Origin of the sequence: Corynebacterium pollutisoli, from assembly GCF_900177745.1 — a bacterium.
GTDB lineage: Bacteria > Actinomycetota > Actinomycetes > Mycobacteriales > Mycobacteriaceae > Corynebacterium > Corynebacterium pollutisoli.
The window spans coordinates 110996-332916 of record NZ_FXAR01000002.1 but is presented as its reverse complement, the minus strand read 5'-3'; the positions used below and the strand labels follow the sequence as shown (position 1 = coordinate 332916).

The 221921-nt window shown below is 68.6% G+C and carries 220 protein-coding genes, 6 tRNA genes, 4 pseudogenes and 1 riboswitch; of the genes and pseudogenes, 119 read left to right on the top strand and 111 right to left on the bottom strand.

Annotation, left to right across the window (positions count from 1 at the left end; all coding sequences use genetic code 11):
• Positions 1 to 358: 358 nt before the first annotated feature.
• From B9Y70_RS04970 to B9Y70_RS04960, 3 genes are read right to left on the bottom strand one after another with little or no spacing between them, the layout of a single operon-like run.
• Complete coding sequence (locus tag B9Y70_RS04970) at positions 359 to 1402, bottom strand: hypothetical protein (protein WP_085549139.1); 1044 nt, start codon at positions 1400 to 1402, stop codon at positions 359 to 361.
• On the bottom strand, positions 1399 to 2283 hold the full coding sequence (locus tag B9Y70_RS04965; RefSeq protein WP_085549138.1) for an ABC transporter ATP-binding protein: 885 nt from the start codon (positions 2281 to 2283) through the stop codon (positions 1399 to 1401). The genes B9Y70_RS04970 and B9Y70_RS04965 overlap by 4 nt, the downstream gene beginning before the upstream one ends.
• Positions 2280 to 2654, bottom strand: coding sequence for a GntR family transcriptional regulator (locus tag B9Y70_RS04960; RefSeq protein ID WP_205410410.1), 375 nt, complete (start codon positions 2652 to 2654; stop codon positions 2280 to 2282). The genes B9Y70_RS04965 and B9Y70_RS04960 overlap by 4 nt, the downstream gene beginning before the upstream one ends.
• A 190-nt stretch (positions 2655 to 2844) precedes the next feature.
• On the opposite strand from B9Y70_RS04960, the gene B9Y70_RS04955 reads away from it, so the two are divergent.
• On the top strand, positions 2845 to 4155 hold the full coding sequence (locus B9Y70_RS04955) for an NYN domain-containing protein (protein ID WP_085549136.1): 1311 nt from the start codon (positions 2845 to 2847) through the stop codon (positions 4153 to 4155).
• Positions 4156 to 4162: 7 nt separating this feature from the next.
• Here the strand turns inward: B9Y70_RS04955 and B9Y70_RS04950 are convergent, their stop codons facing one another.
• A complete protein-coding gene (locus tag B9Y70_RS04950; RefSeq protein ID WP_085549135.1) occupies positions 4163 to 5155 on the bottom strand; it encodes a PspA/IM30 family protein in 993 nt (330 codons plus the stop codon).
• A gap of 125 nt (positions 5156 to 5280) precedes the next feature.
• The gene (gene trxA, locus B9Y70_RS04945; RefSeq protein ID WP_085549134.1) at positions 5281 to 5664 is read right to left on the bottom strand and encodes a thioredoxin; all 384 of its coding nucleotides are present in this window, start codon (positions 5662 to 5664) and stop codon (positions 5281 to 5283) included.
• A 128-nt stretch (positions 5665 to 5792) separates the two neighbouring features.
• Here trxA (B9Y70_RS04945) and B9Y70_RS04940 point away from each other — a divergent pair, with 128 nt between their 5' ends.
• The 4 genes from B9Y70_RS04940 (at position 5793) to B9Y70_RS04925 (ending at position 10046) form a co-directional block, all read left to right on the top strand.
• Positions 5793 to 5999 (top strand): heavy-metal-associated domain-containing protein, encoded by a 207-nt coding sequence (locus B9Y70_RS04940; protein ID WP_085549133.1) that lies wholly within the window; start codon positions 5793 to 5795, stop codon positions 5997 to 5999.
• Between the two features lie 63 nt (positions 6000 to 6062).
• Complete coding sequence (locus B9Y70_RS04935) at positions 6063 to 6263, top strand: heavy-metal-associated domain-containing protein (protein ID WP_085549132.1); 201 nt, start codon at positions 6063 to 6065, stop codon at positions 6261 to 6263.
• Positions 6264 to 6359: 96 nt separating this feature from the next.
• Entirely contained in the window at positions 6360 to 8672 is a 2313-nt protein-coding gene (locus tag B9Y70_RS04930) for a heavy metal translocating P-type ATPase (RefSeq protein WP_420838432.1), read from the top strand.
• 33 nt (positions 8673 to 8705) lie between these two features.
• Positions 8706 to 10046 carry an MFS transporter gene (locus B9Y70_RS04925; RefSeq protein WP_085549130.1) on the top strand — a complete coding sequence of 447 codons (1341 nt, stop codon included), beginning with the start codon at positions 8706 to 8708 and terminating at the stop codon, positions 10044 to 10046.
• Positions 10047 to 10105: 59 nt separating this feature from the next.
• On the opposite strand, the gene B9Y70_RS12750 is transcribed toward B9Y70_RS04925, so the two are convergent.
• Positions 10106 to 10276: a hypothetical protein gene (locus B9Y70_RS12750; protein ID WP_159449782.1), complete on the bottom strand. Its 171-nt coding sequence runs from the start codon at positions 10274 to 10276 to the stop codon at positions 10106 to 10108.
• Positions 10277 to 10654: 378 nt separating this feature from the next.
• Here B9Y70_RS12750 and B9Y70_RS04920 point away from each other — a divergent pair, with 378 nt between their 5' ends.
• Positions 10655 to 11839 (top strand): MFS transporter, encoded by a 1185-nt coding sequence (locus tag B9Y70_RS04920; protein WP_240309134.1) that lies wholly within the window; start codon positions 10655 to 10657, stop codon positions 11837 to 11839.
• Here B9Y70_RS04920 and B9Y70_RS04915 read toward each other — a convergent pair.
• The 9 genes from B9Y70_RS04915 to B9Y70_RS04875 form a co-directional block, all read right to left on the bottom strand.
• Positions 11802 to 12365, bottom strand: a complete 564-nt coding sequence (locus B9Y70_RS04915; protein ID WP_085549129.1) for a PadR family transcriptional regulator — start codon at positions 12363 to 12365, stop codon at positions 11802 to 11804. The two genes, B9Y70_RS04920 and B9Y70_RS04915, sit on opposite strands and share 38 nt — an antisense overlap.
• A 117-nt stretch (positions 12366 to 12482) precedes the next feature.
• Positions 12483 to 13964 carry a replicative DNA helicase gene (gene dnaB / locus B9Y70_RS04910; protein WP_085549128.1) on the bottom strand — a complete coding sequence of 494 codons (1482 nt, stop codon included), beginning with the start codon at positions 13962 to 13964 and terminating at the stop codon, positions 12483 to 12485.
• Positions 13965 to 14486: 522 nt separating this feature from the next.
• Positions 14487 to 14939 carry a 50S ribosomal protein L9 gene (rplI, locus tag B9Y70_RS04905; protein ID WP_085549127.1) on the bottom strand — a complete coding sequence of 151 codons (453 nt, stop codon included), beginning with the start codon at positions 14937 to 14939 and terminating at the stop codon, positions 14487 to 14489.
• Between the two features lie 66 nt (positions 14940 to 15005).
• Positions 15006 to 15599, bottom strand: a complete 594-nt coding sequence (locus B9Y70_RS04900) for a single-stranded DNA-binding protein (protein ID WP_085549126.1) — start codon at positions 15597 to 15599, stop codon at positions 15006 to 15008.
• 65 nt (positions 15600 to 15664) lie between these two features.
• Positions 15665 to 15952 (bottom strand): 30S ribosomal protein S6, encoded by a 288-nt coding sequence (gene rpsF, locus B9Y70_RS04895; RefSeq protein ID WP_085549125.1) that lies wholly within the window; start codon positions 15950 to 15952, stop codon positions 15665 to 15667.
• Between the two features lie 126 nt (positions 15953 to 16078).
• Positions 16079 to 16279 carry a hypothetical protein gene (locus B9Y70_RS04890; protein ID WP_085549124.1) on the bottom strand — a complete coding sequence of 67 codons (201 nt, stop codon included), beginning with the start codon at positions 16277 to 16279 and terminating at the stop codon, positions 16079 to 16081.
• Positions 16276 to 17646, bottom strand: a complete 1371-nt coding sequence (locus B9Y70_RS04885; RefSeq protein ID WP_085549123.1) for a glycosyltransferase family 87 protein — start codon at positions 17644 to 17646, stop codon at positions 16276 to 16278. Before B9Y70_RS04885 ends, B9Y70_RS04890 begins: the two co-directional genes overlap by 4 nt.
• Complete coding sequence (locus tag B9Y70_RS04880) at positions 17647 to 19842, bottom strand: transglycosylase domain-containing protein (RefSeq protein WP_085549122.1); 2196 nt, start codon at positions 19840 to 19842, stop codon at positions 17647 to 17649.
• A 101-nt stretch (positions 19843 to 19943) separates the two neighbouring features.
• Positions 19944 to 20318, bottom strand: coding sequence for a DUF5318 family protein (locus tag B9Y70_RS04875; RefSeq protein ID WP_085549121.1), 375 nt, complete (start codon positions 20316 to 20318; stop codon positions 19944 to 19946).
• A 128-nt stretch (positions 20319 to 20446) separates the two neighbouring features.
• Between B9Y70_RS04875 and B9Y70_RS04870 the strand changes: the two genes are divergently transcribed.
• The 4 genes from B9Y70_RS04870 (at position 20447) to B9Y70_RS04855 (ending at position 23612) form a co-directional block, all read left to right on the top strand.
• On the top strand, positions 20447 to 21538 hold the full coding sequence (locus B9Y70_RS04870; protein WP_085549120.1) for an inositol-3-phosphate synthase: 1092 nt from the start codon (positions 20447 to 20449) through the stop codon (positions 21536 to 21538).
• Between the two features lie 47 nt (positions 21539 to 21585).
• A complete protein-coding gene (locus B9Y70_RS04865; RefSeq protein WP_085549119.1) occupies positions 21586 to 22047 on the top strand; it encodes a MarR family winged helix-turn-helix transcriptional regulator in 462 nt (153 codons plus the stop codon).
• A 61-nt stretch (positions 22048 to 22108) separates the two neighbouring features.
• Positions 22109 to 23059: a universal stress protein gene (locus B9Y70_RS04860; RefSeq protein WP_085549118.1), complete on the top strand. Its 951-nt coding sequence runs from the start codon at positions 22109 to 22111 to the stop codon at positions 23057 to 23059.
• Positions 23060 to 23081: 22 nt separating this feature from the next.
• Positions 23082 to 23612: a hypothetical protein gene (locus tag B9Y70_RS04855; protein WP_240309133.1), complete on the top strand. Its 531-nt coding sequence runs from the start codon at positions 23082 to 23084 to the stop codon at positions 23610 to 23612.
• Here the strand turns inward: B9Y70_RS04855 and trhO are convergent.
• Together trhO and B9Y70_RS04845 are read right to left on the bottom strand one after the other, a co-directional pair.
• On the bottom strand, positions 23609 to 24514 hold the full coding sequence (gene trhO, locus B9Y70_RS04850) for an oxygen-dependent tRNA uridine(34) hydroxylase TrhO (RefSeq protein WP_085549117.1): 906 nt from the start codon (positions 24512 to 24514) through the stop codon (positions 23609 to 23611). The genes B9Y70_RS04855 and trhO overlap by 4 nt on opposite strands.
• Positions 24515 to 24543: 29 nt before the next feature.
• Complete coding sequence (locus B9Y70_RS04845) at positions 24544 to 26037, bottom strand: DUF1846 domain-containing protein (protein WP_085549116.1); 1494 nt, start codon at positions 26035 to 26037, stop codon at positions 24544 to 24546.
• 133 nt (positions 26038 to 26170) lie between these two features.
• On the opposite strand from B9Y70_RS04845, the gene B9Y70_RS04840 reads away from it, so the two are divergent.
• Both B9Y70_RS04840 and B9Y70_RS04835 read left to right on the top strand, forming a co-directional pair.
• Positions 26171 to 26980 carry an Fpg/Nei family DNA glycosylase gene (locus tag B9Y70_RS04840; protein ID WP_085549115.1) on the top strand — a complete coding sequence of 270 codons (810 nt, stop codon included), beginning with the start codon at positions 26171 to 26173 and terminating at the stop codon, positions 26978 to 26980.
• Positions 26981 to 26994: 14 nt separating this feature from the next.
• The gene (locus tag B9Y70_RS04835) at positions 26995 to 28512 is read left to right on the top strand and encodes a bifunctional ADP-dependent NAD(P)H-hydrate dehydratase/NAD(P)H-hydrate epimerase (RefSeq protein ID WP_085549114.1); all 1518 of its coding nucleotides are present in this window, start codon (positions 26995 to 26997) and stop codon (positions 28510 to 28512) included.
• A gap of 164 nt (positions 28513 to 28676) precedes the next feature.
• Here the strand turns inward: B9Y70_RS04835 and B9Y70_RS04830 are convergent, their stop codons facing one another.
• Positions 28677 to 29282, bottom strand: coding sequence for a TetR/AcrR family transcriptional regulator (locus B9Y70_RS04830; RefSeq protein WP_085549113.1), 606 nt, complete (start codon positions 29280 to 29282; stop codon positions 28677 to 28679).
• A 219-nt stretch (positions 29283 to 29501) separates the two neighbouring features.
• On the opposite strand from B9Y70_RS04830, the pseudogene B9Y70_RS04825 reads away from it, so the two are divergent.
• Positions 29502 to 29762: pseudogene (locus B9Y70_RS04825) on the top strand (hotdog family protein); the annotation flags it as partial.
• 79 nt (positions 29763 to 29841) lie between these two features.
• Here the strand turns inward: B9Y70_RS04825 and B9Y70_RS04820 are convergent.
• Genes B9Y70_RS04820 through B9Y70_RS04800 form a run of 5 tightly spaced genes read right to left on the bottom strand, consistent with a single transcriptional unit; the run spans position 29842 to position 33770 of the window.
• Entirely contained in the window at positions 29842 to 30519 is a 678-nt protein-coding gene (locus B9Y70_RS04820; protein ID WP_159449781.1) for a YwaF family protein, read from the bottom strand.
• Positions 30483 to 31196 carry a YwaF family protein gene (locus B9Y70_RS04815; RefSeq protein ID WP_143337523.1) on the bottom strand — a complete coding sequence of 238 codons (714 nt, stop codon included), beginning with the start codon at positions 31194 to 31196 and terminating at the stop codon, positions 30483 to 30485. Before B9Y70_RS04815 ends, B9Y70_RS04820 begins: the two co-directional genes overlap by 37 nt.
• Positions 31193 to 32143 (bottom strand): winged helix DNA-binding domain-containing protein, encoded by a 951-nt coding sequence (locus tag B9Y70_RS04810; RefSeq protein ID WP_085549162.1) that lies wholly within the window; start codon positions 32141 to 32143, stop codon positions 31193 to 31195. Before B9Y70_RS04810 ends, B9Y70_RS04815 begins: the two co-directional genes overlap by 4 nt.
• An 8-nt stretch (positions 32144 to 32151) precedes the next feature.
• On the bottom strand, positions 32152 to 32778 hold the full coding sequence (locus B9Y70_RS04805; protein WP_085549111.1) for an ABC transporter ATP-binding protein: 627 nt from the start codon (positions 32776 to 32778) through the stop codon (positions 32152 to 32154).
• On the bottom strand, positions 32778 to 33770 hold the full coding sequence (locus B9Y70_RS04800) for an ABC transporter permease (RefSeq protein ID WP_085549110.1): 993 nt from the start codon (positions 33768 to 33770) through the stop codon (positions 32778 to 32780). Before B9Y70_RS04800 ends, B9Y70_RS04805 begins: the two co-directional genes overlap by 1 nt.
• A 110-nt stretch (positions 33771 to 33880) precedes the next feature.
• Here B9Y70_RS04800 and B9Y70_RS04795 point away from each other — a divergent pair, with 110 nt between their 5' ends.
• From B9Y70_RS04795 to B9Y70_RS04780, 4 genes are read left to right on the top strand one after another with little or no spacing between them, the layout of a single operon-like run.
• Positions 33881 to 35059, top strand: a complete 1179-nt coding sequence (locus B9Y70_RS04795) for a sensor histidine kinase (RefSeq protein ID WP_085549109.1) — start codon at positions 33881 to 33883, stop codon at positions 35057 to 35059.
• On the top strand, positions 35056 to 35664 hold the full coding sequence (locus tag B9Y70_RS04790) for a response regulator (protein WP_085549108.1): 609 nt from the start codon (positions 35056 to 35058) through the stop codon (positions 35662 to 35664). Before B9Y70_RS04795 ends, B9Y70_RS04790 begins: the two co-directional genes overlap by 4 nt.
• 26 nt (positions 35665 to 35690) lie before the next feature.
• Positions 35691 to 36125: a hypothetical protein gene (locus B9Y70_RS04785; RefSeq protein ID WP_085549107.1), complete on the top strand. Its 435-nt coding sequence runs from the start codon at positions 35691 to 35693 to the stop codon at positions 36123 to 36125.
• Positions 36126 to 36130: 5 nt separating this feature from the next.
• Positions 36131 to 36586 carry a hypothetical protein gene (locus B9Y70_RS04780; protein WP_143337522.1) on the top strand — a complete coding sequence of 152 codons (456 nt, stop codon included), beginning with the start codon at positions 36131 to 36133 and terminating at the stop codon, positions 36584 to 36586.
• A 30-nt stretch (positions 36587 to 36616) separates the two neighbouring features.
• Here the strand turns inward: B9Y70_RS04780 and B9Y70_RS04775 are convergent, their stop codons facing one another.
• Both B9Y70_RS04775 and B9Y70_RS04770 read right to left on the bottom strand, forming a co-directional pair.
• The gene (locus B9Y70_RS04775; RefSeq protein WP_085549105.1) at positions 36617 to 36964 is read right to left on the bottom strand and encodes a cupin domain-containing protein; all 348 of its coding nucleotides are present in this window, start codon (positions 36962 to 36964) and stop codon (positions 36617 to 36619) included.
• 39 nt (positions 36965 to 37003) lie between these two features.
• Complete coding sequence (locus tag B9Y70_RS04770) at positions 37004 to 37519, bottom strand: VanZ family protein (RefSeq protein ID WP_240309132.1); 516 nt, start codon at positions 37517 to 37519, stop codon at positions 37004 to 37006.
• 27 nt (positions 37520 to 37546) lie between these two features.
• Between B9Y70_RS04770 and B9Y70_RS04765 the strand changes: the two genes are divergently transcribed.
• Together B9Y70_RS04765 and B9Y70_RS04760 are read left to right on the top strand one after the other, a co-directional pair.
• Positions 37547 to 38488: an MDR family oxidoreductase gene (locus B9Y70_RS04765; RefSeq protein ID WP_085549103.1), complete on the top strand. Its 942-nt coding sequence runs from the start codon at positions 37547 to 37549 to the stop codon at positions 38486 to 38488.
• Positions 38489 to 38508: 20 nt separating this feature from the next.
• The gene (locus B9Y70_RS04760; protein WP_085549102.1) at positions 38509 to 38997 is read left to right on the top strand and encodes a TspO/MBR family protein; all 489 of its coding nucleotides are present in this window, start codon (positions 38509 to 38511) and stop codon (positions 38995 to 38997) included.
• Between the two features lie 6 nt (positions 38998 to 39003).
• Here B9Y70_RS04760 and B9Y70_RS04755 read toward each other — a convergent pair whose 3' ends face one another.
• Positions 39004 to 40242 carry a TsoY family (seleno)protein gene (locus B9Y70_RS04755; protein WP_085549101.1) on the bottom strand — a complete coding sequence of 413 codons (1239 nt, stop codon included), beginning with the start codon at positions 40240 to 40242 and terminating at the stop codon, positions 39004 to 39006.
• 277 nt (positions 40243 to 40519) lie between these two features.
• Between B9Y70_RS04755 and B9Y70_RS04750 the strand changes: the two genes are divergently transcribed.
• Positions 40520 to 41773 (top strand): HNH endonuclease, encoded by a 1254-nt coding sequence (locus B9Y70_RS04750; protein ID WP_159449780.1) that lies wholly within the window; start codon positions 40520 to 40522, stop codon positions 41771 to 41773.
• 18 nt (positions 41774 to 41791) lie between these two features.
• Here B9Y70_RS04750 and B9Y70_RS04745 read toward each other — a convergent pair whose 3' ends face one another.
• From B9Y70_RS04745 to B9Y70_RS04735, 3 genes are read right to left on the bottom strand one after another with little or no spacing between them, the layout of a single operon-like run.
• Positions 41792 to 43243: a thiamine pyrophosphate-binding protein gene (locus B9Y70_RS04745; RefSeq protein WP_085549099.1), complete on the bottom strand. Its 1452-nt coding sequence runs from the start codon at positions 43241 to 43243 to the stop codon at positions 41792 to 41794.
• Positions 43244 to 43247: 4 nt separating this feature from the next.
• On the bottom strand, positions 43248 to 46085 hold the full coding sequence (gene leuS, locus B9Y70_RS04740; protein ID WP_085549098.1) for a leucine--tRNA ligase: 2838 nt from the start codon (positions 46083 to 46085) through the stop codon (positions 43248 to 43250).
• A 39-nt stretch (positions 46086 to 46124) separates the two neighbouring features.
• Complete coding sequence (locus B9Y70_RS04735) at positions 46125 to 46319, bottom strand: DUF4177 domain-containing protein (RefSeq protein WP_085549097.1); 195 nt, start codon at positions 46317 to 46319, stop codon at positions 46125 to 46127.
• A 23-nt stretch (positions 46320 to 46342) separates the two neighbouring features.
• Between B9Y70_RS04735 and B9Y70_RS04730 the strand changes: the two genes are divergently transcribed.
• On the top strand, positions 46343 to 47011 hold the full coding sequence (locus tag B9Y70_RS04730; RefSeq protein ID WP_085549096.1) for an MOSC domain-containing protein: 669 nt from the start codon (positions 46343 to 46345) through the stop codon (positions 47009 to 47011).
• On the opposite strand, the gene B9Y70_RS04725 is transcribed toward B9Y70_RS04730, so the two are convergent.
• Complete coding sequence (locus B9Y70_RS04725; RefSeq protein ID WP_085549095.1) at positions 46974 to 48821, bottom strand: sialidase family protein; 1848 nt, start codon at positions 48819 to 48821, stop codon at positions 46974 to 46976. The two genes, B9Y70_RS04730 and B9Y70_RS04725, sit on opposite strands and share 38 nt — an antisense overlap.
• Before the next feature lie 22 nt (positions 48822 to 48843).
• Here B9Y70_RS04725 and B9Y70_RS04720 point away from each other — a divergent pair, with 22 nt between their 5' ends.
• The gene (locus B9Y70_RS04720) at positions 48844 to 49326 is read left to right on the top strand and encodes a YbaN family protein (RefSeq protein WP_085549094.1); all 483 of its coding nucleotides are present in this window, start codon (positions 48844 to 48846) and stop codon (positions 49324 to 49326) included.
• Here the strand turns inward: B9Y70_RS04720 and B9Y70_RS13215 are convergent.
• Positions 49301 to 49492: pseudogene (locus B9Y70_RS13215) on the bottom strand (Rieske (2Fe-2S) protein); the annotation flags it as partial. The gene B9Y70_RS04720 and the pseudogene B9Y70_RS13215 sit on opposite strands and share 26 nt — an antisense overlap.
• Before the next feature lie 25 nt (positions 49493 to 49517).
• Here B9Y70_RS13215 and B9Y70_RS04710 point away from each other — a divergent pair.
• Together B9Y70_RS04710 and B9Y70_RS04705 are read left to right on the top strand one after the other, a co-directional pair.
• Positions 49518 to 50834, top strand: coding sequence for an MFS transporter (locus B9Y70_RS04710; RefSeq protein ID WP_085549161.1), 1317 nt, complete (start codon positions 49518 to 49520; stop codon positions 50832 to 50834).
• Between the two features lie 36 nt (positions 50835 to 50870).
• Positions 50871 to 50988: riboswitch (SAM riboswitch) on the top strand.
• Positions 50989 to 51002: 14 nt separating this feature from the next.
• Positions 51003 to 51362: a hypothetical protein gene (locus B9Y70_RS04705; RefSeq protein WP_085549093.1), complete on the top strand. Its 360-nt coding sequence runs from the start codon at positions 51003 to 51005 to the stop codon at positions 51360 to 51362.
• Between the two features lie 13 nt (positions 51363 to 51375).
• On the opposite strand, the gene B9Y70_RS04700 is transcribed toward B9Y70_RS04705, so the two are convergent.
• A complete protein-coding gene (locus tag B9Y70_RS04700; protein ID WP_085549092.1) occupies positions 51376 to 52605 on the bottom strand; it encodes a dicarboxylate/amino acid:cation symporter in 1230 nt (409 codons plus the stop codon).
• Between the two features lie 45 nt (positions 52606 to 52650).
• On the opposite strand from B9Y70_RS04700, the gene B9Y70_RS04695 reads away from it, so the two are divergent.
• From B9Y70_RS04695 to B9Y70_RS04635, 14 genes are all read left to right on the top strand, one after another.
• A complete protein-coding gene (locus tag B9Y70_RS04695; RefSeq protein WP_085549091.1) occupies positions 52651 to 53100 on the top strand; it encodes an SdpI family protein in 450 nt (149 codons plus the stop codon).
• A 177-nt stretch (positions 53101 to 53277) separates the two neighbouring features.
• Positions 53278 to 54798 carry an anthranilate synthase component 1 gene (locus B9Y70_RS04690; RefSeq protein WP_085549090.1) on the top strand — a complete coding sequence of 507 codons (1521 nt, stop codon included), beginning with the start codon at positions 53278 to 53280 and terminating at the stop codon, positions 54796 to 54798.
• Entirely contained in the window at positions 54795 to 55409 is a 615-nt protein-coding gene (locus B9Y70_RS04685) for an anthranilate synthase component II (RefSeq protein ID WP_085549089.1), read from the top strand. The genes B9Y70_RS04690 and B9Y70_RS04685 overlap by 4 nt, the downstream gene beginning before the upstream one ends.
• A gap of 3 nt (positions 55410 to 55412) precedes the next feature.
• Positions 55413 to 56441, top strand: coding sequence for an anthranilate phosphoribosyltransferase (gene trpD / locus B9Y70_RS04680; RefSeq protein WP_085549088.1), 1029 nt, complete (start codon positions 55413 to 55415; stop codon positions 56439 to 56441).
• The gene (trpCF, locus tag B9Y70_RS04675; protein WP_085549087.1) at positions 56428 to 57852 is read left to right on the top strand and encodes a bifunctional indole-3-glycerol-phosphate synthase TrpC/phosphoribosylanthranilate isomerase TrpF; all 1425 of its coding nucleotides are present in this window, start codon (positions 56428 to 56430) and stop codon (positions 57850 to 57852) included. Before trpD ends, trpCF begins: the two co-directional genes overlap by 14 nt.
• Positions 57849 to 59069, top strand: a complete 1221-nt coding sequence (gene trpB, locus B9Y70_RS04670) for a tryptophan synthase subunit beta (protein ID WP_085549086.1) — start codon at positions 57849 to 57851, stop codon at positions 59067 to 59069. The genes trpCF and trpB overlap by 4 nt, the downstream gene beginning before the upstream one ends.
• Complete coding sequence (gene trpA / locus B9Y70_RS04665) at positions 59069 to 59890, top strand: tryptophan synthase subunit alpha (RefSeq protein ID WP_085549085.1); 822 nt, start codon at positions 59069 to 59071, stop codon at positions 59888 to 59890. The genes trpB and trpA overlap by 1 nt, the downstream gene beginning before the upstream one ends.
• 123 nt (positions 59891 to 60013) lie before the next feature.
• Positions 60014 to 61054 carry a hypothetical protein gene (locus tag B9Y70_RS04660; RefSeq protein ID WP_085549084.1) on the top strand — a complete coding sequence of 347 codons (1041 nt, stop codon included), beginning with the start codon at positions 60014 to 60016 and terminating at the stop codon, positions 61052 to 61054.
• On the top strand, positions 60970 to 61308 hold the full coding sequence (locus B9Y70_RS12620; RefSeq protein WP_143337520.1) for an HNH endonuclease signature motif containing protein: 339 nt from the start codon (positions 60970 to 60972) through the stop codon (positions 61306 to 61308). Before B9Y70_RS04660 ends, B9Y70_RS12620 begins: the two co-directional genes overlap by 85 nt.
• A 40-nt stretch (positions 61309 to 61348) precedes the next feature.
• The gene (locus tag B9Y70_RS04655) at positions 61349 to 62164 is read left to right on the top strand and encodes a MerR family transcriptional regulator (RefSeq protein ID WP_085549083.1); all 816 of its coding nucleotides are present in this window, start codon (positions 61349 to 61351) and stop codon (positions 62162 to 62164) included.
• Entirely contained in the window at positions 62161 to 63039 is an 879-nt protein-coding gene (locus B9Y70_RS04650) for an ABC transporter ATP-binding protein (protein WP_085549082.1), read from the top strand. The genes B9Y70_RS04655 and B9Y70_RS04650 overlap by 4 nt, the downstream gene beginning before the upstream one ends.
• Positions 63036 to 64610 (top strand): hypothetical protein, encoded by a 1575-nt coding sequence (locus B9Y70_RS04645; protein ID WP_085549081.1) that lies wholly within the window; start codon positions 63036 to 63038, stop codon positions 64608 to 64610. Before B9Y70_RS04650 ends, B9Y70_RS04645 begins: the two co-directional genes overlap by 4 nt.
• Positions 64611 to 64620: 10 nt before the next feature.
• Positions 64621 to 65133 (top strand): hypothetical protein, encoded by a 513-nt coding sequence (locus tag B9Y70_RS04640; protein ID WP_085549080.1) that lies wholly within the window; start codon positions 64621 to 64623, stop codon positions 65131 to 65133.
• Positions 65134 to 65278: 145 nt separating this feature from the next.
• Entirely contained in the window at positions 65279 to 65626 is a 348-nt protein-coding gene (locus B9Y70_RS04635; RefSeq protein ID WP_085549079.1) for a Rieske (2Fe-2S) protein, read from the top strand.
• On the opposite strand, the gene B9Y70_RS04630 is transcribed toward B9Y70_RS04635, so the two are convergent.
• Complete coding sequence (locus B9Y70_RS04630) at positions 65610 to 66683, bottom strand: NADH:flavin oxidoreductase/NADH oxidase (protein ID WP_085549078.1); 1074 nt, start codon at positions 66681 to 66683, stop codon at positions 65610 to 65612. The two genes, B9Y70_RS04635 and B9Y70_RS04630, sit on opposite strands and share 17 nt — an antisense overlap.
• A 24-nt stretch (positions 66684 to 66707) precedes the next feature.
• Here B9Y70_RS04630 and B9Y70_RS04625 point away from each other — a divergent pair, with 24 nt between their 5' ends.
• A complete protein-coding gene (locus tag B9Y70_RS04625) occupies positions 66708 to 67691 on the top strand; it encodes a bile acid:sodium symporter family protein (RefSeq protein WP_085549077.1) in 984 nt (327 codons plus the stop codon).
• A 26-nt stretch (positions 67692 to 67717) separates the two neighbouring features.
• Positions 67718 to 68038: a hypothetical protein gene (locus tag B9Y70_RS04620; protein ID WP_085549076.1), complete on the top strand. Its 321-nt coding sequence runs from the start codon at positions 67718 to 67720 to the stop codon at positions 68036 to 68038.
• Here B9Y70_RS04620 and B9Y70_RS04615 read toward each other — a convergent pair.
• From B9Y70_RS04615 to B9Y70_RS04600, 4 genes are read right to left on the bottom strand one after another with little or no spacing between them, the layout of a single operon-like run.
• Positions 68035 to 68376 (bottom strand): branched-chain amino acid transporter permease, encoded by a 342-nt coding sequence (locus tag B9Y70_RS04615; protein ID WP_085549075.1) that lies wholly within the window; start codon positions 68374 to 68376, stop codon positions 68035 to 68037. The two genes, B9Y70_RS04620 and B9Y70_RS04615, sit on opposite strands and share 4 nt — an antisense overlap.
• Positions 68376 to 69062, bottom strand: coding sequence for an AzlC family ABC transporter permease (locus B9Y70_RS04610; RefSeq protein WP_240309130.1), 687 nt, complete (start codon positions 69060 to 69062; stop codon positions 68376 to 68378). Before B9Y70_RS04610 ends, B9Y70_RS04615 begins: the two co-directional genes overlap by 1 nt.
• The gene (locus B9Y70_RS04605) at positions 69059 to 69664 is read right to left on the bottom strand and encodes a YqgE/AlgH family protein (RefSeq protein ID WP_085549074.1); all 606 of its coding nucleotides are present in this window, start codon (positions 69662 to 69664) and stop codon (positions 69059 to 69061) included. Before B9Y70_RS04605 ends, B9Y70_RS04610 begins: the two co-directional genes overlap by 4 nt.
• Before the next feature lie 15 nt (positions 69665 to 69679).
• Positions 69680 to 71170, bottom strand: coding sequence for a CCA tRNA nucleotidyltransferase (locus tag B9Y70_RS04600; protein ID WP_085549073.1), 1491 nt, complete (start codon positions 71168 to 71170; stop codon positions 69680 to 69682).
• Between the two features lie 41 nt (positions 71171 to 71211).
• On the opposite strand from B9Y70_RS04600, the gene B9Y70_RS04595 reads away from it, so the two are divergent.
• From B9Y70_RS04595 to B9Y70_RS04560, 8 genes are all read left to right on the top strand, one after another.
• The gene (locus B9Y70_RS04595; RefSeq protein WP_085549072.1) at positions 71212 to 71910 is read left to right on the top strand and encodes an NUDIX hydrolase; all 699 of its coding nucleotides are present in this window, start codon (positions 71212 to 71214) and stop codon (positions 71908 to 71910) included.
• The gene (locus tag B9Y70_RS13140; protein ID WP_143337519.1) at positions 71907 to 74252 is read left to right on the top strand and encodes a DUF6049 family protein; all 2346 of its coding nucleotides are present in this window, start codon (positions 71907 to 71909) and stop codon (positions 74250 to 74252) included. The genes B9Y70_RS04595 and B9Y70_RS13140 overlap by 4 nt, the downstream gene beginning before the upstream one ends.
• 14 nt (positions 74253 to 74266) lie before the next feature.
• The gene (locus B9Y70_RS04585; protein ID WP_085549070.1) at positions 74267 to 77326 is read left to right on the top strand and encodes a murein biosynthesis integral membrane protein MurJ; all 3060 of its coding nucleotides are present in this window, start codon (positions 74267 to 74269) and stop codon (positions 77324 to 77326) included.
• Positions 77327 to 77410: 84 nt separating this feature from the next.
• On the top strand, positions 77411 to 77971 hold the full coding sequence (locus B9Y70_RS04580; RefSeq protein WP_162841651.1) for an RNA polymerase sigma factor: 561 nt from the start codon (positions 77411 to 77413) through the stop codon (positions 77969 to 77971).
• Positions 77972 to 78027: 56 nt separating this feature from the next.
• Complete coding sequence (gene trxB, locus B9Y70_RS04575) at positions 78028 to 78948, top strand: thioredoxin-disulfide reductase (protein WP_085549068.1); 921 nt, start codon at positions 78028 to 78030, stop codon at positions 78946 to 78948.
• A 21-nt stretch (positions 78949 to 78969) separates the two neighbouring features.
• Positions 78970 to 79293, top strand: coding sequence for a thioredoxin (trxA, locus tag B9Y70_RS04570; protein ID WP_085549067.1), 324 nt, complete (start codon positions 78970 to 78972; stop codon positions 79291 to 79293).
• 88 nt (positions 79294 to 79381) lie between these two features.
• Positions 79382 to 80551, top strand: a complete 1170-nt coding sequence (locus B9Y70_RS04565; protein ID WP_085549066.1) for an N-acetylmuramoyl-L-alanine amidase — start codon at positions 79382 to 79384, stop codon at positions 80549 to 80551.
• A 209-nt stretch (positions 80552 to 80760) separates the two neighbouring features.
• Entirely contained in the window at positions 80761 to 81744 is a 984-nt protein-coding gene (locus tag B9Y70_RS04560; RefSeq protein ID WP_085549065.1) for a hypothetical protein, read from the top strand.
• Positions 81745 to 81850: 106 nt separating this feature from the next.
• Here B9Y70_RS04560 and B9Y70_RS04555 read toward each other — a convergent pair whose 3' ends face one another.
• The 8 genes from B9Y70_RS04555 to rpmH all read right to left on the bottom strand — a co-directional run bounded on the left by B9Y70_RS04555 (position 81851) and on the right by rpmH (position 86925).
• Positions 81851 to 82474 (bottom strand): hypothetical protein, encoded by a 624-nt coding sequence (locus B9Y70_RS04555; protein ID WP_085549159.1) that lies wholly within the window; start codon positions 82472 to 82474, stop codon positions 81851 to 81853.
• A 49-nt stretch (positions 82475 to 82523) separates the two neighbouring features.
• Positions 82524 to 83528, bottom strand: a complete 1005-nt coding sequence (locus B9Y70_RS04550; RefSeq protein ID WP_085549064.1) for a ParB/RepB/Spo0J family partition protein — start codon at positions 83526 to 83528, stop codon at positions 82524 to 82526.
• Positions 83529 to 83534: 6 nt separating this feature from the next.
• Positions 83535 to 84413 carry a ParA family protein gene (locus tag B9Y70_RS04545; protein ID WP_085549063.1) on the bottom strand — a complete coding sequence of 293 codons (879 nt, stop codon included), beginning with the start codon at positions 84411 to 84413 and terminating at the stop codon, positions 83535 to 83537.
• 58 nt (positions 84414 to 84471) lie between these two features.
• Positions 84472 to 85107 carry a 16S rRNA (guanine(527)-N(7))-methyltransferase RsmG gene (gene rsmG, locus B9Y70_RS04540; protein ID WP_085549062.1) on the bottom strand — a complete coding sequence of 212 codons (636 nt, stop codon included), beginning with the start codon at positions 85105 to 85107 and terminating at the stop codon, positions 84472 to 84474.
• 80 nt (positions 85108 to 85187) lie between these two features.
• Positions 85188 to 86153: a membrane protein insertase YidC gene (gene yidC, locus B9Y70_RS04535; protein ID WP_085549061.1), complete on the bottom strand. Its 966-nt coding sequence runs from the start codon at positions 86151 to 86153 to the stop codon at positions 85188 to 85190.
• 6 nt (positions 86154 to 86159) lie between these two features.
• Positions 86160 to 86414, bottom strand: coding sequence for a membrane protein insertion efficiency factor YidD (gene yidD, locus B9Y70_RS04530; RefSeq protein WP_085549060.1), 255 nt, complete (start codon positions 86412 to 86414; stop codon positions 86160 to 86162).
• Positions 86407 to 86769, bottom strand: coding sequence for a ribonuclease P protein component (gene rnpA / locus B9Y70_RS04525; protein ID WP_085549059.1), 363 nt, complete (start codon positions 86767 to 86769; stop codon positions 86407 to 86409). The genes yidD and rnpA overlap by 8 nt, the downstream gene beginning before the upstream one ends.
• Positions 86770 to 86781: 12 nt before the next feature.
• Entirely contained in the window at positions 86782 to 86925 is a 144-nt protein-coding gene (gene rpmH / locus B9Y70_RS04520; protein ID WP_015402223.1) for a 50S ribosomal protein L34, read from the bottom strand.
• A 785-nt stretch (positions 86926 to 87710) separates the two neighbouring features.
• Here rpmH and dnaA point away from each other — a divergent pair.
• The 5 genes from dnaA to gyrB all read left to right on the top strand — a co-directional run bounded on the left by dnaA (position 87711) and on the right by gyrB (position 94983).
• A complete protein-coding gene (gene dnaA, locus B9Y70_RS04515) occupies positions 87711 to 89273 on the top strand; it encodes a chromosomal replication initiator protein DnaA (protein WP_085549058.1) in 1563 nt (520 codons plus the stop codon).
• A gap of 669 nt (positions 89274 to 89942) precedes the next feature.
• The gene (dnaN, locus tag B9Y70_RS04510) at positions 89943 to 91124 is read left to right on the top strand and encodes a DNA polymerase III subunit beta (protein WP_085549057.1); all 1182 of its coding nucleotides are present in this window, start codon (positions 89943 to 89945) and stop codon (positions 91122 to 91124) included.
• Positions 91125 to 91133: 9 nt separating this feature from the next.
• A complete protein-coding gene (gene recF, locus B9Y70_RS04505; protein ID WP_085549056.1) occupies positions 91134 to 92291 on the top strand; it encodes a DNA replication/repair protein RecF in 1158 nt (385 codons plus the stop codon).
• On the top strand, positions 92288 to 92803 hold the full coding sequence (locus B9Y70_RS04500) for a DciA family protein (RefSeq protein ID WP_143337517.1): 516 nt from the start codon (positions 92288 to 92290) through the stop codon (positions 92801 to 92803). The genes recF and B9Y70_RS04500 overlap by 4 nt, the downstream gene beginning before the upstream one ends.
• A gap of 125 nt (positions 92804 to 92928) precedes the next feature.
• The gene (gene gyrB / locus B9Y70_RS04495; RefSeq protein ID WP_085549055.1) at positions 92929 to 94983 is read left to right on the top strand and encodes a DNA topoisomerase (ATP-hydrolyzing) subunit B; all 2055 of its coding nucleotides are present in this window, start codon (positions 92929 to 92931) and stop codon (positions 94981 to 94983) included.
• Between the two features lie 61 nt (positions 94984 to 95044).
• Here the strand turns inward: gyrB and B9Y70_RS04490 are convergent, their stop codons facing one another.
• From B9Y70_RS04490 to B9Y70_RS04470, 4 genes are all read right to left on the bottom strand, one after another.
• On the bottom strand, positions 95045 to 95677 hold the full coding sequence (locus B9Y70_RS04490; protein ID WP_085549054.1) for a metallophosphoesterase: 633 nt from the start codon (positions 95675 to 95677) through the stop codon (positions 95045 to 95047).
• A 3-nt stretch (positions 95678 to 95680) separates the two neighbouring features.
• Complete coding sequence (locus tag B9Y70_RS04485) at positions 95681 to 96124, bottom strand: DUF6918 family protein (RefSeq protein WP_085549053.1); 444 nt, start codon at positions 96122 to 96124, stop codon at positions 95681 to 95683.
• A gap of 316 nt (positions 96125 to 96440) precedes the next feature.
• The gene (locus tag B9Y70_RS12910) at positions 96441 to 97634 is read right to left on the bottom strand and encodes an LPXTG cell wall anchor domain-containing protein (RefSeq protein ID WP_085549052.1); all 1194 of its coding nucleotides are present in this window, start codon (positions 97632 to 97634) and stop codon (positions 96441 to 96443) included.
• Between the two features lie 589 nt (positions 97635 to 98223).
• Entirely contained in the window at positions 98224 to 98436 is a 213-nt protein-coding gene (locus tag B9Y70_RS04470) for a CopG family transcriptional regulator (protein WP_085549050.1), read from the bottom strand.
• A gap of 116 nt (positions 98437 to 98552) precedes the next feature.
• Here B9Y70_RS04470 and gyrA point away from each other — a divergent pair, with 116 nt between their 5' ends.
• The 6 genes from gyrA to B9Y70_RS04440 all read left to right on the top strand — a co-directional run bounded on the left by gyrA (position 98553) and on the right by B9Y70_RS04440 (position 104244).
• Positions 98553 to 101177: a DNA gyrase subunit A gene (gyrA, locus tag B9Y70_RS04465; RefSeq protein ID WP_085549157.1), complete on the top strand. Its 2625-nt coding sequence runs from the start codon at positions 98553 to 98555 to the stop codon at positions 101175 to 101177.
• A gap of 3 nt (positions 101178 to 101180) precedes the next feature.
• A complete protein-coding gene (locus tag B9Y70_RS04460) occupies positions 101181 to 101525 on the top strand; it encodes a DUF3566 domain-containing protein (protein WP_085549049.1) in 345 nt (114 codons plus the stop codon).
• A gap of 97 nt (positions 101526 to 101622) precedes the next feature.
• Positions 101623 to 101699: transfer RNA gene (locus B9Y70_RS04455), tRNA-Ile, on the top strand.
• A gap of 8 nt (positions 101700 to 101707) precedes the next feature.
• A tRNA-Ala gene (locus tag B9Y70_RS04450) sits at positions 101708 to 101780 on the top strand.
• 324 nt (positions 101781 to 102104) lie between these two features.
• Positions 102105 to 103301 (top strand): NAD(P)/FAD-dependent oxidoreductase, encoded by a 1197-nt coding sequence (locus B9Y70_RS04445; RefSeq protein WP_085549048.1) that lies wholly within the window; start codon positions 102105 to 102107, stop codon positions 103299 to 103301.
• 43 nt (positions 103302 to 103344) lie between these two features.
• Entirely contained in the window at positions 103345 to 104244 is a 900-nt protein-coding gene (locus B9Y70_RS04440) for a cation diffusion facilitator family transporter (protein WP_085549047.1), read from the top strand.
• On the opposite strand, the gene B9Y70_RS04435 is transcribed toward B9Y70_RS04440, so the two are convergent.
• The 3 genes from B9Y70_RS04435 to B9Y70_RS04425 all read right to left on the bottom strand — a co-directional run bounded on the left by B9Y70_RS04435 (position 104238) and on the right by B9Y70_RS04425 (position 105668).
• Positions 104238 to 104621 carry a hypothetical protein gene (locus tag B9Y70_RS04435; RefSeq protein ID WP_085549046.1) on the bottom strand — a complete coding sequence of 128 codons (384 nt, stop codon included), beginning with the start codon at positions 104619 to 104621 and terminating at the stop codon, positions 104238 to 104240. The two genes, B9Y70_RS04440 and B9Y70_RS04435, sit on opposite strands and share 7 nt — an antisense overlap.
• A gap of 5 nt (positions 104622 to 104626) precedes the next feature.
• A complete protein-coding gene (locus B9Y70_RS04430) occupies positions 104627 to 104884 on the bottom strand; it encodes a hypothetical protein (protein WP_143337516.1) in 258 nt (85 codons plus the stop codon).
• An 88-nt stretch (positions 104885 to 104972) separates the two neighbouring features.
• Positions 104973 to 105668, bottom strand: a complete 696-nt coding sequence (locus B9Y70_RS04425) for a hypothetical protein (protein WP_143337515.1) — start codon at positions 105666 to 105668, stop codon at positions 104973 to 104975.
• Positions 105669 to 105973: 305 nt separating this feature from the next.
• On the opposite strand from B9Y70_RS04425, the gene B9Y70_RS04420 reads away from it, so the two are divergent.
• Positions 105974 to 106948: a methylenetetrahydrofolate reductase gene (locus tag B9Y70_RS04420; protein WP_085549043.1), complete on the top strand. Its 975-nt coding sequence runs from the start codon at positions 105974 to 105976 to the stop codon at positions 106946 to 106948.
• 67 nt (positions 106949 to 107015) lie between these two features.
• A complete protein-coding gene (gene metE, locus B9Y70_RS04415; RefSeq protein ID WP_085549042.1) occupies positions 107016 to 109331 on the top strand; it encodes a 5-methyltetrahydropteroyltriglutamate--homocysteine S-methyltransferase in 2316 nt (771 codons plus the stop codon).
• Positions 109332 to 109390: 59 nt separating this feature from the next.
• Here the strand turns inward: metE and B9Y70_RS04410 are convergent, their stop codons facing one another.
• Positions 109391 to 110197: a helix-turn-helix transcriptional regulator gene (locus B9Y70_RS04410; RefSeq protein ID WP_085549041.1), complete on the bottom strand. Its 807-nt coding sequence runs from the start codon at positions 110195 to 110197 to the stop codon at positions 109391 to 109393.
• Between the two features lie 133 nt (positions 110198 to 110330).
• On the opposite strand from B9Y70_RS04410, the gene B9Y70_RS04405 reads away from it, so the two are divergent.
• The 4 genes from B9Y70_RS04405 to B9Y70_RS04390 all read left to right on the top strand — a co-directional run bounded on the left by B9Y70_RS04405 (position 110331) and on the right by B9Y70_RS04390 (position 113356).
• Positions 110331 to 111437 (top strand): S-(hydroxymethyl)mycothiol dehydrogenase, encoded by a 1107-nt coding sequence (locus B9Y70_RS04405; RefSeq protein WP_085549040.1) that lies wholly within the window; start codon positions 110331 to 110333, stop codon positions 111435 to 111437.
• Entirely contained in the window at positions 111437 to 112066 is a 630-nt protein-coding gene (locus tag B9Y70_RS04400) for an MBL fold metallo-hydrolase (protein ID WP_085549156.1), read from the top strand. The genes B9Y70_RS04405 and B9Y70_RS04400 overlap by 1 nt, the downstream gene beginning before the upstream one ends.
• A 46-nt stretch (positions 112067 to 112112) precedes the next feature.
• Positions 112113 to 112634, top strand: a complete 522-nt coding sequence (locus B9Y70_RS04395) for a peptidylprolyl isomerase (RefSeq protein ID WP_085549039.1) — start codon at positions 112113 to 112115, stop codon at positions 112632 to 112634.
• Positions 112635 to 112708: 74 nt separating this feature from the next.
• Complete coding sequence (locus B9Y70_RS04390; RefSeq protein ID WP_143337514.1) at positions 112709 to 113356, top strand: rhomboid family intramembrane serine protease; 648 nt, start codon at positions 112709 to 112711, stop codon at positions 113354 to 113356.
• Positions 113357 to 113907: 551 nt separating this feature from the next.
• Here B9Y70_RS04390 and crgA read toward each other — a convergent pair.
• The 8 genes from crgA to B9Y70_RS04350 are packed head-to-tail and all read right to left on the bottom strand — an operon-like array spanning position 113908 to position 123114.
• Entirely contained in the window at positions 113908 to 114174 is a 267-nt protein-coding gene (gene crgA, locus B9Y70_RS04385) for a cell division protein CrgA (protein ID WP_085549038.1), read from the bottom strand.
• Between the two features lie 54 nt (positions 114175 to 114228).
• Positions 114229 to 116184 (bottom strand): Stk1 family PASTA domain-containing Ser/Thr kinase, encoded by a 1956-nt coding sequence (gene pknB / locus B9Y70_RS04380; RefSeq protein ID WP_085549037.1) that lies wholly within the window; start codon positions 116182 to 116184, stop codon positions 114229 to 114231.
• Positions 116184 to 117608 (bottom strand): serine/threonine-protein kinase, encoded by a 1425-nt coding sequence (locus B9Y70_RS04375; protein WP_085549036.1) that lies wholly within the window; start codon positions 117606 to 117608, stop codon positions 116184 to 116186. Before B9Y70_RS04375 ends, pknB begins: the two co-directional genes overlap by 1 nt.
• Positions 117608 to 119041, bottom strand: coding sequence for a penicillin-binding transpeptidase domain-containing protein (locus B9Y70_RS04370; RefSeq protein WP_085549035.1), 1434 nt, complete (start codon positions 119039 to 119041; stop codon positions 117608 to 117610). The genes B9Y70_RS04375 and B9Y70_RS04370 overlap by 1 nt, the downstream gene beginning before the upstream one ends.
• Positions 119038 to 120393, bottom strand: a complete 1356-nt coding sequence (locus B9Y70_RS04365) for an FtsW/RodA/SpoVE family cell cycle protein (RefSeq protein WP_085549034.1) — start codon at positions 120391 to 120393, stop codon at positions 119038 to 119040. Before B9Y70_RS04365 ends, B9Y70_RS04370 begins: the two co-directional genes overlap by 4 nt.
• A gap of 1 nt (position 120394) precedes the next feature.
• A complete protein-coding gene (locus B9Y70_RS04360) occupies positions 120395 to 121819 on the bottom strand; it encodes a PP2C family protein-serine/threonine phosphatase (protein ID WP_240309128.1) in 1425 nt (474 codons plus the stop codon).
• Complete coding sequence (locus B9Y70_RS04355) at positions 121816 to 122283, bottom strand: FHA domain-containing protein FhaB/FipA (protein ID WP_085549033.1); 468 nt, start codon at positions 122281 to 122283, stop codon at positions 121816 to 121818. Before B9Y70_RS04355 ends, B9Y70_RS04360 begins: the two co-directional genes overlap by 4 nt.
• A gap of 3 nt (positions 122284 to 122286) precedes the next feature.
• Positions 122287 to 123114, bottom strand: coding sequence for a DUF3662 and FHA domain-containing protein (locus B9Y70_RS04350; RefSeq protein ID WP_085549032.1), 828 nt, complete (start codon positions 123112 to 123114; stop codon positions 122287 to 122289).
• A gap of 272 nt (positions 123115 to 123386) precedes the next feature.
• Between B9Y70_RS04350 and B9Y70_RS04345 the strand changes: the two genes are divergently transcribed.
• A tRNA-Leu gene (locus B9Y70_RS04345) sits at positions 123387 to 123470 on the top strand.
• On the opposite strand, the gene B9Y70_RS04340 is transcribed toward B9Y70_RS04345, so the two are convergent.
• A complete protein-coding gene (locus B9Y70_RS04340) occupies positions 123452 to 123646 on the bottom strand; it encodes a hypothetical protein (protein WP_143337513.1) in 195 nt (64 codons plus the stop codon). The genes B9Y70_RS04345 and B9Y70_RS04340 overlap by 19 nt on opposite strands.
• A gap of 156 nt (positions 123647 to 123802) precedes the next feature.
• Entirely contained in the window at positions 123803 to 124402 is a 600-nt protein-coding gene (locus B9Y70_RS04335; RefSeq protein WP_420838430.1) for a M23 family metallopeptidase, read from the bottom strand.
• A 107-nt stretch (positions 124403 to 124509) separates the two neighbouring features.
• On the opposite strand from B9Y70_RS04335, the pseudogene B9Y70_RS13270 reads away from it, so the two are divergent.
• Positions 124510 to 124854: pseudogene (locus B9Y70_RS13270) on the top strand (RsbRD N-terminal domain-containing protein); the annotation flags it as partial.
• Positions 124855 to 124981: 127 nt separating this feature from the next.
• Here B9Y70_RS13270 and B9Y70_RS04325 read toward each other — a convergent pair.
• Positions 124982 to 125944 carry a pirin family protein gene (locus B9Y70_RS04325; protein WP_085549152.1) on the bottom strand — a complete coding sequence of 321 codons (963 nt, stop codon included), beginning with the start codon at positions 125942 to 125944 and terminating at the stop codon, positions 124982 to 124984.
• A gap of 64 nt (positions 125945 to 126008) precedes the next feature.
• On the opposite strand from B9Y70_RS04325, the gene B9Y70_RS04320 reads away from it, so the two are divergent.
• Positions 126009 to 126314: a CHY zinc finger protein gene (locus B9Y70_RS04320; RefSeq protein WP_085549029.1), complete on the top strand. Its 306-nt coding sequence runs from the start codon at positions 126009 to 126011 to the stop codon at positions 126312 to 126314.
• Here B9Y70_RS04320 and B9Y70_RS04315 read toward each other — a convergent pair.
• Entirely contained in the window at positions 126305 to 127123 is an 819-nt protein-coding gene (locus B9Y70_RS04315) for an SGNH/GDSL hydrolase family protein (RefSeq protein ID WP_085549028.1), read from the bottom strand. The genes B9Y70_RS04320 and B9Y70_RS04315 overlap by 10 nt on opposite strands.
• A 72-nt stretch (positions 127124 to 127195) precedes the next feature.
• On the opposite strand from B9Y70_RS04315, the gene B9Y70_RS04310 reads away from it, so the two are divergent.
• Together B9Y70_RS04310 and B9Y70_RS04305 are read left to right on the top strand one after the other, a co-directional pair.
• Positions 127196 to 127843 carry a lipocalin family protein gene (locus B9Y70_RS04310; RefSeq protein WP_085549027.1) on the top strand — a complete coding sequence of 216 codons (648 nt, stop codon included), beginning with the start codon at positions 127196 to 127198 and terminating at the stop codon, positions 127841 to 127843.
• A gap of 14 nt (positions 127844 to 127857) precedes the next feature.
• Positions 127858 to 129051, top strand: coding sequence for an MFS transporter (locus B9Y70_RS04305; protein WP_085549026.1), 1194 nt, complete (start codon positions 127858 to 127860; stop codon positions 129049 to 129051).
• Between the two features lie 170 nt (positions 129052 to 129221).
• On the opposite strand, the gene B9Y70_RS12905 is transcribed toward B9Y70_RS04305, so the two are convergent.
• The 6 genes and pseudogenes from B9Y70_RS12905 to B9Y70_RS04275 form a co-directional block, all read right to left on the bottom strand.
• The gene (locus tag B9Y70_RS12905; RefSeq protein ID WP_085549025.1) at positions 129222 to 129791 is read right to left on the bottom strand and encodes an ATP-binding cassette domain-containing protein; all 570 of its coding nucleotides are present in this window, start codon (positions 129789 to 129791) and stop codon (positions 129222 to 129224) included.
• Positions 129770 to 130339: pseudogene (locus tag B9Y70_RS04295) on the bottom strand (extracellular solute-binding protein); the annotation flags it as partial. The gene B9Y70_RS12905 and the pseudogene B9Y70_RS04295, both read right to left, overlap by 22 nt.
• A 259-nt stretch (positions 130340 to 130598) precedes the next feature.
• Positions 130599 to 131927 (bottom strand): M20/M25/M40 family metallo-hydrolase, encoded by a 1329-nt coding sequence (locus B9Y70_RS04290; protein ID WP_085549024.1) that lies wholly within the window; start codon positions 131925 to 131927, stop codon positions 130599 to 130601.
• 10 nt (positions 131928 to 131937) lie between these two features.
• A complete protein-coding gene (locus B9Y70_RS04285; RefSeq protein WP_085549023.1) occupies positions 131938 to 132645 on the bottom strand; it encodes a methionine ABC transporter permease in 708 nt (235 codons plus the stop codon).
• Entirely contained in the window at positions 132600 to 133610 is a 1011-nt protein-coding gene (locus tag B9Y70_RS04280) for a methionine ABC transporter ATP-binding protein (RefSeq protein WP_085549022.1), read from the bottom strand. The genes B9Y70_RS04285 and B9Y70_RS04280 overlap by 46 nt, the downstream gene beginning before the upstream one ends.
• Positions 133610 to 134431, bottom strand: coding sequence for a MetQ/NlpA family ABC transporter substrate-binding protein (locus tag B9Y70_RS04275; protein WP_085549021.1), 822 nt, complete (start codon positions 134429 to 134431; stop codon positions 133610 to 133612). The genes B9Y70_RS04280 and B9Y70_RS04275 overlap by 1 nt, the downstream gene beginning before the upstream one ends.
• 188 nt (positions 134432 to 134619) lie before the next feature.
• Between B9Y70_RS04275 and B9Y70_RS04270 the strand changes: the two genes are divergently transcribed.
• From B9Y70_RS04270 to B9Y70_RS04245, 6 genes are all read left to right on the top strand, one after another.
• Positions 134620 to 135717, top strand: a complete 1098-nt coding sequence (locus tag B9Y70_RS04270; RefSeq protein ID WP_085549020.1) for a baeRF3 domain-containing protein — start codon at positions 134620 to 134622, stop codon at positions 135715 to 135717.
• 178 nt (positions 135718 to 135895) lie between these two features.
• Positions 135896 to 136894 carry a biotin synthase BioB gene (bioB, locus tag B9Y70_RS04265; protein WP_085549019.1) on the top strand — a complete coding sequence of 333 codons (999 nt, stop codon included), beginning with the start codon at positions 135896 to 135898 and terminating at the stop codon, positions 136892 to 136894.
• Positions 136894 to 137130: a biotin synthase auxiliary protein BsaP gene (gene bsaP, locus B9Y70_RS04260; protein ID WP_085549018.1), complete on the top strand. Its 237-nt coding sequence runs from the start codon at positions 136894 to 136896 to the stop codon at positions 137128 to 137130. Before bioB ends, bsaP begins: the two co-directional genes overlap by 1 nt.
• Before the next feature lie 22 nt (positions 137131 to 137152).
• Positions 137153 to 137398, top strand: a complete 246-nt coding sequence (locus B9Y70_RS04255; RefSeq protein ID WP_085549017.1) for a hypothetical protein — start codon at positions 137153 to 137155, stop codon at positions 137396 to 137398.
• Between the two features lie 77 nt (positions 137399 to 137475).
• Entirely contained in the window at positions 137476 to 137742 is a 267-nt protein-coding gene (locus tag B9Y70_RS04250) for an Rv0909 family putative TA system antitoxin (RefSeq protein WP_143337511.1), read from the top strand.
• A gap of 2 nt (positions 137743 to 137744) precedes the next feature.
• Complete coding sequence (locus tag B9Y70_RS04245; RefSeq protein ID WP_085549016.1) at positions 137745 to 137924, top strand: hypothetical protein; 180 nt, start codon at positions 137745 to 137747, stop codon at positions 137922 to 137924.
• On the opposite strand, the gene B9Y70_RS04240 is transcribed toward B9Y70_RS04245, so the two are convergent.
• Positions 137921 to 139297 (bottom strand): succinic semialdehyde dehydrogenase, encoded by a 1377-nt coding sequence (locus tag B9Y70_RS04240; protein ID WP_085549015.1) that lies wholly within the window; start codon positions 139295 to 139297, stop codon positions 137921 to 137923. The genes B9Y70_RS04245 and B9Y70_RS04240 overlap by 4 nt on opposite strands.
• Before the next feature lie 186 nt (positions 139298 to 139483).
• Between B9Y70_RS04240 and B9Y70_RS04235 the strand changes: the two genes are divergently transcribed.
• Positions 139484 to 140428 (top strand): Sir2 family NAD-dependent protein deacetylase, encoded by a 945-nt coding sequence (locus B9Y70_RS04235; protein ID WP_085549014.1) that lies wholly within the window; start codon positions 139484 to 139486, stop codon positions 140426 to 140428.
• Positions 140429 to 140526: 98 nt separating this feature from the next.
• Here the strand turns inward: B9Y70_RS04235 and B9Y70_RS04230 are convergent, their stop codons facing one another.
• Positions 140527 to 141399: an esterase/lipase family protein gene (locus B9Y70_RS04230; RefSeq protein ID WP_085549013.1), complete on the bottom strand. Its 873-nt coding sequence runs from the start codon at positions 141397 to 141399 to the stop codon at positions 140527 to 140529.
• 61 nt (positions 141400 to 141460) lie between these two features.
• On the opposite strand from B9Y70_RS04230, the gene B9Y70_RS04225 reads away from it, so the two are divergent.
• The 4 genes from B9Y70_RS04225 to B9Y70_RS04210 all read left to right on the top strand — a co-directional run bounded on the left by B9Y70_RS04225 (position 141461) and on the right by B9Y70_RS04210 (position 147316).
• The gene (locus B9Y70_RS04225) at positions 141461 to 141976 is read left to right on the top strand and encodes a ferritin (RefSeq protein ID WP_085549012.1); all 516 of its coding nucleotides are present in this window, start codon (positions 141461 to 141463) and stop codon (positions 141974 to 141976) included.
• A gap of 199 nt (positions 141977 to 142175) precedes the next feature.
• Positions 142176 to 143588 (top strand): AMP nucleosidase, encoded by a 1413-nt coding sequence (gene amn, locus B9Y70_RS04220; protein ID WP_205410409.1) that lies wholly within the window; start codon positions 142176 to 142178, stop codon positions 143586 to 143588.
• 60 nt (positions 143589 to 143648) lie between these two features.
• Positions 143649 to 144551, top strand: coding sequence for an RNase H family protein (locus B9Y70_RS04215; RefSeq protein ID WP_085549010.1), 903 nt, complete (start codon positions 143649 to 143651; stop codon positions 144549 to 144551).
• Positions 144552 to 144637: 86 nt separating this feature from the next.
• Positions 144638 to 147316: an FAD-binding and (Fe-S)-binding domain-containing protein gene (locus B9Y70_RS04210; RefSeq protein ID WP_240309127.1), complete on the top strand. Its 2679-nt coding sequence runs from the start codon at positions 144638 to 144640 to the stop codon at positions 147314 to 147316.
• Here the strand turns inward: B9Y70_RS04210 and B9Y70_RS04205 are convergent.
• Positions 147301 to 148008, bottom strand: coding sequence for a FadR/GntR family transcriptional regulator (locus B9Y70_RS04205; RefSeq protein ID WP_085549009.1), 708 nt, complete (start codon positions 148006 to 148008; stop codon positions 147301 to 147303). The genes B9Y70_RS04210 and B9Y70_RS04205 overlap by 16 nt on opposite strands.
• A gap of 10 nt (positions 148009 to 148018) precedes the next feature.
• Complete coding sequence (locus tag B9Y70_RS04200; RefSeq protein WP_085549008.1) at positions 148019 to 149686, bottom strand: L-lactate permease; 1668 nt, start codon at positions 149684 to 149686, stop codon at positions 148019 to 148021.
• 192 nt (positions 149687 to 149878) lie between these two features.
• Between B9Y70_RS04200 and B9Y70_RS04195 the strand changes: the two genes are divergently transcribed.
• The 4 genes from B9Y70_RS04195 to B9Y70_RS04180 all read left to right on the top strand — a co-directional run bounded on the left by B9Y70_RS04195 (position 149879) and on the right by B9Y70_RS04180 (position 153429).
• Entirely contained in the window at positions 149879 to 150634 is a 756-nt protein-coding gene (locus tag B9Y70_RS04195) for a (Fe-S)-binding protein (protein ID WP_085549007.1), read from the top strand.
• Entirely contained in the window at positions 150622 to 152040 is a 1419-nt protein-coding gene (locus tag B9Y70_RS04190) for a LutB/LldF family L-lactate oxidation iron-sulfur protein (protein WP_240309126.1), read from the top strand. Before B9Y70_RS04195 ends, B9Y70_RS04190 begins: the two co-directional genes overlap by 13 nt.
• A complete protein-coding gene (locus B9Y70_RS04185) occupies positions 152037 to 152624 on the top strand; it encodes a LutC/YkgG family protein (RefSeq protein WP_085549006.1) in 588 nt (195 codons plus the stop codon). The genes B9Y70_RS04190 and B9Y70_RS04185 overlap by 4 nt, the downstream gene beginning before the upstream one ends.
• A gap of 244 nt (positions 152625 to 152868) precedes the next feature.
• Positions 152869 to 153429 (top strand): NADPH-dependent FMN reductase, encoded by a 561-nt coding sequence (locus B9Y70_RS04180; protein WP_085549005.1) that lies wholly within the window; start codon positions 152869 to 152871, stop codon positions 153427 to 153429.
• Between the two features lie 69 nt (positions 153430 to 153498).
• On the opposite strand, the gene B9Y70_RS04175 is transcribed toward B9Y70_RS04180, so the two are convergent.
• Positions 153499 to 154509, bottom strand: coding sequence for an App1 family protein (locus B9Y70_RS04175; RefSeq protein WP_085549004.1), 1011 nt, complete (start codon positions 154507 to 154509; stop codon positions 153499 to 153501).
• Positions 154510 to 154549: 40 nt separating this feature from the next.
• Between B9Y70_RS04175 and B9Y70_RS04170 the strand changes: the two genes are divergently transcribed.
• Positions 154550 to 155215, top strand: coding sequence for a DUF1801 domain-containing protein (locus B9Y70_RS04170; protein ID WP_085549003.1), 666 nt, complete (start codon positions 154550 to 154552; stop codon positions 155213 to 155215).
• Here the strand turns inward: B9Y70_RS04170 and B9Y70_RS04165 are convergent, their stop codons facing one another.
• On the bottom strand, positions 155216 to 156574 hold the full coding sequence (locus B9Y70_RS04165) for a dicarboxylate/amino acid:cation symporter (protein ID WP_085549002.1): 1359 nt from the start codon (positions 156572 to 156574) through the stop codon (positions 155216 to 155218).
• A 130-nt stretch (positions 156575 to 156704) separates the two neighbouring features.
• On the opposite strand from B9Y70_RS04165, the gene B9Y70_RS04160 reads away from it, so the two are divergent.
• Complete coding sequence (locus B9Y70_RS04160; RefSeq protein ID WP_085549001.1) at positions 156705 to 157235, top strand: hypothetical protein; 531 nt, start codon at positions 156705 to 156707, stop codon at positions 157233 to 157235.
• Here B9Y70_RS04160 and B9Y70_RS04155 read toward each other — a convergent pair.
• The 3 genes from B9Y70_RS04155 to B9Y70_RS04145 all read right to left on the bottom strand — a co-directional run bounded on the left by B9Y70_RS04155 (position 157232) and on the right by B9Y70_RS04145 (position 159666).
• The gene (locus B9Y70_RS04155) at positions 157232 to 157738 is read right to left on the bottom strand and encodes a GNAT family N-acetyltransferase (RefSeq protein ID WP_085549000.1); all 507 of its coding nucleotides are present in this window, start codon (positions 157736 to 157738) and stop codon (positions 157232 to 157234) included. The two genes, B9Y70_RS04160 and B9Y70_RS04155, sit on opposite strands and share 4 nt — an antisense overlap.
• An 18-nt stretch (positions 157739 to 157756) precedes the next feature.
• A complete protein-coding gene (locus tag B9Y70_RS04150) occupies positions 157757 to 158992 on the bottom strand; it encodes a Fic family protein (RefSeq protein WP_085548999.1) in 1236 nt (411 codons plus the stop codon).
• Between the two features lie 122 nt (positions 158993 to 159114).
• Positions 159115 to 159666: a DNA-3-methyladenine glycosylase gene (locus B9Y70_RS04145; RefSeq protein ID WP_085548998.1), complete on the bottom strand. Its 552-nt coding sequence runs from the start codon at positions 159664 to 159666 to the stop codon at positions 159115 to 159117.
• 32 nt (positions 159667 to 159698) lie between these two features.
• Between B9Y70_RS04145 and B9Y70_RS04140 the strand changes: the two genes are divergently transcribed.
• Positions 159699 to 160280, top strand: coding sequence for an HAD family hydrolase (locus B9Y70_RS04140; protein WP_085548997.1), 582 nt, complete (start codon positions 159699 to 159701; stop codon positions 160278 to 160280).
• Positions 160277 to 160801 carry a gamma carbonic anhydrase family protein gene (locus tag B9Y70_RS04135; RefSeq protein WP_085548996.1) on the top strand — a complete coding sequence of 175 codons (525 nt, stop codon included), beginning with the start codon at positions 160277 to 160279 and terminating at the stop codon, positions 160799 to 160801. Before B9Y70_RS04140 ends, B9Y70_RS04135 begins: the two co-directional genes overlap by 4 nt.
• Here B9Y70_RS04135 and B9Y70_RS04130 read toward each other — a convergent pair.
• Positions 160791 to 161186: an arsenate-mycothiol transferase ArsC gene (locus B9Y70_RS04130; protein WP_085548995.1), complete on the bottom strand. Its 396-nt coding sequence runs from the start codon at positions 161184 to 161186 to the stop codon at positions 160791 to 160793. The genes B9Y70_RS04135 and B9Y70_RS04130 overlap by 11 nt on opposite strands.
• The gene (gene arsB / locus B9Y70_RS04125) at positions 161183 to 162244 is read right to left on the bottom strand and encodes an ACR3 family arsenite efflux transporter (RefSeq protein ID WP_085548994.1); all 1062 of its coding nucleotides are present in this window, start codon (positions 162242 to 162244) and stop codon (positions 161183 to 161185) included. The genes B9Y70_RS04130 and arsB overlap by 4 nt, the downstream gene beginning before the upstream one ends.
• A 51-nt stretch (positions 162245 to 162295) precedes the next feature.
• Here arsB and B9Y70_RS04120 point away from each other — a divergent pair, with 51 nt between their 5' ends.
• Both B9Y70_RS04120 and B9Y70_RS04115 read left to right on the top strand, forming a co-directional pair.
• Positions 162296 to 162610, top strand: a complete 315-nt coding sequence (locus tag B9Y70_RS04120; RefSeq protein WP_085548993.1) for an ArsR/SmtB family transcription factor — start codon at positions 162296 to 162298, stop codon at positions 162608 to 162610.
• 1 nt (position 162611) lies between these two features.
• Positions 162612 to 163568 (top strand): FAD-dependent oxidoreductase, encoded by a 957-nt coding sequence (locus B9Y70_RS04115; protein ID WP_085548992.1) that lies wholly within the window; start codon positions 162612 to 162614, stop codon positions 163566 to 163568.
• Here the strand turns inward: B9Y70_RS04115 and panC are convergent.
• The 6 genes from panC to B9Y70_RS04085 form a co-directional block, all read right to left on the bottom strand.
• Positions 163531 to 164382: a pantoate--beta-alanine ligase gene (gene panC / locus B9Y70_RS04110; protein WP_085548991.1), complete on the bottom strand. Its 852-nt coding sequence runs from the start codon at positions 164380 to 164382 to the stop codon at positions 163531 to 163533. The genes B9Y70_RS04115 and panC overlap by 38 nt on opposite strands.
• Entirely contained in the window at positions 164379 to 165188 is an 810-nt protein-coding gene (gene panB / locus B9Y70_RS04105; protein ID WP_085548990.1) for a 3-methyl-2-oxobutanoate hydroxymethyltransferase, read from the bottom strand. The genes panC and panB overlap by 4 nt, the downstream gene beginning before the upstream one ends.
• Before the next feature lie 133 nt (positions 165189 to 165321).
• Positions 165322 to 166389: an ROK family transcriptional regulator gene (locus B9Y70_RS04100; RefSeq protein WP_085548989.1), complete on the bottom strand. Its 1068-nt coding sequence runs from the start codon at positions 166387 to 166389 to the stop codon at positions 165322 to 165324.
• 50 nt (positions 166390 to 166439) lie between these two features.
• Entirely contained in the window at positions 166440 to 167741 is a 1302-nt protein-coding gene (locus tag B9Y70_RS04095; RefSeq protein WP_085548988.1) for an MFS transporter, read from the bottom strand.
• Positions 167742 to 167764: 23 nt separating this feature from the next.
• Entirely contained in the window at positions 167765 to 168400 is a 636-nt protein-coding gene (locus B9Y70_RS04090; protein ID WP_159449778.1) for an LppP/LprE family lipoprotein, read from the bottom strand.
• 293 nt (positions 168401 to 168693) lie between these two features.
• Positions 168694 to 169458: an NAD-dependent deacylase gene (locus tag B9Y70_RS04085; RefSeq protein WP_143337510.1), complete on the bottom strand. Its 765-nt coding sequence runs from the start codon at positions 169456 to 169458 to the stop codon at positions 168694 to 168696.
• Positions 169459 to 169492: 34 nt separating this feature from the next.
• On the opposite strand from B9Y70_RS04085, the gene B9Y70_RS04080 reads away from it, so the two are divergent.
• The 3 genes from B9Y70_RS04080 (at position 169493) to B9Y70_RS04060 (ending at position 174006) form a co-directional block, all read left to right on the top strand.
• A complete protein-coding gene (locus tag B9Y70_RS04080) occupies positions 169493 to 170497 on the top strand; it encodes a TIGR00730 family Rossman fold protein (RefSeq protein WP_159449777.1) in 1005 nt (334 codons plus the stop codon).
• 29 nt (positions 170498 to 170526) lie between these two features.
• Entirely contained in the window at positions 170527 to 172182 is a 1656-nt protein-coding gene (locus B9Y70_RS04075; protein WP_085548985.1) for a DUF885 domain-containing protein, read from the top strand.
• A gap of 1122 nt (positions 172183 to 173304) precedes the next feature.
• On the top strand, positions 173305 to 174006 hold the full coding sequence (locus tag B9Y70_RS04060) for a pirin family protein (RefSeq protein ID WP_085548982.1): 702 nt from the start codon (positions 173305 to 173307) through the stop codon (positions 174004 to 174006).
• Here the strand turns inward: B9Y70_RS04060 and B9Y70_RS04055 are convergent.
• From B9Y70_RS04055 to B9Y70_RS04045, 3 genes are read right to left on the bottom strand one after another with little or no spacing between them, the layout of a single operon-like run.
• Positions 173996 to 175012 carry an AbrB family transcriptional regulator gene (locus B9Y70_RS04055; RefSeq protein ID WP_085548981.1) on the bottom strand — a complete coding sequence of 339 codons (1017 nt, stop codon included), beginning with the start codon at positions 175010 to 175012 and terminating at the stop codon, positions 173996 to 173998. The genes B9Y70_RS04060 and B9Y70_RS04055 overlap by 11 nt on opposite strands.
• Positions 175012 to 176067: an AbrB family transcriptional regulator gene (locus B9Y70_RS04050; protein WP_085548980.1), complete on the bottom strand. Its 1056-nt coding sequence runs from the start codon at positions 176065 to 176067 to the stop codon at positions 175012 to 175014. Before B9Y70_RS04050 ends, B9Y70_RS04055 begins: the two co-directional genes overlap by 1 nt.
• A 38-nt stretch (positions 176068 to 176105) precedes the next feature.
• Entirely contained in the window at positions 176106 to 177149 is a 1044-nt protein-coding gene (locus B9Y70_RS04045) for a hypothetical protein (RefSeq protein WP_143337509.1), read from the bottom strand.
• Positions 177150 to 177217: 68 nt separating this feature from the next.
• On the opposite strand from B9Y70_RS04045, the gene B9Y70_RS04040 reads away from it, so the two are divergent.
• Positions 177218 to 177997, top strand: coding sequence for a TSUP family transporter (locus B9Y70_RS04040; RefSeq protein ID WP_085548978.1), 780 nt, complete (start codon positions 177218 to 177220; stop codon positions 177995 to 177997).
• Positions 177998 to 178041: 44 nt separating this feature from the next.
• A complete protein-coding gene (locus B9Y70_RS04035) occupies positions 178042 to 178269 on the top strand; it encodes a hypothetical protein (RefSeq protein WP_085548977.1) in 228 nt (75 codons plus the stop codon).
• On the opposite strand, the gene B9Y70_RS04030 is transcribed toward B9Y70_RS04035, so the two are convergent.
• Together B9Y70_RS04030 and B9Y70_RS04025 are read right to left on the bottom strand one after the other, a co-directional pair.
• The gene (locus B9Y70_RS04030) at positions 178270 to 180588 is read right to left on the bottom strand and encodes an ATP-dependent RNA helicase (RefSeq protein WP_085548976.1); all 2319 of its coding nucleotides are present in this window, start codon (positions 180586 to 180588) and stop codon (positions 178270 to 178272) included.
• Positions 180581 to 181216: a sugar O-acetyltransferase gene (locus B9Y70_RS04025; protein ID WP_143337508.1), complete on the bottom strand. Its 636-nt coding sequence runs from the start codon at positions 181214 to 181216 to the stop codon at positions 180581 to 180583. Before B9Y70_RS04025 ends, B9Y70_RS04030 begins: the two co-directional genes overlap by 8 nt.
• A 25-nt stretch (positions 181217 to 181241) precedes the next feature.
• On the opposite strand from B9Y70_RS04025, the gene B9Y70_RS04020 reads away from it, so the two are divergent.
• The 9 genes from B9Y70_RS04020 (at position 181242) to B9Y70_RS03980 (ending at position 187974) form a co-directional block, all read left to right on the top strand.
• Entirely contained in the window at positions 181242 to 181877 is a 636-nt protein-coding gene (locus B9Y70_RS04020) for an alpha-ketoglutarate-dependent dioxygenase AlkB family protein (RefSeq protein ID WP_085548974.1), read from the top strand.
• A 157-nt stretch (positions 181878 to 182034) separates the two neighbouring features.
• Positions 182035 to 183132 (top strand): hypothetical protein, encoded by a 1098-nt coding sequence (locus tag B9Y70_RS04015; RefSeq protein WP_085548973.1) that lies wholly within the window; start codon positions 182035 to 182037, stop codon positions 183130 to 183132.
• A 25-nt stretch (positions 183133 to 183157) separates the two neighbouring features.
• On the top strand, positions 183158 to 183871 hold the full coding sequence (locus tag B9Y70_RS04010) for an SDR family NAD(P)-dependent oxidoreductase (protein WP_085548972.1): 714 nt from the start codon (positions 183158 to 183160) through the stop codon (positions 183869 to 183871).
• 10 nt (positions 183872 to 183881) lie between these two features.
• On the top strand, positions 183882 to 184514 hold the full coding sequence (locus tag B9Y70_RS04005) for a LysE family translocator (protein WP_085548971.1): 633 nt from the start codon (positions 183882 to 183884) through the stop codon (positions 184512 to 184514).
• Between the two features lie 11 nt (positions 184515 to 184525).
• Positions 184526 to 184819 carry an RNA-binding S4 domain-containing protein gene (locus B9Y70_RS04000; protein ID WP_085548970.1) on the top strand — a complete coding sequence of 98 codons (294 nt, stop codon included), beginning with the start codon at positions 184526 to 184528 and terminating at the stop codon, positions 184817 to 184819.
• Positions 184820 to 185629 carry a VOC family protein gene (locus tag B9Y70_RS03995; RefSeq protein WP_085548969.1) on the top strand — a complete coding sequence of 270 codons (810 nt, stop codon included), beginning with the start codon at positions 184820 to 184822 and terminating at the stop codon, positions 185627 to 185629.
• On the top strand, positions 185619 to 185897 hold the full coding sequence (locus tag B9Y70_RS03990; RefSeq protein ID WP_085548968.1) for an MGMT family protein: 279 nt from the start codon (positions 185619 to 185621) through the stop codon (positions 185895 to 185897). Before B9Y70_RS03995 ends, B9Y70_RS03990 begins: the two co-directional genes overlap by 11 nt.
• The gene (locus tag B9Y70_RS03985; RefSeq protein WP_085548967.1) at positions 185894 to 186934 is read left to right on the top strand and encodes an NAD(P)-dependent alcohol dehydrogenase; all 1041 of its coding nucleotides are present in this window, start codon (positions 185894 to 185896) and stop codon (positions 186932 to 186934) included. The genes B9Y70_RS03990 and B9Y70_RS03985 overlap by 4 nt, the downstream gene beginning before the upstream one ends.
• A complete protein-coding gene (locus B9Y70_RS03980) occupies positions 186934 to 187974 on the top strand; it encodes a YihY/virulence factor BrkB family protein (protein ID WP_085548966.1) in 1041 nt (346 codons plus the stop codon). Before B9Y70_RS03985 ends, B9Y70_RS03980 begins: the two co-directional genes overlap by 1 nt.
• Before the next feature lie 91 nt (positions 187975 to 188065).
• Here B9Y70_RS03980 and B9Y70_RS03975 read toward each other — a convergent pair whose 3' ends face one another.
• Entirely contained in the window at positions 188066 to 188971 is a 906-nt protein-coding gene (locus B9Y70_RS03975) for an alpha/beta hydrolase (protein ID WP_085548965.1), read from the bottom strand.
• A gap of 91 nt (positions 188972 to 189062) precedes the next feature.
• On the opposite strand from B9Y70_RS03975, the gene B9Y70_RS03970 reads away from it, so the two are divergent.
• Positions 189063 to 189683 carry a CG0192 family protein gene (locus B9Y70_RS03970; RefSeq protein ID WP_085548964.1) on the top strand — a complete coding sequence of 207 codons (621 nt, stop codon included), beginning with the start codon at positions 189063 to 189065 and terminating at the stop codon, positions 189681 to 189683.
• A 90-nt stretch (positions 189684 to 189773) separates the two neighbouring features.
• Here the strand turns inward: B9Y70_RS03970 and B9Y70_RS03965 are convergent, their stop codons facing one another.
• Positions 189774 to 191714, bottom strand: a complete 1941-nt coding sequence (locus B9Y70_RS03965) for a M13 family metallopeptidase (RefSeq protein ID WP_085548963.1) — start codon at positions 191712 to 191714, stop codon at positions 189774 to 189776.
• Positions 191715 to 191758: 44 nt separating this feature from the next.
• On the opposite strand from B9Y70_RS03965, the gene B9Y70_RS03960 reads away from it, so the two are divergent.
• The 4 genes from B9Y70_RS03960 (at position 191759) to B9Y70_RS03945 (ending at position 199244) form a co-directional block, all read left to right on the top strand.
• Positions 191759 to 192364 carry a hypothetical protein gene (locus tag B9Y70_RS03960; protein ID WP_085548962.1) on the top strand — a complete coding sequence of 202 codons (606 nt, stop codon included), beginning with the start codon at positions 191759 to 191761 and terminating at the stop codon, positions 192362 to 192364.
• Positions 192361 to 193224 carry a PrsW family intramembrane metalloprotease gene (locus B9Y70_RS03955; RefSeq protein WP_085548961.1) on the top strand — a complete coding sequence of 288 codons (864 nt, stop codon included), beginning with the start codon at positions 192361 to 192363 and terminating at the stop codon, positions 193222 to 193224. The genes B9Y70_RS03960 and B9Y70_RS03955 overlap by 4 nt, the downstream gene beginning before the upstream one ends.
• Positions 193225 to 193309: 85 nt before the next feature.
• Complete coding sequence (gene gltB / locus B9Y70_RS03950; protein ID WP_085548960.1) at positions 193310 to 197827, top strand: glutamate synthase large subunit; 4518 nt, start codon at positions 193310 to 193312, stop codon at positions 197825 to 197827.
• Positions 197820 to 199244, top strand: a complete 1425-nt coding sequence (locus B9Y70_RS03945; RefSeq protein ID WP_085548959.1) for a glutamate synthase subunit beta — start codon at positions 197820 to 197822, stop codon at positions 199242 to 199244. The genes gltB and B9Y70_RS03945 overlap by 8 nt, the downstream gene beginning before the upstream one ends.
• A gap of 191 nt (positions 199245 to 199435) precedes the next feature.
• Here B9Y70_RS03945 and B9Y70_RS03940 read toward each other — a convergent pair whose 3' ends face one another.
• The 5 genes from B9Y70_RS03940 to B9Y70_RS03920 all read right to left on the bottom strand — a co-directional run bounded on the left by B9Y70_RS03940 (position 199436) and on the right by B9Y70_RS03920 (position 208189).
• Positions 199436 to 202819, bottom strand: coding sequence for an arabinosyltransferase domain-containing protein (locus tag B9Y70_RS03940; protein WP_143337507.1), 3384 nt, complete (start codon positions 202817 to 202819; stop codon positions 199436 to 199438).
• A gap of 16 nt (positions 202820 to 202835) precedes the next feature.
• Positions 202836 to 204872, bottom strand: coding sequence for a galactan 5-O-arabinofuranosyltransferase (locus tag B9Y70_RS03935; RefSeq protein WP_085548957.1), 2037 nt, complete (start codon positions 204870 to 204872; stop codon positions 202836 to 202838).
• A gap of 2 nt (positions 204873 to 204874) precedes the next feature.
• Positions 204875 to 205636, bottom strand: a complete 762-nt coding sequence (locus B9Y70_RS03930; protein WP_085548956.1) for a decaprenylphospho-beta-D-erythro-pentofuranosid-2-ulose 2-reductase — start codon at positions 205634 to 205636, stop codon at positions 204875 to 204877.
• A gap of 16 nt (positions 205637 to 205652) precedes the next feature.
• Positions 205653 to 207068 (bottom strand): decaprenylphosphoryl-beta-D-ribose oxidase, encoded by a 1416-nt coding sequence (locus tag B9Y70_RS03925; protein WP_085548955.1) that lies wholly within the window; start codon positions 207066 to 207068, stop codon positions 205653 to 205655.
• Positions 207069 to 207916: 848 nt separating this feature from the next.
• Positions 207917 to 208189 carry a hypothetical protein gene (locus tag B9Y70_RS03920; protein WP_085548954.1) on the bottom strand — a complete coding sequence of 91 codons (273 nt, stop codon included), beginning with the start codon at positions 208187 to 208189 and terminating at the stop codon, positions 207917 to 207919.
• A 30-nt stretch (positions 208190 to 208219) separates the two neighbouring features.
• Here B9Y70_RS03920 and B9Y70_RS03915 point away from each other — a divergent pair, with 30 nt between their 5' ends.
• From B9Y70_RS03915 to B9Y70_RS03900, 4 genes are read left to right on the top strand one after another with little or no spacing between them, the layout of a single operon-like run.
• A complete protein-coding gene (locus tag B9Y70_RS03915; protein WP_085548953.1) occupies positions 208220 to 208741 on the top strand; it encodes a hypothetical protein in 522 nt (173 codons plus the stop codon).
• Entirely contained in the window at positions 208738 to 209238 is a 501-nt protein-coding gene (locus tag B9Y70_RS03910) for a hypothetical protein (RefSeq protein ID WP_143337506.1), read from the top strand. Before B9Y70_RS03915 ends, B9Y70_RS03910 begins: the two co-directional genes overlap by 4 nt.
• 19 nt (positions 209239 to 209257) lie before the next feature.
• On the top strand, positions 209258 to 210172 hold the full coding sequence (locus tag B9Y70_RS03905; protein ID WP_085548951.1) for a plasmid pRiA4b ORF-3 family protein: 915 nt from the start codon (positions 209258 to 209260) through the stop codon (positions 210170 to 210172).
• 11 nt (positions 210173 to 210183) lie between these two features.
• Positions 210184 to 210588, top strand: a complete 405-nt coding sequence (locus B9Y70_RS03900) for a GtrA family protein (RefSeq protein WP_205410408.1) — start codon at positions 210184 to 210186, stop codon at positions 210586 to 210588.
• Here B9Y70_RS03900 and glfT1 read toward each other — a convergent pair.
• The 4 genes from glfT1 to wzm form a co-directional block, all read right to left on the bottom strand.
• Positions 210585 to 211499 (bottom strand): galactofuranosyltransferase GlfT1, encoded by a 915-nt coding sequence (glfT1, locus tag B9Y70_RS03895; RefSeq protein WP_085548949.1) that lies wholly within the window; start codon positions 211497 to 211499, stop codon positions 210585 to 210587. The two genes, B9Y70_RS03900 and glfT1, sit on opposite strands and share 4 nt — an antisense overlap.
• Before the next feature lie 10 nt (positions 211500 to 211509).
• Positions 211510 to 212424 (bottom strand): type IV toxin-antitoxin system AbiEi family antitoxin domain-containing protein, encoded by a 915-nt coding sequence (locus tag B9Y70_RS03890; protein ID WP_085548948.1) that lies wholly within the window; start codon positions 212422 to 212424, stop codon positions 211510 to 211512.
• Between the two features lie 102 nt (positions 212425 to 212526).
• A complete protein-coding gene (wzt, locus tag B9Y70_RS03885) occupies positions 212527 to 213336 on the bottom strand; it encodes a galactan export ABC transporter ATP-binding subunit Wzt/RfbE (protein WP_085548947.1) in 810 nt (269 codons plus the stop codon).
• Between the two features lie 10 nt (positions 213337 to 213346).
• Positions 213347 to 214246, bottom strand: coding sequence for a galactan export ABC transporter permease subunit Wzm/RfbD (gene wzm, locus B9Y70_RS03880; protein WP_085548946.1), 900 nt, complete (start codon positions 214244 to 214246; stop codon positions 213347 to 213349).
• A 210-nt stretch (positions 214247 to 214456) separates the two neighbouring features.
• Between wzm and B9Y70_RS03875 the strand changes: the two genes are divergently transcribed.
• Positions 214457 to 215662 (top strand): aminotransferase class V-fold PLP-dependent enzyme, encoded by a 1206-nt coding sequence (locus B9Y70_RS03875; RefSeq protein WP_085548945.1) that lies wholly within the window; start codon positions 214457 to 214459, stop codon positions 215660 to 215662.
• Here the strand turns inward: B9Y70_RS03875 and B9Y70_RS03870 are convergent.
• Positions 215659 to 216615 carry an NAD(P)H-quinone oxidoreductase gene (locus B9Y70_RS03870; RefSeq protein ID WP_085548944.1) on the bottom strand — a complete coding sequence of 319 codons (957 nt, stop codon included), beginning with the start codon at positions 216613 to 216615 and terminating at the stop codon, positions 215659 to 215661. The genes B9Y70_RS03875 and B9Y70_RS03870 overlap by 4 nt on opposite strands.
• 61 nt (positions 216616 to 216676) lie before the next feature.
• Here B9Y70_RS03870 and B9Y70_RS03865 point away from each other — a divergent pair.
• Positions 216677 to 216761: transfer RNA gene (locus B9Y70_RS03865), tRNA-Ser, on the top strand.
• Positions 216762 to 216837: 76 nt separating this feature from the next.
• Here the strand turns inward: B9Y70_RS03865 and B9Y70_RS03860 are convergent.
• From B9Y70_RS03860 to B9Y70_RS03845, 4 genes are read right to left on the bottom strand one after another with little or no spacing between them, the layout of a single operon-like run.
• Positions 216838 to 217839, bottom strand: a complete 1002-nt coding sequence (locus B9Y70_RS03860) for a ThiF family adenylyltransferase (protein ID WP_085548943.1) — start codon at positions 217837 to 217839, stop codon at positions 216838 to 216840.
• The gene (locus B9Y70_RS03855) at positions 217836 to 218297 is read right to left on the bottom strand and encodes a molybdenum cofactor biosynthesis protein MoaE (protein ID WP_085548942.1); all 462 of its coding nucleotides are present in this window, start codon (positions 218295 to 218297) and stop codon (positions 217836 to 217838) included. Before B9Y70_RS03855 ends, B9Y70_RS03860 begins: the two co-directional genes overlap by 4 nt.
• The gene (locus B9Y70_RS03850) at positions 218287 to 218757 is read right to left on the bottom strand and encodes a MogA/MoaB family molybdenum cofactor biosynthesis protein (protein WP_085548941.1); all 471 of its coding nucleotides are present in this window, start codon (positions 218755 to 218757) and stop codon (positions 218287 to 218289) included. Before B9Y70_RS03850 ends, B9Y70_RS03855 begins: the two co-directional genes overlap by 11 nt.
• Positions 218758 to 218767: 10 nt before the next feature.
• Positions 218768 to 219907, bottom strand: a complete 1140-nt coding sequence (locus B9Y70_RS03845) for a molybdopterin molybdotransferase MoeA (protein WP_085549148.1) — start codon at positions 219905 to 219907, stop codon at positions 218768 to 218770.
• Between the two features lie 28 nt (positions 219908 to 219935).
• Here B9Y70_RS03845 and B9Y70_RS03840 point away from each other — a divergent pair, with 28 nt between their 5' ends.
• The gene (locus B9Y70_RS03840) at positions 219936 to 220193 is read left to right on the top strand and encodes a MoaD/ThiS family protein (RefSeq protein WP_143337505.1); all 258 of its coding nucleotides are present in this window, start codon (positions 219936 to 219938) and stop codon (positions 220191 to 220193) included.
• Here B9Y70_RS03840 and B9Y70_RS03835 read toward each other — a convergent pair.
• On the bottom strand, positions 220190 to 220567 hold the full coding sequence (locus B9Y70_RS03835) for a phage holin family protein (RefSeq protein WP_085548939.1): 378 nt from the start codon (positions 220565 to 220567) through the stop codon (positions 220190 to 220192). The two genes, B9Y70_RS03840 and B9Y70_RS03835, sit on opposite strands and share 4 nt — an antisense overlap.
• A gap of 3 nt (positions 220568 to 220570) precedes the next feature.
• Positions 220571 to 221593 (bottom strand): histidinol-phosphate transaminase, encoded by a 1023-nt coding sequence (hisC, locus tag B9Y70_RS03830; RefSeq protein WP_085548938.1) that lies wholly within the window; start codon positions 221591 to 221593, stop codon positions 220571 to 220573.
• An 80-nt stretch (positions 221594 to 221673) separates the two neighbouring features.
• Here hisC and B9Y70_RS03825 point away from each other — a divergent pair.
• Both B9Y70_RS03825 and B9Y70_RS03820 read left to right on the top strand, forming a co-directional pair.
• Positions 221674 to 221762, top strand: a tRNA-Ser gene (locus tag B9Y70_RS03825).
• A 1-nt stretch (position 221763) separates the two neighbouring features.
• A tRNA-Arg gene (locus B9Y70_RS03820) sits at positions 221764 to 221839 on the top strand.
• The last annotated feature ends 82 nt before the right edge of the window (positions 221840 to 221921 follow it).

Here is a 221921-nt window from a genome sequence, read left to right as displayed (position 1 = left end):
AACCACCCATCAAGGCAGCCAGCCAGCACACACAACCAACAACCACAAACAAAAGTACATTGGCACACTATTGAGTTCTCACACAACAACCGCACACCAGAACCACACCACCACAGTGGAGAAGCTCACAGCGACGAGAAACGAACTTAACCAACCGAACCGACCGAAGTCAAATCCCAACTGATCTCATTCCGCCAGGGCCTGTTTTCCTACCGCCTACACACACCCAACCACCCACTCGGAGTGACTGTCTGCGGGGCGTTGTCGGTCGCGCTGACTCACATAAAGTTACACACCACCCCACAACAACACAAACCCCCAGGTCACAGCAGTGAAATCGATGCCACCGGGAACGCTGTTATGCGCTCAATGGACGCTCCCGAGCCCCGGTCACCCCGTGGGTGAAGACGGATACCCGGGCCGCTGCATGGTGCACGCTCCATCCGAGACCCGCATAGGAGGCGAGTGCTCCGACGGTGACGAGCACAGCCGGAGCTCCGAAACCGTGGGCGACGAGCACCGCGACGATGGCCACCAGGGGCAGGGCGTGGAAACCGATGGTGCGGACGTCGACAAGCTCGAGGATGACGGAACCCACCAGAAACAGCACGATCACCGCGAACAGCATGGCCCCGTCGCGGGCGCTGCCACCTCGCGACAGCATGACGGCGGCACCGACCGCTCCCAGGACCACGTTGACTCCTCCGACAGCCCAGGTTTCGCGGGCCCAACGGCCGCGGGTGCCGCCGATCGCGACCCACTGCCGGAGCGAGGACCGCAATGGTCGCTGCGTGAGCAGGACGATGGGCAGGTACACGGCGAGGAAGATGAACCCGGTGACGTGGTCGGTGTCGCCACCCATGTAGGCCTCCAACCCCCAACGAATGAGGAGATAGACCAGGGCAGCCACCCACAGGGTCGTCCACATGGTCAGCTGCGGGGCGCGGATGATCTGGTTGACCGGGTCGACGGGGAGGAAGCGCCCCAGGCCCCGTTCCGCACGTTGCCGCTTGTCGATGCCCCGTACCGGAGAGTCGACGACGATGAGCAGGCTGACGGCCACCAGTACCGGATAGATGAGCGCGGTGTCGTCGCCCGCGGGCGTGAGTGTCCGCAACAGCAGCGCCACGAGCAGCGCGAAGGTGAGCGCGATCGCGCCCAACCACCGCCGGTGTCTCCTCCAGGTCACGCTGCCCAGCGACAGGGCCTGGTAGTCCACCCAGGCGGGCCGGATCACCCACATCATGAGCGCGACCAGCACGATCTGTGCCCAGAACGTAGCTCCGGAGGCCACGATTGTCGCCAGTGTGGTGAACATGAACAGCGGAACGAACCCGGTGAGCAGACGGGGACGCAACGCCAGGGCCCGGAAGAGGCGGGCCTGGGAGACGACCTGGTTCATCGCGGATCTCCCGTCGTGGTCATGGCCAGCACGGCGTTCTCGAGGGTGAGCTCGGTGACCTTCACCGGTCCGACCTGGGCAGCGGCATGCGCCACCGCGTCAATGTCGGCGGCACCGTCACCCAGATCGACGACGCTGCGCCGGCCCAACGACAGGTCCGTACGGCGCAGCTCCCGGAGGCTCCCCAGGCGGTTGAGGACCCGGTCCACATCATCGGACGCCCCGCTCAGTTGAACGAAGCGGGCGGACACCTCGTCGATGGCTCCGTGGAGGATGACGCGACCGTCGTCGATGTAGAGCACGGTGTCCAGCAGTTTCTCCGCCTCGTGGAGGTGGTGGGTGGACAGGACGATGGTGCGCCCGGCCTCCTCACGCAGCGTCCGGTAGAACTGTTCCCGCTTGGCGACGTCGAGCCCGAGATACGGTTCGTCGAGAAGCAGCAGTTCACAGCCGCTGGCCACCGCCAGAACAATGCTGGCCGCGGACTTCTGTCCGCGGGAGAGCTCGGAGTAGCGGGTGTCCGGGGACAGATCGAAACGCGACACCAGCTCGGCGGCGCGGGCCGGATTCCAGGTGGACCAGCGGGCGGCGGCGACGTCGAGAAGCGTGGACACCGACCACCGGTCGGGCAAGGGGGCATCGATGCCCGCCAGAACCAGGCGGTCCATGACGGAGGCCCGGTCGAAGGGCGGCTCCCCGAAGACCTCCACCTCACCGTCGGCGGCGAGCTGCCCGGCCAGGACCCGCAGCAGTGTGGTCTTGCCGGAACCGTTGCGGCCGATGAGGCCGTGGATGAGACCGGGTTCCAGGGTGAAGGACATGCCCTGCAGCACCTCGGAGTTCCGGCGGTAACCGGCGGAGAGATTGTGGGCGGTGATCATCGGTAGAGACCTCGGCTTTCTGCGACGGCGTCGATGAGGTGGCGGATGTCGGCCCGCGTGAAGTCGAGTTTCACGGCTTCGTCAACGAGCGGGGCGAGGTAGTTGGCGGCGAAGTCCTCGCGACGGCGGGCGACGATGAGGTCGCGGGCGCCGACGGTGACGAACATGCCGATTCCGCGCCGCTTCTCCAGCACGCCAGAGTCGACGAGGAGGGAGAGGCCGCGGCGGGCGGTGGCGGGGTTGATGTCGTGGAAGTCGGCCAACTCGTTGGTGGAGGGCGCACGGTCACCTGCCGCGAGGGTGCCGTCAACGACGGAATCTTCGATGAGTTCGGCGATCTGCCGGAACAGGGGCGCTGTCGTGTCCATCACTCACCTACTTAGTTGGTTGGCTACTCCACTAACTAACCTATATCACGGATAAAAACTTGGCCACCCACAGCCCGCCCACCTGCGAATTTGCCTGGAATCCCGGGGCCGCCATCGACGCGGCGCACCAGGTTAGGGCATGCTGGTATGGAAGAAACGCAACTTAATTACGAACAAACAGAAATTAGGAGCCATGCTTGAGCGCACACTTGTCTTCGTCGACACCTCTTATCTCCTGGCGAGTTTCTATAACTCCTGGGAAACAGGTGCCCGTGCACAGTTAGAGATTGATCTTCCCGAGGTGGTCAACGTCCTCGGGAACATGATCCAGACCCAGCTCCACCAGCCCATTCACCGTCAGCTCTGGTACGACGGCATCCCGGAGACGGGCCCGCACCGCTACCAGCGGGCACTGCGCACCTGCGACGGCGTGCAGCTGCGCGCCGGCCAGCTCATCGAATGGGGTGAGCGCCGCACCCAGAAGGCCGTGGACACCCGCCTCGTCGCCGACATGGTCGTCGCCGCCTGCCGCCAGCAGGTGTCCGACATCGTGCTCGTCTCGGGCGACGCCGACATGATCCCGGGCGTCAACGAGGCCACCAACCACGGCCTCCGCGTCCACCTCTACGGATTCGGCTGGGACTCCATGTCCTCCGCCCTGCGCCACGCCTGCGACTCGACGACGATCCTCGACCCGCGCGAGGACTTCGCCGAGGCCATGCAGCTGCAGGTGCTCGAGGGTCCCCTGCCCCCGGTGGTCCGGGACCGTCCGCTGTCCGACGCCGAGCCCATCGAGGAACTCGGCATGACCGAGGTCCCCAGCCCCGGCACCCTCGCCCCCTCCGAGACCACCCCGACCGAGGATGAGTCGGCAGCCTCCTCGGACGGGCAGCCGGCCGATGCGCCGACCGACTCCGACGCGGGGAAGGAGCCCGAGGGCACCTTCGCCCCCGCCAGCCCGGTCTCGCAGGCCCCCTCCCCCGTGGAGGCGGCTGTCCAGGCCGCCGCCAGTGCCGCGGCCCGGGAGGTCAGCGAGGAGGACAAGGCCGCCGCCGCGCAGAGCCAGAGCCCGAATCAGAGCCCGGCCGAGGCCCCGAAGCCGACCGCCCCGACCGTCACCGAGGAGTCGGCCCCCAAGCCGGCACCCAGGCCGAGCGCCCCGAAGCCGTCGATGATGGCCCCGCGGCGCAAACTGCGGTCGCGGTACGTGCCGCTGCCGGAGGAGGTCTGGTCCTCCGCCGGTTTCCAGACGCCTTTCGACGTCGGTCAGCAGTACGCGACCTGGTGGTATGACAATGCCGCCACCTCCGAGCAGCGCGATTCCGCGCATCTGCTCTCGGGTGGCGGACTGCCCCCGGAGATCGACCGCCCGCTGCTGCAGTTCGCCTGCGAGACTCTGCACGAGTACACGCTGAGCGAATCGCAGCGGGTCAACCTCCGGGACGGGTTCCACTCGGGGATCCGCGGCGTCCTGATCAACTTCCGCCGAGAGGTCCGCGAGTAGTTCCTCCCTACTTGTCGTCGCCGCCGGGCTCGTCGGGGATCATCCCCTCCCCGGCGGCGTCGGCCTCTGCGCGGGCGTCGGAGGTCTGCTTCGCAGCCTCCTCCCTGCGGAACTTCGCGTCCTTGACGCCCGGCGCGGCACCCATGCCCTCGTCGGCGGCCTCGTACTCGCGACGACGGTCCTCCTCGGAGCGGGTCTCGTCCTTCTCGACCGGCTCGGCGTCGACCAGCTCGGGCTCCGCGGTCTCACCCGTACCTTCGGTGAGCTCACCCGCGGCACCGCCGGCCATGGAGGCCCGGATCTCGGCGAGACGGGCGGACGCCTTCATGTCCGTGCCGGCGCTGGCGATTTCCGCCATGCGGTCGTTGACGGAGTGCTGGGTGAGTTCCTGCGCGCCGAGGGCGTCGGCGTAACGCCGCTCGATCTTCTCCCGCACGGAGTCCAGGGTGGGCACATTGCCGTCCGGGCGCAGCTCCTGCATGGAGTCCATGGCTCGGGTGGCGGTCTCCTGCATGGCGGCCTGGTCGGCCTGCGCGCGGAGCTGGTCGATCTGGGCGAGCTGCTCCTTGAGGCGGGCCTCGGACTCCAGCTGCTGACGGGTGGCCTGCTCGGCGTTCTGGGTGGCCTGGGCGTGGAGCTGCCTGGTCTCCTCCAGCTGCTGCTCGACGGCGACGAGCTGGGAGGCGAAGATCTCGGCGGTGTTGTTGTACTCCTGCGCCTTGGCGGTGTCCCCCTCGGCGGCGGCCTTGTCGGCGGCCTGCAGCGCGGTGCGGGCCTGCTCCTGGTGGTCCTGCTGGGACTTGAGCAGGCGGTCGAGCTTCATCTCGAGCTGCTTCTGGTTGCCGATCACCGCTGCGGCCTGCTCGGTGATCTGCTGGTGCTGACGCTTCGCGGCCTGCGTGGCCTGCTGGATCTGCACCTTGGGGTCGGCATTCTCGTCGATCTTGGAATCGAAGGAGGCCATGAGGTACTTCCAGCCCTTGGACAGGGGATTCGGCATGTGCGGGTCTCTCTTTCTTAGATCGGGCTCTCAGGTGAAAGTTTAGAGAGAAATCCCCGGGCCCGTCGGAATCAATGAAGCCCGGCTCCCACACGGGGAGCCGGGCCACTGGAGGTTGACGGGGTTTACTGACCCTCGGCGTCGCGGGCGGAGTTGGCCTCGGCGACCTGGCGGCGGACATCGTCCATGTCCAGACCCTTGACCTGGCCGATGAGATCCTCGAGGGCGGCCGGGGGCAGGGCACCGGCGTCGCGGTAGACCATGATGCCGTCGCGGAAGATCATGAGCGTCGGGATCGACTGGATCTGCAGGGCGGCGGCGAGACCCTGGTGGGCCTCGGTGTCCAGCTTCGCGAAGGTGGCGTCCGGGTGGTTCTCGGAGGCGGCCTCGAAGGTCGGGGCGAAGGCGCGGCAGGGGCCGCACCAGGAGGCCCAGGCGTCGACGAGGACGATGCCCTCACCGGTCACGGTCTCCTCGAAAGTTGCTTCGGTGACGTCAATGGTTGCCAAGGGATTCTCCTGAAAGGTCGTTTTGTAAGGTATTACATAGAACCGCTGTTATGCGGTGTCGTTCTAGCTCAACCCTACCTGGACGGACCTTATTCCCCAGGGGCCGAGCAGCCGGAGGAAAGGACCCCATGATCAAGAACTACGTCGTCGAGGGCATGACCAGCGACGCCTGCCGCACCTCGGTCGAGGACGAGATCAACGAGATCCCGGGCACCCAGGGCGTCGAGGTCGATCTCAAGTCCGGCCGGGTCGCCGTGACCGGCGAGGAGATCTCGGACGTGCTGGTCGCCCGCGCCGTCGAGAACGCCGGTTTCCAGCTGCGCGACCAGGCCTGATCCTTGCCGGGTACCCCCTGAGGGTATAAAGTCAGCCGGAGAACCCCGAGAAGAGGAGCACCCATGGCAGTCAAGAACTACCAGGTCGAGGGCATGACCTGCGGCCACTGCGAGATGTCCGTCCGCGAGGAGGTCGGCGAGGTCGCCGGCGTCTCCACCGTCGACGCCTCGCACGAAGCCGGGACGGTCACCGTCTCCGGCGAGGGCTTCACCGACGAGGCCGTCACCGCCGCCATCGAGGAGGCGGGCTACAAGCTGGCGTAACCGCTGCTTATCGACGCCCCCGTCGACCCGGCCCCTTTCCAGGGGCCGGGTTTTCCTGTCATTGCCGGATACCCTATGGGGGTATATCCTCGGGGTATGGACACTCTCGATCTCGGCGTCACCGGCATGACCTGCACGGCCTGCTCCGGGCGCGTCGAACGCAAACTCAACAAGGTCGACGGCGTCGAGGCCACCGTCAACTTCGCCACGGAGACGGCCTCGATCTCCTTCGACCCCTCCAAGGTGGACAGCGCCGCCCTCATCGACGTGGTGCGCGGTGCCGGGTACGACGCCTTCGAGCTCTCCCCCGATGTGCCGGCGGAGACGGCCGACGGGGACGGGGCGTCGATAAGCGCGGACCCGCACGAAGCCGCCCGCGCCCGCGAGGCGGCGGACCTCAGGCACCGACTCATCATGTCCGCCGTGCTCACGGTGCCGATCGTGGCGCTCAGCATGATCCCCGCGCTGCAGTTCACCTACTGGCAGTGGGCGGTGCTGACGATGACCACGCCGGTGTTCTTCACCGGTGGCGCGCCCTTCCACCGCGCGACGTGGGCCAACCTGCGGCAGAGTTCGTTCACGATGGACACGCTCATCACGCTGGGCACCTCGGCGGCGTACCTGTGGAGTCTGTGGGCGCTGTTCCTCGGCAACGCCGGCCACCCCGGCATGACGATGGAGATGCACCTCTTCCCGTCCGACACGACGATGGACGAGATCTACCTGGAGACCACCGCCGTGGTGATCACGTTCCTGCTGCTCGGGCGATGGTTCGAGACCCGCGCCAAGGGACGGTCCTCCGAGGCGCTGCGCGCGCTGCTCGACATGGGGGCGAAGGACGCCGCTGTGCTGCGCGACGGTCGGGAGACCCGCGTCCCCATCCGCGACCTGGCCGTGGGCGATGTCATCGTCGTGCGCCCCGGTGAGAAGATCGCCGCCGACGGCCGCGTCACCGAAGGCGCCTCCGCCGTCGACGAGTCCATGCTCACCGGAGAATCCGTGCCCGTCGAGGTGGGCGTGGGATCCACGGTCACGGGAGCCACGATCAACGCCTCCGGCCGCCTGCTCATCGAGGTCACCCGCGTCGGCGCCGACTCCACCCTGGCGCAGATGGCCCGGCTCGTCTCCGAGGCACAGGCCCGCAAGGCCCCGGTGCAGCGCCTGGTGGACCGGATCTCACAGGTGTTCGTGCCGGTGGTCATCCTCGTCTCCCTGCTCACCCTGGCCACGCACCTGCTGCTCGGCCACGGCCTGGCCCCGGCGTTCACGGCCGCCGTCGCGGTGCTCATCATCGCCTGCCCCTGCGCCCTCGGCCTGGCCACCCCCACCGCCCTGCTCGTGGGCACCGGGCGCGGCGCGCAGCTGGGCCTGCTCATCAAGGGCCCCGAGGTCCTCGAGTCGACCCGGCGCGTGGACACCATCGTCATGGACAAGACCGGCACCGTCACCGAGGGTGCGATGGCCGTCACCGACGTCACCGCCGCCGCGGGCGTGACACCGGAGGAGGTGCTCCGCCTGGGCGCCGCCGTCGAGGCCGGCTCCGAGCACCCCATCGCCCGCGCCGTCGTGCGCCGGGCCGGGGACAACCTGCCGGCAGTCAGTGACTTCAGCAACGCCGCCGGGCAGGGGGTGCGTGGTGTCGTCGACGCCCGCGAGGTCACCGTCGGCCGCCCCGCCGGCGACCTCCCCGCCCCCCTCCGCACCGCCTTCGACGCGGCTCAGGAGCAGGGTGGCACCCCGGTCGTCGTCTCGCTTGACGGGCAGCCGGCCGGCGTCATCACCGTGCGTGACACCGTCAAGGCCACCTCCGCCGAGGCCGTCGCCGCACTACGGGAACTGGGCCTCACCCCGATGCTGCTCACCGGCGACAACGCAGGCGCCGCCCGGGCGGTCGCCCGGGAGGTGGGCGTCCGCGAGTCGGACGTCATCGCGGAGGTGATGCCGGATGAGAAGTTGGCCGTCGTCGAGAAGCTCCAGAACGAGGGCCGCGTCGTCGCGATGGTCGGCGACGGAGTCAATGACGCCGCCGCCCTCGCCCGCGCCGACCTCGGCCTGGCCATGGGTGCCGGCACCGACGTGGCCATCGAGGCCTCCGACATCACCCTCATGAACGACGACCTGCGCTCCGCCGCCCACGCGATCCGGCTCTCCCGCCGCACGCTCGGCACGATCAAGGGAAACCTGTTCTGGGCGTTCGCCTACAACGTCGTCCTCATCCCCGTCGCCGCCGTCGGCCTGCTCAACCCGATGCTCGCCGGCGTGGCCATGGCGTTCTCCTCGGTGTTCGTGGTGACCAACTCGCTGCGGCTGCGCGGGTTCACGGCGACCCCGGCGAATTCACCCCGTCGAAAGGAGTCCTCCGCCAGTCGAAAGGAGTCTCACCTCGACGCCGTGAATTCGACCCGCTGAGCCCGGACCCCGGGCCGGGTTTAAAATCGATACATGAATCACGCACTGACCAGGAACCAGCGGCTCGACCGGCTGCCGGTCACAGGTAAACACCGGAAGCTGCTCTTCGGCTCCGGCATCGGTTGGGCGCTCGACGCGATGGACGTCGGCCTCATCTCCTTCATCATGGCTGCGCTGGCCGTCCACTGGGGCCTCACCCCGACGCAGACCTCCTGGCTGGGTTCCGTCGGTTTCGTCGGCATGGCGCTCGGCGCGACGTTCGGTGGCCTGCTGGCCGACCGCATCGGCCGCCGCCAGGTCTTCGCCCTCACTCTGCTGGTCTACGGCCTGGCCACCGGCGCCTCCGCGCTGGCGGGCAGCCTGGCGGTGCTCATCGCCCTGCGATTCGTCGTCGGCCTCGGCCTCGGTGCCGAGCTGCCCGTCGCCTCCACGCTCGTCTCGGAGTTCTCCCCGCGGAAGTATCGCGGCCGCATGGTGGTCATTCTCGAGGCGTTCTGGGCCGTCGGCTGGATCGCCGCCGCGCTCATCGGCTACTTCGTGGTCACCGCCTCCGACGACGGCTGGCGCTGGGCGCTGGCCCTGGGCATGATCCCCACCTTCTACGCCATCTACGTGCGCAAGGGCCTGCCGGAGTCCGTCCGCTTCCTGGAGGACAAGGGCCGGCACGAGAAGGCCGAGGAGGTCGTCGCCTCCTTCGAGGCCGACGTCGACCCGGCCGAACTGCAGCGTATCGACGCCGCCGAGGCCCAGCGTCTCCGCGAGGCCCCCCGGGAGGACTTCGAGGAGGCCTCCTCCATCTGGGCCCGCGGCCTGCGGGGACGCACCGCCGCCCTGTGGATCGTGTGGTTCTGCGTCAACCTCTCCTACTACGGCGCCTTCATCTGGATCCCGTCCCTGCTCGTGGCCGACGGCTTCACATTGGTGAAGTCCTTCCAGTTCACGCTCATCATCACCCTCGCGCAGCTGCCCGGCTACGCGATGGCGGCCTGGCTCATCGAGACCTGGGGCCGCCGCCCCACCCTGGCGACCTTCCTCCTCGGTTCGGCGGCCTCGGCCCTGTTTTTCGGCACCGCCTCCACGGAGACCACGATCATCCTGGCCGGCTGCCTGCTGTCGTTCTTCAACCTGGGCGCCTGGGGTGCGCTGTACGCCATCGGCCCGGAGCTCTACCCTTCGCACATCCGCGGCGCGGGCACCGGGTCGGCCGCCGGCTTCGGCCGCATCGCCTCCATCATCGCCCCGCTCATCGTGCCGCCGATCCTGCTGTGGGGTGACTCGATCGCCCTGTTCAGCCTCTTCTCCGCGGCCTTCGTGCTGGCGGCGGTGGCCACGCTCACCCTGCCGGAGCAGCGCGGCAAGGTGCTCGACGCCTGACCCCCGGCACGACGAAGCCCCCGGTTCGTGAACCGGGGGCTTATCTGGTGTGTGGATCGTCAGCTGAAGCTGAGGATGCCGGCGAGGCGATCCATGAAGCTGGGCTTGCGCTCGTGCGCGAAGTCCTCGAGGTGACGCGGCACCGCCAGGATGGTGGCCCGCTCGGTGCGCTCGACACGGATGGTGTTGTTGAACGTGGCGGTTCGGGGGTTGAACTCTCGAGTGGTCATGCTGTCCCTCCTTGATTCCTTCTTGCGGTGCTCGGCGTGATGTTGATGTCCCTGAGTTTAGGATGTTTGCGCAGGTCAAGCACCATTGGTAAGCCATGTCTTAGTTATTACGCCCTTAGATAGGTCGCCCTAACACGCATCAAAAGCCCAGGAAAGCAACCCTTTGAGGCGTGAGCTTCCTCACTTATAGGTGGCCGATCCAGTCCCGGGCCACACGACGCGCCACCCCAATTCGGGGGCACCCTGGGGCCAGGGAGATTCCCGGGGTTCACCCGGGGGACCTCCCGTTCCGGCTTGCGGGGATGCTAAGCGCAGTAACCTGCGCCATGATCACGCGTACACTGTGCGGACAGTCTCAGATAACACCAAGGAGGCACAGTGACGGCTGCAGACAACCGCAACTGGCTCCGGGTCGGCCTCGGATTGTTCGTCGTCGCCTTCGGCGCCAACATCTTCGCCCCGCTGCTCCCCTCCTACCGGGACGCCGCGGGGCTCAGTCAGTCCCAGGTGACGTTCCTTCTGGCGATCTACGTTCTCGGCCTCGTCCCGTCACTGCTCATCGGCGGGCCGCTGTCCGACATCAAGGGCCGTCGCGCCATGATCCGCCCGGCACTGCTCATCGGCGGCGTCGGGTCGGCGGTCCTGGCGCTGGGATCCACGGGCTCCTTCATCGCGCTCAGCGCGGGGCGTTTCATCGCGGGCACCGCCATCGGCCTCATCATGGCCGCCGGTGCCGCCTGGCTGCAGGAGCTCTCGTCCGGCCCCTCGCACGTCGGTGCGCGCCGCGCGACGATCGCGCTCTCCCTCGGTTTCGGCGGCGGCCCGCTGCTGGCCGGGCTCATCGGACAGTTCCTGCCCTACCCCAACGTGCTGCCCTACCTGGTGCACCTGGTGGTGCTGGCGCTCATCGCACCGCTCGTGTGGCGCACGCCGGGCGGTGCCGCGCAGCCGGGCGCGGAACGCCGACCGATGTTCTCCCGCAGCGTGTTGTCGCATGACTTCCTCTGGTCCGTCGCCGCCTGGGCCCCGTGGGGTTTCGGGGCGGTGTCCACCGCCTTCGCCATTCTGCCCGCCCTGGTCCACGACGAGCTCACCTGGCCGGTGGCCTTCACGGGTGTCATCGTCGCGGTGACGATGGGCACCGGCGTGCTCATCCAGCCGCTGGCCACCCGCTTCGGTTCCGACCTCGTCCCGCCGGCCATTCTCGGCCTCGGCTTCGTCGTCGCCGGCATGTTCATGTCGATCGCCGTCGCCGTCACCGGCTCACCGTGGCTGGTGTACCCGGCGGCGGTGCTCCTCGGCGCGGCCTACGGCATCATGATGGTCTCCGGCCTGCGCGAGGTCCGCCGCATCGCCCCGGCCCGCGAGCTCGGGGCCGCGACCGCGGTGTTCTACTCGCTGACGTACGTCGGCTTCTTCGCCCCCCTGGCACTGTCCTACCTGGGGCCCGCCGTGGGATACCCGACGATGTTCGTCATCGGCGCGCTCATCGCCGCCGCGTCGATCGCCCCGGTGGTGCGGATCGCTAGAGGCCGCGGATCCTCCGCGCCGCCTCAGCGATGACATCGGCGACAGCGTCCTGCTTATCGACGCCCGCCCCACGCACCGCCTCCTTCAGCTCCCGGAAGGCCACTCCGTAACGGCCCCGGGGATCCTCGTCGGAACGCTCCCGGTAGTCGTCGAGGATGCCGGCCCACTCCGGGTTGGCCTCGACCCGGCCGCGCCCGTCGGCGGTGAGGGTGGCCATCTTGCGGCCGTCCTCCACGGACATGGTGATGAGCCCCTCGTCCTCGAGGAGGCTGAGGTTGGGGTAGATGCCACCCGGCGACGGGGTCCAGGCACCGTCGGTACGCTCGCTGATCTCGTTGATGAGCTGGTAACCGTGCATCGGCTGCTCCGCCAGCAGGACGAGCAGGACGTGGCGCAGATCACCGCGACCGGCGCGTCCCCCGCGTCCGCGGCCCCGCCGGTGCTGACCGTGGTGGCCGTGCTGGCCGTGACGTCGGTGCATCCGACGGCGGTGACGCTTGTGACCGCCGCGACCGCAGCAGTCGTCGTTGATTCCCTGATTGATGGTGATGTCGTACATTCCCGTTCCTTTCGATATATCGGAATGCCTGCCGCCACTCTATATTGCGATCTATCGTTATGTCAATAGTGATCTATCGATAACTTTCCGGAGGCCCGCACCGGGGCGTCCTTTCCCCTAGCCGCTGGCCATGTCGACGAAACGGGAGTAGTGCAGCTGGTGGGCGACAGTGACGGTGTCGATGGGACCACCACGGTGCTTGGCCAGGATGACATCCGCCTCACCCGAACGGGGATCCTCCTTGTCCTGGGAGTCCGGTCGGTAGAGCAGCATGACCATGTCGGCGTCCTGCTCCAGCGAGCCGGACTCACGCAGGTCGGCCAGCTGCGGGCGCTTGTCGGTACGTGACTCCGGACCACGGTTGAGCTGCGAAATCGCCACCAGGGGCACGTCGAGCTCCTTCGCCAGCAGCTTGAGCTGGCGCGAGAACTCCGAGACCTCCTGCTGACGCGACTCGACCTTCTTGCCCGAGCTCATCAGCTGCAGGTAGTCGATGACGATGAGCTGCAGATCGTGCTTCTGCTTGAGGCGGCGGGCCTTGGAGCGGATCTCCATCATCGTGAGGTTGGGGGAATCGTCGATGAACAGCGGGGCCTCGGAGATCTGGCCGACGCGGTTGGCCAGCGTCGTCCACGCCTCATCGGTCATGCGGCCCGAGCGCATGTCGGAGAGTTTGATCGACGTCTCCGCGGACATGAGTCGCATGACGATCTCCGACTTGCTCATCTCCAGCGAGAAGATGACGGACGCCTTGCCGTGCCTGATCGAACACGAGCGCATGAAGTCCAGCGCGATGGTCGACTTACCCACACCCGGTCGGGCGGCGACGATGATCATCTGCCCGCCGTGGAGACCATTGGTGAGGTTGTCCAGGTCGACGAACCCGGTGGGCACGCCCTGCGCCAGGCCCCCGAGGTTGGCGATGCTGTCGAGCTCCTCCATCGTCGGCTCGATGATGTCGGCGAGCACCGCGTAGTCCTCGGTCTCGGTCTTCTGCGCGATGGCGAAGACCTCCTGCTGCGCGAGATCGAGCACGGTCTCGACCTCCGCGCCCTCGCTGCCCTCGTAGCCCAGCTGCACGACGCGCGTGCCGGCGTCCACCAGACGACGGAGGATCGCCTTCTCGGCGACGATCTCCGCGTAGTACCGGGCGTTCGCCGCCGTGGGCACCGAGGAGATGAGCGTGTGCAGGTACGGCGCCCCGCCCACCCGCTCGAGGTCGTTGTGGCGGTCGAGGCGGCCGGCGACGATGACCGGATCGATGTCCTTGCTCTCACCGAACAGGTCGATCATCGCCGTGTAGATCAACTGGTGTGCCGGGTGGTAGAAGTCCTCCGGCGAGAGCTCACCGATGATCTCCACGACGGTGTTCGGACTGAGCAGCATCGCGCCGAGCACGCCCTGCTCCGCCTCACGGTCGTGCGGCGGCTGACGGTACTCGCTGAACGCCGGTCCGGAGTTGCCGCGGTTGCGGTCCCGGCGCCCGACCGAACGCCCCTGGCGTGCCGGGACCAGGTCCCCGCCGTCCTCCGGCTGATCCGGCTCGGACGGCGGCACGTAGTCGTCGTCGAAACTGGCGCCACCGAATCCTGAAGTCATGCCTCGCAGTCTAGTCCCGGCCCCCGCGCGCACGAATCCGCAGCTGGGGCCCTGTGGATAACTGTGGCCGGGACAAGCTTTCCACCGCGTATTCCACAGGCCGCGACGGGCCGGATTCCGGGGGTTATCCACATGTCCTGTGGACAACTCCGGGTTAACGGACGTCGTTGTCCCCCGGACCCCCACCGGGCTGTGGACAACCTGTGGACAGAGTACAGCCAGAGGGCGCCGAAAAGCATCGCAACCCCAGGTCACACCCTGTTCCCGCGCCTGTGGACAACCTCTCCGGAACCGTGAATAACCACTTTCACCAGCACGTTTGACACCCGCCCCGGAGCACGCTGCTCGCAACCAACCGGCGACCAGCGGGCGACGCGTGGGTGGACGGGAGGTGAATGATCCCCGGTTCTCCACAGTTGTCCACAGCAACAAAAAATCGACGCCCCGCGGTTCACGTTCCGCGGGGCGTCGACAAGCTGTTGTCGTTGGGCCGGGTCAACCCCGGCCGTCGTCATGCGTGAGTTACGCGGCGACGACCTCGAAGTTGATCTTGCCGGTCACGTCGTCGTGGAGCTTGACGATGACCTGGTAGTTACCGGTCTTCTTCACGAGACCCTTGGGCACCTCGATGGTGCGCTTGTCCAGGGTCGGGCCGCCGGCCTTCTTCACTGCGTCGGCGATGTCGTCGGCCTTCACGGAGCCGAAGAGCTTGCCGGAGTCGGAGGAACGGACCTGCACGGTCACGCCGGTCAGCTGCTCGAGCTGCTCGCGAACCTCACGGGCGTGGTCGAGGTCGCGGATGGCGCGAGCCTCCTGGGCACGCTGAATGCCCTCGATCTGCTTCTCAGCACCACGGGTGGCCACGATGGCCAGGCCGCGGGGAAGCAGGTAGTTGCGTCCGTAACCGTTCTTGACCTCGACGACGTCTCCTGCGTCACCGAGGTTCTCAACGGCAGCGGTGAGGATCAGCTTCATGATCCCTGCCTTTCGTTGTTCATCCCTGTCGGGAAAGTTCTGTTGAGTGGAAAAGATTCTGCTCGATCAGAACGGGGGCTCGTCATCGGCCGCACCGCCGAATCCACCGGCCGGCGGGGCGGAACCCCACGGGTCGTTGGCCGGCTGCTGCGGCTGCTGCGGGGCCTGCTGCTGGGACTGGCCGAAACCACCCTGGTACTGAGACTGCTGCGGGGCCTGCTGCTGCGGGGCCTGCGGGCCACGCTGCTGCTGACCGCCGTAGTTGCCACCACCGAAGTTGCCGCCACCTTCACGGGGGTTGCGGTTGACCTGGGCGGAGGCGAACTTCAGCGACGGGCCGACCTCGTCGACCTCGATCTCGAAGACCGTGCGGTTCTCGCCTTCCTTCGTCTGGTAGCTGCGCTGCTTGAGGCGGCCGTTGACGATGACGCGCATACCCTTGGTGAGGGACTCGGCGACATTCTCGGCTGCCTGGCGCCAGACGTTGCAGGTGAGGAACAGGGCCTCGCCGTCCTCGTACTGCCCGGAGTCTCGGTTGAAGACGCGGGGAGTGGAGGCGACGCGGAAATTGGCCACCGCGGCACCCGAGGGGGTGAAGCGGAGTTCAGGGTCGGCGACGACATTGCCGACGACGGTGATGGGGGTATCTCCAATAGCCATGTTTCTCTTACCTTCCGTTGACGGGCCCGGGTGCCAGGCATGTACCTGTCACCCAGTATCCGTTCTTAAGCGTCGGTGCGCAGAACCTTGGTGCGCAGGACGGAGTCGTTCAGGTTGAGAACGCGGTCCAGCTCGAGGACGGTCGCAGACTCGCACTCGAGGTTGACGACGGCGTAGACGCCCTCTTCCTTCTTGTTGATCGGGTACGCAAGACGACGCTTGCCCCACACATCAACCTTCTCGACCTTGCCGTTGTCCTTGCGGACATTCTCAAGGTACTTATCCAGGGACGGGGCGACGGTGCGCTCATCCTGGGACGGATCCAGAATGATCATGATTTCGTAGTGACGCATCGACCTCATCACCTCCTATGGTCTAGTAATTTGGATCGGCCACGCCCCGAATGGGCGTGACAGGAGGGTCTGTTGCGTCAAGCAACCCCAGCAGCGTACCGCAGTCGGGCCGGAAAGAGTTAATCGTCAGCGGGTGACGTCGCCCGGCATCGTCGCGAAGAAGACGGCGAGGATGACCGGGATGACGGTGACGAAGAAGAACGCGGCGATACCGAAGCCGACGGACCAGCCCACCGGCTTCTTCGTCATGAACGTGTGGAACGCGGCGGCGATGCACAGGAAGCCGATGACGATGGACGCGATGCCGAGGATGGTGACGGAGTTCATGACCCCCACCTTACGGCCGGCTGCCGACGCAGGATCTGCCGCACCACCAGCACCGTCATGACGGTGAGGAGGACGAGGCGGGTGAGGAGGGCGGCGTCGAGAAGCTCGGAGGGGATGCCGTTGTTCTCCGCACCCAGCATGTGCCACATGAGCAGCGGCCACACGAGCGCGTCGACCGCCATCCACGACAACAGCAGCCGCCAGCGGGGCAACGCCAGCACCGCCGGGATGACCAGCCACAGCGAGTACTGCGGCGACCACACCTTGTTGAACAGCAGGAACGCCACGACGATGAGGAAGATGAGCTCCACCGCGCGCGGACGGGCCGCCGCGCGCAGGCCGAGGACGAGGATCGCCAGGCAGGCCGCCGCGAACAGGCCGAAGGAGACGACGTTGAGCACCGGGACCGGCAGGGCGGGCAGGAGGGTGTTGCGGTCGATGATCGCGTAGACGGTGGTCCACTCGTAGCCGCGCTCACTGTTGAGCCGCAGGAACTCACCCCAGCCCGCCGGGTACGCGAGCATCACCGGCACGTTGAGCGCCAGCCAGGTCACCACCGCCACGCCGAGCATCCGCAGGAAGGGCAGGATCCGCCGGTCGCGCAGCGCCAGCACGAGGTACGCGCCGAGCAGGTACAGCGGCCACAACTTGAACGCCGTGCCCAGTCCGATGAACAGGCCCGCCAGGCCGAACCTGCTTCTCGACGCCGCGTGCATCGCCGCCACCGCCAGCGTGATCGACGGGATGTCCCAGTTGGTGAACGCGTGGACGATGATGAGCGGGGACGCCGCCACCAGGACCACATCCCAGACGCGGTGCCCGGCCATGTCCGCCACCAGGCGGATCGCCAGGACCCACAGGGCCGACATCGCCAGGGCCGTGAGCGCGAAGAACCAGGAGGCTTCGGCGACGGGGAGGCCGGTGGCGTCGACAAGCGGATACGTCAGGCGGGTAACCGCGGCGACCGCCCACTGGAACAGGCCCGCCAGCACGGGGTACTCCAGGTAGCGGGTGAGGTCGCCCTCCACCCACGAAAAGGCGTACGGGAAGCCGCCCTGATCGAGGCCCCGGCCCCCGTAGAGCGGGGTGATGTCGTTGTAGCAGGCGGCGACGTACTGGCGGTCGCCGGACCAGTCGAGGCCGACGCGGCCGTCGTCGGCACGCACGCCCTCCAGGCAGCGGGCCTTCGACAGGAAACCGAAGGACAGGAAGACCAGCGCCACGAGGATGAGCACCCGCAGCGGCGTCCACCACCGCTGCCTGCCCACCGCCGCGAAACGGCCCACCGGCCCACCCAGGAAATCGACGAAGCCCCGGGCGACCGGTTCGGTCAGCGCCGGGGAACGACGGTGCAGGCGGGAGGGCATCTAGGGCAGGTCGATGGTGACGCCCGGGAGGATCTCGATGCTGTCCGGAACCTCCGGCACCGGGGCGGGGGCCGGCTCCGGCGCGGGCTCCGGCTCCGGGGCCGGCTCGGGCTCGGGGGCGGGCTCCGGCTCGGGGGAGGGCTCGGGTGCCGGGGCGGGGGCCTGGACGACGGGGGCCGGCGGGGCCGGGACGTAGCGCAGACCGTTGCCGCCCGCCGGGATGCCGGTGCCGAAGTTGATCGGGCCCGGGGAGGCGAAGTACTCGATCTCCTTGCCCTCGAGCGCACCGTCCATGGAGGCCTTCCAGATGTTGGCCGGGGTGCCGGAGCCGAACATGTTGCCGCCCCACGCGTTGTAGATGGCGGTGGTGTTGTCGGCGGTGCCCACCCACACGGCGGTCGCCAGCTGCGGGGTCGCGCCGATCATCCAGGCGTCCTTGTTGCGGCCGGTGTCACCGAGCTGGGCGGTACCGGTCTTGGAGGCGGAGGGGCGGCCCCCGGCGAGGGAGTTGCCGTTGGAGTAGGCGGCGATGGGCTGCATGGCGCTGAGCAGGTTGTCCGCGACGACCTCGGAGACGCGGCGCTCGCCCTCACCGGACTCGTGCTCGTAGAGGACCTCACCGTCGGAGGTCTCGACGCGCTCGACGAAGTGGGTCTCGTGCCACACGCCGCGGTTGGCCAGGGTGGCCAGGGCGGTCGCCATGTCGAGCGGGCGGGACTGGTACTGGCCCAGGATGATGCCCTCGTAGGGCTGGCCGCCGTTCTCGCGGAGGGTCTCCGGGACGGTCGGCAGGGAACGGGCCATGCCCAGGGCGTGGGCCATGTCGGCGGTGTCCTGGGTGGTGTTGGTCAGATCCTCCTGCAGGCGGATGAAGCTGGTGTTGAAGGAGCGCTTGAGGGCCTCGGAGAGAGTCGTGTAACCGGCGCTGCCGCCGTCCCAGTTGGTCACCTCGATGTTGCCCGGCAGCATGACCGAGGAGGAGTCGTACACGGCGGTGAGCGGGATGCCCTGCTGGAGGGCGGCCGCCAGGCCGAAGATCTTGAAGGTGGAGCCGGTCTGCAGGGCGGCGTTGCCGTAGTCCCAGCCGGAGGCGTCCTCGCCGCCGTAGTAGGCGCGGACGGCGCCGGTGCCCGGCTCGACGGAGACGACACCCGCGCGGGCGTCCTCCTGCAGGGTGGCCAGGTTGGTGCGAACGGCCTCGACGGTGGCGTTCTGCGCCTGCATGTCGATGGTGGTGGTGATGCGCAGGCCACGGGTGGTCACGTCATTCTCGGTGATGCCGATCTCCTGGAGCTCCTCCATGACGTGGTTCTTGATCATGCCGTTCGTGCCGGTGGCCTCGGTGTACGCGGAGTACTCGGCGGGGTTGCGGGTCTCCGGGTACGCCATCCCGGCGCGCTCCGGGGCGGGGAGGACCTCCATCTCGACCATGCCGTCGAGGACGTAGTTCCACCGGGACTGCGCGCCCTCCGGGTTGTTCCACGGGTCGAGCTGGCTGGGCAGCTGGATGGTGGCGGCGAGGACCGCGCCCTCCTCCGTGCTCAGCTCGGTGACCGGCTTGTCGAAGTACGCGTGGGACGCGGCCTCGACGCCGTAGGCGTTGCGGCCCAGGTAGACGGTGTTGAGGTAGGCGGAGAGGATCTCCTCCTTGCTCCACTGGTTGGTCATCTTCACGGAGTAGACGAGCTCGCGGGCCTTACGCACGTAGGAGTGCTCGTCGCCGACCAGGGCGTTCTTCACGTACTGCTGCGTGATCGTGGAGCCGCCGCCGGCGGAGGGGTTGCCGGTGAGCTGGCCGATGACCGCGCGGCCGAAACCGGTGAAGGAGAAGCCCTTGTTCGTCCAGAACTCACGGTCCTCGGCGGCCAGCACCGCGTTCTGCAGGTGGTCCGGGACCTCCTCCAGGGGCACCTGCCGACGGTTGCCCTCCGGCGGGACGACGCGCGCCAGCTCGGTGGAGGCGTCGGACGCGTAGATGGAGGAGACCTGCGCAGAGGTCAGCTCCTCCGGCTCGGGCACGTCGACGGTGGCGTACGCCACGAGGAACACGCCCAGGGGGATGAGGATGAGGGCAGCGAGCCCGCCCAGCACCGCGAGCAACCAGGGGCGGCGCCCGGTGCGTCCGGACTTCTCGGACCGCTCCGCCTTCGAGCTTCCCGACGGCGCGCTGGAGCTGGAGTTCTGCTTGTCTGACACGTGTTGTCCCCGCTGTGATCACTGATGACGGTTGTTACACCCGTGAACACTACTGCCCCGAGCCCCGGTTGGGGAATCTTTCCGCTGGTTCGGGGCGTGGTTCAGGATGTTGTGGCTGTCACAGCGGTGAGCAGATGGTTCCACCGGCACCGCGGGCAGACCTCCACCGTGTGCACCGTGGCGTCCTTCCCCGCGGCCACGATCCGGGCGATCTCCTCGTCGCTGCGGGCGGTGCCGGCCATCCGGCCCAGCTGTTCCCCGTGGATCCACTGGACGATGCGCAGATCCTCCGACCCGCACACCGGGCAGGGGCGGCCTGCCGGGCGGCCGTGGTACTCGGCGGCGGTGAGCAGCAGGAAGTCGGCGTCGCACACCTCGTCGCGGCTGACGTCGCCGGCCCGCCACCGGCGCAGGAGCTCGGCCCTGGCGAAGCGGTGGGAGACCTCATTGCGGTAGACAACTTCATTCCCGGTCACGCCGTCAGTCTACGTACGCGCCCCGGAAGGCCTTCTTGATCGATCCCGCGCGGACCCGATCCCTACTTTGCACACGCGACAACATACGATGGACCGTTGAATAACCTGACACAAGGAGTGAACGGAACATGAGCAAGGTTCGCGTGGCAATCGTCGGTGTGGGCAACTGCGCCGCATCGCTGGTCCAGGGTGTGGAGTTCTACAAGGACACCCCCGCCGAGGAGAAGGTGCCGGGCCTGATGCACGTCCAGTTCGGCGACTACCACGTCTCCGACGTGGAGTTCGTCGCCGCCTTCGACGTTGATGCCGCCAAGGTGGGCACCGACCTCGCCGACGCCATCGAGGCGTCCCAGAACTGCACCATCAAGATCGCCGACGTCCCGGCCACCGGCGTCACCGTCCAGCGCGGCCCGACCCTCGACGGTCTGGGCAAGCACTACATGGAGACCGTCGAGGAGTCCTCCGAGGCCCCGGTCGACGTGGTCCGGGCGCTGCGCGACGCCGAGGTCGACGTCGTCGTCTCCTACCTGCCGGTCGGTTCCGAGCAGGCCGACAAGTTCTACGCCCAGGCCGCCATCGACGCGGGCTGCGCGTTCGTCAACGCCCTGCCGGTGTTCATCGCCTCCGACCCGGAGTGGGCCCAGAAGTTCGTCGACGCCGGCCTGCCCATCGTCGGCGACGACATCAAGTCCCAGGTCGGTGCCACCATCACCCACCGCGTCATGGCGAAGCTCTTCGAGGACCGCGGTGTCCGCCTCGAGCGCACCATGCAGCTCAACGTCGGCGGCAACATGGACTTCAAGAACATGCTGGACCGCGACCGCCTCGAGTCGAAGAAGATCTCCAAGACGCAGGCCGTCACCTCCAACCTGGTCGAGTCCCCGCTGGCCGGCAAGGTCAACGACCGCAACGTCCACATCGGCCCGTCCGACTACGTCGAGTGGCTCGACGACCGCAAGTGGGCCTACGTCCGCCTGGAGGGCACCGCCTTCGGTGAGGTGCCGCTCAACCTGGAGTACAAGCTCGAGGTGTGGGACTCCCCGAACTCGGCCGGCATCATCATCGACGCCGTCCGCGCCGCCAAGATCGCCCTGGACCGCAAGGTCGCCGGCCCGGTTCTCCCGGCCTCCGCGTACCTGATGAAGTCCCCGCCGGTGCAGATGGGCGACGAGGTTGCCCGCGCTCAGCTCGAGGCCTTCATCATCGGGGCTGAGGACTAGTCCACCTGTAGTCGGTTTCCCGGGCAAACGCGTCTAGTATGGGACGCATGACTGAACCGACAGCTGAGGACATCGCCGCCCGGATTCGTCCGGCCATGACCAAGTTGTACGTGATGTACTTCCGCATTGCCGAACAATCCGACCTGACGGGCCCACAGCTGTCGATCATGGCCCGGCTGAAGAGCAACGGCCCCTCGCGGATCAGCCAGATCGCCCGCGAGGAGGGCATCCGGATGCCCACCGCCTCCAACGCGCTGCACCAGCTGGAGCAGCGTGAACTGGTGGAGCGCATCCGCGACGAGCAGGACCGCCGCGGCGTCCGCGTCCAGCTCACCCGCCTCGGCGAGAGCGAACTGGAGCGGGTCGGCGAGGAGCGCACGAAGTACCTCGCGGAGATGCTCGGCGCCCTCTCCGAGGAGGACCTGGCCCAGGTGAGCGAAATGACCGACATCATCAACAAGCTCGCCGACAACTATGGTGCCGACCTCATTGACACCAGCAACGGGTGACCGGGGATAATGGGCTGTGAACACCCCACCCTCACACCCACCCCGATACCACCCCCACTGAATGGCATCCTCCTTCATCGCTGCCGCTGAGGCACCCGCCCGTATCCTCGTCGCCTGGCGACCCGACTCCCCCGGCACCGAAGCCATCGACTTCGCGGCCTGGCTCAGTCGGACCACCGACGTGCAGATCCGCGTCGTGTCCACCCTGACCCGACCCTGGCCCGCCTCCTCCTTCAGCCGCCTCGGCGGCAAATACCGCAAGTGGATCCGCAAACAGGCGGAGGCCTGCGAGATGGCGGTGAAACGGGCGCTGAACAACGCGGGCGTCGAGAAGCATCAGTGGGACGAGCAGTACTCGCTGTTCCTCGACGGGCCCTCCGAATCCGTGCTCATCAGTGAGGCGGCGACGGAGTTCGACGCGCACCTCATCATCCTCGGCTCCGATGCCGCCGCCCCGAAGGGCCGCTACATCGCCGGGTCGACGGCCGATGCGCTGCTGCACTCCTCCCCCATCCCGCTCGGCCTGGCGCCGCGCGCGGTGCGCCTGTCCAAGCGCGGTGTCACCCGCGTGAGCTACGCGTTCCTGGAGACCGAGATCGACGAGAACGATCCCTCCCTCCACTACGCCGCCGACCTCGCCGACACCTGGGAGGTGGACATGCGCATCCTCGCGTTCTCCCCCTCCGGCATCGCGGACCAGGCCTTCCACGACAAGCTCGACTTCTCCCGCGAACTCATCGACGAATGGCGCGAGCACTCCCTCGCCGTCCTCGACCGCAGCCACGACGTCGTCGCCGAACAGCACCCCGACCTCTCCGTCGAGTCGGACATCGGCTCAGGCACCGGGTGGGCCGGCGCGATCGACGCCCTCAAGTGGCGCAAGGGCGACCTGCTCGTCCTGGCGTCCACCCCGCCCGGCCCGCTGGAGCGCGTCTTCGTCGGGTCGACGGCCACCGAGTTCCTCCGTCACGTGCACATGCCGGTGATCATCCACCCGACCGTCCGGAGTTGACGCGGGGTCTAAGGTTGAGGGCATGAATCATCCGGAGAACGACACCCCACGGGAGGATCCCGGTCGCCCGAACTGGCGGAACTTCCTGGACCACCCGGAGAACGATCTCACCCAGGACGCGGACTTCGCCAACCGGCAGCCCCCGTCACCCCGCTCCGCCGAGGAGCTCGCCTCCTCCACCGACCCCGTCATCCAGGCCGAGCGCAACCGCCGCTCCACCCGTCAGGCCCTCGCCTGGCTGTTCGGCACCATCGCCCTGACCGCCGGCGGCGGCTTCCTCCTGGCCCTGGTCACCCGCCTCATGGGCGGACCGCTGTGCGACGCCGGCGAGGCCGCCTGGCTGTGCACCCGCTCCGCGCAGATCTGGTGGCCCATCGTCACCAGCATCTTCGCCATGGGCGGTGTCATCGGCTGCGCCGTCATCATGGTGCGCAAGCTCAACAACTACACCCGCTGGCGCCCGTGGATGGGCATCTTCTGGGTGCTCATCCCCTTCGCCATGATGTGGATGCTGCAGACGTGGCAGATCCTCATCATCGCGCTGAACAACTAGGCGCCGGCCGCCACCTCGGCGCAGTCCGGACGGCCGCAGTGCGCGGTCGCGGGCTGCGCCGCACATGATTCACACACCAGTGCCTGGCGGCGACAGGTGTCCTCGTTGAGGCAGTTGATGAAGTTGTTCGTGTGCTCCCCGCAGTGGATGCAGTGGCCGAGCTCGGCGTAGTCCTCGCCGAACTCCATGTGCATGCGTTTGTCGAAGACGTAGAGCGAGCCCTCCCACAGGCCGTCGTTTCCGTACTTTTCGCCGTAGCGGACGATGCCGCCGTCGATCTGGTACACCTCCCGGAACCCGCGGTTGAGCATGAGGGATGAGAGGATCTCGCAACGCACGCCGCCGGTGCAGTACGTGACCACCGGTTTATCCTTCATCCAGTCATATTTGCCGGACTCCAGCTCCCCGATGAAATCGTGTGTGGTGGTGACGTCCGGGACCACCGCATCACGGAACCTGCCGATCTGCGCCTCCATCGCGTTGCGACCGTCGAAGAAGACGACGTCGTCCCCGCGTTCCTCCACCAGGGAGTTGACCTCCTCGGGCCGGAGATGCACACCGCCGCCGATGATGCCGTCCTCGTCGACCTTGATCTCCCCCGCCGCGTTGAACGCCACGATCTCGTCGCGGACCTTCACGCTCAGCTTCGGGAAGTCCTCCGCCCCACCCTCGGACCACTTGAACTCCATGTCGCGGAAGCCCGGGTAGTCCCGCGTCTTGCGGATGTAGCGCTTGCACGCGTCGATGTCACCGCCGACGGTGCCGTTGATCCCGTGCTCCGAGATGAGGATGCGGCCGCGCAGACCCAGCGACTCACACAGGTCGCGCTGCCACAGCATCACCGCCTTGGGGTCACTGATCGGAGTGAAGCGGTAGTACAGGAGGATTTTGCTGATGGCCACGGGGCTGATTCTATCCCGTGGCCCGGGCCCTACCTCTTCCGGTACAGCGACTTGCGCCAGTACTCCGGCTCGGAGGTGACCAGCACGCCGAGGTTGCGGAAGATGCCCTCGTCCACCGATCCGAGGATGGTCGTGGTGTGGGCCTCGCAGCCGTGGAGGTTCTTCAGTTCGGCCAGTGCCCGGCGCGCCTCGTCGCTGCCGGCGGCGGAGACGGACAGGGCGATGAGGACCTCGTCGGTGTGCAGGCGGGGGTTGCGGGAGCCGAGGTGCTCGGTCTTGAGGGTCTGGATCGGCTCGATGGACTCCGGGGACAGCAGGTGCTTCTCGCGGTCGATGCCGGCCAGGTGCTTGAGGGCGTTGAGCAGCATGCCGGCGGAGCAGCCCAGCAGCGGGGTGGTCTTGCCGGTGATGATGGTGCCGTCGGCGAGTTCCATGGCGGAGCCGGGTTCGCCGGTCTGCGCGGCAACCTCGAGGGCGGGGGCGACGACGCGGCGGTCCTCCACCGTGGTGCGCGCCTTGGACATGACCATGCCGATGCGGGAGGAGACGACGTCGTCGAGGTCGTCGCGGCGTTCGTCGACGAGCGCCTTGTAGTAGCGGCGGACGATCTCCTGGCGGGAGGCCTCGCGGCACACCTCGTCGTCGGAGATGCAGTGGCCGACCATGTTGACGCCCATGTCGGTCGGCGACTGGTACGGACTCTCCCCCGCCAGGGTCTCCAGGAGGGTGCGCAGGAGGGGGAACACCTCGACGTCGCGGTTGTAGCTGGTCACCTGCTTGCCGTAGGCGGAGAGGTGGAAGGGGTCAATGACGTTGATGTCGTCGAGGTCGGCGGTGGCGGCCTCGTAGGCGAGGTTGACGGGGTGCTCGAGCGGCAGGTTCCAGATGGGGAACGTCTCGAACTTGGCGTAACCGGCCTTCACCCCGCGCTGGTACTCGTGGTAGACCTGCGACAGGCAGGTGGCCAGCTTGCCGGAGCCGGGGCCCGGCGCGGTGACGACGATGAGGTCCCGGCTGGTCTCGACGTAGTCGTTGACGCCGAAGCCCTCCTCGGAGACGATGCGGCGGGTGTCCGTGGGGTAGCCGGGGATGACGCGGTGGCGGTGGACCTTGAGCCCGAGGCGCTGGAGGCGGTCCATGAAGGCGTGGGCGATGGGGTTGTCGTCGGTCAGCTGGGTCATGACGACGTTCTCCACGAGGAAGCCCCGCTCGCGGAAGATGTCGATGAGTCGCAGCGCATCCTCCTCGTAGGGGATGCCCAGGTCGGCGCGGACCTTCTGTCGCTCGAGGTCCTTGGCGTTGAGGCAGACGATGATCTCCAGGTCACCCTTGATGCGTTCGAGCATCGCGATCTTGTTGTCGGGGGTGAATCCGGGGAGGACGCGGGAGGCGTGCATGTCGTCGAAGAGTTTGCCGCCCATCTCGAGGTAGAGCTTGCCGCCGATCTCCGAGCGGCGGGCGTTGATGTGCTCCGACTGCATCTCGATGTAACGTTCGCGATCGAATCCGATCTTCTGCGGCATGCGTGTGAGTCCCCTGCGTGGTGATGGATCTGACTGCACTGACTCTACCGCTAAACCGCACCGGCGACGGTCACGCAGTGCGCAGCTGCGCACTCTTCATGCCCTGTCACCTGCACTGACTACACTGTGGCGCATGCCTGAAGGTCACGTCATCCACCGTCTCGCCCGCGAGCTCAACGCCGGCTTCACCGCGGGTCCGCTGGAGGTCAGTTCCCCGCAGGGCCGGTTCTCCGCGGAGGCGGCGCTGCTCGACGGCGCGCGGATCGCCCGCGCGGAGGCCGTCGGCAAGCATCTGTTCGTGGACTTCGACACGCCGCACCCGGAGCACATCGTGTACATCCACCTGGGGCTCATCGGGCAGCTCAAGTTCGAGCCGGCGGCGGAGCAGGCGGGTCAGATCCGGCTGCGCATCAGCGACGGGGTGCACGCCGCCCACCTGCGGGGGCCGCAGTGGTGCCGGCTCATCACCGACGAGGAGTACGCCGCCATCCGTGCGAAGTCCGGCGAGGACCCGATCCGCGAGGACGCCGACCCGGACGCCCTGTGGCCGCGCGTGCACCGCTCCCGCCGGAGCATCGGTTCCCAGCTCATGGACCAGAAACTCTTCGCCGGGGTGGGCAACATCTACCGCGCGGAGACCCTCTTCCGCCTGGGTATCTCGCCGTTCCTGCCGGGCACGCAGCTGCAGCGCAATGAGTTCGACAGTATCTGGGCCGATCTCGTGGGGCTCATGGCGGAGGGGGTGGAGTCGGGGCGCATCGACACGGTCCGCCCCGAGCACACCCCGGAGGCGATGGCGCGCGAACCCCGGAAGGACGACCACGGCGGCGAGGTCTATGTCTACCGCCGCGCGGGTCTGCCCTGCTACGTGTGCGGCGCGCCCGTCAGTCACCGGGTGATGGAAGGTCGCAATCTGTTCTGGTGTCCCGTCTGCCAGGGGTGACTACCCTGGGGGGCATGATCCTGGCCAGTGCCGCCTACCCGGTGTCCACCATCCGCGCCTCCGAACAGGTGCTTCTCGACGCCCAGTCGGAGCCCGATCAGCTCATGCGTCGGGCCGCCCATGCCGTGGCGGTTGCCGCGGAGTCCCTCCTCGCCGGGCAGGAGCACCCGTATGTGCTACTGCTCGTCGGCGCGGGGGGCAACGGCGGTGACGCCCTGTACGCCGGGGCCTCCCTCGCCGCCACCCACGATGTCCGGGCGGTGCTGCTCGGCCGGGAGGGCCGGGTCCACGAGCGTGCGCGCGACGCTTTCGTCGCGGCCGGCGGTGACGTCCTCGAGGAGCTGCCGGAGCCCGACCTCGCCGACCTCATCGTCGACGGTGTCCTGGGGATCGGCGGTTCCGGCGGCCTCACCCCGGAGCTGGGTGACTGGCTGGGCGAGGCGCAGGCACCGGTGCTGGCGGTCGACGTGCCCTCCGGCATCGACGCCGACACGGGCATCGCCGCCGAGCACCACGTCACCGCCGATGTCACCGTCACCTTCGGTGGCCTGCGTCTGGCGCACGCGGTGAGCCCCCTGTGCGGGGAGGTGCTGCTCGCCGACATCGGTCACGAGGGCGGCATGCTCAGCCGCGAGCTGCTCAGGACCTCCCGACCCACCATGGTGTACCGCGTGCTCGAACCGCGGCGCTCCTGGCCGGCGCCGCTCATCCCGCTCATCAGCGTCACCTCCGAGGAGTCGCTCGAGCCCGGTGTGGAGGACGACAAGTACTCCGGCGGGGTCGTCGGGGTGTGCGCGGGTTCGGAGACCTACCCCGGCGCGTCACTGCTCACCACCCTCGGCGCGGTCCGCGCCACCAGTTCGATGGTCCGCTACGTCGGCCCGCTGGGCCGCGACGTCGTCCGCGCGGTGCCGGAGGTGGTCATCTCAGATTCCGTCGCCGGCACCGGCCGGGTCCAGGCGTGGGTCGTCGGCCCCGGCCGCGGCACGGACGACGCCGCCCACGCGGAGCTCGCCGAGCTGCTCGCCCGCCCCGAGACCCTGCTCATCGACGCCGACGCCGTCACCCTCCTCGCCCGCTCCCCCGAGCTGCGGACCGCGCTGCGCACCCGGGAGGGTGACGCACTGCTCACCCCGCACCGCGGGGAGTTCCGTCGCCTCGCCGAGGCGGTCGGCGGGCTGCCCGACGTCAGCTCCGACCCGCTCGGTGCGGTCCGTGCCCTGTCCGGGGAGCTCAACTGCGCGGTGCTGCTCAAGGGGCGCCGCACGGTGATGGGCTTCGCCGACCACCTGTGCACCATCGACGCCGGGTCCTCCTGGGCCGCCACCCCCGGCTCCGGGGACGTGCTCTCCGGCCTGGTCGGGGCCTGGCTCGCCCGCTGCGGGCTCATGGGGATCCGCGAGGCGGTGAGCATCCACGGCCTCGCCGCGTGGCTGTCCGCCCGGACCCCCGACGGCCCCGCCCCCACCTCCGCCTCCCGGATCGCGGAGGCGATCCCGCAGGCGACGGCGCGGTTCACGGGGCGTCGATAAGCAACGACGAAGGCCGCGCCACCGTGGGGACGGTGGCGCGGCCTGCTGCCTTGACCGGGGGTTTAGTGCCCCTGACACACATTCCTGCACGTCCCTACCCCCGGAAAACAAAAAGGTGCAGGTCACAGACCTGCACCCTCACATACCCCCTTACCCGACCCCGGTTATGACCGCGACCGCACAATCCCGGTGAACACCATCTCCGGAGTGATGGCCGCCAGGTCGGCCGGGGCGTACTGTCCCTCCGGCTTGTACCACTCCACGATCGAGTTGATCATGCCGAAAATGAGGCGGGCGACGACGCCGGCCTCGAGGTCGGTGCGCAGGGACCCCTCCGCCTGAGCGCGCTCCACCACGTCGACGAGCGCCCGGGTGATTCCCCGGCGGCGCTCCATGATGGCCAGCTCGACGTCGGTGTTGCCCCGCAGCCGCAGGAGCAGGCGGACGTAGGCGGGGTACTCACACAGGACGCGGGTGGTGCCGGCGATGAGCAGGCGCAACTGCTCCACCGGATCATCCGAGGCCTCCAGCGCCCCGTCGACGACGGCCCTGAGCTCCTCGAGCGCCTTGCCCGTCGCCTCGACGAGGATCTCCTCCTTCGAGGCGATGTGGTGGTAGATCGCGGACTTACTCAACCCGAGGCGCTCGGCGAGGGCGCCCATGGAGGTCGCCTCGTAGCCGCGGGCGTTGAACTCCTCGACCGCGATCCGGATGACGTCCTCACGGGCGTAACCGGGCCGACCCCGGCCGGCGGTGGTGCTCGACGGCATTTCCTGTCTCCTTCACGTACGTGCTGCTGCGGAAGTGTACGTGACACCAACAGGGGAACCCGCACTGAGGTTCCGCCCACAAAGTGACTCCGATCACGTACACTGGCCGCTCAATACCGACCGATCGGGCGGTATTTCTGCACCAGGGGCCTCCGAACAGGCCCCTGAACTGCAACGACACACATACTGCCACCACCCCAGGAGTTCCGCATGACCCAGCTGCTCGTCGAGCCCGCCCCGGGCCCGGTCCTGGCCAACTACGGCCTGGAGAACCTGCGCTTCATCACCCCGGTCACCTACGACGACTCCGTCCGCATCGAGCTGACCGCCAAGCGCATCACCCCGCGCGTCACCGACAAGTACGGCGAGGTGTGCTGGGATGCGCAGCTGTTCAACCAGAACGATGAGCTGGTCGCGTCCTACGACGTGCTCACCCTCGTCGAGAAGGTGAACACCACCTACGCCAACTGGAACAAGTAGGCCCCCACAGTCCGGTGCAGCGCCGGGAGACAAGGTAGTGTCGCGCTCCTCTCCCGGCGCTTCGCCATGTCCGGGGCAGCTACGGGGTTGACCGGCGCCTGCGGAGCCTCTCCCAGGGCCAGGTCATGCCCGCCCAGGTGACGGCGAGGATGCCGCAGCCGACGCCGAGGTAGGTGGGCCAGGGGCCCATGGCGTCGAGAAGCGAGCGCCCCGGGGGGTGCGCGTTGAGGTAGCCGTAGTTGGAGCCGGTGACCACGTTGATGAGCATGGTCACCGCCATCCACGCCAGCGAGAAGACCCACGTCACCTGGTACCACGTCCAGGTCGGGCGCATGCCTCTCCCCCACACCAGGACGTTCGGCGCGATGAAGACCGCCGCGTGGAGGAGCCAGTACATGAGGTACTCGAGGCGGGGGTCCACGAAGTAGCTGAGGTCCGGGGTGAGCAGGGACTGCACGTTGAGGGTCAGGCCCCAGTAGTAGGTCGGGGCGACCCACCACCACTTCCGGGTGATGAGCGCGAGCGACATCGTCAGCCGGGCCATGTCCGACAGGTGCAGCGGCAGGGAGCGCTGGACGTCGAAGACGGCGGGACGCATGTCCCATCCCATCCACCACACGGAGACCGCGAGCATCACCCAGCCGGCGACCGTGATCCAGCGGTCGACGTCGCGGCCGCGGACGGCGCGCACGAGCAGCGGCGTGGCCACCGCGATGACCATCAGCGCGGCCCAGTGCTCCGGGCTGTAAGGGGCCACGTCATCACCCCCGTCCACACGATCGCGATGAGGATGACCTCGAGAATCCAGTAGGTCCGTTTCCATCCCACACGATGGAAGATATCAATGATGGAGGGGGTCGGTGGTTTGTGGGCGAAGAAGCCGTAGTTGCCGCCGGTGATCCTGTTGGCCAGGCCCGCCACCGCCATCCAGCCGGGCGAGACGGCCGCGACGAAGCGGAAGTCCCGCCACGTGGGCCGCCACCCGAACCCGGCGACCATGACGATCGGCACGATAAGCGCCACCATGTGGAAGAACCAGTAGCCGGCGAACTGCACCCACGCCGGGTGGTGCACGTAGGGCAGGTACGGGGTGATGATCGCCTGCGGATTCAGCAGGATCCCCCAATAATAGGTGATCGCCAGGGCCCGCTCATCGCCGGTGATGAGACCGTACGCGAGGATGTACCGCAGCCAGTCGCACAGGTGGAAGGGCAGCGCCTCGGTGACGTGCAGGTTGCCGGGCCACAGCGTGAACACCAGCCACGCCCCCGCCAGCACCATGAGCACCCAGCCCGTCACCTGCCGGGCGACGGTCAGCCACGGGGCCCCACGCACCCGGCGCGCCGCGACCACGAGGATCCCGCACGCCACGATCCCGGTCACCAGCACGGCGATGTGCTCGGGGCTGTACTGCCGCATCCAGGTGTAGCTCACGCCGCCCGCCCCGTGATCACACCGTCGACCATGAGGAAAGGCCAGCTCAGGCCGTTCTTGGTCAGTACCTGCGGGCGCAGCTCATCAGGCAGGATGAGTGATTTCTCACCGTAGCCGAGCAGGATCTCGTCGAAGGCGGGCAGCTCGTAGGTCGTCGCCAGCGCCTCCTCCAGTTCCCGCTTGTCGACGTCCCGCTGCCACTCCCCCATCCAGTACCCGTCGCCGAATCCGTCCCCGAATGCAACGACGTCCCGTGCCAGCGCCACCGCCTTCTTCGCCTGGGCGACCGTGATCCCGGCCCACCACACGAGATCCTTCACCGACGCCGGCCCGTGTGAATGAAGGTAGCGGGTCCCCAGCTCCGCCAGGGCCTCCTCCCCCGCCAGCTCCCGCTGCGCGACGGGCAGGGTGTCCACGTGCACGAACGTCTCGACGGCCCCCTGCCGCGGGCCCTGGACCACATCGCCCTCTCCCCCGAAGGCGCGCGCGAGGTGCGGGCCGCGCTGCTCGGTGGGATCCACGCCCGCCGCCGCGAACACCTCGTACATCTCCGGCCGGGTGAGCGGCCGTTCCCGGAGGGCGGAATGCAGCGCCTCCCGGGCGGCCTCCACCTGCGGTTCCGTGATCCCCAGGCCCACTCGCCGCTGCATCTGCGCACGTGCCACCCGGGGGCCGCACAGCCGCATCATCCAGCGGGCGTCTTCCGCAGGCAGGAAATGCAGGGTGCCGCGCATCGGCCAGGCCCGCACGACCTCGTGCTTGTCGACGGCGGCGAGCACCGCGGCGTCGTCACGCGGCCCCCGCAGGGACAGGGCCCGGATGCCGTCACCGTACTTCTGGCCCTGGACGCCGAGCATCCACCGGGCGGCCTCCGCGGCACTGCGTCCGGGGGTGTGCAGGCCCTGGGCGATGATGCGCCGGGCGCGCAGTTCGGCGAGCTGGTCCATGCCCGCCATTATGACACCGCCCGCACCTCCCGGACGCGGCCGTCCCGCATCTCGACGACGCGGTCGCAGGAGTCGAGGAGCGAGCGGTCGTGCGTGACCAGGAGGGTGACCGCCTGCGTCTCCCGGGTGATGTCGGCGAGCAGGTCCACGACCTCGCGGGCCAGGCGGGTGTCGAGGGCGGAGGTCGGCTCGTCGGCGAGCAGGACGGCGGGGGAGCCCATGAGGGCGCGGGCGATGTTGACGCGCTGGCGCTGCCCACCGGAGAGCTGGTTCATCCGGCGGTGGCCGGACCCGGCGAGTCCGACGCGTTCCAGCAGCTCATCGGCCCGGTCGCGGCGCGGCTTCCGCCCCCGGATGTGGTCGGTGACAAGCAGCTGCTCCCGGGCGGTGAGCGCGCCCAGCAGGTTGGCCTGCTGGAAGATGAGGCCGCGGGGTCCGTCGACACGCACCTGCCCCGAGGTGGGTTCCTGCAGGCCGGCGGCCACGGCCAGCAGCGAGGATTTACCGGAACCGGATTCCCCGACCAGCGCGGTGAACTGCCCGGGGTGCAGGGTGAGGGAGACGTCGTCGACGGCGGTGACCTCAGTGGGTCCGTCGGGGTAGGTGAGGGTGATGTGGTCAAGGTGGAGAGTCATTATCCGTGTCCTCCGAGAGCGATGAGCGGGTCCACCCGGGCGACCCGCCGGGTGGCCAGGTAGGCGCCGACGAGGCCGAGCAGCCAGATGCCGACGGCCGGGCCGAGCACGGTCACGGCGGTGAGCCGGAAGGGGACCGCCTGTCCCGCGAGAATCCCCAGGCCCCAGCCGGCCAGGGCTCCTACCGTCACGCCGAGCGCCAGGATGAGCGCGGCCTGCCCCAGGGCGTCGCGGACGAGATACCCGGGGCTCGCCCCGAGGGCCCGCAGGATGGACAGGTCGCGGGTGCGCTGGACCGTCCACACGGTGAGGAAGGACACGATGACCAGCGCCGATATGGCGTAGAGGAAACCCTGCATCGTCTGCAGCGAGCCCCGCTCCGACTGGTACGCGGCCAACCCGGCGAAGGATCCGCGCAGGGTGGTCACGGTCATGCCGGTCGCATCCCCGGCAACGTCCCCGTCCACCAGCAGGACGGTGCCCAGGGCGTCGGTGCGGGCGATGTCCTGCCAGGTGGCGGTGTCGACCCACACGACGGGGGAGTGGGAGTGGAACTCGTCGGGGGCGGTGCCCGCGACGGGGACGTGGACGCCGCCGAGGTCGACGTGGCGGGGCGGAGCGTCGAGAAGCGATTCGGACAGGACCGCCCCCGGGCCGACACCGGGGAGGCCGAGGACGGCAACCGCCCGGGTCGTGTCCGCCTCGAGGCGGGTCTGCAGCGTGCCGAGCGGGCGGACCTCCTCGACCCCCGCGACAGTCTCCCAGGCGGCCACGTCGGCAGCGGTGACCTGCGAGTCCGTGAACGAGGGCTCCTCCGAGGAGAACACGACCCGGTCGGGGTCGAGCGAGGTGAGGGCCGATGTGTTCTGCGCGCCGAGGCCGCCGGTGAGGCCAGTGAGCATGATGAGCAGGAGGGTGATGAGCCCGACGACCGCCGCGATGAGCGAGAATCTGCCGCGGGCGTGGATGAGATCGCGGATACCGAGGAACATGCCTTCATGCTCGCCGCCCCCGGCCCGCATTCCATCGGCTGCGCAGTGGAAACTGCGCTCAACCGGTCGGTTGATGCCCCCTCCACCACCCGGCGGCTACGGTCGGGGGTGTGACAGCCCTGCTCCGTACCCTCCGCATCGGCCTGCACCTGCTCTTCGCGTTTCTGCTGGTGCTGGGCCTGGTGCTGTTCCTGCTGGCGGAGCCGGCGGCGGCGACGGGCACGCCGGTGCTGCCGCTCACCGTCGGGCTGGCTCTGGTCTACGTGCTGGGCACGGTGTGGGAGCACAGTGTCGGCACCCCGCCGCGGGGCGTCGTGTGGTGGTGGCTGGCGGCGGTGACGCTGCTGTGGCATGCCCTGGTGGCCGTGTCCATCACGTTCGTATGGCTGCTGTTTCCGCTGGTCCTGCTGTTTCTCCATCTCCTCCCGCGCACGCTGGGGGTGGTGGCGGCGGTGGCGGCGTGGGCGATCGCGGCGTTCGTGCCCGCGCAGCTGCACCCGGGGGAGTGGACACCGGCCTCGGCGGTGGGTCCGTTCATCGGGACGGTCCTGGCGGTGGCGATCTACTGGACGTACCTCGCCCTGCACCGGGAGGCCGCGCACCACCGCCGGGTGGCCGATGATCTGCGGGCCACCCAGGAGGAACTCGCCGCGTCCGAGCATCAGGCCGGGCGTCTCGAGGAGCGCGAGCGGCTCTCCCGCGAGATCCACGACACCGTCGCCCAGGGCCTGAGCTCCATCGTGCTGGTGTCCCGGGCGGTGCGCGGCAGCCTGGAGCGCGGCGACGTCGATGCCGCCCTGCACCAGGTGCGCACCATCGAGGACCAGGCCGCGGACAGCCTCGCCGAGGCCCGCCGCTTCGTCCGCGATCTGGCGACACCGGGGGAGCCCGTGCCGGTGGCTCTGCGCCACATCGTCGAACGCACCCGCGCCCGGCAGGAGGCCCTCGGCGAACCCCTCGACCTCACCCTGCAGCTGGCCGGCGACACCGACCGTGAGCTGCCGGAACCCGTGTCACGGGTGGTCATCCGGGCGGCGGGGGAGTTGCTGGCGAACGTCGTCAAGCATGCCGCCGCGGGCCGCGCGGTGGTCACCTACGGCGTGTGGGACAGCGAGGTCACCCTCGACGTGCTCGACGACGGCCGCGGCTTCCCCGGTACCCGCGGTTACGGCCTGCGGGGCCTCGCGGCCCGCGTCGCCTCCGTCGGCGGGGAGCTGGTCATCGAGTCCGACGGTGGCACCGCCGCCACCGTCCGCATCCCCCTGACCTCGGCAAAGGAGCCGTCATGATCCGTGTCATGCTCATCGACGACCACCCCGTCGTCCGCGCCGGACTGCGCACCATCCTCGACGCGTTCCCCGACATCAGCGTCGTCGCGGAAGGGGCCGACGGGGAGGCCGCGCTGTCGGCCACGCGGGGGGAGGTCGACGTCGTGGTGTGCGACATCCAGATGCCCGGCATGGACGGCATCACCGCCACCCGCCGCCTGCGTGCGGCCGACGGCCCGCCGGTGCTCATCCTCACCACCTACGACACGCAGGCGGACATCGTCGCCGCCGTCGAGGCCGGTGCCCTCGGCTACCTCCTCAAGGATGCCCCTGAACAGGCGCTTCACGACGCCGTCGTGGCCACCGCCGCCGGCCGCCGCACCCTCGCCCCCGAGGTCGCCGACGCTCTGGCGGAGCGGATGAGCCGCCCCGCGGAGGCCCTGTCCGCCCGCGAGATCGAGATCCTCCGGGCCCTGGAGACGGGCGCCGGCAACCGGGAACTGGCGAAGATGCTGTTCATCTCCGAGGCCACCGTGAAGACGCACCTGGTGCACATCTTCCAGAAGCTCGGCGTGGGCACCCGCACGGCCGCCATCACCGCGGCCCGCGAAAGACGTGTGATCTGAACCACCACAGACTAGAATCCATGCATATGAACCTGGTCCTTCGCCGAGGCGCCGTCCTGCTCGCCGCGTCCGCCCTGTTGGTCGCCTGCGGCTCCGACTCCGACACTGATTCCGCCGCCACGCCGGAGACCACCGTGGAGACGGTGGTGGAGACGACCGTGGAGACCTCGACCGCCATGGTCGCCCCGGAGCCGGGCACCGCCGACTGCGAGCCGTCGGCGTTCGCGGCGGGGGAGTTCGATGACCCGGCCGTCCTGTTCTGCGACGGGACCTGGGCGTTCGCGGGCCAGAACCAGACGGACTGGCGCATGGTCTTCCAGGCCACGCACGGCAACTGGGTCGCCTACCAGCCGCACGGGGAGACCCAGACCGGCATGGCCCAGCCCTGCTACGACGAGGAGACCCTGCGTACCGACGGCGCCCCCGACGAGCTCATCGGGCAGGTCCCGCTCTGCGGGTGATCACCATGACGAGTCTCACCCGCGCCCTTCCTCTCCTCACGACGGCGGTGCTGCTGGGAGCGTGTGCGGGCGAGTCTGAGCCATCACCCCCGGAGACCACGACCATGCAGGTCACCGCCACGGAGACCGTGACCGAGACGCCGCCGACCACGACGGTGACCACCACGGAGACCGTCACCGACACCCCCGTGGCGGCCCCCGTCCGGGCCGACTGCTCGGCGGATGCCTTCCGCATCGACTTCACCGAGCCCGTGGTCATGTTCTGTGACGGGGCGTGGGCGCGTGCAGGGCAGGCCCAGACGGATCACCTCATCGTCTACCGGGCCGCAGCCGGCCAGTGGCGGACCTACGAGCCGCACGGCACGACGTACACCGGCTACCCGTGCTTCGACGAGGCGACCGTCACCGCGGACGGGGCCCCGGCCGGGCTCCTCCAGCAGCTCACCCTGTGCGGGGGTTAATCGTCGCCGGTCTCGACGCGGGGTTCAGCCTCAGGACTGGCCGCCGTGCGACTCCCGCCCCTCGACGCTGGTGACGGTGGTGAGCAGGAAGACGGAGTCCTCCAGTGCGGACACCGAATGCCGCTGATGGGTGAGGGTGACCAGCTGACCGGCACCGATGGTGGTCTCCTCCTGCCCGGCGACCTTGACCTGGCCGGTGAACAGGAAGATGGAGGCGGCGGGAGGGGAGTTGTGCTCCTGGAGCTCGGTGCCCTGCTTGAGGGCGATGACGGTCTGGCGGAGCGGGCCGTCGTTGACCAGCATCTTGGCGGCGCGGCCGTTGTCGGCGGCGCACGCCTTCTCGAGCAGCTGGCGGGCCTTGTCGTCGACGATGGACATGGTGGTTCTCCTCACAGTGGGCGGTGGTCCCGATCCTACCTAGTAGACGTCGACGACCTTGTCCGGATCACCCAGACGTTCCCCCAGGCCGACGAGCACCGCGAAGACCACGCCGAGCGCCAGCGCCAGGCCGATCCACACCTTGTGCCAGCGCGGCCCGAACGCCCGGGCCACCAGTGCACCGAGGAAGGCCCCGAGGGTGTTCATGAGCAGGTCATCGATGTCCGAGTAGCCGAGCGCGAAGACGTACTGGGCGACCTCGATGGCCAGGGAGGCGAGGAAGCCGACGATTACAGTGCGGCGGACGTCGATAAGCAGCATGTACACGAGCACACCGAAGGGGACGAAGAAGGCGATGTTGCCCAGGTAACCGAAGAGCGGGGCGAACCAGCTGACGGCGCTGACGAGGTCCTCGAAGGGGATGAGCCGCAGCTCACGGTAGCGGTGGACGGCCGGGTCCCACAGGTATCCGATCTGGTAGAACGCCTTGAGCATGGTCAGGGCGATCATCACGGCGGAGTACACGGCGAGGGCCAGCCAGGTGAGTCTGCGCATGGTCCCCAACATAGCTAGCGTGGTGCCATGAACCAGTCACTGCTTGTCACGCGTACCGACGATGGCGTCACCACCGAACTCCGTGAGGAACTGTTCCTCGGCGACGGCGACATGCTCGTCGACGTCTCCCATTCCTCCCTCAACTACAAGGACGCGATGGCGCTGCGCGGTGACCAGGGCGTCATGCGGGTGGACCCACTGGTCCCGGGCATCGACGTGGTGGGCACCGACGCGGAGAGCGGCCGGCTGGTGACCGTCAACGGCGCCGGGCTGGGGGAGTTCCGCCACGGTGGTTACACCACACAGCAGCGCGTCCCCGCCGACGCCGCCATCCCCGTTCCGGAGCGTTTCGACGCCTGGCACGCCGCCGCCATCGGCACCGCGGGCTTCACCGCCGCCATGTCCGTCGTGGCGCTGCGTGAACAGGGTGTGACAGACGGTGAGGTGCTGGTCACGGGTGCCACCGGCGGTGTGGGTTCCATCGCGGTGCACCTGCTCGCCCGCCTCGGCTACGACGTGGTGGCCTCCACGGGCCGCCCCGAGCACGGCGACTGGCTGCGTGACCTCGGGGCCGGCGCGCTGATCGGCCGCGAGGACGAGAAGGGCCGCCCCCTGCAGAAGGCCCGCTGGGCGGGTGTGGTCGACTGCGTGGGCTCGCACACCCTGGTCAACGCGTGCGCGCAGACGGTGTGGGGCGGCACGGTCACCGCGTGCGGGCTGGCGCAGGGCCCGGACCTGCCGGCCACCGTCCTGCCGTTCATCCTCCGCGGCGTGAAGCTGGTGGGCATCAACTCGGTCGACGCCCCGCGCCTCGTCCGCGAGCGTGCCTGGGAGCTTCTCGACGCCACCCTCGACCTCAATGTCCTCACAGGGCTCACGTCGACCATATCGTTGTCCGACGTGGTTTCCGCAGGTGAGGAACTCATGAACGGGCAGCGCCGCGGCCGGACCGTGGTTGAGACCGCCTGAGAACCTATAAGCTCGGGGACATGACTACACAGGATCGTTCCCGGATCATCGGCGCCACCACGGTGGGCGTCATCGGCAACGCGGTGCTCGGTTCCGCCGCCACGGACACGACGTCCCGGTGGTACCGCAGGCTGCGCAAGCCCTCCTTCCAGCCCCCGGGCTGGGTGTTCCCCGTGGCGTGGACCGCGCTCTACGCCGACATGGCCGCCGTCGTGGGCCAGAGTCTCGCCGACCTGCAGGAGCAGGGGAGGAACGCGGAGTACGAGGACCTGAAGAAGGCCCTCGCCGCCAACGTCGCCCTCAACGCCGGGTGGTCGCTGCTGTTCTTCCGTGGCAGGCAGCCCGGCCTAGCGACCATCGAGGCCGCGGCGCTGGCCGCCTCATCGGCGGATCTCACCCGTCGTTCCATGGCCGTGAATCGCGGACGCGGCGCATGGCTCGTGCCGTACGCCGCGTGGACCGCGTTTGCGACGGTGCTCACGGGCACCATCTGGTATCTCAACCGTTAGGCCGACCTAAGCGTTGACCAGGACCTTCTGCTCCTGGGCGAACTTGCTGGCGGTGGACAGCTGGTTGCGGAAGAGGGTGAAGGCCAGCCACAGGGTGACGGCGGCGACGGCAGCCGGGCCCAGCAGCAGGGCGTAGTAGACGCCGGAGAACTTCTCGACGAGGCCGTTCTGGATGAGGCCGGTGTTGATGTAGAACATCGACAGGACGGCCAGGCCGACGCCTGGGCAGACCAGGGTGAAGGCGACCGGGGAGGTCTCCTCGCGGCTGGTGACGAAGCGCCGGAAGAAGCCGTTGGAGCGCATGACGACGAAGCCGAGACCCAGGAAGGCGACCTGCGCCAGGATCATGAAGCTGAGGAACAGCAGGACGGCGACCGAGGACTGGGGGTGGTCCTGGGGACCGGCCGCGCCGGCGTCGATAAGCGTCTGCATGCCGTGGCGGTCACGCAGGACGGTGATGGAGTACAGGGTGAGGATCGGGACGGCCAGCCACAGGGTGGCGGAGTTCGGCAGGGCGAGGCCGTACTGCATGATGCTCATGACGCCGGCGACGAGGAAGACGCCGAACAGCAGGACCGAGATGAAGCCGAAGAGCATCGAACCGAAGATGCCCAGCAGGACGATGAACGGGCTGGTGGCCATGGCGGCGGGGGCACCGAAACCGACGGCGACCATCGCCATGGAGAAGGCGGCGAGCAGCTGGTTGAGACCGCCGTTGGCCTCGAAGGAGAAGCCGCCGCCGATGATGCGGCGCAGGTAGTTGGTCATGATGACCAGGGCCAGGACGCCGACGGCACCGTACGCGAGCAGAGCCAGCGGCATGAGGGACTGGATGATGCCCCACAGGCCCGGGACGAGGGCCAGAGCCGCGACGAACGCGCCGTTGACGGTCATGCCCAGGGTGAGCGGGATGGCCATGAGGGTGACCTCGGCGTTGGTGGACTTCAGGGTCGTGTACGCCTCGGTGTGCTTGAAGGCGTTGAACTCGCGGAAGTTCCAGGCGAGGAGGGTGAAGTGGATGGCCAGCATGGCGATCATGCCGACGTAGCCGACGATGATGATGGTGCGCATGAAGGAGTCGCCGTTGGCGTAGGCGCTGGTGATGGACTCGAAGGTCGGCATCGGGGTGTCGGGGTGCGGCGTGATGTGCATGAACGCCATGAAGAAGAAGACGGCCATGCCGCCGAAGCCGAGGGCGGCGAGGAAGTAGAGGGGCGAGTACTTCTCGCCGAGGTTCCGGATCACAGTGCTGTGCCTTTCTACGGTTTATCCATACCCCAGGGGGTATCTCGGTTCGAGAGGTTAGCAAGGGTGCCGGATCGGCACAAGTCGATACCCCCGGGGGTTTATTTCAGGAGCGCCAGCGAGCAGCCCGTTGAACACCCCGGAACAAACGGAGGAGTGCGCAGCTGCGCACACTTTACCCCCTCCGACCTGCGCCTTTATCTCGCGGCAGAGTTGTGTCCGGGGCGACTGATACGGTGAGCGTGTTCGAACAATGATTCGACCATCTGGGGGAACCATGCTCGCCACCATCGCCAAGCTCACCGACCGCCAACTGACCGCCACCATCAGCTCCGCCCACCGGGCCCTCACCATCCACAAGGCCGCCTTCCTCATCCACCTCGCCGACTTCGACGAACGCGGACTCGGCGGCTCCGCAGGCACCGTCTCCTGGCTCATGCGCACCCAGGACCTGTCCCGCCGCACCGCCTACGAACAGCTCGGCGTCGGCCGGAGGCTCCGTGAGTTTCCGGAGCTCACCGACTATTTCTCCAGCGGCGACATCAACTACTCCAAGGTGCGCTTCCTGCTGCCGTACCTGACGCGCGAGAACGAGGTCGAGCTCGTCCGCCTGGCCCGCACCCACACCCTCCAGGAGCTGGAGACCCTGCTCGCCGGCCGCCCGCGCGCTGACGGTCGCTCCCGGCAGGCGAAGAACCGCCTCTCGGTGGCCGTGGACAAGGAGACCGGCGGGGTGCGCTTCTGGGGGACCCTCGATCCCGCGAACGGGGCCGAGTTCCTCGCCTCCCTCAAGTCCGCGGAACTGGCCATGGGCGGGGAGAAGAAGGCCGATGGCCCGGACTCGTCGACCACCCGCTTCGGTGCGCCCCTGTCCACCAGCCTGCTGGGCTCGTTCATGAGCCTGCTGCGCCTGGCCCGCCACAACCCGGAGGCGAAGACCACCGCCCCGGGTGCCCAGGTCTCCATCATCATCCGCACCGATGACACCGCCCACCTGCCCGGCCAGCCGGCCGCACCCGGCACCACGCTGCTGCGCAGCATCATCAACGGATTCCTCTCCGTGCAGATCCACGGCCCCGGCGGCCGCATCCTCCACCTGGGACGGGCCTCCCGTTTCGTCAACCGCGCCCAGGAGAAGGCGCTGCTCACACGGTGGAACCACCGATGCGCCACTCCGGGCTGCGACCACGGCCGTTGGCTGGAGTTCCACCACATCGTCCCCTGGGCAGCGGGCGGCACCACCGACGCGGACAACCTCATCCCGCTGTGCTCGGTGCACCACGCGATGATCGCCAACGGGGAGCTGGTCATCGTCCCCGACGCGGTGGACCCGACGCTGCTGCGCTTCCGCTTCCCCGGCGGGGAGACCTACACCGCGGTGAACAACCAGCCCCCGATGCGCGACCTCGCGCTGGGCGAGCACGCCGACGGATACACCCACGGGCCGGTCCCGCGCGGCGACGAGGGTCTGCTCGACATCTGGGAGCACGAGGACACCTTCGACGACATCGACGCAGATGAGAAGCCCTGAGCAGTGCGCAGCTGCGCACTATTCACGGGCCAGGAAAGGAGCCACCACGGTGCGCGACACCCGGCAGTCCAGTACCCACGTCCCCGGCTCACCCGAAGCCAACCAGTCCTCGACCACCGCGAGGTCTTCCAGCGTGCGCACCACGCTGCCCTGCGCTCCAAACGCGCCGAGCACGGCCGTGAAGTCGACCTCCGGGATGAGCATCGCCTGCTCCGGCACACCCTGCCAGGCGTACTGGTGGATTTCCGCACCGTATGCGGCGTCGTTGACCACCACGATGACGCACCGCCCGCCGGTGGCCTGGACGCGGCGGAGGACGGACTCGGCGTCGGCAAGCGCCATGAGGCCGCCGCCGTCGCCGGTGACCAGCACGGTCAACCGCCCGCCCGCCGCCTCGACCACGCCGACGGCGGAGCCGAAACCGAGGCCGATGGATTCGAAACCCGTCCCCACCAGCACGAGGTGGTCCGGGCCGGGGACGTCGAGGTACATGCACGGCCACGCGATGAAGTGCCCGCCGTCGGTGACGATGATCCTCTCCGCCGGCAGCACCTCGTCGAGCCGGGTGAACAGGCTGCGCGGGTCCAGTCGCCCGTCCGCGCACAGACCCTCGCCCGGGGTGTGCGTGATGCGCACCGGTGCCCGTGGCCTGCCGACGCCCCCGTCCACCACCGGCAGCTCCGTGATCACGGTGTCCACCCGCGGGGAGGTCGGGGCGTGGGGGTCGAGCTGGATGACGTGGGCGTCCGTGCGGAAGGAGTGCATGAGGGTGAAGCGGTTGAGCGAGGCCCCCACGACGAGAACGACGTCCGCCGAGCGCATCTCCAGACGCGCCGCCGAGGCCGCGAATCCACCGCAGATCCCCAGGTCACGCACGCCCTCGAGGCCGTGGAAGAAACCCTTGGCGGGGGCGGTGGTGGCCACGTCGGCACCGAGTGACTGCGCCAGCGCCACCACCTCGTCCCGCATGCCCACCGCACCGCGGCCGGCGAGGATGAGGGGCTGCTCGGCGTCCTCGAGGCGGCGCGCGGCATCGCCGTGGTCGGCGGCCGGTGCCGGCTTCCGGAAAGGCAGGAAGACGACGACGGGTGCGCTCTCCCGCAGCGCATACTCCACCGCCGCGTCGACGTCCTGCTCGACGTGCACCCCGCATGCTGCAACGAGTGCCCCGTGGTCGACGCCGGCGGTGCTGCCGGCGAGGAGGAGAAGCGGGGAGCGGGAGAGGGCGGCGTCGATGAGCGGGGTCAGGGCGTTGGTGAACCCCGGGCCGTACGTGGTGGTGGCCACCGCGAGGCGACCCGTCGCCCGCTGGAAGGCGTCGGCGGCCGCGACGGCGGCGGCCTCGTGCCGCACCGTGATGAGGTCGATGCCGAGGTCGGCGAGCTCCCGGATCAGGGCGGCATTGCCGTTGCCCATGAGTCCGAAAACCGTGTCGGTGGCGGCTGCCACCGCCCGCGCGACCTGCTGCATGGTCCTACTTCACCACGAGGTTGACCATCCTGCCGGGCACCACGATCTGCTTGATGAGGTTCTTGCCCTCCACAGCCGACGCGATGCGCGGCTCCTCGAGGACGCGGGCGATGACCGCCTCCTGCGGGGCATCGGCCGGGACCATGACGCGGGCGCGGACCTTGCCGTTGATCTGGACGGGCAGCTCGATCTCGTCGTCGACCAGCCACTTCTCGTCGTAGGTCGGGAAGTCCTCGAACGCCACGGTGCCGGTGTGACCGAGGCGCTTCCACAGCTCCTCCGCGATGTGCGGGGCGACGGGGGCGACCATGATGACCAGCGGCTCGACGGCGGCGGTGGGCACGGCGTCGGGGTAGGTCTTGGTGAGGTAGTTGACGTACTCGATGAGCTTGGCGACGACGGTGTTGACGCGCAGGTTGTCGTAGTCGTCGCGCACGCCCTCGATGGTGCGGTGGAGCTGCTTGTTGTCCTCGTCGGTCAGCTCGAGCTGCTCGGTGAGGGCGTCACCGGTCTCCTCGCTGACCACCAGGCGCCACAGGCGCTGCAGGAAACGCTGCGCACCGACGACGTCCTTCGTCGCCCACGGGCGGGAGGTGTCGAGCGGACCCATGGACATCTCGTAGACACGGAGGGTGTCGGCGCCGTAGTTGTCGCAGATGTCGTCCGGGGCGACGGCGTTCTTCAGGGACTTGCCCATCTTGCCGTACTCCTGGGTGACCTCCTCGTCGCCGTAGAAGAACTTCCCGTCCTTCTCCACGACCTCCTCGGCCGGGACGTAGACGCCGCGGGCGTCGGTGTAGGCGTAGGCCTGGATGTAGCCCTGGTTGTACAGGCGGCGGTACGGCTCGACGGAGGTGACGTAGCCCAGGTCGAAGAGGACCTTGTGCCAGAAACGGGAGTACAGCAGGTGCAGCACGGCGTGCTCGACACCGCCGACGTAGAGGTCGACGCCGCCGCAGTCACCGTCGAACTGCGGGCCCGTCCAGTAGCGCTCGTTCTCGATGTCCACCAGGGCTTCCGAGTTGGTGGGGTCGATGTAGCGCAGCTGGTACCAGGAGGAACCGGCCCACTGCGGCATGACGTTGGTGTCACGAATGTAGGTCTGCGGGCCGTCGCCGAGGTCGAGTTCGACCTCGACCCACTCCTTCGCCTTGGCCAACGGGGGCTGCGGCTCGGAGTCGGCGTCGTCCGGGTCGAAGGAGACCGGCTTGTAGTCCTCCACCTCGGGCAGTTCGATGGGCAGCATCTCCTCGGGCAGGGCGTGCGCGGTGCCGTCCTGGGAGTAGACGATGGGGAAGGGCTCGCCCCAGTAGCGCTGGCGGGCGAACAGCCAGTCGCGCAGCTTGTACTGGATCTTCTCGACGCCCTTGTCCTCGGCGACGAGCCAGGCGATGGTGCGCTCGATGGCGTCGGCCTTGTTCAGACCGTTGATGTCCAGGCCCTCCTGGTTGGCGGAGTTCACCAGGGTGCCGTCGCCGGTCCAGGCGGCCTCGGCGATGTTGCCGCCGGCGACGACCTCGAGGATGGGCAGGCCGAAGACGGTGGCGAACTCGTAGTCGCGGTCGTCGTGGGCCGGGACGGCCATGATGGCGCCGGTGCCGTAGCCGGTGAGGACGTAGTCGGCGATGAACACCGGGATCTGCGCGCCGTTGACCGGGTTCGTGGCGTAGGTGCCCAGGAAGACGCCGGTCTTGTCCTTGTTCTCCTGACGCTCGACGTCGGACTTGGCGGCGATGGCGCGGCGGTAGGCCTCCACGGCCTCGGCCGGGGTGGCGGCACCGTAGGTCCAGCGCTCGTCGGTGCCTGCGGGGAAGGAGTCGGCGACGAGGGCGTCGACAAGCTCGTGCTCGGGGGCGAGCACCATGTAGGAGGCACCGAAGAGGGTGTCGGGGCGGGTGGTGAACACGCGGATGGTGTGGCCGGAGGCGTCGAAGTCGACCTCCGCGCCGCGGGAACGGCCGATCCAGTTGCGCTGCATGGACTTGACCTTCTCCGGCCAGTCGAGCAGCTCGAGATCGTCGATGAGGCGGTCGGAGTACGCGGTGATGCGCATCATCCACTGGGAGAGGTTCTTGCGGAAGACGGGGAAGTTACCGCGCTCGGACTTGCCGTCGGCGGTGACCTCCTCGTTCGCCAGCACGGTGCCCAGGCCGGGGCACCAGTTGACCATGGAGTTCGAACGGTAGACGAGGCGGAAGGCGTCGACGGCCTCGCGCTTCTCGACGTCGCTCAGCTCACCGTAGGCGCGACCGTCCTTCGTGGACAGCTCGCCGGACTCGAGCAGCGGGTACAGCTCCTCGATCGGGCGGGCCTTCTGCTGTGCCTCGTCGAACCAGGAGTTGTAGATCTTGAGGAAGATCCACTGGGTCCAGCGGTAGTACTCCGGGTCGGTGGTGGCGATGGAGCGACGGCGGTCGTGGCCCAGGCCGAGGGCGTCGAGCTGGCGACGCATGTTCTCGATGTTCGCCATCGTCGTGGTGCGCGGGTGCGTGCCGGTCTGGATGGCGTACTGCTCGGCGGGCAGGCCGAAGGCGTCGTAACCGAGGGTGTGCAGGACGTTCTTGCCCATCATGCGGTGGAAACGCGCGTAGACGTCCGTCGCGATGTAGCCCAGCGGGTGACCGACGTGCAGGCCGGCACCGGAGGGGTAGGGGAACATGTCCTGGACGAAGAGCTTGTCCTCCGGCAGCGCCTGACCGTCGGCGGGCGCGAGGTCGCCGACCGGGTTCGGGGCGTTGAAGGTTCCGTTGTCCACCCAGTACTGCTGCCAGCTGCGCTCGATCTGGTTGGCCAGCTGCGGGGTGTAGCGGAACGCGGGGGTGGAATCGCTCGGGTTCGTCATGGTTAAGCAGTGTAGTAGGCCCGGCGCGCTTCACATGGTTCAGGCCGGGCGCTCGAAGACGACGATGAGCCCGTCGACACCTCCCGGCCCGACGCGGCCCTTGACGTCGACCGCCGTCATGGACTTGTACAGCCAGCCTTCGCGGGCGTGTTCGTTGAGGATCTTCTCCAGCTTCTTGCCCGAGAGTTTGCCTCCGATGAGGCCCTCCCGGATCTCGACCACCTTGTACTCCATGGGTCCCAGCCTAGACTGGCCGCATGAACGCCATCGTCGTGTCGACCAACCTCGCCGTGCCACGCCCGGACCCGGGTGGGGCGCCCCGGGTGAGCGGTATCGACAAGCAGCCGGAGCCCTTCATCGACGTGTTCACCCCGGGTCCCTCGTACGGCGAGGGCCCGGGTGTCGTCGGTGACACCGTGGGGGACACCCAGCATCACGGTGGGGCGCAGAAGGCGGTCTACGCCTTCGCCCGCGAGGAGCTCGACCACTGGGAGAAGCGCCTGGGCCGCGGCCTGCCGGACGGCAGTTTCGGGGAGAACCTCACCACGCAGGGTGTGGATCTGGCGGGGCTGCTCATCAACCAGCGGGTGCGCATCGGCGATGCCGAGCTGGAGGTGTCGATCCCGCGGCAGCCGTGCCGCACGTTCGCCGGCTGGCTGCAGGAGAAGGGCTGGGTGCGCACGTTCAGCGAACGCGGCCGGTGCGGCGCGTACTTCCGCGTCGTGGTCCCGGGCCGGATCAGCGCCGGCGATGAGATCGTGCTTCTCGACGCCCCCGCCCACGACATCACCATGCTCACCGCCTTCCGCGGCGCGCAGGGCGACAAGGGGGCGGCGGCCCGCATCGTCGAGGCCGGGTGCCTCCCGCCGATGTACCACGAGCGGATGGTCACACTCGTGGGAACCACTCCCGGGGCAGACGGGTGAAGTAGAGGCCCTGGGTCTCGCGTTCCCAGAGGAGGCCGAGGGTGCCGTCGGGAAGCTGGGTCATGCACTGGTAGACGTAGTGCTTCGGGTTGAAGGTGCGGGCGACGGGCCAGGTGGCACCGTCGTCGAGGCTCATGCGCAGCACGCCGCGCCCGCGGTAGGGCAGCAGCTGGGAGGCGTTGGCGAACACGAGCCGATCGTGGAAGCGGATGGCGTTGGGCTGGGAGAAGATCTCGGGCACGTCCGCGAGGAAGTGGATGTCGCCGAAGGTCTCCCCGCGGTCGGTGCTTGTCGACGCCGCCACGCACCCCTCCTCGGCCTGGTTGCGCATGAGCAGCAGGAGGGAGCCGTCGGCACGCTCGACGACGGTGGACTCGTAGGTGGAGACCCCTCCGGTGGGGGAGCCGCCGAGGGTCCAGGTGTCGCCGCCGTCGACGGAGTAGGCGACAGCGCTGGAGAAGTGCTCGCGGTCGGCGACGGTGTTGTAGTAGACGGGGACGAGCAGGCGGCCGTCGCGAAGCTGGATGCCGTTGCCGGGGGAGACACCGAGGAAGACCATCGACCCGGTCTTGAGCTGCGGGTTGAGGTCGCGGGGGCGGGACCAGGTGGCGCCGTCGTCGTCGGAGTGCAGTATCCGGACGTGGGAGGTGTCGCCCGTGAGGCCGGGTTCGGCGTTGGGCTGCCCGATGCCGACGGGGAAGTGGTCGTACAGTGCGAGAACGCGGCCGGTGGTCCGGTCCTGCACCAGCGCGGAATCGGTGGCCGCGGCCCCCGGTGAGGAGACGAGGGTGGTCATCGGTTCCCACGTGGCGCCGCCGTCGAGGGAGCGGCGGAGGACGAGGTTGATGTCGTTGGGGGCGTCGTTGGGGATGGTGACGCGCTGATCGGCCCCCGCGAGAACCACGCCGGAGGTGGTGGTGAGCAGGGAGGGGATGCGGTAGCTGACGGCCCCCTCGTAACCGACGTCGAAGAGGCAGCGCGTGTGGATCGGGGCCACCCCACTGAAGCGTTTGAGCTGCGCGCCGTTGAGGGGGGCGGGGTAGATGGCGGCGTCACGGACCTCGCCCCACAGTCGTCCCACGACGATGCGGTCGAGGCCGGCGGTGTCGGCGAAGAAGGCCCGCCCCGGCAGGTGGGCGTTGAGGTAGCCGGAGTGGAAGAGGTCGACGGCGCCGGTCCCGACGGTGATGCCGAGGTCGATCCACTCGCCGTCGTCGAAACGCCCGGGGAGGCTGAACTCCCGCCACACGCCGCGGCGGGTGAGCACCCGGTAGTGCAGGCCCGCAGCGTCGATGGTGACGGCGAGGCGTTCCTCCCCGTCCCCGAAGGCGGCGAGGACCGTGCCGTGCTGGCCGGGGCCGCGCACCCGGAAGCGGAGGAAGATGGTGCCGGTTGTCAGCTCAGCCACCTCGGCGACGTCGTAGGGGTCGAGTTCGGCGGCGGCGAACTCGATGAGCGGGACCGGGGTGACGGCGCGGGCGAGGATCTCCCTCTCGCCCAGCTCCCCCTCGACGACCTCGAGCCCCCGCACCGCGGGGCCCGCCTCCACCGCACCACCGGGGCTGACGTCGGCGGTGGCGGAGAAGCACTGGTAGCCGTCGACGAAGATGCGGGTGCCGTTGTCCCCGGTGATCACGGCCAGGCTGTGCCACGTGCCGTCGGCGAGGGGAGCGGTGTCCTCCATGTCGAGCTCCACGCCCGGCGCGGTGAGCAGCAGAGCGCCGTGGCGGAGGGCGAGGGTGAGGGAGGGGGCGTCGACAAGCACGGTGTCCGCGCGCGCCCGGAAGTCGAGGAGGATCGTGCAGCTCATGGGTCAAGCCTAGAGTGGAGGCATGCTCAAGCCCCTGCTCGTCGTCGTCGGCTGCGTCAGCCTGGCGCTCGGCGTGCTGGGCATCTTCCTGCCGCTCCTGCCGACGACTCCGTTCCTCCTGCTCAGCGCCTTCTGCTTCGCCCGCAGTTCGACCCGCCTGCACAGCTACCTGGTCAATCACCGGGTGCTGGGGACCTACATCAGCAACTACAACAACCACACGATGACGCGGGCCCACAAGACGCGCACCATCGTGGCGCTGTGGATCTCCATCGCACTGTCCGCGGGCTACCTCGCCTGGTCGGGGTACACGATCCCGGCGGTCATCCTGCCGCTCATCGCGGCGGGTGTGACCGTGCACATCGCTACTCTGCGGCGGGAAGACGGTAGACCCGACCGTCCCGGACCGTCACCGGATGCACCGTCATCGGCACCCGCGCCGGATAACGCTGCGGATCACCCGTCCGCAGACACCACAGGCCGTGGTGCAGCGGACACTCGATGACGGCGTCCTCGTGCAGCGTGCCCGTCGCCAGTGACCAGCCGACGTGGGGGCAGCGGTCCTCGATGAGGTGGAAGTCACCCGCGAGGTCGCGGACGAGGAGGAGGCCGTCGTCGAGAGGTCGGGTGGAACCGGGGGCGATATCGTCCACATAGGCAAGTTCCTGCATGTGACCCACGGTAGTGTTCTTGCTCATGCAGAGACGAGATGACCGCCGGGTCGTGGCCGCCACGACCATCGGAACCGCCATCGAGTGGTATGACTTTTTCCTTTACGCCGCCGTCGCCGGGCTGGTGTTCAACAAGGTCATGTTCGGTGACCTCGATCCGGGTCTGGCGACCATCGTCAGCTTCCTGTCCGTCGGTCTGTCGTTCCTCTTCCGCCCGCTCGGCGCGGTACTGGCGGGGCACTTCTCCGACGTCCTCGGCCGCCGCGTCGTCCTCATGGTGACACTCCTGGCCATGGGCGGGGCGACGACCCTCATCGGCCTGGTGCCCACCTACGAGACGATCGGCATCGCGGCCCCGCTGCTGCTCATCCTCTTCCGCATCATCCAGGGCATCTCCGCCGGAGGCGAGTGGGGCTCGGCGGTGCTGCTGGCGGTGGAACACGCGCCCGTCGAGAAGCGGGGTCTGTTCGGGGCGGGACCGCAGGCCGGTGCACCCGCCGGGCTCCTGCTGTCGTCGGGCATGCTGGCGCTCATGAGCATGATCGCGCCGGGCGACGCCTTCATCGAATGGGGCTGGCGCATCCCGTTCCTGCTCTCCATCGGCCTGATGATCCTCGGCTTCTGGATCCGCTCCGGCGTGGACGAGTCGCCGGTGTTCACGGAGATGGCCCAGATCGCCGAGCAGAAGCGGGCCAACCCGCTGGGGGAGCTGCTGCGCAACTACTTCCCGGTGGTGTTCGTCGGCGCGCTCGTCTTCGCGGGCAACGGGGTCGTCGGCTACATGATCGCCGGTGGCTACGTGCAGAGCTGGGCCGTCAACGACCTCGGCATGGACCGGGGTGCGGTGCTGTGGGCGGTCACCGGCGCGGCCGTCACGTGGCTCATCTCGGGCGTGCTGGCGGGCGGGATCTCCGACCGCATCGGGCGGCGGAACACCTACCTCGTGGGCTTCCTCATCCAGGCCGTCGCGGCGGCGGCCCTGTTCCCGCTGGTGCAGAACGGGCTGCTGTGGCCGGCGATGCTGCTGCTCGGCGTGGGTCTGGGCGTGACGTACGGCCAGCAGGCGGCGTTGTACGCGGAGCTGTTCCCGGCGTCGGTACGCGGCTCGGGGGCCTCGATCACCTACGCGCTGGGCTCCATCCTGGGCGGTGCCTTCGCGCCGACCATCGCGGCTGCCGTGGTGCAGGCGACCGGCTCCACGGTCGGTGTCACCGCCTACCTCCTCGTGGCCACGTTCATCGGGCTGCTGGCGGCGGCCTCCCTGCGCGACCGCACCGGCATCCCGCTGGGCCCGGAGCATGAGGCCGAGCAGGCGGAACGCCACTTCACCCTGAGCAGGTAGACAGCTTGGTCTAGTCGGTGCTATCATCGGCACCACGATCCAGAAGCTCAGCCACCACGGTCCCCTGACCGGCTGACTGGCAACCGTGTCCGCACAACGGTGCCCGCAGGGGAAGATCGGCCCGCCTCGCGACCGCGACGGGAAACTGCGACACAAGGAGATACTCCGATGCCATGCACGTCCTATGCCCCCGGGCACAGCGTCCACTACATTCAGGCCGGGCTGACAGCCCGCCGGCCCGGCGAGATCAAGCAGATCCACGTCCTCGGATACGAGGGGAACTGGCTCATCTACGAGATGGACGGCGCCGTCCACCGGGTGTGGAACCACGATCCGGAGGTGGTCCGGGAGTTCCACGACCGGGCCGTCGCGGGGCAGTCGAGCAACACCGGTGAGATCGCGCTGTACTTCACCTCGGTCAAGCTGCTGCGCATCGGGCGCGGCGGCTGGACCGTCGACCTCTACGGCGACCCGGACGGCCCCAGCGAGTGCCACATCACCGACCACCCCCCGCTCAACTACATCTGAGACGTCTGCGGCGTCACTCGCCGGTGATGGCGGCCTCGAGCCCCTCCTGCTCGTCCCCGGATTCGCGGGCCGGGATCTTCCCCCTGGCGAACTTGTTGACGATCATCGCGATCGCGCCGTCACCGGTGACGTTGGCCGCCGTGCCGAAGGAGTCGACGGCGATGTAGGCGGCGATCATGAGCGCCACCTGGTCGTCGGAGAAGCCCAGCATGGACGACAGCAGGCCGACCGCCGCCATGATCGCGCCACCCGGCACACCCGGCGCGGCGATCATGGTCACGCCCAGCATGAGGATGAAGCCGACGGCCAGGCCGGGGGAGACGTCGAGGCCGGACATGAACACGATGGCGAAGGCGTACAGGCCGATCTTCATCATCGAGCCCGCCAGGTGGATGGTGGCGCACAGCGGGATGACGAAGCCGGCGACGTTGACCTCGACGCGGTTCTTCAGCGTGGAGGCGTAGGTCACCGGGATGGTCGCGGCGGAGGAGGAGGTGCCCAGCGCGGTGGCGTAGGCGGGCAGCATGTTCCTGAACGCCACGAAGGGGTTCTGCCCCGCGACGGCACCGGCGACTCCGTACTGGAAGGCCAGGTAGACGAAGGTCATGCCGACGGACAGGGCGAGCACCTTGCCGAACGCGATCATCGTGTCCATGAGGTTGCCGTTCATGCCCAGGGACAGGAACATGCCGAAGATGAACACCGGCAGCAGCGGGATGATGAACGCGGTGATCACCTTCATCACCACGCGCTCGAGGTCGCGGGAGCCCTTGTACAGGGTGTCGGACTTCACGGTGGTCATCGCCAGGCCGACGGCGAAGGCGAGCAGCAGGGCGGTGAGCACCTCGAAGGGCGGGGTGATCTCGATGGCGAAGTAGGGGGCCAGGCCACCCTCGTCGATGTCGGAGACGGCGACGTCACCCTGGTCGGCGAGCAGCCACGGGTAGACCGCCAGGGACACGGCGTAGGCGAGGAGGCCGGAGAGGATCGTCGACAGGTAGGCGATGCCGGTGGTGATGCCCAGCCACTTGCCGGCCCCGCGCCCCAGGCCGGCGATGGCCGGAGTGATGAGCGCGAAGATGAGCACCGGGACGAAGAAGCCCAGGAACCCGCCGAAGAGGCTGTTGAAGGTCACGAAGACGCGGGCCAGCCAGTCAGGGAAGAAGAGGCTGCAGATGATGCCCAGGATGATCGCGACGATCACCCGGAACAGCAGCGAGGAGGAGAGGCGCTTGAGGTCCATGACCGAAATGTACCGCCAAGTGGTGCGGGGGATAGACTCAGCCTCATGACTTTCCTCGCCATCGCCCTCATGGTTCTCGCCGTCGCGCTCATTCTCTTCGGTGTGCTGTCGTGGACGAGGAAGCTGCCGGGCAACTCCGTCTTCGGCCTGCGCGTGCCCGAGGTGCGGAAGTCGCAGGAGGCGTGGGAGTCCGCGCACGCCGCCGCTGGCCCGATCTGGACGTTCGGCGGGGTGGCGCTGCTCTTCGGCGGGCTGCTGGGCTTCGCCTCCGGCGGCTGGATGTGGGTGTTCACCGCCCTCACCGTCATCATCGCGCTCGTCGCCGTCTCCCTCGGCGCCAACGTCGGTGCCCGCACCGCCTCGCTTATCGACGCCCCCGCGGACGACGAGCAGGGCGGCTGCGGGCAGGACTGCAACTGCGGTGCCCCGGCCGAGACCCCGGCGGTGGATGTCGCCGCGCTGCGCAGGGCCGCCAGCGAGGCCGATAAAAATTGACATGACCTCCTCACGGGGTTAACGTTTCCTCTTGTGAAGAACATGACGAACACCCAGTGGTGGTGGCGCGCGTAACGGCGTGCCACGTCTGTATCTCCCGGCCCGCCTGCTTCCCTCCCGAAGCGCCGCGGGCCTTTTCTCTTGGTCGAGCCAGCGGCGCACAACCGAAAGGCCCGTATGAGCTCTCCGACCATCCACACCCGGGATGTCCGCTATCACGCGGACGCCTCCGGACTGTTCGCCCACCTGGGTGGCTCCCTGCTGCTGGAGTCCGCGGACATCACCACCAAGTCCGGTATCTCCTCCCTCGCCGTGCTGGCCTCCTCCGTGCGCCTGACCTGCACCGGCCACACCGTCACCGCGGAGGCGTTGTCGGAATCCGGTCAGGTGATCGTCGAGAAGCTCAACGGGCAGTTGGCCGGGTACGGCCGCGACACGTTCACGTTCCCGCGGACCGGGGCCGTCGACGAGCGCGAGCGCCTCACCGCAGTCAGCCCGGTGGAGCCGCTGCGCGCGCTCACCCGCAACGCCGGGTACAGCACCGACACCCTGCCGATGCTGGCCGGCGGCATCGCCTTCGACTTCCTGGAGACCTTCGAGGATCTGCCCGCGGTGGGGGAGGGGCCGAACACCTACCCGGACTACCAGTTCGAGCTCGCCGAGATCGTGCTCAACATCAACCACGAGGAGCAGACGGCCCAGCTCACGGGCGTCTCCTTCGCCGGCGACCTCACCCCGCGTATCGACGAGCTTGCCGCCCTCATCGACGCCGCCGTCCCCGCCTTCGAGCCCGAGCACCACCCCGAGGACGTCCTGCAGGTGGAGGCGGACATCGACGACGCGACGTTCCGCGCCCACGTCGAGAAGCTCAAGGGCAACATCCACAACGGCGACATCTACCAGGTCGTCCCGGCGCGCACCTTCACCGCGCCCTGCCCGGACGCATTCGCCGCCTACCGCCAGCTGCGCGAGACGAACCCCAGCCCGTACATGTTCTACCAGCGGGGCATCGGCACCAACGGGCGTCCCTTCGAGCTCTTCGGCGCGTCCCCGGAGTCGAACCTCAAGTTTGACCCCGCCACCCGCGAGGTGCAGCTGTACCCCATCGCCGGCACCCGCCCGCGCGGCATGAACCCGGACGGTTCCGTCAACGACGAGCTCGACATCCGCATGGAGCTGGAGCTGCGTACCGACGCCAAGGAGATCGCCGAGCACACCATGCTCGTCGATCTGGCCCGCAACGACCTCGCCCGCGTCGCCGTGCCCGCCACCCGGCGCGTCGCCGACCTGCTGCAGGTCGACCGCTACTCCCGCGTCATGCACCTCGTCTCCCGGGTGACCGCCACCCTCGACCCCTCGCTCGACGCCCTCGACGCCTACCGGGCGTGCATGAACATGGGCACCCTGTCCGGGGCGCCGAAGATCCGGGCGATGGAGCTGCTGCGGGGCGTCGAGAAGCAGCGCCGCGGGTCCTACGGCGGGGCCGTGGGCTACCTCAAGGGCGACGGCACCATGGACAACTGCATCGTCATCCGCTCCGCCTTCGTACAGGACGGGGTGGCGCTGGTGCAGGCCGGCGCCGGTGTCGTGCGCGACTCCAACCCGCAGTCCGAGGCCGACGAGACCCTGCACAAGGCCTACGCCGTGCTCAACGCCATCGCGCTCGCCGCGGATTCCACCCTGGAGGTCATCCGATGACACACATCGTGCTTGTCGACAACCACGACAGCTTCGTCTACAACCTCGTCGACGCCTTCGCCGAGGCCGGCCACGAGTGCACCGTCTTCCGCAACACCGTCCCCGTCGACGAGATCCTGGCGGCCGACCCCGACCTCATCTGCCTCTCGCCCGGCCCCGGCTACCCGGCCGACGCCGGCCACATGATGGAGCTCATCGAGCGCGTGCTCGGCGACGTGCCTCTGCTGGGCATCTGCCTCGGCTTCCAGGCGCTCATCGAGCACCACGGCGGCACCGTCGAGCCCTGCGGCCCGGTGCACGGCGTGTCCGTGCCGATGACCCTCGTGGGGGACGTGCACCCCGTATTCGCGGGCCTAGCCGTCGACGCCGAGATCCCCGGCGAGGTCGGCCGCCTCGTCCCCGTCGCCCGCTACCACTCGCTCGGCTGCGTCACCGCGCCGCCGGGAGTGACGACGCTGGCGACGACGGAGACGCAGATCGGCGACGTCATCATGGCCGCCGCCATGGACCGGGCGCTGGGCCTGCAGTTCCACCCCGAGAGCGTGCTCAGTCCCTCCGGTCCCATCATCCTCAACCGCTGCGTGGAGCAGCTGCTCACCGAAAGGAATTAGCCGATGACCAATCCCGACACCCTCCAGACTCTGCTGCGCTTCCTGGACAACCCGGCCCCCACCGTGGAGGAGGCCGTGGAGGTCTTCACCCCGATGACCATCGGTGAGTACGACGACGTCCACATCGCCGCGCTGCTGGCCACCATCCGCACCCGCGGCGAGACCTTCGAGGACATCGCCGGTGCCGCCAAGGCCTTCCTCAACGCCGGCCGCCCCTTCCCGGTCACCGGCGAGGGTGTGCTCGACACCGCCGGCACGGGTGGCGACGGTGCCAACACCATCAACATCACCACCGGCGCCTCCCTGCTGGCGGCCGCCGGTGGCCTCAAGGTGGTCAAGCACGGCAACCGTTCCGTGTCCTCCAAGTCCGGCTCCGCGGACGTGCTCGAGGCCCTCAACATCCCGCTCGACCTCGACCCGGACCGCGCGGTGCGCCAGTTCGAGGCGTCCAACTTCACCTTCCTCTTCGCCCCGGCGTACAACCCGGCGATCGCCCACGCGCAGCCGGTGCGTAAGGCCCTGCGGATCCCCACGCTGTTCAATGTGCTCGGCCCGCTGCTCTCCCCGGTTCGTCCGGAGTTCCAGATCATGGGTGTAGCCAATCCTGGGCAAGGTCAGATGTTGGCCGAAGTGTTCCGTGAGCTGGGCCGATCCCGCGCCCTCGTGGTCCACGGCGCCGGCACCGACGAGATCGCCGTCCACGGCACCACCACCGTGTGGGAGCTCAAGGAGGACGGCACCATCGAGCAGTACGAGGTGACGCCGGAGGACCTCGGCGTCGAGAAGTGCTCCCTGGAGGACCTCGTCGGCGGCGACGGCGTCGAGAACGCGCAGCACATGCGCGCCATCTTCGACGGCACCGGCCCGGCCGCACACCGCAACGCCGTGGCCGTCAACGCCGGCGCCATGTTCTACCTCAACTCCCGCGCGGACAGCCTGCGCGAGGGCACCGAGCTGGCCCTGCGCCTCCTGGAGGACGGTACAGTCCAGGACTGGATCACCACTCACGAGGGGACTGATTACAGTGTCTAAGCTGCCCACCGTCCTGGAGAGCATCGTCGAGGGTCGCCGCGGTCACCTGCCGGAGATCCGCGAGCGCATCGCCCACGTCGACCTCTCCACGCTCACGCCGTCCACCCGCTCGCTCTACGAGGGCCTACGGCAGCGCGGCGGCAACCGCTTCATCATGGAGTGCAAGTCGGCGTCGCCGTCGCTCGGCATGATCCGCGAGCACTACGAGCCCGCCGCCATCGCCCGTGTGTACTCCAAGTACGCCTCCGGCATCTCCGTGCTGTGCGAGCCCGACCGCTTCGGCGGTGACTACGACCACCTGGCCACCGTCGCCTCGACGACGCACCTGCCGGTGCTGTGCAAGGACTTCATCATCGACGAGGTCCAGATCCACGCCGCCCGCTACTTCGGTGCCGACGCCATCCTGCTCATGCTCTCCGTCCTCTCCGACGAGGAGTACGCCGCGCTGGCCGCCGTCGCCGAGGGCTACGGCCTGGACATCCTCACCGAGGTCATCGACGAGGAGGAGACCGAGCGCGCCCTGCGTCTGGGGGCGAAGATCATCGGCGTCAACCACCGCAACCTGCACGATCTGTCCATTGACCTGGACCGTTCCGCCCGCCTCGCGGCGCTGGTGCCTGACGACGCCGTCGTGGTCTCCGAGTCCGGCATCCGCGACGCCGCCACCGTGCGTCGCCTCGGCGGGCACTCCAACGGCTTCCTCGTCGGTTCCCAGCTCACCTCGCAGCCGGACATCGACCGCGCCGCGCGCAAACTGGTCTACGGCCCGAACAAGGTGTGCGGTCTGACGTCCGCCACCGCCGCGCAGGCCGCAGCCGCCGCCGGCGCCGTCTACGGAGGCCTCATCTTCGAGGAGGCGTCCCCGCGCAATGTTTCACGTGAAACCGCCGCGGAGATCATCGCCGCCGAACCGGGCCTGCAGTACGTCGCCGTGTCTCGTCGCACCTCCGGTTTCCGCGAGCTGCTTGTCGACGCCCTCGCCGCCGTCCAGATCCACGCCCCCTACCAGGGCTCCGTGGAGGCCGAGCGCGCGCTCATCGCCGCTGCCCGCGCCGAACTGCCCGACACCGTCGAGGTGTGGCGCGCCGTCTCCATGACCGGACTCCAGGACGGGGGAGAGCTGGCCACGGCCCTCCTCGAGGACGTCGACAAGCTCGTTCTCGACGCCGGGGACGGCGGCACCGGAACCAGCTTCGACTGGTCGGGGATCCCCGACGTCGTCAAGCAGAAGTCCCTGCTGGCCGGCGGGCTCAACCCGGCGAACATCGCCGACGCCCTCGCCGTCGACTGCCTCGGACTCGACCTCAACTCCGGCGTGGAGTACCCCGGCCAGCCCGGCCGCAAGGACTCCGGCGCGCTCCGACGCGCCTTCGCCACCATCCGCACCTACCACCATCAGGACCGCTCATGACCAACACACTCCTGCCGGCCTATTTCGGCGAGTTCGGCGGACAGTTCGTCCCCGAGTCCCTCATCCCCGCGCTCGACCAGCTGGAGAAGGCCTTCGTCGACGCGCAGAACGACCCCTCCTTCCGTGAGGAACTGGCCACCTACCTGCGTGACTACCTCGGCCGCCCGACCCCGCTGACCGAATGCTCCAACCTGCCGCTCGAGGGCCCGGCGCGGATTTTCCTCAAGCGCGAGGACCTCGTCCACGGCGGCGCGCACAAGACCAACCAGGTCATCGGCCAGGCTCTGCTGGCGAAGCGGATGGGCAAGACCCGCATCATCGCCGAGACCGGCGCGGGCCAGCACGGCACCGCCACGGCCCTCGCCTGCTCCCTCCTGGGCCTCGAGTGCGTCGTGTACATGGGCGCCAAGGACGTCGAGCGCCAGCAGCCCAACGTGTTCCGCATGAAGCTCATGGGTGCGGAGGTCATCCCCGTCGACACCGGCTCCGGCACCCTCAAGGACGCCGTCAACGAGGCGCTGCGCGACTGGACCGCCACCTTCCACGAGTCCCACTACCTGCTGGGCACCGCCGCCGGACCGCACCCGTTCCCGACGATCGTCCGCGAGTTCCACCGCGTCATCTCCACCGAGGCGAAGGCCCAGATGATCGAGCGCACCGGCGGCCTGCCGGACCTCGTCGTCGCCTGCGTCGGCGGCGGCTCCAACGCGATCGGCATGTTCGCCGACTTCATCGACGAGGAGGGTGTGGAGCTCGTCGGCGCTGAGCCGGGCGGCCTGGGCGTCGACTCCGGCAAGCACGGCGCCACGATCAACAACGGGTCCATCGGCATCCTCCACGGAGCGCGCAGCTACCTCATGCGCAACGCCGACGGCCAGGTGGAGGAGTCCTACTCCATCTCCGCCGGCCTCGACTACCCGGGTGTCGGCCCACAGCACGCGCACCTGCACCAGACCGGCCGCGCGACCTACGTCGGCATCACCGACGCGGAGGCCCTCGAGGCCTTCCAGCTGCTCTCGCTGTACGAGGGCATCATCCCGGCCCTCGAGTCCTCGCACGCCATGGCCTACGCCCTCAAGCGTGCGAAAACGGCCACCGAGCCGATGACCATCCTCGTCTCCCTGTCCGGTCGCGGTGACAAGGACGTCGCGCACGTCCGCCGCACCCTCGAGGAGAACCCCGAGCTCGTCCTCGACAAGAACCAGGAGCTGAACTGATGAGCCGCTACGAAGCACTGTTCGAGGCGCTGGAGTCCCGCGGCGAAGGCGCGTTCGTGCCCTTCCTCATGCTCGGGGACCCCTCGCCGGCCGACGCCCTGGAGATCGTCCGCACCGTTGTCGCCGCGGGTGCCGACGCCCTCGAGATCGGCGTCCCCTTCTCTGATCCGGTCGCCGACGGCCCGACCATCCAGAAGTCCCACATCCGCGCGCTCGAGGGGGGAGTGACCGTCAACGACGCCCTCGAGCAGGTCCGCACCATCCGCGCCGAGTTCCCCGACCTGCCGATCGGCATGCTCATCTACGGCAACGTCCCCTTCACCCGCGGCCTGGACCACTTCTACCGGGAGTTCGGCGAGGCCGGCGCCGACTCCATCCTGCTTCCCGACGTCCCCGTCCGCGAGGGTGCCCCCTTCATCGCCGCCGCCGAGCGCGCGGGTGTCGACCCCATCTTCATCGCCCCTGCTCAGGCCGCTGAATCCACGCTGGAGGGCGTTGCGGCGCATTCCCGCGGGTACATCTACGCCATCTCCCGCGACGGCGTCACGGGCACCGAGCGCGAGTCCTCCGTCACCGGCCTGGCCGAGGTCGTGGAGAACGTCAAGCGTTTCGGCGGGGCCCCGATCCTGCTCGGCTTCGGCATCTCCTCCCCGCAGCATGTTGCCGACGCCATCGCCGCCGGTGCCTCCGGTGCGATCTCCGGTTCCGCGATCACCAAGATCATGGACAAGTACATCGAGGGTAACTCCGTCACCGACATGCCCGGCCTCAAGGCCGAGCTCGGCGAGTTCGTCTCCGCCATGAAGGCGGCGACCCGCTAGACCCCGCTTCTCGACGCCCCCTCCGGACTGAACTGTTCGGAGGGGGTTGTTTTTGTCGAATGGTTGTTCTATGGTGGGATACGAACAGAGTTTCGGGTTGGGGAGCAGGGGAAAGGGGGAGGCATGGACACGATCGAGTTCAATCTGGGCTCCATGGTCGAGCGCGAACTGGCGAGGTTGCTCGGGCCGAAGAAGTACTATGCCGTCAGTTCCCCCTTCGAACGCGAATCCATCGCTGGCCGCCGGATCCGTGAAGCCGATTATGAGCTGTGGCAGTCGATGCTCCCTGACCTCGAGGAGGACTATCAGCTCGTCATCGCGAACCTCAAGCGCCTCATGGGCAGGGGAGAGGGGTATCTGAGCACAGCCCTCTACGCGCATGTGCGGATCAATGAAATGCCGAAGCTCAAGGCGCTCCAGGAGAGCATGTTCCACCTCGACCTGGAGCGCCTCAAGGCCATCGACGCAGTGATGTCGAAGGCCGATGTCTCCGACAAGGAGGACCTCGGGGTGATCGACACGGAACTGAGCGAGTACCTCACACCGACCCGCGCCAATCAGCTGCTTCCCAGTGCCAATGACATCCGCAAGAAGCTCAACTCCATTATCCAGTCGTTGGACGACACTGTCTCGACGGATGACACGGCCCCCAGGGACGAGGAGGGCAGCTTCGAGGTCGCGTACCGGGAGGGGGATGCCTACATCAACGTTCGGCTCGATCCTGTCGAAGCCAAGAAGATCGAGAACCGGGTGCGCAAGTACGCCAAACAGCACAAGATCACCGAGGTCGAGGCTTTCCAGCAGCTCATCGCGGGGGAGGGGACGACGGACATCCTCCTCAACATCTACCGGGCGCACGACGTCGACGGAGCGCCGGGGTGGATCCCGGGTATCGGCTACATCCCCGCTGCTCAGGCTGAGGACCTCGCCTCCCGGGCCTCGACCGTCCGCGACATGGACGAGCTCTACGACAAAGAGGCGGGCACGTACGAGACCCGGATGACATCCGGTCGGTGGTCGTCGGCTGGGACGGTACCTGTTCGGATCCCTACTGCGACTCGCACGAGGACCGCACGCAGATGGACCACCGCATCGACTACGAGGACGGCGGCCCCACCACCGCCTCCAACCTCAGCTCCAAGTGCCCCACACACCACAACGTGAAGACGGATGGGCGCGTGTTCTACCTCACCGATCCCCACACCAGGGACAAGTACTTCCTCTACGAGGACGGAACCTGGGTGCTCGTGGAAGCGAAAGGTCCTCTCATGCCGAAGGAACGCCACTGGGTGCAGTCGGTGGGGCAGCGGGTGAGTAAACTTAGGGCACGAAAACGTGCGGAGTCCCAGATGAAGCGGGAAGAGGAACTGCGGTCGAATCCACCACCGCCGCCCGAGGATGACCCACCCCCATTCTGATCCTTGACAGTGACGCTACGTCACGGTGCATGCTGGGGGCATGAGAATCAAAGAGCTCGCCGACCTGGTCGGAACCACCCCACGGGCGATACGCCACTATCACCACGAGGGGCTACTTGACGTGCCCGACAATTCCGGAGTCAGAAACTACACCCTCGACCATGCAGTGCGCCTGGTACGTATTCGTCACTTGACGGAATCAGGGCTGAGCCTGGCCACCATACGGGAACTGGTCCATGATCCGGATCTGAGCCTCGAGGACGAGATACGCCTGGCCGAGGATGCCATCGACGAGCAGATTGCCGAACTCCACCGGCAGAAGGCCCGCCTGCTCGAACTCCGGGAGCAACGGGTCACTGACGATGTTCCCCTGCCGTACACCGTTCCCGAGAGGCTCGCGTCGTTCTACGGGCAAGTCAGTCCCCGCCTCAACGCGGAGGCACTGCCGTACTTCGAGAAGGAGAGGCAGGCGATGGAGGTGGCCCTCCGGATCCCGTTCGCCAGCCGACTGGTGGATGACTGGCTCAGGGACATCACGCCTGAACGTATCGATGCGACCGTGGACATCTACCACCTCTTCGCTCGTCTCCCGCACATGGATCCGGAAGAGGCACGTGTCGAGTTCGACCACCACATGACACGGCTCCATTCGGTCTTCGGCCCGGACTGGGGGATCCACCAGCGGGACTGGCGGGGAGTCGTCCGCCCCGTGCTCATGGCGCCCGGCGTCGTGACGCTGCTGACGAGCGCTTACCAACATCCCAACCAGAAAGAGTTCATCCGCCTCTTCCTCGAGCAGGCGGTCGAGCTTTTCGAGAACAATGTTTCACGTGAAACCAGGGGAGTGGCATCATGACCACCGTCATCGACGTGCGGGACCTGACGAAAACGTTCGGCGACTTCCGCGCACTCGACAACTTCAACCTCAGGGTTGAGCAGGGCACCATCCACGGCTTCCTCGGCCCGAACGGGTCCGGGAAGTCCACGACCATCCGCATCCTGCTGGGCGTCCTTCACGCGACATCGGGCACCGCCACCGTGCTCGGGGAGGATCCCCGCCGCAACCCCGCCGTGTTGAAACGCATCGGCTACATTCCGGGAGACGTATCCCTGTGGCCTTCCCTGACAGGCCGGGAAGTCTTCCGTGCGCTGGAATCTCTCCGCGGATTTCCCGTGGACCGGGAACGCGAGGCGGAGCTCATCGAGGCCTTCAAGCTGGATCCCGACAAGAAGACCCGAGAGTACTCGACCGGCAACCGTCGGAAAGTCAGCCTGGTGGCTGCCCTCTCAGTCGGGGCGGAGGCAATCATTCTCGACGAACCGACCGCCGGCCTCGACCCCCTCATGGAGCAGGTGTTCGTCGAACAGATCCGCAAGGAGCAAGCGAGGGGCGCCACGGTTCTGCTGTCCAGCCACATCATGAGTGAGGTGGAGAAGCTCTGCGAGTACGTCACCATCATTCGTGACGGGCAGACGGCGGAGACAGGGAGCGTCGAAAAGCTACGCCATCTCTCCGCCCACGAGATCACCGCGCGTGTTTCACGTGAAACATCCGGGTTGCGGGAGATCGAGGGATCGACGCTTGACGACGGCAGGTTCCACGTGACAGTGAGCCGGGAGCAGGTTCCGGATGTCCTCCGCCGCCTTCTCGAGGCCGGGGGAGAGGACATCACGTCTGCGCCCGCCAGCATCGAGGAGATGTTCCTCCAGCACTACGGAGACGCTCGATGATCGCTCTCAACCTTCGGCTACGCCGTTCCTTCATCATCATCTGGTGCCTGGCCCTGTGGGCGTTCCTGGCCGTCTTTCCCCCCGCCTACGAAAACTACTACCCAACGGCCGACGACCGCGAGGCCTTCGTCCTCGGGATGCAGCGCAACGCAGGCATGACGGCCATGTGGGGTCCGGTCGAGTCGCCGGCGACGCTCGGGCAGATCGTCATGTGGGAGGCGGGCAGCATGATGATCATCCTCGGCTCTGTCATGGCGGTGCTGCTCATCGTCGGGCTGCACCGAAGATCCGAGACGCTCGGGCTCACAGAGCTGCAGTTGTCGACCGGCATCAACCGCATGGCACCGGCAGCCGCCGCAGTGGTCACCACCGCGATCGTGGCAGCCATCATGGGTGCGGGTAGTACCGCGGTCCTCGCTCTGTCCGGGCTGTACGTGGACGAGATGCCCGTCGGGGGTGCCCTCGCCTCGGGGTCTGTCATCGCCCTGACCATGCTCGGATCCGCACTATTGGCCCAACTGGTCCTCCTACTGGTCCGTGACCCCGCGGCCCTCACCCGGACCGGGCTCATGACCATCGCGGGAGCATTCGTGGTGAGATCTGTGGCCGACTCCGAGGACTTCGGGTGGCTCAACTGGGTCTCACCCCTGGGATGGAAGACCGTGGTCCACCCCTACGTGCAGAACGACTGGATGGCGATCGGCATGATAGCCGGAATCTGCGTCCTCGCGGCAGGAGTCGTTCTCTTCGCGGAGAGGCAGCGAGAGTACGGGTCGGCCCTGGTCGCCGTTCCGTCCTTGATCCCCACCCGAACCCGCCGTATCCGTGGCCCGCTGCATCTCTCCACGGTGCTCAACCGCTCCACCATCCTCACCTGGGCCATCGTGATCGCCGGTCTCACCGCCTTCTTCATCGCGCTCACCGGGTCCCTCAGTGAGTGGATGGAGGCGGAGGCGAACATCGGACAGATCTTCAAGGACATCTTCGGCGACGGGGACATGAAGACGGAGTTCATCGGATACATCCTCAAACTCACGGGTATCCTCATCGCGACGATGGGTGTGCAGGTCGTGGTGACCTACCGCAGTGGGGAAGTGGACCGGACGGTGGATCTGCAGCGCTCCACGGGCCTTCAGCGTTGGGTTCCCCTAGGGGCAGCCAGCATTCTCAGCGTTGCCGGCCTGGTTCTGGCCACCGTCGGCGCCCTGGGAGGAGGTGCCCTCGGCCTGTGGTCCCAGGAGACGACCGAGGCGGCGGACTACGACACCCTGGTGCCGAGCACCTGGTCCCAGCTCGCGCCGGCCCTGTTGCTCACCGGCGTCGCCGTCGCGATAGTCGGAATAGTGCCCCGTTTCACCCACGTCGCCTGGGCACCGGTCGTCGGAGCGGCCATTCTCACGCTCTTCGGGCCGGTACGCAGCGCGCCGCAGTGGCTGATCGACCTCTCGCCTTTCGAGTACGTCGTCACCCCCAACGGCGGTTCCTGGACGCCGCACCTGCTCATGGCAGCCGCAGCGATCGCCCTCATCGGCCTCGGTTGGTGGGGGTCGCAACGCCGGGAGATCCACTAGTCTCAGAGGCATGAGCGACAAGTTCGAGAAGGCGACCGGCCGAGACATCACCGGCTGGATGGAGTTCATGCGGGAGCACGGGAACCCGCATGAGCTCAGCCATCAGGAGCTGGTGAAGCTCGCCTCCCGCGGGGGAGCATCCGACTGGTGGTCGCAGGGTATCGCCGTCGAGATCGAGCGCATGATCGGACGCCGCCAGGTCGGCCAGACGGTGACGGGGTCGATCAACGCGAGCGTCACCAAGACCGTCCCGGGGGAGTGGACGGACGTTTTCGAGGAGTTCGTCGCCTTCATGGAGAGCAGGCAGCTTGCCGACGCCCCGCGTATCACCGCCACCGAGAAGTGGCGCTACTGGCGAGCGGACCTGGCGGACGGTTCCCAGGTGTCCGTCGACGTGTCGGATGCGAAGGGCAAGACCCGTTTGAGCGCGAAGATCGACAAGCTCCCGACGATGGAGGATCGCGATCGCGTGAAGGAGGAGTGGCGCGCACTGCTCACCGAATTTAGCGTCACAGTGACGTAACCACGCCCGCCAGCGATATACCCCCATTACGTCACCGCAAAGTCACACCCACTGTGATGTTTGCCGACATTCCGTCGAATCAATGATGGATGCCCCCAATTTTTGCCATACTGAATGTATGTCTGAGTTCTCGTGTAACCGTCGTATGTTCCTGCTCGGCACCGCCACCACGTTCGCCGGCGCATTCCTGGCCGCGTGTGGCAGCGAGCCCGCGGTGGAGGTCGCGGCCGCTGACGTCCCCGTCGGCAGCGCCACCATCTTTGATGGCTTCATCATTGCACAGCCCACGGAGGGTACCTACGTCGCATACTCGCAGACGTGCCCGCACCAGCGCAACCCCATCACGGAGGTGAAGGGCGACACCGTCCGCTGCACCTACCACGACTCCGTGTTCAACATCGCGGACGGCTCCGTCGTCTCCGGTGTCGCCCGCGACCCGCTCACTCCGGCAACGGTGGAGCAGGAGGGCGACACCCTCAGCGTCTCCAGCTAGCCCGCCAGTAGGAGTCGGGGTATGGAATCTCGGAACGATCGAGCCCCGTCTCATGGGCGGCGCGCAGAGCCCACGAGGGGTCCCGGAGCCCGGCACGACCGATGAGCACCGCGTCGGCGTCACCGGACTCGACGATGGCCAATGCCTGCTCCGGTTCGGTGATCATCCCGACCGCTGCCGTCGGCATCCCGGAACGGCGCCGGATCTCGGAGGCGAACTCCACCTGGAAACCCGGGCCGACGGGGATGCGCGCATTCGCCGCGCCTCCCGTGGAGACGTCGATGAGGTCGACCCCGTCGTCGATAAGCAGGGAGGCGAGGGCGACGGACTGTTCGAGATCCCACGCACCGTCGATCCAGTCAGTGGCGGACAGGCGGACGAGCAGCGGCATGCCCGCGGGCAGGACGCCCCGGACGGCGCGCGCCACCGCCCGGAAGAGGCGGGTGCGGTTCTCGAAGGAGCCGCCCCACTCGTCGGTGCGGTGGTTGGCCAGGGGAGTGAGGAACTGGTGCAGCAGGTAGCCGTGGGCGCCGTGGAGTTCCACGGTGTCGAAGTCGGCGCGCACAGCGCGGGAGGCAGCCGCCGCGAACTGACCCGGGAGCGCCTGGATCTCCTCGAGAGTCATCTCGCGCGGCGGATCGATACCCTCCTGCGCCACGGCGGAGGGTCCGACCGCCTCCCAGCCGCCCTCACGCACGGAGCCGTCACCACGCCCGGGCAGCCACGGGATCGTCGACGCCTTCCTTCCCGCGTGATTGAGCTGGATGCCCATCTTCGCGCCCTGGGAGTGGACAAAGGACACGATGCGGGACCAGGCGGCCTCCTGCTCGTCGTTCCACAGGCCGGTGCACGCGGGGGAGATACGGCCCTCGGGGACGATGCCGGTCGCCTCCGCGATGATGAGCCCGTAGCCACCGGCCGCGCGGGCCCCGTAGTGGACGAAGTGCCAGTCCTCGGGCAGGCCGTCGGTGGCGTGGTACTGGCACATGGGCGGCATCCAGACCCGGTTGCGGATCTCCAGGTCGCGCAGCCGGATGGGCGTGAAGAGTGAGTTCATGGGCCCTATCGTAGACTTCAGGGCATGTTGTCCCTTCTCAAGCGGACTGACCCGCTCATACTCCTGATCATTGCCGCGGTGGTGGTGGCGATCGTGCTGCCGGCGCGCGGTGACTTCGCGGAGTGGTTCGCCACGGCGACCAACATCGCGATCGCATTCCTCTTCTTCCTCTACGGTGCCCGACTCTCCACGCAGGAGGCGGTGAAGGGTCTCCTGCACTGGCGGCTGCACCTGCTCATCCTGGTGTTCACGTTCCTGGTGTTCCCGATCATCGGCGTGGCGCTCCGCCCGCTCAGCGGCCTCATCGGGGAGGGGATGTACATGGGAATCCTCTTCATGACGCTCGTGCCGTCGACCGTGCAGTCCTCGGTGGCGTTCACGTCGATCGCGAAGGGCAACTACGCCGGTGCGATCGTCGCGGCGAGCGCCTCGAACCTGGCGGGTGTGTTCCTCACCCCACTGCTAGTCATGCTGCTCATGTCCGCCGGCGGCACGATCCACGTCGATTCGCAGGTGTTCATCGATATCGCCATCCTCCTGCTCCTGCCCTTCGTCCTGGGCCAGATCCTGCGCAAGTGGGTGAAGGATTTCGCGGCGAACAAGGCGACGAAGATCGTCGACCGCGGCTCGATCACCATGGTCGTGTACTCGGCGTTCTCGGCGGGCATGGTCGCCGGCGTGTGGTCGGAGGTGTCGGTGGGCCAGATCATCTTCCTCATCGTCTTCTCGATCGTGCTGGTGGCGGTCATGCTGTGGCTCACCCGCTTCACGTCCGAGCGCCTCGGCTTCAACGACAAGGACATGAAGGCCATCCAGTTCTGCGGCACGAAGAAGTCGCTGGCGACGGGCCTGCCGATGGCGTCGGTCATCTTCGGCGGCGCGAGCATCGGTCTGCTCATCCTCCCACTAATGATCTTCCACCAGGTGCAGCTCATGATGTGCTCCTGGCTCGCCGCCCGGTACGCTCGCCAGGCACCGCCCCGCAAGCCGGTGGTTCTGCAGTCCTGACTGCTTTTCGACGCCCGCCCCCTACGATGTTTCACGTGAAACAAATACACGTACGCATCGAGATGACAGTCCCGGGGGCGGGTTCCGTGATTCATGTGGCGGAGCTCGCGCCGCTCGACGAGCAGACCTGCGCGATGGTCCGCATCATCGAACTCGACCCCTCCGAGACGATCCGCGGTGCCGCCACGCAGGACACGGCGGCCGGCATGGCCCAGGCCCCCAACCCGGTGGTCCCGCACCCCGACACCTACGCCGACTTCCCCGACATCGAGCACTCCCACCTCACTCCGGAGGAGTTCGAGGGGCTGTGGGCCGAGGCCGTCGCGACCTTCCCGGAGATCGGCTAGAACACGAGGTTGACCAGGCCCATGTAGGCCAGGGTCCCGCCGAGGATCGACAACCCGGAGTCCCGCTTCCACGCGTGCAGGCCGAGCGTCACCGCCACCCCGGCCAGGGCCGCCGGGATCCCGCCGGGTGCCGACTGCTGCCCGAAGAGCGTGTAGACGACCAGCACGACCATGACGCCCACCGGCATCATCCGCCCGAGCAGCCCGAAGAACTGGTTGCCCTTGAGCGCGGTGACGAACGCGAAGGGCAGCCAGCGCAGCAGCACGGTGATCACACCAATCGGGATGAGCACCGCGAAGACCTGGGTGAGGGTGACGCCCTCGGGGAGTCCGTACATCAGATCCGCCACTCCAACGCGCGGTCGAGGGCGGGGGAGAGGTGGCGCCCGAGCAGGAGCAGGAAATACGCGCTCAGGGCGATCATGAGCAGCGACGCCGGCGCCACCAGCCCGACCAGCACGGCCAGGCCGCCCGCGATGAGCACGAGCGAGAGGTCGCGGCTGTTCCGGAACGTCTCCCACGCCAGCACCACGAACAGGGCGACGAGCGCGAACTCCATGCCCTGGATCCCCGCCGGGATCACCTCGCCGACGAGCGCCCCGACGACGCCGGGCAGCACCCACATCGACTGGCAGAACGCCTGGATCGTCAGCACCTGCACCCCACTGCGCGGGCGACGCGCGGAGGCGATGGCGTAGGACTCGTCGGTGAGAGCATAGGTGGAGTACGCCCGCCCCGCGCCGCCCCGCACCAGATCACGCGGGAAGGTCAGCCCGTAGAAGATGTGGCGGAAGTTCACCATGAAGCCGGTGACGGCCGCCGACACGGGTCCGACGCCCGCAGTCACCAGATTGAGCGCGAGGAACTCCATCGACCCGGCATAAATGAGGAGGGAAAAGATGGGGGCCCACCACCACGCGAACCCCATCTGCGTGAGGAGCAGGCCGAACGCCAGCCCCAGCGGGATGAGCCCCAGCGCGACCGCCCAGGAGTCCCGGATGCCCGCGCGGATCTCGGCGATCAATTGTCCACCAGGTCCGCCGGGAACGTCGAGAAGAGGGGCAGCGGGGCCTGCTGACGACGCATGACATCGCCCCACAGGTCGGTGCGGCCGGGGACGATGACGTCGGTGGGCAGCGCCGGGGTGACGTACCAGTCGCCGCGCTCGATCTCGTCGTCGAGCTGCCCCGGGGCCCACTCGGCGTAGCCGGCGAACAGACGCATGCCCTCGACGAGGTCGGCGATGTCCCCGGGCTCCGCGCGCAGATCGACGTGCGCGAGGCGGTTGGCCAGGCGGTTGAGCTGCGGCGCCTGCTCCATGTCGACGCCCGCCTTCGTCATGGCCAGGCCGACGACGGACTGCTGGTTGAGCGGCCCACCGATGTACAGCGCCTGCGGCTTCGCGACGGCGGGCAGCCAGTCCGGCATGACGTTGAACACCGCCAGGTCACTGCGGGAGGCGAGGTTCACGCCGAAGGTGAGGTGCTCGTTGTGCTCGATGATGAGCACGACGGACCGGTTGAACTCGTCGGAGAGCATCCCGGGGGCGGCGACGAGCAGCATGCCCGGCTCCGGCTCATTGCGCTCGAGGGCGTTGAAGAGACGGTCGGCGTAAAAGTCTGACATTGCGACTACCTCCTGCTAACTCTTTCCCTGTGACTGTTCAGCTTCCCACCACGCACGCAGTTCTGCAATTGCAGCGTCGCGCTCGAGTGGGCCGCGCTCCAGGCGCAGCTCCTTGAGGAACGCCCACGCGCGGCCGACGACCGGGCCGGCGGGCACCCCGAGGATCTCCATGATCTCGTTGCCGTCGAGGTCGGGTCGCACCCGCGCCAGGTCCTCCCGGGCGGCGATGTCGGCGATGCGCTCCTCGAGGTGATCGTAGGTGCGCTGCAGGCGGGCGGCCTTGCGCTGGTTGCGGGTGGTGGAGTCGGCGCGCACCAGCTTGTGGAGGCGGGGGAGGAGCTCCCCGGCGTCGGTGACGTAGCGACGCACGGCGGAGTCGGTCCACTGGCCCTCACCGAAGCCGTAGAAGCGCATGTGCAGGTAGATGAGCTGGGAGACGTCCCCGACCATCTGCTTGGAGTACTTCAGGGCGCGCATACGGCGGCGGATCTTCTTCGCGCCGACGACCTCGTGGTGGTGGAAGGTGACGCGGCCGTCCTCGTTCCAGGCCCGGGTGTCGGGCTTACCGGAGTCGTGAAGCAGGGCCGCCCACCGGAGCACCAGGTCGGGGCCGTCCTCCTCCTGGTCGATGGCCTGGCGCAGCACCTGCATGGAGTGCGCGTAGACGTCCTTGTGCTGGTTGTGCTCGTCCGCCATGTCGCGCATGGCGGGGATCTCGGGGAACACGTGGCCGGCGATACCGGTGGTGACCAGCAGGTTGATGCCGGTCCACGGAGCGTCGCCGAGCATGAGCTTGTCCAGCTCCACCTGGATGCGCTCGGCGGTGATGCGCTCGATCTCACCGGCCATGTCGGTCATGGCGGCCTTGACGCGCTCGGCCACGCCGAAGCCCAGCTGGGAGACGAAGCGGGCGGCGCGCAGCATGCGGAGGGGATCGTCGTGGAAGGAGATCTCCGGGGCGTCGGGGGTGTCCAGGCGGCGGGCGGCCAGATCCTCCAGCCCGCCGACGGGGTCGTGGAAGCGGGCGACGAGGTCGCCGGCGTCGTCGACAAGCAATTCGACGGCCATGGCGTTGACCCGGAAATCCCGCCGGATGAGATCGCCCTCGAGGGTGTCCCCGAACATGACCTCGGGGTTACGGGAGACACCGTCGTAGGTGTCGGAGCGGAAGGTGGTGATCTCCACCTGCTGGCCGCGGTGCGCGGCGGAGACGGTGCCGAAGTCGATGCCCGTGTCCCACACGGTGCCGGCCCAGCCCCGGAGGATGTCGGAGATGACGTCGGGGCGGGCGGGAGTGGTGAAGTCGAGGTCGTTGCCCAGGCGGCCGAGGATGGCGTCGCGGACCGAACCGCCGACGAGGAAGAGGGGGAGTCCGCGGGCCTGGAACTCGGCGACGAGGTCACCGATGGGCAGACCGGCGATGGTGCGCTCGGCCTGCGCGAGCAGGGCCAGGGGGGTCAGGGGGTCGTCCGCGTTCACAACCAGCGAGTCTACCGACCACGGCATGGGAATTTCGAAAGGCTGTCGCAGCGGATACGATCAGGGGGATGACTGAGAATGATTCCCAGGGCCCCAAGCGTCGGCGTCGTCGCCGGTCGCGTCGTCGTGGTTCCGGAAATCAGGGCCAGCAGGCCCAGCAGCAGCAGTCGCAGGGCGAGAAGCAGGAACCCCGCAAGCGCCGCCGCCGTAATCCACAGCGGTCGCAGAACTCCCGGAAGCAGCAGCGCCCGCAGCCCAACCGCATGGCCACCCGCGACGAGACGTCCGCGGGTGGACTCGTCGTGTCCGGTCTCGCGGAGGCGGTGAACGACGCGGGCGAGGTCGATCTCTCCCGTATCTATGTCGCGCTCATCGGTCGCCTGGACCGCCGGGGCCGCCTGCTGTGGTCGATGCCGAAGGGGCACGTCGAGCCGGGGGAGGACCGCCGCGCCACCGCCGAGCGTGAGGTGTGGGAGGAGACCGGTGTCTACGGGGAGGCCTTCGCGGACCTCGGCGTCATCGACTACTGGTTCGTGTCCGAGGGGGTGCGCATCCACAAAACGGTCCACCACCACCTGCTGCGCTTCGTCGACGGCGACCTCAACGACGACGACCCGGAGGTCACCGAGGTCTCGTGGATCCCGGTGTCCGAGCTCATCGAGCACCTCGCCTACGCGGACGAGCGCAAGCTGGCACGCACGGCGCATGATCTGCTGCCGGGCCTGGCGCGGGAGGAGAAGGCCGCGGGAAGGGCGACCCCGCGGTGAGGCGCGCCGTTGCGGCAGGGCTGGCCGTCGCCTGCTTGTCGACGCCCGCCCTCGCCGCCCCCACCCCCTACGATCCGGAGACCGCGGATCAGTGGGTCAACCCCATGGCCCGCGGTGACGAGGCCGGGGACATCACGGTCGACATCACGCAGGCCCCGGACTCCGTGTCGGAGGGCGATTCACTGCGCCTGCAGCTCACGGTGGCGAACTCGTCGGAGGAGGCGGCCTCCCTCACCCTGAGTACCCGGCGCGGCGACCCGACGTGGGACGTGGCCGGGGCCCGGCGCGCCCTGGCGCTCGACGCCTCCGCGTACCCCTGGTTCGGCCCGACCGTAGACGTCGAGGTGGGCCCGGGGGAGCGGCGGGAGGTCCCGCTCGAGCTGCCGGCGGAGTTCCTGCCCGTGGGCACGTGGCCGCTCATGGTGACGGCGGGGGAGAACACGGAACGGATGCTCGTCACGGTCACGGCGGACGCGGAGGAGGAGCAGCAGACCCCCGGCCTGACGGTGCTGCTGCCGCTCACCTCCCGCCTGGACATCGTCCCGGGGGAGACCGGTGAGGCTCCGGAGGAGGCCCCGCTCATCCTCGGGTCGGAGCACCTGGCGGGCCAGATCGCCCCGGGCGGCCGGCTGAGCGAACTGCTCGACATCTACGCCGCGGAGGAACGCGGCACGTGCCTGGCCGTCGACCCTGCCCTGGTGGACACGGTGTCGCGGATGTCGCGCGGGTACACGGTGGCGCAGTCCCGCCCCTCGCTCATCACCACGAAGCAGCGCCTACGCGACAGCTGGTTCACCGACGACGACCCCGAGCCCGGCGCGCCCGGTCGGGGAGCCGCGGACGCCGCCGCCTGGCTCGAGCGCCTGCAGGGGGCCGGGTGCGTCGTCGCCCTGCCGTGGGCCGACGCAGACATCGACGCCGTCGCCCGCACCGAGGACGAATGGCTCTTCCGCGAGGCCACCCAGCGGGGCACCGAGGTGCTGCGGGAGGAGCTGGGCGTCGAGCCCGTCCCCAACGTGGTCATCCCGTCGTCGGGGTACATCACCGAGCAGGCCGCGCCCTCCCTCGGCTGGGCGGATCAGTCGGTGCCGGTGGATCAGGCGTGGGAGGCGTCCGTCGCCACCCGTGAGCCGCAGATCACCGACAATGCGCTGGAGTCCCCGGTCATCCCGGACCACGCCGGCGCCCCGACCCCGGCGCAGCCGGTCCGCGCGATCGTCGCCGACAACTCCGTGTGGGGTGTCCCGCAGTCGGGGGCGCACGCCCACCTGGCGCCCGGGGTCACCGCCACGACCTTCCCCGCGGCCCTGGGTTCGCTGCTCGCCGCCACCGGCCCCGCCCCGCAGACGACGGGGTACTCCAACCCGGACTGGCGTTTCGACTACCGGCTCGACTCCGTCACCGCCCGCGCCATCACCGCCGGTTCCGCCCTCCGTCTGGCGGTCGCGGAGGAGACGCTGCCCGCCGAGTGGGCCCAGAGCCCCGAACCGGTCCTCGCCGTACCGGCCCCGCGTCTCGACGCCGCCACCGCCCGCACCCTCGTCTCCACCGTCACCGAGCTCTACGACGCCCGCGCCGCCCGCCCCGTCCCCCTCGCCGAGGCGGTCACCGCCCCGCTGCTCGACCCGGTGGGGCCCCCGGCCGTGGGGGTCACGCGCTTCGGCAGCCCGTGGTCCGACCCGTCGGCCGTGAGTGACACGGAGGTGCTCCGCGCGGCGCAGCAGACCCGCTACACCGACGACCTGACGCGCATGATGGTCAACGACCCCGTCATCAACCTCACGCGCTACGACTTCACGCTGCCGCTGCGCCGCGATGTGCTCATGGCGTTGAGCGGGACGTCGAGAAGCTCTCTGGCGACGAACCGCGACGCGGTGGAGGCCACCAACGGGCGACTCGACGCCAACCGGCGGACCCTGCAGGAACTGCGCGGGTCCGTGGCGCTGTTCCCGCCGGGGAACGTGTACACGCGGGCGTCGGAGAGCTCGCCGCTGCTCATCGTGGCCGGCAACGGACTGCCGCTGCCCGTCGACGCCGAGCTGGCGTACACCGGCCCCGAGGGGACGGTGCTCACCGCGCACGGCCCGGTGCACATCCCCGCGTACGGGTCGATCACGGTGCAGCTCACCGCCGACCTGCCCGAGGATGAGGACCAGTCGCAGCTGTCGCTGTGGCTGGCCACCCGCGACGGTTCGCCGATTTCCACGCCGGTGGAGATTACAGTGCAGACCAGAGCCGGTATCGTCGGCACCTACGGAATTGCCCTGCTCGTCGTGGTGGGGCTGTCTCTCGCGCTGCTGTTCCGCGTCGGTCGACACCGGCGACGGCGCCAGCGCCCCTAGCCTGGAAATGGTCCATGTCCGATAATCTGCGTTCCCGTTTCGTCGCCGCCGCCCCGCCGGCCCCCGTGCCCGAACAGCGGGCGGCCCCACCGGCACCGGCCGAGGACCGTTCGCGCCTGCGGGCGCCGGAGCCGATCGTGGCCGCCGAGGGGTCCGAGGTCGCCTCCGACGCCGACGTCGTGCGGGCGGGTGGCTCGATGGCCATCGCCACGCTCATCTCGCGCATCACCGGCTTCCTGCGCAACCTGCTCATCGCCGTCACCCTCGGTGGCGCGGTGGGCTCGGCGTTCAACACGGCGAACACGCTGCCGAACCTCATCACCGAGATCGTCCTCGGCGCGGTGCTCACCTCGCTGGTGGTGCCGGTGCTGGTGCGCGCGGAGAAGGAGGACGCGGACCGGGGCACGGCGTTCTTCCGCAGACTCTTCACGCTCTCGGCGTCGCTGCTGCTCGTGGTGACGGCGCTGTCGCTGGTGGCCGCGCCCCTGCTCACCCGGCTCATGCTCGACGTGGACGGCGAGGTCAACGTCATCCAGTCGACGTCCTTCGCCTACCTGCTGCTGCCGCAGATCTTCTTCTACGGCATCTTCGCGCTGTTCATGGCGGTGCTCAACACGCGGGGCATCTTCAAACCCGGTGCGTGGGCGCCGGTGGCGAACAACGTCGTCTCCATCACGGTGCTGCTGCTGTACATGCTGCTGCCCGGCGAGCTGGAGGAGACCGCGCCCTCCGGGGTGGTCGATCCGCACGTCCTGCTGCTGGGCCTGGGCACCACGCTGGGTGTCATCGTGCAGGCGGCGATCATGGTGCCTTACCTGCGGAAGGCGGGCGTCGATCTGCGGCCCCTGTGGGGCATCGACGACCGCCTCAAGCAGTTCGGCGGGATGGCCGTGGCGATCGTCGCGTACGTGGCGGTCTCGCAGCTGGGTTACGTCGTCACCACCCGCCTCGCCTCGCTCGCCGACGCCGCCGCCCCCCTCATCTACCAGCAGCACTGGCTGCTGCTGCAGGTGCCCTACGGCATCATCGGCGTCACCCTCCTCACCGCGATCATGCCGCGCCTGTCGCGCAACGCCGCCGACGGCGATGACCGCGCCGTCGTCGCCGACCTCAACCTGGCGACGAAGCTGACGTTCATCGCGCTCATCCCGATCGTGGTGTTCTTCACCGCCTTCGGCCCGGACATCGGCGTGGCCCTGTTCGCGTACCGCAACTTCGACACCGAGTCCGGCATCCTGCTCGGGCTCACACTGTCCTTCTCCGCGTTCACGCTGCTGCCCTACGCCCTCGTACTGCTCCACCTGCGCGTGTTCTACGCCCGCGAGGAGGCGTGGACCCCGACGTACATCATCATCGGCATCACCGCGACGAAGATCGTCCTGTCGCTGCTGGCCCCGATGGTGGCCACCTCGCCGTCGCGCGTGGTCATCCTCCTCGGTGCGGCCAACGGTTTCGGTTTCGTCGCCGGCGCCGTCATCGGTGCGCTGCTGCTGCGCCGCAAGCTCGGCCACCTGGGCACCCGCTCGCAGATCCACACGACGGTGTGGGCGTTCGCTGCGTCGCTCATCGGTGTCGCGGCCGCCCTGCTCGTCGACTGGCTCCTGCCCTCGCTCGGCGGGCTGGGTTCCTTCGGTGTGCTCATCAAGGTCGGTGTCTCGGGTGTGGTCTTCCTCATCGCCACGGGCATCGCGCTGAGCTTCTCCGGCCTGCCCGAGGTGCAGAACCTGGGCCGCGCCTTCGCCCGCATCCCGGGCCTGTCGCGCTTCGTGCGCCCCGACTCCTCCAAGGCGATCGAGGTGGGGGAGAGCAACCCGCAGGAGGTCTCCGCGCAGATCACCGCCCTCGACCCCTTCTCCGCCTCCCTGCCGCCGGCCCCCATGTCCGCCGGCGTGGTCCGCGGCCCCCGTCTCGTGCCGGGTGCCCCGGTCTCCGACGGCCGCTTCCGTCTCCTCGCCGACCACGGTTCCGTGCCCGGCGCCCGTTTCTGGCACGCCAAGGAGGTGGCCACGGGCCGGGAGGTGGCGCTCACCTTCGTCGACACCTCCGGTAACGCGCCGCTGGCCCCGGCCTCGCCCGCCGCGGCCGCCGGTGCCGCCGCGGAGGTCGCCCGCCGCACCCGCCGCCTGGCGGGCTTGCCCGGCGTGGCCGAGAACATCGAGGTGCTCGGTTACCGCAACGGTTGCCTCGTCGTCGCCGACTGGGTGCCGGGTTCGCCGCTGCGCACCGTCGCGGAGGAGGGTGCCGGGGACCTCGATCCGCAGGCCGTCGCCGCCGCGCTCGTCCCGCTCGTCGACGCATCGACGCGCGACCTGCCGCTGGGCCTGGACAACCACGCGCGCATCCGCATCTCCACCGCGGGTGTGGCCACCCTCGCCTTCCCGGCCGTGCTTCCCGACGCCACCGCCGACCGCGACCACACCTCCGTGAACTCCATGCTCTCCCTCCTCGGGGTGGAGCGCGAGGATCTGCCCACCACCGCCGTCGAGGTGGAGGAGCCGCTCGTCGTCGCCGACGTGGAGGTCGGCCCGCTTCCCGACGCCCGCCCCGGCTTCGGCGACAAGTCCTACTCCGGCGGTTCCGTCGCCCTCATCGGCGCGTTCTCCATCGGTGCGGTCGTGCTCGTCGCGGCACTGACCACCTACCTGGTGAGCGTCGTCGGCGGCGACCGCAGCGAGGCCCCGGTCAACCAGGAGTCCATCCAGGGCTCCGCCTCGGAGACCACCCCGCGCCCGCTGCCGCGCGTGCTAAACGTCACCCCCTCCGTCCCGGAGATCGCCGACGGCGACGACTCCACCGTGTGGTTCGGCGAGGGCGGGGTCACCCTGCTTCTCGACGACACCGTGGAACTCCAGAACGTCCTCATCCGCTCCGGCGGCGGCGAGGTCGAGGTCTACGGCCTCACCTCCGGCGAGACCGCCGAGTCCCCGGAGGGTCTGCCGCTGCTGGGCTCCGCGCAGATGCAGGACGGCCGCACGACGATGACCCTCGACCGGCAGATGACCGCGGGCGGTGTACTCCTGTGGTTCCCGGGGGCCGTCGAGGTGGCGGAGGTGCAGCTCGTCGGCGTGAGCTGACGCCCACTGTGATGGGCAGCCTCGGCGGGCGTCGGCACGCTCCCTGGGGTCCAATGGTTGTGTCAGCAACTTCCGGGGGGAACAGTGGCACACACCGACGGCGGCCTGGTGGCCGCCTACATCGAGGGCGACCTCAAGGCGTTCAGCACGATCGTCGAACGCCACCGCGCGCGGCTGCTGTGGGTCGCGCGCCGCTACGGCCACAACGAGGATGACGCGCAGGACATCCTCCAGGAGGCCCTCTTCCGCGCCAGTTACAGCCTGCACACCTGGCGTCACGAGTCCTCGCTGAGCACCTGGCTGCACCGGCTGGTGATGAACTCGGGCTGGGACTTCCGCAACCACCGCGTGCAGGTCGAGGCCCCCACTCTCGACGACGGCGCCCTCCCGCACGACATCAACCCTCTCCTCGCCGCCGACCCCATCGGCCGGTCCGAGGACATGCTGCACCTCCACGAGTCGCTCGGGCGCCTGCACCCCGACCAGCGACGGGCGTTGTGGCTCATCGACATCGAGGGGTACACGATAGGGCACGTCGCGAAGCAGGAGGGCGTGCAGCCGGGCACGATCAAGTCGCGCCGCAACCGGGCGCGGGAGGCGCTCCGGGCCGACCTCGGGGAATGTTCCGTGGCTCCCGGCCGTTGAGATTCGGTGACAGCGCCTAGACTTGGCGGAAGTACCGCCCCCGATCAGGAGAATTCATGATTCACGACGTCGCCATCATCGGCTCCGGCCCCGCCGGCTACACCGCCGCCATCTACGCCGCCCGCGCCGAGCTCAAGCCCATCATGTTTGAGGGTTACGAGTACGGCGGATCCCTGATGAACACCACCGACGTGGAGAACTTCCCGGGCTTCAAGGACGGCATCATGGGCCCGGACCTGATGATGGAGATGCGTGGCCAGGCCGAGCGCTTCGGCACCGACATGCGCATGGAGCTCGTCGACTCGGTCGAGCTGGAGGGCCCGGTGAAGCGGATCCACGTGGGCGATGAGGTCCATGAGGCCCGCACCGTCATCCTGGCCACCGGTGCCGCCCCGCGTCTGCTGGGTGTGCCGGGTGAGGATGAGCTCATGGGCCGCGGAGTGTCCTCCTGCGCCACCTGCGACGGCTTCTTCTTCAAGGGCCAGGAGATCGCGGTCATCGGTGGCGGTGACTCCGCGATGGAGGAGGCGACCTTCCTCACCAAGTTCGCCGACAAGGTCACCGTCGTGCACCGCCGCGAGGAGTTCCGCGCGTCGGCCATCATGCTGGAGCGCGCGAAGGCCAACGAGAAGATCGAGTGGGCCACCAACAAGGTCGTCGACCACGTCGTCGAGAAGGACGGCAAGGTCGGCGGCATCATGCTGCGCGACACCATCACCGGTGAGCTGTCGGAGCTGCCGGTCGCCGCGATGTTCGTCGCCATCGGCCACGACCCGCGTTCCGGCTTCCTCGACGGCCAGGTGGAGCTCAAGGAGGGCGGTTACGTGAAGGTCTCCGAGCCGTCGACCGCGACCTCCGTCCCGGGTGTCTTCGCATGCGGCGACCTGGTGGACGACCACTACCAGCAGGCCGTCACCGCCGCCGGTTCCGGCTGCCGCGCCGCCATCGACGCTGAGCACCACCTCGCCGCCCTTTAAGCCCCCTGTAAGGAGAATCACATGAGCAACGTCATCGAGGTCACCCAGTCCAACTTCCGCGAGGTCGTCGTCGAGGCCGACAAGCCCGTCATCGTAGACTTCTGGGCCGAATGGTGCGGCCCCTGCAAGAAGCTCAGCCCCGTCCTCGACGAGCTCTCCGAGGAGCTCGGTGACGCTGTGACCATTGCCAAGGTCAACGTCGACGAGGAGCGCACCCTCGGCGCGATGTTCCAGATCATGTCCATCCCGGCGGTGCTGTTCTTCAAGGACGGCGAGAAGGTCGACGAGTTCATCGGCGTCCGCCCGCGCTCCCACATCATGGCGAAACTGGAACCGCTGCTGTAGCTGGTAACCTTAACAACCTACGAGCAGCACCGGCCGACTCCTGACGGCTGGGATAAGATCTGTGGCATCTGACCCTGGAAGGAGTGCCGTGACCAACACATTCCGCGTGGGGGATCGCAGCCCGCGCGTGGCGGAGGCCCGCTCCACCCTCGCCCGGCTGGGGCTCCTCTCCGGCTACGAGGCGGACCTGTCCGACAAGTACGCCGAGGAAGACAAGCTTTTCGACGCCGACCTCGCCCACGTACTCAAGGCCTTCCAGCAGTCCCGCGGAATCGTCCCGTCCGGCAACATCGACGACATGACGCTGCGCGAGCTGCGCCACGCGTCCTACAAGCTGGGTTCCCGCGTCCTGTCGTACCAGCCGAACAACGAGATGGTCGGCGACGACGTCGCCAGCCTGCAGGAGCAGCTCCAGGAGCTCGGCTTCTACTCACACCGCGTCGACGGTCACTTCGGCCCCGGCACCTACGAGGCACTGTCCAACTACCAGCTCAACTCCGGGCTGCAGGACGACGGAGTGTGCGGCCCCGACACCCTCGCCGCCCTCAAGCTGCTGGGACGCCGCATCACCGGCGGCAGCCCCCACGCCATCCGCGAGCGCGAGCAGGTCCGCAACGCCGGCCCCATGCTCGCCGGCAAGCGCGTCGTCATCGACCCCGCCCTCGGCGGAGCGAACAAGGGCCGGTCGGTCGCGGGGATGCACGGTCAGATCTCCGAGGAGGAGATCCTCTGGGACCTCGCCTCCCGCATCAAGGGCCGCATGATCTCCGCGGGCATGGAGACGATATTGTCCCGCCCCCGCATGGACGACCCCGATCACACCTCCCGCGCCGAGATCGCCAACGCCTTCGGTGCCGACCTCGTCATCTCCCTCCAGTGCGACAACTACCCGAACGAGAAGGCCCACGGCGTGGCCACCTTCTACTTCGGCTCCGACACCGGCAACAGCTCCCTCACCGGCGAGACCCTCTCCGGGTTCATCCAGCGTGAGATCTGCGCGCGCACCGAGTTCCAGAATTGCGGCACCCACGCCCGCACCTGGGAGATGCTCCGGTTCACCCAGGCGCCGACCGTCGAGCTCGTCGCCGGCTACCTCACCAACCCGGGGGACGTCGCCCGCCTCACCGACCCCGCCGTGCGGGACTCCATCGCCGAGGCCGTGGTCGTCGCCGTGAAGCGCCTCTACCTCCTCGACCGCGACGACACACCGACGGGCACCTTCAAGTTCGCGGAGCTGCTGCGCGCCGAGCAGGGCTAGGACCCCGGTTTCCCCACCCCGGTATCACTGCGATACCGGGGTTACGCTTCTCCCCATCCCCGGGCCCCGTGCTCCCTCTACCGGGGTGGCGCCGGTCGCGCAACCCGGGCACCCCGGAGGCTGTGGACAACCGGATGTTATCCACAGAAAAGAGGCCCTACGGCGCCCCGCCCCCGCGTCTCCGACGGGTTTCCGTCAGGCTACGGGGTATGGATAACCAGTGGATCAACGATCACAGACTCATCGACCTCCGGCGCACCTCGGTTCTCGACGGCGACGTCCGCGCACGGATCCGGGACGGCACAGTGCGCAGGCTCACGGCGGAGATGGCGGTGCCGGCCGAGTGGTACGACAACCAGACTCCCTGGCGGCAGGCCCACATCAGAGCCGTGGCCGTGGGTCTCACCGTCGACGCCGGGGTGGTCTCCGGCCCGGCGGCAGCCCGCCTGTGGGGGATTGAACTCCTCAGCATCGAGGAGCAGGTCGACGTCCAGATGCCCGGGGGAACCCACCCGGGGGCGAAGTCGACGTGGACGGCTGGGGCACGCTACCGATCCACGTTGTTGCCGTCCGGTCAGTACGCGGACCACGACGGCATCCGGATCACCTCGAAAATCCGGACCCTGGCCGACGTCACCCGATTCAACGGCCTCGTCGAGGGCGTGGTCGCCTTCGACTCGGCCCGCCGTCAGTGGCCCGGCAAATCAACCGAGACCCTCCTCGCGGACGTGGGGGAACTGGGGAGGATGCGGGGAATCGCGCGCGTCCGGGAGGCCGTCCGGTTGTCCGTCCCCAACTCCGGGAGCGTGTGGGAGTCGAAGGCCCGGATGATCCTGCACCAGTACGGGGGAGAAGCGGTCACCTCCCTCGAGGTGCAGGTCGAGTTCATAGACGAGGAGTCCGGACAGAGCTACTTCGTCGACATCCTCGTCAACGGCTGGGTCATCCTGGAGATCGACGGGAGGGGCAAGTACCGGGGAGAGCACGGGATTCCGACGGAGACGGTGGTCATCGACGAGCGCGAGCGGGAGAAGGCCCTGCAGAATCTCGGGCCTGTGGTGGTCCGGGCCGCACCGGGGGATCTCGAGGTCACAGAGGGCATTTGCGTGATGCTCCGAAGCGTTCTGGATGTGATCGACAACCACACGCCCCCTCGGCATGTCCCCCGGGTGCACGTGCCGGAGGCGGCGTAACCCCGGGTTCCCTACCCCGGGGCCCGGGGACCCGTAGCCCCACAACCCCGGTATCTCCGGAATCCCGACGTACAGATACCGGGGTCACCGGTGGGAGGAGAGGACCCTACACCCACGCCCGGTCCAGCAGCTCCTCCACTGCGGCCACCGACAGCAGCCCGTGCTGCGGCGGCAGCTCGAGACGCAGGCGGGGGAGCACCGGGTGGTCGGCCACCACCTGGAAGCCGGCGGACTCGAGCACGGCCACGGACATGAGCCCGATCTCCGAGGCGGAGCGCAGGATGGAACCGACAGGCCCCTCGAGGAGTTCGTCGACGTCGGCCCGCGAGAAGAAGTCCTGGCGCCAGCCGAAAGCCTCGACGGCGGGAACGTCGGCGTCGACGAGTTGCATGATGGCGGCGTCGAGAAGCACGGCCTCGAGGCCCACCCCGGCAAAACCGGGGTCGATGAACAGGGACGTGAGCACCTCCGCGTCCTCGGAGACGGGGGCGGTGGGCAGTTGGGCGCAGCCGGGGGCGGCGTCGCGGGAGCACCACAGGACGGTGGCGACGGCGCGGGCCGCCGTACTGCGCTCCAGGGAGAGGCCGCAGCAGCCGTAGTCGAGGAGGGTGGTGGTCAGCCAGGCCTCCTTCTCGAAGGCCGGGTCACCGGAATCCTGGACGAGGGACGCCGCCTCCGCGTCGAGTTCCCAGAAGATGGAGCGGCCGGCCTGCGGGTGGATGCGGCCCATCGTCTCCGGGCTCAGTGGGATGAGTGTCGCGAACACGGCCCGGCTCCGGCTAGCGGCCCTCGATGAGCCCGAGGATGCGTTCGAAATCCTCCTGGTCGCCGAACTCGACGACCATGCGGCCCTTGCCGCGGCCCATGGTGACGGTGACCTTCGTGTCCCAGGTGTCGCCGAGGCGGGTGGCGGCGTGGGAGAACAGCTCGGGCTGCGCAACGGGCTCAGCCTTGCGGCGCTCGGGCTCGTCACCCCGGTTGAGCAGGGTGACGGCCTCCTCGGTGGCGCGGACGGACAGGCCCTCGGCGACGACGCGGTCGGCGAGCTCCTCCATGCCGTCGACCTTGAGGCCCAGCAGGGCGCGGGCGTGCCCGGCGGAGAGTACCCCGGCGGCGACGCGGCGCTGCACGGGGACCGGCAGGGCGAGGAGGCGGATGGTGTTGGTGATCACCGGGCGGGAGCGGCCGAGGCGGTCGGCGAGCTCGGCCTGGGTGACGTCGAACTCCTCGAGGAGCTGCTGGTAGGCGGCGGCCTCCTCCAGCGGGTTGAGCTGGACGCGGTGGATGTTCTCCAGGAGGGCGTCGCGGAGCATGTCGCCGTCATCGGTGCTGCGGATGATGGCGGGGATGTGGGTGAGGCCGGCGCGTCCGGCGGCCCGCCAGCGGCGCTCGCCCATGACGAGCTCGTAGCCGTCGTCGACGGTGCGGACGACGATGGGCTGCATGAGCCCGAACTCGCGGATGGAATGGACGAGTTCGCCGAGGGCCTCCTCGTCGAAGACGGTGCGCGGCTGGTGCGGGTTGGGGGAGATCTCGCCGATGGGGATCTCCCGGTAGGTGGCACCCACCTCGGCGGGCACGTCCGCGGGGGTCGGCCCGCTGCCCGGCAGCCCCGGCTTGGGGGCGCCCTTGACCTGGCGTTCCTGGGCGCGTGCGCCCTTGGTGCCGCCGAGGATGACGTCGGCTGCGCCGTCGCCCAGGCGCGGGGAGGACGGGGTGGGGCCGGAGGGGATCAGGGCGGCGAGGCCGCGACCGAGTCCGCCCTTACGAGTTTCCTGGTTCAATGTCGCCTACCTTTCTGATTCGAGCTGCTGAGCGGTTTCGGGGCTGACCCCGATGGGGCCGGTGGATTCGGCGGGCTGGTAGTCACCGCGGGTGGCGAACTCGCGGGCCGCGTGGAGGTAGGCCACCGCACCGCGGGAGGTGGGGTCGTAGTTGAGCACCGTCTGGCCGTAGCCGGGTGCCTCGGAGACCTTCACCGACCGCGGGATGACGTGCCCGAGGACGACGTCGCCGAAGTGCGCACGGACCTCGGTGGCGACCTGCTCGGCGAGCTTCGTGCGGGCGTCGTACATGGTCAGCAGGATGGCGGAGATGTGGAGACTGGTGTTGAGGTGCTGCCGGATCATGGAGATGTTGTTGAGCAGCTGGCCCACGCCCTCGAGCGCGTAGTACTCGCACTGGATGGGGATGAGGACCTCGTCGACGGCGGTCATCGCGTTGATGGTGAGCAGGCCCAGCGAGGGCGGGCAGTCGATGATGACGTAGTCGAAGCCCTGCTCGGCGAGGAATCCGGAGCCGCGCAGCGCGTCGTGGAGGCGGTACTCGCGGCGCACGAGGGAGACGAGTTCGATCTCCGCGCCGGCCAGGTCGATGGTGGCGGGGATGCAGAACAGGTTCTCGTGGGCGGTGGAGGGCTGGAGTGCCTGCTCCGCGGTGGTCTCGCCGATGAGGAGTTCGTAGCTGGAGAGCGTGCCGGAGGTGTGCTCGGCGCCGAGGGCGGTGGAGGCGTTGCCCTGCGGGTCGAGGTCGACGACGAGGACCTTCGCTCCGAGCATCGCGAGACCAGCGGCAAGGTTGACGGAGCTGGTGGTCTTGCCGACGCCGCCCTTCTGGTTGGCGACCGTGATCAGACGCGGCGCTTCCGGCTTCGGCAACTGGTCAACCATGGATTCCGACCTGACCTCTTCCTCAACTCAACAATGTAACTGTCTAGCCTTCCCCACCTTAGTGCACGCGGGGGACACGGATGATCGTCGTGGGCTCCGCGAGGTGGGCGTCGCCGACCGTGCTTATCGACGCCCGCCCGCCCCCGGCCTTCCTGATGAGCGCGGCATCGCGCTCCAGCTCCTCCGCCACGGAGGAGCCCTTCATGGCGATCATCTCGCCGCCCCGACGCACGAGGGGGAGCGACCAGCCGGCGAGCTTGCCCAGCGGGGCGACGGCGCGGGAGGTGACGATGTCCACGCCACCGTCGAGAGCCTCCCGGACCTGCTTCTCCTCGGCGCGGCCGCGGATGACCGTGACGTTCGGCAGGCCGAGGGCGTCGACGACCTCCTGCAGGTACACCGAGCGCTTGAGCAGCGGCTCGATGAGGGTGATGTCGAGGTCGGGGCGGGCGATGGCCAGCGGGATGCCCGGCAGACCGGCGCCGGAGCCGACGTCGGCGACGCGGGCCCCGTGCTCCATGACCTCGCCGATGACGGCGCAGTTGAGGATGTGGCGGTCCCACAGGCGGTCGACCTCACGGGGTCCGATGAAGCCGCGGGTGGAGCCGTAAGTGGCCAGGGACTCGTGGTACGCCTCGGCGAGGGGCAGTCGCGCGCCGAAGACGGCCTCGGCCTGTGCGGGGGTCTCACTCATGTCTCATAACGATACAGCCACCGTGAACCGGGGGTTCACGGTGGCTGCGGGGGCTGCGGGGGGACGTCGGGAAGCGGGGGTTACTTCTTCTTCCGCTTCTTCTTGGCGCCGGCCCGGGCGCCGGGGGCCGGGGCGGTGGTGCGCTTGAGGGCCTTGCGGGCCTCCTCCTCGGCCTCCTCCTCGCGGTCCATCTGGGCGAAGAGGACACGCTGCTGGAAGAAGGTCCACACGTTGTTGGACATCATGTAGAACAGCAGGCCGATGTGCCACAGGAAGCCGGTGAACAGGATGGTGGCGGGCATGACCCACAGCATCATCTTGTTCATCATGCCCATCTGCATGGCCATCATGTCGGCGTTGTCACCGGACGGGGCGGCCTGCTTGCCGGAGGCGATGCGGGCCTTCTGACGGTCGATGGACATACGCGCGTTGAAGTGGGTCGCCACGGCGATGATGATCGCCAGCGGCGCCGCCACCATGATGATGTCGGTGCGCGTGAAGTCGACCGGCTGGAACGCCTGGTACATGTCCTGCGGCATGGAGATGTAGGAGGACAGCGGGACGCCGAAGAAACGGGCGTCGATGAAGGACTGGACCTCGTCCACACCGAAGATGTAGTTCGGGGTGTTGTAGTTCTCCTCGATGGACAGGCCCAGCTGGCCGACACCCTCACCGGTGCGGTTGAAGGAGCGCAGCACGTGGAACAGGCCGATGAACACCGGGATCTGCACCAGCATCGGCAGACAGCCGAGCAGCGGGTTGACGCCCATCTCCTTCTGGAGCTTGCGCGTCTCCTCCATCATCTTCTGCTGGTCGTTCTTGTACTTGTTGCGGATCTCAGCCATCTTCGGCTGCATTTCCTGCATCTTGCGGCCCGAGCGCAGCTGGTTCTGGGTCGGCTTGAACATGATCGCCTTGATGGTGAACGTGAGGAACACGATCGCCAGCACCCAGGTGATGCCGAGGTCCGGGTCGAGCACGAAGCTGAAGACCTTGTGCCAGAACCACAGGATGGCCGAGATCGGCCAGTAGATGAAGTTGAGCACTGTGTGTCAGGACTCCTTGATATCGGTTTTTTCGGGGACGGGGTCATACCCGCCCGGATGCCATGGACCGCACTTGCTCAGTCGGGCCAGTGCCATCACCGACCCCTTCCACGCCCCGTGTCCACGGACGGCGCCGAGCGCATAGGAGCTGCAGGTCGGTTCAAAACGGCAGGACGACCCCATCTTAAGGGGCGAGATGTTTTTTTGGTAGAACAGCACCGCCGCCTCCAGGGCCCGCGCGGCGGGGGAGAGCCTACTCATGCAGGGCCCCCAGGCGACGCAAGGCCTTGCGCAGGTCACGCTCCAGATCCGCGGACGACGCCCCACCGGAGGCGGGCAGCGCCCGGACGACGATGTCGACGGTGGGCGGGAGGGCGTCGAAAAGCGAGGCCAAGACGTGGCGAAGCCGCCGGGAGGTACGGTGCCGGAGCACCGCGTTCCCGACGGCCTTGGAGACGATGAGCCCGACGCGGGGGCCGCCCTGGTGGGCTGGTGTGGCTCCGGCGTCGGGCTCATTGAGATGAACCACTACGGTGCGGCTACCGGCGCGGCGTCCACGCTTGATCGTCCGGCTGAAGTCAGTCGGCGACGTGAACTTGTGCTGCTTCGGAAGCACCGGTGGTGCGAATTAAGCGGTCAGCTTGGCGCGGCCCTTACGGCGACGCGCCGAGACGATGGCGCGACCTGCACGGGTGCGCATACGGGTACGGAAGCCGTGCACGCGTGCGCGACGACGGTTGTTCGGCTGGAACGTCCGCTTGCCCTTTGCCACGGTTGTTCTCCTTGCGTTGTGACGCGGTCGCCCCGTACGGGACCGGCGAGACCGCTGAAGTTTCTATTACAAACTGAGATGTGCTGCGTCCGCACTGACGCGCGGCGGGTGCCGCGGCCCGGTGATCCGGTGCCGACGCTGCTCTCACACACATCCGCCGGCGCAGTCCCGTGTCGGGCGCATCCGGCGGTGTGACAGACCATCACAGACTACGCGAGGGGACACCTCTCGAACAAATTGACTCACCCGGCGTGTCGCGGCCCCCGCCGCGGGTGCCCCTGAAATGACAACCCTGTGATTTTTGGCTGCTCACCGGGGTGTTTGCCCGTTTCCCCAGCAGTCTGCGATGCCGTCGCGAGGCGCCGCAGGCCGGGCGGCGGCGTTCGATGATCCGATTATGGACACCACGTCGCGGAGTTGGGTAACAATGGAGGAACTCACACAACATCACAGAGCGTTCATCACCACCCCTGTGGATAACTGTCAATCTCAGGTTGAGGGTTGGGCAGGGAGGTGACATTTCCGCAGGTGAGGGAGGCGCTGTAGGCGAATCGTTTTATCCACAGGTTATAGACTAGGCTGTGGAAAGATTCTCTCGGCAGATTCTCCACACCTGTGGATAACTCTGTGGATGGCGAGGTCGCGGCCATAATCCCCCTGGGGGAGGCCCTGTGAACAGCTGCGGTGCACGATCTCACGCCAGGCCCCACCCACCCCACCGCAGAAGCATTCGGCGTGCCCGGATGTGCCCGTTATTGTCCGGAATGAAAAAGGAGCAGCCTCACGTGGCGGATCAGCAACAGTCACTTGCCGAAACCTGGCAGGAGATCAAGGCGGAGCTCCTCAACCAGTCCGAGCGCCCCGACTCGAGCATCCCCACCTTCACGCACCAGCAGCGGGCCTTCCTCGGACTCGTCCAGCCCATCGTGCTCGTCGACGGGTACGCCGTCCTGGCCACCCCGCACGCCATGGCCAAACAGGTCATCGAGGACGATTTCGGCCCCCACATCGTGAAGGTGCTCACCGAACGCACCGGCCGCCCCTGCAGCCTCGCCGTCTCCGTCGAACCGGCCGCCATGCCCGCACCACAGACACCACAGCCGCCGATCCAGACCAGCGTGCCCGGGGTCCAGGAGCAGCTCGGCTGGGACACCACGCACACCCCGCCGCCGGCGCCCGCTCCGGCTGCCCCCACCCAGACCTATGTGCAGCCGCTCCAGCAGGTGCAGGCGCCGCAGCCGCAGCCCTCGGCCCCCGTCTATCACCAGTCCCAGCGCCTGCCGCGCGAGACCCCGGCGCACGACCCGAACCGCGAGAAGTCCCTCAACCCGAAGTACACCTTCGAGAACTTCGTCATCGGTTCCTCCAACCGTTTCGCCAACGGCGCCGCGGTGGCCGTCGCGGAGAACCCGGCCCGCGCCTACAACCCCCTGTTCATCTGGGGTGGTTCCGGACTCGGTAAGACGCACCTGCTCCACGCGGCCGGCAACTACGCCCAGGTGTTGCAGCCGGGGCTGCGCGTGAAGTACGTCTCCAGTGAGGAATTCACCAACGACTACATCAACTCCGTGCGCGATGACCGCCAGGAGTCCTTCAAGCGCCGCTACCGCAACCTCGACATCCTGATGGTCGACGACATCCAGTTCCTCGAGGGCAAGGAGGGTACGCAGGAGGAGTTCTTCCACACGTTCAACGCCCTCCACCAGGCGGACAAGCAGATCATCCTGTCCTCCGACCGCCCGCCGAAGCAGCTGACCACGCTGGAGGACCGCCTGCGCACCCGTTTCGAGGGCGGCCTCATCACCGACATCCAGCCGCCGGACCTCGAGACCCGCATCGCCATCCTGGAGAAGAAGGCCCAGGCCGACGGCACCCACGTCGACCGTGGTGTGCTCGAACTCATCGCCTCGCGTTTCGAGTCCTCCATCCGCGAATTGGAGGGCGCGCTCATCCGCGTGTCGGCCTACTCCTCGCTCATCGACGAGCCCATCAACCAGGAGATGGCCGAGATCGCCCTGCGCGACATCCTCCCGGACTCCGCCGACATCGAGATCACCGCGTCGACGATCATGGAGGTCACCGCCGACTACTTCGGCATCACCCTGGACACCCTGACCGGTGCCGGCAAGACCCGCGCCGTGGCGCACGCCCGCCAGCTGGCCATGTACCTGTGCCGCGAGCTCACCGACCTCTCCCTGCCGAAGATCGGCAACGAGTTCGGCGGCAAGGACCACACCACCGTGATGTACGCCGACCGGAAGATCCGCAAGGAGATGACCGAGAAGCGCGACACCTACGATGAGATCCAGGCGCTCACGCAGCTGGTGAAGAACCGCGGCCGCGGCTGACACCCCCGCTTATCGACGACCCGTCACCCACCGTTTCCGGTGGGCGACGGGTTGTTCTTCTTTCCGGCTCCGCAACCCCGGGGGCGCTACCCCGAGATCACGTCGATACCGGGTTGGCTGGGCTCCCCGACCACGGGACCCGGGGTGGTAATCCCGGGGTTCCCTCAGCTCAGGAGTTGTCCACAGCGTTATCCACACCTGTGTAATTACAGCAATGTAACTCAGAGAGATTAGTCACAGAGTGACCGGGGTCACACCGTCCGAACGCCCTGTGGATAACCGCGTTTTCCCTGTTGAGAAGCGGTGGATGAATGCCCACACCGCTGTGGATGGATTCGCACCCCGCAGAGTTATCCACAATTGCCCAGAGTTATCCACACGTTGTCCACACCCCGAATCACATGAACGATTCGCTCGGCTACCTTGAGATTCAGCCCCTCATCCACAGGTTGCACAGGACCTACTGTTACTCCTGTCTTTAATACTTGTAATTCCTAGAGAAGAAAGAGGATGTGGGGAGAACGGTCGTCGCCTCCGGGCCGGGGAGCCCGGGACGGGCGGCGGAGCGAATGACAAGAGTTCGATCACCCGGGGCAGTCAGGTACGTTGGAGTTTGTTATTCAGGGGTCCGCGACGGCGGATCACAATTTTTTCAAGGAGCCCGCAAGCATGGAGTCACAAGCAGTGTCGTTCCGGGTGGTCAGGGATGATCTGGCCCACGCCGTCGCATGGGTCGCCAGGAGCCTGCCCACCAAGGTGACGCAGCCGGTCCTGCGCGCCATGCTCATCACTGCGGATGACAACGGTCTCGAGTTCGCCGGCTTCGACTACGAGGTCTCCACCAAGGTCCGCGTCGCCGCGGAGATCGGGGACCAGGGCCGCATCGCGGTGGCGGGCAAGCTCATCGCGGAGATCGTCAGCAACCTGCCGAACAAGCCGGTGGAGCTGCGGGTCGACGGGTCCAAGGCTCTGCTGTCGTGTGGTTCCTCCCGCTTCGAGCTCCCGCTCATCCCGCTGGACGACTACCCGCAGATCCCGACGCTGCCGGAGGTCACCGGCACCATCAACCCGGAGCTGTTCAACGAGGCCGTGACCCAGGTGGCCACCGCCGCCGGCAAGGACGACACCCTGCCGATGCTCACCGGCGTGCACATGGAGGTCGCCGGTAACCAGGTGAAGCTGGCCGCCACGGACCGTTTCCGTCTGGCGCTGCGCACCTTCGAGTGGGATCCGGCGTCCCCGGATGTGCAGGCGAAGCTGCTGGTTCCGGCCAAGACCCTGCTGGACAACGCCCGCAGCCTCGACACCACCAACCCGGTGGAGATCGCCGTGGGCACCGGCGAACAGATCGGCGCGGCCGGCCTGTTCGGCATCCACACCGACTCCCGGGAGACCACCGCCCGCATGCTCGACGCGGACTTCCCGAACATCCAGCCGCTGCTGCCGAAGACGCACACCTCCATCGCCAGCGTCGAGATCGCCCCGCTGCAGGAGGCCATCCGTCGCGTCAGCCTGGTCACCGAGCGCAACGCGCAGATCCGCATGCAGTTCACCGACGGGGAGCTCATCCTCTCCGCCGGCGGCATGGACTCCGGCCACGCCGAGGAGCGCCTGCCCTGCGCGTTCACCGGCAAGGATGAGCTGGTCATCGCCTTCAACCCCGGCTACCTGCGGGACGGTCTGGGCGTCATCAACACCTCCCGCGTGGTGTTCGGCTTCACTGAGCCGTCCCGCCCGGCGATCCTCGTCCCGGAGCCGGCGGAGCTGCCGGAGGCCGACGCGGACGGCACGTTCCCGACCCCGGAGACCGAGTTCACCTACCTGCTCATGCCGGTGCGCCTGCCCGGATAGGGGTGCGCCATCTACATCAGAACGCTGGACCTGCGGGATTTCCGCAGTTGGCCGGAGCTGACGCTCGAGCTCGAGCCGGGGATCACCCTGTTCGTGGGGCGCAACGGCTTCGGTAAGACGAACATCATCGAGGCGGTGGGGTACACCGCCCACCTGTCCAGTCACCGCGTGTCGCAGGATGCGCCGCTGGTGCGGCAGGGGGCGGCGAACGCCCGCATCTCGACGACCGCCGTCAACCAGGGTCGCGAGCTCACGACACATCTGCTCATCAAGCCGCACGCCGCGAACCAGGCGCAGATCAACCGCACCCGCCTCAACTCCCCGCGGGAGCTGCTCGGCGTCGTGCGCACCGTGTTGTTCGCACCGGAGGATCTGGCGCTCATCAAGGGGGAACCGGCGGAGCGCCGCCGTTACCTGGACGACATCATCGCCACCCGCAGCCCGCGGCTGGCCGGGGTGAAGGCGGACTACGACAAGGTGCTCCGCCAGCGCAACGCCCTGCTCAAGTCGGCGAACTCGGCGCTGCGCCGCGGCTACCGTGACGATGACGGCGCCAGCGCCCTGGCCACGCTCGACGTGTGGGACGGGCAGCTCGCGGCGCACGGTTCCCAGGTCATCGCCGCCCGCCTGGCGCTCATCGCCGAGCTCAAAGACCTCATCGCGGACGCCTACGCGGGGATCGCCCCGGAGTCGCGCCCGGTCGGGGTGGAGTACAAGGGGACGGTGGCGTCGATAAGCGCGGAACCGGAGGTTCTCGAGGCCGAGATGCTGGCCGAGCTCGGCCGGGGACGCACCCGCGAGATCGAACGCGGGATGTCGCTGGTCGGGCCGCACCGCGACGATCTGCTGCTCAACCTGGGGCAGGCGCCGGCGAAGGGGTTCGCCTCCCACGGGGAGACGTGGAGTTACGCGATCGCGCTGCGGCTCGCGGAGTTCACGCTGCTGCGGCGCGACGGGACGGATCCGGTGCTCATTCTCGACGATGTCTTCGCCGAACTCGACGCCAAGCGGCGGGAGAAGCTGGTTACCCTGGCCGCGGATGCGGAGCAGGTGCTCATCACCGCGGCCGTCGACGGGGATCTGCCCGTCAACATCACCGAGCACGCCACGAAGTACGTCGTCACGGTGCGGGACACCGACGAGGGCAGGATCAGTGAGATCCGGTGACTGAGCAGGATCCGGTCCAGGCCGCCTTCGAGGCGATGCAGAAGGCCGCAAAGCAGCGCGGTTCCACGCCGCTGCCGCCGCGGAAACCGCAGAAGAAGACCACTCCGCCGCGGATCGGCCGGCCCACCGGCAAGGACGGGCGGCGGAGGCGGCGACCCCTGGACGTCGACACGTTCGGTGCGCTGCTGGGCACGGAGATCTCGCGGCGCGGCTGGGAGAAGGACATCGCCGGCGGCTGGGTGTTCGGCAACTGGGATGAACTGGTGGGGCCGAAGATCGCCCAGCACACCACGGTGGAGATGGTGAAGGACAGGAAACTGTTCATCACGTGCGACTCCACCGCCTGGGCGACGAACCTGCGGATGATGCAGCGGCAGATTCTGCAGGTGATCGCGGAGAAGGTGGGGCCCAACATCATCACGGAGCTGAAGATCTTCGGACCGAAGGCACCGAGCTGGCGGAAGGGGCCGCTCCATGTCAAGGGTCGCGGCCCGCGCGACACGTACGGATAAAAGGTACAGCGTCAAAAACGCACGAGAATGCCTCTGAGACGCGCGTGACCCCTTCCCTGGTAGTGACCCCCGCAGTGTAGACTGGTGAGGTCTGATAACAATCTAGCGAGGAGAACTCGTTTCACGTGGCTAACGCTGAACACAATTACGACGCGTCATCGATCACGATTCTCGAGGGTCTCGAAGCTGTCCGCAAGCGCCCCGGCATGTACATCGGTTCGACGGGCCCGCGCGGTCTGCATCACCTGGTGTGGGAGGTCGTCGACAACTCTGTCGATGAGGCCATGGCCGGCTACGCCTCCAAGGTCGAGGTGACCCTGCTGGCCGACGGTGGCGTGCAGGTCGTCGACGACGGCCGCGGCATCCCCGTCGAGATGCACCCCTCCGGTGCGCCGACCGTCCAGGTCGTCATGACCCAGCTGCACGCCGGCGGCAAGTTCGACTCGGACTCCTACGCGGTGTCCGGTGGTCTGCACGGCGTCGGCATCTCCGTGGTCAACGCCCTGTCGACGCACGTCGAGGCGGACATCAAGCGCGACGGCAAGCACTGGATCCAGAACTTCAACAACTCCGTCCCGGAGGAGCTCGTCGAGGGCGGCAATGCCCGCGGCACCGGCACCACCATCCGGTTCTGGCCGGACGCCGAGATCTTCGAGACCACCGAGTTCGACTACGACACCATCTCGCGTCGTCTGCAGGAGATGGCCTTCCTCAACAAGGGCCTGACCATCACCCTCAAGGACGAGCGCGTCACCGAGGAGCAGCTCGAGCTCGAGGCCATCGCGGAGGAGGGTGACACCGCCCAGCTCGTCGACGGCCCGTCCTTCGACGACACCGAGGTCGAGGAGGCCGCCGCCGGCGAGGCCCCGAAGACGCCGAAGAAGCGCGAGAAGAAGATCACGTACCACTACCCGGAGGGCCTGGTCGACTACGTCAACCACCTCAACAAGGGCAAGAACGTCATCCACCCCTCGATCGTCGGCTTCGACGCCAAGGGCGAGGGCCACGAGGTGGAGATCGCCATGCAGTGGAACTCCGGTTACAAGGAGTCCGTCCACACCTTCGCCAACACCATCAACACGCACGAGGGTGGTACGCACGAGGAGGGCTTCCGCTCCGCGCTGACCTCCCTGATGAACAAGTACGCCCGCGAGCACAAGCTCATCAAGGACAAGGACCCGAACCTCACCGGCGAGGACTGCCGTGAGGGGCTGGCCGCCGTCGTCTCCGTCCGCGTGGCCGACCCGCAGTTCGAGGGCCAGACGAAGACGAAGCTGGGCAACACGGAGATCCGTTCCTTCGTGCAGCGCATGGCCAACGAGCACGTGGCCATGTGGCTCGACGCCAACCCGGCGGAGGCCAAGGCCATCGTCAACAAGGCTGTCGCGTCCTCCCAGGCCCGTATCGCTGCCCGTAAGGCCCGTGAGCTGGTGCGCCGCAAGTCCGCCACCGACCTCGGCGGCCTGCCCGGCAAGCTGGCCGACTGCCGCTCCAAGGACCCGTCCGTCTCCGAGCTCTACATCGTGGAGGGTGACTCGGCAGGTGGTTCCGCCAAGGCCGGCCGTGACTCGCTGTACCAGGCGATCCTGCCCCTGCGCGGCAAGATCCTCAACGTGGAGAAGGCCCGCCTCGACCGCGTGCTGAAGAACGCCGAGGTCCAGGCCATCATCACCGCCCTGGGTACCGGTATCAACGAGGAGTTCGACATCTCGAAGCTCCGCTACCACAAGATCGTGCTCATGGCCGACGCCGACGTCGACGGCCAGCACATCGCCACCCTGCTGCTCACCCTGCTGTTCCGCTTCATGCCGGACCTCGTCGCCGAGGGCCACGTCTACCTCGCGAACCCGCCGCTGTACAAGCTCAAGTGGGGCAAGGGTGACCCCGGTTTCGCCTACTCCGACGAGGAGCGTGATCAGCTGCTCGAGGAGGGCCTGGCCGCCGGCCGCAAGATCAACAAGGACGACGGTATCCAGCGCTACAAGGGTCTCGGCGAGATGAACCCGAACGAGCTGTGGGAGACCACCCTCGATCCGACGGTGCGCATCCTGCGCCGCGTCGACCTCGAGGACGCCCAGCGCGCCGACGAGCTCTTCTCCATCCTCATGGGCGATGACGTCGCGGCCCGCCGCTCCTTCATCACCCGCAAGGCGAAGGACGTCCGCTTCCTGGACGTCTAGACTCCCGCTTATCGACGCCCCCACGGCCCGCTCCGGCGGGCCGTTCGGCGTTTCAGGGGTGTCAGGGCAGTGCGGGGACGTCGATCTCGAGCACCTGGCCCATGCCGATCCATCCGACCCACGGATCCTCGTGGAGGACGACGGGGGAGTGGACGTGCCCCATGAGGCATGCGCTGTAGCCCCGGGAGAGCAGGTGTTCGGTGGTGGTGGGCAGGCAGGGGTTGTTGGTGTACTGGCCCTCCACCTCGGTGTGGAGGACGCCGACGTGGCCGGGCTCGAAGACCTCCGGCAGGTCCGCGAGGGTCTCCCGGGGATCCGGGTCCTGCGTGACGTTGACGGCGTGGAACACCAGTGGGACGCCCGGGACAGTGAGCTTCTCGACGCCCCCGCCCACCGGCCGGTACACGTTGTCCAGGGTGGGGAACCGCGAGATCATCCCGGAACCGACGTCGTGGTTCCCCCATACGTGGACAAGCGGGGTCCCGAGCTCCCCGGTGATGAACTCGAACAGTGCGATCCCGTCGTCCAGGTCCGCCTTCGTGGCCTTCTTCTTGTCCAGCAGATCGCCGGTGAAGATGACGACGTCGGCGTCCGCGGCGACGTCGGCAAGCGCCTCCCGGGCCCACTGCACCCCGGGAGCCTTCCTGCGGCCGAGGTGGAGATCAGCGAAGACCGCGAGACGAACCGTCCGCATCGATCAGGGCATGTGCTTCTGCAGGATGCGGCCGAGCTCGGGGATCTCCGGCTCGATGAGCTTGGCGGCCTTGCCGCGCAGCCCGTTGTAGGCCTTCGCCAGCGGGGCGACGGAGATGGATTCGGCGTTGCGGTCCGCGATGGCCATGAGCGAATCGACGACCTGGGGTCCGCGGCCGGCGAGGAAGGTGCCGAAGTCGGTGGCCGCCTCGTCCGCGCGGAAGGCCTGCCAGTGCGGCTGGAGGTCGCCGAGAACGTCCGGGAGCATGCGGTTGATGCCCTTGGGTACGATGTCGCCGTCGACCTTCCTGGCGGCCGCCACAGCGGCCTTGATGGCGGTGCCCGTGAGGCCGGACTGCTTGGCGACGGTCGCGTCAGCGAAGCCCGCCAGATCGGCGACCACGGCGTCGCGCTTGTCGGCGGTGAGGAGCTGGGAGAGATCAGTCATGCGCTCAAGCCTAAAGGAAAAGAGCGATCACCATGGTTGAACTCATCCGGAGTGAACCGGGTGGGAACAACGACGGGGATCGCTACCGTGTTGCAGTTCTTCCGCCACAGTCTTCCGTTCGTCACATCCGTAACTTGAGATAACTGCAACCACAACGGTTACAAACATTACACACTTGAAGCGGTGCCCGCCAACGAAAACGGCGGGCAATAATACTCGCCGTGTCATTCACCCATTTCCACCTGCTGACATGCGAAAACCGCCCCTGCACCGGGTGGTGCGGGAGCGGTTTCAGCGGTTACTCAGTCAGCGGCGACTATGCGCGGCGACGCAGAACCAGCAGAGCGCCGGCGGCGATGGCAGCCAGGCCAGCAGCCAGAGCGATCAGGGTGCCCTGAACGCCGGTGTTGGCGAGCTGCTGCTGTGCGGCCGGAGCCGGAGCGGCCTGCTGTGCGGCGGGAGCAGCCTTGGCCGGGGCAGCTGCCGGGGCGTTGGCGGCCTGAGCCTGGGCGACAGCCTTCGAATCCTGACCGCCGACCGGACCGGTGGCCGGCTGCTGGTCGGTGGCCTTCGAATCCGGGGAGTCGACCGGGCCCTGTGCCGGGCCCTCGGAGTCATCGCCTCCGTTACCGGTACCAGCGCCGTTGTCGCCACCGTTTCCGTTGTCCTGGTCAGAGGAGCCGGAGGACAGGTCGGCGGAACCCGGGCCGGAGCCGTCGCCATCCGGGATGGCGGAGGAGCCGCCGGAGCTCAGCAGAGCGGAGCCGGCCAGTGCGGACAGGCCGAGCAGTGCGGAGCCTGCAGCGTCGGAGGAGCCGTCGCCGTTGCCGTTGTCGTCGCCGCCGTTGTTGTTGTCGTCGCCGCCGTTGTTGTTGTCGTCGCCGCCGTTGTTGTTGTCGTCGCCGCCGTTGTTGTCGTCGCCGCCGTTGTTGTCGTCGCCGCCGTTGTTGTCGTCGCCGCCGTTGTTGTCGTCGCCGCCGTTGTTGTTGTCGTCGTCGCCGTTGTTGTTGTCGTCGTCGCCGTTGTTGTTGTCGTCGTCGCCGTTGTTGTTGTCGTCGTCGCCGTTGTTGTTGTCGTCGTCGCCGTTGCCCGGATCAGTCTCCTTGCCCTTCACGATGATGATGCACTCAACTGCCTGAGCCCAGTTGGCACTTTTGTCACTTTCCGGGTCCCAGTTGTCGGGATCCTGACCGAAGTTCTTGTGGAAGAAGTAGATCGAGTAAGACTTATCCTCTTCATCAGCCTTGGGAGCGGTGAAGGTCGATGGGGGATCCGTCGGGTTCAGGCCGAAGTTACGGAAGGGAGTGGTTTCGTGGTAGTTGTTGCCTCCCCAAAATACGAAAGTGAGCGTTTCATCGGGGTCAGCAATAATCACGGACTTGTCAGTGCCGTAGCCAGTGTTGCACTGACTCGGGTTGATGGTCTGATCTGCAGCTGCCTGCGGAACGATGACAGCAGAAGCTGCCAGAGCGGTGCCCGCGACGATGCCGGCGATGCGCTTGTTGAACATGTTCTTTCCTTCTTGTGTGGAGTGAAATGAACTTGGGGACAGATCGCCGGGAAAAGGTCCATAGGCAGCGACCACAACCTGTTGCCACAAGTGATGCGGCAACTGTTTGCGCTAGGAACGATAATCGACGGTCAGCGGTTTATCGACCTGTTCACCGGGAAAAGACAGAATCGACAATTAGGTACGATCAAGGTGGCCACTTTCGGGGGTACAATCTCTCAGATTGGCATCGAAATACTTAGAAATACCTAATGAGGTGATGCCTCAAGAGGCTGAAGTTGCAGCTGTTAACTACTGAGGTTTGAATGACATAAAGGTGTCCACCGTTACGAATGGAGTATTTGGTATAGCCTTCCACAGGCTTCCCCAAACTCCCGGTTGTGGTCACTCATGGGCTCGAGCCGGGTGACAGCCTCCGCAAGAGCGCGTCCCGATGCGGCGACTCCCTCGTGTACAGGAATGCCCGCGATGCGCGCCCCGGGGACTGCAGCCGCGGCGACAAGGGCGCCGAAGTCACGGATCTGCACGCGGTGGGTCGCGCAGAACTCGTCGGCGATGAGCAACAACTGCTCCGGGGTGAGGGCGGGCGTCATCCGCGGGTTCTCCGGATCCGGGACTCCAGTTCGGCGTGACCGGGGATGACATCGCGGGCGAGGTCGGCGACGGCGGCGTCGTTAAGCAGTCTCGCGGCGGCGGTGACGATCGCGCGTACCGCGGCTTCGTGCTTGCTGGATCCCTGCGCCTCCGCGAGGAGGGTGAGTGCGCGGTCCTGGTCGGGCGACAGTCGTAGGGTCATGGCCATGCCCCAATTGATAGCAGAGTGATAGCACCGAGACGTCGATATGTGGCGCACACGGCTTCAGAAAGCCAAAAGGGTAGGATCAAGGGGTATTTAAGCTCCTAGACAGATAGGTGATCATGAGCGACGACACCACGCAGGGTGGCGGCGACCTCTTCGACCGCATCCTCCCCATCGACATCAATGAGGAGATGCAGACCAGCTACATCGACTACGCGATGTCCGTCATCGTCGGTCGTGCGCTGCCGGAGGTCCGGGACGGGATGAAGCCCGTCCACCGCCGCATCATGTACGCGATGTTCGACTCCGGCTACCGCCCGGAGCGCGGCTACGTGAAGTCCGCCCGCCCCGTCTCCGACACGATGGGTCAGTTCCACCCCCACGGCGACACCGCCATCTACGACACCCTGGTGCGCCTCGCCCAGCCGTGGAACATGCGCTACCCGCTGGTCGACGGCCAGGGTAACTTCGGCTCCCGCGGCAACGACGGCCCGGCCGCCATGCGTTACACCGAGTGCAAGATGACGCCACTGGCCATGGAGATGGTCCGCGACATCCGCGAGAACACCGTCGACTTCTCCCCGAACTACGACGGCAAGACCCGCGAGCCGGACGTCCTGCCGGCGCGCGTGCCGAACCTGCTCATGAACGGCTCCGGCGGTATCGCGGTCGGTATGGCGACGAACATTCCGCCGCACAACCTGGGCGAACTCGCCGACGCGATCTACTGGCTGCTCAGCAACCCGGAGGCCGACGAGAAGGAGGCCCTCGAGGCGTGCATGAACTACGTCAAGGGCCCCGATTTCCCGACCGCGGGTCTCATCGTCGGTGACCAGGGCATCAAGGACGCCTACACCACCGGCCGCGGCTCCGTCCGCATGCGCGGCGTCACCTCGATCGAGGAGGCGGGCAACCGTCAGACCATCGTGATCACCGAGCTGCCGTACCAGGTCAACCCGGACAACATGGTCGCCAACATCGCCGAGCAGGTCGCCGCCGGCAAGCTCGCCGGCATCTCGCGTATCGACGACGAGTCCTCCGACCGCGTCGGCCTCCGCATCGTCATCACCCTCAAGCGTGACGCCGTGCCGCGCGTGGTGCTCAACAACCTGTACAAGCACTCCCAGCTGCAGTCGAACTTCAGCGCCAACATGCTGTGCATCGTCGACGGCGTGCCGCGCACCCTGCGCCTCGACCAGATGCTGCGCTACTACGTCGCCCACCAGATCGACGTCATCGTGCGCCGCACCCAGTTCCGCCTGGACGAGAAGGAGGAGCGCGCCCACATCCTCCGCGGCCTGGTCAAGGCCCTCGACATGCTCGACGAGGTCATCGCCCTCATCCGCCGCTCGCCCACCGTTGAGGAGGCCCGCAGCGGCCTCATGTCGCTTCTCGACGTCGACGAGATCCAGGCCGACGCCATCCTCGCGATGCAGCTGCGCCGCCTGGCCGCCCTCGAGCGCCAGAAGATCGTCGACGAGCTCGCCGAGATCGAGCTCGAGATCGCGGACCTCAAGGACATCCTGGCCAAGCCCGAGCGCCAGCGCGCGATCGTCCGCGAGGAGCTCGAGGAGATCGTCCGCAAGTACGGCGACGACCGCCGCACCCAGATCATCGCCGCCACCGGCGACGTCTCCGAGGAAGACCTCATCGCCCGCGAGAACGTCGTGGTCACCATCACCTCCACCGGCTACGCCAAGCGCACCAAGGTCGACGCCTACAAGTCGCAGAAGCGCGGCGGCAAGGGGGTCCGCGGCGCGGAGCTCAAGCAGGACGACGTGGTCCGCCACTTCTTCGTCTCCTCCACGCACGACTGGATCCTCTTCTTCACCAACTTCGGCCGCGTCTACCGCCTCAAGGCCTACGAGCTGCCGGAGGCCTCGCGTACCGCCCGCGGCCAGCACGTGGCCAACCTGCTGGAGTTCCAGCCGGAGGAGCGCATCGCCCAGGTCATCCAGATCCACACCTACGAGGACGCCCCCTACCTGGTCCTGGCCACCGCCCAGGGCCGCGTGAAGAAGTCCCGCCTCACCGACTACGAGTCGGCGCGCTCCGCCGGCCTCATCGCCATCAACCTCAACGAGGGTGACCGCCTCATCGGCGCGGCCCTGTGCTCGGACGACGACGACCTGCTCCTCGTCTCCCAGTACGGCCAGTCCATCCGCTTCACCGCCGATGACGACCAGCTCCGCCCCATGGGGCGCGCCACCGCCGGCGTCAAGGGTATGCGCTTCCGTGGCAACGACCAGCTGCTCGCGATGTGCGTCGTCCGCGACGGCGACTACCTGCTCGTGGCCACCTCCGGCGGCTACGGCAAGCGCACCCCGATGGAGGACTACAACTCCCAGGGCCGCGGTGGCCTCGGCGTGGTGACCTTCAAGTACACCCCGAAGCGCGGCCACCTCATCGGTGCCCTCGCCGTCGACGAGGACGACGAGATCTTCGCCATCACCTCCGCCGGTGGCGTCATCCGCACCGAGGTCAACCAGATCCGCCCCTCCTCCCGCGCCACCATGGGCGTCCGCCTGGTCAACCTGCCCGGCGACGTCGAACTGCTGGCCATCGACAAGAACGTCGAGGAGGAGGGCGAGGAAGAGGCCGAGGCAGTCGCCAAGGGCAACGTCGCCGGCCCGACCGAGCGCGCCCAGCAGAAGATCGTCGACGAGGGCATCCAGTCCGTCGACGAGCCGGCTGACTACGAGTCTGAGGACTCTGAGGACTCTGACTCTGAGGACGAGGAGTAGATCATGGCCAGCCGCAACCTCGCGATCACCCGCATCTCACCGCTGTCGGCCTTCCGCGTGGGCCTGGCCATGTCCCTCGTGGGCCTGGTCGCCTGGCTCATCGCCGTGGCCCTGCTCTACGTGGGTGTCGACGCCGCCGGCATCTGGGACCAGCTCAACTCCCTGCTCGGTGACATCGGTGGCGAACAGACGGTGACCTTCGGTCTCGTCATGTCCGTCGCGGCCCTGCTCGGCGCCATCAGCGCCATCCTCACGTCCATCCTCGCCCCGCTCGCCGCCGTGGTCTACAACTCCGTTGTCGAACTCTTCGGCGGCCTGCAGGTGGGCACCCAGGAGGAAGCCTCCTAGGACGCTTACCGACGCTCGCCTGGTCCCCCATTTATCCCGGGTGACCAGGCGATTTGTCTTTATGCGTGCGTACTGGTTAAAGTTATCAACGTTCCAAGGGCCTATAGCTCAGTCGGTTAGAGCGCATCGCTGATAACGATGAGGTCGCAAGTTCGATTCTTGCTAGGCCCACCAGGAACAATGGGGCATTAGCTCAATTGGTAGAGCATCTGCTTTGCAAGCAGAAGGTCAGGAGTTCGATTCTCCTATGCTCCACAGCTCAGAACCCGCCACCGGATCTCATCCGGGAGGCGGGTTCTTCTGTTGTCGGGGTACGTGTGCAGCAACCCCGGTATCCCTACCACGGGGCCCGGGGAACCTGGAGGCCTCAACCCCGGTATCGCGGAGATCCCGGGGTAGTGATCCCGGGGTCGCCCTGTGGCCGGGGGTGAACCTTGCGATCTTTGCGGGGGTGGTGGGGGACCTCGGGCGTCGATAAGCAGCCCTCCTGTAACAGAAATCACAAATTGCCAACCTTGCGACGGCAATCACTGCTACGGTGAATTTAAATCACCCGCGCGAATGTAATTGGAGGCAGTCATGACCATCCACCACCGGATCGTCATCATCGGCGGCGGAAACGCCGGCATCAGCGTCGCAGCACGTCTGCGCAACAAGGGCGAGTCGGACATCGCCGTCATCGAGCCCAAGGACAAGCACTACTACCAGCCGCTGTGGACCATGATCGGCGGTGGCCAGGGCAGGATCGAGTCGACCGAGCGCGACCAGGCGTCCGTCATGCCGCAGGGCGTCGCCTGGATCAAGGGCGCGGCGGAGGGCGTCGACCCGGAGAGCAACGTCGTGCAGCTCGTCGACGGCACCTCCGTCTCCTACGACTTCCTCGTGGTGTGCCCGGGCATCCAGCTCGACTGGGACAAGACGCCGGGCCTGCCGGAAGCACTGGAGACCCCGGGGGTGTCCAGCAACTACCGTTTCGATCTCGCCCCGAAGACGTGGGAGATGATCCAGCGCACCCGCAGCGGCACCGCCGTGTTCACCATGCCGAGCGACCCGATCAAGTGCGGCGGCGCTCCGCAGAAGATCTGCTACCTGGCGGCCGACTACTGGCGCCAGGAGGGCGTGCTGGACGACATCCACGTCATCCTCGTGCTGCCCAGCCCCGGCATGTTCGGCGTCAAGGTGTTCTCCGACGAACTGGAGAAGGTCGCCGAGGATTACGGCATCGACGTGCGCTTCAGCTCCGAGATGACGGCCATCGACGGGGCGTCGAAGACGGTGACCATCCGCAACAACGCCTCCGGCGAGGAGGAGCAGATCCACTACGACATGCTCCACGCCGTGCCGAAGCAGTCCGCCCCGGACTGGGTGAAGAACTCCCCGCTGGCCGACCCGGACAACCCGCTGGGCTACGTTCAGGTCGATCCGGGCACGCTGCAGCATGTCCGGTACCCGAACGTCTTCTCGCTGGGTGACGCGTCGAGCTGCCCGAACTCGAAGACGGGTGCGGCCATCCGTAAGCAGGCACCGGTGCTGGTGAAGAACCTGCTGGCGGCGATGAAGGGGCAGTCCCTGGCGCCGGACTACGAGGGCTACGCCTCGTGCCCGCTGGTCACCTCGCGGAAGTCGGTGCTGCTGGCGGAGTTCAACTACCAGATGGAGCCGACGCCGTCGATCCCCGTCATCGACACGAAGAAGCCGCGTTTCGACATGTGGCTGCTCAAGCGCTACGGCCTGCCGTTCATGTACTGGAACCTCATCCTCAAGGGCCGCGCCTGACCGGGACGTTTTCAATAACGTTTCATTAAGCTAGCCTGGGGTCATGGCACACGATCATGACCACGGGCACGCGCCCCTGCGCGCACTCGGCATCGCCGTCGGCATCACCGGCACGGTGTTCCTCGCCGAGCTCATCGGCGGACTCGTGTCCGGCTCGCTGGCGTTGCTTTCCGACGCCATGCACATGCTCTCCGACGCCGCCGGCCTCATCATCGCCCTGCTCGCGGCGGTGGTGGGGAAGCGGGCGGCGTCGGCAAGCGCGACCTTCGGGTACCGCCGCGTCGAGGTCCTCGCGGCCCTGCTCAACGCCCTCGTCGTGACCGGCGTGGTGGTGTGGATCCTCGTGCAGGCCCTCGGGCGCCTCGGCGGGCACCACGACATCGACACCACGCTCATGCTCGGGGTCGCCGTCGTCGGCCTGGTGGCCAACGCGGCGTCGGCGTGGGTGCTCTCCCGGCACCGCGAGGACAACCTCAACGTCCGCGGCGCGTTCCTCCACGTCATCGCCGACATGCTCGGCTCGGTGGCGGTCATCATCGCCGCCCTGGTCATCCGGTTCACCGGCTGGGCGCACGCCGACACCGTGGCCTCCCTGGCCATCGTCGCGTTCGTCCTGCCTCGGGCGCTCAGCCTGCTGTGGCAGACGCTGGGGGTGCTCATGGAGAAGGCGCCGCGGGGCGTCGATACGCGGGAAGTGGAACGCGCACTCACCCGGCTCCCGGGTGTGATCGCCGTCCACGACCTGCACGTCTGGTCCACCGACGGGCAGACCCCGCTCGCCACGGCCCACCTCGTCGTCGATGAGGCGTGCGTGCCGGCGGGGGAGTGTGGGGTGCTCGGGTCGGCGCAGGAGGCGCTGCGCGGGTTGCACATCGAGCATTCGACGATCCAGCTCGAACACCCCGGGCACGTCGAGCACGAGGCGGTGTGCCGGGGTCAGTAGAAGGCCACCTCGGCGCCCCCGTACTCCACGACGGTGTAACCCCCGGTCTCGGTGGCGGCGAACTGCAGGCCCCGACCGTGCTCGCGATCCTCCGCCACCCAGAAGGACACCCCGAAGCGCCAGGGTTCCGGGGGTTCGGACAGCACGCACACGCTGGTCAGCTCGGGTGCCTCACCGTCCGGAAACTCCTCCCGGATCCGCTCCCGCGCCACCGCCAACCACCCCGGGGCCTTATCGAGAGCGTCAGCGATGCGCGCCGTCATCTCCGGTGACAGGGGAGCGTAAGCCGCGTCGAGGTCATCGGAGAGGACGAGGCGGACCTGCCCCTCGCCCGGAATCTCGACGAGCGTCTCGAAATCCTGGAACTCGAAGCTCATGGACTCTAGTGACCGCGGATGGCGGTGTCCTCCATCATCTCGACGTCGTACTGCGAGATCTCTGCGGCGGGGACGGTGCGCAGGTCGCCGTGGAGGTCCTCGCACTCGAAGGCGGCGTCCGGGTCCTCGGACTCCATCACGGCGCGCAGACGCTCGACGTTGTCCACCTCGGGCAGGCCGTTCTCGTCCTTCTCCCTGGACTGGGCGCGGAAGTAGAGGGTCAGGTCCTCGATGGTCTTGACGGTCAGCACGTTCATACGCATGCCGCCGAGCGTACATGTGCGGTGCATCACATGCAGGGCACGGGAAAGCGCCCTCTCCCGGGTGGGGAAAGGGCGCCTGTCGTCTGGACTACTTCTGCTCGCCGGACTCCGCGTCCGGGTCGGTGACGTCGTCGACGGTCTCGTCGTTGATCGGATCGTCGGTGTCGACGGCCTCCTCACCGGTCACGTCATCGGCGATCTCGAACTCGCCGGCCTCGTCCTCGGCGGCCAGGCGGTGCTTCTCTAGCTGCTCGTCGAGGGAGCCCAGCAGCTCCTCGTCGCGCTCGGACACGCCCTCCTCCGGGGAACCCGGGGTGGTGGTGGAGTAGACGAGCTTCGACTCGGTGGCCGGTGCCTCACCGCCGGAGAAGTCCTCGACGCGCGGCGGGGTGTCGCCCGGTGCCTGCTGCTGGCGGGTGAACCAGTAGACGGCCCCGCCGATGGCGGCGATGAGCAGGGTCGCCAGGCCGGCGAGGCTCCAGTTGCGGCGGCACTGCGCCTTCTTCGCGCGCTTCCGCGCCGGGGTGTTGTCGGCGACCTTGGCCAGGCGCTTCTTGGCGGCGTCGAGGCGCAGGTGGGCTGCCTGGGTGACGTTGCCGGCCTCCCGGCGGCTCTCGTCGAGAAGCTCCTCGCCGCGGGAGCGCAGACCGTCGATGTCGACGCGGTCGGCGGCGTCGGACAGCAGATCGTAGGCCTCGCGGGCCTTCTTCTCGTTGTAGTCCTTCACTCGCTCGCGGACGGTGGAGAAAGCATCCAGCAGCATCTTGATGGTGGCGGGGTTCACGGTGTGCTCCTTCGGGTTGATCTGTCTGCCCTCCAGCGTAGCGACGAACATCCCCTGTGCGCCCGGATTAGCCGGTGCGGATCCTGCGAACCATGCTGGGAAAACAAAAGTGGACAGCTTGGTTCATTTTGGGCCGAAAAATCGGCCTTCGGACGGAATTATATTCATGCCCTGGTAGGGTGGTTGGAGCAGGTCACAGCCGTAAGCCAACATCATACCTTTGGAAAAATTACCCGCCGCAAACCATTGGCTTGCTACATTCACAGCCACTTGCCCAACGGGACGCCGCAGAGGAGGACACCACGATGAACGCAGCCGCGCCGCACCACAGCGCCAAGCGTCGATTCTCCGCCTCCGCCCCGTTGGACACCTTCGATCCCGAGGAGAGCCGCCAGGTCCGCGTCCCCGAACGCACCTCCCTGTCGTTCGAGGTCATGCCCCCGCGTCACGACGCCGACGAGGCCACCATCGACGCCCTCCTCGCCACCCTGCAGTCCTACAACCCGGACTACATCTCCGTCACCAGCTCCCGGAACTCCGGCTGGCTGGAGGGCACCGCCCGGTTCATCGAGAAGATCACCGCCTCCACCCGCATCCCGACGCTGGCCCACCTGGCCTGCACCGCCGGGACCCGCGAGGAGCTCATCGGCTGGATCAACCGCCTCATGGACTCCGGCGTGCGCGGCCTCCTCGCCCTCCGCGGTGACCTCGCCGAGGGGCAGACCGAGATGCCCGCCGGCTACCTGCCGCACGCCACCGACCTCATCAACCTCATCCAGTCCATCGAGGACGACCAGGTCGCCCGCTTCGGAGCCGGCCGCCTCGCCATCGGCGTCGCCGCCTACCCCAGCGGCCACGAGGAGTCCGCCAACATGGACGAGGACATCGACGTGCTGCTCACCAAGCAGCGCCTCGGCGCCGACTTCGCCATCACGCAGCTCTTCTTCGACGCCGAGGACTACCTCCGCTTCGCCGAGCGCGCCCGCCTCGCGGGAGTACGCATTCCGCTCATCCCCGGCATCATGCCGATGACATCCGTCGCGAGACTGCACCGAATGGGACAGCTCTCCGGGCTCACCGTCCCCGACCGGCTCATCCGCCGGCTGGAGGCGGCAGGCCCGGAGAGCGAGTACCAGACGGGCCTCGACCTCACGGCCGAGCTCGCGCAGACCATCCTGGCCGCCGGTGCCGGGGGGATGCACGTGTACACGTTCAACCGGCCGGACACCACCACCGAGCTGCTGGACCGCATCGGAATCGTCCCCCCGACCACCGGGTGAGGGCCTCCCTCCCAGCCGCACATTTCACCGATTAACTTCCTGAGTTCCCTGAAAGGCTCACCTCTCCATGTCTTCCTCCGCTTTCCCCACCTTCACCATCGAGGGCTACCCGCGCGTCGGCGCCAACCGCGAGCTCAAGAAGGCCCTCGAGTCCTTCTGGGCCGGTCGCATCGACGAGGAGACCTTCACCTCCTCCGCGCACTCCATCCGCGTCGAGAACTACGCCCGTCTGCGTGACCTGGGCCTCGACCAGGACTACGCCATCCCGGCCGACGTCGCCCTCTACGACCAGGTGCTCGAGACCGCCGTCACCGTCGGCCTCATCGGTGGCGACGCCGCAGAGATCGACCTCACCGAGTACTTCGCCCTGGCCCGCGGCACCGCCGAGCGCTCCCCGCTCGAGATGACCAAGTGGTTCGACACCAACTACCACTACCTCGTTCCGGAGGTCTCCGAGAACACCGTCATCACCCCGCGCCCGCAGCGCATCCTCGACATCGTCGCCGAGGCCAAGGCCGCCGGTCACGTCGTCCGCCCGTTCCTCGTCGGCCCGGTCACCCTGCTGGCCAAGTCCAAGGCCACCGAGGACGCCGGTGAGGGCTTCAACCCGCTCACCCGCCTCGCCGACCTGACCGCCGCGTACAAGCAGGTCCTCGCCGCCCTCAAGGAGGCCGGCGTCGAGTGGATCCAGCTGGCCGAGCCGGCCCTGGTCGCCGACCTCACCATCGCCACCGACCAGGAGCTGGCAGACCACGCCGCCGAGGTCTACAAGGAGATCCTCGGCGAGGAGAACCGCCCGCAGGTCCTCATCACCACCCCGTACGGTGCCCTGCGCGCCGGCCTCGACGCCCTCGTCGGTGCGCAGCCGGAGGCCCTCGCCGTCGACCTCGCCCCGGTCACCCTGGGCAACGAGAAGGGCTACGTCGAGCGCGTCGCGAAGGCCGTCGCCGGCACCGACATCACCCTCGCCGCCGGCGTCATCGACGGCCGCAACATCTGGGCCGCCGACCTGCGTGAGCGCCTGTCCGTGCTCGAGGAGCTGAAGAAGGGCGGCGTCGAGAAGCTCGCCGTCACCTCCTCCGTCTCCCTGCAGCACGTGCCGCACACCGTCGCCGTCGAGAAGAACCTCCCGGTCGACGTCGCCGGCTGGCTCTCCTTCGCCGACGAGAAGATCGGCGAGGCGAAGGCCCTGGCCGCCGCCATCGAGGGTGGCACCGTCGCCGCCGCCGACGCCTTCGCCCGCTCCGACCGCGCCGTGCGCACCCGCCGCGAGTCCGCACGCACCCACAACCAGGCGGTCCAGGACCGCGTCGCCGCGCTTCCCGACGGCCAGGTCGCCCGCCAGCCCGAGTTCGCCGGCCGCGTCGAGGCCCAGAAGGTCCTCAACCTGCCGCAGCTGCCGACCACCACCATCGGCTCCTTCCCGCAGACCACCGAGATCCGCAAGGCCCGCGCCGACCACCGCTCCGGCACCCTCACCGACGACCAGTACGTCGACGCCCTCAAGGACGAGGTCAAGTCCGTCATCGAGCTGCAGGAGCGCCTCGGCATCGACGTCCTCGTCCACGGCGAGCCCGAGCGCAACGACATGGTCCAGTACTTCGCCGAGCTCCTCGACGGCTTCGTCACCACCGAGCACGGCTGGGTCCAGTCCTACGGCTCCCGCTGCACCCGCCCCTCCATCGTCGTCGGCGATGTCTCCCGCCCGAAGGCCATGACCGTCGAGTGGGCCAAGTACGCCCAGTCCCTGTCCGAGAAGCACGTCAAGGGCATGCTCACCGGCCCGGTGACCATCCTCGCCTGGTCCTTCACCCGCGACGATGTGCCGAAGTCCGTCTCCGCCGACCAGATCGGCGTCGCCCTGGCCGACGAGGTCGCCGACCTCGAGGCCGCCGGCATCGACATCATCCAGATCGACGAGCCGGCCCTCCGCGAGCTGCTGCCGCTGCGCGAGGAGGACCGCCCCGCGTACCTCGACTGGGCCGTCCGCTCCTTCCGCCTCGTCTCCCTCGACGCGAAGCCGACCACCCAGATCCACACCCACCTCTGCTACTCGGAGTTCGGCCAGATCATCGACGCCGTCGCCGCCCTCGACGCCGACGTCACCTCCATCGAGGCCGCCCGCTCCCGCATGGAGCTGCTCGCCGACCTCGACGAGTCCTTCCACTCCGAGATCGGACCGGGCATCTGGGACATCCACTCCCCGCGTGTCCCGGATGTCGCCGAGCTCACCGAGCTCATCAAGGCCGCCCTGGTCAACGTGCCGACCGAGCGCCTGTGGGTCAACCCGGACTGCGGCCTGAAGACCCGCGGTTACGAGGAGACCGAGCAGTCCCTGCGCAACATGGTCCTCGCCCGCGACCTCGTGGTCGAGTCCCTGTAGTACCTGCGTGAACGCTGCGGGCCCGGTTCCACCTCAGGTGGGGCCGGGCCCGTGGTGATTCACAGCGGCATCTGCTGATTCCTGGCGATGGAATGCACCGCCAGTTCCGTTCTGCGCGTGACCCCGAACTTCCTCATCAGATTGCCCACGTGATACTTGATGGTGTTGGCGGACAGGTGCAGCTGAACGGCGATTTCAGCGTTGGTCATCCCCCGCGTGACCAGAGTCAGCACGTCCCGCTGGACATTGGTCAGCCCGTCCAGCCGGGCAAAGCTGGTGCGGGGCTCATCCAGGGGGAAGACGATGCTGAGCACCGATCCCCATCCGGCGGTGGACTCCATGTCCCAGTGTCCACCGGTGCGCTGGATACGTTCCGACACCTGCCGGTAGATGTCGTCCGAGCGCTCCCGTCCGCCGGCACCGTCGTCGCGGAACTCCACCAGCAGATTTGTCCCGTCACAGTCCCACTTGATCCGCACGCGGGACACGTCATGGTCCTCCAGGCTGATGAGGACCAGTAGGCGGACCACCTCCCGGGCGGCCTCGGCGACGGAGACCGGAAGAGCGCGCCCGTCCTCGGGAGGGGGCACCAGGTCGAACGTGAGCACCTCATGCCGGACGAGCGTCGCCAGTTCATCCTCGAGCTCCCGGAACGCCGAATCCACCGGTTCGATCCCACCCCTGGGCTTCGGCCGCTCGTTTCCCAGCACCAGGATCCCGTCGGAGGCGATCCGTTCAGCCTCCACGCGGGCCGCCTGGTCAGACAGGGTGCGCGACCGCAGGACCGCGAGCACCGACTGCAGCAGGATCATCGGCGTCTCGGAGTTGGGGACGGCACCATCCTGCGCCGAGCTGACTGATGTCATGACCGCTACCCTACCAATCCGGGTAGTCGGACTGCCCTACCTGGCGATCATGCCCACGCGGTGAAAGGCCTAACCTTGGGGTGCATGCAGAAGATTCTTCACCCGAGGGCCATCACCCATTAAGGAGGACGCCTTGAGCACAACCGTCACCGGAATAATCTCCCGGGAGAAGGGGGCACCGGTCGAGCAGACCGACATCGTCATCCCCGACCCGGGACCCAACGACGTCATCGTCAATATCCAGGCGTGCGGCGTGTGCCACACCGACCTGGCGTACCGCGACGGTGACATCGCCGACGACTACCCCTTCCTCCTCGGTCACGAAGCCGCCGGCATCGTCGAGACCGTCGGCGACGCCGTCACCCACGTCGAGGTCGGGGATTTCGTCGTCCTGAACTGGAGGGCCGTGTGCGGTGAGTGCCGCGCCTGCCGCAAGGGCGACCCGAAGTACTGCTTCAACACCCACAACGCCTCCCGCAGGATGACCCTGACGGACGGCACCGAGCTGACCCCGGCCCTGGGCATCGGTGCCTTCGCCGAGAAGACCCTCGTCCACGAGGGCCAGTGCACCAGGGTCAACCCCGACGAGGATCCGGCCGCCGCCGGCCTGCTGGGCTGCGGCATCATGGCCGGCCTGGGCGCCGCCGTCAACACCGGTGAGATCAAGCCCGGGGAGTCCGTCGCGGTCTTCGGCCTCGGCGGCGTCGGCATGGCCGCGGTCGCGGGCGCGAAGATCGCCGGGGCGACCACCATCATCGCCGTGGACATCGACCCGAAGAAGCTGGACTGGGCCAGGGAGTTCGGCGCCACCCACGTCATCGACTCCTCGCAGCTCACCGGCGAGGGCGAGGATTCGGAGGTCGTCGCCAGGATCCGTGAGATCACCGGCGGCTTCGGCACCGACGTCGCGATCGACGCGGTGGGGATCATGCCCACCTGGCAGCAGGCTTTCTACTCCCGCGACCACGCGGGCCGCATGGTCATGGTCGGCGTTCCGAACCTCACCTCGCGTATCGACGTCCCGGCCATCGACTTCTACGGCCGCGGCGGATCCCTGCGCCCGGCCTGGTACGGCGACTGCCTGCCCGAGCGGGACTTCCCGCTCTACGTGGACCTGCACCTGCAGGACCGCTTTCCACTGGACAAGTTCGTCTCCGAGCGCATCGGCCTCGGCGACGTGGAGGAGGCCTTCGACACCATGAAATCCGGCGACGTGCTGCGTTCGGTGGTGATCCTGTGATGACCGGCCTTCGTATCGACCATGTCGAGACCTCCGGAAAGTTCATCCTCGACGGCGGTGAGTGGGACGTCGACAACAACATCTGGATCGTCGGCGACGATTCCGAGGTGTTCATCATCGATGCCGCCCATGACGCTGCCCCCATCATCGAGAAGGTGGCCGGCCGCAGGGTCAGGGGCATCATCTGCACCCACGCCCACAACGACCACATCACCGTCGCCCCGGAGCTGTCCACGAAGCTCGACGCACCCATCTACGTCCATCCCGGCGACCAGATGCTGTGGGACGAGACCCACCCGGGTCTCGCCCATGAAGATCTCGCCGAGGGTCAGGTCTTCCAGATCGCCGGCACCGACATGCAGGTGCTCAACACCCCCGGACACTCTCCCGGATCCTGCTGCCTCTACCTGCCGGAGGCAGACGAGCTGTTCTCCGGTGACACTCTCTTCCAGGGTGGCCCGGGTGCAACGGGACGTAAGTACTCCTCCTTCGACACGATCATCGCCTCGCTGCAGAAGTCGGTCCTCGACCTGCCCGCGGAGACCGTCGTGCGCACCGGCCACGGCGACCACACCACTGTCGGTGCCGAGGCACCGCACCTCGAGGAGTGGATCAGGCGCGGCTACTGAGTCCGCTGTCACCTCACCCGGCGGCACTTTCGCTAGACTGGCCGCCATGACCAACAAGACCGCAACTGCGACTCTGCACACCAACCGTGGCGACATCGTCATCGAGCTCTTCGGCAACCACGCCCCGGCCACCGTCGACAACTTCGTCGGCCTGGCGGACGGCTCCAAGGAGTACTCCACCGAGAACGCCTCCGGTGAGAAGTCCGGCCCGTTCTACGACGGCGCCGTGTTCCACCGCGTCATCGACGGCTTCATGATCCAGGGCGGCGACCCGACCGGCACCGGCCGTGGCGGCCCGGGCTACATGTTCGCCGACGAGTTCCACCCGGAGCTCCAGTTCGACCGTCCGTACCTGCTGGCCATGGCCAACGCCGGCCCGGGCACCAACGGTTCCCAGTTCTTCATCACCGTTGTCCCGACCCCGCACCTGAACAACCGCCACACCATCTTCGGTGAGGTCGTGGACGAGGAGTCCCGCAAGGTCGTCGACGCTATCGCCACCACCCCGACCGACCGCATGGACCGCCCGAACGACCCGGTCATGATCGAGTCCGTCACCATCGCCTAGAGTTCCACCCCCGCTTTGGCCCGCGCGTCGCTTGTCGACGTCGCGGGCCTCGCCGATTCCGGGAAGATGTCACTGTGACCATCCTGCGCCGCTGGTGGGCCGACGCCCCCGCCACCACGTTCTTCACCGCCGCCGCCGTCATCGTCTATGTCATCACGGCGGTGGAGTCCCGCTCGCTGATGGACAATCTCCACGCCTCCGAGCTGGGCCGGGCCTGGTTGCTCTACGGCCCCGAGGTGTCCACGGGCGGGCTCGACCGCCTGCGTGCACTGGGGGCGGTGTTCCTCCACATCGATTTAGGGCATGTGGCCATCAACAGTTTCCTGCTCATGCTGGTGGGGCGGGAGATCGAGAAGTTCGCGGGGACGGCGCTGTACGGGGCGGCGTTCCTGGCCGGGGGCATCGGGGCGAGCGCGACGGTGCTGTGGATGGACTGGGCCCAGCCGACGGCGGGCGCGTCGGGGGCGCTGTTCGCACTCATGGTGCTGCTCGTCGGGGTGGCGCGGGTCCGGGGCGGGGATCTCCGGGCACCTCTCACACTCGTGGCGGTGAACGTGGTGTACACGTTCCTGGCACCGTCGGTGTCGCTGTGGGGGCACATGGGCGGCCTGTTCGCGGGGGCGGCGATGGTGTTCTTCTTCGTCCACCGGGACCACCGCGTGCGGTGGGTGGGCGTCCTCGCAGTGTTGGCGGCATCGTGTGCCGCGGTGCTCGCTGTATGATCTGTGATTCGAAAGTTATCCACAGGCTGGGGATGGATCTGTGGAGAGTGTGAAGAATCTCTCCTTCCCCGGGTTCTCCCCAGACTGTGGATAACTGTGTGGACAGTTTTCCCCACCTGCGCAGATGTTCGAATCTCCTGGGGAAATGCCACGTCGACGGGGTGGGGGACGATTCTTCGGGTGTGTCATTCGAATAGTGACATCCATGTAACTATCCACAGTGTGGATAACTCCTGTGGATGAATCCGCGGGGTGTGGACCGGTGGATAAAACGGTGGAATCCGGGGCGCTGCTGGGGATAACTGGGGATAACTGGGGATAACTGGTCCGGTTGTTCACAACCGCCACACGCGTCCCGATGTCCACGGCAGTCGCCCTTCACAACCTTGGCACGACGCCGGCAGGTCGATCATCGTGCAGTAGTGGGATTCTGCAGGCCCGCCAACGGCACTACTGCACGATGATCTACCCCCGCCGCACAAAAAAGACCACCCCGACCGCAACGTCTGCGGCCGGGGTGGTGGCACCCGCGGATGGAGGAGTCTGAGGAGCTAACGCCATCCCATGGTCATGAGCAGACCCAGGACGAAGAGGCCGAAACCGATGGCGTAGTTCCACACGCCGAGCTCGACCATGAAGGGGATCTGGTGCCCGGCGAGGTAATTGACCACCAGCCACAGCAGGCCCAGGAGCATGAGCCCGAACATGAGGGCCTTGTACCAGACGGGCGTGCCACCGGTGTTGATCTTCACCGGGGTGCGGTTGGCACTCGAGGTGGAGGCGGGGATGGCATTCCGGGTGATCTTTGCCTTGGGCATCGTCAGGGCCTTTCAACGGGGTGTCAGGGTGGGTCTAAGAGTAGCAGCGCGGGCTCATCGGCGACCGAGGAGGCCGTCGAGGGGACCCGGGGCGGGTTCGGCGGCGGGCGCCCCCGCGGGGTCGGGGAGGAAGACACTGACGTCGAACTCCCACAGGCGGAGGGTGACCACGGAGTCCCTGCGGATCTCGGTGCCGGCGGCGGGGTCGGTGGCGGCGGTGAGGTCTTCGTCGACAAGCGCACCGGTCTTGACCGGTTCGCCGATCCGCAGTTCCCCGGCCCAGCCGGCGTCGACGAGGACGGCCCGGGCGTCGGCCTCGGTGCGGCGGCTGAGGTCGGGCATGGTGATGATCATCCCGTTGGACACCTCCATGCGGACGACGGTGCCGCGGACGACCTGGGCACCCTCGTTTTCCACGCTGAGCACGTGGCCCTCCGGTTCGGAGGAGTCGACCATGGTCACCTCCGGGGTGAAGCCCAGGCTGGTGAGCGTCGCCTCCGCCTGCTGCACCTGCATGCCGGACAGCGCGGGGATGCGCACGAGCGCCGGGCCGGTGGACACGGTGATGGTGACGCGCGATCCCTTGGAGATCTGCGACCCGGCCGGCGGGCTCTGTTCCATGATGCGGCCGGCGGTGATGGTCTCGGAGCTGGCCTCGATGACCTGCTGTTCCAGGTGGAGGTCGACCTCGGCGAGTGCCTCGGCGGCCTCGGCGGGGGTGAGCCCGGTGACGTCGGGGACGTCGGTGATCTCCCGCCCGCTGGAGACGGTGAGGGTGACGGAGGTGCCCTTCTGCAGCTGCGATCCGGCGGTGGGGTTGGTGCGGATGACGGTGCCGCGGGGGATGTCGGGGGAGGGCTCCTCGTTGACGTCGACGCGCAGCTCGAGGGCCTCGAGCCGGGCGGTGGCGTCCTGGCGGGCCAGGCCGGTGACGTCCGGCACGGACACCATCTGGGCGACGGCCTGCTCGTCGTCTCGTGTAATGTCCCACACGAACGCGCCGCCGATGCCGAGCGCGAGCACGGCGAGCAGCGCGGCGAGCCACGCCATCCACCGGTTGCTTCGCGACGCCCCCTCCTCGTCCCGCACCACCGGGGTCACCGTGGTGGGGGAGTCGTCGGCGGGCGGCTGTTCCTCGGCGATGTAGTGGCGGGCGGCCTCGGTCACCGCGTTGCGGGACAGCCGCTCGAGGTCCTCGCGCATGGCGGCGGCGGACTGGTAGCGGTCCGCCGGATGCTTCGCCATGGCGGTGAGCACGACACCGTCGACGTTGATGGCGGCGGTGGGGGACAGGGCGTCGATAAGCGAGGACGGGGCCTCCGGATCTTCCTGAACATGCTGGTAGGCGACGGCGAACGGCGACTCGCCGGAGAACGGCGGGCGGCCGGTGACCGACTCGTAGAGGACGCAGCCGAGGGCGTAGACGTCGGAGCGGGCGTCGGCGGCGCGGCCGCGCGCCTGCTCGGGGGAGAGGTACTGGGCGGTGCCGATGACCGCCGAGGTCTGCGTCATCGCCGAGGTCGAGTCGTCGAGGGCGCGGGCGATGCCGAAGTCCATCACCTTCACCTCACCGGTGTTGGTGATCATGATGTTCGCCGGCTTGACGTCGCGGTGGATGATGCCGGCCTCGTGGCTGTGCTGCAGGGCCTCGGCGACGGGGATGAGCACCTCGGCGGCGCGCGCCGGGCTCATCGGGCCGTCCTCGCGGACGATGTCGCGCAGGGTGCGGCCGTGGATGCGCTCCATGACGATGTAGGGGACGTCGATGCCGTCGACGACGGTCTCGCCGGTGTCGAAGACCGCGACGATCGCCGGATGGTTGAGGCGACCGGAGTTCTGCGCCTCCCGGCGGAAACGCTCCCGGAAACTGACGTCCCGGGCCAGCTCCAGGCGGAGCATCTTCACGGCGACGCCCCGGCCGAGGAGGGTGTCCTCCGCGGCGAAGACCTCGGACATGCCGCCCGTGCCGATGATCTCGGCGGTCTCGTAGCGGTCACCGATCAGCGTCATCAGTTACCTCCGTTGGTCAGGTTCCCCAGGTCCTCGAGAAGCTGATCCAGTTCACCCGGGGTTCCCCCACCATTATCCGGGGGCGCGGGCTGTTCCGGCTGCACCGGGTCCGGCGTGGTCTCCGGTGTCGGCTCCGGTTCCGGCTCGGGCTCGGGTTCCGGCTCCGGGGTGGGCGTGATCCACTCGGTGACGGTCTCCGGGGGCTGCTCCGTGGTCGGCTCCGCTTCCGGGGTGGGGGTGACCCACTCGGTGATGATCTCCTGCGTGGTCGGCTGCTCGCTCGTCACCGGTGCGGGGTCGGTGCCCTCGAAGAGGCCGGCCTGCCACGCCAGGTACATGCCGCCGCCGAGCAGCGCCGCGATGAGCACCGCGAGCAGCAGGCCGGTGGCGAAACCGCCGTCCCGCTGCGGCTGCACGGCCGGGCGCTGCGCCGGGGGACGCGGCGGGGGCGCGATGGTCTGAGCCGGGCGGATCGTCGTCGGGTGCGTGACCTGGCCGAGCATGCGCGTCGACTCGGTCGGCGCGGGCTCCTGCGCAACCCGTGTCATCGCCGCCGAGGCCGGCTGCGGGGGACGCTTGCCCAGGCGCACGGCGGAGACGGCGAGGGCCAGTTCGTTGCCGTCCGCGAAACGCTGCGTCGGATCCTTGCGCAGGGCGATGCCGATGAGCTCGCGGGCCTCGGCGGACACGGATGTCGACAGCGGCGGCGGGGACTGGCTGATGTGCGCCAGCGCCACCGACACGGAGGAGTCGCCGACGAAGGGGCGCTGCCCGGCGAGCATCTCGTACCCGACGACGGCGAGGGAGTACACGTCGGACGCCGACGTGACCTCCTTGCCCTGCGCCTGCTCCGGGGAGACGTACTGCGCGGTGCCGACGACCATGCCGGTGCGCGTCAGCGGCACCGCGGCGGCGGCCTTGGCGATACCGAAGTCGGTGATCTTCACCTGGCCGTTCTGCGTGATCATGAGGTTGCCCGGCTTGATGTCGCGGTGCACCAGGTCCATGCGGTGGATGATCGACAGGCCGTGGGCGGCCTGCTCGAGCACGTCGAGGACGAGCGCCTCGTCGAGCGACTTCTCCCGCGCCAGCAGATCGGCGAGGGATTCGCCACGCACGTACTCCATCGCGATGAAGCAGAACGTGTGGCCCGCGGGATCGGGGATCTCGCGGTAGTCGTAGGTGCGCACCACGTTGTCGGAGTCGATGAGCTCCGCCGTCTCCGCCTCATTGCGGAAGCGGGTGAGGAACTCCCGGTTGTCCGAGAACTCCGGGCGCAGGATCTTCAGCGCGACCTCGCGGTCGTGGACGGTGTCGTCGGCGAGCCACACGGTGGACATGCCGCCGTGGCCGATGATCCACTGCAGGCGGTAGTCGTCGCCGATGAGGTTCTGGAGCCGTTCGCGGCCCTCGATGTCGGCCATCACGCACCCCCTGCCGCATCCAGCACCGCGCGGCCGACCGGAGAGGCCACCCGGCCGCCGGTCGCGCCGGTGCCCATGCCGCCGCCGTTCTTCACGACGACCGCCACCGCCACATCACTGTCCGGCAGGTACGCGACGTACCACGTGTGCGGCGGGGTGCCCTCGTCGCCGTGCTCGGCGGTACCCGTCTTCGAGGCGATGCCCGCCCGCCCGCCGGCGGTGTTGCGCTCCGAGGCGAGCATGAGCTCCTCGAGCTGCGCGGCCACCTCCGGGGAGACGGCCTGGGTGACCTCCTTCGGGTCGGCCGTGCGCAGCTCGCGCAGGTCCGCACCGGTGATCTTGTCGACGACGTACGGTTCCATCCGGCGTCCGTCGTTGGCGACGGTCGCCGCCATGATCGCCGCCTGCAGCGCCGACATGGTGACGTCGCGCTGGCCGATGGCGCTCTGGCCGAGGGCGGCGTCATCCGCGACGTCGCCCAGCCCGCCCGGGGAGGTGGGTAGGCCGAGGTCGTGGTTCTCGCCGACGCCGAAGGCCTCCGCGGTGGAGCGGAAGGCGTCGGTGCCGACGTCGACGGCCATCTGGACGAAGGCGGTGTTGCAGGACAGGGCGAACGCGGTCTCGAGGGAGACCTCACCGCCGCCGGCGCACGCCTGGCCGCCGTAGTTCGTCAGCGTCGTCGTGGTGCCGGGGAGGGTGATCTCCGGGGCGCCGGTGAGCTGCGAGTCGGCGGAGTAGCCGTTGGTCAGGCCCGCCGCGGTGGTGATGATCTTGAAGATCGACCCCGCCGGCAGGGTGTCCTGCGTGGCGTGGTTGATGAGCGGGTTGCCCGGGGCCTGTGTCACCTGCTCCCACGCCTGCGACGCGGTGGCGGGGTCGACGAGGGCGTTGGGGTCGTAGCCCGGGGAGGAGGCCAGCGCCAGGACGGCACCGGTCGACGGACGCAGGGCGACGACCGCGCCCTCGTAACCGTTGCCCGTGAGCTGCTGGTGCGCGACCTGCTGCATCTGCGGGTCGAGGGTCAGCTCCAGGTTGGCGCCGGCGGTCTCCTTCCCGGTGAGCGTGTCCATCCACCGGGAGGTGAACAGGCCCGGGTCGGTGCCGTTGAGCACCTGGTTGTAGGAGGCCTCGAGGCCGGAGGCACCGTACTGGTCGGAGAGGTAGCCCGTGACGGGCACGAAGGCCGCCGGATCATCCGAGGGGTAGGAACGCTGGTAGAAGCCGTCGCCGTCCTGGGAGGAGGAGGCGAGCACCATGCCGCCGGTGGCGATCTGCCCGCGCGGGATGGACTTCATCTCGTAGAAACCGCGCTGGTTGAGCGGGTTGTTGGCGTACTGGTCCTCCCGGAAGGCCTGCACCCAGGTGAGGTTCACCAGGAGCACGAGGATGAGCAGGATGGCGAACGCCGAGGCGAAACGCAGGGAACGATTCATCGGACGGCACCACCCTGCGCCTGGAAGAGATGGGTGCCGGGGGCGGCGTCGGCAAGCGCGGGATCGTCGGCGGGGCGACGGGCCGAGTGCGAGATGCGCAGCAACAGGCCGAGGAGGATGTAGTTCGCCATGAGCGAGGAGCCGCCGGCGGACATGAACGGCGTGGTCAGGCCGGTCATCGGCATGAGCGCGGAGATGCCCGCGGTGACCACGAACACCTGGATCGCGATCGTCAGCGACAGGCCGCCCGCGACGAGCTTGCCGTAGGTGTCACGCACCTGCAGGGCAGCGCGGAAACCACGGGTGACCAGCAGTGCGAAGAGGATGAGCACGGCGGCGATCCCCACCAGGCCGAGCTCCTCCGCGACGGCCGCGAGGATGAAGTCCGAGTGCGCGACCGGGACGATCTCCGGGTGACCCTGGCCCAGTCCGGTACCGGTCACCCCACCCCAGGACATGCCGAACAGGGCCTGGGACAGCTGGTAGCCGGTGGAATCGTAGTTGGCCACCGGGTCGAGGAAGTTGGTCACGCGGTCCTGGATCTTCGCCGACACCTGGTACACGGCGGTGCCGCCCGCGGCGACGAGCATGACGCCGATGAGCAGCCACGACGCGCGGCCGGTGGCCAGGTACACCATGCCCAGCACGGTGGAGAACAGCAGCAGCGCGGGGCCGAAGTCGTTGGACGCGGCCATGATGAGGATGGCGATCGCCCACACCATGAGGATCGGCGCCAGGTCACGCAGACGTGGGAAATCCAGGCCCAGGAAGCGGTAGCCCGCGATGTTGAACAGGGCGCGCTTGGACGCCAGCAGCTGCGCGAAGAAGAGCAGCAGGAGGATCTTGGAGAACTCGCCCGGCTGGACGGAGAACGGTCCGAGGGTGATCCAGATGCGGGCGTCGGCGTTGATCGACGTCGGCCACACCAGCGGCAGGGCCAGCAGGATGAGGCCCAGCAGGCCGAGGAGGTAGGAGTACTTCGACAGGTGTCTGTGCTCGCGGACGATGAACAGCACGCCGATGAGCAGGACGATGCCGACCAGGGTCCACATCACCTGGCGGGAGGCCAGCGACGAGCCGCTGGCGATGTCCAGGCGGTGGATGGTCACCAGGCCGATGCCGTTGAGCAGGGCCGCCACCGGCAGCATGAGCTGATCGGCGTGTGGGGCGGCGAAGCACAGGGCGATGTGCGCCAGGGAGAACACCACGACGAAACCGCCGATGAGCTGCAGCATGTCCGTGGACAGCGCGTTGCCCTGGGAGAGTTCCAGGCTGGCGAGCATGACGGTGAGCACGATCGCGGCGAGGATGAGCAGACCGAGTTCGGTGCGACGGGCCATGAGACGCGACATGTCACTTCACCTCCCGGCAGTTGATCCCGGGGCGGGTGAGGTCGCCGTTGTCGGACTCGTCGGCCGGGGTCTCCCGGTCGATGCACACCGGCAGGGCCTGCGACGCCAGGCGGCGCAGCTGCTGGGTGACCTCGTCGTAGGAACCGCCCTCGAGGCCCTCCACCTGGGAGCGCACCGACTGCGGCAGGTCCTGCAGCTCGAAGGGGGAGCAGTCCTCGGTGGACCCCATGTCGACGAGGGTGAGATCCCCGTCCTCGTTGAGGCAGGCCTCCTGGTAGGGGGTGTGGAGGTCGCGGCCGAAGATGGAGTAGTCGACGCCGTGCTCGATGACGAGGTGGTCGTCGGCACCCGTGGTGATGAAGTAGTTGTCGTTCACCGCGGTGCGCGCCCACCAGCCGCCCAGGGCGAGCCCGATGAGCAGCACCAGGGAGAGGATCAGTGCGGCGAGGCGAAACCTTCCTCGGCGACCCGAGGCATCACCTGCCGGAACGGCAGCCACCTCCTGCGCGCCCGACGGGGCCTGGCGGGCACCGGTGAGCGGCTGTTGCGTGATCTCCCCGTCGGGGGAGATCGTCTTCGGCTGACGGGAGAGCAGGGCGGCGCGGCCGGCGGAGGTGTCCGGGTGGGTGTTCTCCTCGACCTCGCCGAGCAGGGCGCCGGCGGTGACCGGGGTGGAGGGCAGGGCGGCGCGGGCGGCGTCGTCCAGCTCGTCGGTCTCCACGACATCGGCGACGACGACGGTGATGTTGTCCGGGCCGCCGGAGCGCAGGGCCAGCTCGATGAGGCGGCGGGCAGCGTCGGCCGGGGTGCCCTCGGAGAGGGTCTGCTCGATCGTCGAGGCCGTGACCGGGTCGGACAGGCCGTCGGAGCACAGCAGGATCCGGTCGCCGGGCCGGGCGTCGAGATCGCGCAGCGTCGGCTCCACCGGGCGGCCCGTGTAGGCCTTGAGGATGAGCGACTTCTGCGGGTGCGAGGACACGTCGGCCGGATCCAGCTTGCCTTCGTCGACCAGCGACTGGACGAACGTGTCGTCCACGGTGATCTGCTCCAGGGCACCCTCGCGCAGGCGGTAGCCGCGGGAGTCACCGACGTGGATGAGGCCGAAGGAGCGGCCGTTGAACATCAGCGCCGTGAGCGTGGTGCCCATGCCGTCGGTCTCCGGATGATCCCGGATGGCCTGGGCGATCTGCCGGTTCGCGTCGTCGGCGACGCCGCCGAGGAGGGCGAGCATGTCGTTGTCGTCCGGGTCGGCGTCGAGACGCGCGAGATGGTTGACCATGAGCTGGCTGGCGACCTCGCCGGCCGCATGCCCGCCCATGCCGTCGGCGATGATGAGCATGTTCGGCCCCGCGTAGGCGGAGTCCTCGTTGTTGCCGCGGACGAGACCGCGGTCGGAGAGTACGGAGTAATTCAGTTTGAGACTCACGGGACCAACCTCACTGTCGTCCGTCCGACCCTGATGTCGGTACCCGTACCGACGCGTTCAGGCTGGTCAATGCGGTATCCGCCGACGTAGGTGCCGTTGCGGGAATCCAGGTCCTCCACGAACCAGTCCGAACCACGGCGGAAGAGGCGGGCGTGGCGCGCCGACGCGAAATCATCGCCCAGCTGGAACGTGCAGTCCGGGCTGCGGCCCATGACCACCTCCTCCAGCGTCGACACCGCCATGTGGGAGCCCTTGAGCGGGCCGTCGATGACGGCCAGCTGCTTCGCCGCTTCTCGACGCCCCGGGGTCAACGTCCCCTTCCGGGGTGCGGCCGGAACCGGCGCGCCCGGCACGGCGTCGGCCGTGACCAGGTCACGCCGCATCGCGCGCACCGCCATGAACACGAAGAACCACAGCAGAACCAGCAGCACGATCTTGAAGACGAGCAGAACCAGCGAATCCATGCGTCACCTCCGCGCCGTCGTCGAGGAGCGGGTCGGATCGACGATACGGACCTCGATGTGGGAATGACCGACGGTGATGACATCGCCGTCGGCAAGCAACCAGTTCTCCACGGGAGTGTCATTGACGGTCGTGCCGTTCGTCGACTGCAGATCGACGAGCACCGCATCCTGCCCGTCCCACGTGATCTCCGCATGCTGGCGGGACACACCCGTGTCCGGCAGACGGAAATCCGCGTCGTTCGACCGGCCGATGATGTTGGAACCCTCGTTGACCAGGAACGTACGGCTCGAACCGTCCTGCAGCAGAAGAGTCACCACCGGGTCCTGCGGCATCTCCGTCAGCTCGGTGGGCACGTCCTGCTGGTTCATGGAATCCTCCTGGTTGTGGTCGCTGTCCCGGTCGGTGTCCGTGCTGTCCGTGGTGATCGCCTCGAAACCGCTGCTGTCCGCCGGATCATCATCCCGGTACGACGACACCCGCAACTGCCCCGTGTGCAGCCCCGATTCCTCGGCGATACGGACCACCATCGGCCCGCTCGTGCTCCACGTGCGGTTACGGCACCACCGGGTCAGCTGATCGGCGAACCCCGCCGGCAGATCAGTACTGCCCTGCGAGAGGTTCTCCAGATCTTTCGCCGACACACCCACCACGTACACATTCGGGGCGTACACCACGCCGTCATCGACGACGAGATTGTCCTCCGCCTCCTGCTTCAACAGCTCCTCGATCTCCGCGGCGACGACCTTCCCGCCGAAGACGAGAGCGAAGCCGTTGTCGAGGCCGCGCTGCAAAGCGCTGTCCAACCGGGCGAAACGGGCCATGATCGACATGAGATGCGGCCTCCTTTCCGAGGTGATCCAGGCTGACGGGGTGACCGGGTAATCTGTAAATCGCGCGGGGCGGTGACCCTCGCGCGCATGACAGGCACCAGTATAGGGTGCGCACGCGCGGAAAACGTACCCGCGAAGCCGGGGAGCAGCGTGGCACTCCTGCCCCTCCAGGCCTCGGAAACAGGGATCTACCTGCTGATTTGGTTAAACCGGCCGGGTGCGTGTTATCTTGTACTAGTCCACACGGCGGGTAACCCGCTGGACCACCACCCGCCCGGGTGGCGGAATTGGCAGACGCGCTGGCTTCAGGTGCCAGTGTTCGCAAGAACGTGGGGGTTCAAGTCCCCCCCCGGGCACAATTCTTTTCAGGGTCTTCCACCGTTATCGGTGGGAGGCCCTGATTTTTTCGTTGATAGACCTTTGTCGGGTTGATGAGGAATTCGGCGAGGATGATGCCGGTGGTTTTGTCCACGACGGTGATCCCGGGGTGGTCGAGTTCCTGCCTGGCCCGGCCCCAGGTGACGGCGCCCATGGGCCTTTGCCTGGTGCTGTCTGTCGTCGTGTCCCGGGTCAGCGACACGGCGCCGGTCAAAGATCAGCGGGGAAAGGCGGAAAAGAATACACCGAGGCCTGTGTTTCCTGACGGAAAACAGCCTTCGCGGGATGTTTTGCCGCGTGGCCGGCAGTCCTAGAAGTAGATGCCGTGATTGGCGAACCACGGAATCGGATCGACCGGACCGGAACCGGCCGGGTGGATCTCGAAGTGCAGGTGGGAACCGGTGGAGAAGCCGAGGTTGCCCATGCCGGCGATGTGCTGGCCGGCGGAGACGCGCTCGCCGACGCCCACGTTGAGGGTGGACATGTGGCCGTAGACGCTCATGGAACCATCGTCATGCTTGATGCGGATCCACTGGCCGTAGCCGGAGGCCGGGCCGGAGTTGATGACGGTGCCGGCCATGACGGCGTAGATCGGGGTGCCGATGGCGTTGGCGATGTCGATGCCGTTGTGCATCGTGCCCCAGCGCGGGCCGAAGCCGGAGGTGAAGGTGCCCTCCGCGGGGCGGACGACGGAGGGGGCGGGGGCGAGGTGGCCGATTCCGGCGGCAGCGGCGACCTCGTTGACGATGTTGCCGCCGGAGGACATGGCGGCGAAGTCCTGGGCGTTGGCGGTGGTGGCGCCGGCCAGGCCGGTGGTGGTGACGGTGCCGGCGACGACGGCACCCAGTGCGAGGCGGCGCTGGAGGCGGGAGGCGGTGCTGGGCTTGCGGTGGCGTCCGATGTAGCTCACGGGTTGATGCTTCCTAATCAGAGTAAACAATCTGGGGAGACGGCTTTGTAACCATCCCGTTATCAAGTTGTGACCAGATTAGGGGCCAAGACAACTTATGTCCAGTTATGCATCTGACCTGCGACTCCTCCCGGGGTACAGCATTACTGTGGCGTGTCATGGACAACCACTCCTCCGCCCGCTGGCAACAACTCCTCGACCGTCTGCAGAAGGACGACGGACCCCTGGTGGAGACCACCGTGTCGCAGCTGCTCGACACCATCCCCGGGTACGAGAAGGTCGGCGCGGAGGCGCTGGCCTTCTCCGTGCGCCGCTACATCGCGCTGAGTATCCGCATCATCCGCCTCGGCGCCGACCCCTCCCCGAACGAGGTGCCCGAGGCGGACGCTCTCGCCAACGAACGCCTGTCGCAGGGCGTGCCGCTGGGCAGCGTGCTCAGCGGCTTCCGCGTCTCGATGATCATGATCCTGCGCCGGCTCCGCTCTGCCCTCCGATCTGTCGGTGGCCCAGATGGTCAGCCTCTTCGAGAGCAGCGGGGCCGCCCCGCCCCGACGTCGCAGGTAGAAGAAGGTCAGGACATCAGGGCCGTAGCTCGGTGCCGTCGGGCAGCCGGGCGAATCGGCCCTGCTCACGGGGGAAGACCTCCTCGGTGGTCGGCCACGGCCAGCCACCGAAGCGGGTCTCCTGGTAGTCGGTGAACGCCTGCTGCAGCTCGGCGTGCGAGTTGGCGACGAATGGCCCGTGCTGGTACACCGGCGCGCCGATCGGCACGCCCTGCAGCAGCAGGGCCCGCACGGGCTGCGCGCCGGCAGAGAGGGATGTCTGCTCCCGGCCGACCTGCTGGTAGCCCCAGCCCTCCGCGACGGCCTGGCCGTCCACGACCGCGTCACCGTCGAAGACGTAGACGGTGCGTCGGGTGCCGTCGGTGCGCGTCGGGGGCAGGGTGAGTGACTGCCCGGCGGCGACGTCGATAAGCCAGACGGCGACGTCGTTGCCCGGGTCCGCAGCCCACGAGTTCACCGGCGGGTCAAGCGGCGTGACGTCACCGAGTGCACCGGCGATGACGCGCACCGAGCCGCCGTCGGTGGTGTGGACGGGGATATCCTCGGCCCACTGCATGGTGAACTCCGGGGCGGCCGTCTTGGACTCCGGTGGTAGGTTGAGCCAGATCTGGAAGAGCTCGAGCGGGTTGGGGGAGTCCTCGTTGAGCAGCGGGAACATCTCGGAATGGGCGACACCCCGGCCGGTGGTCAGCCACTGGGTGTCGCCCTGGCCGTAGCGGGCGGCGGCGCCGAGGGAATCGGTGTGGTCGACGTGGCCGGAGGTGACCAGGGTGATCGTCTCGAAGCCACGGTGCGGGTGCGCGGGAAAGCCCGGGATCCGCTGGCCGTGGTACATGCGCCAGCCGTCGGGCCGGGTATCACCGGGGCCCATGTCGGCGTCGCCGGCGGGGAAGGCGTCGTCGTGGAAGGCGGTGAAGAGGAAGGGATCGGTGCCCTGCCAGGGGGTGGTGAGACGGAAGGGAACGTGGGGAGCGGTCATGTACATGTCAACAACAGGGGGTCGGCGGTATTCCTGGGGGTCGCCGACGCCCTACCCTGGGGACATGCATATCCGCGGCACGGACGTCGACGAGCAGGGTCGCTGTGCCCACTACTGGGGCGCCCGCGACGTGGTGGCCAACCGTTGCGCCACCTGCGGTGACTTCTGGGCGTGTCACGCCTGCCACGCGGAACTGGCGGACCACCCCTTCGGGCGGATGCCGGTGGACGCGCAGGCGTCGGTGCTGTGCGGGGCCTGCTCGCACGCGATGGACTATGCGGCGTACTCGGCCGCCGCAGCGTGCCCGCAGTGCGGACACCCCTTCAATCCCGGGTGTGAGCTGCACGCCCCGCTCTACTTTCAGATCTGATCGACCACCGCGTCCGCCATCGCGCGCTGGCCCACGGGCGTGGGGTGCATGGGGTAGGCGTCGGTCTCGTTACCGATGATGTCGGTCCACCGCTCGGCCGGGGCGGCACACGCGGAATGTGCGGCGGCGTCGGCGGGCAGGACGAATTCCGCACCGTGGCGCTCGGCCGCCTCACGGACCACGTCGTTGATCCGGTCGGTGAGCGACACCGCCCAGGCGCGGTGCTCCTCCGGGATCGTCGCCAGCTGTGGGCATTCACCGGCGGCGACCAGCGGGAGGTAGCCCGTGACGATCACGCGGGCGCCGGGGCTGGTCTCCGCGATGAGGGTGTGGATCTCGTCGAGTTTCCCGGGGACGGTGCTGAGCTGCTCGCTCACGGGGGCGTCGAGAAGGGTGGGGCAGTCGAGGGGTTCGGTGAGGGCGCGGCGGAAGCACGCGGCGATCTCGCCGAAGCGGATGTCGTTGCCGCCGATCGACAGGGTGACCAGGTCCGTGTCCGGGGTGAGTGCGGCGGCCTGGCCGGGGATGTCGGCGGTGACGGCGCTGGAACAGGTGACGTCCTCGCCGGCGGTGACGCGGTCGTCGGCAAGCACGAGCGAGGGGTAGTTGTCCACGGAGCGGAAGCACTCGAAGGGCCCGGTGGTGGTGGCGCTGCGGCTGCCCATCGCGGCGAAGGAGTCACCGAGGGCGACGTAGTGGTCGTACGTGACGGGTTCGGGCCCGGGTTCCGCCTCAGGGGCCGGACCCGGTGCGGTGCAGGCGGCGAGGAGTCCGGCGAGGGGAAGGGCGAGCAGGACGCGGAATGTCATGCCTCCAACCTACGAACAGATGAATCATCGTACATGTAGTGTCGGAGGTAACTCCTCAAGAAAGGTAGACACATGCGCCGCATGCTCACCGCCCTGTCCACCCTCGCCCTCGGCGCCGCGCTGCTCACGCCCGTCGCCAACGCGCAGGAACTTCTCGACGGCGGCCGCCTCGGCGGCGCCTCCTCCCAGCTCATCCCCGCCGGCTCCTCCCTGCCCGGCGGCGAACTCCCCGAGACCGACCAGGCTGTCGACCTCGAGCGCTACGCCGGCCAGTGGTACCAGGTCGCCGCCCTGCCGCAGCCCTACACGCTGCAGTGCGCGCACAACACCACCGCCGAATACGGCGTCATCGACGAGGAGGCCATCTCCGTCCGCAACTCCTGCGGCACGCTCTTCGGGCCGCCCTCGGTCATCGAGGGCACCGCGTCGGTCCGCTCCGACGCCTCCCTGCGCGTCAACTTCCCCGGCGTGCCCTTCCAGGATGAGGACGGCCCGGTCAACTACCGCGTCACCCACCTGGAGGAGGACTACTCCCTGGCCGTGGTCGGTGACCCGAACCGCCTCTCCGGCTTCGTGCTCTCCCGCACCCCGGGCCTCTCACCTGAGCAGTGGTCGCACGTGCGGGGCGTCGTCGAGTCCCGCGGCTGGAACTCGTGCCTGTTCCTCACCGTCCCGATGGACGGCGGCCGTGGGGATGTCGCGCCTTTGTGCACCCAGTAACTTAGGGTGGCGGCATGCCACCAGCCGCTTCTCGACGCCGCGTCCTCACCGCCCTCATGATCGCCCAGGTCATGGCGGGCCTGGCGCACGGAGTGACCTACTCCATGGGTGCCCTGCTGTCCGCGGACATGGCGGGTGATGCGTGGGGCGGCGCCGCGTCGACGGTGACCACCGTGGGTGCGGCGTTGTGGGCGATGCCGCTGGCGGCGATCGTCAACCGGCGGGGGCGGCGGGCGTCGCTGAGCATCGGCCTGGCGCTGGGTTCCGTGGGCGCGTTGTCGGCCCTGTTCGCGGCGCAGAGCGGGCTGTACCCCTTCCTGCTCATCGGTTTCTTCTTCCTCGGCGCGGCCGTGGCGATGAACCTGCAGGCCCGGTTCGCGGCCGCGGACGCCGCCGACGAGAGACACAAGGGGCGCGACATCTCCCTGGTGGTGTGGTCGACGACGATCGGCGCCATCCTGGGGCCCAACCTCTTCGACCCGACGGAACGCCTCGGCGACGCGCTCGGCCTGGCCAGCTTCTCCGGCGCCTACCTGGTGTGCATCGCGGCGCAGTGGGTGGCGATCCTCGTCCTCCAGATCATGCTGCGCCCGGAGCCCGCGCCCGTGGCGGCGAAGGGCAAGCAGCCGAAGGCGAACCTGCGGGAGTACCCGGTGGTGGCGTCGGCGATCATCACCAACGCGTTCAGCCACTTCGCGATGATCGCCATCATGTCCATGACCGCCGTCCACATGCACGGCCACGGCGCGTCGATGACGCTCATCGGCCTGACGGTGTCCTTCCACGTCGGCGGCATGTACGGCCTGGCGCCGGTGTTCGGCTGGCTGGCCGACAAGTGGGGCGCGCGCCCGACGATGCTGCTCGGCCTGGGCGGCACGTTCATCGCCGCGGCGCTGCTCATCCCGTGGTCGGGCAACGAGACGATCGTCGTCGTCTCCCTCCTGCTGCTCGGCCTGGGCTGGTCCTCGACGCTGGTCGGCTCCTCCGCGGTCGTCGCCAAGGCCGCCCCGCCCGAGCAGAAGGCCGGCCTGCAGGGCCGCTCCGACCTCACGATGAACCTCACCGGCGCCCTCGGCGGCGTCATCGCCGGCCCGGTGGTCTCGATGTTCGGAATGCCGGTCATGGCGGTGCTCGTCATCGTGCTCATGGTCGCGGTCCTCGCGGGGACTTCTGCTTTGCGACGTCGCGCCGGCCACGCTGCCAGGTAGGACTGGCACCGCCCGGCGGGCGGGTGGGGTCACGCCAGGCATATCACCTCAGGTACAGCACCTCATGTGTGGATCGACTGGGACTGCCGGGGAGCAGCCGGGTTACTCGACCTATCACTGCCCGGATATCCCTGACGTGAAATGCCTCAGGGCCCGGGGCCGCCGCCGCGTCAGCTCCGGTACCCCAGCGGCCCGGTGACATGCATCGTCACCGGTTCCCCGACCTCCGGGCGCGTCCCGCGCACCGTCGCCCGGAACACCGTGTCCAGGGCGTCGAGCGTGAGGGACCAGTCGCCGGCGTCGTAGAGCACGGAACGCACCTGCGCGGGGATCCCGTCCTCCCCCGGGGGCAGGACCTCCACCATGTGCGGCAGCACCGCCAGCGTCAGGGTCTCACCGCTGCCGATGATCTCGGAGGGCTCGACGGGGAGGGAGGCGGCGTCCAGAAGCGTGGCGTCCGCGATGAACGCGGCGACCTCGGCGGTGGCCGGGCGCGAGACCAGCTCGGCCGGGGCGGCGATCTGCTGGATGCGTCCCTCGCCGAGGACGACGATCCGGTCGGCGATGGACAGCGCCTCGGCGCGGTCGTGCGTGACATGCACCGTGGTCAGGCCCTCGCGGCGGGTGAGCGAGACGAGTTCGCGGCGGAGGCTGTCGCGCAGCGGCTCGTCGAGGGCGGAGAGGGCTTCGTCGAGAAGCAGGACGGTGGGGTCGGCGACGATGGCGCGGGCGAGCGCCACGCGCTGCCGCTGCCCGGGTCGACGAGGTCGGCCCAGGACTGCGGGGCGTCGGCCTCGTCGATGATGTCGGTGTTGTAGGCGATGATGGTGGGGATGATGCGGGTGCCCACGTAATGGTTGTCGGCGTCGACGGCCTCCTCGATGAGGTCGGCGGTGTCGACGTCCTGCAGCTCGGCGAGGTCGCCGGCGGCCTTGTAGGTCTCGAAGGTGGCGGAGTCGGCGGCCCACAGGACGTCGGCCTCGATGGAGCCGGACTCCTTCTCGGCTGCGATGCGCGCGTTGAGGTCACCGGTGCTGGCGCGGTAGACCTCGACCTTGATGTCGGGGTTGGCGGCCTCGAAGGCGGCGTTGATCTCGTCTACCTTCTCCTCCGGCTCGGAGGTGTAGACGGTGATGGTGGTCGTCTCACCGGTGGCGGCCGCGGTGCTGGCGGGGGCGTCGGTGGTGGCGGTGTCCTCGGCCGGCTCAGAGCAGGCGACGAGGAGGGCGGCTGAGGCACCGACGGCGGTCACCGCGAGGGTGTTGCGGCGGGAGAAGAAGTGGCGCAGGACAAGGTCCTTGGGAGCGTGGGGTGTGTCAGAGCCTTGATCTTCCCACGGGTTCGCCGATCCCGCAGCACTCATACCCAGGTGTGACGGTTCCCAGATGCTTTCCGACGCCCGCCCCCGGCCCCCGGAACCCACCGCTTATTGAGGCGCCGCTCGGGCAGCTGGATCGGAGCCGGGCGAATTCAACCCGTCGAGTTCACTGTCCCCGGGTGCGAAAGGGCACTCTTTTCGACGGGGTGAATTCGGTACGCCCCGTCGCCTACACCCCGCAGAAGCGGCGCACCAGGGAGCGGTACGCCTTGACTGTGAGGTCGACGTCCTCCAGCTCGATGTACTCGTCGTGGTGGTGGAGCAGGTGGAACACGTCACCCAGGGTGCGCTCGCGGGCATGCAGGGCGAAGCCGTAGCCGTTGCCGCCCAGGCGGCGGCCGAAGCGCAGGTCGGAACCGCCGGCGGCGATCGTCGGGACGACGGGCACGCCGGGGAAGAATTCGTTGAAGGTGGCCACGAGGGCGTCGTACAGCGGACCGGAGGTGGGGGAGACCGTGGCCGGTTCGCAGATGAGGCGCTCGATGCGGACGTCGTGGTACATGTCGCCCAGGGCGTCGGCGAGGATGGCGTCGACCTCGTCCTGCGTGGTGCCCGGCAACGGGCGGATGTCCAGGTCGAGGGTCGCGGACGAGGGCAGGACGTTGATGGCGGTGCCCGCACGGAGGATGGTCTGCGAGATTGTCAGGCGGGACAGGGCGTGGGCGTAACGCTTGAGGTCGCCGAAGTGCTCGAAGGCGGTGTCGTCGGTGCCGTCGAGAAGCGCTCGTTCGATCGCGGGGTCGAAGCGGAAGGCGCGGACGAAGCCCTGCCAGAGGGGGTCCTGGGAGACGGGGACGTCGATGAGCGAGATGCGACGGGCGACCTCGCCGATCTTCGCGATCGCCGACTCGCGGCCGTAAGGGTTGGAGCCGTGGCCGGCGTCGCCGGTGACGTGGAGGCGACGCTGGGCGGCGCCCTTCTCTCCGACGACGATGACGAGGGCGTCGGAACCGTCGGCGATCGGCAGGTGCGAACCACCGGTCTCGGAGAGTGTGTTGCGCCAGGAGAACGCCTCGGGGTGCTCCTCGGAGAGCCACTTTGCGCCGAGGGTGCCGCGCGACTCCTCGTCGGCGACGCCCACGAAGGTGAGCGTGCCGGTGGGGCGGCCGGAGCGGGCGGCGTCGCGCAGTACGGCGGCCTGGGTGGCGGTGATGAACAGCATGTCCATGGCGCCGCGGCCGTAGAGGCGGCCGTCGATGATCTCGGCGCCGAAGGGGTCGACGGTCCAGCGGTCGGCGTCGACGGGGACGACGTCGGTGTGGCCGAGGAAGGTGAGTGGCTCGGCGGACGGGTCCGTGCCCTCCAGGGTGACGACGATGCTCACGCGTCCCGGCGCCGACTCGTAGCGCTCGATGGTGATGCCGGGGGTGTCGGCGAAGAAGCGCTCGAGGGTGTCCGCGTTCCGCACCTCCTGGCCGGAGCCGGGGGTGTAGTCGTTGACGCAGGCGTTGCGGATCAGCTCGCGGAGGAGGGCGAGGGTGTCGTCGTAAAGCGGCATGCGTCCAACCCTAATCCCGGGCGCGGCGGGCCAACCAGTTGCCCAGGGACTGGATTCCCTGCACCACGATGATGAGGATGATGACGGTCGCGAGCATCGCGAACGTGTCGAACTGCTGGTATCCGTAGGAGATCGCCAGATCGCCCACGCCGCCACCTCCGATTGTGCCGGCCATGGCCGTGGCGCCGATGAGTCCCACCGTGGAGGTGGTCAGCGCGAGGATGATCGAGGCGCGTGCCTCCGGGAGCATGAACCAGCGGATCGTCTGCCACATCGTCGCGCCCATCGACTCGGCGGCCTCGAGGATGCCGGGTCCGACCTCCAGCAGGGATGCCTCGATGAGTCGGGCGATGAACGGCGCGATGTAGATGGTCAGCGGGACCAGCGCCGCGGTTGTGCCGATGGAGGTCCCCGTGATGGCTCTGGTCAGCGGCACGATGGCCACCATGAGGATGATGAAGGGCACCGAACGGATGATGTTCACCAGGATATTGGTCACCTGGTAGGTGACCGGCTGGGGCCGTAACCCGCCCGGACGGGTGATCACCAGCAGCAGCGCCAGCGGAATGCCCGCGAGCGAGCCGATGAACAGGGAGACACCCACCATGTAGAGGGTCTCCCATCCGGCGTCGATGTACTGCTGGACGGTGACGCGGGTGTCGAAAAGTTCGGTCACGGGAGCACCTCCACGGTGAGTCCTTCCTGATCGGAGAGCCATTGCAGAGCCTGGGACACGCGGGCGCCCGGTGCGTGCAGACCCAGCACGAGGGTGCCCACCGTCGTGTGGCGGAGGGGCGCGTCGGTGGCGTGGAGCAGGTCGGCCTCGACGTCGAAGAGCTTCTCGACGTCACGCAGCACCGACCTGCCCGCACCGGCCTCGTGGACCACCCGGACAACGGTGCCGGCCCGGCCGGACCGGACCTCATCCGCCAGCGTCTCCGGTAGCTTCTGCGGCACGACGGTCTCCACGAATCGCCTGGTGAGGCGTGCCTGTGGGCGGGCGAAGATCTCCTCGACCGGGGCGTTTTCGACCAGTTGGCCGCCCTCGAGGACCGCCACATGATCGGCGATGCGGGCGATGACGTCCATCTGGTGGGTGATGATGAGGATGGTGATCCCCAGATCCTCGTTGATTCGCACCAGCAGGTCGAGGATCTGCGCGGTGGTGATGGGGTCCAGCGCGCTCGTCGGTTCGTCGCACAACAGGACCCGGGGGTTGGTCACCAGGGCGCGGGCGATGCCGACGCGTTGGCGTTGCCCGCCGGAGAGCTGACGCGGGCGGTGGTGGGCGCGGTCAGCCAGGCCGACGCGGTCCAGGGCCTCCGACACCCGCTTGTCGACGTCCTCCTTCGCGGTCCCCGCCAGCCGTAGGGGCATGGCGACATTCTCCGCGACGGTCCGGGAGCCGAGCAGGTTGTAGTGCTGGAAGATCATCGCGACCTCCCGACGCAGGGATCGCAGACCGGACTGCTGGAGCCTGGCCGGGTCACGATCGAGCACGGTGACGGTGCCCTCGCTCGGGGTCTCCAGACCGTTGACCGTACGCAGCAGGGTGGACTTACCCGCGCCGGAGGTGCCCACGACCCCGTAGATGGAGCCTGAGGGAACGGTGAAGGTCACGTCGTCGAGGGCGGTGATGTCCCCGTAGCGGCGGGTGACGTGCTCGAAGGTGACGGCGGACATTACTTGATGGAGTCCGGGACGAACCAGTAGTCGTTGACGTTCTCGGCGTCGAGGAACTCGTGGAAGGACTCGTCGCGGTAGGCGGCGGCGACGGCGTCGGTCCATTCCTCACCGATCTCATCGGCGCGGGTGACGGCGACGAGGATGAGCTCCGGGCGCAGCTTCTCCTGGAAGAGCTGCAGGTTGGGGTCGACCTTCGAGGCGTAGCTCATCGAGCCGGGAATGACGCCCCAGTCGAGGTCTGGCAGCGCGCGCGGGATGGTGGCGGAGTCCATGACCTGGATGTCGAGGTTGTAGCGGTTGTCCTCGATGTCGTTCTCGGTGAGCAGCGCCGGGTCGGCTCCGTCCTTCAGGGTGATCCAGCCTGCGTCGGCGAGGATGTTGTAGGCGCGGGCGGCGTTGGAGGCGTCCTGCGGAATGCCGACGCTCTGGCCCTCGGCCACTGCGTCGAGAGAGTCGTGGCGCTCGGAGTAGAGGCCGGCGGGGACGGTCGGGATCTCGGTGAAGTGGTCGAGGTCCGCGCCCTTCTCGCGGTTGAACACCTCCATGTAGGCGGAGTGCTGGTCGACATTGAGGTCGACGGCGCCTTCCTGCACGGCGGTGGTGGCCTGCTGCAGGTCGGAGAAGTTCGTGTACTCGATGGTCCAGCCGTCCTGACTGAGGATCGGGTCGATGCCGTCCTGAAAGAGGACGGAGTAGGGGCCGGGGGAGACGCCGACGCGGATCGTCTTGTCGTCACCTGCGGTGTCGGAGCCGCAGGCGGCGAGAGTCAGGGCGAGGGTGACGGTGCCGAGCAGGGCGGCTGGGCGGGTGAGCTGCATGATGTTGTCCTGGGGTTGTCTGATATGACTATTTCCGCCATCACTGTAGACGGCACGGTTCAAAAAGAAAAGACCGATCGGTACGAAACACGTGTTCTCCCAGCAGGCCTGATGAATGAAAATCATCCAAGTGCCCGAGCGGGGACATTGTTAACTTCCTGTGACCTGGATTTCAGTAGCGTGGAACCATGAACAACGCACTGATTGATCCCAACATTGACGCCGTCCGCCACGATGACCTGCGTGCCCTCGCCGAGCTCGAGGGCCCGGTCGTCTCCCTCCTCGTCCCGACCCACCGCGGTGGCCCGGAGACCGTCAACGATTCCCGTCAGCTCAAGCCGCTGCTCGGTGATGCCCGCGCCCGGCTCGCCGAGTCCTTCCCGGACGTCGACGCCGATGCCCTGCTTGCAGAGGTCGCTGCGCTGGCCGATGATGAGCCTTTCTGGCAGCGTCAGGCCGACGCGCTCGCGATCTTCGCCTCCCCGTCCGGCACCCGCACCTTCCGCACCACGCTCGACGGCCAGGCCCAGGTCAGCGTCGGTGAGCACGCGAACCTGCGCCCGCTGCTGCCGCTCGTCGCCGATGACATGCCGTTCCTCGTGCTGGCCGTGAGCCAGGACAAGGTCCGCCTGTTCGAGGGCGACCGCAACTCCCTGTCCGAGCTGGACATCGGCGACGCGCCGGCCTCCACCGACGACTCCGACTACTACACCCGTGAGCCGCAGTTCCAGCACCAGGCCGGTGATTCCGCACCCGCCCACGGCCACGACACCGGCGAGGGTGTGGTCCGCGACAGCTTCCTGCGCGACGTGGCCAAGGCCCTCAACACGCGCTTCACCAACGACGACCGCCCGCTCATCCTCGCGGCCGTCGACGAGCACCGCGGCGGCGTCAAGGACTACCTCCCCAACGTGCAGCTTCTCGACGACACCGTCTCCGGCAACCCCGACCACCTCAGCGCAGCGGAGCTCCACGAGAAGGCGTGGCCGCTGGCCTCCGCCGAGGCGGACAAGCGTCACGACGATCTGCTCGAGCGCTTCGGCGAGAATCTCGGTACCGGCAAGGCCACGCACGACGCCACGAAGATCGGGCAGGAGGCGGAGCACGGCCGCGTCGACACCCTCGTGCTCACCACGCTGGCGCTGCGCGAGAACACCCTGGGTGACGCCTCGAAGGCCGCGGATCTCGACGCCGCCGTCGTCCACACCCTGCGCAACAGCGGCACCGTCGACGTCGTCCCAACCTTCAACGAGGAGCGTGCGGCGGGAGCGATCTTCCGCTTTTAGCGTCCAGCCGTGTGCAGAACCTGACCTGAACACCGGTCAGGTTTCTGCATTTTTGCTGGTGGGGCTGAGATATGATCTTTCGCCCCGCCAGCTTTTGCATTCCGCGCCGGGCACCCACTGAACACCGTTCAACCCTTCGGCTACACTGCATTGAACACCGTTCAACGCAAGGAGCCGCATGACCCCCGACATCCTCACCCGCGCCCGCGAGACCGCCCTCGACAAGGGCGAGGGCCTCACCGAGCCCGAGCTGCTCGAGATCCTCGAACTCGACGACACCCACCTCCCCGAGCTGCTCGACCTCGCCCACCAGGTGCGCCTGCGCTGGTGCGGCGAGGAGGTGGAGATCGAGGGCATCATCTCGCTGAAGACCGGCGGCTGCCCCGAGGACTGCCACTTCTGCTCCCAGTCCGGCCTCTTCGAATCCCCGGTGCGTGCGGTGCAGCTCGACATCGCCGAGCTCGTCGAGGCCGCGAAGCAGACGCAAAAGTCCGGTGCCACCGAGTTCTGCATCGTCGCCGCGGTCAAGGGCCCGGACGAGCGCCTCATGGTCCAGCTCGAGGAGGCCGTCGCCGCCGTGTACGCCGAGGTGGACATCCACGTCTCGGTCTCCGTGGGCATCCTCACCCGGGAGCAGGTCGAGCGCCTCAAGGCCGCCGGCGTCAAGCGCTACAACCACAACCTCGAGTCCGCGCGCTCCTTCTTCCCGCGCGTCGCCACCACGCACACGTGGGACGAGCGCCACCGCACCCTCGAGATGATCCGCGACGCCGGCATCGAGGTCTGCACCGGCGGCATCCTCGGCATGGGCGAAACACTCGCCCAGCGCGCCGAATTCGCTGTCCAGCTCGCCGCCTTCGCCCCGGAGGAGGTTCCCATCAACTTCCTCGATCCCCGCCCCGGCACCCCCTTCGCCAACCGCCCGCTCATCGACGCCGCCGAGGCCCTCAAGGCCACCGCCATGCTGCGGCTGGCCATGCCGAAGGCCACCCTCCGCTTCGGCGGTGGCCGCGAGCTCACCCTCGGCGACCTCGGCGTCGAGAAGGGTCTGCAGGGCGGGGCGAACGCCCTCATCGTGGGCAACTACCTCACCACCCTGGGCCGCCCCATGGAGAAGGACGTCGACATGCTCGAGGGCCTGCGCATCCCGATCAAGGCCGTCGGCCAGGTCATCTGATGGGCGACCTCGCCGCCGCCTGCGCCGCCGGGGAGGCCCCTCTCTTCCACCCGAACACCGGTGCCGAGATGGGTGTGGAGGACCGCCCCCTGTCCGTCGGGGCGGCCGCCGGCCTGGAACCGCCGCGCTACTGCCAGCTCTGTGGCCGACGCATGAAGGTGCAGGTCAGGCCCATGGGATGGTTGGCGGAATGCTCCCGCCACGGGGAGCTGGACTCGGTGCTGTTCGACATCTAGCGAATCTCGGTAGCCCCGGGTCATGGACAAGTTCGAGAAAGCACAGGACCAGGCAGCCGACTATCTCGTGACCGAGGACGGGAAGCAGCGTGTCGCCGACACCGCCGACCATCTCACCCAGCCCGACCCCGAGCAGCCGGAGGACGTCAACCGCGCGTTCAAGGGCGAGGACAAGCGCCTCGCCGACGACTCCGACTCGGGGACCGACCTCGATCTCCCCACCTCCGACGCGGTGGAGGAGGGCAACCCCATCCCGCCGATGCGCTGAGCGGGAGCTATAAACATCGCGTAACAACCCCGCCGGAAGGTGGCAGGCGCCACATCCCCGTGGCTACGGTCGGGGCCATGAGCATCTTCGAGAACGCCAAGAACAAGGCCAACGACTACCTGAAGTCCGAGGAGGGTGAGCGCCGCACCGACGAGTTCCTCGACGACGCGCAGCGCCGCGCCACCGACCGTTTCGGTGAGGACAAGGCGGATCACATCCAGAAGGCGCGCGACGCCGTCGATGACCGCATCGGTTCCAACCGTCCGAACGCCGAGCAGCAGGCTGACCCGGGTGACCTGGCGGACCCGAACCAGCCGAGCCCCGACACCCCGCCGGCCCGATGATCATGACCACTCCAGACCACGACGGGGAGAACGTCAACGCCTTCCGGATGACCACGGGTGACCCGGAGGAGAAGGCCTCGGAGAGCATGCAGGACGTCGCCGAGCAGGCGGTCGAGCGTGCTGACGAGGAGCAGGAGCCGGAGGGCGAGACGCCCGCCGCTCCCGTCCAGGACGAACCCTAACGAAGCAGGCGCCGGCCCAGCCGCAGCGCCGTCGTCAACGCTGCCGCGTACTTCTCGCGCGGCACACCCGAGGGCCCGCTGAGGGGCACCAGCCGCTGCACCGCCACGGTGCGTGACTCGGTGAACTTCAGCAGGCCCTCGTCCGCGTGTCGACGCCCCACGCCCGACTGCTTCCAGCCGCCCATCGGGGCGTCGACGGAGGCCCACGCCGCGGCGAATCCCTCGTTGATGTTGACGGTGCCGGCCTCCAGGCGGGAGGCCACCTCGCGGGCCTCGCGCACGGCCCCCCACACGGAGGCGTTGAGCCCGTAGTCGCTGTCGTTGGCCCTGGTCACGGCCTCGTCGACGGAGCTGACGGTCTCGATGTAGACGACCGGGCCGAACACCTCCCGGTCATGGAGATCGGCGTGGTGGGGGACGTCGACAAGCACGGTCGGGGAGTAGTACAGGCCCTCGTGCGTGCCGCCAGTGAGCACGCGGGCGCCGTGTGCGACGGCGGCGCTGACCAGCGCGGCGACGCGGTCGAGGTGCTCCTCGCTGATGAGGCGGCCGATGTCGTCGGTCCAGCCCGGACCGAGGCGCAGCGCCTCGGTGGCGGCGACGAACTCGGTGTTGAATGCGTCCGCGACCGACTCGTGGACGAAGATCCGCTCCACCGAGATGCACAGCTGGCCGGTGTTGGAGAAACACGCACCCACCGCGCCGCGGGCCGCCGTCACAGGATCCGCCGACGGCAACACGATGAGCGGGTTCTTGCCGCCGAGTTCCGCCGAGAAGCCGATGAGCCGTTCGCCGGCCTGCGCCGCCAGGGTCCGACCGACCGCCGTCGACCCGGTGAACATGAGGTAGTCGCATGCGGCGGCGACGCGTTGCCCGGCCTCGGCGCCGCCCTCGACGATCTGCATGAGACCGGTCGGCAGGCCCGCCTCCTCGAGGAGTGCGAGTGCCCGGCGGGCGGTGCCGGTGGTCTTCTCGTCCGGCTTGAGCACCACGGCGTTGCCGGCCAGCAGCGCCGGGATCGCGTCGGAGATCGCCAGGGACAGCGGGTAGTTCCACGGGGCGATGAGACCCACGACACCCTTCGGCGCGCGCTCCACGTGGGTGCTCGTGAGCAGCGGCAACGCCCCCTTGGCGCGCTGCGGGCTGAGGAGCCGCGGGGCGCGGTAGGCGTAGTGCCGGGCGGTCATCGCGACGTCGATGACCTCGTTGAAGGCGTCGGCGCGGGACTTGCCCGTCTCCTCCTGGACGATGTCGAGCAGCTCCACCTGCCTCTCGAGCACCAGGTCGTGGAAGGCGAGCATGATGGCCTTGCGGTCGGCGACGGGGGTGGCGGACCACTGCGATTGTGCGTGCCGGGCTGCGGGGAACGTCATACGCTTCAACCTATGCCATCGATCTTCATCACGGGGGCGGCCACCGGCATCGGCCGCGCCGTCGCCGAATATTTCCGCTCCGCGGACTGAATCGTCGGCGTCATCTTTGGTGCAAGGGGGTACGAAGCCCCAAGGAATCAGCCAGAAGGACTCCGGATTCCGCGCGACGGCCGTTAGGGTGGGGGCGTGACCGCCGACCACGCCTTCTTCGACCCCGCGATCAATGATTCGCACCGCTCGGCGCTGCGGTCGATCCGACGGGTCGTGGCGGAAACTGCCGAGCCGACTCCGCCGGAGCTGGCGTTGCCGCAGGTGGCGAGGCAGTTGGCGGAGGGTTCGGCGCTGGTGCTCACCGGGGCGGGCGTGTCCACCGACTCCGGCATCCCCGACTACCGCGGGCCACGTGGCTCCCTCAGCCGCCACCGGCCGATGACGTACCAGGAGTTCAGCCACGACCCGGCGGCCTCGCACCGCTACTGGGCGCGCTCTTTCGTCGGGTGGCGACAGATGGACGACACCTCCCCCAACCGCACCCACTTCGCCCTCGTGGAACTCGAGCGCGCCGGGTACCTCAGCGGCGTGGTCACCCAGAACGTCGACGGCCTGCACCGCGCCGCCGGCTCCGGCAACCTGCTCCACCTCCACGGCGACCTCGACACCGTCATGTGCCTCGACTGCGGCCACCGTGAGGACCGGCGCATCTTCGGCGAACGTCTCGAGGCGGCCAACCCCGGGTACCTGGCGTCCATTGCCTTCGACCCGTCGATGGTCAACCCGGACGGCGACGTCACGCTGCCGCAGTCGGCGGTGGACCGTTTCGTCATGGTGGGCTGCGTGCGTTGCGGGTCGGTGCGGCTCAAGCCGGACGTGGTGTACTTCGGTGAGCCGGTGCCCGCCGCGCGCAAGGAGCGGGCCGCCGCGATGCTCGATCACGCGGCATCGCTGCTGGTCGTGGGTTCCTCGCTGGCTGTGATGAGCGGGTACCGCTTCGTCCTTGAGGCCCGTCGGCAGGGTAAGCGGGTGGCGGTGGTCAACGGTGGCCCCGGGCGGGCCGACACCCGTGTCGATGTCCTGTGGCGCACCCCGGTGGCCCCGGCCTTCGATGCGCTCCTGGACGAGCTGGGCCTGTAACCCGCGTTGTCGCGTACTCCTCTGTGACGGAGGGCGAGAATCGACCTGGGGAAACGTCGAGCCTCCGAGACATCGGAGTACGGCACAACGCGCCCCGGTCAGACCTCGATCCCGTCGAGGGCGTCACGCACGATCCTGCGCACCCGCGCGTCCCCCGGCAGGTCCACGTGGAGCACCATCGACTTCGGTTCGAGGTCCTGGACGACAATGTTCGTGATGTCCGCGTCCGGGTCATCCGATTCCAGGAAGCAGGTCTCCAACGGCTGGATGATGGTGTCGAACTTCGTCGCGATGTTGGTGTAGCCGACGCCCTCCTCGGTGTCGCCGTCGCAGTTGATCTCGTCGAGCAGCGGGTGCCCGGTGATGAGCTGGAAACCCGAGGGGCCGAACCACGAGGAGATCGCGGACGCCATCATGGATTCACCGAACTTCGTGTTGGCGATGGACGACAGCATCCCGCCCATCGTCGTCCCGTGGTTGGGGGCGCCGAGGGTGACCAGGTGCTTGACCTTCGTGGCGCCGTCGAGGATGCGCATCCAGTAGCGGGCCAGGATCCCGCCCTGGGAGTGTCCGACGAGGATCACCTGCCGAGCGCCCGTGACCCGCATGACCACGTCGATGTAGGCGCCGACCTGCTCGGCGGATTCCTCGACGCGGTCGGTGCAGCGGTGCCCGAACTCCGGCGCGAACACGGCCCACCCGTCCTCGCGCAGGTCGACCGCGAGGTTCTGCCAGATGCCGTTGGTGTCACCGGTGCCGTGGATGAGGATGACCGGCCAGGGTCGTTCGGGTGTGGGGCGGGCGCGCCAGTCGTCCTCGTAGTGGCCGCGGGCGGGCAGGCGGGCGGCGAGGGGGAGGTCGGGTTTGGTGGGGACGCGGGCCGGGGCGTCGTTCTCGCTTCTCGTGGGGCGGAACCGGTGGAGCTTGTCGTTGAGGTCGCGGGTGAGATCAGCAAGGTAGTCGGCGGCCATGTGCCCAGCCTAACGAAGAGTTTTCAGTGACACCCGCCACAAATCTCCCTAGCATGGAGCCATGAACATCAACGAGAAACTCCTGGACACCCTGAACAAGCAGGTCACCGCCGAGCATGAGGCGGCGCTCATCTACCAGCAGCTCTCCTATGAGCTCTCGGCCCTGTCCTTCGACGGCATGAGTACGTGGATGTCGGCGCAGGCCGACGAGGAGCGTGTGCACGCCGAGAAGATCGCGGACCACATCCTGGCGCGCGGTGAGCACGTGAAGCTGGCGAGCATCGAGATCCCGGACCTGCAGGTCGGTTCCGCCCTCGACGCGTTCACCATCGCCTTGGAGCACGAGCAGAAGGTGTCGGACATGATCCGGAATCTGGCGCGGGTGGCGGAGGAGGTGCAGGATTTCGACTCCCGCACCCTGATCAACTGGTTCCTCAACGAGCAGATCGAGGAGGAGGACACGGTCGGCGGCATCATCGACCAGCTGAAGATGGTGGGAGAGGACGGCGCCGGTCTGCTGCGTATCGACGCCCGCCTCGGCGCGGAGCGCGAGCCTGCCGCGGGTCCCGCGCAGTAATTTCGCCCGAACCCTAGACAGCGAAGGGTAACCTAAAGTCACTGTTGGTCACTTCAACAGCTCACGAACCCCCGGGAGGCACATCGACAGTTAGGCAGCTCCATACTCTTCTGCGCTCGAGGCGGGAACCGGTGGACGTGGTGGTTCACCCCGGTTCCCGCCTCAGTGGATTCCGGGGAATCCCGCTAGGCTGGCCCCCATGGAACAGGTTCACGATGTCGACGAGGCCGTCGATGGTCTCGTCGAGCTCTATGACCACGCGACCGCCCTGGCCCACACCATCCTCGAGGAGGGCACCTACGACGACTACCGCGATGTCACCTACCCCAAGATCATCGTGGACGTGAAGTCCTGGCGCCCCATCGACCGCAACGAACCCTTCGGCTACGTCGACGAGGCCGGCCGCTACTCGGCCACCCTCTCCAAGCCGCACATCATCCGCGACTACCTGCGCGAACAGCTTACCCGCCTGACGGACAACTACCCGTGCGAGATCTTCATCGGCCCCTCGTCGGAGAGAATCCCGCCGGAGTACATCCGCGGCATCGAGGGCATCTCCGAGGCGCGCCGCGCCGGGGACAGTGCCGCGGAGATCCCGCGCCCCACGCTCGACGACGTCCACGACGGCATCGTCGACGGGGAATGGGAGGCGTTCCACGGCGTCGAGAAGCCGCTGTTCCACTTCGGCCCGCAACGCTTCGACATCGCGTGCGCCCGCATCGAGCACTACACGGGCATCGAGGTGGAGACGCTGCAGCGTTTCATCCTGTTCACCAACTATGACATGCACACCACCGAGTTCGTCGACTTCGGTCTCGGCGAACTCAACCGCGACGGCTCCCGCTACACCGACCTGCTGCTGCCGAGTGGCCGCCAGCTCTCCCGCGACAACGCCTCACGTATCGACGCCCCCTCCCTCGACCTTGGTTCCCGCTATCAGATGCCCCGCTATGACCTGTGCACCCGCCACGGTGACGGCATCACCATGATCAACATCGGCGTCGGCCCCTCCAACGCCAAGACCATCACCGACTGCCTCGCGGTACTCCGCCCGGAGGCGTGGATCATGATCGGCCACTGCGCCGGCATGGACGGCCGCATGCGCATCGGTGACCTCATCCTCGGCAACGCCTACCAGCGGCAGGACAACATCCTCGACGGCCACATCGCCCGCGAGATCCCCATCCCCGCCATCCCCGAGATCCAGATCGCACTGGAGGCCGCCGTCGAGGAGATCTACGGCGACGACAACTCCCTCATGCGCACCGGCACCGTCCTGTCCACCGCCGACCGCAACTGGGAGTGGCACACCCCGCGTGACCTGTGGGAGAACCTCCGCGGCTCCACCGCCGCGGCCGTCGACATGGAATCCTGCGTGCTGGCCGCCAACGGCTACCGCTACCGCGTCCCCTACGGCACACTGCTGTCCGTCTCCGACCTTCCGCTGCACGCAGTGCCGAAGCTGCCAGCCCAGGCGCAGGCCTTCTACTCCAACTCCAAGCAGGCGCACGTCATGTGCGCGGTCCGCGCCGTGGAGTCGCTCGCCGAGGACCCGGAGCGCCTGCGTACCCGCAAGCTGCGGCGCGCGATCGGTGAGGTGCCGTTCCGGTAGCTCGCGCACCCGTTCTATTCGCACAGGTCACATGTCGGGGACGCAGGCGACACTGTCGGCATGAACATCACCACTGAGACCTCCGTCGCCGTCATCAACCACCGTCGTTTCCGGTCGGGTACCTCCCGGGAGGAGGTGCTGGTGGCCAGCTGTGTCCACGGGATGGACCCCACGACGCGCTGGCATTCGGGGGGCAATGCCCGCGAGCTGGTCATCGACGAGTTCCTCCGCCTGTGGGCGGCGCACGGTGCGGCCGGCCTCATCGTCTACGTCTCCGACCTGGTGGTCCGCGACCTGCTGCGCGAGCAGGCGGCCGCTTTCCCCGGGCTCATCGTGCGGGATGTCGTCAGCGGTGGGAAGCTCACGGACACGTGGAACGCGTGCCGCGACGCCTTCGAGGAGGAGCGGATGGCCCGTCTGCCGGAGGTGCCGGGGAAGCAGATGCCGCTGGTCATCGCGACGGACGCCTCCCGTGGCAGGGGCAGGCTCACCGGTCTCGGGATGGCCACGTCGACCGGCATGGTGCATGCCGCCATCACCCGGACGGACACCGTTCTGGCCGGCGAGTTCGCCGCGGTTTCGGCGGCGCTGGACAAGTACGGTTCGCGGAAGCCGGTCATCGACATCCTCACCGACTCGCAGAAGGTGTGGGCGCGGCTCAATTCCCGGGACGTGCTCGGTGGGTACATGCGCAGTCCGGAGGAGGCGCGGTGTGCGCAGCGGCTGCATGACCTGCGGGCCACGGGGGTGACCGTTCGGATCCACTGGGTGCGCGGTCACAACGGTAATCTGCTCAACGAGTTCGCCGACCGGGCGGCCGTGACCGCGCGTCGCACCGCGCAGTGGAGTCTCGATCACGAGGACATCGTCACCCGTCTGCGGGGGGAACTGCGGGCGGAGTTGGCGTCGGCACCCGCGCTGGTGCCGGGGGCCGAGTCCCGGGACTACCGGGCAGCGGCGTAGCGCGCCGCCACAACGCCGCCACAACGCCGCCACATCACCGCGAAATCGCCGCGACATCACCGCGGAGAGCAGGCACAATAGACATCATGCGCCTCCGCACCGACATGATGACCCGCGCCGCGTACAGTTCCGACGCCTCCATCTTCCGGCGCATCCCGGCGGCGGTCGCAGAGCCGGCCGACACGGAGGACATCCGCGCGGCTCTCGGGCACGCGCGCATGATGGGCTGGCCCGTCGTCGCCCGCGGCGGGGGCACGTCGGTGGCGGGCAACGCCATCGGTGAGGGGCTCATCATCGACACCTCCCGCCATTTCAACCGCATCCTGTCGATCGACCCGGAGCAGCGCACCGCGACGGTGGAACCGGGGGTGATCTGCGATGACCTGCGGGCGGCCGTCGCGAAGCACGGGCTGACCTTCGGCCCGGATCCGTCGACGCACTCCCGCGCGACGATCGGCGGGATGATCGCGAACAACGCGTGCGGCTCGCATTCCGTCGCGTACGGGACCACCGCCGACAACCTCGTCGCCGTGACGATGATGCTTGCCGACGGCCGCCTCGTCACCCTCGACGAACACGGGTGCGACGACCCGGTGATCGACGCCGCGCTCCGGCGGCTGGCGGAGGAGCACTGCACGCTTATCGACAATGAGCTGGGCCACTTCTCCCGGCAGTCCTCCGGGTACGGGCTGCACCACCTGGCGACCAACCCGGTGCGGGCGGTCGCGGGGTCGGAGGGCACGCTGGGGATCATCACGCAGGCGACGGTCCGCCTGGTCGAGCTCCCCCCGGCGAAGGCCCTGGCTGTGCTGGCCTTCGACACGGTCGTCGATGCCGCCACGGCGGGTGCGCAACTGCGCACTCACCCGGGGATCGCGACGGTGGAGGGCATGGGCGGCGACCTCGTCGACGCGCTGGGCACCGACCCCGATCTGCCCGGCACCGACGCCGGCGGGTGGCTGTTCTGCGAGGTCACGGGGGCGACGACCGAGGAGGCGGCGGCGAGCGCGGCGGGGATCGGGCACGGCGTCGATAAGCGGGTGGTGACGGACCCGGACGAGATGCGCGCGCTGTGGCGGATCCGGGAGGCGGCGGCGGGCATCGTCACCCGGCTGCCCGACGGCGGCGAGGCCTGGCCGAACTGGGAGGATTCCGCCGTCCCGCCCGAGAATCTCGCCGACTACCTGCGCGAACTCTACGACCTCCTGGCGTTCCACGAGCTGCGCGGCATCCCCTTCGGGCACTTCGGCGAGGGGTGCGTCCACGTGCGCATCAGCTTCGACTTCGAGACCGAGGAGGGGCTGCGCACCTTCCGGCGGTTCATGCGTGACGCCGCTCGCCTCGTCACCGAGCACGGCGGCAGCCTCTCCGGCGAGCACGGGGACGGCCGCGCCCGCTCCTCTCTCCTGCGGCAGATGTACTCGCCCTCCCTGCGGGATGTGTTCGAGCAGTTCAAGCTCATCTTCGACCCCGAGCGGGTGTTCAATCCGGGCGTGCTGGTGTGGGCGGAGGACTTCGGGGAGGGCCTGCGGATGGGGCCGAAGCAGCGGCGTCTCGAGGTCACGCCCGTGCACGCCCTGCCGACGGACCGCGGTTCGCTGGTCAACGCGGTGAACCGGTGCGTCGGGGTCGGGTCGTGTCGATCGATGACGGAGGCGATGTGCCCGTCATTCCAGATCACGGGCGATGAGGTGCACTCCACCCGCGGCCGCGCCCGCCTGCTGTCGGAGGCGATGCGCGGCGAGACCCTCGAGGGTTTCCGCTCCGCGGAAGTCCGCGACGCGCTCGACCTGTGTCTGTCCTGCAAGGCGTGCGCGAGTGAATGCCCCGTCGGCGTCGACATGTCCACCTACAAGGCCGAGTTCCTCCACGAACACCACCAGGGCCGCCCGCGCCCGCGTGTCCACTACGTGCTCGGCTGGCTGCCGCTGCTCCTGCGCCTCATCCCGCGCCGGGTCGCGGCACTCCTGCTGCGCGCGCCGGGCATGGCGCGGATCCTCGGCGTCGATCCGGGCCGCCCGCTGCCGCGGCTGCGCGACGGCCGCCTCACCCCCTCCGCCACCGACGGCACACCGGTCGTCCTGTGGCCCGACACCTTCTCGCGCATGGACGCGGCCGCCGCGCAGGCCGCCGTCGAGGTCCTCGAACGGCTCGGTCACCGCGTGGAGATCCCCGACGGCTTCGTCTGCTGTGGGATCACCTGGCACTCCACCGGCCAGCTCGGCATGGTGCGCCGCGTTCTGGAGAGGACGGCGCAGGTCATGCGCCCCTACCTCGACCGGGGGCTGCCCGTCATCGCCGTCGAGCCCTCCTGCACCGCCATGCTTATCGACGCCCCCTCCCTCACCGACGACCCCGACGTCGCCCGCCTCGCGGAGGCCACCGTCTCCTGGGCGGAGTTCGTGGCGCCCCAGCTCGCCGACCTCGGGGTGTCCGCGGCCGGGAGGCAGGCGTTGACGCAGGTCCACTGCCACGAGCGCAGTGTGGGCCAGCCGGAGCACTCGGCGGCGATCCTCCGGGCGCTCGGCGTGGAGGAGGAGCAGATCGCCACCGGCTGCTGCGGCCTGGCCGGCAACTGGGGTTTCGAACCCGGGCACGCCGAGATGTCCCTGGCGCTGGGGGAGCGCGAGCTCTTCCCGCGCGTGCGCGCCGCGGAGGGCGAGGTCATCGCCGACGGATTCTCCTGCCGCACCCAGATCGAGCAGGGCACGGGTCGTCGGGCGCGGCACCTCGCGGAGGTGGTGCGGGATCAGCTCCCCAGCTGAGAGAACCAGGTGATGTGGTCGCGCAGCAGGTCGGCGGCGCGCTCGCCCTCCCGCTTCTCGACGGCCCCGAGGATCTCCCGGTGCTGCTCCTGCAGGGTCCGGCTGATGGCGGGCCAGTCGGGCAGGGTGGCCACCATCTCTTGGATGTAGCCGATGGTGGCCTCACGCAGGGAGGACATCATCGTCTCGACGACGACGTTGCCCGCCAGCGAGGTGAGCAGGATGTGGAACTGGGCGTCGAGGGAGTGGAACTCGGCGGCCGGCAGTCCGGGGTGATCCATGTGGTCGAGGATCTCCCCCGCGCGGGTGAGGGTGTCGGTGCGCTCCGCGGAGTCGGGCGCGGCGGCGGCGTCGCGGGCGGCCTGGGTCTCCAGGAGGAGGCGGGTCTGGACGAGGTCGCGGACGGGTAGCGCCCGGGTGGCCACATGCATCCGCAGGGCCCATGCCAAGGCGGCGGAGGGCTCGGAGATGACGATGGCGCCGGCGTTGGGGCCGGAACCGACGGCGGAGCGGACGAGGCCCATGGCGTCGAGAATGCGAGTGGCCTCCCGGACCGACGCCCGGGAGATGCCGAACTGCTCGGCGAGGGCGCGTTCACCTGGGAGTTTGTCACCGATGACGATCTCGCCGGAGCGTAGCTGCTCCTCCAGCCAGTCAAGGACGACGGAGTAGACGCGCGGAGTAGTGGTCATGCCCGCGATTCTAGACGGGCAGCATGCCCGCCAGGACATTCGACTGCAGGTACACGAGGGTGCAGAGCAGGAGCAGCAGTCCGACGGACCACCAGACGACGGAGCGGAAGATGGCGGACTCGCGGCCCTCGAGGTTGACGGCGGTGGCGGCGATGGCCAGCGACTGCGGGGAGATCATCTTGCCCACCACGCCGCCGGAGGTGTTGGCGGCGGTCATGAGGTGCGGATCGAGGCCGGTCTCCAGGGCGGCGGTCTTCTGCAGGTTGGCGAACAGGGCGTTGGCGGAGGTGTCGGAACCCGTGACCGCGGTGCCCAGCCAGCCGAGGACGGGGGAGAGGAACGCGAAGACCGCGCCGAGCCCGGCGACCCAGGTGCCGATGGAGATGGTCTGCCCGGAGAAGTTCATGACGTACGCGAGCGACAGCACACTGACGATCGTCAGGGCGGACCAGCGCATCTTGTGGAAGCAGTGGCCGATCTCGAGGACGGCGTCGAGAAGCGACAGCCGGAAGCGGCCGTCCCCGTCGAAGACGGAGTACACGCCGGCGACGAGGAGGCCGGAGATGAGCAGCAGGGTGCCCGGTGAGGACAGCCACTGGAACTTGTAGACGGTGGCGGAGATCGGGGTGCCGTCGGCACCGAGGAGGCGGCCGTCGAGGCCCGGCCACGGCACGAGGACGTCGGTGGAGGCGAGCAGGGCGGGCATGTTGACGCCGAGGGTCCACAGCTTGGCCACGCCGAACACGGCCACGACCAGCACGTACGGCAGGACGGCCATCCACACGCGGCCGGGGGTCAGTGCCTCCGGGGCGGCGGGCTTTTCGACGCCGAGGCGCTCGCGGACGGCGTCGGCCCCCGTGGGCCGCCAGAAGCGGAGGAGGATGACCGCCGCGCCGAGGCCGGCCAGGGCGGCGACGATGTCGGTGAGCTCGTAGGAGAAGAACGTGGCGCACCACCACTGGGCGACGGCGAAGGACAGGCCGATGGTCAGTGCGGCCGGCCACGCCTCGCGGAGTCCGCGGACGCCGTCGATGATGAGCAGCAGGATGAACGGCACGAGCACCGCGAAGAACGGGGCCTGGTGGCCGACGACCGCGCCGATTGTGGCGGAGTCGAGACCTGTGAGGGTGCCGGCGGTGGTGATCGGGATGGCCACGGCACCGAACGCGACCGGCGCGGTGTTGGCCAGGAGCACGACGGTGGCGGTCTTGAGCGGGGTGAGCCCGAGGGCGAGGATCATCGTCGCGGTGATGGCGACCGGCGCGCCGAAGCCGGCGAGCGCCTCGAGGAGGCCGCCGAAGCAGAACGCGATGAGGATGGCCTGGATGCGCAGGTCACCGCCACCGATGGTGTCGAAGATGGTGCGCATGTCCTCGAAGCGGCCGGAGAGCACCGTGACCTGGTAGAACCACAGGGCAAGGACGACGATCCACACGATGGGGAAGAGGCCGAAAATCGCTCCCTGGGTGGCGGAGAGCAGCGCCAGGTTCCAGGGCATGCCGAAAGCGAGGACGGCGACGGCGAGGGCGACTGCTAGGGCGGTAAGGCCGGAGACGTGGGCGCGGGCCTTGACGGCGAGCAGCATGACGAAGAAGGTGATGAGAGGGAGAGTGCCGACGAGTGCCGACAGGGCGAGACTGCCGCCGACGGCGTCGGTGAGCGCGGTGTAGGTGGTCACGCGGACTCCTAACTTGAGGAATGCGGTCGGACCACTGTGGTCAGTCCGCAAGAGCGTATATGGCGTGTCTCACATTCGTCAATGGGCGTGAGTAGGAGCATGTGTGTCTTGCGTCACGAGCCCGCTCGGCCTACTATGGTCAGACCACAGTTGGTCAGTTGCCTCAGTCGCCCACCTCCACCTGGAGAAACCATGAAAATTGCCCTTTTCGCCACGTGCATCGTCGACGCGATGTTTCCCCGCGTGGCCATAGCCACCACCCGGATCCTCGAACGCCTCGGCCACGAGGTCGTCTTCCCCGAGGACCAGGGTTGCTGCGGCCAGATGCACGTCAACAGCGGCTACCTCACCGATGCGCTGCCGGTCGTGCGCAACCACGTCCACGCCTTCGAGAACGCCGACATCATCGTCGCGCCCTCCGGCTCCTGCGTCGCCTCCGTCCGCCACCAGCAGCCCATGGTCGCCCGCGCCGGCGGCGACACCGGCCTGGAGACCGCCGCCACCGCGCTGGCCACCCGCACCTACGAACTCTCCGAACTGCTCATCGACGTCCTCGGCATCACCGACTCCGCCGAGCTCGGCTCGTACTTTCCCCGCACCGTCACCTACCACCCCTCCTGCCACGGCAAACGCCTCCTCCGCCTGGGGGACCGCCAGATCGACCTCATCCGCACGGTCGACGGCATCGATGTCCGCCCGCTGCCCGACGCCGCCGAGTGCTGCGGCTTCGGCGGTACCTTCTCCTTCAAGAATCCGGACGTCTCCGGCGCCATGGTGGAGGCCAAGATCGCCAACATCGGCCTCTCCGGGGCCGACATCTGCACCGGCGGCGACACCGCCTGCCTGCTGCACATCGGCGGGGCGATGGACAAGCGGGGCGTCGACACGCGGACCCTGCACTTCGCCGAAATTCTCGCCTCGACAAAGGAGGAACCGTGGTCAATCTAGGAATCCCCACCTACGGGCAGGGCAACCTGCACATCGACCAACCCTTCCCGGCTGCCGCGAAAAAACAGCTGCGCAACACCCAGATGCGCGCCAACATCCGCCACGCCACCCACACCATCCGCGGCAAGCGCGCCGACGTCGTCGACGAACTCCCCGACTGGGAGGACCTGCGCTCCGCCGGCTCCGCCGTCAAGGAGGGCGTCATGGCCCGCCTGCCGGAACTCCTCGAGCAGTTCGAGCGCGAGTTCACCGCCCGCGGGGGCGTCGTGCACTGGGCGCGGGACGCGGCGGAGGCGAACGCGATCGTCGAGAAGCTCGTCCGCGAGACCGGCGAAACCGAGATCCTCAAGGTCAAGTCCATGGCCACCCAGGAGATCGGACTCAACGAACACCTCTCGGCCGCCGGCATCTCCGCCATCGAGACCGACCTCGCCGAGCTCATCGTGCAGCTCGGCGACGACAAACCCTCCCACATCCTCGTCCCCGCGATCCACCGCAACCGCCGCGAGATCCGCGACATCTTCACCCCGCACATGCCCGGCCCGCTCACCGACGAACCCCGCGTGCTCGCCGAGGCCGCCCGCCGGCACCTGCGCGAGAAGTTCCTCCGCGCGAAGGTCGCGGTGTCGGGCGCCAACTTCGGCGTCGCCTCGACGGGCACCCTCGCCGTCGTCGAATCCGAGGGCAACGGACGCATGTGCCTCACCCTCCCCGAGACCCTCATCACGGTGATGGGCATCGAGAAGATCGTCCCCACCTTCGAGGACCTCGAGGTGTTCCTGCAGCTCCTCCCGCGATCCTCCACCGGCGAGCGCATGAACCCCTACACCTCTCTGTGGACCGGAGTCCACGCGGACGACGGCCCCCGCAACGTCCACCTCGTGCTCCTCGACAACGGCCGCTCCGCCGTGCTGGCGGACGAGGCCGGACGCTCCGCGCTGCACTGCATCCGCTGCTCCGCCTGCCTCAACGTCTGCCCCGTCTACGAACACGCCGGTGGTCACGCCTACGGCTCCACCTACCCCGGACCCATCGGCGCGATCCTCTCGCCGCAGCTCACGGGCCTGGAGGCGGAGTCGAACGCAACGCTGCCCTTCGCGTCCACCCTGTGCGGCGCGTGCTACGACGTCTGCCCCGTGAAGATCAACATCCCCGACATCCTCGTCCACCTGCGGGCGCGGTCCGTCGCCGAGGTCGAGAAGCCCGGCCAGATGTCCCTGCTCATGAAGGGGGCGTCGCTGGTGATGCGCTCCGGACGCGTCATGTCGCTGCTGGAGCGGGCCCTGCCGCTCGCGCGCTTCCGCATCAGGTGGCTGCCCGGTCTCGTCGGCGGCTGGACACAGCAGCGCATTGTGCCCACACCCCCGAAGCAGTCCTTCCGCCACTGGTTCAAGGAGAATCGATGAGTGCCAAGAGTCAGATCCTCGCCCGCCTGCGCGAATCCCTGGCGGATGCGCCGGTGGCACCCGAGGTGCCGCGCACCTACCGGCGGCAGTCCGCAGCGGGTGCCGACGAGATCCGCGAGATGCTCGTCGACCGCCTGGTCGACTATCGCGCGTCGGTGCACTCGGCCTCCGTCTCGGAACTCCCGGCCCTGCTCGACAGCCTCATCTCCGGGCCCGTCGTCCTGCCCGACGGCCTCGACCCGCAGTGGCTGCCGCTCGCCGAGGAGGTGGCCGAACCGCTGGACGCGGCGTGTGTCGTGACGAGTTCGACCGTGTCCTGCGCCGAGACCGGCACCATCATCCTCACCGGTCAGCCGGCGGAGGGTCGCCGGGAGATCTCGCTCATCCCGGACCACCACATCTGCATCGTGCCCGCGGAGACGATCGTGGAACTGTTCCCGGAGGCCTGGGAGCGGGTGGCGGCGGCCGGGCTGGACGGGCCGATCACGATGATCTCCGGGCCGTCCGCCACCTCCGACATCGAGCTCGAGCGCGTCGAAGGTGTCCACGGGCCGCGTCAGCTGGACGTGGTGATCCTCAGGTAGGGCCCCGGGACGTCGGGGCCGCGTACTGGCGTACTCCTCTGTGTTCGGGCCTCCGGCATTTCCCCAGGTCGCGGGGAGGGGTCGGGAGGGATCGGAGTACGCCAGCACGCGGGTGCCCGCCCCGGCGGTGGCGGCGCCCGCGGACCGATGCGCCGAAATGTATGTACCGTGGGTCACAGCAGCGCCTGTAGTGACAAGGCTGCGGGCGCTGGTCCACCAACTACAGCAACGTAAAGGAACAGCCATGACCCGTATCGCCGTCATCGTCGGCAGCACCCGCCCGAACCGAAACGCCCCGGCCGTCGCCGAGTGGGTGTACGAGAATGCGCGCAACCGCGCCGACGCCGAGTACGAGCTCGTCGACATCGCCGACTTCAATCTCCCTCTTCTCGATGAGCCCAACCCTCCCGCCATGGGCCAGTACGAGAACGAGCACACCAAGAAGTGGGCCGAGAAGATCGCCTCCTTCGACGGCTACATCTTCGTCACCCCCGAGTACAACCACTCCGTGCCGGGTGCACTCAAGAACGCCGTCGACTACCTCTACGCCGAGTGGAACAACAAGGCCATCGGCTTCGTCTCCTACGGCTCCGCCGGCGGCACCCGCGCCGTCGAGGCCTGGCGTCTCATCGCCGCTGAGCTGCAGATGGCCGATGTCCGCGCCCAGGTGTTCCTCACCTTCGGCAACGACTTCGCCTCCATGACCGAGTTCGCCCCGGCCGACGGTTCCACCGAGGCCCTCGGATCCGTGTACGAGCAGGTCGAGACCTGGGCGAAGGCGCTCAAGAGCGTCCGCGGCCAGTAGCCGTTGACACACCTGACCCCTCATCCGGAAACCGAGCGGATGAGGGGTCACACGTGCGTCGATGATCTTCTAGTCCAGGAACGGATCCTTGCGGTACTCCGCGAGCAGCGCATGACCGTTCTCGCCGGCGATGGAGTGGACGCCGAAGAGTTCCTCGCGGCGGGCCTGCGCGAGGGGCGCGGCGGTGCCGTGGGAGAGCACGTGCTCCTGGGGGCTGAGCTGGCGGATCGCGACGCCGGCGATGCGGTCCGGGTGCTCGAAGACGAAGTCTCCGTAGGTGAGGGGGTCGTGCTGGCCGTCGTCACCCACGAGCAGCCACTTGATGTCCGGGTACTCGATGATGAGGTTGCGCAGCTGCACCTTCTTGTGTTCGACGCCGGAGCGGAACAGGCCGGTCGGGGTGGGTCCCCAGTCGGTGAGCAGCAGCGGACCCTTGGGCAGGCCGTGGCGGTCGAGGAAGTTCACCAGGGTCTCGAACGTGTTCCACGCGCCGGTGGACAGGTAGAACACCGGGGTCTCGGGATGCTCGCGGAGCAGTTCGGCGTAGAACTCGGCCATGCCGTCGACGGGCTGGCGGGTGTTGGTCTTCTTCACCCAGGAGTTCCAGGCGGCGAGCATGGCGCGCGGCAGCCAGGTGACCAGGACGGTGTCGTCGATGTCGGAGATGAGGCCGTACGTCGCGGCGGGGTCGACGATGTGGACCTGCGCGGTGGTGGGCTCGGCGCCCTCGGCCTCGACGGTGACCTCGTGCCAGCCGGGCTCGAGCCCGTGGTCGTGGACGAGAACGTCGATGTAGCCGCCGTCGTTGGAGCGGGACTCGATGAACTGATCACCGACGCGCACGGTCACCGGCAGTTCGCCGACCTGGTAGGTGAAGAACTGGCGCCAACCGCGCTGCACCTCGGTGGTCGCGGGCTCGGGGTCCTCCATGACGATGCGGCCCAGCACGTGCAGGCGACGGTCGCTTCCGTAGCCGTAGAAGCCGGTGACGGCGGGTCGCCATCCCTGCTTTGCTTTACGACGTACCCCTGCGTCATTGATCCGGTCTTCGATGCTGCGCGCGATGTCGGCGATTCCCATGCACTGAATCGTACGTGAGAATCCCCCTAGAATCGCGGCCATGAGCACCTCTTTCGAGCAGATCCCCGGTCTCGCCCGCCCCGCCCGGGATGCGCTGACGGCCGCGGGCTATCGGGACCTCGAGTCCCTCGACGGCGTGGACTGGGAGGCGGCGTCGGGGCTGCACGGCGTCGGTAAGCGGGGTCTGGAGCGGCTGCAGGCCGCGCTGCTGGAACGTGGCCTGAGCATGCGCAATGCGCCTGCTCCGGAGGAGCGCTCGGCGGAATGGACGCGGGGGAACACCGGTACCGGCGCCCCGGACCTGGTGACCGCCCGGACGGAGGAGTCGCCGGCGGGCTACGTCGAGAAGCTCGAGGGGCGACGCCGGGAGCACGGGCGCCTGCTGCTGGAGATCTTCGGCCGCGCCACCGGGGAGCGGCCGGCGATGTGGGGGCCGAGCATGATCGGTTACGGGCAGGCTCATTACCGCTATGCGACGGGGCGGGAGGGGGACACCTTCCACGTCGGATTCAGCCCGGGGAAGGCGAGGATCTCCCTCTACGGGCTGCAGGGGCTGCCGCGGTCGGAGGAACTCCTCGCCCGGCTGGGAAAACACCGGACGGCGGTGTCGTGCGTGTACGTCAACAAGCCGGAGGACATCGATCTCGGCGTTCTCGAGGAACTCGTCCGGCACGCCTGGGAGACGGATCCGGGAGGGTGCGCCTGATCAGGCGGTGACGGTGGCCTGCTCGGGGCGCGGGGTGTCCGGCTGCAGGTCGCGCTGCTCGCCGGCCTCCCAGATCTCTTCGTCGAGAATGCCCTCCCGATTGGCGACGACCGCCGTGACCAGCGCCTGACCGGTCACGTTGACCGCGGTGCGGCCCATGTCGATGATCGGCTCGGTGGCCAGCAGCAGGCCGACGCCGGCGAGCGGCAGGCCCAGGGTGGACAGGACGAGGGTGAGCATGACCGTCGCTCCGGTGGTGCCGGCGGTCGCGGCGGAACCCAGGACGGAGACGATGACGATGAGCAGGTACTCGGTGATCCCCAGGTCGATGCCGTAGAACTGGGCCACGAAGATGGCGGCGATGGCCGGGTAGACGGCGGCGCAGCCGTCCATCTTCGACGTGGCACCCAGCGGGATGGCGAAGGAGGCGTACTCGCGGGGCACGCCCATCCGCTCCTCGACGATGCGCTGGTTGACCGGCATGACACCCATCGACGAGCGGGTGACGAAACCGAGGGAGGTCACCGGCCACACCCGGCGGAAGAATCCGAGGACGGGGAGGCGGTTGAACAGCAGGGTCAGCGGGTAGATCACCCCGATGACCAGCGCCAGGCCCACGTAGATGGCGAGGACGAACTTGCCCAGCGAGCCGAGGGCCTCCCAGCCGTAGGTGGCGACCGCCTTGCCGATGAGCGCGGCGGTGCCGATCGGGGCCAGGCGGATGATCCACCACAGGATGACCTGGACGACCTTGAGGAGGGACTCGGTGAACGCGAGGAAGGGCTCGGCGGCCTTGCCCGTCTTCACGGCGGCGATGCCGATCGCGAGGGAGATGACCAGCAGCTGCAGCACATTGAAGTTGAGGCTGACGCCGCTGTCACCGGCGGAGGCCCCGAGGCCGAGGATGTTCGACGGGACGACCGAGTTGAGGAACCCGAGCCAGGAGCCCTGCGTCGAGGGCTCGGCGGCGTCGGCCGGGTCGACACCGGTGCCGACACCCGGCTGCAGGACGAGGCCGACGGCGATGCCCGCGAGGACGGAGAAGAACGCCGTGACGGCGAACCACACGAGGGTGGACACGGCCAGCTTGGCGGCGTTGGCCACCTTGCGCAGGTTGGCCACCGAGGTGACCACCGCAGCGAAGATGAGCGGCGGGATCATGAGCTTGAGCAGCTGCACGTAGGTGTTGCCGCCCCAGGTGAGGGCGTTGCTGAGCCAGCCGTGCTCGCCGTCGGGCAGGCCCGCGTCCATGGAACGGGCGACGAGCCCGAGGGCGAGGCCGACGATGAGGCCCGCGATGACCTGGGCTCCGAAGCCGGTGGACCAGACGGGGAGCCTGCGGGGGGTGGGGGTGGACATGTGGTGCTCCGTTTCCGAGTTATTCGTGCAGGGAATGGTGCAACACTGGTGACATCTTTGTCAATACCGAACTGTCTAAGCATGATGAACTGATCGGTCTACCAGCGGTCGGTGGGGTAGAAAGTCACTCATGACCGACACTTTTCTCACCGACGACAGCCTCGACGTCCTGCGCGGAATCATCGGCGCGCAGCTGCGCTCCTACGGCACCGACCTTGAACTCGACGACGGGGTCGGGGCCTTCGGCGCTTGGCTCGACACCGACCGCGGGACGGTGGAGCTGGAGTTCGTCGAGCAGGTCGTGGACTTCGCGGAGGGGGAGCGCGTCGAGTCCGTCCTCGAGGCCCGCGACGGGGTTGCCGACGGAGACCCGCATGAACTGGCCGGCACCATCACCGGGATCGCACGGATCCAGGACAAGGTGGCGCTGATCGACAAGCTCAGCGGCCGGCAGGAGTGGGAGTGGTGGCGTGACTCCGGCCTCCGCATCACCCTGGACACCGGCCGGGAACTCGTGCTGCACTGCGCATCCCCCGTGACCATCCAGGTGGCCATGCTCACCGGCCCGAACGTCGTACTGCCGCGGCCGCCGCGTGATTTCCAGGAGGGGGAGAAGCGGCGCTACGACTACGAGCGCCGCGAGGTCACCATCGAGCCCTAACCCAGGAACGCCGGGTGGTAGTTCACGGTGCCCGTCGGCACGGTGTCGCCGGCCAGCGGGCGGGCGCGGAAGTACTGCGGGTCGATGAGGGGAACAGCCAGGTCGGGGGCCTCGACGAACTCGAAACGCTCGAGGAAGGCCGGGTCACCGACGGACACGGCCCCGGCCGCACCCATCTCACGCAGCTCATCGAGGGCGCGCTGCATGAGGAGGGAACCGATGCCCTCCCCCTGACGCTCCGGGGCGACGCTGATCGGCCCGATGTGGAACCAGTTCCGCGTGCCGTCGGAAATGTCCACCGCGGCCGCCGCGATGTGACCGACGAGGGACACGCCCTTGACCGCCATGAAGGAGAAGGTCAGGGCGTCGGTGTCACGGAGCCGCTCCACGATCTCCGCCTCGCGCTGCCGGGAGTAGGGCTTGTCCTCGAAAGCGCGCGAGGTGAGTTTCCGGATCGCCGGAATGTCGGCCTCGGCCTCGCGGCGGATGGTGAAGCTGTTCATGCCTCAAGCATACGACCTTCAATGCACGGTATCCGGGTGAGGAAGCCCCAGAAGGTCCCTCCCTGCGGTCGACAGGACGAGCCGGAGGGGGCGACGGGAGGTCGGGACAATGAATCCCAACTCCTCGAGTTCCTTCAGATAGAGGCGTGCCTGCTGGGGGGAGAGGTCCAGGTATTCGGCGACTTCGGCCACCTTGGTTCCTGAGGGTGAACCGAACAGATCCACCTGCCCGAAGAGGTAGAGAATCTTGACCGCGTGTTCCGGCTTCACGGCGGCTTCGCGGCGAATGCGTTCGATCTCCCGGTCCAACTGAGTCAGCAGATAGTCACGCGCCGCCAGATCGGCAACCAGCTCCTGCTGGGAATCGGAGATCGCTTCGAGCATCATCTGGGCGAAGGACGTACCATCACCTCTATTCATCGGGTCCTCCACGTCCGTGAAGGCCCGATAGTATTTCCGTCGGTCTTCGTGCAGAGTCCGTGACAGGGTCAGTGCAGTCGCCGTGGACAACAGCTCGCTGAGCCGGAGGCCCAGCAGATACCGGCCGGTGCGTCCGTTACCGTCGTAGAACGGATGAACGCATTCGAACATGAAATGGGACATGACGGCAGACACGAGAGGTGCCGTCTCGGAATTGGTCAGGGCTGTGAGTGTGACCTGCAGCCCCGCAGTGATTTTGGCTTCCGGTTGGAAACCCCGGTGTACTGTGCGCCCTCCTCCGTCAGGGATGTCGACGATGTCACCCCGGAACAGTTCACCGTCCGGACGATCGGTCTCGTCGAGTTCCCCATCCATGATCCGGTCATAAAGAGCGCGAAGGTCGTGGACTGACGTCGGGATCGTTCCGTCACCGCGGCCGAGCGCCAGATACAGGTGGGACAGCTCGCGGAATCGGCGGTGTTCCGGTGAACGACGATTCGACTCTTCCAGGGCGTCTTCAATCTGGCGCCGGGTCGATTGCACACCTTCAATGGCGTTGGTGAACATGACTTCATTGAGCAGCAACGATCGGATGTAGTGTCCTCGCGCTCCGGGCGGAAGGTTGAGCCAGGATTGCCGGATGTCCAGCTCTTGCTGATAGATCTTCTCCACCTGAGTGACCATGGGAAGCGTCAGCAGACAGAACAGCGAGCTTTCTCCGAGAGGAAAATCCCAATGGAGGGCCGCCTCGCTGCGGCGCCGCGACGTTTCCAGGGCTTCTGCGGCGGCGGCGCCCTCGGCGTGAAAAACCTTCTTGATCTGCGGGTGATTCATGGGCTTCCCTCAAATGATGGATTCGTGTCTTGAGTCAAAGAACACCTGCCTGCAACGGTGTCTTATTTATGGGAAACACCGGATTTCATAAATAAGGACGGGATCGCTGGCTCCTGTTTTCCTCACGCTCCACGCGGTCGCCCCCGCCGCGCGGAGACGGTGGGATGGCCGGGGATCCAGAACCGCAGCGGCGCGTCGACGTTTTTCGAGATACCGATCCGGGGTCCCGCCACCCACTCCGGGGCCCTGTCGGGCAGCTCCACCGTCACCGGCGTGCCGTTGTCCTCGAGCGTCAGGCCGAGTGTCTTGCCTAGGTTGCCGGGTCCGCTGGCCAGACGCTGGAAGGGGACGTCCCCGCGGCGTCGATAAGCGAGATCGTGCCCGGTAACCACCTCGCCCGCGCGCATGAGACACCCCTGACCTGTGCCTTCGGGCGCGCACACGAGGTTGCCCGCCAGGTGGATACCGTAGGAGAGGTAGACGTAGAGCCGCCCGGGCGGGCCGAACATGGCGGCGTTGCGCGGGGTCATGCCGCGGTAGGTGTGGGCGGCGGCGTCCTCGGCACCGAGGTAGGCCTCGACCTCCGTTAGCCGCACGGACACACCCCGGTGGCTGATGACGCAGCCGAGCAGCTCGGGGGCGACGAGGTCGGCGGGACGGGTGAAGTCGATCATGGCGCCCCAGTGTATTTACGTAGAGTGGGGGCATGAAAGCTGTGTTGTTCGACCTCTTCGGGGTGCTGCTGAAGGAGCGGGACGACGCCGGACGCCGCCGCGTCGAACTCGCCGTCGGCGGCGACGCGGCCATCTGGCCCATCTACGAGGATCTGCGCCCCGCCTACGATTCCGGCGACGTCGGCGACGAGCGCTTCTGGCGTCAGCTGCAGGTCCGCGCCGGGCTGGAGCCCTTCGACATCACCGAGGCCGTCGCCGCGGACTGGGAGTCCACCATTCAGGAGGACGAGGAGATGGTTTCCTTCGCGCTCTCGCTTATCGACGACCGCGTCTGCACCGGCATCCTCTCCAACCTCCCCGCCGGCCTGGCGAAACGCGCCCGCGCGGAGCACGAATGGCTCGAGCGCGTCGACGCCGTCACCATGTCGTGCGACATCGGGCTCATTAAGCCGGATCCGCGGGCGTACGCTGTGGCCCTCGACGCGATGGGTGTGTCCGCCAAGGACACCGTCTACGTCGACGCCGACCCGGTCAACGTCGCCGCCGCCGCGGAGCTGGGGATGCAGGCCGTGCACTTCACGGGCATCGAATCGGTACGGGAGGCCCTGCGATGAACAACATCATCGAGTTCGAGGGGAAGAAGCCCCGCATCCACCCCTCGGCGTGGATCGCGCCGACCGCCGTCATCATCGGTGACGTCGAGATCGGCCCCGACAGTTCCGTGTTCTACGGCTGCGTCCTGCGGGGCGACGTCAACGCCATCCGCATCGGCGCGCGCACCAACATCCAGGACAACTCCGTCCTGCACGTCGACGGCGACGCCCCCTGCACCCTCGGCGACGATGTCACCGTCGGACACATGGCGCTCGTCCACGGCACGACCGTCGGGGACGGCACCCTCGTCGGCATGAAGTCGGCGCTGCTCTCGCGCTCCGTCATCGGCTCGGGAGCGCTCATCGCCGCCGGGGCCGTGGTGCTCGAGGGCTTCGAGGTCCCCGACCATGCGCTGGCGGCGGGTGTGCCCGCGAAGATCCGGCGTGAGCTGGAGCCGGAGCAGTACGAGGGCTTCATCCCGCACGCCGGCCGCTACGTCGACCTGTCGAAGCGGCACGCGGCGCTGGACGCTACTCGGTGACGAGCGCCTGCACGCGGGCGTCGATGTCGTCGCGCACGAGGCGCATGCGCTCCATGCCGGTGATGCCCCGTTCGGAGGGCTCGTCGGTGACCCAGCGCTCGAGCTCGCCGGCGGCGTCCGCCGGGAGTTCCAGCTGAGCGTCGGCACCGAGGATGATGACGTGGTCGACGCGGCGCAGCAGTTCCTCGTCGACGCCCTTCGGGGTGCCGCCGGACATGTCGGCGCCGACCTCGGCGATGGCCGCGACAGACTCGGTGTTGAGCCTCGACCCCGGCTTCGTGCCGGCGGAGTGGACCTCCCAGCCGGGGGCATGCTTGGCGGCCAGGGCGGCAGCCATCTGGGACTTGCCGCCGTTGCCGACGCAGATGAACAGGACAGAACTCATGAGTGCACCAGTTCCTTCTCGGAGGGGAGTGTGGAGTCGCCGGGGTAGAGGCGCGGCCCCAACCACAGCATGACGTAGACGAGGCCGACGAGCACGGGGACCTCGATGAGCGGGCCGATCGTGCCCGCCAGGGCCTGCGGGGAGGTGGCGCCGAAGGTGCCGACACTCACCGCGATCGCCAGCTCGAAGTTGTTGCCCGCCGCGGTGAAGGCGACGGCCGCCGACTTCTCGTAGTTGAGGCCGACGATCTTCGTGGCCACCACGGAGATGAGGAACATGCCCACGAAGTAGCCGAGCAGGGGAATCGCCAGGCGGGCGACGGTCCACGGCTGGCTGGTGATCTTCTCGCCCTGCAGGGAGAACAGCAGGACGATGGTGTACAGCAGGCCGACGAGCGCCAGCGGGGAGATCCTCGGGATGAACACGGTGTTGTACCACTCGCGGCCCTTGAGGCGCTCGCCGAGGACCCGGGAGAGCACGCCCGCCAGCAGCGGGATGCCGAGGAACACGAGCACCGACACCACGATCGACCAGAACGAGAAGTCCGCGGCGGTGGTGGGCAGGCCCAGCCAGGAGGGCAGGATCTGCAGGTAGAACCAGCCGAGCACGCCGAACATGAGGATCTGGAAGACCGAGTTCACGGCGACGAGGACGGCGGTGGCCTCGCGGTCGCCGCACGCCAGGTCATTCCAGATGAGAACCATGGCGATGCAGCGGGCCAGGCCGACGATGATGAGGCCGGTGCGCAGTTCCGGCTGGTCGGGCAGGAAGATCCAGGCCAGCGCGAACATGAACGCCGGCCCGAGGACCCAGTTGAGGAAGAGGGAGACCGCCATGAGGCGGCGGTCCGCGGTGATGTCGGCGGTCTTGTCGTAGCGCACCTTCGCCAGGGGCGGGTACATCATGACGAGGAGTCCGAGGGCGATGGGCAGGGAGATCTGGCCGATCTCCAGGGAGCCGAGGAGGTCGGCGATGCCGGGGACGGTGCGGCCGATGAGCAGGCCGGCGGCCATGGCCAGCAGAATCCAGGCGGGGAGCCAGCGATCGAGGAAAGACATGGGAACCTCACATATTGAAGGCGGTCAATGTGATCGTACTATGCTGGGGCCATGAACGACTGCTGCGCGCTCAACTCCGGTCCTCTCTCCGACGACGAGGCCGCCCACTACGCGAAGCTGTTCTCCTGCGTCGCCGAACCGGCCCGCCTGCGGATTCTCACCGAGATCGCCGGCTGCGGCTGCGACCCCGTCACCGTCAACGAACTCGCCGAACGCATCGGCCTCAGCCAGCCGACCGTCTCGCACCACCTCAAGAAGCTCACCGAGTGCGGACTCATCGACCGCGAGCAGCAGGGTCGCACCGTCACCCACACCGTCGTCCCGGAGGCCTTCGCGGAGCTACGCGGCGTCCTCCAGATGGACTGACATGCACGAGGTGATCATCGTCGGCGCCGGGCAGGCGGGCCTCGCCACGGCGTACTACCTCCGCCGGCAGGGCATCGCCCCGCTGCTTCTCGACGCCCACCCCACCCCCGGTGCCGCCTGGCACCACGTGTGGCCGTCGATGACCCTGTTCAGCACCGCGGAGTTCTCCAACCTCCCCGGCATGCCGATGCCCGCCTACGACGGCTTCCCACCGGCCAGCCACGTCATCGACTACCTCGCCGCCTACGAGAAACGCTACGACCTGCAGGTGGAACGGCCCGTCACGGTGGAGAATGTCACCCACGACGGTGCCGCCTTCACCCTCCACGCGGGGGAACGGCAGTGGCGGGCCCGTCAGGTGGTGGCGGCCACCGGCACGTGGTCCGCGCCCTTCGTGCCCGCCTACCCGGGCACGTTCGACGGGGAGCAGTGGCACTCGGCGAACTACCCGGGGCCGGAACGGTTCGTCGATAAGCAGGTCGCGGTGGTGGGCGCGGCGAACTCCGCGGCGCAGATCGCCGCGGAACTCAGCGAGGTCGCCGACGTCACCTGGTACACGCGCGCGGAGCCGCGGTGGATGCCCGACGACGTCGACGGGCGCGTGCTCTTCCGCCGCAACCGCCTGCGCGCCCTGGCGATCCTGCGCGGCGAGGACGACCCCGGGGCGGACTCGGACCTCGGCGACATCGTCGTCCTGCCCGCCGTGAAAGCGGCGCGGGACTCCGGGCGTCTCGTGGCGACGCCGCAGTTCACCAGCCTCGACGAGGTCACCGCCGACCACCTCATCTGGTGCACCGGCTTCCGCCCCGCCCTGCGCCCCTTCCGCGGCGTCATGGACCGCGGCCTGCCGTTGCACCTCGTCGGTTACGGCGACTGGACCGGACCCGGCTCGGCGACCATCACCGGGGTCGGGCCCTACGCTAAGCGGACGGCGGAAGCAGTCGCACGTTGTCGATGAGGCGCGTGCCACCGACGTGGATCGCCGCGACGGCCAACGCCCCCGCGCCGACCTCGTCCACGGGCAGCAGAGTGGCGGCGTCGACGACCTCGAGGTGATCGAGCTCCACGCCCGCGGCGGCGCTCAGCGTGGCGCGGGCCCCCTCGACATCGAGGGGCTGGCCGGCCGCGGCGCGTTCCCGCAGGGCAGACAGGGTGCGCGGCAGCACGAGCGCCTGCTCGCGGGCCTGCCGCGTGAGGTGCTGGTTACGGGAGGACTCTGCCAGGCCGTCCGCACCCCGGATGATGGGGACCGGGCGGATCTGCAGATCAAAGTCGAGGTCGGCGACCATGCGCTGGATGATCGCCAGCTGCTGGGCGTCCTTCTCCCCGAAGTACGCCCGGTCCGGGCGCACCAGGTGGAAGAGCTTGGCCACCACCGTGGTCACCCCGTCGAAATGCCCCGGGCGGGAGGCGCCCTCGAGTCGCTCACCCATCTCACCCGCACGCACCCACACCTGCGGCAGACCGTCCGGGTACATCTCCTCCACCGCGGGGGCGAAGACGACGTCCACGTCAAGGGACTCCAGGAAGGCGACATCCTTGTCGAGGTCACGCGGGTAGTGGCGGTAGTCGTCGCAGTCGCCGAGATCCGTGAACTGCAGCGGGTTGACGAAGATGCTCACCACCACTGAGGTGTTCTCCCCGGCGGCCAGCGACACCAGCTGACCGTGCCCGTCGTGGAGGGCACCCATCGTGGGCACCAGGCCGACCGCGCCCGGCAGCTCGGCGACGGCCGCCCGCAGCTGCGCGATCGTGCGCGCGACGACGGTCACTTCTCGTCCCCGAAGGACTCGGACTCGTTGGGGAAGTCACCGGACTCGACGTCGGCGAGGTAGGCGCGGGCGGCGTCGAGCAAAACGGCCCCCACGTCGGCGTACTTCCGCGCGAAACGCGGGGTGTGGCCGCGGGTGAGGCCGAAGGCGTCGGTCCACACGAGGACCTGGCCGTCGGTGTCCGGGCCGGCGCCGATGCCGATCGTCGGGATGCGCAGCTCGCGGGAGATCTCCCCGGCGATCCCCGCCGGCACCATCTCCAGGACGACCGCGAAGGCACCGGCCTCCTGGACCGCGAGGGCGTCCGCGCGCAGCTGCGCGGCTGCCTCGCCACGACCCTGGACGACGTAACCGCCGAGCGCGTGCTCGGACTGCGGGGTGTAACCGATGTGCGCCATGACCGGGATGCCGGCGTCGACCAGCGTGCGGATCGTCGGGGCGATCTCCACCCCACCCTCGATCTTCACCGCGGCGACACCGGTGGACTTCATGAAGCGGGCGGCCGTCTCCAGCGCCTGGGCGGGGGAGACCTCGTAGGAGCCGAAGGGCAGGTCGGTGACCACGAAGGCCCGCTGCGTCGCGCGGGCGACGGCGGTGGCCATGGTCATCATCTCCTCGACCGTGATGGACAGGGTCGAGTCCTGGCCGAGGACCACGTTCGCGGCGGAATCGCCGACGAGCAGCAGGTCGATGCCCGCCTCGTCGAAGATGGCGGCCGTCGGGGCGTCATAGGCGGTGAGGCAGGAGATCTTGCGCCCCTCGGCCTTGGCCTGGGCGAAGTGGCGGGTACGCATCCGGGAAACCATGGCTTCAGAGTATAGGCGGGCGGGTGCGGCGGAAAGGCATCCGTACTCGCGTACTCCGATTCCAGAGAGCGACGACGTTTCCCCAGGTGAAATCCGGCGCTCCGGGGAATCGGAGTACGCGAGTACGCGGGGCCTACACGCCCTGGCTCGCGGCCAGGACCTTGAGCGGCTCCCGCAGCAGCGGATCGAGCGCGACGGCGCGGGCGATGGCGCGGACCACCTCGCGGTGGGTGGGGATGAGGCGCAGCTGGATCTCCGGGGCCCGGTGGCGCACCGTCGCGGCGAACAGCTTCGGGGCGGCCGGGTCGTCGATGAAGGCGGAACCGGCCAGGACGACCGTGGCGGGGGAGTGGCGCTCCACGAGCTCGACGGTGAGGTGGCCGAGGTCGCGGGCGCGGGCGTCGAGAAGCTCGCGGGCCTCGGGGGCGGCGGCGGCCTCGCTGAGGGTGGACCAGCGGTCGCCGAGGACGGCCGCCGTGGTGAGGTCGCGGGCCCCGGCGGGCAGATCGACCTGGGCGACGCCCAGCTCATCGGCGACGGCGGCACCGATGGAGTCGTCGGCGAAGAGCGCCATGGTGTCACTGGTGTCGGTGCCGGTGGGCAGGTCGGAGGACTGGATCTCGGAACCGAGGATCGCGGGGACCGCCGCGGAGACCACGACCGGCACGGAGAACTGGTAGCGCAGACGCCCGGCGAAGTCTACGCCGTGCCAGCCGAGGTTGGGGGCGTCGACGATGCCGTCGTCGGTGACCCGACCCGAGGTGGTCACGCCGACCGAGGCCAGCGGGCGGTCGAGCCCGGCGGTGAGACGGTTGAGGCCGGCCATGACGTGCTCGATGAAGTCGGATTCGCTGAGCTCGGCGACGGGGGTGGGCACGTCGGCGTCGCGGATGGTGCGGCCGCGGGAGTCGAAGAGCCCGATGTAGGTGGTCGACGTACCGACGGCGATGCCGGCGTGCAGGGCGGCGTTGTTGGTCAGCTCCAGCGGGATCGTCGGGCGGCCGCGCCCCTGGGAGCGGGTGAGGTCGGTGCGCTCGTGGACGAGACCTGCACCGATCAGTGCGTTGACGGCCCGGGTGATCGTCGGCTGGGACAGTCCGGTGGCCTCGACGAGTTCGCCCCGGGTGACTATCTGGTGCAGTCGCGCGAGGTGGAGGCACTTTGCCGCCGGGGTGCGCGGGCGGGAGAAAACGGTGGCCATAGCGGCATAGTACATACTTTCAGACTGTCCTGTCTAATTTAGTGGACAGATCAGTCTGTGACGGGGTCGGCATCCACGGTCCGCGGGCCCGGCCGGAGGTAGTTGGTGAACGACGGCACGAACACCGCACACAGCAGCGTCCCCACCACGACAAGCACGCCACCCAGCAGCGTCGCCAGGCCCACCCCGAAGGGCCCGGCCGCCCACCCGTGCAGCACGTCCGCCAGGCGAGGACCACCCACCACGACGACGATGTACACGCCCTGGATACGGCCCTGGACGTGCTCCGCCGCGGACTGCTGGAGGATCGCCGTGCGCAACGCCGCCGAGAACATGTCCGCCGCGCCACCGAGCACGAGCATGAGGATGACCATCCACGCCCACATCGTCACCGCGCCGGGGCTGAGCATGACGGCCCCACCCGCGATGATGACCGCCACGCCCCAGGCTACGATGCACACGATGACCGCCAGACCCTGGCGCACCACCCGCGACACCCACCCGGAGAGCAGCCCGCCGAGCACCGCGCCCGCCGCCATCGACGAGTACAGCAGCGCCAGCATCATGCCGCCGCCCCCGTCGCCGCTCTCGCCGAAGCTCTCCGCGGCGATCTCGGGGTAGAGGGCGCGCGGCATGCCGAAGGTCATGGCGATGAGGTCGAGGAGCATCGCCACCAGGAGGATCGGCTGGGTCCACAGGTAGGACAGGCCGTCGACGACCGAGCGGAAGCCGGCCTTCTGTGCCTGCCCGCTCGGCGGCAGGGAGGGCAGCGCGAGCACCGCGCCGAGCGTCGGGATGAGCAGCGCCGCGTCGAGCGCATACAGCCACGAGAACCCGATGAGCGGGATGAGCGCACCCGCGATGAGCGGGCCGACGATCGCGCCGAACTGCATGAGCATCATGTTGAGGCTCGACCCCGCCGGCAGCTGCTCCAGCGGCAGGATCGACCGGAACACCGCCGTGCGGGTCGGCTGATTGACCGCGAAGAACGCCTGCTGCAGCGCGAACACCGACAGCAGCCACCACACGTTGGTGTTCCCGGCGACGCTGAGTCCCCAGAACGCCAGGGCCGTGAGAATCATGCCCAGCGTGGACACCACGAGCACCTTGCGCTTGTCGAAGCCGTCCGCGATCGACCCGCCGTAGAGTCCGAAGATCACCAGCGGCACGAGCCCGAAGAGGCCGGTCAGTCCGACGTAGGCGGAGGAGCCGGTGATGGCGTAGATCTGCACCGGGACGGCGACGACGGTGAGCTGCGCACCGATGGTGGTGGCGATGTTGGCGGTCCACAGGCGTCGATAAGCAGGGACCTGGAGGGGCCGGGTGTCGGCAAAGATGTCACGAAAGCTCACAAGGAGAATCGTAGCCCTGCCGCTCAGGGGGTGAGATTCACGGTTTCGGCGGCGACGGCCTCGTAGCGCGCGGCATCCGGCCCCTCGGTGACCAACCGCCCGTCGCGCCACGCATGGTCGACGACGTAGATCTCCGTGACACCCTCCGCGGTGGAACGGCCCGCATGTCCGTGGATGACCTGGACGGTGGTGTCGCCGAGACGCGTCACGTCCTCGATGCTCCGGATCTCGGAGGGCGCCGGGTCCGTGATCAGTTCGTCGTAATGGAAGAACACCACGACATCCGCGATCGACGACCCGGTGCCCGCCGGCCCGCGCTCGGCGTCACCGTTCGACCCGTGGAGCACCGCCCAGCTCAGCGGCAGGCAGGGGTCGAAGTTGTTCCGCATGTTGTCTGGGGAGAAGAGGAAGAGGAAACCCGAGAAGTCGGTGGGCACACCGATGAGGTCGGTGCCGTGGAAGGGGACGGTCTGCGAGGATGTGAACAGCGCGGTGTCCTCGATGCGGGCGTCCGGGTTCGCGCATTCCTCCGGCTCCGACTGCGGCGCGGCCGCCGCCGTCTCTGTCACCGTCGTCAGCACCGTCACCTCGTCCGGCCCGGGGCTGGTGCAGGCGCCCAGGGAGAGGGCGGCGAGGAGGGGGAGTGCGATCTTCGTCATGCCTGCAGAGTCTAGGTGCGGGGATGAGGGCGGGCGAGAGGTCGGCGACCCATCCCTTTTCCTTGTCAACCGACTGCGGGAGGAGCACACTGGGAGGTTGGCCAACCGGTAAGGAGGACACCATGTCCACCCCATCCCCCGACGCCCCCGACGCCCCCGACCACGAGAATCATCCCCACGAGCATGGCCCCGGCTGCGGCCACGAGGCCGTCGAGCACGGTGACCATGTCGACTACATCCATGACGGCCACCGCCACGCCAAGCACGATGACCACTGGGACGAGCACCAGGCGCTAATCCAGCGTCAACCCCATGACGAGCTGCGGCAGCCCCTGCGCGGCCGTCGTCCGCCAGGACACGTCCGCGATGCGGGACAGCTCCGTGGGCTCGGGAGAGATCTCCAGGATCTTCGCCCCGAAGTGCTTCGCCACCAGCGGCAACCCGGCCGCGGGTTGCACCACCCCGGATGTGCCGACCACGACCACCAGGTCGGCGGCCGCCATCCGGGCTTCGGCGCGTCCCCACTCGTCCTGGGGCAGCATCTCGCCGAACCACACCACGCCGGGCCGCACGAGGTTGCCGCACAGCGGGCACTCGGGAGGGGCGAGCCGCGCGACGGGCTCCGCGGGGTAGTCGATCCGCCCCTTCCAGGGCCGTGAACAGATGGTGCACCGGTAGGCGAAGAGGGAGCCGTGCAGGTGCACCACGTCCTCCGCGCCGCCGCGTTCGTGCAGGTCGTCGATGTTCTGGGTGGTGACGCCGACGTGCACCCCGTCGAGAGAGGCCCAGTCGGCGATCGCCCGGTGCCCGGCGTTGGGGTCCGCGTCGCGGCAGACGGTGCCGCGCCACAGGTACCAGGCCCACATCGGTTCGGGGTCCTTCGCCCACGAGTCCACGGACGCGAACGCCACCGGATCGACCTTCGTCCACAGGCCGGTCTGGGCGTCGCGGAACGTGTCGAGGCCGGATTCGGCGGACATCCCGGCCCCGGTGAAGATCTCCACTCGGGCGGCGTCGCGGGCGAGGGCGAGAGCATCGGCAAACTGGTCGGTACCCATGCACCCCACGGTACCGGCGATAGAATCGGACATCATGGGACTGACTTTCCGCCCGATGACCGTCGACGACCACGGGCTGCGGCGCGCGGCCGCCTCCGACAACACCCACGGTGCCGATGTCGACGTCCCCCCGCTCAGCCTCTACCTCGACTTCCGTCCCGAGCGTGGCGACGCCGGGTTCGTCGCCCTCGACGGCGGGCGCCCCGTCGGCCTCATCCAGGCGACCTTCATCCGCGGGTGGGGTCATGTCGCCGGGGACATCCCCGAGATCATGCTCAACGTCGCCGCGGGCCACCGGAACATCGGCCTGGGTTCGCAGCTCATCGACCGCCTCGCAGAGCACGCCCGCCTCGCCGGCTGGCCGGGGCTGAGCCTGTCGGTGGAGGAGGGCAACGTCGCCCGCCGTCTCTACGAGCGCAAGGGTTTCGTCGACCGGGCGGCCGCCGGCACGATGCTGCTCAACCTCTCCGACCGCATCACGTCCGTCGCCGTCTACTGCGGCTCCTCCCACGGTGCGCGTCCGGAGTACACGACGGCCGCCCGGGAGCTCGGCCACGAACTGGCCCGCCGCCACCTCACCCTCGTGTACGGCGGCGGTGCCGTCGGATTGATGGGGGTGGTGGCGGACGCGGTCGTCGATAAGCAGGGGGCGGTGACCGGTGTCATCCCGCGCCAGCTCGTCGACCGGGAACTCGCCCACCCCGGGCTCACCCGGCTCGAGGTCGTCGAGACGATGGCCCAGCGCAAATCCCGCATGGAACAGCTCGCCGACGCGTTCATCGCCCTGCCCGGCGGCGCCGGCACCCTCGAGGAACTCTTCGAGGTGCTCACCATGCAGCAGCTCGGCCACATCCGCGGGCCCGTGGCGCTGTGTAATACGGAGGGCTTCTGGGATCCGCAGATCGCCATGCTGCACCGCGCCGTCGACGAAGGCTTCCTCCGCGCCAAGTACGTCGACTGCCTCGTCGTCGCCGACACGCCCGCCGCCGTCCTCGACGCCTTCACCGACTGGACATCCCCGGGCCGAAAATGGGACTGAAACGTCCCACGGCGGTACACTGCCCTGTCATGAGTTCCGATACCAGTCGCTCGCCTTCGCTTCTCGACGCGTCGTGCGAGGGATTCGTCTACGACCTGGCAGCTCTCTCCCCCACCGACGCCACCGCCTGGGGCATCCCCGGATTCGACGGTGAGCTGCAGGACTTCTCCCCCGACTACTGGGAGGCCGTCGCCGACCGCACCCGCGAGATGATCGCGGACGTCGACGCCTTCGACGACGGCACCGACGACTCCGACGACGAGGACGACTTCGACGAGGTCGACCACGTCACCGCAGCCGTCCTCCGCGACCGCCTGTGCCTGGACCTCGACCTCCACCACCACGGCGAGAACCTGGCGCTGCTCAACAACATCGCCTCCCCGGTGCAGACGATCCGCGACACCCTCCTCATCATGCCGACCGACACGCCCGAGCAGATCGACGCCGTCCGCTCCCGCCTGTCCAAGGTCCCCGCCGCCCTCGCCGGCTACCGCGAGTCCCTCGCCGAGGCCGCCGGCCACGGCCACGTCGCCCCCATCCGCCAGATCGACGAGCTGTACTCCCAGTGCCAGGACCTCGTCGAATCACCCTCCCTCCTCGACGACATCGGCCTGGAGAGGGACTCCGCCGAGGTCGAGACCGCCAAGAAGGCCTTCGAGGAGATGGGCGACTGGCTCTCCGAAAAGCTGGCCACCCACGCCCCCAAGGAGGACGCCGTCGGCCGGGAGCGCTATCAGCGCTTCTCCCACCTCTTCGTCGGCGACACCGTCGACCTCGACGAGGCCTACACCTGGGGCCTCGAGCGCCTCCACGAGATCGACGCCGAGCAGCAGGCCATCGCCCGCCAGCTCTACGACACCGACGACGTCCGCCAGGCCTTCCGCCGCCTCAACAACGAACCGGACTACACCCTGCACGGCACCGACGCCCTGCTGGAGTGGATGCAGAAGACCGCCGACCGGGCCGTCGACGCCCTCCACGGCACCGCCTTCGACATCCCCGAGCCCGTGCAGACCATCGAGTGCTGCATCGACCCGGCCGGCACCGGCGGCATCTTTTACACCCCGCCGTCCGACGACTTCTCCCGCCCCGGCCGCATGTGGTGGTCCGTCCCCGCAGGTCAGGAGAAGTTCCACACCTGGCAGGAACTGACCACCGTCTTCCATGAGGGTGTCCCCGGCCACCACCTGCAGATCGGCCAGACCCTCGTCGAGCGTCAGAACCTCAACCTGTGGCGCCGCGTCGCCTGCTGGAACTCCGGTCACGGCGAGGGCTGGGCCCTCTACGCCGAGCAGCTCATGGAGGAGCTCGGCCACCACGAGGATCCCGCCACCCGCATGGGGCTTCTCGACGCCCAGCGTCTCCGCGCCGCCCGCGTCGTCCTCGACATCGGCGTCCACCTGGGCAAGAAGGTCCCCGAGGGCACCATGACCTGGGACGCCACCTACGCCAAGGCCTTCCTCCGCGAGAACACCGCCATGGACGAGGCCAACCTGCGCTTCGAGCTCAACCGCTACCTCGGCTGGCCCGGCCAGGCCCCGTCCTACGCGCTGGGCCAGCGTCTCTGGCAGCAGACGCGGGACGACGCCGTCGCCCAGGGTATGACCGTGCCCGAGTTCCACTCGAAGGCGCTCTCCCTCGGTTCCATCCCGATGTCGATTCTGCGGGAGCAGCTGCTCGACTAGGTGCGGTGTCGGCGGGCGTTTGGACCTGACGTTAAACCCCGGTTTCGACCCTGTCCTGGGGTTTTCCGGATCCTGCGTCAGGTGCACTTGTCCGGCCGGCCTGTCACCACCCTGCGGTGCCACCCGCTCGGAGGGTGAAGTGCCATCTGAACACGGACGTGTCCTCGAAGCTGAGACGCTGGGGGAGGATGTCGCTGGACGGGCCCCGCCGTTGAGCCTCCACACGACGGTGTCCACGATCTGCTCGATGACCTTGTCCGCGTGCCGGTATACGCATTCCCCGGTGTAATGCAGGACCAGCCAGCCGCGGCGGGCCCCGTCGTTGGCTTTCCAGCGGTCGATGATGAAAGTGGATTCGTTGTCGCCGCTGGCCAGCGCCGCGTGGTAGCGGAAGCTGTCGAGGTCGATGAGGATTCTGGCCTCGGGGATGGCGTAGTCCCAATGGTAGAACCCGATTTTGTGGTTCTGGATGACGGTGACGCCGCGGTCCTTGAGTGCTCTCTTCAGGGCCCTGGCGAGGGTTCGTTCTGATGCGCTGTCGGAGGCTATGGAGGACATCGCGATGACGTCGCGCAGCGCAGCGGGCACGCGCGGAAACTGTCGGAGATCCGCGGCCAGGGTGGCGTTGCCCTCCCGTCCGGCGTAGTGCTTCTCCAGGAAAGTCCGTGCGGCCGAGGTATCGGTATCCAGCAGGTCCCGGATGGCGGCGAGGGGTGTGACAACCCGGTGTCCGTCGACGGTCCGGTGGGGGAGGGCTCGCACCTGGGTGACCGTCAACAGCGGGGTGTCCTGGTAGGTGTTCGGCCTCGCCACCTGCCCTTTCAGCGGGGTCGTCATGGTCTTCCCGTCGTAGATCTGGCGTGCCGTCGCGCCAGCGAAGACCAGGTGAGGTCGCGTCACCGCCACAGCCTTGAGCAGCAGCTCGCCTTCGGCGCGTTCGATGCAGTAGACGCCGTGTTCAACGCGGTGCAGTCGGCCCTCCCGTACCAGTGCGTCGCGTTGGCGACGCCCGATGCCCAGGTCCGCGAGTTGCGCGGCGCGGTAGACAGTCCCCATGTCCCAACCCCCTGGTCGTCACTGTAGGGGGTGGCATGGGGGTCCGCACCCGCTAAGCTAGGTGACATGACAGCATTTACCGTCGTCCGCTCCGGGGAGCGCGACCGCTGGCGCGATGCCGCCGTCGATTCGCGGCAGTCCTTCCCGGCCACCGGCAATTTCGACCTCGAGGGCAACGCCTTCGGTCTGCTGCTCGTCCACAACGACGACACCGTCTCACCCGGCGAGGGTTTCGACATGCACTTCCACAAGGACGTCGAGATCGTCACCTGGGTCATCGACGGCGCCGTCCACCATCGCGACTCCGGCTCCGACGACATCACCGAGGTCCGCGCCGGCATGGCGCAGCACATCTCTGCCGGGTCCGGCGTGCGCCACTCGGAGGTCAACGCCGGGGGCTACACCTCCGGCCGCACCGTGCGGGTCGTGCAGTCGTGGTTGCCGGCGGACGAGCTCGGGACCACGCCCGCGCACACCAGCCACGACTTCTCCGACCGGCAGGGTCTGACGCAGGTCGCCGGCGAGGGCTCCCCGCTGCCGCTCGGCACCGCGGGTGCCTCCCTCTACACGGCGCTTATCGACGCCGCCCCCGTCACCGTCCCCGGTTCCGCCTACGTCCACCTGTACGTCATGGCGGGGCGTGTCGACGCCGCCGGCCACACCCTCGAGGAGGGTGATGTGCTGCGGGGTCGGGACGTCGAGAAGCTCGAGGTGAGCGGTGACGGTGAGATCCTCGTGTGGGTGATGGACCGGGCGATCAGCGCCTGAGCAGGCGGGGCAGGTACCCGGCGATGACCAGCAGCGTGAGCAGGCGGATGAGCTGGATCGCCACGACGGCCGGGCCGGCCCCGCCCTCGGACGACAGGGCGAGGACGGTCTCCAGTGCGCCCGGGCTGGTCGCCAGGTAGGCCTCGAAGTAGGTGATGTCCAGCCACCAGGCCAGGGGGAAGGCGGTGGCGGCGCACGCGGCGATGACGACGACGATGAACGTCACCGTCGCGGGCAGCTGCCGGGCGAAGACGCGCAACGCCGGGACGGAGAGAGCACCGCCGCACAGCCAGCCGATCGCCAGGAAGGCGGCGATGCGGAAGGGCTCCGGCGGCAGGAAGGACCACTGCGGCAGCGCCAGACCGAGCGCGACGGTGATGAGCAGCGGGCCGAGCACGCTCGGCACCGGCAGGCGCACGAGGCGGCCCAGGTCCTCACCGAAGAACGCGATCGCCGCGATGACCACCACCAGGAGCCACGGCTGCGCGCCCTGCGCCTCGACGAACTGGCCGCCCGGGTGATGGAAGAACGCCGTCACCAGGGGCAGGGAGATGGAGACGGCGAGGAGGCGGAGGTACTGGGCGAGGGCGACGAAGCGGTAGTCGGCACCCAGTTCCTTCGCCACCACCGGCAGGATCGACGCCCCGCCGGCGAGCATGGAGAGGATGCCGGTCTCGGGGGCGATCTCCGCTTCCCGACGCGCCAGCAGCAGTCCACCCGCGATACCGATGCCGAGCGTCACCACCGCCACGAGCAGCCCCGGGACGAGCAGCCCGCCGAGCGTCGCCAGCGGAATCCCCACCAGCGGCAGGCCGGCGAGCATGCCGATGACGCCGCGGCCGAAACGGTAGACGCCGACATGGACGTCGAGCTCCCGGCCGGTTCCCAGAGCCATCGCGCCCGACGCGATGATCGCCGCCAGGATCCACGCCGCCGGCACCTGCCAGAAGGAGAACAGCCACCCCAGGGCGACCGACGCCGGGGCGACGACCGCCCAGCGCCACATCAGGCGCGGCCCCGCAGCAGGAAGCGCAGGATCTGCGGCAGCCAGCCCGCGATGAGCAGCACGCCCAGCAGGCGGATGAGCTGGATCGCCACGACGGCCGGGCCGGCCCCACCCTCCGACGACAGGGCCAGGGCGGTCTCGATCGCGCCGGGGCTCGTCGCCAGGTACGCCTCGAAGTACGTGATGCCCACCCAGTGCATGATCGGGACGGCCAGCAGCGCACAGACCACGGACAGGCCGACGATGAAGACGATCGTCGCGGGCAGCTGGCGGGCGAACAGGCGCAGCGCGGGCATCGACAGCGCGCCGCCGCACATCCAGCCGACCACCAGGAAGGCGAACACCCGGAAGAACTCCGGCGGCTGCAGCGACCACCCGGCGGGCAGGGTCAGCGCCAGCACCACCGTGATGGCCAGCGGCCCGAAGATGCCCGGCGAGGGCAGGCGCAGGAACTTGCCCAGGTCCATGCCGAAGAACGCGATGAGCAGCACGACGGGGAACATCCACCAGTTCACGCTCGGCGGAGTCACCCCACCCGCGGCGGCCGGGGTGGTGAAGAAGGCGGTGACCAGCGGCAACGTCATCGACACCGCGAGCAGGCGCAGGTACTGCGAGAGGGCCACGTAGCGGAAGTCCGCCCCCAGCTCCTTCGCCAGCACCGGCATCACCGAGGACCCGCCGGCGAGCATCGACAGCACGCCCGTCTCCCGGGAGATCTCCGGTTCGGTCCGTGCCAGCAGCAGGCCGCCGACGATGCCGGCCACCACCACGACGAGCGCCACCACCAGGCCCGGGGCCAGGTACCCGGCCAGTTCTCCGAGCGCGACCCCGGCGAGGGGGATGCCCGCGAGCATGCCGATCGTGCCCCGTCCCACCCGGTTGACGAACCTGTTGAGCGGCAGCTCCACCCCGCTGAGCAGCGCGGAGGCCCCGGACGCGAGAATGCCCGCCAGGATCCACCCGGCGGGCACGTTCCACCACGCGAAGAGCAGCCCGAGTAGCACGGAGGCGGGGGCGACGACGAGCCAGCGCAGTGCCACGTTGTCGGACTTCATGCCTTAAGACACTACGACGCGGGTCAAATCATGTCCGATCAGTCGTTGAAGGGCCCCACGTATCCGGGGGAGATGTGGACCCCTTGGCCGGGTTCGAGACCGATCTTCGCGACGTTCGGTTCGCGCAGGTCCACCACCGCGTTCCCCACCTTGTACATGTTGTCCCGCGCCAGGGAGGGCAGGCCGGTCGGGTCGGGGGCGGTGGTGGTGTCCGTCTCCACCCGCGCCGGGGAGATCGTGTACGTCACGTGGTTGGCGCCGTCGTCGTCCCAGTGGGCCTCGAACAGGGCGTGGCAGTCGGCGATGCGGCCGTCGTCGTGCCCGAGGTCGCACTGGAGGGTGCGCTCGTTGTTGAGCGGCAGGAGGTAGCGGCCGGCGGACATCTCGGCGGCGTAGGGGCTGCCGTGGGCGTTGCCGGCCGGGGGCAGTCCCGCCTGCGAGTCGAGGGGCGGGTTACGGAAGTCGATGACCGGGACGCTCCCGCGCAGGCCATCCGGGGTGGTGTAGCCGACGAGCTCGAGGTGGTCGTTCTCCAGGGAGTAGGACTCCTCGGACGTGCGCGGGTCCTGGTTGTGCCGCCACGTGACGAGCGCGGCGTTCTCGTCGAGACGCTCCACATTCTCGACGCCCGCGTACAGGGGCGGCTGGTAGTTGAACACCAGGCCGTCACCGGTGAACAGCACGACCGTCCCGGCCGGGCGGGCGTTGTCTCCGTTGATGTCGCCGATGGAGCCGTCGAGAAGCACCCAGCTGAGGTCGCGGCAGGAGTCGTAGGCGTTCTCCTGGATCCGGAAGTGGAAATACTCCGAGGTGCTGGTGAGGATGCGGTTCGTGCGCAGGTGCCCGCCGAATTCGCTGTCCGCGAGATCGCCGGAGGTGCAGTCGTCCTCCGGGGCGGTCGGGGTGGTGCCCGGCGGGGTGGGGTCCGGGCTGCGGGTCCCGGCGGTGCTGGTCACGGTGCTGGCGGTGGCCGGGGGTTCGCTGGTGCCGGGCGCGGCGCTATTGTCGGCGGGAGTACACGCGACCAGCGCCGTGGCCGCCAGCAGGCCGAGCACGGTGGTGGGCATTCGGTGGTGACGCATGACGTACCTCCATATCGGGTGTATCTGTTCAATCGTATTGGCCACGAAAGCTGTTACCGGGAGGGTCCGTGGAACTGGAGCTCGGCGCATGGGCCGTCCTCGTGGGCGGTGCCCTGGTCGCGGGCTGGATCGACGCGGTCATCGGCGGCGGGGGACTGGTGATGATACCGCTGCTCATGGCGGCGGTGCCGGGGTTGGCCCCGGCGACGGCGCTGGGCACGAACAAGCTGGTGAGCATCTCGGGCACGACGTCGGCGGCGTGGACGCTCGTGCGTCGCATCCGGCCCCGCGTCCGCCCGGCGTACGTCGGCCTGGCGCTGGTCTGTTCGGCGGCGGGGGCCCTGTCGGCCGCGCTCATCGACGCCACGGTCCTGCGCCCCCTCATCATCGTTCTGCTGCTTGTCGCCGGCACGTTCGTGGCGGTGCGGCCGCAGTTCGGGACCCAGGCTGGCAGCGGGGTGGTCGGCAGCGGGGTGGTCGGGCGGTGGCGACGCTGGCTGGTGCTGCTGCTCGTCGGCGTCATCGCGTTCTACGACGGCATTTTCGGGCCGGGCACAGGCATGTTCCTCATCATGGCGTTCACGGCGGTGCTCTCCCAGGATTTCCTGCGTTCGGCGGCGCTGGCGAAGGTGGTCAACGCGACGACCAACCTCGGGGCGCTGCTGGTGTTCATCCTCGGCGGGCACGTGTGGTGGCAGCTCGGCCTGGTGCTGGCGGTGGCGAACATCTCCGGTGCACAACTGGGGGCGCGGACGGTGCTGGGTGGCGGGGCGCGCTTCGTGCGGGCGGCGCTGCTGGTGCTGGTCGTCGTGATGAGCGCGTACCTCGGGTGGCAGCAGTTCTCCTGATTACTGGCACCAATTTCCAAGTTTGCAACCTTAACCTCGGGGCCATGAGCACGACAGACATCATCACCCGGGTCCACGCCCCGTCCGACCTCACCGGCGACGAGGCCGCCCTCGACTTCCTCGCCGGGGAGTTCTTCCTGGCGAAGGTCTACGGCAACCATTCCCTCGAGGTGGTGGCTCCCGCCGATCTGCTGCCCGCCCTGGCCACGGCCGCCGGCGCCTTCGACGCCGCGGACATGCCCGGGAACTTCCGCCTGGTGGAGGCGGCGTAGCTACATCCTCTTCTTCGTCCGGGCCGTCGCGGGCGCGGTCCACGGGTCCTCCGGCCACGGATGTTTGGGGTAGCGTCCGCGCATCTCCGCCCGGACCTGGGCGTACGGTCCCGACCAGAAGCTGGCCAGGTCGTCCGTCACGGCCAGCGGGCGCCCGGCGGGGGAGAGCAGGTGGAACTGCACCGGCACCCCGGCGAGAACCGGGGATTCGGACAGGCCGAAACACTCCTGCAGCTTGACGCTCACCACGGGCCGACCGCTGGAGTAGTCCACGCGGTGCCGGCTCCCGCTGGGCACGAGCAGCCGCTCGGGCGCCAGCTCCTCGAGCCGCGTCGCCTCCGGCCACGGCAGCAGTCGCTGCAGGGCCGGGTACATGTCCACCCTGCTTATCGACGCCCCCCGCGCCACCCCCTCCAACTCCGGACCGAGCCAGGTCTGCGGGTCGGCGGACTCCACGTCGGGCCACGGATCGCCGAGTTGTTCATGCAGGTAGGCGACCCGCTCCCGCAGGCCCCGGGCGGCCTCGGAGAAATGGAACATGCCCAGGCCCTCCCGCTCCACGGTGGCGGCCAGGGCAGCGGCGGCCTCCTCCGGCGGGACCTGCACAGGGGTGGAACTCAGCTCGACGGCGCCGAGGCGGAGGACCTTCCGTCCGCGGACCTTCCCGTCGACGACGCGGGCCACGATCTCCTCCGACACCCCGACGACCTCCCGGGCCTGCGCCTCCGTGAGGCGGGCCGCCGCGCGGATCGTCGCCCCGGCGCGCCCCTCCCGGGAGGTGCCGCCGCTGCGGGTGACCTCGGCGACGGCCAGCCACTCCGCACCCGTCAGCCCCAGGTCGCCGGGCAGGACGGCGCGCGTGCCGCTGACCAGCAGGTACTCCTCGCCGACGCGCCGGGCCACCCGCCCGGGGAACGCCAGGGCGGTGATGACACCGGGGTCGGATTCCCCGGAACCGCCGCGCACCAGGCGTTCCAGGCGTTTGATCTCCCGGGCCGGGGCCTGGCCGCGGGCCACGTCACCGCGCGGGGAATCGGCCAGGACCGCCACCGTCCGGGCGGCCGCCGGGCCGCACTCGACGAGGGCGCGCCCCAGCCGCGGGTCGACCGGCAGGGCCGCCAGCTGCCGGCCGAGATCCGTCGCCGCACCCTCGTCGTCGATGGCGCCGATGCCCCGCAGCACCGTCTCGGCGGAGTCGAGGGCGGGGGAGGGAGGGGCGTCGGCAAGCGGGAGGCCGACGCCGCGGGGCGTGCCCCACACGGCCATCGTCAGGGCCGCCTGGGTGAGGTCGCTGGTGGCGATCTCCGGGGTGATGTGGGGGCGAAACTGCTGGTAGTCGGCCTGCGTGTAGGCGCGCAGCACCCGGCCGGGCCCCTCGCGGCCGGCGCGGCCGGCGCGCTGATCCACCGTCGACTGCGCGGCGGAGACGGTGACGAGACCGGTCATGTCGCGGGTGGCGTCGCGACGCGGCACACGCGACAGCCCCGAATCCACCACGACACGGACGCCGGGGACGGTCAAGGACGACTCGGCGATCGACGTTGCGACAATCACCCTCGCCTCACCGGACAGCGCCGCATCCTGCTCGCGGGCGTCGAGGGAACCGTGCAGCGGGACGGCCCCCGGGATGCGGCCCACCACGTACTCGACCTCGCGCACGCCGGGGACGAAGACGAGCACGGCGTCGTCGTGTCCCTGCGCCAGCCCCGCCAGGTGGTCGAGGAACTCGCGGGTGTTGCCCGCGCGCCCCGGATGCGGGGTGTAGTCAATGGTCAACGGATGCGTCACCGCCGGCGTGTCGAGGACAGGCGCGTCCATGAGCCCCGCGAACTTCTCGACGTCGAGCGTCGCCGACATCGCCACCACCGCGAGATCGTCCCGCAGTTCCGCGAGCTCGATCAGCATGCCCAGCACCAGATCGGTGTCCAGCTGTCGCTCGTGCACCTCGTCGACCGCGACCGCGCTGATACCCGTCAGCTCCGGGTCCGCCATGAGACGCCGCAGCAGCACGCCCGGCGTCATGAACTCCACCAGCTCACCCGGATGATGCTCACCACGGACCGAGAACCCCACCCGCTCGCCGATCCGGGAACCGTCGAGATGCGCCAGCCTCCGGGCCGCCGCCCGCACCGCGACCCGCCGTGGGGCCGTGACCAGTACCTTTCCGCCCGTGTGGTTGGCCAGCGCGGGCGGCACGAGCGTCGTCTTACCCGTACCGGGCGGGGCCTGCACCACCAGCGTGCGCTCCAGCAGCCCGGGCAGCTGATCGATCGTGTCGGCGACGGGCAGGCCCACGCCGATGCGCGCGAGATCAAACATGCTGACCGGCGACCGGGACGCCGTCGGAAAGCTGGGAGCGCTCCAGCTCACCGTCGGTGAGCGTGCGCACGACGCGGGCGGGGGACCCCAGCGCCAGGGAATCATCGGGGATGTCCTTCGTCACCAGCGCCCCGGCACCGATGACGCAGCGGTCACCGATGCGCACACCCGGCATGACGATGACCCCGGCACCGAACCAGCAGTCCTCCCCGACGGTGATCGGCCGCGCCTGCTCCCACCCGCCGCGCCGCATCTCCACATCGTGCAGCGGGTGGCCGACGGTGATGAACTGGCAGCCCGGGCCGACGAGGGTGCGGGCGCCGAAGGAGATGTCGGCGACGTCGAGAAGCACCGTATTGACGTTGAGGAAACACCCCTCACCGAAGGACAGGTGCCCGTACTCCAGGAACAACGGGGCGAACGTCTCGGGCACGTGCGGGCTGTCCGGCATGATCTTCCGGAGCAGTCCCTCCGCCCGCGCCGGCTCCGTGTTGCCGAGCGCGTTGAACTCCTTGAGCAGACGCGCGACCTCGCCATGCCGCGCCGCCACCTCCTCGGAAGCGGGCAGGTACCACCGGCCGGCGCGCAGGCCGGCGAGGGTGCTGTAGGTTCTGGGGTCAAAGCTCATGCGTGCCATTGTCCCAGGAGGTCCGGTGCTTTTCGACGTCCCCCGCCCCGCCGCCCGCATCCGCGCCGGCGTGGCCCACGTGCCCGGGTTCCTGGACGTGTCGGCGCAGGCGGAGCTGGTGTCGCAGGCCCGGGAGCTGGCCCGACGGGGGCGGATGGATCGCCCGGTCGTCGGATCGGGGCAGATGAGCGTGTTCATCCTCTCCGTCGGCCGCGAGTGGCGCACGCGGCCGTACCGGTATGTGCCCTCTGAACTGGCGCTTCCCGAACAATGGATCGCTCTGGGCCGTTCCGCTCTGGCCACGGCGGCCCGGGTGGCTCCCGAGCTTGCCGACGATCTCTTCCGCCCCGAGGCCGCCCTGGTCAACTACTACCCGCCCGGATCGTCCATGGGCCTGCACGTCGACGCCAACGAGGAATCCTCCGCGCCGGTGGTGTCCCTGTCCATCGGGGACGAGGCCCTCTTCCGCATCGGTCACACCGAGGGCCGCACCCGCCCCTGGGACGACGTCACGCTCATGTCCGGGGACCTCATCGTCTTCGGCGGTCCGGCGCGCCGGGCGTACCACGGGGTCCCCGCGGTGCGTCCGGGGACCGCGCCTGTGGGATGCGGGATCAAAGAGGGGCGGCTGAACATCACCCTCCGGCAGGTGGACCGCTGAGGCGGGGCTGCAAACGCTGACGTACATACAAGACGCGAACAGGGAAAATGCACGGAATTGAACATGGTTCAGTCCAGTTCTTGCAGACCGGGAACCTCCGGCCCCTTGCAGCAGTCCAATAGCGGTGACATCATCCACGATCACCGAAGGGGATAACGTGCAGTACCGGGGGACAGACATCGATCAGCTCATCGCCGAGGGGAACGGCAGACTGGTCATCAAGGACGGGGGATCGATCGACAACCGGGGGCTCACAGTCCCCACGCGGCTCACGGAGGTCAGGCTGAAGGCGGCGGCGCACCTCAACCTGCCGCCCGAACACCCGGCCGTCATGGCGGAGGTGCGCAGGCACTATCACCAGCTCTCGCCGGAGCATGTTGTCGCGGGGAACACGATCCGCCCCGCCGCCCTGGTCGCCTACACCGCGCGGGATCATCCCCGGCGGTTGCACTACGCGGCCGGTGCCGCCTCCCGGGCGATCGCCCACCTCATCGAGCGGCCCCAGGCGACAGCCTCCCGGTTCAGTGCGGCGGCGCTGCTCGGGATCGGTGATTTCGCGGACGCGGCCGATACTGCGCTCCTCGGTCCCTACAGCCGGCACCTCGCGGGCAGTGTGCTGGAGCCGTCGGTGCGTCGGAAAGCGCGCGACCTCCCGTCCTGGACGCTCCACCTCGGCGAGCACGAGCTACAGGTCACCCCGCCCATGCTCACGCTGGCGCACTGCCTGCGGGCGGTCCTCAACGGCGAGCACGCCTGGCGTACCCCGCGGGGCCTGCCCCACGCCGACGCGACGATCCGGGCGGTCCAGCTCCTCGACCGTTATCGCCGGGAGTTCCGGCTCAGTGAGAAACACCTGGCCACGGGTCTGCGCGGGCTCATCAACCACCGCACTCTCCACCGGCTGCTCCGCCTGTCCGACGGAGGGTCCGATTCCCCACCCGAGAGCCTCATGCGGCTCATCGTCCGGCACGCGGCCCCGGAGCTCGAGTGGCGGTCCCAGGTGCCCGTCCACGCGGCCGACGGCACGCTGCTCACGGTGCTCGATCTCGCCGCGATCACACGGCGCCACTACCTCTACTACGACGGCGATCATCATCTGGACCGGGAGCAACGTGACGAGGACTCGCTCATCACGGCGCAGCTGCATGCGTCCGGGTGGACGGGGATCCGTGTCACCGCGGGGATGCTCGAGGGTGTTCACATGTTGAACGCGCATCTCAGGGTCCTAGTCACCCCCGAATCCCGCGCCGCGTGACCCCGCCCGCTCCTACACTGGCCCCATGACCAAGAAGATTGCTGTTATCACCGGTGGTGGCTCCGGAATCGGTGCCGCCGCTGCCGTTGCCCTGGCCGAGGACGGTTACCACGTGGTGGTGGCCGGGCGGCGCGTCGAGAAGCTGGAGGAGGTCGCCGCGCGCACGGGCGGCACCGCGATCCGGCTGGACGTGACCGACGACGCGTCCGTCGAGAAGTTCGCCGCACAGGTCCGGGAGCTCGGCAACGTCGACGTGCTGGTGAACAACGCCGGCGGCGCGCACGGCCTGGACACTCTCCGCGAGGCGAACCTCGAGGACTGGCAGGTCATGTACGACACGAATGTGCTCGGCGTCGTCCGTGTCACGAAGGCCCTGCTCCCGCTCATCGACGCCGCCGAGGGGCTCATCATCAACATCGGGTCCATGGCCTCCTTCACCGCCTACCCGGGCGGTTCCGGCTACAACGCCGCCAAGTTCGGCCTCCGCGCGCTGACCCGCGCGTTCCGCATGGAGGAGGTCTCCAACCCGATCCGCATCACCGAGATCGACCCGGGGCGTGTGGCCACCGACTTCTCCCTCGTGCGCTTCAAGGGTGATGCCGCCAAGGCCGACGCCGTCTACGCCGACAAGCTCAACCTCACCGCCGAGGACATCGCGGAGGCGATCCGCTGGGTGGCGTCGCTGCCGAAGCACATGAACATCGACACCATGAACATCATGCCGCGGGACCAGGCGTAGTCTCCCCCGGGTGACCTTCACCACCCTGGCCTCCCTGCTCGTGGTGTGGGCTGCGGCGCTCGCCTCGCCGGGCCCGGACCTCGTGCAGATCATCCGTGTCGGATCCCGCTCCCGCGCAGCGGGGATCTGGTGTGCGCTGGGCATCATGCTGGGCAACACACTGTGGGTCACCGCCTCGTTGCTGGGGATGTCCGCCCTGGTCACCACGTATCCGCAGATCCTCGCCGCGCTGCAGCTGGCCGGCGGGGCCTACCTCCTGTGGATGGGGTTCGGGGCGGTGCGTTCGGGTCTCGCCGCCCGCCGTCCGGGTACCCGCGCACCGTCCGCGGTACCGCCCGCGCCGGACCTGAGCCCGGCCCGCGCCCTGCGCCTCGGGGTGACGACGAATCTCGCCAACCCGAAGGCCCTGCTCTTCTTCGGTGCCGTGTTCGCCCAGTTCGTGCGCCCCGACATGGGGGTCGGTTGGGCGGTGGCCGTCGGGGTGCTCCTCGTGGCCACCGGTGTCGCCTGGTTCACCGGCTTCGCCCTGGCGGTGCGTGCGATGGCAGCGCGGATCGCCCGGAACTCGGTCCTCATCGACATCGTCACCGGCCTGGTGTTCATCGCGCTGGGCGTGTTCATGGTGATCTCGGCGGCGGGCTAGACTAGGCCACCATGCACGCCCATGAGGTCGCGATCCGCGACGAGACGATCAAGCTCGGCCAGTTCATCAAGCTCGCCAGCCTGGTGGCCACCGGCGGTGAGGCCAAGGAGGTCATCGCCGCCGGTGAGGTCACGGTCAACGGCGAGCCCGACACCCGTCGCGGGCGCACGCTGCGCCACGGTGATGTCGTGTGTGTCGCGGGCACCTGCGCGCGTGTGACGGCGGCAGCCGAGGACGAGGACGACTACTTCGACGAGGCCACCGCCGACGATGATTTCGATCCCGAGAAGTGGAGAAACCTCTAGATGCCCGCATTCGAGGCCGTCGGCGGCATGCCGTACTGGATTGACCTGACCACCTCCGACGTGCGGAAGTCCGCGCACTTCTACTCCCAGCTCCTCGGCTGGGAGATCGAGGGCGAGACCTACCGCATGGCCCGCGTCCAGGGTCTGCCGGTCGCCGGGTTCATCCCGCAGCCGGAGGAGGGCGGCGCCTTCCCGGACACGTGGATCACCTACTTCCTCGCCGACGACATCGACGGCCAGGTCCAGCAGGTGGAGCGCCTCGGCGGCCGCGTGCTGGTGCAGCCGACCGAGGTGGGCATCGGCCGGATGGCCGTGCTTGTCGACGCCGCCGGCGCCCTCTTCGGCATCGTCGAACCGGGCGGCGAGGACGCGTTCATCGCCGCCGGTGAGCCGGGCACCCCGGTGTGGCACGAGCTCACCGCCACCGCCGGTTTCGACGAGGCCGTCGACTTCTACCACGGCCTGCTCGACTGGGAGCTCGTCTCCATGGAGGCCAGCGAGGAGCTGACCTACACCACCGCCGTCGTCGACGGTGCGCCGTTCGCGGGCATCTGGAAGGCGGAGGGTGTGTTCCCGCCGCAGGTCCCCAGCTTCTGGCAGTCCTACCTCGGTGTCGTCTCCATCGACGAGGCCGTCAAGAAGGTGCCGGAGCTCGGCGGCGAGGTCATCACCGAGCCGTGGGACTCCGAGTTCGGCCGCCTGTGCCGTATCGCGGACTCCACCGGCGCCGTCGTGGTGCTGTGCGAGGTCGAGGAGTACGTGGAGCAGGACATCCGCGAGTCCGACCCGCTCGAGGGCGTTGATCTCTGAGAGGGTGGCGGCGGTCCTCGCGATCGTCGATAAGCTCGGTCACGGTGAGGTGACCACCTACGGTGACGTCGCCGCAGAGGCGGGCACCGGCCCGCGTCAGGTGGGCCGCATCATGGCGGAGTACGGGCACCTGACCGCCTGGTGGCGGGTCGTGCGGGCGGACGGGTCCTCGCACGATCCGGCCCGGTCGGTCCCGTACTGGGACGCGGAGGGGATCGAGCACAACGGGCGGGCCGTGCGCTGGTCCGACTACTCTCGGAAGGCATGAGTACCGTTCGCGCCTGGGGCACCCCGGGCTTCGCCCAGCCCCTGGAGCCGGTGACCATCGAACGCCGGGAGCTGCGGGCCGATGATGTCCGCATCCGTATCGAGTTCGCCGGCATCTGCCACTCGGACATCCACACCATGCGCGGCGACTGGGGCGAGCGCGCGTATCCGCTGGTCCCGGGGCATGAGATCGTCGGCATCGTCGACGCCGTCGGCGCGGAGGTCACCACCTTCCGGGTCGGCGAGCGCGTCGGCGTGGGCTGCTTCGTCGACTCGTGCGGCACCTGCCACCCGTGCGAACTGGGGGAGATCTCCTACTGCGAGGAAGGCCCGACGGTCACCTACGGCGGCCTCGACCGGGCGACGGGCGAGGTGACGCAGGGCGGGTACTCGCAGGAGATCGTCGTGCGGGAGGCCTTCGTCGTGCGCATCCCGGAGGGGCTCGACCCGGCGGCCGCCGCCCCGCTGCTGTGCGCGGGCATCACCACGTACTCGCCGCTGCGGCACTGGGGCGTGGGCCCCGGCACGCGGGTCGGCATCATCGGCATGGGCGGCCTCGGGCACGTCGGCGTGAAGATCGCCGCCGCGATGGGTGCGGAGGTCACCGTCTTCTCCCACTCGACGGCCAAGCGCGACGACGCCCTGCGCTTCGGCGCCGTCCGCCACATCTCCACCGCCGACGGCCTGCCCGAGGAACTGCACCGGCACTTCGACCTGCTGCTCAACACCGTCTCCGTCGACCTCGACACCGCCGCCTGCCTGGAACTGCTGCGTTTCGACGGCGCCCTCGTCCAGCTCGGACTTCCCGGCGCCCCGCTCGCCGCGCCGGTCCGCATGTTCACGCAGGCGCGCCGCTCGCTGAGCGGCTCCCTCGTCGGCGGCATCCGCGAAACCCAGGAGATGCTGGACTTCTGCGCCGCCCACGGCATCACCGCCGACATCGAGCTTATCGACGCCCCCTTCATCAACGAGGCCTACGACCGCACCATCGCCTCCGACGTCCGCTACCGCTTCGTCATCGACGCCGCCACCTTCTGATGAGCACCCCGCTGAGCTCCCGACCCCGCCTGTCCTCCCGCGGCTGGCGCTACGTCATCGGCCGGGTCCTGCGGGAGTTCTGGCTCGGCGGCGGCACCGACCTGGCGGCCAAACTCACCTTCTTCACCGTCCTCTCCTTCGCCCCGACCATCCTGGCCGTGTACTCTCTGGCCACCGTCGTGCTGGCCAACAACGCCGAACTCGTCGAGGACCTCACCGGGGACTTCATCGCCGGTTACATCCCCGGTGAGTACCAGGACACGGTGCGCGACATCATCGACATGGTCATCGGCTCGCAGACCGGTGGTGTCGTCGGCGTCATCGTCGGTGTGGCCATCGCCCTGTGGTCGGCGTCCGCCTACGTGCGCGCCTTCTCCCGCACGGCGAACACCGTCTACGACCAGATCGAGGGACGCTCCCTCATCCGCCTGTGGGGAACCATGTTCCTGCTGACGTTCGCGCTGCTCATCGGCATCGTCACCATCCTCGTCTCCGTGATGCTCAACGAGACGGTCGTCAACGCCACCCTCGGGCCCATCGCCGAGCCCCTCGGCCAGGGCGGCGCCCTCGAGTTCCTCCTCGGGGCGTTCCTGCCCGTGTGGCGGTGGGTGAAGTGGCCGGTCATCTTCGGCATGGCCGCCATGCTCATCGCCGTGCTCTACTACTTCACCCCCAACGTGAAGCAGGCGCGCTTCCGCTGGCTGAGCATCGGCGCCTTCGTCGCCCTCGTCGGCCTGGCCCTGGTGAGCGGCGGATTCTGGCTCTACCTCTCCTACTTCTCCTCGCTGAGCTCCTACGGCGCGATCGGTACGATCCTGGCCCTCATGTTCGCCCTGTGGGGTGCCAACATGATGCTCGTCCTGGGCATGAAGGTCGACGCCGAGGTCGAACGCGCCCGCCAGCTCAAGGAGGGTCTGGAGTCCGAACGGGAGATCCAGCTCCCGCCGCGCGCCACCCGCCAGGTGGAGAAGCACGAGGCGATGCGGGAGAAGATGGAGTCCCGCGGCCGGGACCTGCGGGCACGGTACCTGGCGGACTAGCGCGGGGCGGGCAGCTGCCCTATCACCCCGACTGAGGGCATATCACCATCACCGTTTCGCGGGTGACGGTGAGGGTATGAGTGCAGCCGACCTAGGACCGGGCGCGCAGGAAGTCGGCCACGTCGGCGATCTTCTGCCGCGCCACCTCCGGGGTGGACACGCGGTGGCGCGAGACGTACTCGCGGACCTCGTGGTCCCCGGTCTCCGGGCGGGTGGCGATCTCATCCTGCAGGGCGACCTGCACGAGGGTGGGCGGCCAGTTCTCCGGGGCGGGCACGGACTGGTCGGCGCGGATCTCGTCGGGGAGGCCGGCGACGCTGCCGAGGTCCGGGAAGGTGAGCACGAGGGCGTCGAAAAGCGAGGCGTTCATCGCCGCCAGCGCCGCACCGGAGGAGTACCCCCAGCCCGTGATCGAGCAGGCGTTGTGGTGCTTGGCGTAGCCGACGGCCTGGCGCACCAGGGCGTTCATCTCGGCGACGGTGCTCTGTGGGGCGAGCGGGTAGTCGAGGTCGAGGATGACCGTGCCGGAACGCTGCGCCGCAGCCGCCACCTCCGGACGCCACGACATCTCCAGCGCGTTGCCCGAGCCCCGCCACCAGCCGCCGGAGTGGAAACTGATGGCCCACGCGCCGGTCGGCTCGGAGGGGGTGAAGAGGCGGCCGCCGACCTCCGGGACCTCGGAGACCTCGATGCCCTCGGCCCACACGACACCCGGCATGGAGTGGTCGAGGCCGGAACCGAGCATGAGCATCGCGGCATGCGTGGTGCGGTCGGGCAGGCGGGCGATGTAGTTGTCCGCCGGATCCGGGTCCCCGTCCCCGCCCTTCCACGGCGGGGTGAAGTCGGGCAGCTCGTAATGCGCGTCGATGTAGGAGTACAGCTGCTCCAGCTGCTCCTCCGCGGGCATCTCCCGGTCGACGCCGCCGACCTGGAACTCGGCGCGGAACTTCTCTTCCTGCAACTCTTCGGGTGTCTTCTCTGTGTTGTCAGCGGTCATGGGGGCCAGCCTAGTGCGCGGAGCCTCCCGCGTGGCGGCGTTCGGTACTACGCTGGTGACAAGAGCTTATCGAGACAAGAGGAGCCCCACCGTGAGCGGCGAAGCACTGATCTACGACGCAGAACTCAACCCGACGAAGGATGACATCGCGGCTCGTTACGCGGGCATCGTCACCCTCCTGGGCAGCTACCGCCTGGTGGACCCGGAGGAGGAGGTCGGCATCGAGATCCTCATCGGCACGGACCTCGACGGCCGCGGGGTGCAGCTCCCGCTGACCTACCGCTCCGGCGAGCTCGACCCCGAACACACGCTCGTCGAGATGGACCACAGCGTGCTCGGTCGCCGCTGGGTGTCCAACGCCCTGGGTGATCCGGTGGCCGTGAAGCAGCTCATCCGGACCATCCTCGAGGGCGACGACGGCGCGACCCGGTCCGACGGTGTCCCCGCCGCCCTCGACATCCGCGGTTCGGGCAAGGAGGAGAAGGTCGAGATCACCGACCTGGTGCTCACCGAGGTGACCCGTCAGCGGGCGGTCGGTTACGCGATGTTCGACGGCCGGCAGCGCAATTTCCAGCTCATCGTCCCGCACCTGCTGCGCCGCCTCAACCTCACCGGCGTCGACGCCAACACCGCCCGCCTGCACCTGGTGGGGTGGCTGCCGTCCATGCCGGAGAAGCAGCGCGTGTGCGCGGAGCTCAGCGTCCGCGACTAGGGGTGCTGCAACTTCTTTCCTGAACGGCGTTCAATTTCTGCATTTGCGCTGTTCAGGAGATGTATCTATGTCAGCTTCTGCAGGGCGGGCCTACCAGATGGTCACCCGCTCCTCGGGGCGGATCCACATGCCGGAATCCTCGGTGACCTCGGGGAACGCCTCGTAGAACTCGTCGATGTTGGCGGCGATGACGTTGCAGCGGAACTCGGCGGGGGAGTGGGGGTCGATCGCCAGGTACTGCTGCGCCTGCTCGGGGCGGATGGCGGTGCGCCACACCCGCGCCCAGGACAGGAAGAGGCGCTGGAGCCCGGTGAACTCGCGGCCCGCGAGATCCGGGTCGGCGTCCTCGGCCTCGAAGACGGCGACGGGGGAGGAGTCGAAGTCGAGGCCGCGATCGGCGAGGTAGCGTCGGTAAGCGATGACCGCGATGCCGAGTCCGCCCAGGTCACCGATGTTCTCGCCGAGGGTGAACTCGCCGTTGACGCCCTCGGACTCGATGCCGGCGTCGCGCAGCACGGAGGGGATGAGGCCGGTGAACTGGCCGACGAGCTTGTCGGTGAGCTCGGTGAATGCCTGGCGGTCGGCGTCGGTCCACCAGGAGCGCAGGTTGCCCTGGCCGTCGTACTGAGAGCCCTGGTCATCGAAGCCGTGGCCGATCTCGTGGCCGATGACGGCACCGATGGCGCCGAAGTTCTCGGCGGCGTCCATGTCGGGGGAGTAGAAGGGGGCGCGGAGGATGGCGGCGGGGAAGGTGATGTCGTTGACCACCGGGTTGTAGAACGCGTTGACGGTCTGCGGGGTGGAGAACCACTCGTCACGATCCGCCGGCTTCCCGATCTTGTTCAGCTCGTAGTCCTGCAGGAACGCCGAGGCCTGGCGCACATTGTCCAGCAGGGAGGCTCCGTCGGCGGAGAAATCGAGGCCCTCGTAGGAACGCCATACGTCCGGGTAGCCGATCTTCGCCTTGAACTGGTCGAGCTTCTCCAGCGCGCGCTCGCGGGTCTCGGCGGTCATCCACGGCAGCTGCGAGATGCGCTCGCGGTAGGCCTCGACGAGGTAGTCGACGAGCTCGAGCATCTCGGCCTTGGAGGACTCCGGGAAGTGCTTCTCGACGAAGATGCGGCCCACCTCCTGCCCGACGAGGGACTCCACCAGGCCGACGCCGCGCTTCCAACGGTCACGCTGCTGCGTCGCACCGGAGAGCAGGGTGCCGTAGAACTCGAAGTTCTTCGCCCCGACCTCCTCCGGCAGGACCCCCGCGCGGGAGCGGAGGATGTGCCACGTGGCCCACAGCTGCCAGTCGGCGAGGCGGTCGTCGGTGAGCAGGCCGGCGAGGTGGGTGACGTAGGAGGGCATCATCGACACGAGGCGCTGCGCGGGCAGGCCGGTGCCGGTAAGCAGGCTGCGGATCACGGCGGGCAGGGAGTCGAACTCGGTCGGGTTGTAGGTCTTCACCGCGTCGCGGGTGGCCACCACGTCCCAGTGGCCGGCGGCGATCTCGGTCTCCAGGGCGACGATGCGCTCGGTGGCGATCTCCGGGGTGAGCCCGAAGAGGCGGGCCGGGTCGAGGAAGCGCAGCATGTCGGCGACGTGACGTCGATAAGCTGCGACGACGGTGGCGTGCTGCGGCTCGCGGTAGTACGCCTCGTCGGGCAGGCCGAGGCCGGACTGGATGAGGTAGGCGACGGCGTCCTCGGAGTCGGAGTCCTTCTCCACCCAGAAGGTGAGGGGCGCGGCGACGCCGAGACGCTCCAGCTCACCGAGGCGGGCGGCGAAGCTCGCGGCGTCGCGGACGCTGAGCAGGTCGAGGTCGGCGTCGAGCGGGGCCATGCCCGCGGCGTTGACCCCCGCGACGTCCATGAAGGAGCGGAACAGGGTGCCGGCGCGGCCGGTGTCGGCCTCGACGATGTCGCGGACGTCGGCCTCCGCGTCATCACGCAGCTTGTGGAAGGTCCCGTCGACCCCGCGGTCCTCCGGAATCACGTGGGTGGCGAGCCAGGGGCCGTTGACGTAGGCGTAGAGGTCATTCATGTTCCCAACTCTAGGTGAGACGCGGGGCATTAGTCTTGGGTCTCATGACCCAGTATCGCCTGCAACCCACCGCCGACCGGAGGTGGTGGCTCACGCTGTTCGGTGTGACCGCCGTCGTGCTCGCCCTCCCGGCCCTCCTGCTTCCCGTCGTGCCGGTGCGGACGGTCTCCGACCGGGTCGTCCTCGGTTCGCAGGAGGGGTGGAACATCCCGCTCGACATGTCGTGCCGCCCGTCCACCGACGCGCTCATGGAGGGCTGGCGCTGCGGCGACGTCCTCGCGCAGACGATGAACGTCGAGGGCGGGACAGACCCGGAGCGCACCCTGCGCCGCATGATGCGGGCCATGGCATTCGTGCCCCCGCCGGCGGACGCGGAGATCCTCCGGGAGGGCCCGGCCCGCATGATCATCGACGACTCCACCCGCTCCGTCGGCATGTCGCTCGAGGGCAGCGGGGAGAACGAGGGGCTGACCATGGTCGTCGTCCTCACCGGCCCGGGCGGGCAGGTCGCGCCCATGGCGGACACGGTGTGGCAGGAGTACACCGGTCGGGAGCTGCCGGAGATCGTGCGGGAGGCCATCCAGGCCCCGTCGTACGGTGGCGGCGGGGGCCTGCGCATTCCCTTCGAACCCCAGGTGGTGCCGGCATGAGCAGGCTGTTCCGCGCGTCCCTCATCGCGCTGACCGTCATCGGTGTCCCGGTGCTGCTGTACTTCATGGGCACCAACTTCCTCATCTCCTGGGTCGGGGCGCTGCTGGGTGTCGGCCTCGGCGCCCTCTACCTGGTGCTGGTGCTGTGGCTGTTCAGCCGCTCCCCGATGTGGCCGGGGCGCGACGGCGCCGGTTGGAAGTGGGTGGCCGGCTCGCTGCTGTGGGGCGGGGGAGTGAGCTTCGCGCTGGTCATGATCGGCGGCCTGCCCATCATGGCCCTCACCGAGAGGCTCGGCTGGAAGATCGTGTCCGCGTCCTTCGGTGGGGCCTACCCGGAGGAGATCTCCAAGGTGCTCGGCGTGGGCGTCATCCTCTTCGCGTTCCGCGGGCTCAACCGCCCGTGGCACGGGCTCATGACGGGCGCGCTCATCGGCCTCGGCTTCGAGGTGACGGAGAACATCATGTACGGCGCGTTCGGGGCACTGCTCGACCCGAACACGGACCTGTCCGGCAGCCTCGACGTGTGGGGTGTGCGCGTGTTCGCGGGCCCGGGTCTGCACATCGTCTTCTCCGCGCTGGCGGGGTGGGGGTTGGGCCTGGCGGTGTTCGTGGCCGGGCGCTCGCGGGCGTGGCGGTTCGGGGTGGCCGGGTGGTGGTTGTTCGTCGCGTTCGCGCTCCACTTCGCGTGGAACCTCCTGTGGCCGCGGGAGGCGTGGCTCATCGCCAACTATCTGGTTGTCTCCGCCGTGATGTATCCGCTGGTCATCGTCGTGTGGGTGCGGGCGCACCAGATGGCGAAGGCGGACACCTCCTACGCCTATTCGCCGGCCCCGGTGACCACCGTGCAGACTGTGGCATAGTTCACACTCGCGCTGTTACCTATTGCGCGACAGGCTTTCTCGGTGTTTTCTGTAGATCGACAGACAGAAAGAGCGAGGAGGCACCATGGCACCCACCACACCCACGCGCACGCCCACCCGCCGGGGGCTCTACGACCCCGCCCACGAGCATGACGCCTGCGGCGTCGGCTTCGTCGCGGACCTGCACGGGCGGGCGTCGCGAAGCATCGTGGACCGGGGCCTGAAGATCCTGGCCAACATCGACCACCGCGGCGCCGCCGGAGCCGACCCGGACACCGGTGACGGCACCGGCATGCTCCTCCAGATCCCCGACGCCTTTTACCGCGAGGTCGTCGGCTTCGAGCTGCCCGCCGCCGGCCACTACGCCACCGGCATCGCCTTCCTGCCCACCCGCCGCATGGACCTTCTCGACGCCCGCCGCGAGATCGAGGACATCGCCCGCGAGGAGGGCGCCGAGGTCCTCGGCTGGCGCGAGGTGCCCGTCGACCCCCGCGGCCTGGGCACCGCCGCCCGCGAGGCCATGCCGCGTTTCCACCAGCCCTTCCTCGTCGCGGAGGGGAAGTCGGGCCTCGAGCTCGACCGCGTCATGTTCTTCGTGCGCAAGCGCTGCGAGCGCGAACTGGGCACCAAGCACGGCGAGAACACCGTCTACTTCCCGTCCCTGTCGGCACGCACCATCGTGTACAAGGGTATGCTCACCACCCCGCAGCTCGGGCGCTTCTACCTCGACCTCGCCGACCGCCGCCTCACCTCGGCCATCGCCCTGGTGCACTCGCGCTTCTCCACCAACACATTCCCGTCGTGGCCGCTGGCGCACCCCTACCGGCTGGTCGCCCACAACGGTGAGATCAACACCGTCACCGGTAACGAGAACTGGATGCGCGCCCGCGAGGCCCTCATCAACTCGGAGGCCCTCGGCCCCCTCGAGCGCATCCTGCCGGTGTGCACCCCCGGCGCCTCCGACACCGCGCGTTTCGACGAGGCCCTCGAGCTCCTCCACCTCGGCGGCTACTCCCTGCCGCACGCCGTCGCCATGATGATCCCGCAGGCCTGGGAGCACAACCCCACCATCGACCCCGAGCTGCGCGACTTCTACGAGTACCACTCCTGCCTCATGGAGCCCTGGGACGGCCCGGCCGCTGTCGCCTTCACCGACGGCCAGCTCGTCGGCGCCGTCCTCGACCGCAACGGCCTGCGGCCGGGACGCATCTGGGTCACCTCCGACGACACCGTCATCATGGCCTCCGAGGCCGGCGTCGTCCCCGTCGAGCCGAAGGACGTGGTCAAGCGCACCCGCGTCGAGCCGGGCCGCATGTTCCTCGTCGACACCGCCGCCGGGCGCATCATCCCCGACGAGGAGATCAAGGCCCGCCTCGCCGCCACCGCCGACTACCGCACGTGGATCGCCGAGAACTTCGTGCCGCTGGCCGACCTGCCGCAGACCCGCTACGAATACATGCCGCACGAGCGCGCGGTCCTGCGCCAGCGCGTCTTCGGCATCACCGAGGAGGACGTCGAGCTCATCATCGCCCCGATGGCCCTCCACTCCGCCGAGGCCCTCGGCTCGATGGGTTCCGACACCCCCATCGCCGCCCTCTCCCAGCGCCCGCGGATGCTCTACGACTTCTTCTCGCAGCGCTTCGCCCAGGTGACCAATCCGCCGCTCGACGCCATCCGCGAGAAGCCCGTCACCTCCATGGACACCCTCCTCGGCGCCCAGTCGGATGTGCTCCACCCCGGCCCGGAGGCCGCCCGCCGCATCCGCATCGACGGCCCCGTCCTGGACAACCACGACCTGGCCACTCTCATCCACGCCGACGACCACGGCGAGTGGTCCTCCTTCCACGCCGCCGTCATCTCCGGCCTCTACCCCGTCGCCCACCACGGCTTCGGCATGCGCGAGGCCATCGACCGCGTCCTCCGCGAGGTGGACAACGCCATCGCCGGCGGGGCCTCCCTCATCGTCCTCTCCGACCGCGAGTCCGACGAGCGCTTCGCCCCCATCCCGTCCCTGCTGCTCACCTCGGCCGTCCACCAGCACCTGGTCACCGAGCGCACCCGCACCCGCTGCTCGCTCATCATCGAGTCCGGCGACGCCCGCGAGGTCCACCACCTGGCCATGCTCGTCGCCTTCGGTGCCGACGCCGTCAACCCGTACATGGCCTTCGAGACCATCGACGAGCTGCGCATGGTCGGCCAGCTCGGCGACCTCACCCTCGACGAGGCCTGCACCAACTACGTCACCGCCGCCACCTCCGGCGTGCTCAAGGTCATGTCCAAGATGGGCATCGCCACCGTCGCCTCCTACCGCGGCGCCCAGCTCGCCGACGTCACCGGCCTGTCCCAGGAGCTTCTCGACGCCCACTTCGGCGGCCTCCCCTCACCCATCGCGGGTGTCGGCCTCGACGAGCTCGCCGCCGACGTCGCCGCCCGCCACCGCTCCGCCTTCCTCCCGCGCCCCGAGGAGCTCGCCCACCGCGACCTCGACCTCGGCGGCGAGTACAAGTGGCGCCGCGAGGGCGAGTACCACCTGTTCAACCCGGAGACCATCTTCAAGCTCCAGCACGCCACCCGCACCGGCCAGTACGCGATCTTCCGCGACTACACCCGCGCCGTCGACGACCAGTCCACCCGCCTGGCCACCCTGCGCGGCATGCTCGAGTTCGCCTCCGACCGCCCGCCGGTCCCGCTCGACGAGGTCGAGCCCGTCTCCTCCATCGTCGCCCGCTTCTCGACGGGCGCCATGTCCTACGGCTCCATCTCCGCCGAGGCCCACGAGACGCTGGCCATCGCCATGAACCGCCTCGGCGCCATGTCCAACTCCGGTGAGGGTGGCGAGGACCCGGCCCGCTTCGACCGCGACCGGAGCGGCGACTGGAGGCGCTCCGCCATCAAGCAGGTCGCATCGGGTCGCTTCGGCGTGACCAGCCACTACCTCAACAACTGCACCGACATCCAGATCAAGATGGCCCAGGGCGCCAAGCCCGGCGAGGGCGGCCAGCTGCCCCCGGAGAAGGTGTACCCGTGGATCGCCGAGGTGCGCATCACCACCCCGCACGTCGGGCTCATCTCCCCGCCGCCGCACCACGACATCTACTCCATCGAGGACCTCGCCCAGCTCATCTTCGACCTGCGCAACGCCAACCCGGACGCCCGCATCCACGTCAAGCTCGTCGCCGAGCAGGGCGTGGGCACCGTCGCGGCCGGCGTGGCCAAGGCCCACTCCGACGTCATCCTCATCTCCGGGCACGACGGCGGCACCGGCGCCTCCCCGCTCACCAGCCTCAAGCACGCCGGTGGCCCGTGGGAGCTCGGCCTCGCCGAGACCCAGCAGACCCTGCTGCTCAACGGCCTGCGCGACCGCGTCCGCGTGCAATGCGACGGCCAGCTCAAGACCGGCCGCGACGTCATCGTCGCCGCCCTGCTCGGCGCGGAGGAGTTCGGCTTCGCCACCGCCCCGCTCGTCGTCGAGGGCTGCATCATGATGCGCGTCTGCCATCTCGACACCTGCCCCGTCGGCATCGCCACCCAGAACCCGGACCTGCGCGCGAAGTACACCGGCCGTGCCGAGCACGTGGTCAACTTCTTCACCTTCCTCGCCGAGGAGGTCCGCGAATACCTCGCCGAGCTGGGCTTCCGCACCCTCGACGAGGCCATCGGCCAGGCCCACCTCCTGCGCCAGCGCACCGACGAGGAGTTCGTCACCGCCCACCCGCGCGCCGCCCAGCTCGACCTCAGCCCCGTCCTCGACATGCCCGCCGGCACCCCGCGCCAGACCACCACCCAGGACACCGGACTGCGCGGCGTCCTCGACGAGCGCATCCTCTTCGACGCCGAGGAGACCATCGAGGCCGCCGCCCGGGGCGTCGCGAAGCACATCGACCTGAGCTACCCGATCACCAACATCGACCGCACCGTCGGCACCCTCACCGGCTCCCGCATCACCCGCGCCGCCGGGCGGGCGGGCCTGCCCGCCGACACCGTCCGCGTCACCCTCACCGGCTCCGCCGGCAACTCCGCCGGTGCCTTCATCCCGGCGGGCCTCACCCTCAACCTCGTCGGCGACGCCAACGACTTCCTGGGCAAGGGCCTGTCCGGCGGCCGCATCATCCTCAGCCCCCACCCGGAGGCCCCGCCGCAGCTCACCGGCGACCAGCCCGACATCATCGCCGGCAACGTCATCGGCTTCGGCGCCACCTCCGGGGAGATCCACATCCGGGGTGCCGTCGGCGAGCGCTTCTGCGTCCGCAACTCCGGTGCGGTGGCCGTTGTCGAGGGCATCGGCAACCACGGCTGCGAATACATGACCGGCGGCCGGGTCGTCGTCCTCGGCGAGGTCGGCGACAACTTCGGCGCCGGCATGTCCGGCGGCATCGCCTACCTCGCCCCCGTGGGCGACCTCGACCGGAAGGTGAACCCGGGCCTCGTCGACGTCGAGAAGCTCTCCGCGGAGGACCTCGCCTTCCTCGAGGAGACCATCGACCGGCACCGCCGCCTCACCGGGTCCACCACCCCCTGGCAGGCCCGTGACCTGGTCAAGATCATGCCCCGCGACTACAAGCGCGCACTCACCCAGCAGAAGGAGGTTGCCCACCATGGCTGACCCGCACGGCTTCCAGAAGTACCCCCGCACCGAACTCCCGCACCGCCCCGTCCCGCTGCGCCTGCTGGACTGGAACGAGGTCACCGAACTCGGCGACGTCACGCAGCAGGCCGCCCGCTGCATGGACTGCGGCGTGCCGTTCTGCCACTCCGGCTGCCCGCTGGGCAACATCATCCCCGAGTGGAACGACCTCGTCCGCCAGGGCCGCTGGCGCGAGGCGTGGGACCGCCTCCACGCCACCAACAACTTCCCCGAATTCACCGGTCGCGTCTGCCCCGCCCCCTGCGAGGGTGCCTGCGTGCTCGCCATCAACGACGACGCCGTGGCCATCAAGGACGTCGAGGTCGCCATCGCCGAGCACGGTTTCGCGCAGGGCTGGGCCGAGCCCGTCAGGCCGTCGTTCAGCACGGGCATGCGCGTCGCCGTCGTCGGCTCCGGGCCCGCCGGCCTGGCCGCCGCGCAGCAGCTCACCCGCGCCGGGCACGAGGTCACCGTCTTCGAGCGCGACGACGCCCCCGGCGGCCTCATGCGCTACGGCGTCCCCGAGTACAAACTCGAGGACCGCTTCCTCGACCGCCGCCTCGAGCAGATGCGCGCCGAGGGCACCCGCTTCGAGTGCGGCGTGTCCCCCTCCGCCGCGGACCTGGCGCTTTTCGACGCCACCGTCCTGGCCACCGGCACCCCCGTCGCCCGTGAGCTGCCCGTCCCCGGACGTGAGCTGTCGGGCATCCACCAGGCCATGGAGTACCTGCACGGCGCGGAGTCCGATGCGCGCGCGATCGACGCGCGGGGCAAGAAGGTCGTCATCATCGGCGGCGGCGACACCGGCACCGACTGCTTCGGCACCGCCATGCGTCAGGGAGCGGCGAGTGTCACGCAGTTCGACATCCGCCCCCGCGCCCCGAAGATGCGCGCCGCCTCCACGCCGTGGCCCATGTACCCGCTGGTCTGGCGCCTGGCCACCGCCCACGAGGAGGGCGAGTACGTGGAGACCTCCGAGCGTCGCTTCTCCGTCAACACCGTCTCCTTCTCCGGGGAGGACGGGGCCGTGAGCACCATCCACGGCAACGAGGTCAAGGTCGTCGACGGGCGCCGCGTGCCCATGCGCGGCACCGACTTCGAGATCGACGCCGACCTCGTCCTCATCGCCCTCGGGTTCTCCGGGGTGGAGCGCGACGGCCTCCACGCCGAGCTGGGCGTCGACGTCGACGAGCGCGGCCGCATCGTCCGTGACGACGCCTACCGCTCCACCGTCCCGGGTGTCTACGTCGCCGGGGACAACGGGCGTGGCCAGTCGCTCATCGTGTGGGCCATCGCCGAGGGGCGCGCCGCGGCGGCCGCTGTCGACGCCGACCTCATGGGTGAGACGGCCCTGCCCGTCGCCGTCGCCCCGCAGGACCGCCCGCTGAGCGTGTAGGGAGCGTGGGGGCCGGGGCCTTCGGGCGGGTGGTGGCCATATCGTCGTACACCCGTACGGTCTTAGGTCCGTGTCTTCGGTCACAGGCCCTCGCCCGGGCCCGGGGCCGTACGGCGATATCGCCAAACCGGCCCCCGGTACACGCCACGGCCCCGGAAACCAGTGGTTCCGGGGCCTTAAGCGATGCTGCGCTAGTTCGTCGAGATATTCATTTCCGAGGGCTTCCACCAGCCGGAGCGCTGGATGACCTCATGGTCGATCTCCGCGACCGCCGGGGCCTCACCGACGGAGTTCTCCCGCAGCTCGTAGATCTCGATGGATCCCCAGTCGCGGTGCCAGTCGTTGCGGGTGTAGCTGGGCAGCTCGTAGGAGGAGTTGACCGCCTCGGCGGTGCCCATGACGCCGCCGCCGTCGTAGTCCTGGAACGGGGTCAGCGTGGCCTTGCCCGGGTGGTCCGGCGAGATGCGGAACTCGGGGATCTCGGCGACGCCGGCGTAGTGGTCGAAGGTGCGTTGGCAGGGGAACTGCAGGGCGACGGACCAGTCGAGCAGGCCCGGGCGCTCGGAGCCGACGACGTTGTCGAGGGAGTCGAGGGTGGGCACACGCGGCGGGGTGAACGCGATCCACTGGTCGGGATCGAGGCTGAGGTCGGTGGCGACGATGCGCACCACGTTGGCCTCCTCCGGCAGGGCGTCGAGCGGCAGGCGCAGGTTGCGCCAGGACGGCAGCGGGCCGATGTCGAGCATCTCGATCTCCTCGACGTTGCTCACGCGGCCGTCGGCGCCGCGGGTGCCGTACTCGAGGAGCAGTTCCTGGCCATTGTGGAGCACGCCGTTGATGTCGTGGTGCTCGATGCGGCCGGCGGCGGAGACGACGAGGAGTGGGGCGTCTTCGGTGGCGTCGGGAAGCTCGTACCAGGAGGTGGTGATGCTGGCCGGGTACTGGGTGCCCGCGGTCCAGGAGCCAACGACCGGGACGGAGGTGTAGTCGAGGTTGAAGGGCAGGCGGGCGCGAGAGCCGTTGACGCCGACCTCGGCGCGGGTGCCGCCGGTGTTGCCGGTCTCCTGGCCGGTGGCCTCGTCGGAACCGCCGGAGTTGTCGCTGTCGGCGATGGCGCCGACCGACGCGGTGGACACGCTGTCCTGGTTGATGGTCGGCGGGACGTTGTTGGCGGCGAAACCGCGGTTGTCCTCGGACTCGAGGGACTCGCCCAGGGGGACGCCGCCGACGGGGGTGAGGAAGGAGTCGTTGGAGTTGGTCTCCACCATGGCGTCGTTGGCCAGGCTGCACGTGTTACCGGCCAGCGAGCGCAGGTTGCCCATGCCGACAGTGTAGGCGGGGGCCTGGCTGACGAAGGCCTTGGCGAAGGACGCGATGGAGAACAGGATGATGAGGGCACAGGCCACCGCGATGGGGGCGGCCGCGACCCCGGCCCAGCGACCGCGCTTCGCGGCCTCGGCGGCCTCGAGTTCGGCGTGTCCACCGTGGGTCTCGGCGCGGGCGGTGCGGATCTCCCCGAGGAAGGACTGCAGCACGCCGATGAACAGCACGGCCAGGGCGATGAACAGCATGATCGTGGAGGACTCGACGGCGTTGTACTGGACCGTCTTGTCGAACCACGGGATGCCGTAGCTGGAGATGTACCACCAGCCGTTGATGCCGGCCAGCGAGATCGCGGTGATGAACAGCACGGCACCGATCATGAGGGTGCGGGCGCGGGCGGAGCGCATCGCCAGCGCGGACAGCGCGACGGCGGCCAGCGCGGCCAGGGCACCGGCGATACCGGCGTACACGCCGAAGTGGTGGGTCCACTTCGTCGGCGTGAACATCATGAAGAACATGGTGCCGAAGATGATGAGGATGAGGCGCAGCGACGGATCCTTCGCGGCCCCCGGCACGCGCCCGTTGCGCAGGATCGCCGCGATGACGATCGCCAGGCAGAAGAACATCATGAGCACCGCGAAGCGGCGGGTGAGCGAACCGTCGACGGTCTGCTCCATGAGCGTCTGGTAGCGGACCCACTCGTCGTACCAGTTGAGGGCCGGGCCCTTGGCGGAGCGCACGCGGATCGCCTCGAGCACCGACGCCAGCGTCTGGTCGCCGAAGACACCGATGAGGATGGCGGTGCCCGCCGCCAGGAAGGGGGCCAGCATCGCGGTCACCGCGGTGATGATGCTGCTTCTCGACGCCCGCTCCCCGTTCGGTCCCCGCCCGGCACCGAGCAGCGGCAGGCGGCGGTAGAGGATGCGGATGAGGCTCGACAGGGAGGCGAGCAGCGCGGAGACGGCCATGAGGCCGGTCGGTCCGGCGCCGAGGGAGATGGTGGCCAGGATGACGCCGACGGCCGCGGGCAGCAGGCGGGAGGTGGCGATGGCGCGCTCGAAGGAGGCCCAGGTGAGCACCGCGCCCATGGCGATGATCGGCTCCGGGCGGATGCCGTTGTTGTAGGGCAGCCAGAAGGCGAGGAACACCATGGCGGCGGTCCAGTGCGCGACCTGGCGGCCGGCGATCTTCGCGCCGAGGCGGGGCAGGATCTCCCGGGAGAGCACCAGCCAGATGATGATGCCCGACAGCAGGGCGGGCAGGCGCATCCACACCGAGGCGGTGGACACCTGCGTCATGAGGGCCAGCAGGTCGTAGTACGGGGATCCGAAGGGGGACTCCGGGACGCCGAACCAGCGGTAGTAGTTGGCCGTGTAGTCCGCCCCGTCGGAGACGCGCGCCATGGTGAGGATGAAGCCGTCGTCCGAGGTGTTGGCGCCGAAGATGTGCCAGAACAGCAGGATCGTGCCGACCACGCCGTCGAGCGGGCGGGGCCGCCACCAGCCGGCGGGCAGGAAACGGCGGGTGGAGCGGCCGTCGAGACGGTCCATGCGGTGCAGCGCCCACAGGGCCACCAGCAGGGAGGCGAGGCCGCCGAACATGGCGACGTACTTGATGAACGAGGGGGCCGAGGTGAAGCGGGAGTTGATCTCGACGTCCGCCGCGAGTCCGGCGTCGACAAGCGCTGCCACGTCGCCGTCGAGCTCCGTGTAGATGCCGGTGACCTGCGGGCGCACGTCCTCGTCGTCGATGGTCCCCTCGTGTCCGGTGCCGGGGATCTCGGCGACGGTCTCCTCCTCGGTGGAGGTGATGGTGAGCACCGCGTCGTCGGGCAGCCTCTGTACCTCCGCCTCCGTCAGCTCGAGCGGCACCTCGTTGCGGACGACGACGTCGATGCCACCGTCCCACGAACGGATGAACAGGCCACGCGAGGTGGCGTCTGTGGAATCCGACGGCAGCGTCGAGAGGATGAGCGACTGCCCCTCACGCAGCGCGGCGAGGGACTCCTCCACCGGGAGCTCGATGTCGAGCCGCTCCGGGGCGTAGGACACCAGCGGCGCGTTCACCGAGGTGAGGCTGTCGCCCTGCGGCCACGAGAACGAGGACTGGGTCTGATTGACCGGGAGGAACGGGGTGAGCACGAACAGCACGAAGCCCAACAGGCCCGAGATGATCGCGACGTTCTTCAGCCACCCGGGCGCTACTGAGGTAGCGGGAGCAGGCTCTCGGTGGGACACGGCAGTAGCAGACACAGAAGTGGAGTCTACGTCAGACGCCGTCCTTTACCCGGCTTGCCACCACAAAGGGCCCGATCTGGGTGATATGCCACAGATCCTCCGCGAAGACCTCCGGATTGAAGAAGATGCCGCGGTAGCGCACGTTCGGATTGTTCGGGTAGATGTCCTCCGCGAGGTGGGACTTCCAGCCGGCGTCGGTGGCATCTCCCACCGGGCCGTCGACGGTGCCGCGCAGGATGAACACGTCCGGGCCGCGCCACGGGGTGCCGTCGAGATCCGCGAGGAACTCCTCCGGGGTGGACTCCCAGGAATCCACCGCCCAGCCCTCGATGGCCTCGTTGCGGGCGGTGAACTCACCCAGCGGGTTGGCGTAGTGGCTGGTGAAGGCCTGGAACCCGAAGTACGGGTGATAGGACATGAAGTTGATCTCGTCGGTGAGGACGATGGTGTCCAGCGGATCGTGGCCGTGGGAGCGGATCTCCTCGTCGATCCGCGGGTAGTAGCGGCCGGCGTCGGCGGCGAAACGGTCGGCGCGCTCGCCGTAACCGTCGGTGTCGGAGTAGGCGCGGTCGATGGCGCGCTGGTTCTGCACCGGGATCTGCTGCGCGTACACGAGGCCGGCACCGCAGAGGATGAGGACCATGAGGATGGTCACCGAGCGGCGGGCCCGGGCGCTGAGCTGCTCCGGGTAGAGGGCGTCGAGGCCGAGGAGGCGCAGCTCCGCGATGGCCAGGACACCGGCGGTGGCCATCTGCAGCACGATGAGGGTGTCCACGCGGAAGCCGAGGAGCGTGGTGCCGGCGAGGGTGGCCACCATCGAGGCGATGGACCACAGGTAGAAGCCGATGAGGCCGATGCCCATGCTGCGGGCGTCGTAGTCGGAGGCGCGCACGACCAGCCAGATGAGGCCGAGGAGGCAGAGGATGCCCACCACGGAGAGGGAGAGGAAGGGGACGGGCAGCTGCGCACCGTCGACCGGCAGGTAGTTGGGGGCGGCGGAGCCGTCGGACGGGTGCCCGGTGAGGGTGAGCCACACGTACGGCCCCCACACGACCGCCGCGATGGCGAGAGAGCCGAAGCCCACGACCGCCAGGCGCACGACGGGGCGGATGGTGCGGTAGTAGAGGATGGCGAAGACCGTGCCGATCGCCACCACCGACAGCGCCACCACACCGGTGTACAGGGTGTACAGGGAGGCGGAGACACCGAGGAAGACGGTGGCCCCGATGATGGCGAACCACCTGCCCCGCAGCGCCCGCCCGGCGATGACTGTGGCGGCCGGGGCACCCATGGCGGCGATCGCACCGTAGGGCTCCTCGGGGGCCATGACCAGCATGATGCACGTGGTCACCAGCGCGACACCCACCGCGACCGGCAGGGACCCGGTCAGCCGCTGCCACACGGGCACGAGGAGGCAGGCGACGCCGGCCAGGGAGACGAGCGCCCACGGCTGGTACACCTCCCACCCGGGGATGCCGAGGAGCTCGGCGAGACGCCCACCCATCCAGAACCAGCCCAGCGGGTAGTAGGTGGGCAGGTCGATGTAGTTCATGTCCTGGTTGGCCCAGGTGGTGGCCATCCGGGTGAGGAACTGGGTGCGGAACCCCTGGTCGATGTGCACGCCGTCGAGGTAGAGGCGCGTCGCGGACAGGGGGATCGCGGTCGTCGAGATGACCAGCGCCGCCGGCGACAGGTACGCCACGAGGTAGGTGAGGATCACCCGCCACCGCGGGCGCCGGATCGTCGGGTCGCCCCCTGCTTCTCGACGTCGCGCCGCCCCCTGCTCGTCGAGAAGCCAGGCGAGGCACAGCCCGCCGACCGCCACCAGCGTCACGATGGTGACCGCCGTGGACAGCGCGTACGTCATGTTCGACGTGTTGAAAGCGGGCCAGCTGGTCAGCCGGAGGACGAACCAGGCGGCCAGGGTGAGCACCGCGCCGCCGACCAGGGCGGCGGCCATCCCCAGCAGGGTGTTCCGCCTGGTGGGGAGGTCAGAGGTGTAGTCCTCGGTGACGGTGTCCGAGGTGGTCCCCGGGGCGGGAGGGGTCGCGGTGCTCGCTGTCGACATGCCTAAAAGGGTAGCCTGCGGAAGATCTGACGCGGGATCACGTTGAACACGGCCGACACGGCCTCGAACGCCGGGTGGACGAAGATGATGTCGCGGCCCTTGATGACACCGTCGACGGTGGCCTCCGCGACCTGCTTGATGTCGACGGTGAGCGGGGCCTCCTTCACTCCGGCGGACATCTTCGTGCGCACCTGGCCCGGGCGGACGACGAGCACCTTCGCGCCGCTGTCGCGCAGGGCCTCACCGAGCTGGGTGTAGAAACCGTCGAGGCCGGCCTTGGAGGCGCCGTAGACGAAGTTGGAGCGGCGCACGCGCATACCCGCCACCGACGACAGGGCGACGATGGTGCCGTGGCCCTGCTCCTTGAAGCGCTGGCCGAGCAGCACACCCACGGACACGGGGCCGGTGTAGTTGATCTGGGCGGACTCGACGGCCGCGGCCTGGTCCTGCCACAGGGCCTCCTGGTCGCCGAGGGTGCCGAAGGCGACGATCGCCACGTCCACGTCACCGTCGGCGAAGGCCAGGTCGATGACGTCCGGGTGCGAGGCGAAGTCGGTGGCGTCGAAGTCGATGACCTCGACAGACGAGGCGCCGGCGGCGCGGACCTGCTCCACGGCAGCGTCGATACGCGGGGAATCCTCGCGGGCGGCGAGGATGACGCGGGCGGGACCGCGGTCCAGGAACTCGGCGACGATGCCGAGTCCGATCTCCGAGGTGCCGCCGAGCAGCAGAATGTTCTGGGCCTGGCCCACTGCGTTGAGCATCTGGTGTTTTCTCCTGTTAGTTCAGTTCGAGGCGGCGGGACATGTCGGATGCGAAGACGCCGGTGGGGTCGATCTCGTTGCGGGTCTTCAGCCACCCCTCCATGCCGGGGTACATCCGGTGGAAGTTCTCCGCGGAGGTGCGGGACTCCTTCGCCAGGTAGAGACGGCCGCCGAACTCCATGACGCGCCGGTCGAGGTCGTCGAGGAATTCGTTGAGGCCCTTCTTGATGGGGAAGTCGACGCACACGTTCCAGCCCGGCATCGGGTACGACAGCGGGGCGCGGTTGCCCGGGCCGAAGAGCTTGAACACGTTGAGCGCGGAGTAGTGGCCCGAGCGCTGGATGTCGCGGATGATCTCCTTGAACGGCTCCACGGCCTCCGTCGGCACGACGAACTGGTACTGCAGGAAACCGTTCTTGCCGTAACCGCGGTTCCACTCGCCGATGAGATCGAGCGGCTGATAGAACTGCGTGAGGTTCTGCACCTGGTTCTTGTAGGTGCCCGACTTCAGCCACCACAGCTCACCGATGGCGATCATGGAGAACTTGTTCATGGTGAAGGACGGGAAGATGTCCGGCACCGTCACCAGCTGCGGGGCATTGAACTTCAGCGGATCCTTCGCCAGCTTCGGGGCCAGCTCCTTGAGCTGGTCGAGGGTGGCCAGGGAGCCACGGGAGATGGCGGCGCGGCCCAGCTTCGGCTCCGGGCTGATCGCGTCGAACCAGGCGGAGGAGTAGGTGAAGTTGTGTTCCGAGCCGTCGGAGTGGAACTCCACGGTCTCGTCGAGGTTCTGGGTGAGGTCGCCGTCCGCGATGAAGTAGGCGGTCTCCGTCCGGGTCATGCGGATGCGCGCGCGGAGGATGATGCCGGTCAGGCCCATGCCGCCGACGGTCGCCCAGAACAGGGTGCCGTCCGGATCGTCGGCGGAGCCCTCCGGCTCGAGGTGGAGGACACGGCCGTCGGCGACGAGCAGTTCCATGGAGGCGACGTGGTCACCGAAGGAGCCGGCGGAGTGGTGGTTCTTGCCGTGGATGTCCGGGCCGATGGCACCGCCGATGGTGACCTGGCGGGTGCCCGGCAGGACCGGGACCCACAGGCCGTAGGGGAGGGCGGCCTTCATCAGCTGGTCGAGGGTGACACCGCCGTCGACGTCGACGATGGCCGAGTCGGGGTCGATGGAGTGGATCTTGTTGAGCGGCTGCATGTCGACGACCAGCCCGCCGCCGTTCTGCGCCGGATCGCCGTAGGAGCGGCCCATGCCGCGGGCGATGACGCCGCGTCGCAGGTGGGCGGGCTTGTCGGCGTTGTCGTCGGCGACCCGGGCCACCGCCTCAATGATCTTCTCGACGTCCGGCGTCGCCAGGACGTGCGCCGTCGAGGGGGCGGTACGGCCCCAGCCGGTCAGGGACGTCGGTGTGGTCTGGAGTTCCATCTTCGCGAATTCTTCTTTCGACAGATCTGGGTATCTGCGTCCAGCGTAGCCCTGCCCCCGGACATGAGCCGACAGCCGAGCGCGGGGTGTTCCCCGGTCCCAGGGAACTGACAGACAATTTCGTTACGGGGGTAGAGTTTCGCAGGGGGATGTAACGGTGTAATATCCCAGCTGAGCAGCGCCACGCGGGGGTGGTGGGGGTAACCGGGGGTAGCGGATCTGCTAGAGGATGAAACGTCTTATTGTCTGACGACGATAGGGGGTGCTACTTTGAGGTCAACTTCCCATACGAAGTGGATCTGCCGTATAGGGCTCGGATCTCATGGCGAGCGCTCAACGCGAAAGCCGCTTCTCGACGGGAAATCACCCCTGGATTGGGGTGTTTTGCGAGGCGGGAAAAATTTTTTCCGCGCGCCCGTCAGGCGTGAAAACGTGCCGTCTGACCTCGGTTTTCATGTAGTTTCCGCCTCATGGGCGCCCACTTTCGCATGCCGTTTTCGGGTGGACGGCTTGAGGGGCGGCGGGATCCATGCGATTGTTGGTGTCACAGGCACGGACCAACCGGATCGTGTCTCCCCAATACGAATCAAGGAGATCACAATGATCAACAACCTCTTCGGAGTTTCCTCTGACGTCGTCGCCGGTGTTGGCGGCCTCGGTAAGCTCGTCATCGACTGGATCAACATCCTGCTGACTAACGTCATCAACGTCTTCTAAGTCTCTCTGACTTAGACTTCTCCCCTCGACGCCTGCTCTGTCCATGAGCAGAGCAGCAAAGTAAGGGGATGAAAGCAGAAAACTCCCGCGTGGTTCGCCACGACGGGAGTTTTTGCGATTCCCGGGGGCCGCTACAGGTCGAAGATCTCGCGGATCCCGGCCGGCAGGTCCTCCTGCGTGGTGATCTCCGGGCCGCCGCCGGCAGCGTATTCGCGGAGGAGGCGGTAGACCTCGGTGCGTTCGCGGGAGTCGAGGATGGGGAGTTCCTGCGCGATGAGGCGGGTCATGAAGTCGTTGAGGGGCAGGTTGGTCTGCTCCGCGGCGAGGAAGCGGCCTTCGCGCAGGTCGCGCTCCTCGTCGTAGTTGTCTGAGCCGCCGGTGGTCTTCTTTTTTCCGAACAACATGCCACCAGCGTAGACACTAGGGTTTAAGGCATGAGCGACAAGACCGACCACACCGATTTCTACGCCCTCGATGACACGCTGGCTGGCCGGATCACGCAGGCCGGACTGGTGGGGAATGCCATCGCGCTGCCGGATTACATCCGTTCCGGCCCGCTGCGGGTGCTGGCCACGGGAGGCATCCTCCTCGGCGGGGGTGCGTTGGTGGCGGTGCTCAACTCCTTCGACGAGGATCCGGGGAATGATCCGAGGGTGGTGATGGACCAGTTCCGTCGCTCGATCGGTGACATCGGGTCGGTGCCGGGGCCGGGGTCGGACACCCCGCCGGGGGATTTCTCGACGGCCTCCGCCGCGCAGACGTGGACGGTCATCCTCCTGGCGCTGCTGGTCATCGCGGTGCTCGTGCGTCTCGACGCCGCCGTGCAGCGCCGCGTCGCCGCCTGGCTGCGCAGGCAGGGCGTCCGGCGCCCCAACACGTGGATCGGTGCGGTCGCCGCGGCGGTCGTCTTCGCGGTGTCCGAGGTCTCCCACCGTCGACTGGTGGCGCGGGCATGACGCACCGGGTGATCGCGGTCGTCGATGAGCAGGACGAGGTCACGGCCGTGTGGCACGTGCAGACCTCCCCGGACGCGCCGTCGGCGTCGGGCATCCTGTCCGGCGCGTGGCTGCTCGGCGCGGGGGAGGTCGACCCGGGGCGGTTGGTGGATCTCACCGCCGACGCGCACGTCGTGCACACCGGGACGGACGGTCTGGAGCAGATCCGACGGGGCGTCGTGACGCAGCTGGCGGAGTACAGGGCGGCGGCGAAAGCCGCGAAGGAGGCCAGCCCGCAGCTCACCCTGCCGCGGTTCGAGGAGCCGGGGGAGGTGGACGTCGAGAAGCTCGCGGAGGCGTACCACGGTGCGCCGGAAGGACGTCTGGCCTGGGCGTATGCGACGGCTGCGGCGGAACTCGTCGAGGCGTGGCACACCATCGAGTCGCAGCGACGCTCCCGGAAATACCTGCAGGAACAGTACGGCGCGCAGGTGCTGCCGCTGCCGGTGGCGGACTGAAAATCGCTACCCTGGTGGCATGTCCAACAACGGTGCGGGCCACGCAGGCCAGGTCGTCGACCTGGCGGCCGTGCGTGCCCAGCGGCAACGCCAGGCGCGCACCGTCATCCTCCAGGCCTCCAACGTGCGGGCCGACGCCGAGGTACACCGCCACATCGGCCTCAACGACTCGCTTCACCTGGCGGACCTGCACGAGATCCTCGGCACCAGTTTCGGGTTCTGCGAGAGCCCCGGCGCCACCCCGTGGCACTTCTCCACCGCGGACGACCGGGAGGAGCGGCTCGACGCCGCCGACCCCATCCACGAGCACCTCGCCGGTGAGGGCGACCGCATCAGCTACCACTTCGGTCTGTGGGACGTGACCATCACGGCCGTCGAGTCCTACCCGCGCGACGCCGGCACGCCCCGTGCCCTGTGCGTCGGCGGGTCCGGGGCCTTCGGCGACCGGGAGTTCGACCTCGCCGACATCAACGCCGCGCTCACCGGCACCGCCACCATCCGCACCGTGCTCGAGGCGACGAACCCCGAGGTCCGCGACATCATCACCCGCTCCGGCATCTTCGACTTCGTGCCCCTCCTCCAGGCCCTCGACCTCACCCGCGAGCCCGACCTGGCGCGCGGGACGGCGGAGCTGTTGCGGGGGCTGCCCGTCGAGAAGCAACCGCCCGCGCGCGACGCCTTCTGGTCCGTCGCCCTCGCCCTGGCCTGCATGGGCGACGAGGCCCTGGGCAACCACATCCTCGAGACCACCATGGCCGCCCTGGGCTGGGAGGATGACGACGGCACCCCCCTCACCGGCGTGCGCGTCCGCGAACTGTGCGTCGAATCGCTCACCCTGCTCGCCGACGTCGGCGGTTACGGCGAACACGCCCGGTCCCCCGTCGACCGGCTCGACATCTACCGTTGCCTCCTCGGGCGGGGTGCCGCGGAGTAGGGTGGTACCTCGTGTCCACTCGCTCAAGCCTCCAGACGCAGGCCGGTAAGTTCATCATCTCCGGCGCGATCTCCGCCGTCGTCGACCTCGGCCTCACCTGGGTCCTGCAGATCTTCTTCGGTGCCGGGCCCGTCCTGGCCCGCTCCGTCGGCTTCATCTTCGGCACGATCACCGCGTACCTGATCAACCGCCGCTGGACCTTCCAGGCGGCCCCCTCCACGCGCCGCTTCCTCATGGTCGCGGCCCTGTACACGATCACCTACTTCGTCAACGTCGGACTCCACGCCGCCCTGTACCGCCTGTTCAGCGGCTGGGAGTGGAACGATTCGCTGGCCATCGTCGTGGCCTTCGTCATCGCGCAGGGCACCGCCACCGTCATCAACTTCATCGTGCAGCGGGTGTTCATCTTCCGCTAGGGGCGGGTGAAACGCTCGTTGCGCCCCTGGCGGTGCAGCCGCAGCCACTCAAGGAAGCCCTTCGGGTCCTTCTCCTGCACGAGGAAGAACCAGCCGAACCGCGCGTACTCCTGCGGCAGCAGCTTCCGCATGCCCGGCTGGCTCATGATGTAGCCGCGGTTGCGGTAGGTGAAGTACCGCTTGGACGCGTTGTCCGGGTACTGCGTGTGCATCTTCCCGCCGAGGATCGGCTTGAACTCGTCCGAGCCGTCCGGGTGCAGGTACGCCGTGGTCAGCGCCGTGCCGAAACGCAGACCGGACCGCACCAGGCGACGGTGGTACTCCACCTCGTCGCCGCGGATGAACAGGCGGTAGTCCGGCACGCCGATGATCTCCATCGCGCGGGCCTTGATGAGCGCCCCGTTGAACAGGCTCGCGATCCCCTCCACGACCTCCCCCTCCAGTTCGTCGCGCCGTCGCCGCCACACCAGCCCCTGCCGCAGCGGGAACGCCAGCTTCTCCGGATCGTCGATGTTGCACACGACGGGGGACACCTCGTGGAGACGGTGCCGCTCCGCGACATCGACAAGCGTGGCCAGAACGTCGGCATCAGCCGGCCGACCGTCATCGTCCGCACACCAGATCGCCTCCGCCCCCAGCGCCAACGCCGTGAGGAAGCCGTACGCGAAACCGCCGGCCCCGCCCAGGTTCGTGCGACTCGGCAGATACACCGCGCGGTCACCCGCCAGCTCCGACACCAGCTTCTCGACGCTCGCCTCACACCCGTTATCCACCACAATCACCCACTCCACCGGGTGCGACTGCGCCACCACCTGCTCCAGCGACGCGCGCAGCAACTCCACGCGCTTATGGGTGACGATCACCGCCGCCACAGAATCGGCGCGGTCAAGATGGGGAATCGTGGTCGGCATGACGGTCAGTCTAGTCCCCACCCCACCATGCGGGCCCCCTGGTGAACACGTGGTGCCACTTCCACACCGGAAGACGCTCCGTGACCAGCTGCACGGACGACCCCTGCGCCGTTGCGACGATCTGCTCGACCACCGGCTCCAGATGATGCCGCACACAACTGCCCGAGTAGCGCAGCACCCGGTAACCGCGCCGGGTCGCCAGATTCGCCTTCCACCGGTCCTGCACGAAGGACTCCCGACTCTCCGCGCTGTGGAACTGGTACCCGTCGATCTCCACGATGATCCCGGCCTCCGGCAGAACGATGTCGAAGTAGTAGTGCTCGATGAACACGTTCTGCTCGATGGCCACACCCCGCGCGATGAGCGCCCGCGCCACCTCCCGCTCCGCCTCACTGTCCGCCCCGATCGCCGCCCCGGACACCAACCTGTGGAACCGCGCCGGAACCCGCAGCATCGTCGCCACCTCCGCCGCCAGGGCCTCCTTGCCCTGGTGGCCCGTGAACTCCCCCTCCAGGTAGGCGATGAGCTCCGCGTCCGTCACCTCGTCCGCGTCCCCCACCGACACCGCCCGCAGAGTCACCCGGAAGCCCGCGACCTCCTCGTGCCGGGTCTCCCTGCGGCGGACCAGGGAGAGTTTCGCCGACGAGTGGCCCGAGCGGCCGACGGAGGTCACCGCCTGGACCGGCAGCGTGATCGCCCCGCCCTGGCGCAGCTGCAGGGCGGTGCGGCCCGTGAACACCAGGTCAGGGCGTCGGTGCACGAGAGCCCGCAGCAGGAGCTTCCCCTCCGGTGGTGAGGTGGTGAACACCCCCGGTTCCACGCGGTGCAGACGGCCCGCGCGGACCAACCTCTCGATCTGCCTCTGGCTCAGCCCGCGCGCCCGCAGCGCGGCCGAATCCACGATCTGATCATTCCCGAACTCCATGAGCCCCCCTCGGGGCACAGCATAGAGGGAGAAAAGGTAGATCGCCGTGCAGTAGTCAGATTTTGCAGGCGCGAAAACCGCACTACTGCACGATGATCTACCTCAGGACTGCCCGGAGCCGGACTCCTCCGCCTCGAAGCGCTTGAGCAGGGTGCGCACGTAGTCGCCGGCGCCCTTGCCCTCGTAGTCCTCGACGACCTCGTCGACAAGCCCCGCGGAGCGGATCTGACCGTGGTCGATCCACAGGGCGGTGTTGCACAGCTGCGCCAGGAAGTCGTTGGAGTGCGAGGCGAAGACGAGGATGCCGGAGCGTTTGACCAGCTCCTGCAGCCGGACGCGGGCCTTGGCCATGAAGGCGGCGTCGACGGCGCCGATGCCTTCGTCGAGAAGCAGGATCTCGGGCTCGATCGACGTGACGACACCGAGGGCCAGGCGGACGCGCATACCGGTGGAGTAGGTGCGCAGCGGCATGTCGAGGTACTCGCCGAGCTCGGAGAACTCGGCGATCTCGTCGATCTTGGCTTTCATCTGCTTGCGGGTCTGCCCGAGGAAGAGGCCGCGGATGATGATGTTCTCGTAGCCGGAGATCTCCGGGTCCATGCCCACGCCGAGGTCGAAGACCGGCGCGACGCGGCCCCGGATGTCGGCTGAGCCGCGGGTGGGTTCGTAGATGCCGGACAAAAGGCGCAGGAGGGTGGACTTGCCGGCACCGTTGTGGCCGACGAGGCCGACGCGGTCGCCCTCGCGCAGGTGGAGGTTGATGTCCTTGAGCGCCTCGACGACGACGGTGTTGTCGGAGTTGCGGCCGATCGCGCCGCCCGCGGTGGACAGGAAGGCCTTCTTCATGGAACGCGACTTGGCGTCGAAGATGGGGAAGTCGACGCAGGCGTTGTAGGTGTCGATGGATACCAAGGGAGTCCTCCTAGACCCAGTAGCTCACGCGGAAACGCCACTGCTTCATGGCGAGCAGGGCCAGCAGCAGACCGACGACGGTGCAGCCCAGCACGATCCACCAGTGGTAGGCGGCGATGGGCTGGCCGATCATGGGGGCGCGGATGATCTCCATGTAGTGGAACAGGGGGTTGACCTCGGCGAGGAGGGCGCGCTGGGCGATCTCGCCACCCTGCTCCTTGAGGGTCTGGGTGGTCCACACGATGGGGGTGACGTAGAACAGCAGCTGGACCATGGCCTCGAGCAGCGGCGCGACGTCGCGGTAGCGGGTGGCGACGATGCCGAAGAACATGGTCACCCACACGCCGTTGAGGATGAGCAGCGCCATCGCGGGGATGGCCAGCAGCAGGTCCCAGCCGAGCGGCCGGGGGAAGATCATCATGAGCACCGCCCAGATGACCAGGTTGTGGGCGAGGAACAGGGCCTGCCTCCACACGAGGCGGTAGACGTGCACCGACAGTGCGGAGGGGAGCTGTTTGATCAGGCCCTCGTTGTCGATGAAGATCTCGGCGCCGTCCTTGATGCAGCCGGAGATGAAACCCCACATGATGAGGCCGACGGTGACGTGCGGCAGGAAGTCGGCGAGCGGGATCTGGAAGAGCATCGAGTACAGCAGACCGAGCGCGAGGGCCATGACGCCGGTGGCGATGGTGATCCACAGCGGGCCGAGCGTGGAGCGGCGGTAGCGCTGTTTGATGTCCTGCCAGCCCAGCTGGAGCCACAGCTCGTGCTGGTGGAATCCGCGGACGAGGTCGCGCCAGGCGGCGCTGAAGGTCTTGGACTGCGAGGCCGGCGGGTCTGTGACGGCGCTGGTCGTCATGCGGGCGACGTCGGCACGCAGTTGTTCTCGGGTGGGGGATTGTTCCTGCACACGACCACCCTAACCCCGCGTGCGCCGATGGTGGGCATCCGCCCCGGCCCGCGTCGCCCCCTGTGAATTCGGTGTGAAAAAGGGTAGGCTGCGGGGCGGGGACAGGGGTGTTCACCAGGTGTTTCCGGGCTGATACGGGGTGGCGGGGGCGAAGGTGCTTTCGGCACCGCGAAGGGGCATACTGGACGGACGCGTGTGAGAGGAGAAGTAATGGTCTATGACGTCGCCGGGGTGCGGGGACGGTATCTGTCCCTGGGCGATGGGTGGACCTATCTCAATGCGCACCAGTGCCCGCAGATTCCGGAGCGGGTGTCGGCGGCGGTGTCGCGGTCCTTCCGTCTGGCCGCGGCGGCCGCGGAGATGGAGGCCCCGTCGGGGTCGCATTCCCGGGCCTACGCCCCGGGTCGTCTCCAGGGGGAGTCGCTTGTCGACGACGCCCGCCTCGCCGTCGCCGACCTGTGCGGCGTCACCCCGGACCGGGTGATCCTGGGGCCCGACCTGCCGGTTCTGTATTCGCGGCTGGCGCGGGCGCTGCGCCCGCTGGTGCGCCGGAACTCCTCGGTGGTGCTCTCCGGGCTCACTGACGCGCAGGTGCACGAGCCTTTCACGGAGCTGGCGGGGGAGGTGCGCACGGCCCAGCCGGATCTGGGGACCGGGGCGCTGCCGGCCTCGCAGTACCGCCATCTTGTCGACGGTTCGACCCGTCTCGTCGCCCTGTCGGCGGCGCATCCGCACCTGGGCACGGTCGCCCCGGTGGCAGAGATCATCGACCACACCCGTTCCCGCTCCCGGGCGTGGGTGCTTGTCGACGCCGCCGCCTACCTGCCCTACCGCCCCCTCGACGTCGCCGAGTGGGACGCGGACATCGTCGCCGTGGACGTCGCCCAGCTGGGTGGCCCGCAGGTCGCGGCCCTGGTGTTCCGCGACACCGCCATGTTCCGCCGCATCGACCCGCTGCCGGAGACCTCTGTGGCTCCGGGCCTGGCGGGTGGCGTGCCCGCGCTGGTGGATCACCTCGCGGATCTCGGCGGGGAGGGCGGCGGTACCCGGCGCACCCGTCTCCACCGCTCCATGGAGGAGCTGGCGGAGTACCTCGACGGGCTCACCCGGGACCTCGTGCAACTGCTGGGCCCCCTGTCGTCGGCGCACATCCTCGGTGTCTCCGGGGAGGCCGGGGACGGGGGACGCGGGGAGCGGATCCCGCGCCTGTCCTTCGCGGTGCGCGGTGTGCCCGCCGCGACGGTTCACCAGCGTCTGCTGGACAACGGGCTGGTCACGACGATTCTGCCCGACTCCCCGCTGGCCACCGACATGGGTGTCGAGGAGGTCGGCGGGGCGGTGACGGTCTCGCTGAGCCCGTTCACCACGCGTCACGACCTCGAGCACCTCACCCGGGTCGTCGCCTCCCTCGCCTAGGCCTCGAGCACCAGCTTGCCGGTGACCTCACCGGAGTCGAGCAGCTCGTGGGCGGCCGCTGCCTCGGAGAGCGGGAAGGTGGCGTGGATGTGGTGCCTGACGCGGCCGTCGGCAAGCAGGGGCCACACGTTCTCGACCGTGGAACGCACGACCTCCGCCTTGCCCTCCAGGGAACGCGCGCGCAGCGTCGTACCGCGGACGGTGAGGCGGCGGGGCAGGAGCGCGCCGAGGTTGATCTCGGTCTTCACGCCGCCCTGCAGGCCGATGATGATGAGCTGGCCGTCCTCCGCCAGGGAGCGGAGGTTCTGCTTGAGGTACTTCGCGCCCATGATGTCGAGGATGATGTCGCAGCGGCCCGTGAGCTCCTCGGAGAAATCCTGCTCCTTGTAGTTGATGAGGATGTCCGCCCCCAGCTCGCGGCACGTCTCCAGCTTCTCGGCGCTGCCGGCGGTCACCGCGACGGTGGCACCGAGCTGCTTGCACAGCTGGATGGCGAACGTGCCGATGCCGCCCGCACCGCCGTGGATGAGCACCGTCTGGCCCTCGCGCAGGCCGGCGAGCATGCCCAGGTTCGACCACACGGTGCAGGCGACCTCGACGACGGCGGCGGCCTCGGTGAGCGAGTAGCCCTCCGGGATCGGCATGAGCTGCCCCTCCGGGACGGCGACGTACTCGCCGTAACCGCCGCCGGCCAGCAGGCAGGCGACCTCCTCGCCCTTCTCCCGGCCGGTGGTGCCCGGATCCTCGATGATGCCCGCGCACTCGAGGCCGATGATCTCGGAAGCACCCGGCGGCGGCGGGTAGTGGCCGCGGGCCTGCAGCAGATCGCCGCGGTTGACGCCGGCGGCGTGCACCTTGACCAGCACCTCACCGTCCTGGAGCTGCGGGGTGTCGGTCTCGACGAGCGCGAGGGAGCGGGGATCGTCCTGGTCGGTCAGTTCAATAGCCTTCATGGCATCCCAGGGTAGGGAAATTCCAGGTGCGGGGGTGGCTCGGGTAAAGTGTGCCGGGCAAGGAGACGTGGCAGAGCGGCCGAATGCACTGGTCTTGAAAACCAGCGAGGGTCACACCTCCGCGGGTTCAAATCCCGCCGTCTCCGCTCCCGGAACCCGGTTCAACGTCGTTGGACCGGGTTTCTCACGACTACAGGTCTTGAGCGTGTTCATGGCGTCAGCCTAGCGCAGTGACCAGCCCTGATAGCCGCCCCGCAGGCTCACCGCCGGGACGCCGCGGGCGAGCAGTGCCTGCACCGCCTGCGCGGACCGCACCCCGGCGGCGCAGTAGACCACCAGCTCGCCGGGCGGCACCGGGGCGCCGGCGAGGACCTCGCCCAGGGGGATGCACACCGCGCCGGGGATGGTGCCGTGGACGGTTTCGTGGGGTTCGCGGACGTCGAGAAGCACGGCGTCGGCGGGGATCCCGGTGACCTCGGGGACGACGTTGACGGGTGGGCCTTCGACGCGCAGCCGCGCGACGGTCTCCGGTCGGCCGGTGACGGGGATGTACTCCCAGCGGCCGGTGAGGGAGGAGTAGTAGCCGAGGGTGCCGATGAGCGGCTCGCCCAGGCCCGTGAGCAGCTTCAACGCCTCGGCGGCCATGGCGGAGCCGACGACCCCGACGACCGGACCCAGCACCCCGGCCTGCGCGCAGTTGGGCACGGAACCCGGTGGGGGCGGGGTGGGGAAGAGGTCGTCGTAGACGGGGCCGTGGTCGGCGTGGAAGACGGAGAGCTGGGCGTCGAACCCCAGGATGGAGGCCCACACGTGGGGGATCCCCAGGTGGGCGCACGCCGCGGAGACGACGTGGCGGGTGGGGAAGTTGTCGGCGCCGTCGAGGACGACGTCGGCACCGTCCAGCACCGACAGAGCACGCGGCCAGGTGAGGCGCTGCGTGATGATGTCGACGCGCACCTCCGGGTTGAGCGCCAGCATCGACTCGCGTGCCGACGCCGCCTTAGAATGCCCCACACGCTCGTCCGTGTGGATGACCTGGCGGTGGAGGTTGGAGGTCTCGATGATGTCGTCGTCGATGACGGTGATCCGCCCGACCCCGGCCCCCGCGAGGTAGAGCAACGCGGGCGAGCCGAGGCCGCCGGCGCCGACGACGGCGACGTGGGCGTCGGCAAGCAGCTGTTGACGGTCCCCGATGAGGGTCTCCTGGCGCAGGTAGCGGCTCATTCCAGGCCCACCCACTGGGAGGAGCCGTCGGTGAGCTCCTGTTCCTTCCAGATCGGCACCTCCGCCTTGACGCGGTCGGCCAGCTCGGAGGCGGCGGCGAAGGCGGCCCCCCGGTGCGCGGCGGCGGCGAGCACGACGAAGGCCGTGTCGCCGATGCGCAGGGGGCCGGTGCGGTGGGCGGTCCACAGGCGCACGTCGGGATGCTTGTCGACGACCGCGTGCGTCACCGCCCCGATCACCTCGTCGGCGCTCGGGTGGGCGGTGTAGGTCAGCGTGCGCACCCGCTGCCCGCCGTCGTGATCGCGGACCACGCCCTCGAAGAAGACGAGCGCGCCCATGGCGTCGGTGAGGGTGGCGGCGCGGGCCTCGGCGATGCGGGGCTCGAGGGGGTCGGTGGTCATGAATGCGGCGATGACCTGGCCGGTCTGCTCGGCGACGTAGGCGGGGTCAGTGGTCATGGTGGCCTTCCAGCTGGTCGAGGAGGTGCGGGAGGAGGGGCTCGAGAACCGCGCAGCCGTCGCGGACGCCGCCGGTGGATCCCGGCAGGGTCATGACGAACGTGCGGCCCGCGAGGCCGGCCACCGCCCGGGAGATAACGGCCGTCGGGGTGGATTCCAGGCCGCGGGTGAAGAAGGCGTGGACGATGCCGGGCAGTTCCCGGTCGAGGTGCGGGACGATCGCGTCGACGGTGCGGTCGTCCGGGGTGACGCCGGTGCCACCCGAGGTGAGCAGCACGGACGGCCCCTCCGCGAGGGCCTGCGCGACAGCCGCGGGGATGTCGGCGTCGGCGACGACCCGGGCGTCGGGGGTGTCCAGGCCGAGTCCGCGGAGGAACTCGACGGCGAGGGGTCCGGAGCGGTCGGGGTAGGTGCCCGCCGCCGCGCGGGTGGAGGCGACGATGACCAGGCCGGTACGCATGACAGGGCTCCTAGAGCGGGTAGACGGTGACGTTGTCGCCCGCGGACGCGCCGCCGGCGGGGATGCGGATGAGGCAGGTGGCGTCGGCGGCCTGCCCGAGGAAGTGCGATCCGGCGCCGCCGAGGGGAACGGCCCGGGCACCGTGGGTGCCGCGGAGGAACTGGTCGCGGCCGGGCAGCCCGGGGGCGTCGGCGGCCACCGGGAGTTCGACCGGCGGCGGCGCGTGCCCGAGCAGCGGGGCGACGAAGAGCCGGAAGCTGACCAGCGTGGAGATCGGGTTGCCCGGCAGGGAGATGACCGGCGCGCCGCGGAACGTCGAGATGCCCTGCGGGCCGCCCGGCTGTTGCGCGACCTTGCCGAACCAGCCGCCCTCGAGCACCTGGCGGACCACCTCGAACTTGCCCGCGGAGATGCCGCCGGAGGTGATGATCGCGGTAGGACGATGCTTATCGACGCCCGCCTCCAGCTCCCGGGCCAGCGCCTCCGGATCATCGTCGGTCCGGACGACGCCGCGCACGTCGATCCCCGCCCGCTCACAGAGAGCGCGCAGCAGCGGGGTGTTGACGTCCGGGATGCCCGCCGCCCCGCCGACCCCGACCTCGGCGCCGCCGGTACACAGGAGCACGCCCGCCCGCGCGAGCACCTCCACCTCGGAGACCCCCTGCCCGGCGAGGACACCGAGGTGGAGCGGGGTGAGGGGGACGGGGGCGTCGATAAGCAGCTGACCTGCGGTGACATCGACGCCGGCGCGGCGGATGAACTGACCCTCCGGGGCGGGCGGAGTGCGCAACCGCGTACCCGGCTCCAGGAACTCCGGCGGCTCGCAGGTCTCCACCGCGACGACGGCGACGGTGCCGCGCGGGAGGCGCGCCCCCGTCATGATCGGCGCGGCCCGCCCGCCGAGACCCTCCGGATAGAGCGCGTCGGGATCCTGACCGGCGGCGATGGTGGGGCCGACCTCGTACGTGCCGCCGGGGGAGGGCAGCGCGAAACCGTCCATCTGGGAGTTGTCGAACAGCGGCGAATCGGCCACCGCGTGGAACGGCGCGGCGAGCACCCGGCCGAGGGCCGCCCCGAGCGGCACGGTCTCGGTGCCGCGCGCGGGCAGGACCGCAGCGACGGCGGCGGCGTGATCCTCGGGAGTGCGCATGCGGACCATGATAATGCAGACTGGAGCCGTGGAAATTCACTATTTCGCCGCCGCCCGCGCCGCCGCCGGATGCGACTCCGAGACCGTCGCCGACGTCCCGGCCACTCTCGGGCAGCTTCTCGACGACCGCGCCTCCGCCCACACGGGCCGTACCGACGCCGGCATGAGCTTCGCCGAGGTCCTCGAACGCTGCACGTTCCTCATTGACGGACGCAACTCGACCCGCGACGCCTCCCTGGAGGGGGCCGCGCGGGTCGACGTGCTGCCGCCGTTCGCCGGAGGTTAACGCCTCGGGGCGACCATCCCGGTGACGAGCCCCAGCACCCACGTCGCCACGCCCATGACCACCGCGCCGATGAGCGCCGCGATGAAACCGTCCACCTGCAGACCCAGGCCCAGCACCCCGGACAACCAGCCGGTGAACATGAACAGCAGCGCGTTGATGACCAGCGCGAAAAGGCCCAGCGTCAGCACCGTCAGCGGCGTGCCGATCGCGTGTGCGACCGGGCTGACGACCGCGTTGACGGCCATGAACAGCACCGCCACCCAGATGAACGCCCACGGATCATCCGCCGGCGAGACGGAGATGCCCGGCACGATGCGCGTGACGAAGAACAGCGCGATCGCGGTGGTGATGATGCTCAGCAGCAGTCGGATCATGACTTACAGTCCTGCCTTCTCCCAGGCCGCCAGCAGCTGGTCGGCCTCCTTCTCGGTGGTCACGGTGATGCGCACGCCCTCCGGGAAGGCGCGCACGAGCACGCCCTGCTCGGCCAGGCGCTCGGCGACGTCCTGCGCGTCGACACCCGGCAGCCAGATGAAGTTCGCCTGGCTGCGACGCGCGCCGAGGGCGTCGGCCACGCGGTCGCGCTGCGCGACGGTCTCCTCGGTGCGTTCCAGCAGCTCATCGGCGCTGGCCAGGCTGGCGACGGCCGCCGCCTGCGCCACCGCGTTGACGCCGAAGGGGATGCACACCTTGTCCAGTGCGCCGATGAGTTCGGTGGAGCCGAACGCGTAGCCCACGCGCACACCCGCCAGGCCGTACGCCTTGGAGAAGGTCCGCAGCGCCACGACGTTGGGGTAGCGGGTGACCGCCTCGGTGCCGATCACCGTGTCCTCCGCGCGGTTGTACTCGAAGTACGCCTCGTCCAGGCCGACGACGACACTCTCCGGCACCCGCGCCATGAAGTCGTGGAACTCCGCGTCCGTGATGACGGCACCGGAGGGGTTGTTCGGGTTGCACAGGAAGATCAGCTTCGTGCGGTCGGTGATGAGCTCGGCCATGCGGTCGAGGTCGTGGCGGCCGTCGTCGAGAAGCGGGACCGGCACCGGGGTCGCGCCGACCACCTGCGTGAAGATCGGGTACGCCTCGAAGCTGCGCCACGCGAAGATGACCTCATCGCCCGGGCCCGCGGTGATCTGCACCAGCTGCTGGCACAGCGCCGAGGAACCGCAACCGACCGCCACCTGCTCCGGGGTGACCTCCAAATGCTCGGCCAGGGCCTCCTTGAGGTCCATCGCGAACATGTCGGGGTAGCGGTTCGCCTGCATCGCCGCCTGCGTCATCGCCTCCACCGCCGCCGGCAACGGAGTGGTGGCCACCTCGTTGGAGGACAGCTTCAGCGCATCAGGCCGGCGCTTTCCGGGAACGTAGGCGGGCAGGGCTGCGAGGTCAGGGCGGATCATGCGGCTGATTCTAGGCGGTTTGGCTCTCCGGCGGCCCGACGGGTAGGATTCCTGCAGTTGCACCATTCAGGTGTGCGGCTGGAGACGTGCCAGAGTGGCCGAATGGGGCTCCCTGCTAAGGAGTTGCCTGCTTTGCGGCGGGCCGGAGGTTCGAATCCTCTCGTCTCCGCGCGCCCGTAGCTCAACGGATAGAGCATCTGACTACGGATCAGAAGGTTGGGGGTTCGAATCCCTCCGGGCGCACCAGTGTCAATCCCGGTTCCTCTGCAGGGGCCGGGATTTTTCCTGCCCCGGGTATGCCTTCGAACACCTCCGGGACCTGTGTCCG

Excerpts from the sequence above, each read along its gene's own strand:
- B9Y70_RS04160 (WP_085549001.1), top strand. The coding sequence starts at position 156,705 with ATGACCGACACTTTTCTCACCGACGACAGCCTCGACGTCCTGCGCGGA.
- B9Y70_RS04350 (WP_085549032.1), bottom strand. The coding sequence starts at position 123,114 with ATGTCGATCATGGCCCGTTTCGCCCGGTTGGACAGCGCTTTGCAGCGC.
- B9Y70_RS04060 (WP_085548982.1), top strand. The coding sequence starts at position 173,305 with ATGACAGCATTTACCGTCGTCCGCTCCGGGGAGCGCGACCGCTGGCGC.
- B9Y70_RS04765 (WP_085549103.1), top strand. The coding sequence starts at position 37,547 with ATGAACCAGTCACTGCTTGTCACGCGTACCGACGATGGCGTCACCACC.
- B9Y70_RS03955 (WP_085548961.1), top strand. The coding sequence starts at position 192,361 with ATGAGCAGGCTGTTCCGCGCGTCCCTCATCGCGCTGACCGTCATCGGT.
- trpD (WP_085549088.1), top strand. The coding sequence starts at position 55,413 with ATGACCAATCCCGACACCCTCCAGACTCTGCTGCGCTTCCTGGACAAC.
- B9Y70_RS04650 (WP_085549082.1), top strand. The coding sequence starts at position 62,161 with ATGACCACCGTCATCGACGTGCGGGACCTGACGAAAACGTTCGGCGAC.
- B9Y70_RS04605 (WP_085549074.1), bottom strand. The coding sequence starts at position 69,664 with ATGTCAGACTTTTACGCCGACCGTCTCTTCAACGCCCTCGAGCGCAAT.
- B9Y70_RS04890 (WP_085549124.1), bottom strand. The coding sequence starts at position 16,279 with ATGAACTCCGTCACCATCCTCGGCATCGCGTCCATCGTCATCGGCTTC.
- B9Y70_RS04955 (WP_085549136.1), top strand. The coding sequence starts at position 2,845 with ATGCTTGAGCGCACACTTGTCTTCGTCGACACCTCTTATCTCCTGGCG.
- B9Y70_RS04655 (WP_085549083.1), top strand. The coding sequence starts at position 61,349 with ATGAGAATCAAAGAGCTCGCCGACCTGGTCGGAACCACCCCACGGGCG.
- B9Y70_RS04705 (WP_085549093.1), top strand. The coding sequence starts at position 51,003 with ATGCCATGCACGTCCTATGCCCCCGGGCACAGCGTCCACTACATTCAG.
- B9Y70_RS04855 (WP_240309133.1), top strand. The coding sequence starts at position 23,082 with ATGAATCATCCGGAGAACGACACCCCACGGGAGGATCCCGGTCGCCCG.
- B9Y70_RS04830 (WP_085549113.1), bottom strand. The coding sequence starts at position 29,282 with ATGCCGTCGAGCACCACCGCCGGCCGGGGTCGGCCCGGTTACGCCCGT.
- B9Y70_RS04940 (WP_085549133.1), top strand. The coding sequence starts at position 5,793 with ATGATCAAGAACTACGTCGTCGAGGGCATGACCAGCGACGCCTGCCGC.
- B9Y70_RS04325 (WP_085549152.1), bottom strand. The coding sequence starts at position 125,944 with ATGACCGCTCCCCACGTTCCCTTCCGTCTCACCACCCCCTGGCAGGGC.
- B9Y70_RS04710 (WP_085549161.1), top strand. The coding sequence starts at position 49,518 with ATGCAGAGACGAGATGACCGCCGGGTCGTGGCCGCCACGACCATCGGA.
- B9Y70_RS04410 (WP_085549041.1), bottom strand. The coding sequence starts at position 110,197 with ATGACATCAGTCAGCTCGGCGCAGGATGGTGCCGTCCCCAACTCCGAG.
- B9Y70_RS03875 (WP_085548945.1), top strand. The coding sequence starts at position 214,457 with ATGGTCTATGACGTCGCCGGGGTGCGGGGACGGTATCTGTCCCTGGGC.
- B9Y70_RS04925 (WP_085549130.1), top strand. The coding sequence starts at position 8,706 with ATGAATCACGCACTGACCAGGAACCAGCGGCTCGACCGGCTGCCGGTC.
- B9Y70_RS03870 (WP_085548944.1), bottom strand. The coding sequence starts at position 216,615 with ATGAAGGCTATTGAACTGACCGACCAGGACGATCCCCGCTCCCTCGCG.
- crgA (WP_085549038.1), bottom strand. The coding sequence starts at position 114,174 with ATGCCCAAGGCAAAGATCACCCGGAATGCCATCCCCGCCTCCACCTCG.
- B9Y70_RS04145 (WP_085548998.1), bottom strand. The coding sequence starts at position 159,666 with ATGATCGACTTCACCCGTCCCGCCGACCTCGTCGCCCCCGAGCTGCTC.
- B9Y70_RS04800 (WP_085549110.1), bottom strand. The coding sequence starts at position 33,770 with ATGTTCCTCGGTATCCGCGATCTCATCCACGCCCGCGGCAGATTCTCG.
- B9Y70_RS04255 (WP_085549017.1), top strand. The coding sequence starts at position 137,153 with ATGGACAAGTTCGAGAAAGCACAGGACCAGGCAGCCGACTATCTCGTG.
- B9Y70_RS04700 (WP_085549092.1), bottom strand. The coding sequence starts at position 52,605 with ATGGACCTCAAGCGCCTCTCCTCCTCGCTGCTGTTCCGGGTGATCGTC.
- B9Y70_RS04840 (WP_085549115.1), top strand. The coding sequence starts at position 26,171 with ATGCCTGAAGGTCACGTCATCCACCGTCTCGCCCGCGAGCTCAACGCC.
- B9Y70_RS04400 (WP_085549156.1), top strand. The coding sequence starts at position 111,437 with ATGACCGGCCTTCGTATCGACCATGTCGAGACCTCCGGAAAGTTCATC.
- B9Y70_RS04645 (WP_085549081.1), top strand. The coding sequence starts at position 63,036 with ATGATCGCTCTCAACCTTCGGCTACGCCGTTCCTTCATCATCATCTGG.
- B9Y70_RS04340 (WP_143337513.1), bottom strand. The coding sequence starts at position 123,646 with ATGGGCGCCGTCACCTGGGGCCGGGCCAGGCAGGAACTCGACCACCCC.
- B9Y70_RS04635 (WP_085549079.1), top strand. The coding sequence starts at position 65,279 with ATGTTCCTGCTCGGCACCGCCACCACGTTCGCCGGCGCATTCCTGGCC.
- B9Y70_RS04270 (WP_085549020.1), top strand. The coding sequence starts at position 134,620 with ATGAACAACGCACTGATTGATCCCAACATTGACGCCGTCCGCCACGAT.
- B9Y70_RS04175 (WP_085549004.1), bottom strand. The coding sequence starts at position 154,509 with ATGGGAATCGCCGACATCGCGCGCAGCATCGAAGACCGGATCAATGAC.
- B9Y70_RS04790 (WP_085549108.1), top strand. The coding sequence starts at position 35,056 with ATGATCCGTGTCATGCTCATCGACGACCACCCCGTCGTCCGCGCCGGA.
- B9Y70_RS04090 (WP_159449778.1), bottom strand. The coding sequence starts at position 168,400 with ATGACGAAGATCGCACTCCCCCTCCTCGCCGCCCTCTCCCTGGGCGCC.
- B9Y70_RS04490 (WP_085549054.1), bottom strand. The coding sequence starts at position 95,677 with ATGCGGACGGTTCGTCTCGCGGTCTTCGCTGATCTCCACCTCGGCCGC.
- B9Y70_RS04640 (WP_085549080.1), top strand. The coding sequence starts at position 64,621 with ATGAGCGACAAGTTCGAGAAGGCGACCGGCCGAGACATCACCGGCTGG.
- B9Y70_RS04185 (WP_085549006.1), top strand. The coding sequence starts at position 152,037 with ATGAGTGCCAAGAGTCAGATCCTCGCCCGCCTGCGCGAATCCCTGGCG.
- B9Y70_RS03845 (WP_085549148.1), bottom strand. The coding sequence starts at position 219,907 with ATGCGCACTCCCGAGGATCACGCCGCCGCCGTCGCTGCGGTCCTGCCC.
- B9Y70_RS12620 (WP_143337520.1), top strand. The coding sequence starts at position 60,970 with ATGGACCACCGCATCGACTACGAGGACGGCGGCCCCACCACCGCCTCC.
- B9Y70_RS04885 (WP_085549123.1), bottom strand. The coding sequence starts at position 17,646 with ATGCCCTCCCGCCTGCACCGTCGTTCCCCGGCGCTGACCGAACCGGTC.
- B9Y70_RS04035 (WP_085548977.1), top strand. The coding sequence starts at position 178,042 with ATGAGCACGACAGACATCATCACCCGGGTCCACGCCCCGTCCGACCTC.
- B9Y70_RS04215 (WP_085549010.1), top strand. The coding sequence starts at position 143,649 with ATGAACATCACCACTGAGACCTCCGTCGCCGTCATCAACCACCGTCGT.
- B9Y70_RS04170 (WP_085549003.1), top strand. The coding sequence starts at position 154,550 with ATGAGCACCTCTTTCGAGCAGATCCCCGGTCTCGCCCGCCCCGCCCGG.
- B9Y70_RS04860 (WP_085549118.1), top strand. The coding sequence starts at position 22,109 with ATGGCATCCTCCTTCATCGCTGCCGCTGAGGCACCCGCCCGTATCCTC.
- B9Y70_RS04730 (WP_085549096.1), top strand. The coding sequence starts at position 46,343 with ATGAACGCCATCGTCGTGTCGACCAACCTCGCCGTGCCACGCCCGGAC.
- B9Y70_RS04395 (WP_085549039.1), top strand. The coding sequence starts at position 112,113 with ATGACCAACAAGACCGCAACTGCGACTCTGCACACCAACCGTGGCGAC.
- B9Y70_RS04025 (WP_143337508.1), bottom strand. The coding sequence starts at position 181,216 with ATGAGCTTTGACCCCAGAACCTACAGCACCCTCGCCGGCCTGCGCGCC.
- B9Y70_RS04900 (WP_085549126.1), bottom strand. The coding sequence starts at position 15,599 with ATGGCTATTGGAGATACCCCCATCACCGTCGTCGGCAATGTCGTCGCC.
- B9Y70_RS04965 (WP_085549138.1), bottom strand. The coding sequence starts at position 2,283 with ATGATCACCGCCCACAATCTCTCCGCCGGTTACCGCCGGAACTCCGAG.
- B9Y70_RS03960 (WP_085548962.1), top strand. The coding sequence starts at position 191,759 with ATGACCCAGTATCGCCTGCAACCCACCGCCGACCGGAGGTGGTGGCTC.
- B9Y70_RS04695 (WP_085549091.1), top strand. The coding sequence starts at position 52,651 with ATGACTTTCCTCGCCATCGCCCTCATGGTTCTCGCCGTCGCGCTCATT.
- B9Y70_RS04100 (WP_085548989.1), bottom strand. The coding sequence starts at position 166,389 with ATGGCCACCGTTTTCTCCCGCCCGCGCACCCCGGCGGCAAAGTGCCTC.
- B9Y70_RS04440 (WP_085549047.1), top strand. The coding sequence starts at position 103,345 with ATGGCACACGATCATGACCACGGGCACGCGCCCCTGCGCGCACTCGGC.
- B9Y70_RS04845 (WP_085549116.1), bottom strand. The coding sequence starts at position 26,037 with ATGCCGCAGAAGATCGGATTCGATCGCGAACGTTACATCGAGATGCAG.
- hisC (WP_085548938.1), bottom strand. The coding sequence starts at position 221,593 with ATGATCCGCCCTGACCTCGCAGCCCTGCCCGCCTACGTTCCCGGAAAG.
- B9Y70_RS04120 (WP_085548993.1), top strand. The coding sequence starts at position 162,296 with ATGAACGACTGCTGCGCGCTCAACTCCGGTCCTCTCTCCGACGACGAG.
- B9Y70_RS03985 (WP_085548967.1), top strand. The coding sequence starts at position 185,894 with ATGAGTACCGTTCGCGCCTGGGGCACCCCGGGCTTCGCCCAGCCCCTG.
- B9Y70_RS04150 (WP_085548999.1), bottom strand. The coding sequence starts at position 158,992 with ATGAATCACCCGCAGATCAAGAAGGTTTTTCACGCCGAGGGCGCCGCC.
- B9Y70_RS04355 (WP_085549033.1), bottom strand. The coding sequence starts at position 122,283 with ATGGATTCGCTGGTTCTGCTCGTCTTCAAGATCGTGCTGCTGGTTCTG.
- B9Y70_RS04210 (WP_240309127.1), top strand. The coding sequence starts at position 144,638 with ATGCGCCTCCGCACCGACATGATGACCCGCGCCGCGTACAGTTCCGAC.
- B9Y70_RS04135 (WP_085548996.1), top strand. The coding sequence starts at position 160,277 with ATGAACAACATCATCGAGTTCGAGGGGAAGAAGCCCCGCATCCACCCC.
- gltB (WP_085548960.1), top strand. The coding sequence starts at position 193,310 with ATGGCACCCACCACACCCACGCGCACGCCCACCCGCCGGGGGCTCTAC.
- dnaB (WP_085549128.1), bottom strand. The coding sequence starts at position 13,964 with ATGACTTCAGGATTCGGTGGCGCCAGTTTCGACGACGACTACGTGCCG.
- B9Y70_RS04805 (WP_085549111.1), bottom strand. The coding sequence starts at position 32,778 with ATGACTCTCCACCTTGACCACATCACCCTCACCTACCCCGACGGACCC.
- B9Y70_RS04315 (WP_085549028.1), bottom strand. The coding sequence starts at position 127,123 with ATGACATTCCGCGTCCTGCTCGCCCTTCCCCTCGCCGGACTCCTCGCC.
- metE (WP_085549042.1), top strand. The coding sequence starts at position 107,016 with ATGTCTTCCTCCGCTTTCCCCACCTTCACCATCGAGGGCTACCCGCGC.
- B9Y70_RS04130 (WP_085548995.1), bottom strand. The coding sequence starts at position 161,186 with ATGAGTTCTGTCCTGTTCATCTGCGTCGGCAACGGCGGCAAGTCCCAG.
- bioB (WP_085549019.1), top strand. The coding sequence starts at position 135,896 with ATGACCCCCGACATCCTCACCCGCGCCCGCGAGACCGCCCTCGACAAG.
- B9Y70_RS04685 (WP_085549089.1), top strand. The coding sequence starts at position 54,795 with ATGACACACATCGTGCTTGTCGACAACCACGACAGCTTCGTCTACAAC.
- B9Y70_RS04370 (WP_085549035.1), bottom strand. The coding sequence starts at position 119,041 with ATGAATCGTTCCCTGCGTTTCGCCTCGGCGTTCGCCATCCTGCTCATC.
- B9Y70_RS04240 (WP_085549015.1), bottom strand. The coding sequence starts at position 139,297 with ATGACGTTCCCCGCAGCCCGGCACGCACAATCGCAGTGGTCCGCCACC.
- B9Y70_RS04180 (WP_085549005.1), top strand. The coding sequence starts at position 152,869 with ATGACCCGTATCGCCGTCATCGTCGGCAGCACCCGCCCGAACCGAAAC.
- B9Y70_RS04275 (WP_085549021.1), bottom strand. The coding sequence starts at position 134,431 with ATGCAGCTCACCCGCCCAGCCGCCCTGCTCGGCACCGTCACCCTCGCC.
- B9Y70_RS04205 (WP_085549009.1), bottom strand. The coding sequence starts at position 148,008 with ATGACCACTACTCCGCGCGTCTACTCCGTCGTCCTTGACTGGCTGGAG.
- B9Y70_RS12910 (WP_085549052.1), bottom strand. The coding sequence starts at position 97,634 with ATGTTCAACAAGCGCATCGCCGGCATCGTCGCGGGCACCGCTCTGGCA.
- B9Y70_RS04375 (WP_085549036.1), bottom strand. The coding sequence starts at position 117,608 with ATGGCCGACATCGAGGGCCGCGAACGGCTCCAGAACCTCATCGGCGAC.
- B9Y70_RS03920 (WP_085548954.1), bottom strand. The coding sequence starts at position 208,189 with ATGTTGTTCGGAAAAAAGAAGACCACCGGCGGCTCAGACAACTACGAC.
- glfT1 (WP_085548949.1), bottom strand. The coding sequence starts at position 211,499 with ATGCCGACCACGATTCCCCATCTTGACCGCGCCGATTCTGTGGCGGCG.
- B9Y70_RS04365 (WP_085549034.1), bottom strand. The coding sequence starts at position 120,393 with ATGTCGCGTCTCATGGCCCGTCGCACCGAACTCGGTCTGCTCATCCTC.
- B9Y70_RS04055 (WP_085548981.1), bottom strand. The coding sequence starts at position 175,012 with ATGTGGCGCTGGGCGGTCGTCGCCCCGGCGTCGGTCGCCCTGGGGTGG.
- B9Y70_RS04785 (WP_085549107.1), top strand. The coding sequence starts at position 35,691 with ATGAACCTGGTCCTTCGCCGAGGCGCCGTCCTGCTCGCCGCGTCCGCC.
- gyrA (WP_085549157.1), top strand. The coding sequence starts at position 98,553 with ATGAGCGACGACACCACGCAGGGTGGCGGCGACCTCTTCGACCGCATC.
- B9Y70_RS04585 (WP_085549070.1), top strand. The coding sequence starts at position 74,267 with ATGTCCGATAATCTGCGTTCCCGTTTCGTCGCCGCCGCCCCGCCGGCC.
- B9Y70_RS04600 (WP_085549073.1), bottom strand. The coding sequence starts at position 71,170 with ATGCCGTGGTCGGTAGACTCGCTGGTTGTGAACGCGGACGACCCCCTG.
- B9Y70_RS04915 (WP_085549129.1), bottom strand. The coding sequence starts at position 12,365 with ATGTACGACATCACCATCAATCAGGGAATCAACGACGACTGCTGCGGT.
- B9Y70_RS04810 (WP_085549162.1), bottom strand. The coding sequence starts at position 32,143 with ATGGACCAGCTCGCCGAACTGCGCGCCCGGCGCATCATCGCCCAGGGC.
- B9Y70_RS04770 (WP_240309132.1), bottom strand. The coding sequence starts at position 37,519 with ATGCGCAGACTCACCTGGCTGGCCCTCGCCGTGTACTCCGCCGTGATG.
- B9Y70_RS04930 (WP_420838432.1), top strand. The coding sequence starts at position 6,360 with ATGGACACTCTCGATCTCGGCGTCACCGGCATGACCTGCACGGCCTGC.
- B9Y70_RS04620 (WP_085549076.1), top strand. The coding sequence starts at position 67,718 with ATGTTTCACGTGAAACAAATACACGTACGCATCGAGATGACAGTCCCG.
- trpB (WP_085549086.1), top strand. The coding sequence starts at position 57,849 with ATGACCAACACACTCCTGCCGGCCTATTTCGGCGAGTTCGGCGGACAG.
- B9Y70_RS03945 (WP_085548959.1), top strand. The coding sequence starts at position 197,820 with ATGGCTGACCCGCACGGCTTCCAGAAGTACCCCCGCACCGAACTCCCG.
- B9Y70_RS04050 (WP_085548980.1), bottom strand. The coding sequence starts at position 176,067 with ATGAAGTCCGACAACGTGGCACTGCGCTGGCTCGTCGTCGCCCCCGCC.
- B9Y70_RS04470 (WP_085549050.1), bottom strand. The coding sequence starts at position 98,436 with ATGGCCATGACCCTACGACTGTCGCCCGACCAGGACCGCGCACTCACC.
- trxB (WP_085549068.1), top strand. The coding sequence starts at position 78,028 with ATGATTCACGACGTCGCCATCATCGGCTCCGGCCCCGCCGGCTACACC.
- B9Y70_RS03890 (WP_085548948.1), bottom strand. The coding sequence starts at position 212,424 with ATGGAGTTCGGGAATGATCAGATCGTGGATTCGGCCGCGCTGCGGGCG.
- B9Y70_RS04420 (WP_085549043.1), top strand. The coding sequence starts at position 105,974 with ATGAACGCAGCCGCGCCGCACCACAGCGCCAAGCGTCGATTCTCCGCC.
- B9Y70_RS04750 (WP_159449780.1), top strand. The coding sequence starts at position 40,520 with ATGCTCGCCACCATCGCCAAGCTCACCGACCGCCAACTGACCGCCACC.
- B9Y70_RS04485 (WP_085549053.1), bottom strand. The coding sequence starts at position 96,124 with ATGACTGATCTCTCCCAGCTCCTCACCGCCGACAAGCGCGACGCCGTG.
- B9Y70_RS04250 (WP_143337511.1), top strand. The coding sequence starts at position 137,476 with ATGAGCATCTTCGAGAACGCCAAGAACAAGGCCAACGACTACCTGAAG.
- B9Y70_RS04950 (WP_085549135.1), bottom strand. The coding sequence starts at position 5,155 with ATGCCGAATCCCCTGTCCAAGGGCTGGAAGTACCTCATGGCCTCCTTC.
- dnaN (WP_085549057.1), top strand. The coding sequence starts at position 89,943 with ATGGAGTCACAAGCAGTGTCGTTCCGGGTGGTCAGGGATGATCTGGCC.
- B9Y70_RS04625 (WP_085549077.1), top strand. The coding sequence starts at position 66,708 with ATGTTGTCCCTTCTCAAGCGGACTGACCCGCTCATACTCCTGATCATT.
- B9Y70_RS04310 (WP_085549027.1), top strand. The coding sequence starts at position 127,196 with ATGCGCCGCATGCTCACCGCCCTGTCCACCCTCGCCCTCGGCGCCGCG.
- B9Y70_RS04835 (WP_085549114.1), top strand. The coding sequence starts at position 26,995 with ATGATCCTGGCCAGTGCCGCCTACCCGGTGTCCACCATCCGCGCCTCC.
- B9Y70_RS12750 (WP_159449782.1), bottom strand. The coding sequence starts at position 10,276 with ATGACCACTCGAGAGTTCAACCCCCGAACCGCCACGTTCAACAACACC.
- B9Y70_RS03915 (WP_085548953.1), top strand. The coding sequence starts at position 208,220 with ATGAGCGACAAGACCGACCACACCGATTTCTACGCCCTCGATGACACG.
- B9Y70_RS03965 (WP_085548963.1), bottom strand. The coding sequence starts at position 191,714 with ATGAATGACCTCTACGCCTACGTCAACGGCCCCTGGCTCGCCACCCAC.
- B9Y70_RS04290 (WP_085549024.1), bottom strand. The coding sequence starts at position 131,927 with ATGCCGCTTTACGACGACACCCTCGCCCTCCTCCGCGAGCTGATCCGC.
- bsaP (WP_085549018.1), top strand. The coding sequence starts at position 136,894 with ATGGGCGACCTCGCCGCCGCCTGCGCCGCCGGGGAGGCCCCTCTCTTC.
- B9Y70_RS04225 (WP_085549012.1), top strand. The coding sequence starts at position 141,461 with ATGAACATCAACGAGAAACTCCTGGACACCCTGAACAAGCAGGTCACC.
- B9Y70_RS04245 (WP_085549016.1), top strand. The coding sequence starts at position 137,745 with ATGACCACTCCAGACCACGACGGGGAGAACGTCAACGCCTTCCGGATG.
- B9Y70_RS04760 (WP_085549102.1), top strand. The coding sequence starts at position 38,509 with ATGACTACACAGGATCGTTCCCGGATCATCGGCGCCACCACGGTGGGC.
- B9Y70_RS04445 (WP_085549048.1), top strand. The coding sequence starts at position 102,105 with ATGACCATCCACCACCGGATCGTCATCATCGGCGGCGGAAACGCCGGC.
- B9Y70_RS04865 (WP_085549119.1), top strand. The coding sequence starts at position 21,586 with ATGACTGAACCGACAGCTGAGGACATCGCCGCCCGGATTCGTCCGGCC.
- B9Y70_RS04460 (WP_085549049.1), top strand. The coding sequence starts at position 101,181 with ATGGCCAGCCGCAACCTCGCGATCACCCGCATCTCACCGCTGTCGGCC.
- B9Y70_RS04690 (WP_085549090.1), top strand. The coding sequence starts at position 53,278 with ATGAGCTCTCCGACCATCCACACCCGGGATGTCCGCTATCACGCGGAC.
- rpsF (WP_085549125.1), bottom strand. The coding sequence starts at position 15,952 with ATGCGTCACTACGAAATCATGATCATTCTGGATCCGTCCCAGGATGAG.
- B9Y70_RS04230 (WP_085549013.1), bottom strand. The coding sequence starts at position 141,399 with ATGGCCGCCGACTACCTTGCTGATCTCACCCGCGACCTCAACGACAAG.
- B9Y70_RS04720 (WP_085549094.1), top strand. The coding sequence starts at position 48,844 with ATGCTCAAGCCCCTGCTCGTCGTCGTCGGCTGCGTCAGCCTGGCGCTC.
- B9Y70_RS04320 (WP_085549029.1), top strand. The coding sequence starts at position 126,009 with ATGCATATCCGCGGCACGGACGTCGACGAGCAGGGTCGCTGTGCCCAC.
- B9Y70_RS04080 (WP_159449777.1), top strand. The coding sequence starts at position 169,493 with ATGGGACTGACTTTCCGCCCGATGACCGTCGACGACCACGGGCTGCGG.
- amn (WP_205410409.1), top strand. The coding sequence starts at position 142,176 with ATGGAACAGGTTCACGATGTCGACGAGGCCGTCGATGGTCTCGTCGAG.
- leuS (WP_085549098.1), bottom strand. The coding sequence starts at position 46,085 with ATGACGAACCCGAGCGATTCCACCCCCGCGTTCCGCTACACCCCGCAG.
- B9Y70_RS04935 (WP_085549132.1), top strand. The coding sequence starts at position 6,063 with ATGGCAGTCAAGAACTACCAGGTCGAGGGCATGACCTGCGGCCACTGC.
- B9Y70_RS04735 (WP_085549097.1), bottom strand. The coding sequence starts at position 46,319 with ATGGAGTACAAGGTGGTCGAGATCCGGGAGGGCCTCATCGGAGGCAAA.
- B9Y70_RS04115 (WP_085548992.1), top strand. The coding sequence starts at position 162,612 with ATGCACGAGGTGATCATCGTCGGCGCCGGGCAGGCGGGCCTCGCCACG.
- B9Y70_RS03855 (WP_085548942.1), bottom strand. The coding sequence starts at position 218,297 with ATGACCACTGACCCCGCCTACGTCGCCGAGCAGACCGGCCAGGTCATC.
- yidD (WP_085549060.1), bottom strand. The coding sequence starts at position 86,414 with ATGAGTAGGCTCTCCCCCGCCGCGCGGGCCCTGGAGGCGGCGGTGCTG.
- B9Y70_RS04280 (WP_085549022.1), bottom strand. The coding sequence starts at position 133,610 with ATGTCCGCCGTCACCTTCGAGCACGTCACCCGCCGCTACGGGGACATC.
- B9Y70_RS04195 (WP_085549007.1), top strand. The coding sequence starts at position 149,879 with ATGAAAATTGCCCTTTTCGCCACGTGCATCGTCGACGCGATGTTTCCC.
- B9Y70_RS04075 (WP_085548985.1), top strand. The coding sequence starts at position 170,527 with ATGAGTTCCGATACCAGTCGCTCGCCTTCGCTTCTCGACGCGTCGTGC.
- B9Y70_RS04435 (WP_085549046.1), bottom strand. The coding sequence starts at position 104,621 with ATGAGCTTCGAGTTCCAGGATTTCGAGACGCTCGTCGAGATTCCGGGC.
- B9Y70_RS04045 (WP_143337509.1), bottom strand. The coding sequence starts at position 177,149 with ATGCGTCACCACCGAATGCCCACCACCGTGCTCGGCCTGCTGGCGGCC.
- rplI (WP_085549127.1), bottom strand. The coding sequence starts at position 14,939 with ATGAAGCTGATCCTCACCGCTGCCGTTGAGAACCTCGGTGACGCAGGA.
- rsmG (WP_085549062.1), bottom strand. The coding sequence starts at position 85,107 with ATGAGTGAGACCCCCGCACAGGCCGAGGCCGTCTTCGGCGCGCGACTG.
- B9Y70_RS04305 (WP_085549026.1), top strand. The coding sequence starts at position 127,858 with ATGCCACCAGCCGCTTCTCGACGCCGCGTCCTCACCGCCCTCATGATC.
- B9Y70_RS04010 (WP_085548972.1), top strand. The coding sequence starts at position 183,158 with ATGACCAAGAAGATTGCTGTTATCACCGGTGGTGGCTCCGGAATCGGT.
- B9Y70_RS03935 (WP_085548957.1), bottom strand. The coding sequence starts at position 204,872 with ATGTCGACAGCGAGCACCGCGACCCCTCCCGCCCCGGGGACCACCTCG.
- B9Y70_RS04030 (WP_085548976.1), bottom strand. The coding sequence starts at position 180,588 with ATGTTTGATCTCGCGCGCATCGGCGTGGGCCTGCCCGTCGCCGACACG.
- B9Y70_RS04285 (WP_085549023.1), bottom strand. The coding sequence starts at position 132,645 with ATGGCTCTCCGATCAGGAAGGACTCACCGTGGAGGTGCTCCCGTGACC.
- B9Y70_RS04660 (WP_085549084.1), top strand. The coding sequence starts at position 60,014 with ATGGACACGATCGAGTTCAATCTGGGCTCCATGGTCGAGCGCGAACTG.
- B9Y70_RS04430 (WP_143337516.1), bottom strand. The coding sequence starts at position 104,884 with ATGCGTATGAACGTGCTGACCGTCAAGACCATCGAGGACCTGACCCTC.
- B9Y70_RS04615 (WP_085549075.1), bottom strand. The coding sequence starts at position 68,376 with ATGTACGGACTCCCCGAGGGCGTCACCCTCACCCAGGTCTTCGCGGTG.
- B9Y70_RS03995 (WP_085548969.1), top strand. The coding sequence starts at position 184,820 with ATGCCCGCATTCGAGGCCGTCGGCGGCATGCCGTACTGGATTGACCTG.
- B9Y70_RS03925 (WP_085548955.1), bottom strand. The coding sequence starts at position 207,068 with ATGGAACTCCAGACCACACCGACGTCCCTGACCGGCTGGGGCCGTACC.
- B9Y70_RS04745 (WP_085549099.1), bottom strand. The coding sequence starts at position 43,243 with ATGCAGCAGGTCGCGCGGGCGGTGGCAGCCGCCACCGACACGGTTTTC.
- B9Y70_RS04630 (WP_085549078.1), bottom strand. The coding sequence starts at position 66,683 with ATGAACTCACTCTTCACGCCCATCCGGCTGCGCGACCTGGAGATCCGC.
- B9Y70_RS03975 (WP_085548965.1), bottom strand. The coding sequence starts at position 188,971 with ATGACCGCTGACAACACAGAGAAGACACCCGAAGAGTTGCAGGAAGAG.
- B9Y70_RS03910 (WP_143337506.1), top strand. The coding sequence starts at position 208,738 with ATGACGCACCGGGTGATCGCGGTCGTCGATGAGCAGGACGAGGTCACG.
- B9Y70_RS04870 (WP_085549120.1), top strand. The coding sequence starts at position 20,447 with ATGAGCAAGGTTCGCGTGGCAATCGTCGGTGTGGGCAACTGCGCCGCA.
- B9Y70_RS03905 (WP_085548951.1), top strand. The coding sequence starts at position 209,258 with ATGTCCAACAACGGTGCGGGCCACGCAGGCCAGGTCGTCGACCTGGCG.
- B9Y70_RS04155 (WP_085549000.1), bottom strand. The coding sequence starts at position 157,738 with ATGAACAGCTTCACCATCCGCCGCGAGGCCGAGGCCGACATTCCGGCG.
- B9Y70_RS04725 (WP_085549095.1), bottom strand. The coding sequence starts at position 48,821 with ATGAGCTGCACGATCCTCCTCGACTTCCGGGCGCGCGCGGACACCGTG.
- B9Y70_RS04165 (WP_085549002.1), bottom strand. The coding sequence starts at position 156,574 with ATGTCCACCCCCACCCCCCGCAGGCTCCCCGTCTGGTCCACCGGCTTC.
- trxA (WP_085549067.1), top strand. The coding sequence starts at position 78,970 with ATGAGCAACGTCATCGAGGTCACCCAGTCCAACTTCCGCGAGGTCGTC.
- B9Y70_RS04555 (WP_085549159.1), bottom strand. The coding sequence starts at position 82,474 with ATGGGCCGCATCCACCCGCAGGCCGGCCGCTCCATCTTCTGGGAACTC.
- B9Y70_RS03835 (WP_085548939.1), bottom strand. The coding sequence starts at position 220,567 with ATGATCCGACTGCTGCTGAGCATCATCACCACCGCGATCGCGCTGTTC.
- B9Y70_RS04560 (WP_085549065.1), top strand. The coding sequence starts at position 80,761 with ATGGATAACCAGTGGATCAACGATCACAGACTCATCGACCTCCGGCGC.
- B9Y70_RS04140 (WP_085548997.1), top strand. The coding sequence starts at position 159,699 with ATGAAAGCTGTGTTGTTCGACCTCTTCGGGGTGCTGCTGAAGGAGCGG.
- B9Y70_RS03980 (WP_085548966.1), top strand. The coding sequence starts at position 186,934 with ATGAGCACCCCGCTGAGCTCCCGACCCCGCCTGTCCTCCCGCGGCTGG.
- B9Y70_RS04000 (WP_085548970.1), top strand. The coding sequence starts at position 184,526 with ATGCACGCCCATGAGGTCGCGATCCGCGACGAGACGATCAAGCTCGGC.
- pknB (WP_085549037.1), bottom strand. The coding sequence starts at position 116,184 with ATGACGCTGATCGGTGACCGCTACGAGACCGCCGAGATCATCGGCACG.
- panB (WP_085548990.1), bottom strand. The coding sequence starts at position 165,188 with ATGGTTTCCCGGATGCGTACCCGCCACTTCGCCCAGGCCAAGGCCGAG.
- arsB (WP_085548994.1), bottom strand. The coding sequence starts at position 162,244 with ATGTCTTTCCTCGATCGCTGGCTCCCCGCCTGGATTCTGCTGGCCATG.
- B9Y70_RS03860 (WP_085548943.1), bottom strand. The coding sequence starts at position 217,839 with ATGAGCCGCTACCTGCGCCAGGAGACCCTCATCGGGGACCGTCAACAG.
- trpA (WP_085549085.1), top strand. The coding sequence starts at position 59,069 with ATGAGCCGCTACGAAGCACTGTTCGAGGCGCTGGAGTCCCGCGGCGAA.
- B9Y70_RS04780 (WP_143337522.1), top strand. The coding sequence starts at position 36,131 with ATGACGAGTCTCACCCGCGCCCTTCCTCTCCTCACGACGGCGGTGCTG.
- B9Y70_RS03930 (WP_085548956.1), bottom strand. The coding sequence starts at position 205,636 with ATGCTCAACGCAGTGGGCCAGGCCCAGAACATTCTGCTGCTCGGCGGC.
- B9Y70_RS03850 (WP_085548941.1), bottom strand. The coding sequence starts at position 218,757 with ATGCGTACCGGCCTGGTCATCGTCGCCTCCACCCGCGCGGCGGCGGGC.
- B9Y70_RS04970 (WP_085549139.1), bottom strand. The coding sequence starts at position 1,402 with ATGAACCAGGTCGTCTCCCAGGCCCGCCTCTTCCGGGCCCTGGCGTTG.
- B9Y70_RS04085 (WP_143337510.1), bottom strand. The coding sequence starts at position 169,458 with ATGGGTACCGACCAGTTTGCCGATGCTCTCGCCCTCGCCCGCGACGCC.
- B9Y70_RS04595 (WP_085549072.1), top strand. The coding sequence starts at position 71,212 with ATGACTGAGAATGATTCCCAGGGCCCCAAGCGTCGGCGTCGTCGCCGG.
- B9Y70_RS04545 (WP_085549063.1), bottom strand. The coding sequence starts at position 84,413 with ATGGTTGACCAGTTGCCGAAGCCGGAAGCGCCGCGTCTGATCACGGTC.
- B9Y70_RS04775 (WP_085549105.1), bottom strand. The coding sequence starts at position 36,964 with ATGTCCATCGTCGACGACAAGGCCCGCCAGCTGCTCGAGAAGGCGTGC.